This window comes from Salmonella sp. 32100201201700099SM, from assembly GCF_017572645.1.
Classification (GTDB): domain Bacteria; phylum Pseudomonadota; class Gammaproteobacteria; order Enterobacterales; family Enterobacteriaceae; genus Salmonella; species Salmonella enterica.
Genome location: NZ_JAGERQ010000008.1, coordinates 1 through 229,844 on the forward strand (window position 1 = coordinate 1; position 229,844 = coordinate 229,844).

General features: G+C 52.2%; 206 protein-coding genes, 1 tRNA gene, 1 other RNA gene, 12 pseudogenes and 1 other annotated feature. Of the genes and pseudogenes, 90 read left to right on the forward strand and 130 right to left on the reverse strand.

From position 1 onward, the window contains the following. The 5 genes and pseudogenes from J4685_RS14000 to J4685_RS14015 all read left to right on the forward strand — a co-directional run. Positions 1–824: glycosyltransferase family 2 protein (locus tag J4685_RS14000; protein ID WP_208202744.1), on the forward strand; the 824-nt coding region annotated here is incomplete at its 5' end. Further along, positions 805–2,457: pseudogene (gene gtrC1 / locus J4685_RS14005) on the forward strand (putative glucosyltransferase GtrC1). The gene J4685_RS14000 and the pseudogene gtrC1, both read left to right, overlap by 20 nt. A gap of 385 nt (positions 2,458–2,842) precedes the next feature. After that, complete coding sequence (locus J4685_RS22565; RefSeq protein ID WP_001728138.1) at positions 2,843–3,061, forward strand: IS3 family transposase; 219 nt, start codon at positions 2,843–2,845, stop codon at positions 3,059–3,061. A 34-nt stretch (positions 3,062–3,095) separates the two neighbouring features. After that, a pseudogene (locus J4685_RS22570) lies at positions 3,096–3,510 on the forward strand (IS3 family transposase); the annotation flags it as partial. Further along, positions 3,482–3,604, forward strand: a pseudogene (locus J4685_RS14015) (integrase); the annotation flags it as partial. The pseudogenes J4685_RS22570 and J4685_RS14015, both read left to right, overlap by 29 nt. A 21-nt stretch (positions 3,605–3,625) precedes the next feature. Here J4685_RS14015 and J4685_RS14020 read toward each other — a convergent pair. Next, a tRNA-Arg gene (locus J4685_RS14020) sits at positions 3,626–3,702 on the reverse strand. Between the two features lie 254 nt (positions 3,703–3,956). Here J4685_RS14020 and fimW point away from each other — a divergent pair. The 4 genes from fimW (at position 3,957) to fimZ (ending at position 7,003) form a co-directional block, all read left to right on the forward strand. Then, entirely contained in the window at positions 3,957–4,553 is a 597-nt protein-coding gene (fimW, locus tag J4685_RS14025) for a fimbria biosynthesis transcriptional regulator FimW (RefSeq protein WP_000948629.1), read from the forward strand. Positions 4,554–4,714: 161 nt separating this feature from the next. Then, complete coding sequence (locus tag J4685_RS14030; RefSeq protein ID WP_000258626.1) at positions 4,715–5,026, forward strand: hypothetical protein; 312 nt, start codon at positions 4,715–4,717, stop codon at positions 5,024–5,026. 18 nt (positions 5,027–5,044) lie between these two features. Then, a complete protein-coding gene (gene fimY, locus J4685_RS14035) occupies positions 5,045–5,767 on the forward strand; it encodes a fimbria biosynthesis regulator FimY (protein ID WP_001258129.1) in 723 nt (240 codons plus the stop codon). A gap of 603 nt (positions 5,768–6,370) precedes the next feature. Next, entirely contained in the window at positions 6,371–7,003 is a 633-nt protein-coding gene (gene fimZ, locus J4685_RS14040; protein WP_000801273.1) for a fimbria biosynthesis transcriptional regulator FimZ, read from the forward strand. Positions 7,004–7,048: 45 nt separating this feature from the next. On the opposite strand, the gene sfmF is transcribed toward fimZ, so the two are convergent. The 6 genes from sfmF to fimA all read right to left on the reverse strand — a co-directional run bounded on the left by sfmF (position 7,049) and on the right by fimA (position 13,143). Beyond that, positions 7,049–7,567, reverse strand: a complete 519-nt coding sequence (gene sfmF, locus J4685_RS14045) for a fimbria assembly protein (RefSeq protein WP_000603410.1) — start codon at positions 7,565–7,567, stop codon at positions 7,049–7,051. Between the two features lie 9 nt (positions 7,568–7,576). Continuing rightward, positions 7,577–8,584: a type 1 fimbria D-mannose specific adhesin FimH gene (fimH, locus tag J4685_RS14050; protein WP_000708651.1), complete on the reverse strand. Its 1,008-nt coding sequence runs from the start codon at positions 8,582–8,584 to the stop codon at positions 7,577–7,579. A gap of 14 nt (positions 8,585–8,598) precedes the next feature. Further along, a complete protein-coding gene (locus tag J4685_RS14055; protein ID WP_000754206.1) occupies positions 8,599–11,211 on the reverse strand; it encodes a fimbrial biogenesis usher protein in 2,613 nt (870 codons plus the stop codon). 30 nt (positions 11,212–11,241) lie between these two features. After that, positions 11,242–11,934, reverse strand: coding sequence for a type 1 fimbria chaperone FimC (gene fimC, locus J4685_RS14060; protein ID WP_011233109.1), 693 nt, complete (start codon positions 11,932–11,934; stop codon positions 11,242–11,244). Between the two features lie 43 nt (positions 11,935–11,977). Then, on the reverse strand, positions 11,978–12,511 hold the full coding sequence (gene fimI, locus J4685_RS14065) for a type 1 fimbrial protein subunit FimI (protein ID WP_000619603.1): 534 nt from the start codon (positions 12,509–12,511) through the stop codon (positions 11,978–11,980). A gap of 74 nt (positions 12,512–12,585) precedes the next feature. After that, positions 12,586–13,143 carry a type 1 fimbrial protein subunit FimA gene (fimA, locus tag J4685_RS14070; RefSeq protein ID WP_000681029.1) on the reverse strand — a complete coding sequence of 186 codons (558 nt, stop codon included), beginning with the start codon at positions 13,141–13,143 and terminating at the stop codon, positions 12,586–12,588. Between the two features lie 534 nt (positions 13,144–13,677). On the opposite strand from fimA, the gene folD reads away from it, so the two are divergent. From folD to J4685_RS14085, 3 genes are all read left to right on the forward strand, one after another. Then, the gene (gene folD / locus J4685_RS14075; protein ID WP_000729165.1) at positions 13,678–14,544 is read left to right on the forward strand and encodes a bifunctional methylenetetrahydrofolate dehydrogenase/methenyltetrahydrofolate cyclohydrolase FolD; all 867 of its coding nucleotides are present in this window, start codon (positions 13,678–13,680) and stop codon (positions 14,542–14,544) included. Between the two features lies 1 nt (position 14,545). Then, on the forward strand, positions 14,546–14,758 hold the full coding sequence (gene ybcJ / locus J4685_RS14080) for a ribosome-associated protein YbcJ (RefSeq protein ID WP_000190278.1): 213 nt from the start codon (positions 14,546–14,548) through the stop codon (positions 14,756–14,758). 127 nt (positions 14,759–14,885) lie between these two features. Further along, entirely contained in the window at positions 14,886–15,434 is a 549-nt protein-coding gene (locus tag J4685_RS14085; RefSeq protein ID WP_001143503.1) for a metal-dependent hydrolase, read from the forward strand. 90 nt (positions 15,435–15,524) lie between these two features. Here the strand turns inward: J4685_RS14085 and cysS are convergent, their stop codons facing one another. Beyond that, on the reverse strand, positions 15,525–16,910 hold the full coding sequence (cysS, locus tag J4685_RS14090; RefSeq protein WP_000912377.1) for a cysteine--tRNA ligase: 1,386 nt from the start codon (positions 16,908–16,910) through the stop codon (positions 15,525–15,527). Between the two features lie 172 nt (positions 16,911–17,082). Here cysS and ppiB point away from each other — a divergent pair, with 172 nt between their 5' ends. From ppiB to purK, 4 genes are all read left to right on the forward strand, one after another. Continuing rightward, positions 17,083–17,577 (forward strand): peptidylprolyl isomerase B, encoded by a 495-nt coding sequence (gene ppiB / locus J4685_RS14095; protein WP_000256012.1) that lies wholly within the window; start codon positions 17,083–17,085, stop codon positions 17,575–17,577. Positions 17,578–17,579: 2 nt separating this feature from the next. Further along, complete coding sequence (lpxH, locus tag J4685_RS14100; protein ID WP_000212289.1) at positions 17,580–18,302, forward strand: UDP-2,3-diacylglucosamine diphosphatase; 723 nt, start codon at positions 17,580–17,582, stop codon at positions 18,300–18,302. 117 nt (positions 18,303–18,419) lie between these two features. Further along, entirely contained in the window at positions 18,420–18,929 is a 510-nt protein-coding gene (purE, locus tag J4685_RS14105; protein ID WP_000098736.1) for a 5-(carboxyamino)imidazole ribonucleotide mutase, read from the forward strand. Then, positions 18,926–19,993: a 5-(carboxyamino)imidazole ribonucleotide synthase gene (purK, locus tag J4685_RS14110; RefSeq protein ID WP_000815509.1), complete on the forward strand. Its 1,068-nt coding sequence runs from the start codon at positions 18,926–18,928 to the stop codon at positions 19,991–19,993. The genes purE and purK overlap by 4 nt, the downstream gene beginning before the upstream one ends. Before the next feature lie 40 nt (positions 19,994–20,033). Here the strand turns inward: purK and J4685_RS14115 are convergent, their stop codons facing one another. The 4 genes and pseudogenes from J4685_RS14115 to J4685_RS14130 form a co-directional block, all read right to left on the reverse strand. Then, positions 20,034–20,927 (reverse strand): carbamate kinase, encoded by an 894-nt coding sequence (locus J4685_RS14115; protein WP_000855342.1) that lies wholly within the window; start codon positions 20,925–20,927, stop codon positions 20,034–20,036. Between the two features lie 3 nt (positions 20,928–20,930). Further along, a complete protein-coding gene (locus J4685_RS14120) occupies positions 20,931–21,740 on the reverse strand; it encodes a DUF2877 domain-containing protein (RefSeq protein WP_000649740.1) in 810 nt (269 codons plus the stop codon). 11 nt (positions 21,741–21,751) lie between these two features. Further along, entirely contained in the window at positions 21,752–23,011 is a 1,260-nt protein-coding gene (locus tag J4685_RS14125; RefSeq protein WP_000495335.1) for a DUF1116 domain-containing protein, read from the reverse strand. Positions 23,012–23,020: 9 nt separating this feature from the next. Next, positions 23,021–24,594: pseudogene (locus J4685_RS14130) on the reverse strand (acyl-CoA synthetase FdrA). A 315-nt stretch (positions 24,595–24,909) separates the two neighbouring features. On the opposite strand from J4685_RS14130, the gene allD reads away from it, so the two are divergent. Genes allD through allE form a run of 3 tightly spaced genes read left to right on the forward strand, consistent with a single transcriptional unit; the run spans position 24,910 to position 28,012 of the window. Next, complete coding sequence (gene allD, locus J4685_RS14135; protein WP_000703936.1) at positions 24,910–25,959, forward strand: ureidoglycolate dehydrogenase AllD; 1,050 nt, start codon at positions 24,910–24,912, stop codon at positions 25,957–25,959. 21 nt (positions 25,960–25,980) lie between these two features. After that, positions 25,981–27,216, forward strand: a complete 1,236-nt coding sequence (gene allC, locus J4685_RS14140; protein ID WP_000589761.1) for an allantoate deiminase — start codon at positions 25,981–25,983, stop codon at positions 27,214–27,216. A 10-nt stretch (positions 27,217–27,226) separates the two neighbouring features. After that, complete coding sequence (allE, locus tag J4685_RS14145; protein WP_000540978.1) at positions 27,227–28,012, forward strand: (S)-ureidoglycine aminohydrolase; 786 nt, start codon at positions 27,227–27,229, stop codon at positions 28,010–28,012. Positions 28,013–28,091: 79 nt separating this feature from the next. Here the strand turns inward: allE and glxK are convergent, their stop codons facing one another. The 10 genes and pseudogenes from glxK to allA all read right to left on the reverse strand — a co-directional run bounded on the left by glxK (position 28,092) and on the right by allA (position 39,935). Further along, positions 28,092–29,240, reverse strand: a complete 1,149-nt coding sequence (gene glxK / locus J4685_RS14150; protein WP_000706324.1) for a glycerate 3-kinase — start codon at positions 29,238–29,240, stop codon at positions 28,092–28,094. Between the two features lie 22 nt (positions 29,241–29,262). Further along, a complete protein-coding gene (locus J4685_RS14155; protein ID WP_000484506.1) occupies positions 29,263–30,561 on the reverse strand; it encodes a uracil/xanthine transporter in 1,299 nt (432 codons plus the stop codon). A gap of 58 nt (positions 30,562–30,619) precedes the next feature. Next, a complete protein-coding gene (gene allB, locus J4685_RS14160) occupies positions 30,620–31,981 on the reverse strand; it encodes an allantoinase AllB (protein ID WP_000006865.1) in 1,362 nt (453 codons plus the stop codon). A 78-nt stretch (positions 31,982–32,059) separates the two neighbouring features. Further along, a pseudogene (locus J4685_RS14165) lies at positions 32,060–33,514 on the reverse strand (allantoin transporter). Positions 33,515–33,609: 95 nt separating this feature from the next. After that, positions 33,610–34,857, reverse strand: coding sequence for an MFS transporter (locus J4685_RS14170; protein ID WP_000005061.1), 1,248 nt, complete (start codon positions 34,855–34,857; stop codon positions 33,610–33,612). 65 nt (positions 34,858–34,922) lie between these two features. Continuing rightward, complete coding sequence (gene glxR, locus J4685_RS14175) at positions 34,923–35,801, reverse strand: 2-hydroxy-3-oxopropionate reductase (RefSeq protein ID WP_000765817.1); 879 nt, start codon at positions 35,799–35,801, stop codon at positions 34,923–34,925. Between the two features lie 99 nt (positions 35,802–35,900). After that, on the reverse strand, positions 35,901–36,677 hold the full coding sequence (gene gip, locus J4685_RS14180; protein WP_000943590.1) for a hydroxypyruvate isomerase Gip: 777 nt from the start codon (positions 36,675–36,677) through the stop codon (positions 35,901–35,903). A gap of 12 nt (positions 36,678–36,689) precedes the next feature. After that, the gene (gene gcl / locus J4685_RS14185) at positions 36,690–38,471 is read right to left on the reverse strand and encodes a glyoxylate carboligase (RefSeq protein ID WP_001096860.1); all 1,782 of its coding nucleotides are present in this window, start codon (positions 38,469–38,471) and stop codon (positions 36,690–36,692) included. Positions 38,472–38,555: 84 nt separating this feature from the next. Next, a complete protein-coding gene (allR, locus tag J4685_RS14190; RefSeq protein ID WP_000141265.1) occupies positions 38,556–39,374 on the reverse strand; it encodes an HTH-type transcriptional repressor AllR in 819 nt (272 codons plus the stop codon). Positions 39,375–39,452: 78 nt separating this feature from the next. Further along, the gene (gene allA, locus J4685_RS14195; protein ID WP_000764659.1) at positions 39,453–39,935 is read right to left on the reverse strand and encodes an ureidoglycolate lyase; all 483 of its coding nucleotides are present in this window, start codon (positions 39,933–39,935) and stop codon (positions 39,453–39,455) included. A 226-nt stretch (positions 39,936–40,161) separates the two neighbouring features. Between allA and allS the strand changes: the two genes are divergently transcribed. Both allS and mnmH read left to right on the forward strand, forming a co-directional pair. Further along, positions 40,162–41,088 carry an HTH-type transcriptional activator AllS gene (allS, locus tag J4685_RS14200; RefSeq protein ID WP_000460164.1) on the forward strand — a complete coding sequence of 309 codons (927 nt, stop codon included), beginning with the start codon at positions 40,162–40,164 and terminating at the stop codon, positions 41,086–41,088. A gap of 69 nt (positions 41,089–41,157) precedes the next feature. Then, positions 41,158–42,252, forward strand: a complete 1,095-nt coding sequence (gene mnmH / locus J4685_RS14205) for a tRNA 2-selenouridine(34) synthase MnmH (RefSeq protein ID WP_001154066.1) — start codon at positions 41,158–41,160, stop codon at positions 42,250–42,252. Positions 42,253–42,290: 38 nt separating this feature from the next. On the opposite strand, the gene J4685_RS14210 is transcribed toward mnmH, so the two are convergent. From J4685_RS14210 to ybbA, 6 genes are all read right to left on the reverse strand, one after another. Beyond that, a complete protein-coding gene (locus J4685_RS14210; protein ID WP_000342247.1) occupies positions 42,291–42,950 on the reverse strand; it encodes a methionine ABC transporter permease in 660 nt (219 codons plus the stop codon). Beyond that, positions 42,943–43,959, reverse strand: a complete 1,017-nt coding sequence (gene sfbB, locus J4685_RS14215; RefSeq protein ID WP_000569665.1) for a virulence-associated ABC transporter ATP-binding protein SfbB — start codon at positions 43,957–43,959, stop codon at positions 42,943–42,945. The genes J4685_RS14210 and sfbB overlap by 8 nt, the downstream gene beginning before the upstream one ends. 36 nt (positions 43,960–43,995) lie before the next feature. Next, the gene (locus J4685_RS14220) at positions 43,996–44,826 is read right to left on the reverse strand and encodes a MetQ/NlpA family ABC transporter substrate-binding protein (RefSeq protein ID WP_000524317.1); all 831 of its coding nucleotides are present in this window, start codon (positions 44,824–44,826) and stop codon (positions 43,996–43,998) included. A gap of 256 nt (positions 44,827–45,082) precedes the next feature. Next, positions 45,083–46,216 (reverse strand): porin, encoded by a 1,134-nt coding sequence (locus J4685_RS14225; RefSeq protein ID WP_000152874.1) that lies wholly within the window; start codon positions 46,214–46,216, stop codon positions 45,083–45,085. 185 nt (positions 46,217–46,401) lie between these two features. Continuing rightward, positions 46,402–48,816: a putative ABC transporter permease subunit YbbP gene (ybbP, locus tag J4685_RS14230; RefSeq protein ID WP_000561761.1), complete on the reverse strand. Its 2,415-nt coding sequence runs from the start codon at positions 48,814–48,816 to the stop codon at positions 46,402–46,404. Continuing rightward, positions 48,813–49,499, reverse strand: a complete 687-nt coding sequence (ybbA, locus tag J4685_RS14235; RefSeq protein ID WP_001110598.1) for a putative ABC transporter ATP-binding protein YbbA — start codon at positions 49,497–49,499, stop codon at positions 48,813–48,815. The genes ybbP and ybbA overlap by 4 nt, the downstream gene beginning before the upstream one ends. Between ybbA and tesA the strand changes: the two genes are divergently transcribed. The 3 genes from tesA (at position 49,470) to cnoX (ending at position 51,923) form a co-directional block, all read left to right on the forward strand. Next, positions 49,470–50,084 carry a multifunctional acyl-CoA thioesterase I/protease I/lysophospholipase L1 gene (tesA, locus tag J4685_RS14240; protein ID WP_001010574.1) on the forward strand — a complete coding sequence of 205 codons (615 nt, stop codon included), beginning with the start codon at positions 49,470–49,472 and terminating at the stop codon, positions 50,082–50,084. The genes ybbA and tesA overlap by 30 nt on opposite strands. Positions 50,085–50,238: 154 nt before the next feature. Beyond that, positions 50,239–51,009, forward strand: a complete 771-nt coding sequence (locus tag J4685_RS14245; protein ID WP_001172799.1) for an SDR family oxidoreductase — start codon at positions 50,239–50,241, stop codon at positions 51,007–51,009. Positions 51,010–51,068: 59 nt separating this feature from the next. Continuing rightward, positions 51,069–51,923: a chaperedoxin gene (cnoX, locus tag J4685_RS14250; protein WP_000116068.1), complete on the forward strand. Its 855-nt coding sequence runs from the start codon at positions 51,069–51,071 to the stop codon at positions 51,921–51,923. An 85-nt stretch (positions 51,924–52,008) separates the two neighbouring features. On the opposite strand, the gene fetB is transcribed toward cnoX, so the two are convergent. Together fetB and fetA are read right to left on the reverse strand one after the other, a co-directional pair. Beyond that, positions 52,009–52,788 (reverse strand): iron efflux ABC transporter permease subunit FetB, encoded by a 780-nt coding sequence (gene fetB / locus J4685_RS14255; RefSeq protein WP_001002125.1) that lies wholly within the window; start codon positions 52,786–52,788, stop codon positions 52,009–52,011. Continuing rightward, positions 52,775–53,452 carry an iron efflux ABC transporter ATP-binding subunit FetA gene (fetA, locus tag J4685_RS14260; protein WP_000140183.1) on the reverse strand — a complete coding sequence of 226 codons (678 nt, stop codon included), beginning with the start codon at positions 53,450–53,452 and terminating at the stop codon, positions 52,775–52,777. The genes fetB and fetA overlap by 14 nt, the downstream gene beginning before the upstream one ends. Positions 53,453–53,568: 116 nt before the next feature. Between fetA and J4685_RS14265 the strand changes: the two are divergent. Together J4685_RS14265 and J4685_RS14270 are read left to right on the forward strand one after the other, a co-directional pair. Next, positions 53,569–54,336 (forward strand): annotated as a pseudogene (locus tag J4685_RS14265) (SPFH domain-containing protein); the annotation flags it as partial. After that, on the forward strand, positions 54,333–54,785 hold the full coding sequence (locus tag J4685_RS14270) for an NfeD family protein (RefSeq protein WP_000561174.1): 453 nt from the start codon (positions 54,333–54,335) through the stop codon (positions 54,783–54,785). The pseudogene J4685_RS14265 and the gene J4685_RS14270, both read left to right, overlap by 4 nt. Here the strand turns inward: J4685_RS14270 and cueR are convergent, their stop codons facing one another. Further along, positions 54,786–55,202 carry a Cu(I)-responsive transcriptional regulator gene (cueR, locus tag J4685_RS14275; RefSeq protein WP_001026758.1) on the reverse strand — a complete coding sequence of 139 codons (417 nt, stop codon included), beginning with the start codon at positions 55,200–55,202 and terminating at the stop codon, positions 54,786–54,788. 109 nt (positions 55,203–55,311) lie between these two features. Here cueR and copA point away from each other — a divergent pair, with 109 nt between their 5' ends. The 4 genes from copA to ybaK all read left to right on the forward strand — a co-directional run bounded on the left by copA (position 55,312) and on the right by ybaK (position 60,355). After that, positions 55,312–57,813, forward strand: a complete 2,502-nt coding sequence (gene copA / locus J4685_RS14280) for a copper-exporting P-type ATPase CopA (RefSeq protein ID WP_000083896.1) — start codon at positions 55,312–55,314, stop codon at positions 57,811–57,813. A gap of 153 nt (positions 57,814–57,966) precedes the next feature. After that, positions 57,967–58,746, forward strand: a complete 780-nt coding sequence (locus tag J4685_RS14285) for a lysozyme inhibitor LprI family protein (protein ID WP_000488554.1) — start codon at positions 57,967–57,969, stop codon at positions 58,744–58,746. 133 nt (positions 58,747–58,879) lie between these two features. After that, positions 58,880–59,674: a TraB/GumN family protein gene (locus J4685_RS14290; protein WP_000421862.1), complete on the forward strand. Its 795-nt coding sequence runs from the start codon at positions 58,880–58,882 to the stop codon at positions 59,672–59,674. 201 nt (positions 59,675–59,875) lie between these two features. Continuing rightward, positions 59,876–60,355: a Cys-tRNA(Pro)/Cys-tRNA(Cys) deacylase YbaK gene (ybaK, locus tag J4685_RS14295; protein ID WP_000186619.1), complete on the forward strand. Its 480-nt coding sequence runs from the start codon at positions 59,876–59,878 to the stop codon at positions 60,353–60,355. 116 nt (positions 60,356–60,471) lie between these two features. On the opposite strand, the gene ushA is transcribed toward ybaK, so the two are convergent. Next, entirely contained in the window at positions 60,472–62,124 is a 1,653-nt protein-coding gene (gene ushA / locus J4685_RS14300; RefSeq protein WP_000670405.1) for a bifunctional UDP-sugar hydrolase/5'-nucleotidase UshA, read from the reverse strand. Between the two features lie 171 nt (positions 62,125–62,295). Here ushA and J4685_RS14305 point away from each other — a divergent pair, with 171 nt between their 5' ends. Both J4685_RS14305 and ybaL read left to right on the forward strand, forming a co-directional pair. Beyond that, positions 62,296–63,516, forward strand: coding sequence for an MFS transporter (locus J4685_RS14305; RefSeq protein ID WP_001251597.1), 1,221 nt, complete (start codon positions 62,296–62,298; stop codon positions 63,514–63,516). A 214-nt stretch (positions 63,517–63,730) separates the two neighbouring features. Beyond that, positions 63,731–65,407, forward strand: coding sequence for a YbaL family putative K(+) efflux transporter (ybaL, locus tag J4685_RS14310; protein WP_000546203.1), 1,677 nt, complete (start codon positions 63,731–63,733; stop codon positions 65,405–65,407). A gap of 48 nt (positions 65,408–65,455) precedes the next feature. Here ybaL and gsk read toward each other — a convergent pair whose 3' ends face one another. Then, on the reverse strand, positions 65,456–66,760 hold the full coding sequence (gsk, locus tag J4685_RS14315; protein WP_000671592.1) for an inosine/guanosine kinase: 1,305 nt from the start codon (positions 66,758–66,760) through the stop codon (positions 65,456–65,458). Positions 66,761–66,912: 152 nt separating this feature from the next. Between gsk and aes the strand changes: the two genes are divergently transcribed. After that, positions 66,913–67,884 carry an acetyl esterase gene (gene aes, locus J4685_RS14320; protein WP_000801791.1) on the forward strand — a complete coding sequence of 324 codons (972 nt, stop codon included), beginning with the start codon at positions 66,913–66,915 and terminating at the stop codon, positions 67,882–67,884. Here the strand turns inward: aes and hemH are convergent. The 8 genes from hemH to J4685_RS14360 all read right to left on the reverse strand — a co-directional run bounded on the left by hemH (position 67,881) and on the right by J4685_RS14360 (position 76,452). Then, positions 67,881–68,843, reverse strand: coding sequence for a ferrochelatase (hemH, locus tag J4685_RS14325; RefSeq protein WP_001250080.1), 963 nt, complete (start codon positions 68,841–68,843; stop codon positions 67,881–67,883). The two genes, aes and hemH, sit on opposite strands and share 4 nt — an antisense overlap. A 229-nt stretch (positions 68,844–69,072) precedes the next feature. Continuing rightward, on the reverse strand, positions 69,073–69,717 hold the full coding sequence (adk, locus tag J4685_RS14330) for an adenylate kinase (protein ID WP_001220237.1): 645 nt from the start codon (positions 69,715–69,717) through the stop codon (positions 69,073–69,075). A gap of 646 nt (positions 69,718–70,363) precedes the next feature. Beyond that, positions 70,364–72,238 (reverse strand): molecular chaperone HtpG, encoded by a 1,875-nt coding sequence (gene htpG / locus J4685_RS14335; RefSeq protein WP_016504873.1) that lies wholly within the window; start codon positions 72,236–72,238, stop codon positions 70,364–70,366. 110 nt (positions 72,239–72,348) lie between these two features. Then, positions 72,349–72,954 carry a recombination mediator RecR gene (recR, locus tag J4685_RS14340; RefSeq protein ID WP_001195023.1) on the reverse strand — a complete coding sequence of 202 codons (606 nt, stop codon included), beginning with the start codon at positions 72,952–72,954 and terminating at the stop codon, positions 72,349–72,351. Then, positions 72,954–73,283, reverse strand: coding sequence for a YbaB/EbfC family nucleoid-associated protein (locus J4685_RS14345; RefSeq protein ID WP_000467100.1), 330 nt, complete (start codon positions 73,281–73,283; stop codon positions 72,954–72,956). Before J4685_RS14345 ends, recR begins: the two co-directional genes overlap by 1 nt. 45 nt (positions 73,284–73,328) lie before the next feature. Beyond that, the gene (dnaX, locus tag J4685_RS14350; protein WP_000121979.1) at positions 73,329–75,257 is read right to left on the reverse strand and encodes a DNA polymerase III subunit gamma/tau; all 1,929 of its coding nucleotides are present in this window, start codon (positions 75,255–75,257) and stop codon (positions 73,329–73,331) included. Then, positions 73,932–73,996, reverse strand: a sequence feature (DnaX frameshifting element). It overlaps the preceding gene by 65 nt. Before the next feature lie 113 nt (positions 75,258–75,370). After that, complete coding sequence (gene apt / locus J4685_RS14355; protein WP_000127350.1) at positions 75,371–75,922, reverse strand: adenine phosphoribosyltransferase; 552 nt, start codon at positions 75,920–75,922, stop codon at positions 75,371–75,373. Positions 75,923–76,074: 152 nt separating this feature from the next. Beyond that, positions 76,075–76,452 (reverse strand): DUF454 family protein, encoded by a 378-nt coding sequence (locus J4685_RS14360; RefSeq protein WP_001189860.1) that lies wholly within the window; start codon positions 76,450–76,452, stop codon positions 76,075–76,077. A 68-nt stretch (positions 76,453–76,520) separates the two neighbouring features. Between J4685_RS14360 and priC the strand changes: the two genes are divergently transcribed. The 3 genes from priC (at position 76,521) to J4685_RS14375 (ending at position 78,222) form a co-directional block, all read left to right on the forward strand. Next, positions 76,521–77,048, forward strand: a complete 528-nt coding sequence (gene priC / locus J4685_RS14365) for a primosomal replication protein N'' (protein WP_011233110.1) — start codon at positions 76,521–76,523, stop codon at positions 77,046–77,048. Positions 77,049–77,061: 13 nt separating this feature from the next. Further along, positions 77,062–77,229 (forward strand): pleiotropic regulatory protein RsmS, encoded by a 168-nt coding sequence (rsmS, locus tag J4685_RS14370; RefSeq protein WP_000051161.1) that lies wholly within the window; start codon positions 77,062–77,064, stop codon positions 77,227–77,229. Positions 77,230–77,298: 69 nt separating this feature from the next. Then, positions 77,299–78,222 carry an Rpn family recombination-promoting nuclease/putative transposase gene (locus J4685_RS14375; protein ID WP_000440524.1) on the forward strand — a complete coding sequence of 308 codons (924 nt, stop codon included), beginning with the start codon at positions 77,299–77,301 and terminating at the stop codon, positions 78,220–78,222. Positions 78,223–78,263: 41 nt separating this feature from the next. Here the strand turns inward: J4685_RS14375 and mscK are convergent, their stop codons facing one another. Both mscK and acrR read right to left on the reverse strand, forming a co-directional pair. After that, positions 78,264–81,626: a mechanosensitive channel MscK gene (gene mscK / locus J4685_RS14380; protein ID WP_000178228.1), complete on the reverse strand. Its 3,363-nt coding sequence runs from the start codon at positions 81,624–81,626 to the stop codon at positions 78,264–78,266. A 118-nt stretch (positions 81,627–81,744) separates the two neighbouring features. Next, positions 81,745–82,398, reverse strand: a complete 654-nt coding sequence (gene acrR, locus J4685_RS14385; RefSeq protein ID WP_000101755.1) for a multidrug efflux transporter transcriptional repressor AcrR — start codon at positions 82,396–82,398, stop codon at positions 81,745–81,747. A gap of 141 nt (positions 82,399–82,539) precedes the next feature. Between acrR and acrA the strand changes: the two genes are divergently transcribed. The 6 genes from acrA to J4685_RS14415 all read left to right on the forward strand — a co-directional run bounded on the left by acrA (position 82,540) and on the right by J4685_RS14415 (position 89,337). Then, positions 82,540–83,733 (forward strand): multidrug efflux RND transporter periplasmic adaptor subunit AcrA, encoded by a 1,194-nt coding sequence (acrA, locus tag J4685_RS14390; RefSeq protein WP_001039203.1) that lies wholly within the window; start codon positions 82,540–82,542, stop codon positions 83,731–83,733. 22 nt (positions 83,734–83,755) lie between these two features. Continuing rightward, positions 83,756–86,905: an efflux RND transporter permease AcrB gene (acrB, locus tag J4685_RS14395; RefSeq protein ID WP_001132448.1), complete on the forward strand. Its 3,150-nt coding sequence runs from the start codon at positions 83,756–83,758 to the stop codon at positions 86,903–86,905. Between the two features lie 495 nt (positions 86,906–87,400). Then, positions 87,401–87,775 (forward strand): Hha toxicity modulator TomB, encoded by a 375-nt coding sequence (gene tomB / locus J4685_RS14400; protein ID WP_000344807.1) that lies wholly within the window; start codon positions 87,401–87,403, stop codon positions 87,773–87,775. Positions 87,776–87,802: 27 nt separating this feature from the next. Further along, positions 87,803–88,021, forward strand: coding sequence for an HHA domain-containing protein (locus J4685_RS14405; RefSeq protein WP_001280991.1), 219 nt, complete (start codon positions 87,803–87,805; stop codon positions 88,019–88,021). Positions 88,022–88,199: 178 nt separating this feature from the next. Further along, positions 88,200–88,751 carry a maltose O-acetyltransferase gene (gene maa / locus J4685_RS14410; RefSeq protein ID WP_001278793.1) on the forward strand — a complete coding sequence of 184 codons (552 nt, stop codon included), beginning with the start codon at positions 88,200–88,202 and terminating at the stop codon, positions 88,749–88,751. A 115-nt stretch (positions 88,752–88,866) separates the two neighbouring features. Further along, positions 88,867–89,337: a YlaC family protein gene (locus J4685_RS14415; protein WP_000136181.1), complete on the forward strand. Its 471-nt coding sequence runs from the start codon at positions 88,867–88,869 to the stop codon at positions 89,335–89,337. 55 nt (positions 89,338–89,392) lie between these two features. On the opposite strand, the gene ykgO is transcribed toward J4685_RS14415, so the two are convergent. Then, positions 89,393–89,533 carry a type B 50S ribosomal protein L36 gene (ykgO, locus tag J4685_RS14420; RefSeq protein ID WP_001197749.1) on the reverse strand — a complete coding sequence of 47 codons (141 nt, stop codon included), beginning with the start codon at positions 89,531–89,533 and terminating at the stop codon, positions 89,393–89,395. A gap of 5 nt (positions 89,534–89,538) precedes the next feature. Beyond that, positions 89,539–89,799, reverse strand: coding sequence for a type B 50S ribosomal protein L31 (locus J4685_RS14425; RefSeq protein WP_000801418.1), 261 nt, complete (start codon positions 89,797–89,799; stop codon positions 89,539–89,541). 224 nt (positions 89,800–90,023) lie between these two features. Between J4685_RS14425 and J4685_RS14430 the strand changes: the two genes are divergently transcribed. Then, complete coding sequence (locus J4685_RS14430) at positions 90,024–91,574, forward strand: EAL domain-containing protein (protein ID WP_000213147.1); 1,551 nt, start codon at positions 90,024–90,026, stop codon at positions 91,572–91,574. A 49-nt stretch (positions 91,575–91,623) separates the two neighbouring features. On the opposite strand, the gene ffs is transcribed toward J4685_RS14430, so the two are convergent. Beyond that, an RNA gene (ffs, locus tag J4685_RS14435) (signal recognition particle sRNA small type) lies at positions 91,624–91,720 on the reverse strand. Positions 91,721–91,804: 84 nt separating this feature from the next. Here ffs and J4685_RS14440 point away from each other — a divergent pair. Further along, a complete protein-coding gene (locus J4685_RS14440) occupies positions 91,805–92,194 on the forward strand; it encodes an MGMT family protein (protein WP_000961285.1) in 390 nt (129 codons plus the stop codon). A gap of 32 nt (positions 92,195–92,226) precedes the next feature. On the opposite strand, the gene J4685_RS14445 is transcribed toward J4685_RS14440, so the two are convergent. Beyond that, entirely contained in the window at positions 92,227–92,796 is a 570-nt protein-coding gene (locus tag J4685_RS14445; protein ID WP_000779805.1) for a YbaY family lipoprotein, read from the reverse strand. A 214-nt stretch (positions 92,797–93,010) separates the two neighbouring features. Between J4685_RS14445 and tesB the strand changes: the two genes are divergently transcribed. After that, positions 93,011–93,871, forward strand: a complete 861-nt coding sequence (tesB, locus tag J4685_RS14450; RefSeq protein ID WP_000084176.1) for an acyl-CoA thioesterase II — start codon at positions 93,011–93,013, stop codon at positions 93,869–93,871. A 99-nt stretch (positions 93,872–93,970) separates the two neighbouring features. Here tesB and amtB read toward each other — a convergent pair whose 3' ends face one another. From amtB to decR, 5 genes are all read right to left on the reverse strand, one after another. Next, the gene (gene amtB, locus J4685_RS14455) at positions 93,971–95,257 is read right to left on the reverse strand and encodes an ammonium transporter AmtB (protein ID WP_000684906.1); all 1,287 of its coding nucleotides are present in this window, start codon (positions 95,255–95,257) and stop codon (positions 93,971–93,973) included. 31 nt (positions 95,258–95,288) lie between these two features. After that, positions 95,289–95,627, reverse strand: a complete 339-nt coding sequence (glnK, locus tag J4685_RS14460; protein ID WP_000780341.1) for a P-II family nitrogen regulator — start codon at positions 95,625–95,627, stop codon at positions 95,289–95,291. A 212-nt stretch (positions 95,628–95,839) separates the two neighbouring features. Next, the gene (locus J4685_RS14465; RefSeq protein WP_001256089.1) at positions 95,840–97,621 is read right to left on the reverse strand and encodes a SmdB family multidrug efflux ABC transporter permease/ATP-binding protein; all 1,782 of its coding nucleotides are present in this window, start codon (positions 97,619–97,621) and stop codon (positions 95,840–95,842) included. Then, entirely contained in the window at positions 97,614–99,386 is a 1,773-nt protein-coding gene (locus J4685_RS14470; RefSeq protein WP_001235575.1) for a SmdA family multidrug ABC transporter permease/ATP-binding protein, read from the reverse strand. The genes J4685_RS14465 and J4685_RS14470 overlap by 8 nt, the downstream gene beginning before the upstream one ends. Before the next feature lie 40 nt (positions 99,387–99,426). Next, positions 99,427–99,885, reverse strand: coding sequence for a DNA-binding transcriptional regulator DecR (decR, locus tag J4685_RS14475; protein WP_000884593.1), 459 nt, complete (start codon positions 99,883–99,885; stop codon positions 99,427–99,429). A 112-nt stretch (positions 99,886–99,997) separates the two neighbouring features. Between decR and cdsH the strand changes: the two genes are divergently transcribed. Then, positions 99,998–101,053, forward strand: coding sequence for a cysteine desulfhydrase (cdsH, locus tag J4685_RS14480; protein ID WP_000987852.1), 1,056 nt, complete (start codon positions 99,998–100,000; stop codon positions 101,051–101,053). A gap of 49 nt (positions 101,054–101,102) precedes the next feature. On the opposite strand, the gene cof is transcribed toward cdsH, so the two are convergent. Next, a complete protein-coding gene (gene cof, locus J4685_RS14485) occupies positions 101,103–101,921 on the reverse strand; it encodes an HMP-PP phosphatase (RefSeq protein WP_000113030.1) in 819 nt (272 codons plus the stop codon). A 100-nt stretch (positions 101,922–102,021) separates the two neighbouring features. Between cof and J4685_RS14490 the strand changes: the two genes are divergently transcribed. Together J4685_RS14490 and queC are read left to right on the forward strand one after the other, a co-directional pair. Continuing rightward, on the forward strand, positions 102,022–103,722 hold the full coding sequence (locus J4685_RS14490) for an SgrR family transcriptional regulator (RefSeq protein ID WP_001238162.1): 1,701 nt from the start codon (positions 102,022–102,024) through the stop codon (positions 103,720–103,722). A gap of 64 nt (positions 103,723–103,786) precedes the next feature. Beyond that, positions 103,787–104,482, forward strand: coding sequence for a 7-cyano-7-deazaguanine synthase QueC (gene queC / locus J4685_RS14495; protein WP_000817205.1), 696 nt, complete (start codon positions 103,787–103,789; stop codon positions 104,480–104,482). Between the two features lie 105 nt (positions 104,483–104,587). Here the strand turns inward: queC and fadM are convergent, their stop codons facing one another. From fadM to bolA, 9 genes are all read right to left on the reverse strand, one after another. Next, a complete protein-coding gene (gene fadM, locus J4685_RS14500; RefSeq protein WP_001194543.1) occupies positions 104,588–104,986 on the reverse strand; it encodes a long-chain acyl-CoA thioesterase FadM in 399 nt (132 codons plus the stop codon). A 103-nt stretch (positions 104,987–105,089) separates the two neighbouring features. Then, positions 105,090–105,464: a helix-hairpin-helix domain-containing protein gene (locus J4685_RS14505; protein WP_000680322.1), complete on the reverse strand. Its 375-nt coding sequence runs from the start codon at positions 105,462–105,464 to the stop codon at positions 105,090–105,092. A 149-nt stretch (positions 105,465–105,613) separates the two neighbouring features. Further along, the gene (gene ppiD, locus J4685_RS14510; protein ID WP_000969429.1) at positions 105,614–107,485 is read right to left on the reverse strand and encodes a peptidylprolyl isomerase; all 1,872 of its coding nucleotides are present in this window, start codon (positions 107,483–107,485) and stop codon (positions 105,614–105,616) included. A 290-nt stretch (positions 107,486–107,775) separates the two neighbouring features. Beyond that, entirely contained in the window at positions 107,776–108,066 is a 291-nt protein-coding gene (gene hupB / locus J4685_RS14515) for a nucleoid-associated protein HU-beta (RefSeq protein WP_254888479.1), read from the reverse strand. Positions 108,067–108,256: 190 nt separating this feature from the next. Then, complete coding sequence (lon, locus tag J4685_RS14520; RefSeq protein ID WP_001067728.1) at positions 108,257–110,611, reverse strand: endopeptidase La; 2,355 nt, start codon at positions 110,609–110,611, stop codon at positions 108,257–108,259. A gap of 185 nt (positions 110,612–110,796) precedes the next feature. Next, complete coding sequence (gene clpX / locus J4685_RS14525) at positions 110,797–112,068, reverse strand: ATP-dependent protease ATP-binding subunit ClpX (RefSeq protein WP_000130314.1); 1,272 nt, start codon at positions 112,066–112,068, stop codon at positions 110,797–110,799. A gap of 251 nt (positions 112,069–112,319) precedes the next feature. Next, the gene (clpP, locus tag J4685_RS14530; protein WP_000122256.1) at positions 112,320–112,943 is read right to left on the reverse strand and encodes an ATP-dependent Clp endopeptidase proteolytic subunit ClpP; all 624 of its coding nucleotides are present in this window, start codon (positions 112,941–112,943) and stop codon (positions 112,320–112,322) included. 246 nt (positions 112,944–113,189) lie between these two features. Continuing rightward, positions 113,190–114,488 (reverse strand): trigger factor, encoded by a 1,299-nt coding sequence (tig, locus tag J4685_RS14535; RefSeq protein WP_001198403.1) that lies wholly within the window; start codon positions 114,486–114,488, stop codon positions 113,190–113,192. Positions 114,489–114,834: 346 nt separating this feature from the next. Beyond that, positions 114,835–115,152 (reverse strand): transcriptional regulator BolA, encoded by a 318-nt coding sequence (gene bolA / locus J4685_RS14540; protein ID WP_000973433.1) that lies wholly within the window; start codon positions 115,150–115,152, stop codon positions 114,835–114,837. Positions 115,153–115,455: 303 nt separating this feature from the next. On the opposite strand from bolA, the gene J4685_RS14545 reads away from it, so the two are divergent. From J4685_RS14545 to cyoE, 7 genes are all read left to right on the forward strand, one after another. Next, positions 115,456–116,034, forward strand: a complete 579-nt coding sequence (locus J4685_RS14545) for a lipoprotein (RefSeq protein WP_001537832.1) — start codon at positions 115,456–115,458, stop codon at positions 116,032–116,034. Positions 116,035–116,077: 43 nt separating this feature from the next. Beyond that, positions 116,078–117,553 (forward strand): muropeptide MFS transporter AmpG, encoded by a 1,476-nt coding sequence (ampG, locus tag J4685_RS14550; RefSeq protein ID WP_000098486.1) that lies wholly within the window; start codon positions 116,078–116,080, stop codon positions 117,551–117,553. A gap of 452 nt (positions 117,554–118,005) precedes the next feature. Beyond that, a complete protein-coding gene (gene cyoA, locus J4685_RS14555) occupies positions 118,006–118,962 on the forward strand; it encodes a cytochrome o ubiquinol oxidase subunit II (protein WP_001239448.1) in 957 nt (318 codons plus the stop codon). A 10-nt stretch (positions 118,963–118,972) separates the two neighbouring features. Then, positions 118,973–120,964 (forward strand): cytochrome o ubiquinol oxidase subunit I, encoded by a 1,992-nt coding sequence (cyoB, locus tag J4685_RS14560; RefSeq protein WP_000467164.1) that lies wholly within the window; start codon positions 118,973–118,975, stop codon positions 120,962–120,964. Continuing rightward, positions 120,954–121,568 carry a cytochrome o ubiquinol oxidase subunit III gene (locus tag J4685_RS14565; RefSeq protein WP_000179831.1) on the forward strand — a complete coding sequence of 205 codons (615 nt, stop codon included), beginning with the start codon at positions 120,954–120,956 and terminating at the stop codon, positions 121,566–121,568. The genes cyoB and J4685_RS14565 overlap by 11 nt, the downstream gene beginning before the upstream one ends. Then, the gene (locus J4685_RS14570) at positions 121,568–121,897 is read left to right on the forward strand and encodes a cytochrome o ubiquinol oxidase subunit IV (protein ID WP_000019878.1); all 330 of its coding nucleotides are present in this window, start codon (positions 121,568–121,570) and stop codon (positions 121,895–121,897) included. The genes J4685_RS14565 and J4685_RS14570 overlap by 1 nt, the downstream gene beginning before the upstream one ends. A gap of 11 nt (positions 121,898–121,908) precedes the next feature. After that, a complete protein-coding gene (gene cyoE, locus J4685_RS14575) occupies positions 121,909–122,799 on the forward strand; it encodes a heme o synthase (RefSeq protein WP_000971352.1) in 891 nt (296 codons plus the stop codon). A 47-nt stretch (positions 122,800–122,846) separates the two neighbouring features. On the opposite strand, the gene J4685_RS14580 is transcribed toward cyoE, so the two are convergent. Beyond that, on the reverse strand, positions 122,847–124,316 hold the full coding sequence (locus J4685_RS14580) for a tetratricopeptide repeat protein (RefSeq protein ID WP_000595918.1): 1,470 nt from the start codon (positions 124,314–124,316) through the stop codon (positions 122,847–122,849). Between the two features lie 11 nt (positions 124,317–124,327). Continuing rightward, positions 124,328–125,839, reverse strand: coding sequence for an SEL1-like repeat protein (locus J4685_RS14585; protein ID WP_000404190.1), 1,512 nt, complete (start codon positions 125,837–125,839; stop codon positions 124,328–124,330). Between the two features lie 174 nt (positions 125,840–126,013). Between J4685_RS14585 and J4685_RS22575 the strand changes: the two are divergent. Next, positions 126,014–126,145, forward strand: a pseudogene (locus J4685_RS22575) (IS5/IS1182 family transposase); the annotation flags it as partial. 230 nt (positions 126,146–126,375) lie between these two features. Next, complete coding sequence (locus J4685_RS14590; RefSeq protein ID WP_001000940.1) at positions 126,376–127,740, forward strand: MFS transporter; 1,365 nt, start codon at positions 126,376–126,378, stop codon at positions 127,738–127,740. A gap of 46 nt (positions 127,741–127,786) precedes the next feature. On the opposite strand, the gene J4685_RS14595 is transcribed toward J4685_RS14590, so the two are convergent. Further along, entirely contained in the window at positions 127,787–128,278 is a 492-nt protein-coding gene (locus J4685_RS14595) for a YajQ family cyclic di-GMP-binding protein (RefSeq protein ID WP_001138910.1), read from the reverse strand. Between the two features lie 125 nt (positions 128,279–128,403). Between J4685_RS14595 and panE the strand changes: the two genes are divergently transcribed. Together panE and yajL are read left to right on the forward strand one after the other, a co-directional pair. After that, positions 128,404–129,315 (forward strand): 2-dehydropantoate 2-reductase, encoded by a 912-nt coding sequence (panE, locus tag J4685_RS14600; RefSeq protein WP_000705823.1) that lies wholly within the window; start codon positions 128,404–128,406, stop codon positions 129,313–129,315. After that, a complete protein-coding gene (yajL, locus tag J4685_RS14605; protein WP_001275809.1) occupies positions 129,278–129,868 on the forward strand; it encodes a protein deglycase YajL in 591 nt (196 codons plus the stop codon). Before panE ends, yajL begins: the two co-directional genes overlap by 38 nt. Positions 129,869–129,964: 96 nt before the next feature. Here yajL and phnX read toward each other — a convergent pair whose 3' ends face one another. Together phnX and phnW are read right to left on the reverse strand one after the other, a co-directional pair. Then, entirely contained in the window at positions 129,965–130,774 is an 810-nt protein-coding gene (phnX, locus tag J4685_RS14610) for a phosphonoacetaldehyde hydrolase (RefSeq protein ID WP_011233114.1), read from the reverse strand. A 9-nt stretch (positions 130,775–130,783) separates the two neighbouring features. Then, positions 130,784–131,887: a 2-aminoethylphosphonate--pyruvate transaminase gene (gene phnW, locus J4685_RS14615; RefSeq protein WP_000203964.1), complete on the reverse strand. Its 1,104-nt coding sequence runs from the start codon at positions 131,885–131,887 to the stop codon at positions 130,784–130,786. Positions 131,888–132,026: 139 nt separating this feature from the next. On the opposite strand from phnW, the gene phnR reads away from it, so the two are divergent. The 5 genes from phnR (at position 132,027) to phnV (ending at position 136,735) form a co-directional block, all read left to right on the forward strand. Beyond that, complete coding sequence (phnR, locus tag J4685_RS14620) at positions 132,027–132,746, forward strand: phosphonate utilization transcriptional regulator PhnR (protein ID WP_000836272.1); 720 nt, start codon at positions 132,027–132,029, stop codon at positions 132,744–132,746. A 197-nt stretch (positions 132,747–132,943) separates the two neighbouring features. Then, a complete protein-coding gene (gene phnS, locus J4685_RS14625; protein ID WP_000778008.1) occupies positions 132,944–133,957 on the forward strand; it encodes a 2-aminoethylphosphonate ABC transporter substrate-binding protein in 1,014 nt (337 codons plus the stop codon). A gap of 5 nt (positions 133,958–133,962) precedes the next feature. After that, positions 133,963–135,072 carry a 2-aminoethylphosphonate ABC transport system ATP-binding subunit PhnT gene (gene phnT, locus J4685_RS14630; RefSeq protein ID WP_000928782.1) on the forward strand — a complete coding sequence of 370 codons (1,110 nt, stop codon included), beginning with the start codon at positions 133,963–133,965 and terminating at the stop codon, positions 135,070–135,072. Positions 135,073–135,074: 2 nt separating this feature from the next. Continuing rightward, positions 135,075–135,944 (forward strand): 2-aminoethylphosphonate ABC transporter permease subunit, encoded by an 870-nt coding sequence (phnU, locus tag J4685_RS14635; RefSeq protein WP_000052714.1) that lies wholly within the window; start codon positions 135,075–135,077, stop codon positions 135,942–135,944. Next, entirely contained in the window at positions 135,938–136,735 is a 798-nt protein-coding gene (phnV, locus tag J4685_RS14640) for a 2-aminoethylphosphonate ABC transport system, membrane component PhnV (RefSeq protein ID WP_000909795.1), read from the forward strand. Before phnU ends, phnV begins: the two co-directional genes overlap by 7 nt. A gap of 43 nt (positions 136,736–136,778) precedes the next feature. On the opposite strand, the gene thiI is transcribed toward phnV, so the two are convergent. After that, positions 136,779–138,227 carry a tRNA uracil 4-sulfurtransferase ThiI gene (gene thiI / locus J4685_RS14645; RefSeq protein ID WP_000668648.1) on the reverse strand — a complete coding sequence of 483 codons (1,449 nt, stop codon included), beginning with the start codon at positions 138,225–138,227 and terminating at the stop codon, positions 136,779–136,781. 209 nt (positions 138,228–138,436) lie between these two features. On the opposite strand from thiI, the gene xseB reads away from it, so the two are divergent. From xseB to J4685_RS22770, 5 genes and pseudogenes are all read left to right on the forward strand, one after another. After that, on the forward strand, positions 138,437–138,679 hold the full coding sequence (gene xseB, locus J4685_RS14650; protein WP_001124944.1) for an exodeoxyribonuclease VII small subunit: 243 nt from the start codon (positions 138,437–138,439) through the stop codon (positions 138,677–138,679). Then, positions 138,680–139,579 (forward strand): (2E,6E)-farnesyl diphosphate synthase, encoded by a 900-nt coding sequence (ispA, locus tag J4685_RS14655; RefSeq protein WP_000348074.1) that lies wholly within the window; start codon positions 138,680–138,682, stop codon positions 139,577–139,579. A gap of 23 nt (positions 139,580–139,602) precedes the next feature. Further along, positions 139,603–141,465 (forward strand): 1-deoxy-D-xylulose-5-phosphate synthase, encoded by a 1,863-nt coding sequence (gene dxs / locus J4685_RS14660; RefSeq protein WP_000006771.1) that lies wholly within the window; start codon positions 139,603–139,605, stop codon positions 141,463–141,465. Positions 141,466–141,521: 56 nt separating this feature from the next. Then, positions 141,522–142,496 (forward strand): aldo/keto reductase, encoded by a 975-nt coding sequence (locus tag J4685_RS14665; RefSeq protein ID WP_001199868.1) that lies wholly within the window; start codon positions 141,522–141,524, stop codon positions 142,494–142,496. A gap of 7 nt (positions 142,497–142,503) precedes the next feature. Continuing rightward, positions 142,504–142,592: pseudogene (locus J4685_RS22770) on the forward strand (hypothetical protein); the annotation flags it as partial. Positions 142,593–142,599: 7 nt separating this feature from the next. Here J4685_RS22770 and pgpA read toward each other — a convergent pair. The 6 genes from pgpA to nrdR form a co-directional block, all read right to left on the reverse strand. After that, positions 142,600–143,115: a phosphatidylglycerophosphatase A gene (gene pgpA, locus J4685_RS14670; protein ID WP_000154063.1), complete on the reverse strand. Its 516-nt coding sequence runs from the start codon at positions 143,113–143,115 to the stop codon at positions 142,600–142,602. Continuing rightward, positions 143,093–144,070, reverse strand: a complete 978-nt coding sequence (gene thiL, locus J4685_RS14675; protein ID WP_000752136.1) for a thiamine-phosphate kinase — start codon at positions 144,068–144,070, stop codon at positions 143,093–143,095. Before thiL ends, pgpA begins: the two co-directional genes overlap by 23 nt. A gap of 78 nt (positions 144,071–144,148) precedes the next feature. Further along, positions 144,149–144,568 carry a transcription antitermination factor NusB gene (gene nusB / locus J4685_RS14680; RefSeq protein ID WP_000801129.1) on the reverse strand — a complete coding sequence of 140 codons (420 nt, stop codon included), beginning with the start codon at positions 144,566–144,568 and terminating at the stop codon, positions 144,149–144,151. Between the two features lie 20 nt (positions 144,569–144,588). Further along, on the reverse strand, positions 144,589–145,059 hold the full coding sequence (ribE, locus tag J4685_RS14685; RefSeq protein WP_001021372.1) for a 6,7-dimethyl-8-ribityllumazine synthase: 471 nt from the start codon (positions 145,057–145,059) through the stop codon (positions 144,589–144,591). 88 nt (positions 145,060–145,147) lie between these two features. Beyond that, positions 145,148–146,251, reverse strand: coding sequence for a bifunctional diaminohydroxyphosphoribosylaminopyrimidine deaminase/5-amino-6-(5-phosphoribosylamino)uracil reductase RibD (gene ribD, locus J4685_RS14690; RefSeq protein WP_001150218.1), 1,104 nt, complete (start codon positions 146,249–146,251; stop codon positions 145,148–145,150). Between the two features lie 3 nt (positions 146,252–146,254). Continuing rightward, positions 146,255–146,704, reverse strand: a complete 450-nt coding sequence (gene nrdR, locus J4685_RS14695; protein WP_000543533.1) for a transcriptional regulator NrdR — start codon at positions 146,702–146,704, stop codon at positions 146,255–146,257. Positions 146,705–146,855: 151 nt separating this feature from the next. Between nrdR and J4685_RS14700 the strand changes: the two genes are divergently transcribed. Then, positions 146,856–147,395: a DUF3251 domain-containing protein gene (locus J4685_RS14700; protein WP_000198487.1), complete on the forward strand. Its 540-nt coding sequence runs from the start codon at positions 146,856–146,858 to the stop codon at positions 147,393–147,395. Positions 147,396–147,694: 299 nt separating this feature from the next. Then, positions 147,695–148,558 carry a nucleoside-specific channel-forming protein Tsx gene (locus J4685_RS14705; protein WP_000752019.1) on the forward strand — a complete coding sequence of 288 codons (864 nt, stop codon included), beginning with the start codon at positions 147,695–147,697 and terminating at the stop codon, positions 148,556–148,558. A gap of 83 nt (positions 148,559–148,641) precedes the next feature. Here the strand turns inward: J4685_RS14705 and J4685_RS14710 are convergent, their stop codons facing one another. The 9 genes from J4685_RS14710 to queA all read right to left on the reverse strand — a co-directional run bounded on the left by J4685_RS14710 (position 148,642) and on the right by queA (position 156,532). Further along, positions 148,642–148,749 carry a type I toxin-antitoxin system toxin Ldr family protein gene (locus J4685_RS14710; RefSeq protein ID WP_000176312.1) on the reverse strand — a complete coding sequence of 36 codons (108 nt, stop codon included), beginning with the start codon at positions 148,747–148,749 and terminating at the stop codon, positions 148,642–148,644. 437 nt (positions 148,750–149,186) lie between these two features. After that, a complete protein-coding gene (gene yajD / locus J4685_RS14715) occupies positions 149,187–149,534 on the reverse strand; it encodes an HNH nuclease YajD (protein WP_000974818.1) in 348 nt (115 codons plus the stop codon). A gap of 169 nt (positions 149,535–149,703) precedes the next feature. Next, on the reverse strand, positions 149,704–150,396 hold the full coding sequence (locus J4685_RS14720) for a helix-turn-helix transcriptional regulator (protein WP_000198318.1): 693 nt from the start codon (positions 150,394–150,396) through the stop codon (positions 149,704–149,706). Between the two features lie 25 nt (positions 150,397–150,421). Continuing rightward, positions 150,422–150,787, reverse strand: a complete 366-nt coding sequence (locus tag J4685_RS14725) for a VOC family protein (protein ID WP_000793036.1) — start codon at positions 150,785–150,787, stop codon at positions 150,422–150,424. A 144-nt stretch (positions 150,788–150,931) separates the two neighbouring features. Then, the gene (secF, locus tag J4685_RS14730; RefSeq protein WP_000046629.1) at positions 150,932–151,903 is read right to left on the reverse strand and encodes a protein translocase subunit SecF; all 972 of its coding nucleotides are present in this window, start codon (positions 151,901–151,903) and stop codon (positions 150,932–150,934) included. 10 nt (positions 151,904–151,913) lie between these two features. Continuing rightward, a complete protein-coding gene (gene secD / locus J4685_RS14735) occupies positions 151,914–153,761 on the reverse strand; it encodes a protein translocase subunit SecD (protein ID WP_000934811.1) in 1,848 nt (615 codons plus the stop codon). Between the two features lie 27 nt (positions 153,762–153,788). Then, positions 153,789–154,121 carry a preprotein translocase subunit YajC gene (yajC, locus tag J4685_RS14740; RefSeq protein WP_000007635.1) on the reverse strand — a complete coding sequence of 111 codons (333 nt, stop codon included), beginning with the start codon at positions 154,119–154,121 and terminating at the stop codon, positions 153,789–153,791. A gap of 22 nt (positions 154,122–154,143) precedes the next feature. After that, the gene (tgt, locus tag J4685_RS14745; RefSeq protein ID WP_000667307.1) at positions 154,144–155,271 is read right to left on the reverse strand and encodes a tRNA guanosine(34) transglycosylase Tgt; all 1,128 of its coding nucleotides are present in this window, start codon (positions 155,269–155,271) and stop codon (positions 154,144–154,146) included. Between the two features lie 196 nt (positions 155,272–155,467). After that, positions 155,468–156,532 carry a tRNA preQ1(34) S-adenosylmethionine ribosyltransferase-isomerase QueA gene (queA, locus tag J4685_RS14750; RefSeq protein WP_001266531.1) on the reverse strand — a complete coding sequence of 355 codons (1,065 nt, stop codon included), beginning with the start codon at positions 156,530–156,532 and terminating at the stop codon, positions 155,468–155,470. 93 nt (positions 156,533–156,625) lie between these two features. Between queA and acpH the strand changes: the two genes are divergently transcribed. Together acpH and J4685_RS14760 are read left to right on the forward strand one after the other, a co-directional pair. Further along, positions 156,626–157,207, forward strand: a complete 582-nt coding sequence (gene acpH / locus J4685_RS14755) for an ACP phosphodiesterase (protein ID WP_001009851.1) — start codon at positions 156,626–156,628, stop codon at positions 157,205–157,207. 209 nt (positions 157,208–157,416) lie between these two features. After that, on the forward strand, positions 157,417–158,019 hold the full coding sequence (locus J4685_RS14760; RefSeq protein WP_000244731.1) for a peroxiredoxin: 603 nt from the start codon (positions 157,417–157,419) through the stop codon (positions 158,017–158,019). 71 nt (positions 158,020–158,090) lie between these two features. Here J4685_RS14760 and malZ read toward each other — a convergent pair whose 3' ends face one another. The 5 genes from malZ to phoB form a co-directional block, all read right to left on the reverse strand. Continuing rightward, complete coding sequence (gene malZ / locus J4685_RS14765; protein ID WP_000930701.1) at positions 158,091–159,908, reverse strand: maltodextrin glucosidase; 1,818 nt, start codon at positions 159,906–159,908, stop codon at positions 158,091–158,093. 161 nt (positions 159,909–160,069) lie between these two features. Beyond that, a complete protein-coding gene (gene proY, locus J4685_RS14770; RefSeq protein WP_000445556.1) occupies positions 160,070–161,440 on the reverse strand; it encodes a proline-specific permease ProY in 1,371 nt (456 codons plus the stop codon). A 74-nt stretch (positions 161,441–161,514) separates the two neighbouring features. After that, positions 161,515–162,834: a branched-chain amino acid transporter carrier protein BrnQ gene (gene brnQ, locus J4685_RS14775; RefSeq protein ID WP_000149625.1), complete on the reverse strand. Its 1,320-nt coding sequence runs from the start codon at positions 162,832–162,834 to the stop codon at positions 161,515–161,517. A 408-nt stretch (positions 162,835–163,242) separates the two neighbouring features. After that, positions 163,243–164,538: a phosphate regulon sensor histidine kinase PhoR gene (gene phoR, locus J4685_RS14780; protein ID WP_000893637.1), complete on the reverse strand. Its 1,296-nt coding sequence runs from the start codon at positions 164,536–164,538 to the stop codon at positions 163,243–163,245. A 69-nt stretch (positions 164,539–164,607) separates the two neighbouring features. Next, the gene (phoB, locus tag J4685_RS14785; RefSeq protein WP_000113921.1) at positions 164,608–165,297 is read right to left on the reverse strand and encodes a phosphate response regulator transcription factor PhoB; all 690 of its coding nucleotides are present in this window, start codon (positions 165,295–165,297) and stop codon (positions 164,608–164,610) included. 213 nt (positions 165,298–165,510) lie between these two features. On the opposite strand from phoB, the gene sbcD reads away from it, so the two are divergent. The 3 genes from sbcD to araJ all read left to right on the forward strand — a co-directional run bounded on the left by sbcD (position 165,511) and on the right by araJ (position 171,195). Next, positions 165,511–166,713 (forward strand): exonuclease subunit SbcD, encoded by a 1,203-nt coding sequence (gene sbcD / locus J4685_RS14790; protein WP_001221273.1) that lies wholly within the window; start codon positions 165,511–165,513, stop codon positions 166,711–166,713. Further along, the gene (gene sbcC, locus J4685_RS14795; protein WP_011233116.1) at positions 166,710–169,850 is read left to right on the forward strand and encodes an exonuclease subunit SbcC; all 3,141 of its coding nucleotides are present in this window, start codon (positions 166,710–166,712) and stop codon (positions 169,848–169,850) included. Before sbcD ends, sbcC begins: the two co-directional genes overlap by 4 nt. Before the next feature lie 172 nt (positions 169,851–170,022). Beyond that, positions 170,023–171,195, forward strand: a complete 1,173-nt coding sequence (gene araJ, locus J4685_RS14800) for an MFS transporter AraJ (protein ID WP_000755617.1) — start codon at positions 170,023–170,025, stop codon at positions 171,193–171,195. Between the two features lie 19 nt (positions 171,196–171,214). On the opposite strand, the gene mak is transcribed toward araJ, so the two are convergent. Beyond that, on the reverse strand, positions 171,215–172,123 hold the full coding sequence (gene mak, locus J4685_RS14805; protein ID WP_001219270.1) for a fructokinase: 909 nt from the start codon (positions 172,121–172,123) through the stop codon (positions 171,215–171,217). Between the two features lie 125 nt (positions 172,124–172,248). On the opposite strand from mak, the gene rdgC reads away from it, so the two are divergent. After that, positions 172,249–173,160 carry a recombination-associated protein RdgC gene (rdgC, locus tag J4685_RS14810; RefSeq protein ID WP_000964305.1) on the forward strand — a complete coding sequence of 304 codons (912 nt, stop codon included), beginning with the start codon at positions 172,249–172,251 and terminating at the stop codon, positions 173,158–173,160. 42 nt (positions 173,161–173,202) lie between these two features. Here the strand turns inward: rdgC and ppnP are convergent, their stop codons facing one another. The 5 genes from ppnP to J4685_RS14835 all read right to left on the reverse strand — a co-directional run bounded on the left by ppnP (position 173,203) and on the right by J4685_RS14835 (position 175,889). Then, positions 173,203–173,487, reverse strand: coding sequence for a pyrimidine/purine nucleoside phosphorylase (ppnP, locus tag J4685_RS14815; protein WP_000941953.1), 285 nt, complete (start codon positions 173,485–173,487; stop codon positions 173,203–173,205). 70 nt (positions 173,488–173,557) lie between these two features. Then, complete coding sequence (locus tag J4685_RS14820; RefSeq protein WP_001276437.1) at positions 173,558–174,235, reverse strand: AroM family protein; 678 nt, start codon at positions 174,233–174,235, stop codon at positions 173,558–173,560. Positions 174,236–174,485: 250 nt separating this feature from the next. Next, positions 174,486–174,677 carry a protein YaiA gene (yaiA, locus tag J4685_RS14825; protein WP_001143161.1) on the reverse strand — a complete coding sequence of 64 codons (192 nt, stop codon included), beginning with the start codon at positions 174,675–174,677 and terminating at the stop codon, positions 174,486–174,488. 26 nt (positions 174,678–174,703) lie between these two features. Beyond that, the gene (gene aroL, locus J4685_RS14830) at positions 174,704–175,249 is read right to left on the reverse strand and encodes a shikimate kinase AroL (RefSeq protein WP_000983569.1); all 546 of its coding nucleotides are present in this window, start codon (positions 175,247–175,249) and stop codon (positions 174,704–174,706) included. A gap of 184 nt (positions 175,250–175,433) precedes the next feature. Next, positions 175,434–175,889 carry a YaiI/YqxD family protein gene (locus J4685_RS14835; RefSeq protein WP_000158137.1) on the reverse strand — a complete coding sequence of 152 codons (456 nt, stop codon included), beginning with the start codon at positions 175,887–175,889 and terminating at the stop codon, positions 175,434–175,436. 139 nt (positions 175,890–176,028) lie between these two features. Between J4685_RS14835 and proC the strand changes: the two genes are divergently transcribed. Then, the gene (proC, locus tag J4685_RS14840; RefSeq protein ID WP_000412185.1) at positions 176,029–176,838 is read left to right on the forward strand and encodes a pyrroline-5-carboxylate reductase; all 810 of its coding nucleotides are present in this window, start codon (positions 176,029–176,031) and stop codon (positions 176,836–176,838) included. A gap of 14 nt (positions 176,839–176,852) precedes the next feature. Here the strand turns inward: proC and adrA are convergent, their stop codons facing one another. From adrA to J4685_RS14865, 5 genes are all read right to left on the reverse strand, one after another. Continuing rightward, complete coding sequence (gene adrA / locus J4685_RS14845) at positions 176,853–177,965, reverse strand: diguanylate cyclase AdrA (protein WP_000484093.1); 1,113 nt, start codon at positions 177,963–177,965, stop codon at positions 176,853–176,855. A gap of 91 nt (positions 177,966–178,056) precedes the next feature. Then, entirely contained in the window at positions 178,057–178,377 is a 321-nt protein-coding gene (psiF, locus tag J4685_RS14850) for a phosphate starvation-inducible protein PsiF (protein ID WP_000705162.1), read from the reverse strand. Positions 178,378–178,725: 348 nt separating this feature from the next. Then, the gene (iraP, locus tag J4685_RS14855) at positions 178,726–178,986 is read right to left on the reverse strand and encodes an anti-adapter protein IraP (RefSeq protein WP_001518423.1); all 261 of its coding nucleotides are present in this window, start codon (positions 178,984–178,986) and stop codon (positions 178,726–178,728) included. Positions 178,987–179,282: 296 nt separating this feature from the next. Then, positions 179,283–180,494, reverse strand: a complete 1,212-nt coding sequence (locus J4685_RS14860; protein ID WP_000446762.1) for a multidrug efflux MFS transporter — start codon at positions 180,492–180,494, stop codon at positions 179,283–179,285. A 168-nt stretch (positions 180,495–180,662) separates the two neighbouring features. After that, positions 180,663–181,376, reverse strand: a complete 714-nt coding sequence (locus J4685_RS14865; RefSeq protein WP_000480794.1) for an extensin family protein — start codon at positions 181,374–181,376, stop codon at positions 180,663–180,665. A gap of 77 nt (positions 181,377–181,453) precedes the next feature. Between J4685_RS14865 and ddlA the strand changes: the two are divergent. Further along, positions 181,454–182,542, forward strand: a pseudogene (gene ddlA, locus J4685_RS14870) (D-alanine--D-alanine ligase). 25 nt (positions 182,543–182,567) lie between these two features. Here the strand turns inward: ddlA and J4685_RS14875 are convergent. Next, positions 182,568–182,783, reverse strand: a complete 216-nt coding sequence (locus tag J4685_RS14875; protein WP_001239243.1) for a DUF2754 family protein — start codon at positions 182,781–182,783, stop codon at positions 182,568–182,570. A gap of 267 nt (positions 182,784–183,050) precedes the next feature. Between J4685_RS14875 and J4685_RS14880 the strand changes: the two genes are divergently transcribed. Next, a complete protein-coding gene (locus J4685_RS14880; RefSeq protein WP_000129292.1) occupies positions 183,051–183,359 on the forward strand; it encodes a YaiY family protein in 309 nt (102 codons plus the stop codon). Between the two features lie 37 nt (positions 183,360–183,396). On the opposite strand, the gene yaiW is transcribed toward J4685_RS14880, so the two are convergent. Both yaiW and sbmA read right to left on the reverse strand, forming a co-directional pair. Continuing rightward, a complete protein-coding gene (gene yaiW / locus J4685_RS14885) occupies positions 183,397–184,491 on the reverse strand; it encodes a surface-exposed outer membrane lipoprotein YaiW (RefSeq protein ID WP_001271420.1) in 1,095 nt (364 codons plus the stop codon). 14 nt (positions 184,492–184,505) lie between these two features. Further along, the gene (gene sbmA / locus J4685_RS14890; protein ID WP_000477025.1) at positions 184,506–185,726 is read right to left on the reverse strand and encodes a peptide antibiotic transporter SbmA; all 1,221 of its coding nucleotides are present in this window, start codon (positions 185,724–185,726) and stop codon (positions 184,506–184,508) included. A gap of 346 nt (positions 185,727–186,072) precedes the next feature. Between sbmA and ampH the strand changes: the two genes are divergently transcribed. Then, positions 186,073–187,230, forward strand: a complete 1,158-nt coding sequence (gene ampH, locus J4685_RS14895) for a D-alanyl-D-alanine-carboxypeptidase/endopeptidase AmpH (protein ID WP_000830779.1) — start codon at positions 186,073–186,075, stop codon at positions 187,228–187,230. A 44-nt stretch (positions 187,231–187,274) separates the two neighbouring features. Here ampH and iprA read toward each other — a convergent pair whose 3' ends face one another. Both iprA and J4685_RS14905 read right to left on the reverse strand, forming a co-directional pair. Further along, positions 187,275–187,898, reverse strand: coding sequence for a hydrogen peroxide resistance inhibitor IprA (iprA, locus tag J4685_RS14900; RefSeq protein WP_000950094.1), 624 nt, complete (start codon positions 187,896–187,898; stop codon positions 187,275–187,277). Between the two features lie 85 nt (positions 187,899–187,983). Further along, the gene (locus tag J4685_RS14905) at positions 187,984–190,929 is read right to left on the reverse strand and encodes an autotransporter outer membrane beta-barrel domain-containing protein (protein ID WP_000556538.1); all 2,946 of its coding nucleotides are present in this window, start codon (positions 190,927–190,929) and stop codon (positions 187,984–187,986) included. Between the two features lie 512 nt (positions 190,930–191,441). Here J4685_RS14905 and hemB point away from each other — a divergent pair. Next, the gene (gene hemB / locus J4685_RS14910) at positions 191,442–192,416 is read left to right on the forward strand and encodes a porphobilinogen synthase (protein ID WP_000130724.1); all 975 of its coding nucleotides are present in this window, start codon (positions 191,442–191,444) and stop codon (positions 192,414–192,416) included. Positions 192,417–192,519: 103 nt separating this feature from the next. Here the strand turns inward: hemB and prpE are convergent, their stop codons facing one another. The 4 genes from prpE to prpB form a co-directional block, all read right to left on the reverse strand. Continuing rightward, positions 192,520–194,406: a propionate--CoA ligase gene (prpE, locus tag J4685_RS14915; protein WP_000010213.1), complete on the reverse strand. Its 1,887-nt coding sequence runs from the start codon at positions 194,404–194,406 to the stop codon at positions 192,520–192,522. Between the two features lie 40 nt (positions 194,407–194,446). Next, positions 194,447–195,898 (reverse strand): bifunctional 2-methylcitrate dehydratase/aconitate hydratase, encoded by a 1,452-nt coding sequence (locus J4685_RS14920; protein ID WP_000107069.1) that lies wholly within the window; start codon positions 195,896–195,898, stop codon positions 194,447–194,449. 39 nt (positions 195,899–195,937) lie between these two features. Further along, positions 195,938–197,107, reverse strand: a complete 1,170-nt coding sequence (prpC, locus tag J4685_RS14925; RefSeq protein ID WP_000132753.1) for a 2-methylcitrate synthase — start codon at positions 197,105–197,107, stop codon at positions 195,938–195,940. 122 nt (positions 197,108–197,229) lie between these two features. Further along, a complete protein-coding gene (gene prpB / locus J4685_RS14930; protein WP_000052228.1) occupies positions 197,230–198,117 on the reverse strand; it encodes a methylisocitrate lyase in 888 nt (295 codons plus the stop codon). Positions 198,118–198,382: 265 nt separating this feature from the next. Here prpB and prpR point away from each other — a divergent pair, with 265 nt between their 5' ends. Further along, entirely contained in the window at positions 198,383–200,008 is a 1,626-nt protein-coding gene (gene prpR / locus J4685_RS14935; protein WP_000205271.1) for a propionate catabolism operon regulatory protein PrpR, read from the forward strand. Positions 200,009–200,143: 135 nt separating this feature from the next. Here the strand turns inward: prpR and yahO are convergent, their stop codons facing one another. Further along, positions 200,144–200,419 carry a DUF1471 family periplasmic protein YahO gene (gene yahO, locus J4685_RS14940; RefSeq protein WP_000848026.1) on the reverse strand — a complete coding sequence of 92 codons (276 nt, stop codon included), beginning with the start codon at positions 200,417–200,419 and terminating at the stop codon, positions 200,144–200,146. A 231-nt stretch (positions 200,420–200,650) separates the two neighbouring features. Between yahO and J4685_RS14945 the strand changes: the two genes are divergently transcribed. Continuing rightward, positions 200,651–201,283, forward strand: coding sequence for a LysE family transporter (locus J4685_RS14945; protein ID WP_000433133.1), 633 nt, complete (start codon positions 200,651–200,653; stop codon positions 201,281–201,283). Between the two features lie 40 nt (positions 201,284–201,323). On the opposite strand, the gene foxA is transcribed toward J4685_RS14945, so the two are convergent. The 11 genes and pseudogenes from foxA to golB all read right to left on the reverse strand — a co-directional run bounded on the left by foxA (position 201,324) and on the right by golB (position 214,694). Next, positions 201,324–203,432, reverse strand: a complete 2,109-nt coding sequence (gene foxA, locus J4685_RS14950; RefSeq protein ID WP_162467025.1) for a ferrioxamine B receptor FoxA — start codon at positions 203,430–203,432, stop codon at positions 201,324–201,326. A 145-nt stretch (positions 203,433–203,577) separates the two neighbouring features. Further along, a complete protein-coding gene (foxR, locus tag J4685_RS14955; RefSeq protein ID WP_000074595.1) occupies positions 203,578–204,582 on the reverse strand; it encodes a ferrioxamine uptake transcriptional regulator FoxR in 1,005 nt (334 codons plus the stop codon). 95 nt (positions 204,583–204,677) lie between these two features. Next, positions 204,678–204,871 (reverse strand): annotated as a pseudogene (locus J4685_RS22580) (hypothetical protein). Beyond that, positions 204,790–204,975: a DUF2474 domain-containing protein gene (locus J4685_RS22775; RefSeq protein ID WP_305954967.1), complete on the reverse strand. Its 186-nt coding sequence runs from the start codon at positions 204,973–204,975 to the stop codon at positions 204,790–204,792. Before J4685_RS22775 ends, J4685_RS22580 begins: the two are co-directional and overlap by 82 nt. Next, complete coding sequence (gene cydB / locus J4685_RS14965) at positions 204,921–205,931, reverse strand: cytochrome d ubiquinol oxidase subunit II (protein WP_000151047.1); 1,011 nt, start codon at positions 205,929–205,931, stop codon at positions 204,921–204,923. The genes J4685_RS22775 and cydB overlap by 55 nt, the downstream gene beginning before the upstream one ends. Further along, positions 205,928–207,331 (reverse strand): cytochrome ubiquinol oxidase subunit I, encoded by a 1,404-nt coding sequence (locus J4685_RS14970; protein ID WP_000393713.1) that lies wholly within the window; start codon positions 207,329–207,331, stop codon positions 205,928–205,930. Before J4685_RS14970 ends, cydB begins: the two co-directional genes overlap by 4 nt. Positions 207,332–207,447: 116 nt before the next feature. Beyond that, the gene (gene ssaA, locus J4685_RS14975) at positions 207,448–207,549 is read right to left on the reverse strand and encodes a small effector SsaA (protein WP_000934834.1); all 102 of its coding nucleotides are present in this window, start codon (positions 207,547–207,549) and stop codon (positions 207,448–207,450) included. A 276-nt stretch (positions 207,550–207,825) separates the two neighbouring features. After that, positions 207,826–210,798 (reverse strand): type III restriction-modification system endonuclease, encoded by a 2,973-nt coding sequence (locus tag J4685_RS14980; protein WP_077905011.1) that lies wholly within the window; start codon positions 210,796–210,798, stop codon positions 207,826–207,828. A gap of 9 nt (positions 210,799–210,807) precedes the next feature. Continuing rightward, positions 210,808–212,766 (reverse strand): site-specific DNA-methyltransferase, encoded by a 1,959-nt coding sequence (locus J4685_RS14985; RefSeq protein ID WP_000910351.1) that lies wholly within the window; start codon positions 212,764–212,766, stop codon positions 210,808–210,810. Positions 212,767–212,954: 188 nt separating this feature from the next. Then, positions 212,955–214,208, reverse strand: coding sequence for an MFS transporter (locus tag J4685_RS14990; protein ID WP_000288506.1), 1,254 nt, complete (start codon positions 214,206–214,208; stop codon positions 212,955–212,957). Positions 214,209–214,499: 291 nt separating this feature from the next. Further along, positions 214,500–214,694 (reverse strand): gold resistance metallochaperone GolB, encoded by a 195-nt coding sequence (gene golB / locus J4685_RS14995; RefSeq protein WP_001159470.1) that lies wholly within the window; start codon positions 214,692–214,694, stop codon positions 214,500–214,502. A gap of 129 nt (positions 214,695–214,823) precedes the next feature. On the opposite strand from golB, the pseudogene mdsC reads away from it, so the two are divergent. Next, positions 214,824–215,381: pseudogene (gene mdsC / locus J4685_RS15005) on the forward strand (multidrug efflux transporter outer membrane subunit MdsC); the annotation flags it as partial. A 69-nt stretch (positions 215,382–215,450) separates the two neighbouring features. Here mdsC and J4685_RS15010 read toward each other — a convergent pair. The 9 genes and pseudogenes from J4685_RS15010 to J4685_RS15050 all read right to left on the reverse strand — a co-directional run bounded on the left by J4685_RS15010 (position 215,451) and on the right by J4685_RS15050 (position 222,200). Then, positions 215,451–215,810: a DUF4156 domain-containing protein gene (locus J4685_RS15010; RefSeq protein WP_000722978.1), complete on the reverse strand. Its 360-nt coding sequence runs from the start codon at positions 215,808–215,810 to the stop codon at positions 215,451–215,453. Positions 215,811–215,867: 57 nt separating this feature from the next. Next, positions 215,868–216,092, reverse strand: coding sequence for a membrane protein (locus J4685_RS15015; RefSeq protein WP_000737127.1), 225 nt, complete (start codon positions 216,090–216,092; stop codon positions 215,868–215,870). 10 nt (positions 216,093–216,102) lie between these two features. After that, positions 216,103–216,744 (reverse strand): helix-turn-helix transcriptional regulator, encoded by a 642-nt coding sequence (locus tag J4685_RS15020; protein WP_000610819.1) that lies wholly within the window; start codon positions 216,742–216,744, stop codon positions 216,103–216,105. Between the two features lie 143 nt (positions 216,745–216,887). Next, positions 216,888–217,412, reverse strand: a complete 525-nt coding sequence (locus J4685_RS15025; RefSeq protein WP_000830237.1) for an Ail/Lom family outer membrane beta-barrel protein — start codon at positions 217,410–217,412, stop codon at positions 216,888–216,890. Between the two features lie 400 nt (positions 217,413–217,812). After that, complete coding sequence (locus tag J4685_RS15030; protein ID WP_000545418.1) at positions 217,813–218,301, reverse strand: hypothetical protein; 489 nt, start codon at positions 218,299–218,301, stop codon at positions 217,813–217,815. Between the two features lie 32 nt (positions 218,302–218,333). Then, positions 218,334–219,017 carry a transcriptional regulator gene (locus J4685_RS15035; RefSeq protein ID WP_000081374.1) on the reverse strand — a complete coding sequence of 228 codons (684 nt, stop codon included), beginning with the start codon at positions 219,015–219,017 and terminating at the stop codon, positions 218,334–218,336. Between the two features lie 99 nt (positions 219,018–219,116). Further along, positions 219,117–220,691, reverse strand: coding sequence for an EAL domain-containing protein (locus tag J4685_RS15040; RefSeq protein WP_000868292.1), 1,575 nt, complete (start codon positions 220,689–220,691; stop codon positions 219,117–219,119). 501 nt (positions 220,692–221,192) lie between these two features. After that, positions 221,193–221,493: pseudogene (locus J4685_RS15045) on the reverse strand (hypothetical protein). Next, entirely contained in the window at positions 221,466–222,200 is a 735-nt protein-coding gene (locus J4685_RS15050) for a transcriptional regulator (protein ID WP_001005866.1), read from the reverse strand. The pseudogene J4685_RS15045 and the gene J4685_RS15050 overlap by 28 nt, the downstream one beginning before the upstream one ends. Positions 222,201–222,863: 663 nt before the next feature. Here J4685_RS15050 and J4685_RS15055 point away from each other — a divergent pair. The 5 genes from J4685_RS15055 (at position 222,864) to stbE (ending at position 228,822) form a co-directional block, all read left to right on the forward strand. Then, positions 222,864–223,400, forward strand: a complete 537-nt coding sequence (locus J4685_RS15055) for a fimbrial protein (protein ID WP_000062036.1) — start codon at positions 222,864–222,866, stop codon at positions 223,398–223,400. Positions 223,401–223,461: 61 nt separating this feature from the next. Next, the gene (gene stbB, locus J4685_RS15060; protein ID WP_000781485.1) at positions 223,462–224,223 is read left to right on the forward strand and encodes a fimbrial biogenesis chaperone StbB; all 762 of its coding nucleotides are present in this window, start codon (positions 223,462–223,464) and stop codon (positions 224,221–224,223) included. Beyond that, a complete protein-coding gene (locus J4685_RS15065) occupies positions 224,207–226,768 on the forward strand; it encodes a fimbrial outer membrane usher protein (protein ID WP_000075325.1) in 2,562 nt (853 codons plus the stop codon). The genes stbB and J4685_RS15065 overlap by 17 nt, the downstream gene beginning before the upstream one ends. 4 nt (positions 226,769–226,772) lie before the next feature. Then, the gene (stbD, locus tag J4685_RS15070) at positions 226,773–228,098 is read left to right on the forward strand and encodes a fimbrial usher protein StbD (RefSeq protein ID WP_000899087.1); all 1,326 of its coding nucleotides are present in this window, start codon (positions 226,773–226,775) and stop codon (positions 228,096–228,098) included. Continuing rightward, positions 228,064–228,822: a fimbrial biogenesis chaperone StbE gene (gene stbE, locus J4685_RS15075; RefSeq protein WP_001247030.1), complete on the forward strand. Its 759-nt coding sequence runs from the start codon at positions 228,064–228,066 to the stop codon at positions 228,820–228,822. Before stbD ends, stbE begins: the two co-directional genes overlap by 35 nt. A gap of 46 nt (positions 228,823–228,868) precedes the next feature. Here the strand turns inward: stbE and J4685_RS15080 are convergent, their stop codons facing one another. Continuing rightward, complete coding sequence (locus J4685_RS15080) at positions 228,869–229,267, reverse strand: hypothetical protein (RefSeq protein WP_000766834.1); 399 nt, start codon at positions 229,265–229,267, stop codon at positions 228,869–228,871. Between the last annotated feature and the right edge of the window lie 577 nt (positions 229,268–229,844).

The window sequence follows — 229,844 nt, forward strand, 5'->3', positions numbered from 1 at the left end:
AGATTGTTTTCATCAACGACGGAAGCAAAGATGCGACTGAATCAATAATTAACAAAATAGCTGCATCTGATCCGCTCGTTATTCCGCTTTCGTTTACGCGAAACTTCGGTAAAGAACCTGCTCTTTTCGCGGGTCTCGACCATGCAACCGGGGATGCGGTCATTCCTATTGATGTCGATTTACAGGATCCGATAGAAGTTATCCCCCATCTCATTGAGAAGTGGCAGGCTGGCGCGGATATGGTGCTGGCTAAGCGCTCAGACCGCTCAACTGACGGGCGCATGAAGCGTAAGACAGCTGAATGGTTTTATAAGCTGCATAATAAAATCAGCAATCCAAAAATTGAAGAGAACGTCGGTGATTTCCGGTTAATGAGCCGTGATGTTGTCGAAAATATTAAACAGATGCCAGAACGTAATCTATTTATGAAAGGCGTTCTGTCATGGGTGGGCGGCAAGACTGATGTAGTTGGATACGCCCGCGCTGAGCGTGTTGCCGGCGATTCAAAATTCAATGGCTGGAAATTATGGAATCTGGCGCTGGAAGGAATAACTTCTTTCTCAACATTTCCGCTCCGCATATGGACGTACATTGGATTGTTTATTGCAGGTATGTCGTTCCTTTACGGTACATGGATGATTATAGATAAATTAATATTTGGAAATAATGTTCCTGGCTACCCGTCTCTTCTTGTTTCTGTACTTTTCCTGGGTGGCGTTCAATTGATAGGAATAGGTATTCTTGGGGAATATATTGGCAGGATTTACATAGAAACTAAAAAAAGGCCTAAATACATAATTAAGAATGGGAAGAAAAATGGTTAACAATAGATTAAAAATGGTAATTGCTATCCTTATAGTTTTCTCGTTGGTGTATTCAATAGGATTTATTACACCAATGAACTCTGATGACTATACTTATGCCCTAAGAGAGCTTTCGCTTTCTAGCATAAAAATGCACTATTTGGGATGGAGCGGAAGGGTTGTGTCAGATACGCTCAGCACATCTCTATTAAAGTTTTTCTCCCCGCATATTTACAATGCAATAAACTCAGCAGCGCTAACATTAATGGTGTTGTGCTGGACAATGATCCCAGCGACATTAACAAAGTCGTCACCGTCCCCATATGTGATGATTTTCTTATTTTTCTTATAGTTCATTGCAAATCCAGCTCTCGGTCAAACTAACTTCTGGCTTGTTGGGTCAGCAAATTACTTATGGACCAACATGTTCATTGCCATTTATATACTAATTTCTATATATTTAAGCAATGCCAAAAAATCCAATTTAATACTCTTTGTATATGCCATATCATCGATATTTGCAGGTTGCTCAAATGAAAATACATCTCTTGTAGTTGTATTAATTTCTGTAGCATATTTTTTTATAATGAATAGAAATAAATATCTACTGATTGGCGTATTCGGATCTGCAATAGGCGCAGGGGTTCTCCTGCTGGCTCCGGGAAACCTATCCCGTGCGTCTACAATACAAGACTGGTACAACCAACCACTTGCATGGAGGGTTCTTGAGCACTTTTCAGAAAGGCTGCCATCAGCAATGGGGGCATATTGGCAGGTCTATATTGCATTTATAATACTACTAATCTCTGTAGTGTTATCAAGGAATAGTAGCAGCAAACTTATGTTTGGAAGCTTTTTATTCATACTGGGTGCAATTGCTGCAAATGTTGCGTTCCTTGCATCTCCTGCAATGCCCAGCAGGGCTCTCAATGGAGCACTCTGCTTTATGATTCTTTCGATTTCCTTTGTTGCTCATTCTGCATTTACGAAATTTAACAAAGCTTCCATTTATTTATCTATTACTACATATGCAATGGCTTTTTTATATTTCATTCCATCATACATTCTCTATTACTCATCAATTAAATCAATAAGCAAACAAACGGAGATTAGGGAAGAAATAATAGACAGGGCGAAAGATAACAAACAAGATCAAGCGATAATTCCTGATTATTACTTTCCACCGGTACTGCATGCAGGCCCAAGTCTTGATACGTTTAACAGTGAAGCAATGTCTAGATACTACGGGATTGATGTAAAAATAACTGCTCCAGGATTTTTCGACTATTCGCGAGCCTTTAATCTCAAACCTCTTAATATTAACGCAAAAATATGTAACAACGTTTATATAAAATCATTATGGATATATAAACAGCAAATGGGCATTAAAACCTTTGTAATATTTGAGTTTAATAAGAATCCTGCTGATTCTCTTGATGAGAATACAGCGATGTTCATTAGCTTAAAAACAAAGGATGGAAAAGTTATAAATGCAGATGTCGACAAGAAGACATTTCAAATAGACGGAAGATGGCTTTCAGGACGGGCGATTAACGGCATAGATTCAAATGAATTAGAATCAATTACATCTGGGACATGGGACGTTAGAACAGGGGCGAGGACAAATGAGAATATTACGGAAATAATTAAATAACATTCATGTATAATTAATGTTCCCCGCCACCAATGGGTAACGGGCGGCGGGGATTCCTACATATCGTATGTCACAAATGCCCCATCAGGTTTCTTAGCAAGAAGTCGCAATGCGCCATCAGTCCCAAAAAAGAACCCAACGGAGCCATAGTGCATTAATCCAGACTCCGGCAACTGACCAATACACGCAGGATACGCATGTGCCCAAAGCCCATCCGGTTCAACTCCACCACAGATGCAGGAACACCGTCTTTTAGTGCGGATAAACTGACCCCTACTGGTTTCACTACCGGGTAAAGGAATCTGATAATCTGCGGTCAATGTGAATCACCACAGGTTTAACAGACACCTCAGATCCATTTAAGATGACTTAAAGAGAGGTGCCTATGAGCGGTAAACGTTATCCCGAAGAGTTTAAAATTGAAGCGGTAAGACAGGTTGTTGAGCGCGGCCATTCTGTTTCCAGCGTCGCAACACATCTCGATATTACTACCCACAGTCTTTACGCCAGGATAAAGAAGTACGGGTCGAACTCCTCCACCAATAAAGAAATAAAGAGCAGTCAGATGATCAGACCGGAATCCGCCGACTCCCGAAAGAGTTGAAGCGGGTTACTGACGAACGGGACATATTAAAAAAAGCCGCAGTAGACTCAATTGGTCACTGCAACCATGAATGACAAAAGATGGAGTCCTGAATGCGCTCCTGATGGCCGTGTGGCGACATAATCACCCGCTATGAATGGCAGTCGATCCTGAAATCGCACGGACTGGAGGGCAGTATGAGCCGTCGTGGCAACTGTCATGAAAATGCGGTTGCAGAAAGCTTTTTCCAGCTACTGAAGCGTGAACGGATAAAGAAAAAGATCTACGGAACGAGAGACGAAGCCAGAAGCGATATTTTTAATTACATAGAAATGTTTTATAACAGTAGACGTCGGCATGGTTCGAGCGAGCAGATGCCACCGGCTGAATATGAAAACCTATATCATCAACGACTCAGAAGTGTCCAGGTTATCCGTGGCGATTCACAGATATGCTCACCTTGCGCCTAATCATTTAACGGAACACGCGAGGAAAATAGACGACATTTTTGGTGATGATGTCCCAAATATGTCCCATATGGAAAATAAGGAGGAAATAAAGAAGCGTAACGCGTTGATTTATAAGTGGCGCGCCCTGCAGGATTCGAACCTGCGACCCACGGCTTAGAAGGCCGTTGCTCTATCCAACTGAGCTAAGGGCGCCTTGTGAAGTGAAGACTTCGTGTAGACGAAACGCGAGAATTATACGGTCAGGCACTCCTGAGTCAATGGCTTTTGTTCTGGTTGCTGACTAAGTGTACGAATATCGTCTTTTCTGGCGCAATGCCAGGTTCCAAGAAATCGCCTGGACACATCTCAGCACGCATAAAGTGGGAATTAAGGCCGCCAGTATTTAGATAATCAATCAGTTTCTTTAATATTTCACCATGATTCACCTGCCGTGTAGGATATTTTTTATGCTGAGTATCGCTATTAAGGAACAAAACAGTCACTTTGAGCATGGGTTGAAAATCATCATGACGCGTCTGGCGAATCAATGGCAGCAGAAAATTGACTTTCTGCCGCCAGAAGAGATAGATAATGCCGATATCGCTTTCCTGGCCCTGGATGATGATTGGTTCAGCGCAGGCTGTTACCAGATACCTATGCATACCCAACATCAGCTACGGGTGATTATTTGTAATAAATGCGATAAAGAAAAGCTCATGTTCAGACCATGTCTGTATATGCTGCCGCATATTTATCGGGAAGATGATGTTGAAGAAATTACCCGGAAAATGATATTGATCTTACATAAACGAGCGCTTCGACATAGTGTCCCTTCTGGCATTTGCCACTACTGCACGACTCGTCATTTTTCAGTAACAGAACGTCACCTGTTAAAACTGATCGCCAGCGGTTATCATTTAAGCGAAACGGCCGCTTTACTTTCACTTTCTGAAGAACAGACAAAGTCACTCCGCCGGAGCATTATGCGAAAATTACATGTTAAAACGGAGCAGCAGTTTTTAAAGTATATTAGAGTTAACCTTCATTTCTTACTCAGTAAGTAAACTCACTTAACTTTTTACAAGGCTTACGAAATATCTCACCAATAATTAAGTAACGATACCTACAGGCATTTTTTTAACGCTGCCACAATGATGCCCATAATATCCTGATAGATTCAGGGGTCAAAAATATATGGCTGCATCATAAATGCCTGGAGGAGTGTTTGGTGACACAGGGCACTTTATTAAAGGAAAGGATAAATCCCCCACACCTGGCGTCTTCGCCAACACGCCATTCATATCTCAACAGCGGATTGTTAAAATCTGAGCCAATCGTTCATCTCTCAACTGCGCAATTAATCGGCTATGAGGTCCTGACGCAACTTCCGTCAAAACATGATAGCGAAGTTTTTTTTCAGCAGTTAATGCTGATGGAAGGCATTGAAACATCAGAGCAACGAAGCATTGCTTTTTACGCTGGTGCAACGATGGGACAAGGTTATTTATGGCCAGCCATATTACCAGATATATATTAGAGCAATGGAAAAAGCAGGATGCGCAGCGTACCACGCAGGGAAAGAAACCGCCGTTTAAGAAATGCCAAAGACTGCGCCTGCCGTTATCACTCTCCAACGCCGCAGATATTTGATCGCCTTGAGTTACTGAACCAACAGCTCAATTATGCCTTGCCGGTTGGTATAATTTCTCAGGCAATAATTACAACTGACAACTACCTCGGCTATTCGCTGAGTCACTACTTATTTTCCGGAAAACGTACCGCTGCATTCCGCTCATTAGATGACATTTCTTTGTGGATTGAAAAGGGGTCGCTCAGACAACTGATTGTAGATATGGAGACGCTACCTGTCTCCTGTATTGAGGCGCTTAACCAGCTACGCGCGCTCAGTTGGCAACAAAGCGATATCCAGATTTACCTGCTGGTATCAGATAAAACCCCCGCTATAGCTCAGTTTATCCGTATGGCCGGGCATTTTTTTGTCCTGTCGCGACGACAAAATCTGGCCTCAGTACGCGAAGCCTTGTTATCAGCCGCCAAACCTCGCTTATCGGAAAGCTTTAGCCGTACTGACTGGTTGATGATTGAAACTTTAGCGCAAGGCGCCTCTTTAAAAGAAATAGCACGTCAGCAAAGCGTACCTTATCATCGTGTAGTTTACCGGCTTAAACAACTTATCACCCTCCTTAACCTTCCCCACAGGCAAAGCTTTCTTCGGCTGATCCAGCAGTTAAACGTTACTTTCAACGACATTTTTTAACGAACTAACGTTTTGGTGAATAAGATTTTTTAAGAAATTACTTATTTTCACTTCCATTAAATGTAAATATTTCACATAAAATTAATATTTACAACTCGTCCTGGTAAGCGATAAAAATTTTTTTCTTACATCGTCCCCTGTCCCTCCTCGTTTTTTGAGGTCTCCAGCGTCAACATCTTTCTGTTATTACATAACAAATACTAAACAATTAGTCTTTCATATTATTTTTATACTTAAAAACAACAGTTTAAACTACTCAATGTCAACTCTAAAGAAAATAGCTCCACCACGAACAAATTTTCTATAACGCCACAGAACATCCTACCCGCTATCCATAATTCGCATTTCGCAAGACTTTTCCGAGAAATCAGACCAGGTATAATCCATATTGTTTTTACTTAATCAGAAATTTCTTTTTTGTTGGTGCGAAATGGATATTCCACATATTTATTACTCTTACGCAAAATAGCCAGTCAACAGGGAGGTCTCATTCTTTATTATTGCTCCACCGTGTGGTGTGTAGATCTGGCTATTTCACAATCTTTAAGGTGTCTGACGCTTATTCTAAAACGAAGGACGCATAACAGTCTGAGGTATACAACAATGAAACCTGCATCTGTTATCATTATGGACGAACACCCTATTGTAAGAATGTCGATCGAAGTTTTACTCGGTAAAAATAGCAATATTCAGGTTGTCCTGAAAACGGATGATAGCCGAACAGCGATAGAGTATCTGCGCACTTATCCTGTTGATCTTGTCATTCTGGATATTGAATTACCGGGCACCGACGGCTTTACCTTACTTAAACGAATCAAATCTATCCAGGAACATACCCGGATACTTTTTTTATCGTCAAAATCAGAGGCTTTTTATGCCGGAAGAGCAATAAGAGCGGGCGCAAACGGATTTGTAAGTAAACGCAAAGACCTCAATGATATTTATAATGCGGTAAAAATGATTTTATCCGGCTATTCTTTTTTCCCATCTGAGACGCTTAATTTCATCAGTAATACCCGTACCCCCAAAGGCGGGCACCATGATATGCCACTATCTAACCGCGAAGTTACCGTGCTGCGCTATCTGGCCAATGGAATGTCTAACAAAGAAATTGCCGAGCAACTTTTATTGAGTAACAAGACTATCAGCGCGCATAAGGCCAATATATTTTCTAAACTTGGCCTTCACTCTATCGTTGAGCTTATAGATTACGCCAAATCACACGAATTATTGTAAAGGTACTCCCGACGAATTATCGTTCGGGAGCCACAATAACGGACACTAATTGTAATTGATCAGGAAGGTCGCATCCGCGTTAGCAAGTCCGGGCTGCACGCCATCGGCTAAGGCGATATAGTTCGCATAGAATTTCAGGGTAGCATTGCCGTTGTTGTCAATATCGACGGCCTTGCTGGCCTGTTCAAGCGGCAATCGACGTTGATCGCCATCGCGAATTTCAATCGCCAGTTTTTGCGCCATTGCCGTATCAGCAAGCGCCAGTAATGCCGTGCCGGGCGCTGGCGTCCCGGAAAACGTTATAGACGCCGACCCCGGCGGGCAGCCTTCAAGTTTTAGGCTAAAGGCTACCGGTTGCGTGGCGTCACCGGCGGCGTGAAGCTGTTTTGTCGGCCAGGTGCCGAGGTTAACCGATTTGTTACTGTCGCCCGCCACCACGGCGCAGGTAAAATCCACCACGTTACCGCGCAGTTCAATATTCACTTCGCCCAGAGATGAGTTGGCCTGACTCAGCGGGCTGAACAAAACACAACCAATAGTGATGAAAACGCGCCGAAGGATCATTATACCTCCTTAATCATAATCGACTCGTAGATAGCCGCGCGCAGTAAACGGCCCTTCCGCCGGTTTATTCCCCGTCACGCTGATCGGCCAGGCGCGAATACCTACGCGAGCGGCGGCGTTATCATCAAGATGAAACGGAATTTTACTCGACAAATTATTGGGTGTGAGCGGCGTACCGTTGCTATTAGCAACCACAAAGCCTAAATCCGGATTATCGGACACCATCGCCTGCCCTGAGGCCTTTTCGGCTTCAAGCCGCATCGATAAATAGGCCTGCGCCGCGACGTTGGTACATTTGATAGCGATAGTTTTTGCTTGCGGCGTGACGCCTTGCGGACGATTACCCGCTCCCGCCTGACTAAATAACGACGCGCCGATATCGCCGAAATCAAACTCCACGACCTGTCCAGCATTCACTTCACAGTTTTGCGGTACTTCCACTTTGCCGCTGTAGCTAATGGTATACACCGGCGTGCTCAACGCGTCGCCGGTAGAGGTCGTCACATAGACGGTAAACATTGTCTGGCGGGGGATCGTCACCATATTAATAAAAGGCCGTATCACTTTTAATTTAAAAACCAGCTTTGAGTCCTGCACGCCAAACGGCTTTTGCTGCGACACGTTATAGTCGACGCCCATGAGAATATAGTTACGGGGCGGATAAAATACGCCAGCGACACTATCGGTGATGCTCATCGCGCCCAGAAGGTAGTCATTCAGCTTGAGGTATTTAAAATTTCCTTCGGTGCTTTGTACCGGTAATTCTGATACATAGCTTCGGTAGGTATAATTCACCGTTGTCCCCGCCGGGCACGTCGCGTTTACGCCGACCCAACCTGATTTTTCCGGCAGCGTCACCACCTGTCCCGGCTGATTATTGCCGCTGGTGAAAACATCTGACAGGTCGTAAAAGATATCGGTCGCCGTCCCGTTTGAATTGCGGCAAACCGTCGCCAGCGCGGGATGGGTGAAAAAGAGTGCGGTCCCCGCCAGCAATAGCGCTGAGTATATTTTCATCTCTATTTTTCCTTTTATGACGCCGGACGGATACAGGTTGCGCTGACTATCGTAATCGCCTGCTTCAGGCTATTCTCCGCCAGGGCGTAAGGGGCGATACAACGCGCGTTTTTCCCCTCTCCCCACTGGATGAACAGTTCACCTTTTAGCGGCAAGCCGCTCAGATAAATTTGCCCGTCATCGCCGACCATACTGGTAATACCGCTGGCGGTTTCTCGTACTATCGCGCCAAACGGTAACGGACGTCCGCCAAGCCTCGCGGTAATGATTGCCCTTACGCCTATCCGCGTATCAAAAGCGGCCCGCACCAGCGCGCCCTCTGTCGGCACTACGCTGCTGACGTTATTTTCGACATCGGTATGGTTGTCCATCGTGTTGGTATCTAACGCGACGCGGTTATAGCGATATACCGTGGCGTAGGGCATTACCGCATAACCCCGCCAGTCCGTTTTCACGCCGGTCTGGTTTTCGATGCGCACGCCTTTCGCTCCCGGCGCTTTAATCAAGACATTGGTATCGCCCAACGGTTGGCTAAACGTAATACCATCCGCATGACCGACCACGCCGCCGGAAAGTTGCCAGTTATAGTCATGCTGATCGCGATCGTAGTTATATCCCACGCCCAGCGTGCCATACGTCGCCTGCCAGCTAGCGCTGGCGCTGCCGCTATAACCATTGGTACTGCTACGCCCTTGCGTCACGCTGTAGCTCAGATTACGTCCTTCCAGAAGCGTGCCGCCCACGCCGCTCTGCCAGCTATTGTCGCCGTCGCGGTTGCGGTTGGCGTTAAACGTGGCATAAGTACGATCAAGAATAGTGTCGCGCGCATAGCGCCGTCCGGTCAGAACGCTAAACGGAGCGGACATATTGAATGCCAGAATGCGATCGGCGCCTGAGATCCCCACCGACTCGTTCCACGACCATGACAGCGAATAACTTATGTCTTGCCATCCACTGGCGTATCCCAGTTGATACCAGGTATTGGTATCCGCCGTATTCCAGTAATTTTGTTGACTGCCGGAAAGATACAGTGACCCGTAATCCCCCAGGTTTTGCGAAATATTGACCTGAAAGCGGCCTTTTTTGCTGTAACGGAGATTGTGGTAGCTCTGCGCCACCGGCACTTTATGGCGGCGTCCGTCGCTATCGTATTCGTAGTCGTACCCTTCCATGCTACGGTATGCCACATCATCCAGGGTGTAAAATCCGCGTGTGGAATAGCGGTAACCCAGCAATTGAAAATTAGTCCCGTAATTATTCAGCGATTTGGCGTACAGAAAACGCAACGATTGCCCCTGATGGGTGCTGTCATCTGCCAGTTGGCTACGCGCATGTGTGACATCGACCGACACGGCCCCCCAGTCACCCAAATTTTGCCCCGCCCCGACCACCACAGCACGGTAACGATCGGCAAGTTGCGTACCGCCGTAAGCCGTCAGCCCCGCAGGCAGGCCGGCAATCACCGTTCCCTGGAAAAAGAATGGCGAAGACTGCTGACTATTGCCGCTGCGAAAATCCCCGGCCACCAGGTCATACTTCACCCTGCCCTCACGCTGCAATAGCGGAACGGTAGAGTAAGGCACCGTGTAACGTTGTTGGCTACCGTCTTTTTCATCTACCGTCACCTCAAGGTCGCCGCTGGAAGAGGTAGGATTAAGATCGGTAATCGCAAACGCGCCCGGCGACACATAGTTTTGGTAGATAACATACCCGTTCTGTCGTATCGTCAGCTTTGCCGCCGTCCGGGCGATCCCTCTGACCGTGGGGGCGTAGCCCTGCAGGCTATCGGGATACATATTGTCAGAAGAGTACAGCCGCGCTCCGCGAAAGCCGACGCTGTCGAAAACATCGTTCCCGGTATTGCTGTCCCCCATGACCAGTTCGCTTTTTAGCGGAATGATGGCGCGCTGTACCCAGGTGCCAATGTTGTTCCAGCGTTGCGAATGATAGCCGTCCCCTTTCGAATAGTTCCAGGCTCCGTTATTACGCAGCCGCCAGGGGCCATAGTTCAAACCGCTCAGCAGACTCAAAAAATAGCTATCGCTGTCTGTTCCGCGGCTACCGGTAAAACTGTAATTAATGAGTGCGGCGGGTATCCCTTCATCCCACTCTTCCGGCGGAATATAGCCACGCGCGCTGTTGAGCAATGACGCCTGCGGCAAGCTAATGTTTAAGCGCATCGACGCGAAATCGAACGCGACCTCCGCGCCCGGGATTTTCTCAGGAAGGTGAATACACGAGGTATCGACGCCTTTATCTGAGACAGGGAACACCGCAGTATTCACGCCCAGCCGTTTAATCCACTCCGGTGTAAAACAAGGCATCAGGCCGCCGGATTTATCGCCGGCACCCACGGCGCCCGCCTCAAAACGAATATCCTGCGTCGCTACGAATTCGTCGTTACGCCAGATATCCACCCGGTAAATACCGGGAGGCTGATGATAACCTTTTTCAAAGCGAGATAAATCCGCCACGGACGCGGTATCCGCCGACAAAAACGCAGGGTTGAAATAACTTTCGCCGCGGCTCGTCAACGGACACAGAGCTGCCAGCACCGACAGCGCCACGCCGTTTAACGGTGATACATAGCCGGGAAATCGCCCTGCAAACCAGGTTGTCTTCTTCATCGTGTTCTCGTGTGGCTTCACGCTCTCTGCTTAACCGAGACTGGCCGTTGTCGACGACGTCAATGCGCCGTAATCATTGACGGTCTGAAATGTCACGCTGCCCTGCGCGCCAGTCGGTAAGGGAATTTGCATGTCGCTTTTTGGCGCGATCATCACGTTATCAATCTTTTTCGCGCCCACGCTGATATTGACCAGCGTGAGGTAATAAGCAGATGGGTTGGTTATCTTGAGATGGTTGCCGACACGGGAAAATTTCAGCAAGGTCGGCGCGTCTTCCGGCGTCTGCGGCAAATTCGCCGGACGCACGAACAGTTTGATGCGCGACAGAATCGCCAGTTGCAGAACGTTTTTTCCTTCAATATGACTTTTATCGACCGACGGGATGGCTTTCACGTTCATCCAGAATAACGACTCCCGATCCGCGGGTAGCGGTTGCCCGGCGTAGATAATACGCAGCGTGTTTTCGCTTTTGGGTTCGCTGACGAATAAAGGCGGCGTAACAATAAACGTTTTTTCTTTCTGCCCGGCGCTATTTTCGATCCATGAATTGACGAGGTAACGTTCTTGAGTATCGCTATTACTGATTGCCAGAGAAGTCTGCTTCGCCGCCGAGGGATAAATAACTCGCGTGGCGCCTAATGCAATCCCCCCCGCCGCCTGTACGTTCAGCGAAGTAAATAACGTGAGAAGAACAATAAAGCCTACTTTTATACTATTCAGCATGGTAAAAAATACCTTTTGCATTGAGTCACGTCGGCAAGAAAATTCATGGGTAAACCAGCGTAAACCACACTTCTGAATGAATTCGTCCCGGCGTCATATTTTCTGAAATTGCCCGATAGCGGGCGGTAAAATGCAAAGTCATTTCTGACGTTAAAATGGGCGCGTAATGAAGCGGTAATGTGTTGGGTATGATTTGCCGCTGCTGGTCATCAAATAACGCCAGGCCGATTCCGGCATTACCGATACCTTCGCCGCTGGCCAGAAAAACATGGGGATCTTCCGCAGGCGTAACGCCAGCAAACGCAATGCCGACATGACGCCAGACCTCCGCGCTACAGGAGATTAACCGTAACGAAAATGGAACGCTGACGGGAGCGAAGCTGCCAGGACCGGTAAACGCATTCGTGCGGTACTGTCCCATCAGTACGCGCAAATCCTGGCTTTCTGTGGCGACAGCGCAGCCGCCATTGACCAGTTGTCCGCGCAGGTGAACACGCCCGCTCTCCACCATTACCGGCTGCGCAATGACGGGCGACATCAAAACAAGCCCCGCTAGCGCCGCGCCTTTCCTTATCATCTGCTATGTTCTCTTTTATCCCCGATAGCCTCTTCCGTTGAGGCGCCTCCCTTCCCTGGCGTTCCCAGACGGGATTATTCGTATTTCATGATAAAGGTGGCGTCGGCATTAGCCTGGCCTGGCGTCGTGGCGGCGGCGGTTGCCTTATAGCGTGCGGTAAAACGCAGCGTATTGGTGCCTTCAACCAGCGCCTGCTTCGCCGAGAAGGTCGCACCGTCCGGCTTCAACGGTGAGGAGGTGTTATCAAGAATCTCAATCCCGACGCCGGTTGCGGTAGTGCTATTGTCCGCAGAGGAGACCGCCAGCAAATTAGTGTTGGTGTTATCTGCCTGACCAGAGAAAGCCACGGCAGCGGTGGCTGCCACTTTCGGATCGCAGTCATTCAGGACGATGGAGAAAGGCACCTGCGCGGTCGTATCACCAATCGCCGTAAAGCTGGCGGTACGGTATTGACCCAGCGTCACCGTTTGATCGGCGGATTTAGTGCTAACGGCACAGGCTGCATTAACTAGTTTACCTTCGAAATGAATAGTACCGCCACTCACGCTCACCGGAGTAGGATCAGCCGCAACCGCTGCGCCAGCGACAAACATCAGACTCGCAATAGTAGAGGTCATTAATTTATGTTTCATGGATTTCCCTTGAATTACACACACCCGGTTTCGGCATCCTGTCGGCTCCGTTTGAATTATTATCGACATAGCATGTCAGAAAAGTTATCTCTGCATCCTGTAAAGATAGATATCGCAGATTAATTAGTTTTCTGTTTCTCCCCTGAGTATCAGACGCAGTAATTAATCTTTGCGAATATGACATTTCGTCACGGTAATAAATTAAACATTTCGTAGCCGCAAACTCTTTTAATGACCTAAGCTAATTCTTATTTGGATATAAGAAGGGTCTAATCTTATTTTGTATAAAATGTCGCATTATGCCGCCCGACGCTATTAACGACGAGGGATTACGGTAACCATAGCCAGGGTGATGAATTGTTTCTTTTTGGTTAATCATGGCGCGCTTACGGGTCACGTCTCAGTATCGGCAACGGACGGGGGAGACGTCGCGTTTGCATCGGAAACACAAACGTTAACTGACAGCGAGGCCCGCTTCTGACAAAATAGCGCTATCCCCTTTGACTTGAAGTAACAGATGGAATCTTCTCTCTGATGGCAGCAAAGATTATTGACGGTAAAACGATTGCGCAGCAGGTGCGATCTGAGGTTGCTCAAAAAGTTCAGGCACGCGTCGCAGCAGGTCTTCGCGCTCCCGGCCTGGCTGTGGTGCTAGTCGGCAGCAATCCGGCCTCACAGATTTATGTCGCAAGCAAACGTAAAGCGTGCGACGAAGTGGGATTCGTCTCCCGCTCCTATGACCTGCCAGAAACCACCAGCGAAGCCGAACTGCTGGCGCTTATCGATACTCTGAATGCAGATAACACGATCGACGGTATTCTGGTGCAGTTGCCTTTACCGGCAGGCATCGACAACGTTAAAGTGCTGGAGCGTATCGCGCCAGATAAAGACGTAGACGGTTTTCATCCTTATAATGTCGGTCGTCTGTGCCAGCGTGCGCCGCGCCTGCGTCCCTGTACGCCCCGCGGTATAGTGACCCTGCTTGAGCGTTACAATATTGATACCTACGGCCTGAATGCGGTGGTCATTGGCGCGTCCAATATCGTTGGACGCCCAATGAGCATGGAGCTGCTGCTGGCTGGCTGTACGACTACCGTTACGCACCGCTTTACCAAAGATCTGCGTCACCATGTCGAGCATGCTGATTTGCTCATTGTCGCCGTAGGTAAACCGGGCTTTATTCCCGGCGAATGGATTAAAGAAGGCGCAATTGTGATTGATGTCGGTATTAACCGTCTGGAAAATGGCAAGGTCGTTGGCGACGTCGTGTTTGACGAAGCCGCGGCGCGCGCGTCATACATCACGCCAGTACCGGGCGGCGTCGGCCCGATGACGGTCGCCACGCTTATCGAAAACACGCTGCAGGCGTGCATTGAATATCACGATCCACAAGGAAAATAACATGGCGACATTCTCTTTAGGCAAGCACCCGCACGTCGAGCTGTGCGATCTGCTCAAGCTGGAAGGCTGGAGCGAAAGCGGCGCGCAGGCGAAAATCGCCATTGCCGACGGGTTGGTGAAGGTTGATGGCGCGGTTGAAACGCGTAAACGCTGCAAAATTGTCGCCGGGCAAACCGTTAGCTTCGAAGGCCAAAGTGTGAACGTCGTGGCCTGATACAGAGTGCCGGATAGCGACGCAAAGCGTCTTATCCGGCCTGATTACGCTGTCTTTTCAGATAATCATCCACTTAATCCTCTGCGTTCCAACTGCTAGCATGGCTATTTCCCTGTGAACCATCGCTATGCCTACCGTTATCACCCACGCCGCCGTTCCCCTGTGTTTTGGCGCAGGCTTAGGCCTGAAAGTTATCCCTCCTCGCCTGCTGTTTGCCGGTGTTGTGCTGGCGATGCTCCCCGATGCCGACGTGCTGGCCTTTAAATTTGGCATCGCCTACGGCAACGTATTTGGACATCGCGGATTTACCCACTCTTTACTTTTCGCATTCCTCCTCCCCCTGTTGTGCGTACTCGCGGGACGACGATGGTTTCGAGCTGGGCAGGTGCGCTGCTGGCTATTTTTAACCGTTTCATTGTTGTCGCACAGCCTGCTGGATTCGATAACCACGGGTGGGAAAGGCGTCGGCTGGCTGTGGCCGTGGTCAGATGAACGTTTCTTTGCCCCATGGCAGGTGATTAAAGTCGCGCCGTTTGCGCTTTCAAGCTACATCACGCCGTATGGGCATCAGGTGATTATTTCGGAGCTGCTATGGGTGTGGCTACCGGGAGGCGTGTTAATGGGGATATTGGGCTGGCACAGATGGCGTATAGGGGACGAAAAGCGGGCTCGCTAATGTCGAACGGCGCTACGCTTACCCGACCTGTAGATTTCATCTCAGGTAGGCCGGATAAGACGCCCTGCGTCTTATCCGGCAATACGGCAATTACTTACGTCGCCAGGTGGTGCCCTGCGGGCCATCTTCCAGAATAATACCCATTTCTGTGAGACGATCGCGCGCCGCGTCCGCCGCCGCCCAGTCTTTCGCTTTACGGGCATCCAGACGCTGTTGAATCAAGGCTTCAATTTCCGCAACTTCACCATCATCCGCCTGCGCGCCGCTTTGCAGGAAAACATCCGGCTCCTGCTCCAGCAGTCCCAGCACGCCGGAAATCTTCCGCAGATGAGACGCCATCGCATTCGCGGCGGTCATATCTTCGCCCTTCAGACGGTTGACTTCACGCGCCATATCAAACAGGACGGAGTAGGCTTCCGGCGTGTTGAAATCGTCATTCATCGCCTCCACGAAACGCGCTTCAAACGCTTCGCCGCCCGCCGGGGCCGCTGATTTATCCGTTCCACGCAATGCAGTGTATAACCGCTCCAGCGAGGCGCGCGCCTGCTTGAGGTTCTCTTCGCTGTAGTTCAGTTGGCTACGGTAATGCCCGGACATCAGGAAGTAGCGCACGGTTTCCGCATCGTAGTATTTCAGCACGTCGCGCACGGTAAAGAAGTTGCCCAGCGATTTGGACATCTTCTCGCGATCCACCATCACCATACCGGAGTGCATCCAGTAGTTGACGTATTCGCCGTCATGCGCGCAGGTAGACTGGGCAATCTCGTTTTCATGGTGCGGGAACATCAGATCGGAACCGCCGCCGTGAATATCAAAATGGTTGCCCAACTGCTTGCAGTTCATCGCCGAACATTCAATGTGCCAGCCCGGACGCCCTTCGCCCCACGGCGACGGCCAGCTCGGCTCGCCCTCTTTCGACATTTTCCACAGCACGAAGTCCATCGGGTTACGCTTCACGTCAACGACATCCACGCGCGCGCCCGCCTGAAGCTGCTCAAGATCCTGACGGGAAAGCTGCCCATAAGTCGGATCGGTCGGTACATCAAACATCACATCGCCGTTATCCGCCACATAGGCGTGCCCTTTCTCGATTAAGGTGCGGGTGAGCTCGATAATTTCCTGAATATGGTGCGTCGCACGCGGCTCGCTGTCCGGACGCAGAATATTCAGCGCGTCGAAGTCCTGATGCATTTCCGCAATCATTCTGTCGACCAGCGCGACAAAACTTTCGCCATTTTCATTGGCGCGTTTAATAATTTTATCGTCGATATCGGTAATGTTACGCACATACTTCAGCTTATAACCGAGAAAACGCAAATAGCGCGCGACAACGTCAAAAGCGACAAACGTGCGTCCGTGGCCAATGTGGCAGAGATCGTAAACGGTGATGCCACACACGTACATGCCGACTTCCCCGGCATGAATGGGTTTGAATTCCTCTTTTTGGCGCGTCAGTGTATTAAAAATTTTTAACATCGAAGATTCCGTATAGACGTGTGTGGGTAATAATCTCCGTATGATACATATTATTCGTAATCGAAGCAGCACACTTTGCAAGGTGATCGCAGCTTACGGTTATGCTATAATAAGCCCCTATATGTGCCCCATTGCGGGCTAAAGCACCACTCTCTTGGAACAGGATGCAAAAATGGTTACTTTCCACACTAATCACGGCAATATCGTAATCAAAACCTTTGATGATAAAGCGCCTGAAACAGTTAAAAACTTCCTGGACTACTGCCGCGAAGGTTTTTACAACAACACCATTTTCCACCGTGTGATTAACGGTTTTATGATTCAGGGCGGCGGCTTTGAGCCGGGCATGAAACAGAAAGCCACCAAAGAGGCGATCAAAAACGAAGCCAACAATGGTCTGAAAAATACCCGTGGTACGCTGGCGATGGCGCGTACTCAGGCGCCACACTCGGCTACCGCGCAATTCTTCATCAACGTGGCAGACAACGACTTCCTGAACTTCTCCGGCGAAAGTCTGCAGGGCTGGGGCTACTGCGTCTTTGCGGAAGTCGTAGAAGGTATGGACGTGGTAGATAAAATCAAAGGCGTCGCCACTGGCCGTAGCGGTATGCACCAGGACGTACCAAAAGAAGACGTCATCATTGAAAACGTGACCGTCAGCGAGTAATCGTGGCGACACTGTTTATTGCAGACTTGCATCTGCAAACGGAAGAACCGGCGATCGTCGCCGGTTTTCTGCGTTTTTTAGCCGTAGAAGCCCGCCAGGCCGACGCGCTGTATATTCTTGGCGATCTCTTCGAGGCCTGGATTGGCGACGACGACCCCAACCCGCTACATCGTGAAATGGCCGTTGCCATTAAATCGCTGGTTGATTCCGGCGTCCCTTGCTTCTTTATTCATGGTAATCGCGACTTCCTGATTGGCAAACGCTTTGCCCGCGAAAGCGGCATGACGCTACTACCGCAGGAAAAAGTGCTCGACCTGTATGGCCGCAATGTGTTGATTATGCACGGCGATACGCTCTGTACCGATGATGCCGGATATCAGGCGTTTCGCGCCAAAGTCCATAATCCGTGGGTTCAACGGCTGTTCCTTACCCTGCCGCTGTTTATCCGCCGCCGTATCGCCGCCAGAATGCGCGCCGGCAGTAAAGCCGCCAACAGCAGCAAATCGCTGGATATTATGGACGTCAATGCGCAGACCGTCGTCGCCGAAATGGAAAAACACCGCGTACAGTGGCTGATTCACGGTCACACCCACCGCCCGGCGGTGCATGAACTTTCCGCCAACGACCAGCCCGCGTTCCGCGTGGTGTTAGGCGCATGGCATCATGAAGGTTCAATGGTAAAAGTCACGCCGGATAACGTGGAGTTAATCGCCTTCCCCCTGTAAATGTTCGTCGAATCGTCCGTTACGGCGCACACGCAACCGTTTTCCTTGCCTGATTATCATGCTATTCTCTGACACCTCAAAAGCAGCGTGTCCCGCACCACAGGAGTTTTAAGACGCATGTCTTCCCGCAATAATCCGGCGCGTGTCGCCATCGTGATGGGGTCCAAAAGCGACTGGGCTACCATGCAATTCGCCGCCGAAATTTTTGAAATTCTGGATGTCCCGCACCATGTAGAAGTGGTTTCCGCCCATCGCACCCCCGATAAGCTGTTCAGCTTCGCCGAAACGGCGGAAGAGAACGGATATCAAGTGATTATTGCCGGCGCGGGCGGCGCGGCGCACCTGCCGGGAATGATTGCGGCAAAAACGCTGGTCCCGGTACTCGGCGTGCCGGTACAAAGCGCTGCGCTAAGCGGCGTGGATAGCCTCTACTCCATCGTGCAGATGCCGCGCGGCATTCCGGTGGGTACGCTGGCGATCGGTAAAGCCGGTGCCGCTAACGCCGCCCTGCTCGCCGCGCAGATTCTGGCGCAACACGACGCGGAACTGCATCAGCGCATCGCTGACTGGCGCAAAGCGCAAACCGATGAAGTTCTGGAAAATCCCGATCCGCGGGGGACGCTATGAAGCAAGTTTGCGTTCTCGGCAACGGGCAACTGGGCCGAATGCTGCGCCAGGCGGGCGAACCGCTGGGTATCGCCGTCTGGCCGGTTGGTCTGGATGCAGCGCCTACCGCCGTGCCGGTACAGCAGAGCGTCATTACCGCAGAGATTGAGCGCTGGCCGGAAACCGCGCTTACCCGCGAGCTGGCGCGCCACCCGGCATTCGTCAATCGCGATGTATTTCCGATCATCGCCGACCGTCTGACACAAAAACAGCTTTTCGATAAACTGGGACTCGCGACCGCGCCGTGGCAGCTGCTGACCAGCGCCGACGAGTGGTCCGGCATCTTTGACCGTCTGGGTGAACTGGCGATTATTAAGCGTCGCGTTGGCGGCTACGACGGTCGCGGGCAGTGGCGTCTACGCGCGGACGAAACCGGGCAACTGCCGGATGACTGCTATGGCGAATGTATTGTTGAGCGCGGTATCCATTTTTCCGGCGAAGTGTCGTTAGTCGGCGCGCGCGCTCATGACGGCAGTACCGTGTTTTACCCGCTAACGCACAATTTGCATCAGGACGGCATCTTGCGGACCAGCGTCGCGTTCCCACAGGCGAACGCCGAACAGCAGGAGCAGGCGGAATCGATGCTGTCAGCAATTATGCAGGCGTTGAACTACGTCGGCGTAATGGCGATGGAATGTTTTATCACGCCGGAAGGCCTGTTAATCAATGAACTGGCGCCGCGCGTGCATAACAGCGGACACTGGACACAAAATGGCGCCAGCATCAGTCAGTTTGAATTGCATTTGCGCGCGATTACCGGCCTGCCGTTGCCCGCGCCGGTGATTAACACCCCGTCGGTGATGATCAATCTGATCGGCAGCGAGCTGAATTACGACTGGCTGAAGCTGCCGCTGGTACATCTGCACTGGTATGATAAAGCGGTACGTCCGGGGCGAAAAGTCGGCCATCTGAATCTGACCGACAGCGATACGTCACGTCTTAGCGCCACCCTGGAAGCGCTCTCTCCGCTCCTGCCGGGCGAATACGCCAGCGGCATTATCTGGGCGCAAAGTAAGCTTAAATAAACAGCGTGGGCGGCGCATTCTCTGTCGCCGCCCGTCGCGATCACAGACAGATGCAGGTTCCCGCCCTGCCCGCCAGGGTATCGTCAATACGCGATAATGCGCCAATCCATGCCGGCTTTCCGCACCGCTTCACATACCCGCTTACCGCGGTCACCTTCGGCCCCATCGCGCCATCGGCTTTGGCAAACGGTGCCAGCTCATCGGGTGAAGCCTGACGAATAGCGCGCTGCTGCGGCGTCCCCCAATGTTCATACACCGCATCCGCATCCGTCAAAATGATCAGACCATCGGCCGCTATCTGCTCCGCCAGCAATGCCGCCGCCAGGTCTTTATCTATCACCGCCTCGACCCCTTCGCCCTCGCCGGCAACAGGTACCCCGCCACCGCCGCTGCAAATCACCACATGGCCCTCTTTTAGCAATAACTCAATAGCGGCGCTTTCGATAATCTGACGCGGCGCCGGGGAAGCAACGACACGGCGCAGATATTTTCCATCACGTTTCATATGCCAGCCATAAGTCGCTTCCAGCGACATTTGCTCTTCTGGCGAATAAACGGGACCGATAAACTTTTCCGGTTCAAGAAAAGCAGGATCGTCCGCCGATACCTTTATCCGCGTTAATACCGCAGTCACCGGCGGCATATCGGGTTCAAGCGCCAGACGCTGCGCCAGCATATAGCCGATCATGCCCTGACTCTCCGCTACCAGCACATCCAGCGGATAAGGCTCAACGGCTTTCCAGGCAAGGTTCTGTAAAGCCAACAGGCCGACCTGGGGGCCGTTGCCATGTACTATCGCCAGCCGATACGAGCGGGCAAGTCGCGCCAGCGCAGGCACCGCGTCGGCAATATTGCGATATTGATTCTCTGCCGTTAGCGCTTCTCCGCGCTGCAATAATGCGTTGCCGCCAAGAGCAACTACCAACGTTTTCATTCCCTATCCTTTTACTATTTGTTGTCCAAGCCAGAACCCCAGCAGCGTATCAGCGCCAGAGGTGTGCCCCAGCGCCAGCAGTCCGTCAATCGCCGTTTCTGTGCGAGCATCTCGTCGCAGCGCATGAATAAAGTGGAGTAAAGGCGACGCGAAATAACCCATAGCCGCATAGCGTAAATAACTGACGCTCACGAGCGTCGTCGCCCGATCAAGGCTGCCGGATTGGGCAAAAAAATTACGCCCGGCGCGTTCATCTATGGCGCCAAAATACCAGGCCGCCAGCAACATTCCCGTCAGCGTGTCGTCATGACTGGGCGTTAAGCCCGGCCCTTTACCCAGCCATAGCCGCCAGTCAGTCGCAGCACCTGCAAGCGCCGACTGAAAGCAGTGACAAAACTGGCGAAGTTCCGGACATAGAGGCTGAGCTGCGGCGACGGTTAACGGCCCAAACAGTCCCGTCTCCTCACTACGCTGCATGTACGTCGCGTTAAGACGCGGCGACGCAAGATAGCGTGGAACCCGCAGCGAACAGCGCCTCTCCGGCTCGCATAAAAGAAACTCGCCAATCTGAATACCGGCAGCGGTTGACTGCGGTTTTTCGCCATCGGTGAGCACATCGCGCAATGCGTCAAAATCGCCGCCGCGCAGTATCCACCCTCCCGGACTGAAGCCGCTCCCCCGACGGTGAAGCGTTAATAACTCACCGCTTTTCGCCACAAAATTAATAGAGCGACGCCATACCCCTGACATCTGCCAGGATTGCCGATAATCCGCCGATTGTCGGCTTGCCATAAGAGGATGGATACATTTCATGAGACGCTCTCTTAACTTACGCCCATGCTTTCCGCCAGCGCTTCCAGCGCCTGCTCGAAACAGGCCAGCGGCGCACGGACGGTTCCCGCGCCAATCTGTCCAATCCCCGCTTCTTTATGCGCGATACCCGTGTTAATCAGCGGCGTAATTCCGGTCTCGACCACGCGGCGGATATCCAGCCCCAGACAGGCCCCCTGAAAATCCCAGCCGGGGATTTGTAGCTGCATGTTGCGTTCGAGATAAATTTCAGCCATCTCTTCAGAAACAGATTTCGCCGCTTCCATTCCCCCGGCACCAACAAAACGCGTTACGCCAGGCGCGGCAATCATCGCAGCGCCGCCAATACCAAACGTTTCAGTAATGGCGCTGTCGCCCATGTCCGGGTTGGCCTGATCCTGCGAAAAACCGGTAAAAAATAGCCCCTGCGGCGTATTAACAGGCGCGGTGAACCAACGGTCGCCCAGACCGCTAACCCGAATGCCAAACATATCGCCATTACGGGTCATCGCCGTCACAATACTGCCGGCGCGAATCTGCGCGCCCGCGTCCATGGCGGCTTTACAGTAGGCCATCGCCAGATTAAGGAAGAATTGATCGGTGACGCTCAGAAAATCCATCACTTCCGCTATCTGCTGCTTATCGTGTTCCAGACGGGCTATATGCGGCGCCAACGTGCGCATCAGCAATGAGGAAGAGGCGATATTGCGCTGGTGGAATTCATCTCCCATCGTAATGCCCTGCGCCATCATCGCGGTCAGGTCGAGCCCCCGCTCCAGGCGTCCCAGCGCCGCGCTTAATACCGGCATCAGCACATCGCGCATCCAGCGCAAACGTTGCTGAACATCCTCGCCATAGGCGCCGAAACGCATCACTTTGCCGATCCCTTCGTTGAGATTGCAGTACGCGCGATTGCCGTCGGTGATATTTTCCACGACCAGCATCGGCATACTGGCTGAGGTAATACCGCCCATCGGCCCCACGGCGTTAACGTGATGGCAGGGAATAAAGTTGACCTTTCCCTGCTCTAACAGCGCGAGCGCGCTCATTTCATCTTTGGCCCATCCTTCAAACAGGCATGCGCCGATACAGGCGCCTTTCATCGGGCCGGTCATCTCTTGCCAGCGCATCGGCGGCCCGGCATGAAGAAGCGTTTTCCCCTGATTGAGCACGCTAATTAATGAAGAAGCTGGCTTCACATCCAGCCAGTGCGGACGTGCGCGACGAATTTGTTCGATGACTGCAGCGTTGGCTTGCGCCACTGATGTAAACATGGGAACCCCTTATTGCAAACGTTCTAACAGACGAGCCAGTTTTTTATTACCGCCAGCGACAGGCGCCCACTGGTAGTGCACCACGGGCATACCGGCAGCCTGTAAATCCAGCGCGAAGCTACGTAACCCGGCATTAATCACCGCTACTGCTTCCAGTAACCGGGGAGCTGATGGATGAGTAGAAGAGAGAGTGGGTCGAATCAGTTCCGCGGCCAACAGAGTGGCTTCGGGAAGAGAATCCACTACCGTGATGCCGGCATCTTCGAGCGCGGCGATTTGTTGCGAGCGGCACTGAGGATCGCGTTCTGTTCCGGTGACGGTTGCGATGGCGAACAGCGGCTGGTCGCTGGCGCGTGCGGCGCATGCCTTCTGCCAGGCCTGAATCAGCGATGCGGCGGGATCGGCGGTCGCGCCAAAACCAATAACGACGTCCACTAATAACACGCGTACCTGCGGTTGTGCGCCAAGCCCGGCGATAAGCTGATTACGTAACGCCGGGTCAATCATCGGATGTGGTCGCCCAACGGTATAAAAGTCATCGCCCAGATCGATAATCTGGTGGCCGTCAGCGTCAAGCATCATGCCATGGTGATGTTCCGTATCCGTCGCGACGCCCAGATAGCCAGCCAGCAGTCCCGCCGCTTCCGCCGCCAGCGTTCCGCCGGTATAGAGACCACGAATCACGCCGCCTGTTGAAACCATTTCTTTACGCTGCGACGTCACGCGAGACAATAAACATGCCAGCCGGGCAGCTTCATCCAGCGTCGAGGCAAACCAGACGTTTTCCTCACGCGCAACGGGAGAGGAAAACCCCAAGAACAGCGCTACAACGGGTTTGCCGGTGGCTTTCATCGCCGCGATAATATGCTGACGAACCGCATCGGCAGGCGGTTTGGAGACAAAGGCCAGCACCTGGCTCTTTTCATCCGCGCTGAGTATCTCCAGTGCCGTTAGCGCGCTGATCCCGCCGACCTCGGCGCTCAAATCGCGTCCGCCAAGCCCGATGGCATGGATAATCCCTTCCCCCGCCAGCACAATCTGTGAACAGAGCTCCTGAATACCGGTGCCGGAAGCGCCAATCACCCCGATGTTGCCCTCTGGCATGACGTTAGCGAAAGCCAGCGGCGTATTGGCGATCATAGCGGTGCCGCAATCCGGCCCCATGACCAGCAGTCCTTTATCACGCGCCCGGCGTTTTAGTCTGATTTCATCGTCCAGCGTGACATTATCGGAGAAGATCATCACGTTCAACGAACGATCCAGCGCCTGACCTGGATTAACGACTGGCTGCCGCTGCTTCCCTGCGCCAACTGCTGCAATGCTTCTTCGAGCTGTTGCACAATCACCTGCGTAATGCCGTCATCTACCGCTTCGGTACGAATCGCCACGCAAATGTCATTAGGCGTAGCGCCATGAAAATCGTCATGCCAGAAACCGGTAGTTTCCAGCAGCGACTTATTCGCAGGCGTTCCCATCATTACCGATACATCATCAACATTTTCGGACTCACTCAGCTTTCGAGAAATAATCATTAAGCTGACAGAGTCCTGAAAACACCCTTTTTTAATAAAGGCGTGGATCATAACAACTCCTTAATAATTGCACCCATTGCAATTGCACGAGCAGTGTTAATGTGCGCTTCACGGTATATATCCGGGAGGGTAAATAGAGTGATTAACGTCACATCAAATTTATTAACAAAAGAATTCAAACAACGGCTAAAGGATTAGTTATGATTTTCTAAAAAAGCTTTTTATTTAAGCAAAAAGATAAAACCCGCCTGATTATCAAATAAATTCTAATTATATTTTTTTGCCTGTCTGGATCACATAATCATTTTATTTTCCCGGTATGTTAATCGCAGTCATGCTTCACACCGTCGTTAAAAAGGAAGACAGATGAAAATCAGTCGGGAAACACTCCATCAGCTTATCGAAAATAAGCTTTATAAAGCCGGACTAAAACGTGAGCACGCCGCCATCGTCGCCGACGTACTGGTTTATGCAGATGCCAGAGGTATTCACTCACATGGCGCCGTACGCGTTGAATATTATGCCGAACGAATTTCAAAAGGCGGCACCAACCGGGAGCCGACGTTCCGCATTGAGAATACCGGTCCCTGTACGGCGATACTGCATGCCGATAATGCTGCCGGACAGGTCGCAGCCAAAATGGGAATGGAGCATGCTATTGAAATAGCCAAAAAAAATGGCGTCGCGGTTGTCGGCATTAGCAGAATGGGCCATAGCGGCGCCATCTCTTATTTCGTCCGCCAGGCTGCTCGCGAAGGCCTGATTGGTCTGTCTATCTGTCAGTCCGATCCTATGGTCGTGCCGTTTGGCGGGGCGGATATTTACTATGGCACTAATCCGCTGGCCTTTGCCGCGCCGGGCGAAGGCGATGACATCATTACCTTCGATATGGCCACCACCGTGCAGGCCTGGGGAAAAGTCCTCGATGCACGGTCTCGCAATGAGTCCATTCCGGAGAGTTGGGCCGTCGATAAAAACGGCGCGCCGACACATGATCCTTTTGCCGTCAATGCGTTATTACCCGCCGCAGGCCCGAAAGGTTACGGCCTGATGATGATGATCGATATTCTGTCCGGTATTCTGCTGGGGCTGCCGTTTGGCCGCCAGGTCAGTTCGATGTATGAAGATTTACACGCCGGACGCAATTTAGGACAACTTCATCTGGTCATTAATCCGGCGTTCTTTTCTTCCTGTGAATTATTCCGCAAACATATTAGTCAGACTATGCAGGAACTCAATTCCGTGAAGCCCGCTCCCGGTTTTAAACAGGTTTATTATCCTGGACAGGATCAGGATATTAAACAGAAAAATGCCGATATGAATGGTATCGATATTGTTGATGATATTTATCAATATCTGATTTCCGATGCCCTCTATCTCAAGTCATACGAAACAAAAAATCCCTTTGCCCAATAATTATTGAAACAGGAATTTTCTATGATAAAGCATTTTCGCCACGCGATAGAAGAAACATTGCCCTGGCTCTCTTCCATTGGAGCCGATCCTACGGGCGGAATGACGCGTTTACTTTATTCGCCTGAGTGGCTGGAAACACAGCAGCAATTTAAAAAGCGAATGGCAGAAAGCGGTCTGGAAACACGCTTTGATGACGTCGGAAATTTATATGGCCGCCTTTGCGGCACACAATTTCCGGAGCAGGTGATTTTAAGCGGTTCGCATATTGATACGGTCGTCAACGGCGGCAATCTGGACGGGCAATTCGGCGCGCTTGCCGCCTGGCTGGCGATCGACTGGCTAAAAGCGACCTACGGCGCGCCGCTGCGCACCGTCGAGGTAGTATCAATGGCTGAGGAAGAAGGCAGCCGTTTCCCTTACGTTTTTTGGGGCAGCAAGAACATTTTTGGCCTGGCGAATCCTGAAGAGGTACGCCATATCCAGGACGCCAAAGGCACAGGCTTTGTCGACGCTATGCAGGCGTGCGGATTTACCCTTCCCGCCGCGCCGCTCGCTGCGCGAACCGATATCCGCGCCTTTGTTGAATTGCATATTGAGCAAGGCTGCGTTCTGGAGAGCAACGGACAGTCGATTGGCGTCGTCAACGCCATCGTCGGGCAACGTCGCTACACGGTGACGCTCAACGGCGAGTCCAACCATGCAGGCACAACGCCAATGGGCTATCGTCGCGATACGGTGCATGCCTTCAGTCGTATTTGCAGTCAGTCCATTGAAAAAGCCAAACAGCATGGCGATCCCCTGGTATTAACGTTCGGCAAAGTTGAGCCGCAGCCGAATACGGTCAATGTTGTCCCTGGAAAAACCACATTTACAATCGGTTGCCGGCATACGGACGCCGCGGTACTTCGCGAATTTACCGAACAGTTGGAAAACGATATGTGCGCCATCTGCGATGAAATGGATATCAGCATCGATATCGATTTGTGGATGGACGAAGCGCCGGTGCCGATGAACGCCGAACTGGTCGCGGCCCTCACCAGGCTGTGTGAAACCGAACAACTGAACTATCGCATAATGCATAGCGGCGCAGGTCATGACGCGCAAATTTTCGCGCCGCGCGTCCCTACCTGTATGATTTTCGTCCCCAGCATTAATGGTATCAGCCATAACCCGGCGGAACGTACCAACATTAATGACCTTGCTGAAGGGGTCAAAACTCTGGCATTAATGCTGCATCAACTTGCCTGGCAAAAATAAGGAGCCATCAATGGGATATCTGAATAACGTCACGGGTTACCGCGATGATTTACTGGCGAACCGCGCCATTGTGAAACACGGTAACTATGCGCTCTTAACGCCGGACGGTCTGGTGAAAAATATTATTCCCGGCTTTGAAAACTGTGACGTCACCATCCTTTCGACGCCGAAGCTGGGTGCTTCTTTCGTCGATTATCTGGTCACCTTACATCAGAATGGCGGCAACCAGCAGGGCTTTGGCGGCGAGGGGATTGAAACTTTTCTCTATGTCATTGCGGGAAATATTGAAGCTAAAGCAGAAGGAAAAACATTCTCTTTAACCCAGGGCGGATACCTCTATTGTCCACCGGGCGAGATGATGGCCTTTAGCAACGCTCAAACGGAAGACAGCCAGCTATTTTTATATAAACGCCGCTATACTCCTGTCGAGGGGCATGCCCCGTGGTTGGTTTCCGGCAATGCCAGCCAGCTGGAGCGTATTCATTATGAAGGCATGGAAGATGTTATTCTGCTGGATTTCCTGCCTAAAGAGCTGGGCTTCGATATGAATATGCATATTCTGTCGTTCGAACCGGGCGCCAGCCACGGCTATATTGAAACCCACGTCCAGGAACATGGCGCTTATATCCTTTCCGGCCAGGGAGTTTATAACCTCGACAACAACTGGGTGCCGGTGAAAAAAGGCGACTACATCTTCATGGGTGCTTATTCCCTGCAGGCCGGATACGGTGTAGGTCGTGGCGAAGCATTCAGCTACATCTACTCCAAAGACTGTAACCGCGACGTTATGATTTAACGGCGGGCAGCCCTCCTGATTATTTTTTATTTAGCTATGTTGGATTTTGCCACGGTGAGAACCGTGGCTTTTTTTATACTTAACGAGTCCCGATGTCCTGGCCAAGTTTGATGACGCGGGCAATATTACAGGCGCTGTGGTAGAGATTTTGTTCACCGTTCGCCAGAACTTCCGGCAAAGGCGCCAGCCGCGGCAAAATACTGAATACCGCATCAATACCGTGGCGATGGACCACTTCCACGCCATCGCCCAGTACGCCAGCAATGCCGATAACCGGGACATGATGCCGTTTCGCCACTGACGCGACGCCTATCGGCGCTTTTCCTCCCGCCGTTTGCGAGTCGATTCGCCCTTCTCCGGTAATCACCAGCGAGGCCTCTTTTACCGCCTCCTCCAGCTTCACCGCCTGCATAACAATCTCAATACCGGGCTTCATTTCCGCTTCCAGGAAGACGATAGCGGCAATCCCCATTCCTCCGGCCGCTCCACCGCCCGGTATTTGAGACATGTCGCGTCCGGTCAGGGCATGTAAGACACGGGCATAATTACGCAATCCATTTTCCAGCGTCTCGACCATTTCAGGCGTCGCCCCTTTCTGCGGACCGAATACCGCCGCCGCGCCGCGTGGCCCCACCAACGGGTTATCAACATCACAGGCGACCTCAATACGACACTCTGAAATTCGCGGATCGCGCCCCTGCAGGTCAATGCTCGCCAGGCGCGATAAATTGCCCCCTCCGGCGCCAAGCGGCGTTCCCTGCGCGTCCAGAAAACGCACACCGAGCGCCTGCGCTACTCCCATTCCGCCATCCACCGTGGCGCTGCCGCCGATACCCAGAATAATATGGCGAATCCCCGCGTCCAGGGCGTGACGAATCAATTCGCCGGTGCCGAAACTGGATGCCAGCAGCGGATTACGCGCCTCGGGCGCCACCAGCATCAATCCGCTCGCCGCCGCCATTTCAATAATCGCCGTTTTGCCGTCGCCGGTCAGGCCATAAAATCCGTTTACTTTTTCCCCCATCGGCCCGCTAACGTCCACAGAAACCCGTTTCTCGCCGGTCGCTGCCACCATCGCGTCCACGGTTCCTTCTCCACCATCGGCGATCGGTAAACAAACATAGCGCGCATCAGGAAATACGGTTGAAAATCCCGCTTTAATAGCCTGACAGCATTTATCAGCGCTTAAGCTCTCTTTAAATGAATCTGGCGCAATTACAATCTTCATTATGTCTCCTTGTTTTCTCACGTTATTTAATGCGTTCCCACGGAATAAGATTTTCCATAAGCACTGCCAGTAGGATTCCCACCAGTAATCCGTTACTAAGCAGAGGACGAATCATCAGTGGAAGATCCTGTAAATAGACCGGAGGAAGCCCCATCAAAAAAATGCCGACAAAAAGCGGTAACGCCAGGCGATAAATATTCCGCGCAGTAAACGTAATTTGCTGGCTAAAAACCAAACCGGAATAAAGTAAAGGTAAATAAGAGACCAGCATAACGGCGCTGCTGATCGCCAGTGGAATAGCGCAAAATAAGCGGGTTAACGGCGTTATAATGGCAACCAGCAGACACAGCGCGCTACCGCAGATAAAGGATTTGCGAGAACTGTCGCCGGTTTGCGTTAATAAACCAATGGAAGACACAAAAGGCGAAAAAGGCACGACCGCGAAAGGCACCGTCACTAACGTCATCAGTCCGGAAATCATAAAGCTTCGGCGATAACGAGAACTGCCCGACCCTTGATGCGGATAAAAGATATCGGTACCGCGGATGGCGCCGTAAGTGTTGCTGATGTTGACTAACCCCGTCATCACCGCCGTCACAATAATACCCGGCATCAGCGTGCCGTGGCTGCCCAGCGGAAACCATCGCCAGCTTAATTCACCCGGCGGTAAGTGTGATGAAGGAAAGCATAACCGCCATAGCCCCCACCCGACCACGGTCCCTACCAGTAACGCGTAACGGGAGATACGCTGTTGTAGGAAAATAATCATCGCGAGGATAAAACACATCACCGCGACCGCCAACCCAAAGGGGGCCAATTTGATTCTGGCGCTGGTATCGGCAATGCCAAAAGGCAGCCCCAGCATACCTTTAAAAAATATTGAGGTCAGCTGCGCGCCCAAAAGCAGCATGAAAAAAACCATCACCGCCGGCGTAAACAGGCGAGCCAGACGGTGTCCTAAGCCGCTAATGCCGATAAATATCGTCACCATCGCGGAGATCGCGATCCCGACCGACAGGCTGGAGGCGATATCGTTCAGCGGCGTGCCGCGAGACGCCTCGCCAAGCGTAATCGTAAGAATAGCGCCCCACCACAGCCCTGTCGGCCCTTCCATAATGGCGCGGCGATGGCCGCAAAATGCCTGAACCAGGCAGGCCAACGCGGTGGTCAAAAAAGCGTATTGTGTGAGCATTAACAAGTTATCAGCGGGAAGATGAAAAGCGGACAGCAAGGTAGGGGGAACCACAACCGTGTTACAGAAAATAAAGAAAAACCACTGAAAGCCGGACAACACACTTTCGCGGTTAATAACAGGGAACATATCCACACCTTAAAATAGAGAATGCCCGTCGTGACGACGGGCATTAAATCACACCGGATTACTGCTGATGTTTAAGGATAAACTGACCTTTTGGCGGCACAGGGAAGCCATGCTCGATGTCATAAATAACATCGCCGCGCAAAATCGTTTTGGTAATACGCGCGCCAATAGTACGGCCAACATACGGACTGACTTTATGGCGATATTCCAGATCTTCATTTTTCAGAACATAGCTGCTGTCAGGCTGAATAAAGACCAGGTCAGCATCTTTGCCGGGGGCAATACGTCCTTTATGTTTCAGACCAAAAATATCGGCGGCGTTGGTCGCCATTAATTTGCCAAACATCGGCAACGACATACCGCGTTTTTGCACCGCTTCATCAAACATGACGTCCATGCAGTTTTGCAGTCCGGCAATTCCACCCCATGCTTGCATGATATTGCCTGCTTTCATTTCCGGAGGGCATGGAGAGTGGTCGGATACCAGGCAGTCGATTTCGCCGTTAAACAGTTTTTCCCACATCCCTTTCTGGTTTTCCTGGTCGCGAATTGGCGGAGAACATTTTGCCAGGGTGCCAATCTCTTCGAACTGATCGGTATCGAGGACAAAATAGTGCGGGCACGATTCACAGGTGACATCCTGGCCTTCCTGACGCGCGCGCGTTACTTCCTCTACCCCCTCCGGGCTGCTGATATGACAAACGTGCAGACGGCAACCTGCCGCTTTCGCCAGATACAGCACGCGACGAATGGCTTCCACTTCAGTAAATACCGGACGTGAGGCGACATAATCATGCGCCGTTACGCGACCTTCGCGTTTAGCTTCTTCGCCCAGCTCATCGCAAATCAGAGCATTTTCGCAATGTACCAGTACCGTCTGGTCCATCTCCCCCAGTTTCTGCGCGCCTTTGTAAAACTGCCAGTCATTAACGTCGCGAAAATCATTATCGATGCCACGATCGCCGCAGGTGGCGACAAAGCACTTGAAGCCGACAACGCCCACTTCGTCCAGCTCATGCAGCCGATCCAGGTTATAAGAAACCAAACCGCCCAACTGCGCGGCGTCGATAGTCAATTTACCTTTTGCCGCGTCAAACTTGAGTTCAATCGTCTCACGATCTACCGTCGCCGGCAGCTGATTGAGCGGCATCTCAATCATCGTGGTAATACCGCCTTTCGCCGCCGCGCGGGTACCGGTTTCATAGCCTTCCCAGTGGGTACGGCCCGGTTCAGAAATGTGGGTATGCGCGTCAACCATGCCCGGCGAAACGATCAATCCCGTCGCATCCAGCACATTTTTCGCTTCCCCCAGGTTTTCGCCAATCGCGGCGATTTTTCCGCCCTGGACGGCGATATCGATAACTCTCGCTTCGTTTTCTAAGATGACAGTACCGTTCTTAATAATTAAATCAAAAGACATAACAAACTCCTTGTATGGATACAGATAGTTTTTAAATAGCGCACACTTCATTAAATACGCTTAATGCTTTTTCAATATTTAACCGGCGAGTTTTTTCTCTCCTGTATTTTCAAAACCCGTGCGTTTCTTCAATAGCGCATAAGCAACGAACGCAACTATTACGCCTACAAACCAGGACACGCGGGATAAAGGCTCCATAAATGGTATAAACTTGCCGCCTAATGACAGAATGACTGCGACCAGGGTGACTGAAAATGCAGTCAGGTTAAATCCATTATCATAATATTTGTAATCACCGCTGGCGGTGTACAGCTCATCAAGATTAATTTTTCCACGCATTACCACAAAATAATGAGCTAACATTACGCCGATTACCGGGCCAAGCATACCGCCGATAATATCGAGGAACAGATAAATACTGTCCTGATTCTCCATTAATTTCCATGGACAAATCAGTAGACTGATAATACTGGCAATCATTACGCCATTTTTATAGTTAAGCTTTGTCGGGGCAAGCGCCGCAATTTGATACCCCGCAGGTATAATATTACCGGTGGCGTTGGTTGAAATTGTCGTCATCAGAATCACCAGCACCGCAAAGAATGAAGCAAACAGGCTGTCCCAGCGCTGCACAATATCCAGCACGTTCCAGGTATCCATACCATAATGAATACTGGCTCCGGCAATAATGCACACGCTGGCTACGGCGAATAATATATACGCTACGATAAGCCCCAATGTTTGTCCCAATGCCTGAGCGCGAAATGAATGCGCGTTTTGCGTGAAATCGGACGCGCTTACCGCTGGCGCAGCCCAGACGGCGACTACGGCGTTAATCACCACCAGGAACAGAAAGCCGCTGTGCTCTGCTTTTTGCACGCCTGAAGGCAGATAGTCCAGAATCGGGCCAATGCCGACCAGCGATATTGCCCAAATAGCCATGCCGCCAAAGACAATGTAAATACATGGATTGAGGATAGCGGTAAATTTATTTAATACTTTACCACCGCCAAAACCGATGCCAACGTTAATAATCCAAAAAATTAGAAAAGTAATTAGTCCTGGCAGTGAAAGACCCAGCAGCTTGAAATCTCCGCCTAATGTCAGAAATCCTGGCCAGATCTTCCCAATCAAAATAAGAAATGCCAGCGATCCCGCGTAACACTGTAAGCCGAATCACATAATTGCCGCGATTCCCCCTCGCAATAATCCAGGGAATAGCGCGCCGCGGACGCCGTAAGAACCTCGCAATATCATAGCAAAAGGAACGCCATATTTGCTGCCTGCCGCGCCATTCATTACCATCGCCGCCGCAATAAATAATGCGCTGATAATAATGGCCAACATGATATTAAATGTTGATAGCCCCAGTATAAAAAAACCGCCGACCATAACGTAATTTGGCACGTTATGTACAGATCCCATCCATAAGGTGAAATAGTTAAATGCCTTCCAGTTTCGTTGGGTTTCTGTTTTAGGTAATAAGTCTTCGCTATAACCGCGCTGCTGGTATAGCTCTCTTTGATGTTCCATAAATCCCTCTTTTCACGCATCGGATAACGTTGTTATGGGTTTAGCTATGAGGAACAAATAAATATAAAATAAAGAAACAGTAGATATAATTATTTTTAAGCTGAAGCAATACGTTGCGTTGCTTTCTTTTTATATAAAGTGACGACAGCAAAGATCAGCGTTCCGGTGACCACTAAACATGCTGAAATCACAAAACTGATCTCCTTCGACCCCGTTACATCCGAAATAAATCCGGTCAACGTTGGGGCGACAACCGCCGAGCTCATGCCAAAGAAATTAAAAAGGCTGAAAGCTCTTCCCAGACTTTTTGCCGAAGCCTGTTCAGATACAAAGGAGATCAGGATCGGGTCTACCGCCATTTTCCCCAGCAAGCCGTATAGCGTCAGACTGACCATCAGCATCGTGGTATTCGGGGACAAAACCGTAAACGCCAACATTGCCGCCGCCACAATTTCCAGACCGAGAATAACCTTAACTTTACTGTTACGAAATTTATCTGACAGATGGCTAAAAAATAACGCCCCCGGTACGCCAACTACCGCCACCAGCGCTGATGCCAGTCCGATAGCTCCGCCATCAAATCCTCTTTCAGTCTGTAGATAAGGGGGCAGCCAGGTCACTATCAAATAATAACCGTAGCAGGTACAGAAATAGAGGAAGTAAACGCTACACAATAAGCCAGAGAATAAAGGCGCGCGTTTTTCATCTTCCGTAACGGTTTGGGTTTGCTTTTCCGCTTGCGCAGAGTCGCTTTTGGCTTTACCACGAATGACCAGCGTAAAAACGCACAGCATGATTACTAATATCGCGGCCACGATATACAGTACATTCTGCCAGGCCATGCTCATGTTTTTTACTAATACGCTGGAACCGATTAAGCCAATCCCCATCCCTATAGCCGACCCGCTGTTGATAATCGCATTGGCTAATGCCCGACGGGCCTGCGGCACGTTTGCCGAAGAGAGTGAATAAGCCGAGCTAAAGAAAGAAGCGCATCCTCCGCCTGCCATTAGCGACCCTGTATAGATCATGGCCAGGCCATTGGCTTTCGCGATACAGAGTGTACCAATAATAAAAAGCGTAAATCCGGCCATCAGCATGATTTTTTGACCGAATTTATCGACCAATATTCCGCAAGGGATCTGCATACTGCAGTAAGCAAAAAAGTAAAAACTTGCAATGGCGCCTATTTCTGCATTACTTACATTGTCTAAAGATGCCTGAATTTCTGGATAAATTGGCGTAAGCACGGTGCGATAGATCCAAATCGCTACCCAGCCCAGACTCATTACGACAACAATTTGTTTCCAGTAATCAATCCCGGATTTTTTAGTTTCACTCATGTTCTTCACCTTTACAGAGTGTTCCTTGTGAACAGGTATCGCTGCAGCCGCAGCGATACACATAATTAGGACAATTTATGATTGGCCATTAATTCCAGCGCCTGTACCATTGCCGAATGATCAAGCTGGCTCCCGCCATTTGCCGCACAGGTATTGAATAATTCCTGGCAGGTCGCCGTATTCGGTAAATTCAGCGCCAGCGCTTTTGCGCTTTGCAATGCAAGATTAAGGTCTTTCTGATGAAGCGCGATTTTGAAACCAGGCTCGAACGTCCGGTTGATCATCCGCTCGCCGTGAACTTCCAGAATGCGTGAAGAGGCGAACCCGCCCATTAACGCCTGGCGCACGCGTACCGGATCGGAGCCTGCTTTTGAAGCAAACACTAAGGCTTCAGAAACCGCTTCAATATTCAGCGCAACAATAATTTGGTTAGCCACCTTACAGGTTTGCCCATCCCCATTGCCGCCCACCAGGGTGATATTTTTTCCCAGGATGTCAAAGAGCGGTTTAACGCGGTCAAAGACTTTCTGCTCGCCGCCGACCATAATCGACAGAGTGCCTTCACGCGCCCCGATTTCTCCCCCGGAAACCGGGGCATCCAGGTAATCAGCGCCCATTTCATTAACGCGCTGGGCAAAACGTTTGGTTTCGATAGGAGAAATAGAACTCATATCGACGATGGTTTTTCCCTGAAGCGATGTTTTGGCGCAACCGTGTTCGCCAAATAACACCTCTTCAACCTGCGGCGTATCCGGCACCATTATGAAGATGATGTCTGCAAATTCAGTTACCTGACGTGCAGTCTCAACATTTACCGCCCCCAGCGAGAGCAGTTCGTCCGCGACCGGACCAATAGTCGTAACGTGTAATTGATGACCGGCGCGTGCCAAATTGATAGCCATTGGCGAGCCCATAATTCCCAGGCCAATAAATCCCAGTTTCATATACAACCTCTTTTATTGCTTTCGGTGTTTCCAGATTCAGGCAACACAATCCCCTTCCAACACAGTGGAAAAAAAGCGCTGCCCGAATTATTCTGCGTTTTAACGGTACTGATTAATCCACGATAATCCCGCTTCCGTGGTAGTCAGTGGTTTATATTCACAGCCAACCCAGCCATCATAATCAGACTGTTTAATGACATTAAAAATAAAGTCATAATTGATTTCCCCGGTCCCCGGCTCGCCGCGACGCGGGTTATCAGCAATCTGTAAATGACCTATTTTATCGGCCCATGCCGTCATGGTTTGCGTTAATTCCCCTTCCATGCGTTGCATGTGATAAATATCATACTGAATTTTGATATTATCGCTGCCGATATCCTTAATTAATGCTAACGCCTGTTGAGTGCCGGTGAGATGGAATCCCGGCATATCAAAGTGATTAATAGGTTCGATAAGTAATAAAATGTCTTCTTTCGCCAGCATATTTGCCGCATAGCGCAGGTTTTCGACCAACGTGTCGTGGATCTCCGTTGCGGAGAATCCTGACGGCGTTTTACCCACCAGACAATTTATTTTCTTATTGCCTAACGCACGTGCATAACGGATTGCGGCCGCTACGCCATCGCGAAATTCTTCTTCGCGCCCAGGAATACAGGCAATTCCACGTTCGCCAGCCGCCCAGTCGCCAGCCGGTAAATTATGTAACGTATGTTCCAGATTATTATCCCTGAGCTTACGTTTTAACACTTCGATGTCGTTATCGTAGGGAAACATGAATTCCACGCCGCGAAATCCCGACAACGCCGCTTTATCAAAGCGTTCCAGGAAATCATATTCCGTAAACAGCATAGAAAGATTGGCAGAGAAACGTAACATCGATTACCTCCCTTACTCATATTTCATAAAACAGGTTTCTGTTGGCGCATCTTTCGCACTATCCGCAACCTCTTCAAACTCGGTTACGTTATCCAGTTCGCTGCCCATGGAAATATTGGTTACGCGTTCCAGAATGACTTCCACCACCACCGGAACGCGATATTGCGCCATCAGCGCTTTAGCTTGTTCAAATGCAGGCGCAATATCTTCCGGTTTAAAGACACGAATTGCTTTACAGCCTAATCCTTCCGCCACTTTTACATGGTCAACGCCATAGCCATTCACTTCGCTGGAGTTGATATTTTCAAAGGCGAGCTGCACGCAGTAGTCCATGTCAAATGCGCGTTGCGACTGGCGAATCAGACCAAGATAAGCGTTGTTAACCAGCACATGGATATACGGAATGTTAAACTGTGCGCCGACGGCTAACTCTTCAATCAGGAACTGGAAGTCGAAATCGCCGGAAATCGCCACCACATTGCGTTGTGGATCGGCAGCACAAACCCCTAATGCCGCCGGGATTGTCCAGCCAAGAGGCCCCGCCTGGCCGCAGTTGATCCAGTGTCTGTCTTTAAACACATGCAGCATCTGCGCTGCCGCGATTTGCGACAATCCAATGGTGGTGACATAGCACACATCGCGACCAAAGGCTTTGTTCATCTCTTCATAGACGCGCTGCGGCTTCACTGGCACGTTGTCAAAGTGGGTTTTACGCAGCAAAGTCCGTTTACGCTGCTGGCATTCGTCCACCCAAGTCTTCCGGCATGGCAAACGCCCCGCCTTTTGCATCTCCTGCGCGACATCGATCAGCAACGTTAGAGCCGCTTTGGCGTCCGAAACGATGCCCAGATCCGGACACAACACGCGGCCAATTTGCGTCGGTTCAATATCGATATGGATGATTTTTCGCCCCTGAGTATATTTCTCAACGGACCCCGTATGACGGTTAGCAAAACGGTTACCGATGCCAAAAACCATATCGGATGCCAGCAGAGTGGCGTTGCCGTAGCGATGCGCCGTTTGCAGGCCGACCATCCCCGCCATTAAGGGGTGATCGTCCGGGATACAGCCCCAGCCCATCAGGGTAGGGATCACCGGTACGTTGATCAGTTCGGCAAACTGCTGCAGCAGTGGCGCGGCGTCGGCGTTAATAACCCCGCCGCCCGCGACAATTACCGGACGCTCGGACTGAATCAGCATCTCCAGCGCCTTTTCAATCTGTACGCGGCTGGCGGCTGGCTTATATACCGGCAGCGGCTCATACATATCCGGATCGAATTCGATTTCCGCAACCTGGACATCAAACGGTAAATCAACCAGCACAGGACCTGGGCGGCCTGAGCGCATCAGATGAAAAGCCTGCTGTAATACGCGCGGCACCAGCGCCGCCTCACGAACCGTCACTGCCATCTTGCTGACTGGTTTTGCAATCGCTTCAATATCGACTGCCTGGAAATCTTCCTTGTGCAGACGCGCTCGTGGCGCCTGGCCGGTAATGCATAAAATCGGGATAGAGTCGGCAGAAGCGGAATAGAGCGCGGTGATCATGTCGGTTCCCGCCGGGCCGGAAGTGCCCAGGCAGACCCCAATATTACCTGCCGCCGCACGTGTGTAGTCCTCAGCCATATGCGAAGCGCCTTCCACATGACGCGCCAGTATATGGCGAATGCCTCCATGCTTACGCATTGCAGAATAGAAGGGGTTGATTGCAGCCCCAGGAACGCCGAATGCTGTGGTGATACCTTCTTTTTCCAGCACATACATTGCCGCATCCACGGCTCTCATTTTTGCCATTTTATTGCTACCTCTTTTTATTGGAAAAAGTTTCCAACTTTTAAAAATTTTAAAAAAGTCCCGCTCCAGCGAGCGGGATGCGGCTCAGGCTACAGGGGGTTTTAGCCCAAGCGCCGTACTGATGTCTTTCGCGGTATCCCGTACCAGTTCCCCCTGGCTGATAAAGCGATCTTCCGTCAGCCGGGAAGCCGGTCCCGATATCGAGATAGCGGCGACCACGCTGCCCGCATCGTCATAGATAGCGGAGGCGATACAATTCAGCCCGACAACATGTTCTTCCTGGTCGACGGTGTAGCCCTGTTCACGCGCCTGCTCCAGATTTTTAAGCAGGATAGGTAAATCCACCAGAGTGGTCGGCGTAAACCGCCGCAAACCGGTATTGACGACGATCCCCACCAGCTCTTCTTCGGTGAGCGGGTAAAGCAGCGCTTTTCCGGCGCCGGAAGCATGTAACGGCAGACGACTCCCTAAGGGCGCGCACATTCTGACCATCGATTTGCACTCCTTTTGACCGATTAACACCGCTTCATTACCGTTGCGAATCGCTACGTTGACCGTCTCGCCAGAAAGCAGCATAAGTCGGTGCATAAAGGGCCCGGCCACCGAGAGAACATCGCGATTATGAATATACGCAGAGCCCACATTAAATACGCCTAAACCAATATGCCACCAGCCAAGCTGGCTATCCTGGTACACAAAATCAGCCGCTTGCAGTACCTTTAACAGGCGAAACGTCGTAGAAAGCGGTAAATCCAGGCTGCCGGAAATATCGCTAACTGATGAACTGCCGCCGCTTCTTTCGAGATATTGCAATATCGCTATGCCCCTCTCCAGCGCCTGAGCGCCTTTCTGCGCAGTCGGCTCTGCCTGTCCTGGCCTGCCGCGTCGTCTTACTTCCGTCATATTTACGTTAACTCCGGCCCAAAATATGAGCATAAACAATGAACAATATGTTCATCTTATGCAAGAAGGCCAATAGCGTCACGCAAAACAGAGTTCATGTGTCGGGATACTTTCAACATCACAGTTATCGCTGCCACCGCGATCCACCGTCAGAAAATCGGTAACCGTCTGCCATGCAAACAGCGGGTGATGCCATACATTACGGTGATAATTGACGCCCTGCCGTCCATTGCTAATAAACGCCCGCAGCGTGGAGAGATCGGGTTTATCATCGCCGAGCGCGACAATAACGACAAAAGCCTCGCCGTTCATCGGCACAAACGCCTGCGTACCTAAAGGATGACGTTCCAGTTCATGTACCACAATAGGCATCGCGGCCGGTTGCGCCCTGTTAATACTGATCAGCGTGCGATCCTGCTCCAGAACTTCAACCTTCGCCAGGTCGTGATATCGCTCAACTAACCCGTTGTTTATATGAAAAAAGTCACGTTCCTGCGTCTCAATAACATCGCCATAGGCGCTGAACGTCTTCTGATCTAACGGTAATACCTCAAGTTTCATTCTTTTTCCCTTGTAGCTCGATTCCGTTTAACCGCGGTGTGGACTCTGTCCGGTTTCAATACCATGCAATCTAAAACCTTCGGGATTTAACATCAACATAAAAGTTGGAATATTTTTCCAAAAGTAGATTTAGACCACAAATCAAACATGGCTATTATGTAAAACTACTTAAAAATCATAGGAAAACAATTCTGGTTTTATCAGGATCGTAAGGAGGCGTCTGACGATGTTTGACCCGGAAACACTGCGTACCTTTATCAGCGTTGCCGAAACGGGGAGTTTCTCCAAAGCGGCGGAGCGCCTGTGTAAAACCACGGCAACCATTAGCTACCGCATCAAACTGCTGGAGGAAAATACCGGCGTAGGGCTGTTCTTTCGTACAACGCGAAGCGTCTCGTTGACGGCGGCGGGCTCTCACCTTCTCTCTCAGGCAAAAGACTGGCTTGCGTGGCTGGACAGCATGCCTGACGAGCTACGCCAGGTTAACGACGGCGTAGAGCGTCAGGTCAATATTGTGGTGAATAACCTGCTTTATAGCCCGCAAGCGGTCGCCAGTCTCTTATCGTGGCTTAATGCGCGTTACCCTTTCACTCAGTTTCACTTTTCCCAGCAAATTTATATGGGCGTCTGGGATTCGCTCCTGTATGAAGGTTTTTCGCTGGCGATTGGCGTAACTGGCACCGAGCCGTTGGCTAATACCTTTATGCTCGACCCTTTAGGTTCCGTACAATGGCGTTTTGTAATGTCCGCGGATCATCCTTTAGCTCACGTCAGCGGGCCTCTAACAGAAGCGCAGTTGCGCCGTTTCCCGGCAATTAATATCGAAGACAGCGCGCGTACGCTGACCAAGCGGGTAGCCTGGCGCCTTCCGGGGCAGAAGGAAATTATCGTGCCTGATATGGAAACCAAAATCGCCGCTCATCTGGCAGGCGTCGGTATCGGTTTTGTCCCGCAGCCGCTCTGTCAAACGCTGATCGACAAAAACGAACTGGTAAGCTGTACCATCCCGACGATGCGTCCGCCCTCACCGTTAAGCCTCGCCTGGCATAAATTTGGCGGAGGCAAAGCGGTAGAAGACATTGTGAAATTATTTACCCAACGACAACCCGAAATAGCCGGTTTTTTATCCATTTTCAACACGGTACGCTGTTAAAAATCAAGCCACTTTGCGAATTGGCGCGTAAAATAACGCAAGGGATGATTTGAGGTTACGTTTTACGTTATGCAAGACAGACAAAAAGCACAGGACTATCGCGCGCTCCTCCTTGCCGATACGCCTTTAATTGATGTACGCGCGCCGATTGAGTTTGAACAGGGCGCCATGCCGGGCGCTATCAACCTGCCATTGATGATGGATGACGAGCGAGCCGCCGTCGGCACCTGCTACAAACGTCAGGGCGCGGATGCGGCGTTAGCGCTGGGGCATCGGCTGGTTTGCGGCGACATTCGCCAGCAGCGGCTTGAGGCCTGGAAAGCCGCGTATCAACGTTTCCCCAACGGGTATCTGTGCTGCGCGCGCGGCGGTCAGCGGTCACATATCGTACAACGTTGGCTGAAAGAAACAGGGATTGACTGCCCGCTTATTGAAGGCGGCTATAAAGCGCTGCGCCAGACAGCAATTCAGGCGACCTGGCAACTGGCGCAAAAACCGATACTTTTAATTGGCGGCTGTACGGGCAGCGGCAAAACGCAACTGGTGCGACAACAGCCCAACGGCGTGGATCTGGAAGGTCTCGCGCGTCATCGCGGCTCCTCTTTTGGCCGCACGCTGAACCCCCAGCTCAGCCAGGCCAGTTTTGAAAACAAACTTGCCGTTGAATTGCTGAAAATTAACGCGCATCAGACGCTAAAAAGGTGGGTACTGGAAGATGAAGGGCGAACGATCGGCGCCAACCATCTGCCTGAGTGTTTACGCGAAAGAATGGCGCAGGCCCCCATTGCAGTAGTGGAAGATCCGTTTGCGCTTCGTCTGGAACGACTGCGTGAAGAGTATTTCATCCGTATGCATCACGACTTCACCCACGCCTACGGCGATGAAGCCGGTTGGCAGGCGTATAGTGAATATCTTCATCATGGACTGTTCGCTATTCGCCGCCGTCTGGGGTTGCAACGCTTTGCCGAACTGACGGACACGCTGGATAGGGCGCTGGCAGAGCAATTATCCAGCGGCAGCACCGACGGCCATATGGCATGGCTGGTTCCGCTACTTAACGAATATTACGACCCAATGTATCGCTATCAACTGGAGAAAAAAGCCGCGAATATCGTTTTTCGCGGCACATGGCAAGACGTTGCCAACTGGCTAAAAGAGCAATAGCTTATTTTTATTGCCGGCTGACGCTACATTGAGCCGGCTTAGTGTCTGTCGCGCTTGTCGGCACGTTTTGCCAGCCAGTCGCCCAGCATCTGAACGACCTGAACCAGCACAATCAGCGCCACTACGGTAACAACCATCACTTCGGTTTCGTAACGGTAGTAGCCATAGCGAATCGCCAGGTCGCCTACCCCGCCGCCGCCGACAATCCCGGCCATCGCCGAGTAGCCGATTAAGCTTACCAGCGTAATCGTCAGGCCGCGCAGCAGCCCTGCGCTGGCTTCCGGCAACAGTACGGTACAGATAATACGCATCGGACTAGCGCCGAATGCCAGCGCCGCCTCAATAATCCCTTTATCGACTTCACGGAGCGCGCTATCTACCAGGCGTGCATAAAACGCGATTGCGGCCACCGACAGCGGGACGGAGGCCGCAATCGGGCCTATCGTATTGCCCAGCAAAAGCTGCGTTAGCGGCAGTAACAGCACCAGTAAAATAACAAATGGCACCGAGCGGATAATATTCACCAGAACCGAAGCGACGAGATAAATAAAACGGTTCTGCCAGAACAGATGACGATCGGTGACAAAAATCAGAAAACCGAGCGGTAGACCGCCAAGAATCGCCAGCACCGTTGAAATACTCAACATCTGGAAAGTTTCATTGAACGCCAGCGTTAAATCCGGCAATAAATCATCCACGGATCACCTCCACCTGTGCAGTACGTTGACGGATATGCTCCACGGCGGCGGCCACCGCCGTTGGATTATGCGGCGCGGTTAATTGCACCACCAGAATGCCCAACGCGCGTTCGCCGATATACTCAATCTTGCCATGCAGGATATTGACCGCGACGCCAAACTTGATCGCCACCTCCGACAGTACCGGCTGCTCCGCCGAATCGCCGATAAACAAAATTTTCAGCAACTGCCCGGGCAGGTGTTCCCGTAAGCGTTCCGGCAGGGTCAAATTAAGGGTATGAGACACCAGTTGCTGTGTGAAAGCGTGTTGCGGGTGGGCAAACACATCAAACACCTCGCCCGATTCCACAACCTTACCGCCCGACATCACCGCCACGCGATCGCAAATAGATTTGATCACGTTCATTTCATGGGTGATCAGCACAATAGTAATCCCGAGCTGTGCGTTGATCTGTCTGAGCAGGGCCAGAATCGTGGCGGAAGTTTCCAGATCCAGAGCGGAAGTCGGTTCGTCACACAGCAACACATCCGGATGGTTAGCGATGGCGCGGGCTATCCCCACCCGCTGTTTTTGCCCGCCGCTGAGCTGTACCGGAAAACGGTTCGCTTTATCGGCAAGGCCCACCAGCGTTAAAATTTCCGCCACCCGTGGCGCGATTTTGCTGCGTTCCCAGCCAGCCGCTTTCAGGCTAAACGCCACGTTTTGCGCCACTGTCCGGGTATGCATTAAGTTAAAATGCTGGAAAATCATACCAATACGCTGCCGCGCCTGGCGTAACGCTTTTCCGTCCAGCGCAGAAATTTCCACGCCGTTGACGTTGACGCGCCCCTGACTGGGACGCGTTAAGGCGTTCAGGGTACGCAGCAGAGTGCTTTTTCCTGCGCCGCTGGTACCGACAATGCCAAAAATCTCGCCCGCGGCGATATGCAGACTCACATTATCCACCGCGCGCGTGGGGGTACCGCGACCGGCGGTAAAATCGACGCAGACTTTTTCTATTTCAATCATATTCACCTCAGAAATTGGGGATGGCCACCGCTGCGATCAGGGTGTCGCGGTCATCCATTCCGGTTTCTGGAAGGCGCTATAAATATTCTTTGGATCGTCGATGACTGCGCGATAAGCCGGCGATTTCACCGCCTCGACAATATCTTTGGCAAACGGCTTATCGGCATCTTCACTGCGTACCGCAATGATATTTTTCAGGTTCTCATCCAGGTGTTCCTGCTTAATCGCGCTGGAGAGATCGAGTCCTGCCGCCACCGCAAAGTTCCCGTTAACCAGCGCGCCGGTCACGCCATCCAGCGTGCGCGGTAGCTGTGCGGCTTCCAGCGGTTTGAAAACCAGTCCTTTTGGATTGCTGGCGATATCTCGTTCAGAGGCTTTGGTCGGATCGATATTGTCCTTAATCGTGATAAGCCCCAACGATTGCAGGAAGCGAAGGCCGCGCGCCAGGTTGGTCGGATCGTTGGAGAGGGTAATAATGTCCCCTTTTTTAAGCGCATCCAGACTGTTGATTTTACGTGAATAGAAGCCCATCCCGGCGGTCGGTACCACAATAAGTTTGCTGAGCTTCAGCCCTTTGTCAGCGGTGAATTTGTCAAAATAGAGGGTATGTTGAAAGAGGTTGGCGTCAATGCTGCCGTTAGCTAACGCCATATTGGGCTGGACATAGTCGCTAAACTCGCGCACCACGACCTTATACCCTTTTTCTTTTAATGTCGGCGCAATCGCCTGCTTCACCATGTCGCCATACGGCCCTGGCGCGACGCCAAATACGATCGTTTGCGGGGAACTATCGGCATGGGCAAACTGTAATCCGCAGGCCAGTAATAGCGTGCTGGCCGCAATGCGTAAACTCTGACGCAATCCCATAATTTCTCCATTTTAAATAGTGTGATGCTGTGCCGGATGCCGTTCATGCGGCATCGTCTGTTTTGGCCCAAACGAAAGGCTATTTCTTAACATGACACAGATCACAGCCTGCTGTCCTTGAAATTATTTCATGATGTTTCCTGGTGTGTCGTTAAATGTACGAGGCAGGCGCTCAGGCGTGTGTCAGGCGGGAATGGCGTAAAGGGAAATGCCGGATAAGAGGTCTTAACGCCAACATCCGGCACAGGAAAACGCTTTAGAAATCGTAACGCAGACGCACCAGGTTCATATCGCCCAGATTGTCAGTGCTGGAGGTGAAAACATGTTCATAATCAACGCGGAAACCATAATCCAGTTGGAAGGTGATCCCCACGCCGTTATCGGTACGCAGATAGTCGCGGCCATTCACATATTCAATGCGGTCGCCCATAAAGTACGGTTGAATAGCTTTCACGGCATACTGACCAATCGGGAAAGCGTAACCGACAAAATATTCCAGACCCCACGCATCGCCGGCAAAGTAATCATTCACAGATACTTTTTTGGTCGTCATAAAGTTCTGATACCAACCGCCGCCTGCGGCAATAGTCCAGTTTTCCGGCGTCCAGCTTAACGCGGTACCGACAATATTTTGATCGTAAGTTTTATTGCCGTTGCCGCGCATCTCCGCACGGGTATAGTTCCATGCCGTCCCCCAGGTCAGATCGTCGGTGAGATGGTAATCCGCGCCTAAAGAACCGCCGCCTTTACGTTTGTAATTCAGGCCGTTATTGGCATTATAATCGTCGCTGAACAGATAAGACGCGTAGAGATCGACATTGCCAATGCTTTTCTTATACTTCAATGACTTACGCGTGCGATAAGAACCATCGTAGTCGCCGTTAATCCCGTTGCCCGGCGCCTGACCTATCATGTCGTAATCCCAGATATCGGTTTTTACGCCCACCACATCGTAATAAATGCTGTTCTGTTGACCGAAGGTCAGCGTTCCCCACGTCGCGCTCTTGAAGCCGGTATACAGCATACGGCGAGTGGTATCAGTCGCGCCCTTCGCATAATGGTTATCCCAGTCAAATACCGCAGGGATATTGACGCCCAGCTCGTAATAGCTAATCCAACTGACATCATCAAACAGATAATAATCCGCGGCGAAGCGGAAACGCGTCCCGCCATCAAAACCATTACGTTTATAACCGTTCGCGCCGTCATTACCGGTCATATTCTGGAACTGCGGACGAATACTCCCGCCAACGGTGAAATTGAGTCGGCTGAGTGGATTACCCGCCTGGGGATCTTGTTTTAAAACGGTGATTTCCGCCTGAGTGGCGAAAGGCATGAAAGCCACTGCCGCGCCGATCGATGCCGCCAACGCTGTTATTTTAATTGTCATTATATTTTCCTTGATAGATAGCCAATCCAAATCATTTAGCAGGCAAATAATAACTGTTATAAAACCTTACGTGTTGTGTATTTTTTAATGATTTGTGCTACTAAAAATCAAGGAGTTATCAATTTGTGCGACTAAAAAAGTACGCGCCGTTTTAAAAACCGGCGCGAAATTATTCACATAATGAATCATCCGCTAAACTGGCGGAATAGCGCTTTGCCTTTAAGCAAACGAACGCCAAGCCAGCCGCCGCATACGGAAAGCAGCAGCGCGCCGCAAAACGGCAGTGCGACCCATAAACGCCAGTCCGGCTCCCAGGGGAAATCAAAAACGTTGATTTGTAAGATCGTCAGCGCCGTCTCCGCGCCAATCGCGGCGACCAGCCCGGCAACTAACCCCAGCATGGCGAATTCACACCAGAGTGTGGTACGCAACAGTTTTTTGCCGGCTCCTAACGTGCGCCACACCACCAGCTCCTGATGGCGCTGACGCATCCCGACCTGTACCTGGGCCAGTAATAGCAACATGCCGCAGAGGGTGACTAGCACAACCATCACCTCCAGCGCCCGGCTGACCTGCTCCAGCACCTGCCCCACCTGTTTCAGGATCGCCCCGATATCCAACAGGCTGACGGTAGGAAACTCGCGGTTAAGCTGCGTTAACATGCCGTTGCCATTCTCCCAGCGAAAACTGGTCAACCAGCTTTGTGGTTGCCCGTCCAGCGCCCCGGAAGGAAAAATGAAGAAAAAGTTGGGCCGCAGGCTTTCCCAGTCCACTTGACGCAGGCTGGTAACTTTAGCGCTAAACGCCTGGGTATCGCCCATAAAGGTTACGCTATCGCCGAGTTTGACGTTCAGCCGCTTCGCCAGCCCCTCTTCCATGGAGACTTCGCCCGGTTTTGGCGGCCAGTGACCGGCGACCAGCGGGTTATGCGCCGGGCGCGTATCCTGCCAGGTCAAATTCAGTTCACGGTTGAGCGACTCATCCTGCTGACCTTCCGTCGGATTACCGTTTATCTTCGTTAACCGCGCCCGCACAATCGGATAAAACGTCTGCGGGATCACCTGATGTTCCGCCAAAAAGGCTTTCAGCGGCGCGACCTGCTCTGAAGCAATATTGATAAGGAAATAGTTCGGACTTTCCGGCGGGAGCTGCTGTTGCCAGCGATCGAGGAGATCGCCGCGCAGCACCAGCAAGAGCGCCAGCAGCATAAACGAAAGCGAAAACGCCGAAAGCTGACTCAACGTTGACCACGGCTGACGCAGAAGCCGGCTGACGGCCAGACGCAGCGGTAGCGACGTCAACGTCATGCCGCGCAGCACGTTAAGCAGCATCCACCCCACCAGACCGCACAGCAGCGCCAGTATCACGGCGCCCGCCAGAACCGCCCACAACAGCATGCTTCCGCCCATCAATCCGGCGAGCAGCGCCACCACGACGGCGCAGGCGACAGGCAAATAAATTTTTAACGGCCAGACGCGAGCGACAACGTCGCGGCGCAGCACCCGTAGCGGCTGGGTCGCCAGCAACAATCGATAAGGCCGTAAACCGACCAGCAGAGAGATGACCGTCATCGCGCCCAGCGCCCACAGCCAGGGCCACAGGCTGGCGGGCGGCAAATCGGCGGGCAGTACCGGTTTTAGCAGCATCAGCAATATGTTTTCAAACAGTAACCCAATCGCGCCTCCCGTGACGGCGGAAAGCCCCAGCACCATCAACCACTGTCCGATGATAAGTTTACGTAACTGGGCCCGGCCCGCGCCCAACGTTTTTAAAATCGCCACCAGATCGTAGCGGCTACGGCAGTAATGGCTCATCGCCACCGCGACGGCAGCTACCGCCAGCAGTAGCGTTAATAACGCCGAAAGCAGCAAAAACTGCTGCGAACGTTCGAGCGATTTCCCCAATGCCCCGTCATCCTGCTCCAGTCCGTACCAGCGATGTTCCGGTTTAAGCTGCGGTAACAGCCAGCTTTCATAGCCAGCAAGCTGTTGCGGCGTTCCGCCGAATTTATACCGCCACATCACGCGGCTCCCCGGCTGTATCGCACCGGTTTTTGCCACATCGGCCATATTCATCATCAGGCGCGGCGCCATCTGAAAAGGGTTAAATCCGGAATCCGGCTCCTGCACCACTTCACCGGCAATACGCAAGGTCACGTCGCCGACATCAATGGTATCGCCCGTTTTCAAATTAAGCAGCGCCATCAGACGCGGCGCCAGCAGTACGCTACCCGGCTGCGGTTTCACTCCGTCAGGACGGGTTTGCAATTCGCCGTACATCGGATAAACGCTATCTACCGCCTTCACGCTGGCTAGTTGCGGCGTATCGCCGGCAAACGTCATGGTCGCAAAGGTTAACTGCTCGCCCACGTTAAGGCCGCGTTTACGCGCCTCTTCAAGCCAGGCTTTCGGTACCTCCCGCGAACTTTGCAGCGTCCGATCGCCTGCCATAAACTCGCGGCTTTGCTGACTTAACCCTTTTTCCATCCGGTCGCTGATACTGCCGAGCGCCAGTACGCAGGCCACCGCCAGACTCAACGCCAGCCAGACAATAATCAGCGACGGCGAGCGCCATTCGCGCCAGAACCAGCGGGCTATCATGCCTCCTCCTGTAACTGACCGTTGACCAACCGCAGCCGCCGGTCGCAGCGCGCCGCCAGCGCCGGGTCGTGCGTCACCAGAATCAGCGTGGTGCCGTGCTCGCGGTTAAGCGAAAATAGCAGGTCGGCGATTTTATCTCCGGTCTGACGGTCAAGGTTGCCCGTCGGCTCATCGGCAAACAGCACATCAGGACGCCCGTTAAACGCGCGCGCCAGCGCTACGCGCTGCTGTTCGCCGCCGGAAAGCTGTGCCGGAAGGTGGTCAAGCCGTTTTCCCAGTCCCAGTTGTTCGAGCAGCGCTTTCGCCCCCGCCTTACTCTGACCGCTGTTTTCACCGCGTAGCAGGGCCGGTAGCTCAACGTTTTCCAGCGCGTTAAGCGTAGGAATAAGCATGAAGGATTGAAAAACAAAACCGACATGCTGAGCGCGAAGCTGCGCCCGCGCCTCTTCGTCCATCTGGTGAAGCGGTTTCCCGACCAGACTGACCTCTCCGCTACTGCCGTCATCCAGTCCGGCGAGAATCGCCAGCAGCGTAGATTTTCCCGATCCTGATTCGCCAATCAGCGCAATGGTTTCACCGCGTTTGACAACCAGTTCAACTCCGGTAAGGATGGAAAGCTCATGCTCACCCTGACCGACGGACTTCCTGAGACGATGAACTTCAACACTGTTTTCCGCTGGCATTTGCCCTTCCTGTTTTTGATCCTGTTAACTTTCCGTGCCGCCGCCGCAGACACCTTATTAATTCTGGGCGATAGCCTCAGCGCCGGTTACCGTATGGCCGCCAGCGCGGCATGGCCGTCGCTCCTTAATGATAAATGGCAAAACAAAACGTCGGTCGTTAATGCCAGTATAAGCGGTGATACCTCGCAGCAGGGACTGGCGCGTTTGCCGGCGCTGTTGCAACAGCATCACCCGCGCTGGGTAGTGGTGGAACTTGGCGGCAACGATGGCCTACGCGGTTTTGCGCCTGCGCAAACCGAACAGACGCTACGTAAAATCATTCAGACGGTGAAAGCCGCCGATGCCCAACCGTTACTGATGCAAATTCATCTGCCCGCTAACTACGGTCGCCGTTATAATGAATCCTTTAGCGCCATTTATCCTAAGCTCGCCAAAGAGTTCGATATTCCTCTGTTACCGTTTTTTATGGAAGAGGTATATCTGAAACCACAGTGGATGCAGGATGACGGTATTCATCCCAACCGCGACGCCCAGCCGTTTATTGCCGACTGGATGGCGAAGCAGTTGACCCCTTTTCTCTCCTGAATCATTCGAGTTGCATGAAGGCGGCACGTAAGAGAATTTCCAGGAGCACAGATACCTATGTGACTGGAGTAAACGAACGCACAGGCAACTTGAAGTATGACGGATATAGTTAACCACGACTCTTAAATCAACGGAGATCCTGACAGGTAAAGTTATGCAAAAATCGGTCTTAATAACAGGATGTTCCAGCGGAATCGGTCTGGACAGCGCGCTTGAACTTAAACGCCAGGGCTTTCAAATCCTGGCGGGCTGCCGCAAACCTGATGATGTCGCCCGGATGAACAGTATGGGATTTACCGGCGTGTTGATCGATCTCGACTCCCCTGAAAGCGTGGATCGTGCCGCCGATGAAATGATCGCCCTGACCGATAATCGTCTGTATGGGATCTTTAACAATGCCGGCTACGGCGTGTATGGCCCCCTTTCCACCATCAGCCGTGAGCAGATGGAGCAACAGTTTTCCAGTAATTTTTTCGGCGCGCATCAGCTTACCATGCGCTTACTTCCCGCCATGTTGCCGCATGGCGAAGGGCGCATTGTGATGACCTCATCGGTGATGGGGCTGATTTCCACCCCAGGGCGCGGCGCTTACGCCGCCAGCAAATATGCGCTCGAAGCCTGGTCTGACGCGCTACGTATGGAGCTACGGCATACAGGCATTAAAGTGAGCCTGATAGAACCGGGGCCGATTCGTACCCGTTTTACCGATAACGTTAACCAGACGCAGCGTGATAAACCGGTAGAAAATCCCGGCATCGCCGCACGTTTCACCCGCGATCCTGACGCGGTAGTAGCGAAAGTTCGTCATGCTTTTGCAAGCGATAAACCCAGGCTGCGCTATCCCGTTACGCTAGTCACCTGGGCAGTGATGGCGCTGAAACGCCTATTGCCGGGCCGGATGCTGGATAAAATTTTACAAAGCTGAGTTGAAGCGCGCCCGTCAGCCCCCATGTAAACGTGACACAGACAAAAGAGAGCGACGCCATGTCCGTACAGAACATTGTCAATATTAATGAATCCAACCTGCAGCAGACCTTAGAGCAGTCCATGACCACGCCGGTACTGTTCTATTTCTGGTCTGAACGCAGCCAACACTGTCTGCAATTAACGCCAGTGCTGGAAAGTCTGGCTGCCCAGTACCACGGTCAGTTTATTCTGGCAAAGCTGGACTGCGACGCCGAACAGATGAGCGCCGCTCAGTTTGGTCTGCGCGCCATCCCGACAGTCTATCTGTTCCAGAATGGCCAACCGGTCGATGGTTTCCAGGGGCCGCAGCCGGAAGAGGCGATCCGCGCTCTGCTGGATAAAGTACTGCCGCGTGAAGAAGAGCTAAAAGCGCAACAAGCGATGCAGTTAATGCAGGAGGGCAACTACATTGACGCGCTGCCGTTGCTCAAAGACGCCTGGCAGCTCTCTTCGCAGAACAGTGAGATTGGCCTGTTACTGGCGGAAGCGCAAATTGCGCTGAACCGCTCTGAAGAGGCCGAAGCGGTGTTAAAAACTATACCGCTACAGGATCAGGATACCCGTTATCAGGGGCTGGTCGCGCAGATCGAACTGCTTAAACAGGCGGCGGATACGCCGGAAATTCAGCAACTTCAGCAGCAAGTCGCGGAGAATCCGCAGGATGCGGCTTTGGCAACGCAACTGGCGTTGCAGTTGCACCATGTCGGACGTAATGAAGAAGCGCTGGAATTGCTGTTCAGCCATCTGAGAAAAGATCTTGCCGCCGCCGAGGGACAGACGCGCAAAACCTTCCAGGAGATCCTTGCCGCGCTCGGCACCGGCGACGCGCTGGCGTCGAAATACCGCCGCCAGTTGTACGCGCTACTGTATTAATCCTCTCTTGCCTGATGGCGCGCTTATCTGGCCTACCTGTCGTCCTCAGGCCGGATAAGGCGCTTGCGCCATCATCCGGCAACTATCATGATTTCTTGAGCGGCATCACTACCAACTGATGACGCGAATTATAGAACTTCCGGTAGGTTAAATAGCAGGCAATGATGGTAGACAGGCTGGCTGTCGATAACAGCATAAACGTTACCATAATTTGATATTTAATCGCTTTTACCGGATCGATCCTGGCAAAAATCAGCCCAGACATCATCCCCGGCAGGCTCACCAGCCCAACGGTCTTTGCCGAGTCGATCGTCGGGATAAGCGATGCGCGGATGCTATCGCGGATAAGCCCGGCGGAGGCCATTTTCGGCGTTGCGCCCAAACTTAGTTTTTCCTGGATTTGCTGCTGCTCGCTATGAAAACGCAGCCCCAGTTGGTTGTAGCACAGCTCTACCGCCACCATCGCATTGCCGGCGACCATGCCAGCGATGGGAATCACCTGCATCGGCGCAAATTCAATCGAACCGGTAAGCACCAGTACCGTCAGCGTTAGCCCGGCGCCGACGGTGATGGCGATAAACGAGGAGAGAAATGCCTTATCGATATATTTACTGCGCTTTTGCGCGTTCCAGGCGGCGTTAAAACAGATGAACAGCACCATCAGCAGCGTCAGGGCGGCATGATTAACGCCAAAGATGTATTTCAGTACATAGCCGACAATAATGAGCTGTATCACCGCCCGGCATACGCTCCACAGAATATCTTTTTCCAGCGCCAGCTTTTCCTTGTGACTGATGAGCATCGCGACCACCACCAGCAGCATCGATAACGCCAGCGAGGTATTGGTAATATTATGCTCGTTCATAACGCGCCTCCTGCATCTCTCCGGCAGATGGCGTTAACGTTATCACCTTATCCGCGTGTTGAATTTCATCTTTATCATGCGTTACCCACAAGACAGCGACCTGCTTATCGCAAACATAGCGATGAATAATATCATTCACATTCCGCTTGTTATGTTCATCCAGCGCGCTGGTTATTTCGTCGAGTAACAGTATTTTCGGCAGAAACTGTAGATTACGAATTAGAGCAATACGCTGTTTTTCCCCGCCGGAAAGTGCGGCAATCGGTTTTTGCAGAATCGTCTCCGGCAGTTCAAAACGCGCCAGATCGTCTGCGAAGGCTGTCGGCTGCGGGCGCTGATGGCGAATTTGCCAGGGAAAAATCAGGTTATCGTAAACTGTATCACCAAATAGCGCTGGCGTCTGAGCGCAATAAGAAACCTGCTGGCGATAGGCTTCCGGACTCAGAGTAGTAATATCCTGCCCCTCAAAAAGAATCACGCCGATATCAGAGCTTATTAACGAGGCCACCATTTTCAACAACGTACTTTTTCCGCAGCCAGAAGGACCGGTAATTAACTTAAATTCGCCGCGTTGCAGCGTAAAACTGATGTTATTCACTATTTTTGTCGTCGCAGTCCGGTAACCGACCTGCTTTAACTCAAGCAATATGCTACGTTCTGTCATTTATTGCGCATCCGTTGTTCATATTTTTATAGCGATAGTGTATCCCTGTAATTAATAAGGGGGGAACATGCTTTACTGAATCAGGTATAATTCGCTTAATTCGTCAGCAAAATCGGTTTATGGACAGAATTGGCCGCAAGATCAATATGATGGAGCAAGTGCTGGATATTCCGTCGCAGGAGGTGATCTCAAAAGATAACGCCAACGTCACTATCGATGCGGTCTGTTTTATTCAGGTTATCGATGCGCCGCGCGCCGCTTATGAAGTCAGTAACCTGGAACTGGCGATCATTAACCTGACCATGACCAATATCCGTACGGTGCTCGGTTCGATGGAGCTGGATGAAATGCTCTCCCAGCGCGACAGCATCAACACGCGGCTGCTGCATATTGTCGATGAAGCCACCAATCCGTGGGGAATTAAAGTTACCCGTATCGAAATTCGCGATGTCCGCCCGCCCGCGGAATTGATCTCCTCTATGAACGCCCAGATGAAAGCGGAACGTACCAAACGCGCCTATATCCTTGAGGCCGAAGGGGTACGTCAGGCGGAAATCCTGAAAGCCGAGGGGGAAAAACAGTCGCAGATTCTGAAAGCAGAAGGCGAACGTCAGTCCGCTTTCCTGCAGGCGGAAGCGCGCGAACGTTCCGCCGAAGCGGAAGCCCGCGCTACGCAGATGGTATCTGAAGCCATCGCCGCCGGGGATATTCAGGCGATAAACTACTTCGTGGCGCAGAAATACACCGAAGCGTTACAGCAAATCGGCTCGGCGAATAACAGCAAAGTGGTCATGATGCCGCTGGATGCCAGCAGTCTGATGGGCGCTATCGCCGGGATCAGCGAGCTGGTTAAGGACAGCGCCAGTGAACGGAAAAAAGCATGATAGCGATGATTCTGGTACATCCGCATATCTTCTGGCTTAGCCTCGGCGGCCTGTTGTTGGCTGCGGAAATGCTCGGCGGTAACGGCTATTTGCTGTGGAGCGGCGTGGCGGCAGTGATTACCGGCTTAACCGTCTGGCTCTTACCGCTCGGCTGGGAATGGCAGGGCGTGCTGTTTGCGGCCTTAACGTTACTGGCGGCCTGGCTTTGGTGGCGCTGGCTGGCGCGTCGCGTGCGGGAACAAAAGCCGACCGACAGCCGCCTTAACCAACGCGGACAACAACTGATAGGCCGCCGGTTTATGCTTGATGCCGCGTTAGTGAACGGACGGGGTCATATGCGTGTCGGCGACAGCTCGTGGCCGGTATGCGCTGACGAAGACCTGCGCGCAGGTACGCATGTCGAAGTGATCGCCGTGGAAGGCATCACCTTACGCATTCGTGCCGTTTAATCAACGTGGCTTTTGCGCCTTGTGATGACAGCAGCCGGAAAGATTATCAATAATCGGGCAGTCGGCGCTGTCATCGCCGGGACAACTATCCGCCAGCGCCAGCAGTTGATCGCGCATTGATTGCAGCTCGCTGATATGGCGCTCGATCTCCGCGACCTTTTCCAGCGTCCGCTTTTTCACATCTGCGCTATGGCGTCGCGGATCGTTAAACAGATTGACCAGTTCGCCACACTCTTCCAGATTAAACCCCACCTGCCTCGCCTGTCGCAGCAACGTCAGCTCGTTTAAATGCTTCTGCGTGTAGGTGCGATAACCATTTTCGCTACGTAATGGCGGCGTCACCAGCCCTTTCTCTTCATAAAACCGAATGGCTTTGCTGGTTAAACCGGTTTTTTTCGCCACATCGCTAATATTCATATTTCCCCCTTGACCTTAACCTTGCTGGAAGGTTTAACCTTTATCACAGTGAGTCACTACGATTACTAAGGTCAATGAATTGATGACCAATCATAAAGGAGTTTTTACTATGTCTCAAACTATCGACCTGACCCTGGACGGTTTGTCCTGCGGTCATTGCGTTAAACGCGTGAAAGAAAGCCTTGAACAACGTCCGGATGTTGAGCTGGCGGACGTTACCGTAACCGAAGCGCACGTTACCGGTACCGCCAGTGCGGACGCGTTAATTGAAACCATCAAACAAGCCGAGTATGGCGCGACATTAAGCCACCCAAAGGCTAAACCGCTGACGGAGTCATCAATCCCGTCGGAAGCACTGGCAGCGGTTCCTCATGAGCTTCCGGTAGCGACGGCCGATGAAGAAAGCCAACAGTTGCTGTTAAGCGGCATGAGCTGCGCCAGTTGTGTCACCCGCGTACAACATGCGCTACAAAGCGTACCGGGCGTCACGCAGGCACGGGTAAACCTGGCGGAACGCACTGCGCTGGTGATGGGCAGCGCGTCCGCCGCTGATTTAGTGCAGGCGGTGGAAAAAGCCGGCTACGGCGCAGAAGCGATTGAAGATGACATCAAACGCCGCGAGCGCCAGCAGGAAACCGCCATCGCCACCATGAAACGTTTTCGCTGGCAGGCAATCGTCGCCCTGGCGGTCGGTATACCGGTCATGGTCTGGGGGATGATCGGCGATAACATGATGGTGACCGGCGACAACCGCAGCCTGTGGCTGGCTATTGGCCTGATCACGCTTGCGGTGATGGTCTTTGCGGGCGGTCACTTTTACCGTAACGCGTGGAAAAGCCTGCTGAACGGCACGGCGACGATGGATACGCTGGTGGCGCTCGGCACCGGGGTCGCCTGGCTCTACTCCATGAGCGTCAACCTGTGGCCGCAGTGGTTCCCGATGGAAGCGCGGCACCTCTATTACGAAGCCAGCGCGATGATTATCGGTCTGATTAATCTCGGACACATGCTAGAAGCGCGCGCCCGTCAGCGTTCCTCAAAAGCGCTGGAAAAATTACTCGATCTCACCCCGCCCACCGCACGCGTCGTGACAGAAGACGGCGAAAAAAGCGTCCCGCTGGCGGACGTTCAGCCGGGGATGCTGCTGCGGCTCACTACCGGCGATCGCGTGCCGGTGGATGGCCAAATTACCCAAGGCGAAGCGTGGCTTGATGAAGCCATGCTGACCGGCGAACCCATTCCGCAGCAAAAAGGCGAAGGCGACAGCGTTCATGCCGGCACCGTCGTCCAGGACGGCAGCGTCCTGTTCCGCGCCAGCGCGGTGGGCAGTCATACCACGCTGTCACGCATTATTCGCATGGTACGCCAGGCGCAAAGCAGTAAACCGGAAATTGGCCAACTGGCCGATAAAATCTCCGCGGTATTCGTTCCCGTCGTCGTGGCCATTGCGCTGTTCAGCGCCGCTATCTGGTATTTCTTCGGACCGGCGCCGCAAATTGTTTATACGCTGGTCATCGCCACCACCGTACTGATTATCGCCTGCCCTTGCGCATTAGGCCTGGCGACGCCAATGTCGATTATTTCCGGTGTAGGCCGCGCTGCCGAATTCGGCGTGCTGGTACGCGACGCCGATGCCCTGCAACGCGCCAGTACGTTGGATACCCTCGTTTTTGATAAAACCGGGACGCTGACGGAAGGCAAGCCGCAAGTGGTGGCGGTAAAAACCTTTAACGGCGTTGATGAAGCTCAGGCATTACGTCTGGCAGCCGCGCTCGAACAAGGCTCCAGCCACCCGCTGGCCCATGCGATTCTGGAAAAAGCCGGCGACGATAAACTGCCGCAGGTGAACGGTTTCAGAACTCTGCGCGGACTGGGCGTCAGCGGTGAAGCGGAAGGCCATCAACTGCTTCTGGGGAACCAGGCGTTGCTGAACGAACAGCACGTCGCCACGGATGATATGACGGCGGAAATCACCGCGCAGGCCTCGCAAGGCTCGACTCCGGTCCTGCTGGCGATTGACGGTAAAGCGGCGGCGTTACTGGCGGTACGCGATCCATTGCGCAGCGATAGTATTGCCGCGCTTGAACGCCTGCACAACGCCGGATACCGTCTGGTAATGCTCACCGGGGATAACCCAACGACGGCTAACGCGATTGCCAAAGAAGCGGGTATTGACGAAGTCATTGCGGGCGTTCTGCCGGATGGCAAAGCCGATGCGATTAAACGTCTGCAAAGCCAGGGTCGTCAGGTTGCGATGGTCGGCGATGGTATCAACGATGCGCCCGCGCTGGCGCAGGCGGACGTCGGTATCGCGATGGGCGGCGGCAGCGATGTGGCGATTGAAACCGCGGCGATTACGCTGATGCGCCATAGTCTGATGGGCGTGGCGGATGCGCTGGCCATTTCGCGCGCGATGTTGCGCAATATGAAGCAAAACCTGCTTGGCGCATTTATCTACAACAGCATTGGTATCCCGGTGGCCGCCGGTATTCTGTGGCCATTTACCGGTACCTTGTTAAACCCGGTAGTAGCGGGCGCGGCAATGGCGCTGTCTTCCATTACCGTCGTGAGCAATGCCAACCGGCTATTGCGCTTTAAACCGAAAGCGTAAAAACGCTATATCAGGCAGCATCAGCTGCCTGATATATTATTAAGCCATCAGTAATTTACCGTATCAATATATAAAAATTTAACCGCACATCCTGTAGAAAAATAAAAAACAACATTTTATAATGTTTTTTTGAATCATAAGGATGTGTTATTTATGTTTAGAAAAGCAGTTACGCTTCTTTTCCTGCTTTCTCCCGCCGTCAGTTATGCAGGGTTATTTGATTCCACTCCAGAGTTAAAATGTGGCAACGATAATGCAGTCACGGCGGCAAAAGAATGGATTTACAATGAAGCATTAGGTCGTTTACAGCAAGACTATATTAAAGAGCCCTCCACGCTTTTCTTCGATATCCCCCAAACTCAATACGAGCAACAACTCCGGGCTATTCCTGTTCAATTCAGTGATGTAATCACGCAGAACCCTCAACCAGAAAATGCCAACTTACGAACTTGCTCGGCTACCGTCGCCATGGGTATTCCTCAGCCATTATTTAAATTAATGAAAGACTTACCAAACACTCTATTCTATATTTCACAAGGGGATGGACAGGTAATAAACAATACGGTGACCTGGAAACAGGTTAACTACAATATTCAGCTAGCAGACAACAACAAAGATATTGTTGTCACCCCTGTGCAAAAAACCGATAAATTGGCGCGGTCTATTTATGTAATGGCAAGAATGACGGTATCTGGTGATAGCATTATAAAGAAAAAAAATAACTCACTGATTGAAATCGCAGCAAAGAAATTTGAGAGTAGAGATCGCGAGCTTAATCAGGTCTGGAAATCGCTACCCGCTTCTGCCCGAACGGCATTAAAACAAGAGCAGCGAGTCTGGGTGACAAAAAAAGAGCAGCAGTGCGGCAAACTTAGCGATGCCAAATCCGAGGCCATACCCGCTGAAAAGCGCATCAGTATTTATAAATGCTAGCTTGAAATGACCATCGCCAGAACGGCCTATCTCGACGGCAGCGAATAACCCGACCGATCGTTGACGTCCCGTCAGGGCGCATTGCGCCCTTTTCTCCAACGCGCTAGCATGAGCTTTTTCAAAGGGAGCGCGTATGGAGTTATTAAATCAACTTAAACGTTTATGGCGCGCGCTGCGTGGTACCCCAAATAGTTGGCCTGCTATCGATCTCTCCCTGCCCGGCGGTCGTCATCTGCATCTGGTTGGCAGTATTCATATGGGGACACGCGATATGGCTCCTCTTCCAGCAAAGCTGGTGAAAAAACTACGCCAGGCCGACGCGCTGGTCGTTGAAGCGGATATTTCTGGTAACGAAACGCCATTCAGCAATCTCCCCAAATGCCCGCCGTTGGTCGAACGTCTCAGCGCCGGGCAGCTAAGCGCACTGGAAAAACGGGTCAGCGAGTTGGGTATGCCGCTGATCCATTTTGATAATCAACCTTTATGGCAGATAGCTATGGTGCTACAGGCCACGCAGGCGCAACGGCTGGGATTGCGCCCGGACTATGGCATTGATTATCAGCTATTACAGGCTGCCCGCGAAATGTCGCTGCCGGTGCAAGAGCTGGAAGGGGCGAAACACCAGCTCGAACTACTCTGCGATCTGCCCGATGGCGGGATGGCGCTGCTCGACGACACGCTGACGCACTGGCACACCAACGCACGGCTTTTGCAGGTGATGATCGGCTGGTGGCTTGAGCAGCCGCCGACCAGCGTCGGCGCTTCGCTTCCCAGAACGTTTAGCCAGCCGCTGTATGATGTACTGATGGTAAAACGCAATGAAGCCTGGCGCGACGCGCTGCTGGCACTGTCGCCGGGACGCTACGTGGTAGCCGTAGGGGCGCTACATCTGTACGGCGAAGGCAACCTACCGCAAATATTGAAATAAAAAAATGGCCAATATCGCTATTGGCCCGTCAAAGAGGAATTTCATCGTTATTATTATCCCGACGCTTTCGCTTCGGATCTTCAGATTGTCGCTCAAAGTTGCCGCAACTGCCAAGACCTAATGCACAAGATTATACTATTTTTTAGTCCGCTTTCGGGCGTATGCTGATGGCAAATCACGTCTGTAGTAAGAAGGAACGTTATGACACCCGCAGTTAAGTTACTCGAAAAAAACAAGATTCCGTTTAACATTCACACCTACGATCACGATCCGAATGAAACTAACTTTGGCGATGAAGTGGTGCGTAAGCTCGGGCTAAACGCCGATCAGGTGTATAAAACGCTTTTGGTTGCCGTGAATGGCGATATGAAGCAACTGGCCGTCGCCGTGACGCCTGTAGCCGGACAGCTGGATTTGAAAAAAGTCGCCAAAGCTCTGGGCGCGAAAAAGGTCGATATGGCCGACCCGATGGTGGCGCAACGCACCACGGGATATCTGGTCGGCGGGATCAGTCCGCTGGGACAGAAGAAACGGCTGCCTACGCTGATTGACGCGCCAGCCCGCACGTTTGCCACTATTTATGTTTCCGGTGGTAAACGCGGGCTGGATATTGAACTGGCGGCTGACGATTTGGCCGCCATACTGGGTGCTAAACTCGCTGATATCGCGCGTCGGGATTAAGCCTGCGTAAAATACATTGCCGGATAGCGGCGCAAACGCCTTATCCGGCCTACAGCAGACATAATCCGTAGGCCTTAAGGCTGCGCGCCATCAGGCAGTGATGGCTATCCGTACCGCTACAGCCAGCTCACCTCGCCTTTTGGCGTAAACGCCGCCGCATCCAGCGGTGAATTTTGCTGAATAAACTCTTTCAGCACTTCCGCGTCAATAAACCCGGTATTCACGTATCCCGGTTTGTTATCGATGCGCGGATAACCATCGCCGCCCGTGGCGTTGAAACTCAGCGTCGCCATGCGATAGGTTTTAGCCGGATCAACAGGCTCGCCTTTGATTTTCAGATCGGTGAGCTTGCCCTCTTTGGCGACAAAGCTCACATTGGCGAACTGTGGATAGGCGCCGGAGTCCGGTTTCATCTGTGCTACGGCGGTGAGATAATCAACCACCTCTTTGCCGCTCATATCGGCATACACCACAATGTTGCCGAACGGCTGTACCTTGAGCACGCTTTTATAGGTAATATCTCCCGCCTCAATCGAGTCGCGAATACCGCCGCCGCTCATCACGCCAAAATCGGCGCCGGTGCGCGCGATCTGCGCAGCCAGAATCACCCGTCCCATATTGGTCTGGACAAATCTGACCTTACTGCGATCGCCTTCAAGAAGGCCATTCACGCTACCAATTTTCACCTCCAGTTGCGCTTTACTTTTATTCTGGAACGGCGTTAATAACGAGAGCATTTGCGGATTTTCTGCGATTTCCGGCGTGTAAAGTACACGCTCGCTTTTCCCGTTATCCCAGGTCACTTTTTTCTTTAGATTTACCGGAATAAGCTGGTAGTTAACCATTTTCATCTCGCCGTTACGGAATTCGAAATCCGCGCGGCCCACATATTTACCCCACTCATGCGCCTGCACGATCCAGATGCCATTTTGCTTATCCGGCGCGCAGGGCGTTCCCGGTACGTAATTCACCTGTTTTTTATTTTCCGACGCCATGCATACCGGGTCTTGTGAGTGACCGCCCACAATCATCGCCAGCGAACCGGCAGGCAGGCTACGCGCCATCTCAACGTCGCCCGGCGCGTTCGAACCGTGATCGCCGTTGTCATAATGTCCCATATGCGTGGTCGCGATAATCACGTCCGGTTTTTCATTCATATTAAGTTCCTGAATCACCACCTTTGCTTCTTCAGCAGGTTTACGAAACTCAATATCGGTGAAATATTCCGGGTTGCCTATTTTCGTCGTGTCATCGGTGGTTAAGCCGATTACCGCGATTTTTATATCCTGGCGTGTAAAAATAGCCCACGGCTTAAACAGACGCTCGCCGGTACTTTTTTGATAAATATTGGCGGAAAGAAAGGGAAACTTCGCCCACTTTTCCTGCTGGCGCAATACGGTGAGCGGATTATCAAATTCATGATTACCGACGGCCATAGCGTCGTAGCCAATCAGATTCATCCCGCGGAAATCGGGCTCCGCATCCTGGAGATCGGATTCCGGCACCCCGGTATTAATGTCGCCGCCGGATAACAACAGGACGCTTCCCCCCTCTTGCGCCACCTCTTTACGGATACTGTCCACCAGCGTTTTTTGCGCCGCCAGACCATATTCGCCATATTCGCTGCGCCAGAAGTGACCGTGGTGATCGTTGGTATGCAGGATAGTAATTTTATAGGTTTTATCTTTTTCGTAAGCCTGTGCAGGCTGAGTCGTCAGCGCGAACGCCGCCAGTAACGCCAGCGCCACACCCCGTTTCAAAAATTTCATCTTTCTCTCCCTGACTCAATATCAACCGCAGAAATTACCTTTCCTTGCAATAATAGACAAATATGTTTTCAGAATTGAGACTTCCTTCAAACACATTTCACAGGTATGTTAGGCAAGTAATAATTACACATCCTACTATCTCCAACATCGCATAAAATTAAGTGACTTTCTATGGCCATGAGTGAACCAACCCAGCCGTTAGCCGGCGCGCCCGCAGCGGCCGCTAAAGCACGTACTTCGTTTGGTATTTTGGGCGCGATCAGTCTTTCCCATCTGCTGAACGATATGATCCAGTCGCTAATCTTAGCCATTTATCCCCTGTTGCAGGCAGAGTTTTCGCTGACTTTCGTCCAGATAGGTTTGATCACCCTGACGTTCCAGCTCGCCTCATCGCTGCTGCAACCGGTCGTCGGCTACTGGACGGATAAATATCCCATGCCGTGGTCGCTGCCTGTCGGCATGTGTTTTACCCTGAGCGGGCTGGTACTGCTGGCAATGGCGGGAAGTTTTGGCGGCGTATTGCTCGCTGCGGCGCTGGTGGGTACCGGCTCGTCCGTTTTTCACCCGGAATCGTCCCGCGTGGCGCGCATGGCCTCCGGCGGACGTCATGGTCTGGCGCAGTCTATCTTCCAGGTCGGCGGTAACTTCGGCAGTTCATTGGGCCCGCTGCTGGCCGCCGTGATTATCGCGCCCTATGGCAAAGGGAATGTCGCCTGGTTTGTGCTGGCCGCGCTGCTGGCGATCGTGGTGCTGGCGCAGATCAGCCGCTGGTATGCAGCCCAGCACCGGATAGCGAAAGGCAAGCCAAAAGCGATAATCGCTAACCCGCTGCCGCGCAATAAAGTCGTGCTGGCGGTCAGCGTGTTATTGCTACTCATTTTCTCGAAATATTTTTATATGGCGAGCATCAGTAGCTACTACACCTTTTATCTGATGCAAAAATTCGGATTATCAATACAAAACGCGCAGCTCCATCTGTCTGCCTTCCTGTTTGCGGTGGCTGCCGGGACGGTAATCGGCGGGCCGGTGGGCGATAAAATCGGCAGAAAATATGTGATTTGGGGCTCTATTCTCGGCGTCGCGCCGTTTACCCTTGTTTTACCCTACGCCACGCTGTACTGGACGGGGATTTTAACGGTGATTATCGGCTTTATTCTCGCGTCGGCGTTTTCCGCCATTCTGGTGTATGCCCAGGAGCTGCTGCCAGGACGCATCGGCATGGTTTCCGGCCTGTTTTTCGGGTTTGCCTTCGGGATGGGAGGCCTGGGCGCAGCGGTGCTGGGGCTGATTGCCGACCATACCAGTATCTATTTAGTTTATAAAATCTGTGCTTTCCTGCCGCTTCTGGGGATACTGACCATATTCTTACCTGATAATCGACATAAAGCGTGATTTTATGGCGGTTAAAGGTACGCTTTAACCGCCTGTATATCCCGATGCCATCATGCTTTGCCTATCCCATACTTATCCCTTTTCCGTTCCGTGCTCTTTTTGCCTTTAGATTGTATCTTTTTATAAAATACAACCATTTTTTATAAACATCCTGATTGAAATTGTCATAAACTATTACCCGGAGTTTTGGAGTCCAGCAACCAAAGGAGACGGAATGCATCACGCTACCCCGCTTATCACCACCATTGTCGGCGGCCTTGTGCTCGCTTTTATTCTCGGCATGATTGCCAACAAATTGCGTATTTCTCCACTGGTGGGATATCTGTTAGCGGGCGTTCTGGCGGGACCTTTTACCCCGGGTTTTGTTGCGGATACCAAACTGGCGCCGGAGCTGGCGGAGCTCGGCGTGATTCTATTGATGTTCGGCGTCGGGCTGCATTTTTCGCTGAAGGATTTGATGGCGGTAAAGTCTATCGCCATTCCCGGCGCTGTCGCTCAGATAGCGGTGGCGACGCTGCTGGGTATGGCGCTTTCCGCCGTGCTGGGATGGTCATTAATGACCGGCATCGTTTTTGGGCTCTGTCTGTCTACCGCCAGTACCGTCGTCCTGCTGCGCGCGCTTGAGGAGCGACAACTCCTTGATAGCCAGCGCGGGCAAATCGCCATCGGCTGGCTGATTGTCGAAGATCTGGTGATGGTGCTGACGCTGGTCTTGCTGCCCGCCGTTGCCGGCATGGTGGAAAAAGGCGATGTCGGCATAGCCTCGCTGGCAGTCGATATGGGGATAACCATTGGTAAAGTGGTGGCGTTTATCGCCATCATGATGCTGGTCGGACGCCGCCTGGTGCCGTGGATTATGGCCCGCAGCGCCGCCACCGGCTCACGCGAGTTATTTACCCTTTCCGTACTGGCGCTGGCGTTAGGCATTGCGTTTGGCGCGGTAGAACTGTTTGACGTCTCTTTTGCGCTGGGCGCGTTCTTCGCTGGAATGGTGCTTAATGAGTCGGAACTGAGTCACCGGGCGGCGCACGATACGTTGCCACTGCGCGACGCCTTTGCCGTCCTGTTTTTTGTTTCCGTCGGCATGTTGTTCGATCCGCTAGTCTTGATTCAACAGCCGCTGGCGGTGTTGGCGACGCTTGCCATTATCGTCTTTGGTAAATCGATCGCTGCGTTTTTCCTGGTGCGTATGTTCGGCCACTCGCCGCGAACCGCGCTGACCATTGCCGCCAGCCTGGCGCAAATCGGTGAGTTCGCCTTTATTCTCGCCGGACTCGGTATGGCGCTCAACCTGCTGCCGCAGGCGGGACAGAACCTGGTGCTGGCAAGCGCTATTTTGTCGATTATGCTTAATCCCGTACTGTTTACCCTGCTGGAGAAGTATCTGGCGAAAACCGAAACGCTGGAAGAGCAAACTCTGGAAGAGGCTATCGAAGAAGAGAAGCAAATTCCGGTGGATATCTGTAATCATGCCCTGCTGGTGGGTTTTGGCCGCGTAGGCAGTCTGCTGGGAGAAAAATTACTGGCGGCGGGGATTCCGCTGGTGGTTATCGAAACGTCCCGTACCCGCGTGGATGAACTGCGCGAACGCGGGATTCGCGCCGTACTGGGCAACGCCGCTAACGAAGAAATCATGAATCTGGCGCATCTGGACTGCGCCCGCTGGCTGTTATTGACCATCCCCAACGGTTACGAAGCCGGTGAGATTGTCGCCTCAGCGCGGGAAAAAAGTCCTGATATCGAGATAATCGCCCGCGCGCACTATGATGATGAAGTGAAATATATTACCGAGCGGGGAGCCAATCAGGTAGTGATGGGCGAGCGAGAAATTGCCCGGGCGATGCTGGAACTGCTTGAAACGCCGCCCGCGGGTGAAGTCGTCGCCAGTTAAGGGTTTGCCGGACGGCCCGATGCGCGCAGCGCCATCGGGCAAGCCAGATTAGCGATCCCAGTACGACTCTTCCAGGCTGTCCTCACGTTCCGGCAGCCCGCGTGTCAGACGCGGAGAATGCTGGTTCAGTACCTGATAACTGACACGGTTAGCATATTTACACACCTGCGCCAGCGACGAATAGGTCAGCCAGGTAAATTTGTGCTTACTGGAGTTCGGTACGTTGCTACGATGGTAACTGTTCGCCGTAATATCGTGCAGCAGCGCCGCCAGCGCGCCATCGCCCGCGCCGTTGGTGTTCATGATTTTTTCCGGCCCGCCCATATACGGCGCAATATGCGAATAAACGCGCAGCGGATTAATACAATCTTTATGGCGCATTGCCCGGCTAAATTCATACTGGTTAAATTCAGCAATAGCTCCCGGTAGCAGCGGATGCTGGGTTTTACGTTTTGCTTCCTCTTCGGTGAAGCCTGCCATATATAACCCTATCGGCCCGGCGGTGCATAACACCAGGTCGACCCAGTCCAGCGCCTTATCCGCCGCCAGCAGCGGGTCGTTTTCGCCGGTCAGCGCTTCCGCTTCTTCTTCATTCATTGCCAGAATCGAGACATTCTCTTTGAGAAACGCCTGCCACCACTGCGGATTATCGGCGATCACAAATTTGGTGCCCAGCGTCATGACAACCGGCACGTTATGCTTTTTCGCGTATTCGATCGCTTTCATCGTCGCGTCAGGCATCGGTTCGCCAGGCTTACAGCGCACCAGATATGAAGTCAACACCAGCGCGGAAGCGCCAGCGATCACCGCTTCCGGAATACTTTCCGCCCGTAGCTGATTCATATGGCCGGGGCTGATAGCGAAGGTACGCTCGCCGGATTCGCCAATTAGCGTGAAACAGCGGCCAATCGGGCCATCTACCGCTTGCAGATAATTCAGGTCGGTACGGCTGGAAGTATTACACAGGTAGCGATAAGCGTAGCTGCCAATCTCAATGTTGCTGCACATCACGCCCAGTAACACCGAACGGTCATCCGCCAGTACCGAGTAATTATGCATCGTATTGCCTATGGTGCCGCCAGCAAACTGATGGGTGATCAGATTTTCCCGCGTCAGTTCCTGATACAGCTTCTCCGCCACCTCGTCTTCTATCACCAGAGAATGCCCGGCGCTTAATCCATAGCGTGTAATAAAATCGTCATCCACTTTCGCCTCAATATCCACCAACGTCTGGTCGATACCGACGACCCAGGAGGCGTTGGTTTCCTGTTCTGGCTGAATTTGTTGCAACAACGGGTCACGCGCATTGACGGGAAAATAGTGTTTGGATTTACGTTTACCGGGAAATTTCATGATTGTGCTTACGGATGAATAACGGAGCGCTGCATGGTAGCACATTCCCCCTGCTGCGCGCGACGGACGATGGCGTTTCAATATCGGACGACGAGATCGCAGTTTCTCCAGCCGCGTTTTTTACAATGGTTCACTTTCACAAGGAGCGTTTTATGAAGCCGGAAAATAAAATTCCCGTACTCACCCGACTGTCAGACAAAATGAAAGCCGTTGTAAACTTCCAGCAACCAGGCCTTCCCCCCTGGCCTGCCGATGGCGATATTGAGACCCAGCGTCAGTATTATCTTCTTGAGCGCCGTTTCTGGAATGCCGACGCGCCGTCCATGACCACCCGCACCTGCGCCGTCCCTACGCCTTATGGCGATGTAACAACCCGGCTCTACTCGCCGCAGCCGACCAGCCAGGCCACCTTATACTATCTGCACGGCGGCGGATTTATCCTCGGTAATCTGGATACGCATGACCGGATAATGCGTCTGCTGGCGCGTTATACCGGCTGTACCGTGATCGGTATTGATTATTCGCTGTCGCCGCAAGCGCGTTATCCGCAGGCCATTGAAGAAACCGTCGCGGTATGCAGCTACTTCTCTCAACATGCCGATGAATACTCGCTCAACGTGGAGAAAATCGGTTTCGCCGGGGATTCCGCAGGCGCCATGCTGGCGCTTGCCAGCGCGCTCTGGCTACGTGATAAGCACATTCGCTGCGGTAACGTTATCGCGATTCTGTTGTGGTATGGGCTGTATGGGTTGCAGGATTCGGTAAGCCGCCGTCTGTTCGGCGGCGCGTGGGACGGCCTGACGCGTGAAGATCTGGACATGTACGAAAAGGCCTATCTGCGTAACGATGAAGATCGGGAATCGCCCTGGTATTGTCTGTTTAATAACGATCTCACGCGCGATGTGCCGCCCTGCTTTATTGCCAGCGCGGAGTTTGATCCGCTCATTGATGACAGCCGCTTGCTGCACCAGACATTACAGGCGCACCAGCAGCCCTGCGAATACAAAATGTATCCCGGCACGCTGCACGCCTTTCTACACTATTCGCGAATGATGACAATCGCCGACGATGCCTTGCAGGACGGCGCGCGATTCTTTATGGCGAGGATGAAGACGCCGCGTTAACGGTACGGCGCCGTGAGTTTCAGCATCATATCAATATGTTCCGGCGTCGCGTTCAGCGCCGGAATGTACGCATATTTTTTACCGCCCACTTCAAGGAAAATCTCGCGGTTCTGTTCCGCTATCTCTTCCAGCGTCTCCAGACAATCCGCGGCAAATCCCGGACACATGACCTGAATATGGCCAGTCCCCTTTTCACCCAACATTTTTAGCGTTTCATCGGTGTACGGCGTCAGCCACGGTTCACGGCCAAAGCGCGACTGGAACGTCATCATTACCTTTTCCGGCGGCAGTCCCAATGCGGAAACCAGTTCGCGCGTGGTATCGCGGCAGCGCTGCGGATAGTCATCGCCTTCATCCGCATAACGTTGTGGAATGCCGTGATAGGAGAGCAGAAGCACATCGGGCTCGCCGTGCCTGGCGAACGACTCACGCGCGCTTTTCGCCAGCGCATCGATATAAGCGCCGTCATCCGCGTAATCGCGAATAAATGAGATACCGGGAATACGACGTTTACGCGCCAGTATCCGCCCCAGTTCGTCCCAGACTGCGCCCACCGTTGAGCAAGAGTATTGCGGGTACAACGGCAGCACGACGATATGGTCGACGTCGCTTGCTAACAGTTCATCGACAGCGCTTTCCAGCGAGGGCGAGCCGTAGCTCATCCCCAGCGCGACGGGCGTATCTGGCAACCGCGCGGCCAGCGCCTGTTGCTGTTCGCGGCTATATACCATGAGCGGCGAACCGCCATCCATCCAGATAGATTGATAGAGTTTCGCGACGCGCGGCGAACGCAGCGGTAAAATAACGCCACGCAGCAGCGGCCACCACAGCAGACGAGGAGTATCCACCACGCGTCTGTCGCTTAAAAATTGTTTCAGGTAGCGCTTTACCGCTTCAGGAGTTGGGGCATCTGGCGTGCCAAGGTTAGCCAGCAGGATACCGGTTTTCGTCTGACGCATTGCCGCCTCTTATCTATTCAAATTGTTGATAATTGTAGCGGAAAAGCGATAAAGAAGAACTAATTGCTGCGAGAGGTAAGACGAGAATTTGCCGAATGGCGCTAACGATACCGGTAGGCCGGATAAGGCGTTCAGGCCGCCATTCGGCACCGATTGCCTGATGGCGCTACGCTTATCAGGCCTGCGGGATAATGGCAGGCCTGATAAGCGGTTCACTACGCGAAAAAAATTAACCGAGGATTTTTTCCAGCGCTGCGCGCACGTCGGCAACGGCCTGCGTACCGTCAACTTTAGCGTATTTGGTGTTGCCCGCTTCCGCTTCTTTCTGGTAGTAGCCAATCAGCGGCGCGGTCATCTGATGATATTCCACCAGACGTTTGCGAACGGTCTCTTCCTGATCGTCTTTACGGGTCGTCAGATCTTCGCCGGTGACGTCATCTTTGCCTTCCACTTTCGGCGGATTAAACTTAACGTGGTAAACGCGGCCAGAGGCGGCGTGTACGCGACGACCCACAATACGGTCAACGATCAGTTCGTCCGGTACGTCGAATTCCAGCACGTAATCCACCACAATACCCGCTTCTTTCATTGCGTCAGCCTGCGGGATCGTGCGCGGGAAACCGTCCAGCAGAAAACCGTTACGGCAGTCTTCCTGGGCAATACGCTCTTTAACCAGCGCGATCACCAGCTCATCGGTCACCAGTTTACCGGCGTCCATGATATCTTTCGCCTGTTTGCCCAACTCGGAGCCTGATTTCACTGCGGCGCGCAGCATATCGCCAGTGGAGATTTGCGGAATACCATATTTCTCCATGATGAACTGAGCCTGAGTTCCTTTACCCGCGCCCGGAGCGCCAAGCAGAATAATACGCATTACGAAAATCCCCTCAAAGGTTGTCGATATTTTTTAAAAAGCGCTAAACGATACCACCATCACGCATTTCGCTCAAGGAAGCCGCCTGATGCTGAAACGGTTAACGAAGAGAAATCCAGAAAAGAGAAGGCATTATAAAAAATGCCGGATGGCGCTGGCGCTTATCCGGCCTACAAACAGTACTCGTCCGTAGGCCGGATAAGATGCTTCGCGTCGCCATCCGGCAGTCACAAAACAGTACCCGTCCGTAGGCCGGATAAGACGCTTCGCGTCGCCATCCGGCAGTCACAAAACAGTACCCGCCCGTAGGCCGGATAAGATGCTTCGCGTCGCCATCCGGCAGTCACAAAACAGTACCCGTCCGTAGGCCGGATAAGATGCTTCGCGTCGCTATCCGGCAGTCACAAAACAGTACCCGCCGTAGGCCGGATAAGACGTTTCACGTCGCCATCCGGCAGTCACAAAACAGTACCCGTCCGTAGGCCGGATAAGACGCTTCGCGTCGCCATCCGGCAGTCACAAAACAGTACCCGTCCGTAGGCCGGATAAGACGTTTCACGTCGCCATCCGGCAGTCGCAAAACAGTACCCGCCCGTAGGTCGGATAAGACGCTTCGTGTCGCTATCCGGCAATCAGATGAGCGTTATCAGGACACCAGCAACTGGTTCATACGGCGGATAAACTGGTTCGGATCTTCCAGCGTACCGCGTTCAGCGAACAGCGCCTGATCCAGCAGCAGCTCGACCCACTCTTTAAACTGCGCTTCATCCTCGGTATCGGCAGTGCGTTTGACCAGCACATGATCCGGGTTGAGCTCAAAGATGTATTTCACTTCCGGCACGGACTGACCGGCCGCGGCGAACAGTTTCGCCATCTGGGTGCTCATTTCATCCGCATCGGTGGTGACAATCGCCGGCGTGTCGGTTAAACGGTGCGTCAGACGCACCTCTTTCACGCGATCGCCCAGCAGGGTTTTGACACGCTCCACGAACGGCTCAAGCGCCTTTTCCGCTTCTTTCGCGTTTTCGTCGACTTCATCCGCCAGTTTTTCGATAGACTCATCGGCTTTAGCGACCGACTGGAATGCTTTACCGTCAAACTCGGTCAGGTAGTTCATCATCCACTCGTCGATGCGATCGGAGAGCAGCAGCACTTCGATGCCTTTCTTACGCAGCAGCTCCAGGTGCGGGCTGTTTTTCGCCGCCGCATAGCTGTCTGCGGTGATGTAGTAGATTTTTTCCTGCCCTTCTTTCATCCGGGAGACGTAATCTTCCAGCGACACGGTCTGGGCGGAAGAGTCGGTATGGGTGGAGGCAAAGCGCAACAGTTTAGCGATCGCTTCCTGGTTGGCGTGATCTTCCGCCGGGCCTTCTTTCAACACCAGACCGAACTGTTTCCAGAAGGTTTGGTATTTTTCCGCGTCGTCTTTCGCCAGTTTTTCCAGCATTTGCAGGACGCGTTTGGTCAGAGCGCTACGCAGATTACGCGTTACCGTGCTGTCCTGCAGGATTTCACGGGAGACGTTCAACGGCAGGTCGTTAGAATCAATCAGGCCGCGCACGAAACGCAGATAGTTCGGCATGAACTGCTCGGCATCGTCCATAATGAACACGCGCTGTACGTACAGCTTCAGACCATGTTTGTGATCGCGGTTCCACAGATCCCACGGCGCCTGCGACGGGATATACAGCAGGCTGGTGTACTCCTGCTTACCTTCCACGCGGTTGTGGCTCCAGGTCAGCGGATCGGTGAAATCATGCGCGATGTGCTTGTAAAACTCGTTGTACTCGTCGTCTTTAATTTCCGACTTGTTGCGGGTCCACAACGCCTGAGCCTTGTTGATTTTCTCCCAGGAAATCACGGTTTCGCCGTCTTTTTCTTCCCGTTTTTCAATCTCTACCGGCAATGCGATGTGATCGGAATATTTACTGATAATTGAGCGTACGCGCCAGTCATCGAGGAATTCATCTTCGCCTTCACGCAGGTGTAAGGTGATTTCCGTACCACGGTCATTTTTGGTGATATCGGCAACGGTGTATTCGCCTTCGCCTGCCGATTCCCAGAACACGCCATTTTCCGGCTTGTCGCCTGCCGCACGAGTACGTACGGTCACTTTATCGGCCACAATAAACGCGGAGTAGAAGCCTACGCCAAACTGACCAATGAGCTGGCTATCTTTCGCCTGATCGGACCCCATTGATTCGAGGAAAGATTTGGTGCCGGACTTGGCAATGGTGCCTAAGTGGTCAATCACCTCATCACGATTCATCCCCACGCCGTTATCGGCAATGGTCAACGTACGCTTATCTTTATCGAAAGAGACGCGCACACGCAGCTCGCTATCTCCTTCATACAGGTCCGGGTTTGACAGAGCGCGGAAGCGCAGCTTGTCCGCCGCATCTGAGGCGTTAGAGATGAGTTCACGCAGGAAGATTTCTTTATTGGAATAAAGAGAATGGATCATCAGGTGCAGAAGCTGTTTAACTTCTGACTGAAAACCACGCGTTTCTTGTCCTTTCATGTGGATAGACCTCAACAATGCCATTTTTAATGGTAAAAATACGTTGAGGGTGAGATGGGGACAAGCGGGTGTGATTTCAAGCGGAGGCCGCGAATGCCGCCTCCGTTTGTTCAGAAAATAATCTTATGGCGTCCCGCCAGCGAGTGGGACAGCGTCGTACCGTCGACCATCTCCAGTTCGCCGCCAACCGGCACGCCGTGGGCGATACGACTGGCTTCGACGCCGGCCTCCGCGCACAGCTCGGCAATATAGTTCGCGGTAGCCTCCCCTTCAACCGTCGGGTTGGTCGCGAGGATCAGCTCACTGATTTTTTCTGACGCCAGCCGCTGTTCCAGACGATCGAGACCTATATCATCCGGCCCGATGCCGTCCAGCGGCGACAGGTGGCCCATCAGCACGAAATACCGCCCGGAAAATTGCCCGGTCTGCTCAATGGCGTAGATATCCGCAGGACTCTCCACCACGCAAATCTGGCCGTTTTCCTGACGCCGCGGGTTCGAACAGATATTACAAACATCCTGCTCGGTAAAGGTGCGGCAGTCGGCGCAGTGGCCGATTTCCGACATCGCCCGGGTCAGCGCCTGCGCCAGGCGCATTCCGCCGCTGCGATCGCGCTGCAATAGGGTAAACGCCATCCGCTGCGCCGACTTAGGGCCGACGCCCGGAAGGCAGCGCAACGCTTCCATAAGCTGAGTTAACAGCGGACTGGTTTGCATCAGAATGGCATCTTAAAGCCTGGCGGCAATTGCATACCGGAAGAGACGGAAGCCATCTTCTCTTTTTGCGTCTCTTCAATGCGGCGCGCCGCATCGTTAAAGGCCGCAGCGACCAGATCTTCCAGCATCTCTTTGTCATCTTCCAGCAGGCTTGGGTCAATTTCCACGCGGCGGCAGTTATGCGCGCCGTTGATGGTAACCTTCACCAGACCCGCGCCGGATTCGCCGGTCACTTCCAGCTGCGCAATCTCTTCCTGCATTTTCTGCATTTTTTTCTGCATCTGCTGGGCCTGCTTCATCAGATTGCCCAGACCGCCTTTTCCAAACATAAGCTCTCTCTCTTGATGGTTCACAATCGCAAGCCGGGCTTACGATCAAATGGGGCGGATACTCTCTTCATCCAGCTCGGCGTCAAAGAACCGACGCAGCGTCTGAATGTTATTATCCGCGATAATTGACTCACGCGCTTGCGCGAGTTTCTCTTCATAAATGGCCTGACGCCATTCCAGCGGCGTACGCACCGCGGGATTATCATCTTCAACGATGGTCAGTTCAACCGTCGTTCCCGTCAGATCGCTTAGCGCTTGCGCCAGCTTTTGCTGCGCGCCGCTGGAATTGAGGTGCCGCTGCGTCGAGCGCAGATGCAGACAAACCGCGTTGCCGTTCTGCTCCTTCCAGGCATTAAGCGCCACCTGCTCCACCAGCTTAGGCAAAGAAAGCTGACTTACCTGCGCCGCCCACGGATCGCGCTCAATCGCTTCCGCCGCCAGTTTAGCCGCCAGCTCCGGCGTTTTTTCATGCTCCAGAGCTTTCTTAAGCGCTTTTGGCGTAGCCACCACTTCTTTGGTTTGCACTACCGGCGTGGTGGCCTTCCAGCGATAAGCCTCTTTCTTTACTGGCGCCGTTTCCAGCGCAGACGGCGCCGGGCGCGCCTGTACGCGCTCCGAAACCGAGGCCAGCCGCTCCAGCGCAGAGTTATTCACCGGCCGCGCGCGGGATGCGGCTGCCGGTTCACTCTTTTTTGTTTTGGTTACTCCCTGCGCGCGCTGTAGCTGATTGCGCGCCGCCAGCACCTGACTGGTAGACGCCGGCAGCGGCGCTGGCGATGTCTGCGGCGCGGGCGCCGACGGCTGCTGCACCTGCGGCGGCGTCATTACCGCCGTTGGGGCCACGGGCGCAAAAGACTGCCGCGGCGTTTCAGGCTCCGGCAAGGGCATACGCGGGTGAAACGCCAGCGCACGCAATAACGTCATTTCAACGCCCATCCGCCGGTCCGGCGCCCAGGGCAATTCTTTGCGGCCAATCAACAACGTCTGATAGTAGAGCTGAAGATCGCCGGGAGGCACCGTCCGGGCAAGTTCGCGCATCCGTTGCTCGATAGCCGCCATATCGCTGCCTAACGCGGCAGGCGAAAGTTGCACCATCGCAATACGGTGCAGCAGGCTAAGCATTTCGACCAGCAGCCCTTCCCATTCAATACCGCGCGCCGCCGCCTCGTTGATAAGCGACATGACGCGTTCGCCGTTAGCGTCAACCACCGCCTCGACTAATGACAAAGCCTGGTCGTCGTCCAGCGTACCGAGCATGGCGCTTACCGCCTGCGTCGAAACCTGCCCGTCGCCGCTGGCGATCGCCTGGTCAGTCAGACTTAATGCATCGCGCAGGCTGCCGTCAGCCGCGCGTGATAACAACTGCAACGCGCGGGGTTCGTGAGCGATATGTTCCTCATTGAGAATATGCTCAAGCTGATGGCGAATCTGTTCAACATCCAGCGCTTTGAGATGAAACTGTAGGCAGCGCGACAAAATGGTCACCGGCAGCTTCTGCGGATCGGTGGTCGCCAGTAAAAATTTCACATGCGCTGGCGGTTCTTCAAGCGTTTTAAGTAGCGCATTAAAGCTGTGGCGCGACAGCATGTGGACTTCATCGATCAGATAGACTTTAAAGCGACCGCGCGCAGGCGCGTACTGGACGTTATCCAGCAGGTCGCGGGTGTCTTCGACTTTGGTACGCGATGCGGCGTCAATCTCAATGAGATCGACAAAACGCCCCTGCTCAATTTCCCGACAGTTATCGCAAACGCCGCACGGCGTCGCGGTAATACCGGTTTCGCAGTTCAGCCCCTTCGCCAGCAGTCGGGCGATAGAGGTTTTACCGACGCCGCGCGTGCCGGAAAAAAGATATGCGTGATGAATGCGCCCTAACGACAAGCCGTTCGCCAGTGCGGTCAGCACATGTTCCTGGCCGACGACGTCAGCAAAGGTTTGTGGGCGCCATTTTCTGGCTAAGACCTGATAACTCATTGGCAGGCTCTGAAACGCTGGAAGGTGGATTCATAGAAGGGTAATGCTAACACAACCTCGCCGATACAGCGAGGTTGTCTCTCTGGCTAAAATAGCAGTGCGGATAGCCTGAATCAATGCCCTGGAAACGGCACCAGGCTATAACAGGTAATCCCCTGCTTTTCCAGACGCTGCTCGCCGCCCAGATCGAACAAATTGATGATGAACGCCGCATCGGTGACTTTCCCGCCCAGACGACGGATCAGCTTCACGGTCGCCTCAATGGTGCCGCCAGTCGCCAGCAGATCGTCCACGACCAGCACGTTGTCGCCAGGTTTAATCGCGTCGACATGGATTTCCAGCTGATCGGTGCCGTACTCTAATTCATAGGTCTCGGCAATAGTTTCACGCGGTAATTTGCGCGGTTTACGTACCGGAACAAAACCAACGCCCAGCCCAAGCGCAACCGGCGCGCCAAACAGGAAGCCACGCGCTTCGGTGCCGACCACTTTGGTGATACCCGCATTTTTATAACGCTCAACCAACAGTTCAATACTGAGCGCGTAGGCTTTCGGGTCTTCCAGTAAGCTGGTGACATCACGGAAAAGAATGCCCGGTTTCGGGTAATCCTGAATGCTTTTGATGCTGTTTTTGAGAAACTCAAGCTGCTGTGCAGTCGCGGTCATGGATATATGCCTGCTAAGTACGGTGTTACTCACGGCGCAATACTTTTCAGTCAGGGGTAACGCTCGGTTACTCTTTGACCGCCTGCGCCTGTGCTCGAAAACGGTCGAATTTACTGGCTGTGAACGACAATTGCAACAGCGATTCGTGTGCTTCAGCGCTTTTGTTGCTTTTCATCAATCACCGGTATCCGCCACATAAAAATCAGCAGACAGGCCAAAATAACCAACAGCAGCACCCGCACCCACATCATATTCACCAGCCACAGCGAGATACCAAAGGTCAGCAATATCAATGCGATCGCTCGCGGTTTCGCTCCCGGCGGCATGGCCCGATAGCGCTGCCAGTGGCGCAGATAACCGCCAAACCATGAGCGGTATAACAACCAGGCATGGAAACGCGGCGACGAGCGGGCGAAACACCAGGCCGCCAGTAAAATGAACGGCGTAGTCGGCAACAGGGGCAAAACCACGCCCAATGTCCCTAATACTACCGCCAGCCAGCCAATGATGATTAAAATAGTACGTTGCATAATGCGAATCGTTATCAAACAGAAGGCTACTGTAGCACAGCCTGTCTTATTTTCATCGGGGTGTTGAATTGAAAACCGCTATGCTGTTACAGACGCTGGAAGAGAGGCTGGCGACGCTACGCCAACGCTGCGCGCCGCTGGCGCAACATGCGACGTTAAGCGCGCGCTTTGACCGACATCTTTTCCGTACCCGCAGTACTCTGTTGCAGGGATATCTGGAAGAGGCTGACGCCAATCTCGCCGCGTTGCGTCAGGCGGTAAAACATGAGCAACTGCCGCAAGTCGCCTGGCTGGCGGAACATCTGGCTTCGCAACTGGAGGCGATATCGCGTGAAACCGCCACCTGGTCGCTGCGCCAGTGGGACGCCGCCGCGCCAGGGCTTGGCCGTTGGCAGCGCAGACGAATACAGCATCAGGAGTTTGAACGTCGACTACTGGCGATGACACAGGAGCGCAAAATTCGTCTGGCGCAGGCGACCGGCCTTGTCGAACAACAAACGCTGCAAAAGGAAGTCGAGATCTATGAAGGACGGCTGGCGCGCTGCCGACATGCGCTGGAGAAAATAGAAAACGTACTGGCGCGTTTAACCCGTTAATCCTGGAGAAAGTATGTCGCTTGAAAATGCCCCTGATGAAGTCAAACTGGCCGTGGATTTAATTGTGCTGCTTGAAGAGAATCGCTTACCGGCACGAACGGTGCTACGCGCGCTGGAAATAGTTATGCGAGATTATGAAAACAAGTTAAAAAGTACGGAAGACGACTCGCAAACAGAGTAATTGCCCTCTGGTTTGTCCTCGTTGTCGCTGACAGAGTGGTCGCTACAGTCAGGCAACAAGGGATGGGTCATGGAACGTCTACCCACCACGCCGCACGATGCGGTATTTCGACAAATGCTGATGCAAAAAGAGGTCGCCCGCGACTTTCTGGCTCTCCACATGCCAGAAGACTTTCTTGCAATCTGCGATCTGGATTCACTGAAGCTGGAGTCGGGGAGTTTTGTTGAAGACAATTTACGCAGCCGCTATTCAGATATTCTCTACTCTCTGCATACCCAACACGGCCCCGGGTATGTTTACGCGCTCATTGAACATCAGAGCAAATCAGACCGGCTGATGGCTTTTCGCCTGATGCGTTACGCCATTGCCGCCATGCAGCGTCATCTGGATGCCGGTCATGATACCTTGCCGCTGGTGGTGCCAATCCTTTTTTATCACGGTCCGGAAAGCCCGTGGCCCTATAGCCTTAACTGGCATAATATGTTTGTGAAACCGGATATGGCGAAGGCCTTATACAGTCATGAATTTGCGCTGGTCGACCTGACGAGAATGCCGGATAATCAGCTTTTGCAGCATCGGCGGATAGCGATGTTAGAGCTCCTGCAAAAACATATTCGTCAACGCGATTTAAGCGAACTGCTCGACCCCCTTATCACGCTTTTAACGCAGGATCATTTGACGGACACGCAGCTCAGTGTGCTGATCAACTATATGTTGAAAGCAGGAAACGCCGCAGAACCCGGGGCGCTAATTCGTCAACTGGCGCAGGGCGCGCCGCAGTATAAGGAACAACTGATGACAATAGCGGAATGGCTGGAAGAAAAAGGCCGAACGGAAGGGTTGCAAAAGGGCCTTGAGCAAGGGTTAGCACAAGGCCGTGAGGCCGAAGCGCGCGCTATTGCCCGCAAAATGTTTGCCAACGGGCTGGAACCTGGGCTCATCGCCAGCGTCACCGGCATTACGCCGGAAGAGCTTTCTACGCTTTCGCATTAGCGGCGCCGCGCGCACTCATAAAGCGCGCAGCCCACCGCCTTTTAGCTTGCCGTAGGCGCCAGATCGACGCCGTTGAGATCGCGCTTCACTTCAGTGACTTCGTCGCCCTTCGCGTTATGCAGATGCACCTCAAGCTGGTTAAAGGCGATATTGATATCATTTTCACGGCACAGTCGATCGATCGCGCGGTTCAGTTCATCCACCGTATGGCTACGATCGCGCAATTCACGCACGTACAGACGCAGTTCATGATCCAGAGTGCTGGCGCCAAAGGTGGTGAAGAATACGGCAGGTTCCGGATCGTGCATCACCTTCGGATGCTCCATCGCCGCCTGTAGCAGGACTCTTTTCACTTTCTCCAGATCCGAGCCATAGGCCACGCCAAGCCGGATCACCAGACGTGTCGTGGTATCGGAGAGGGACCAGTTAATCAGCCGCTCCGTCACGAACGCTTTGTTCGGAATGATCACTTCTTTACGATCAAAATCGGTAATAGTGGTGGCGCGAATACGAATCTTACTGACCGTGCCGGAGTAGGTGCCGATCGTTACCGTATCGCCAATGCGTACCGGACGTTCGAAGAGGATGATTAAACCCGAGACAAAGTTACCGAAGATCTCCTGTAGCCCAAAACCGAGACCCACCGACAACGCCGCCGCCAGCCACTGGAGTTTATCCCACGAGACGCCGAGCGATCCGAATACTGTCATCGCGCCAACAGCGATAATGACGTAGTTAAGGATCGTGGTGATCGCATACGAAGCCCCCTGGCGCATATTCAGGCGTGAAAGCACCAGCACTTCCAGCAGGCCGGGTAAGTTGCGGATGAGCGCCCAGGCCACCATCGCGGCAATAATGGCAAATAGCAAGCTGCCCATCGTCACGCTTTTCACCACCGCAGCGCCAGCTTCGGAGCCGTTGTAGTGCCACAGCGTGATGCTATCAAGATAGCTGAATACGGTGATCAAATCGGACCAAATCGCCCAGAACATAACGCCGAACAGGGCAAGCATTAGCAGCATCGTGATACGTAATGTTTGCTGGTTAATCTGCTCCAACGCGATGGTGGGTTCTTCCTGTGGCTCCGCGCCTTCCGCCCCCTCTTTTACCAGGTTCTGACGACGAGCCAGCGCGCGTCGCCAGGCAATCCGGCGCGCCGCTACACTTAACCCGCGCAGCACCGTTTGATAAAGCAGGTTCCAGATAATGACCAGATAGACGGTTTCAATCCAGCGCCCCGCCAGGCGCAGGGTGGTATAGAAATAGCCGGTCGCCGTTAATACCATTAACGCCACCGGAATAATGGAAAGAATCGTCACGGTCACCAGTCGAATGCCGTGAGATTCTTTATCGCGCCAGCTTTCCCGGCACAGTGGCCACACCAGCAATGTTATGACCAGCAGATTGAGGAAAATAACCGCCTGCCCCAGCACGTCATCCATCAGATTCAGCGGCGACAACTCCGCCACCACAGACCAAAAGTGCAGCGGCAGCAATGCGAGGCTAATGCGTACAATCTGGCGACGCCAGTGGCTGGTCAACTGCGCCGGCATACCAAAATGGCGTATCGCCACGCCCTCTTTTTCCAGCACCTTCCAGCACAGCCCAAAGACCAGCCAGAACATCGCGAGCTTTTTACTAAAGGCCCAGAGCAGATCGCTGATATTTAGCTGCATGGTCAGCAAGATCAATCCAATCGCGAGGATAATCAGGCACACCGGCAGCGCGCGGATAAGATCGATCAGAATAGCTTTTGGCGTATTGAGCTGACTATCGTTACGCAGCGATCCCACGGCGGCGGCCAGCTTCTGTTGATACGCTTTTAACCATTTCAGACGCCAGCGGATTAAACCGGCGATGAGCAAGAGCGGCAACCCGGCCAAAAAAGCAATAAATACCGCGGGCCAGGCTTTTTGCCAGTTCACCGTGATTTTCATGGCGCTGAATTGCTCTTTTAACGTTTGGGGGAACGCTTTAAGCCAGTCCCAGTCCATAGGGCGGTTACTGTTCACCCAAAAAATCTGCTGCGTCAGAATGGCTTTCAGATTTTTCGAGACGCTCATCAGCTGCTGCTGGTTAACTTGCAGGTTAATCGCCATCATCAGCTGGTTACCCAACTGTTTATTTAGCTGATCCAATAGCTCACGGCGCATCTCCACCACCTGAAGCAACGCATCATGAACTTCATCATTCACCTCGCTGGTATGCCCCTCCTCCAGCTTGTCGACAAAGGCATCGCTTTGGAATAAGGCATCACGCTGCTGGTTGATTTCAAACTGCTCCAGACGCAAATCCGCAATGCGGTTGGTCATATCTTCGAGTTCGTCGGCGGAGGGCAGGGTTTGCTGCTGTTGATAAAGAATACGCGACAGCAACAGGCTGCCTTTTAAGACGGCAATCTGTTCTTTGATATTTCTTTCCGACTGCAGCGCGCGATCGAGCCAGTTTTTTACTTTAATGTTTTGCTGCATCAACATATTGCCGTTTTCGGTCGCGACAATCAGACGCTGGCTGAGTTGATGGTTAATATCCAGTTCCTGTTTTACCAGCGGGTTTGCCTGGATACGCGCCGTTTCGTCCGGCGAAATGGCCTCCTGGGCCGTTTTTTCCGTTAGCGTAAGTCGTTTACTGTTGACCGCCTCCTGTAAAAGTTGAAGCTGATGTTCAAGGCGATTACTGTTGGCCGTCACGTAATCCCGCTGTTTTTGCAGGGTGTCCTGCAAAACGGTATTCCCTTCAAGACTCTTACGTTGCTGGTCGATCTGCGCATTAAGCAGCGCCTGTTGTGCCTGTAATAACACCTGTTGGCTGGGGCGAAGCGCGGCTTCGCCGACGTTATTGCCGTCCAGACGGTTACGGATTTGCTGTATTTGCTGTGAGGCGGTATACATGGCGTTTTGCACGCGCTCAGGCTGGGTCTGTAGCGAAACAAGCTGGCTGTTATAAGCGGCAAGATCGTTTTGCGAATTTTGCAAATCATCCAGTACCTGTGCCACACGCAGCTCAAGCTGACGTAGCGAAAGCGCACTCAGCGTTTTTCGCATTTCATCATCATTATCGACATCGCTCAGCGCATTCAACGCAGCCGTCGCCTGACGCATTTTTTCAGGCGCCTGCGCCACCTTCTGCCGTAGCTGTACGGTTTCCTCTTTTACCCGCTCGATTTTCTCCAGCGTAGCTAACGTATCAATAAGGTCCTGCTGGACGAGCTTATCCTGGGCGGAGAGATCTTTTTGCTTATTCAGCGTATCCAGCTGGTTTTGCACATCCGCTTTTGACGGCAGGTCGCCATTCGTTTGTCCCCGGGCAAACGCCAGAGACTGACAGGACAGCAGGATAATAAGGAAGCTAATTGTAATAAAAACAAAATGCTGTGAACGTTTATAAAGCTGCAACATAGTCATGAGAATGAAGTGTCTGAACCGGCAAGCAGACCGGAAATAATTGAGTCGCAAGAATATCACGCCTGTAACAAACAGAATAGCGACACAGAAAATGTCCAGGAGTTTTCCTGGAATATTATCAGGGGGAGCCGTTGACCGTCGACGCGCGCAGCGTCGGACACAATTGATACATCTCCAGCAGGATCGTGACGTAGGCGCGAGCTTCTTTTTTTAAATCAAACGATTGCGGAGCAAATAACCAGTTTTCCATGAGCCCTGAAATAAAGCTGCGCATCAGTATCGCCGCACGACGGGTCAGCAGATTTTCAGGCAGCATTTTAGCATTAATACAATGTTTTAACGTTTGTTCAATCCGATCGTAACTTTCCAGACAAAGGCTACGTTGCGCCTGTTGAACCACAACCATTTCTCCGACAAACTCACATTTATGGAATATAATCTCCATCAATAAGCGGCGTCGTTCTTCTGTTACAGTAGCTTCAAGAATATGAACTAAAATTTCTCTTAATACAGATAGTGGATCGTCGGGGAATTTTGCCTGATACTCAATCTCAAGCTCACCAATATTGGATTCTGATAGCTCCCAGATCTCACTGAATAAATCCGACTTATTTTTGAAATGCCAATAGATTGCGCCGCGCGTCACGCCAGCAGCGTTCGCAATCTCCGCCAGCGAGGTTGCTGATACGCCTTGCTGCGAGAACAAACGCAGGGCCACATCCAGGATGTGTTGTCGTGTCTCCAGCGCTTGTTGTTTGGTTTTTCGTGCCATATGTCGGTGAATTTACAGGCGTTAGATTTACATACATTTATGGATGTATGTACCATAGCACGACGATAATATAAACGCAGCAATGGGTTTAAGGACCTTTGACCATTGACCAATTTGAAATCGGACACTCGAGGTTTACATATGAACAAAAACAGAGGGTTAACGCCTCTGGCGGTCGTTCTGATGCTCTCAGGCAGCTTAGCGCTAACAGGATGTGACGACAAACAGGACCAGCAAGGCGGCCAGCAGATGCCAGAAGTTGGAGTTGTCACACTAAAAACGGAACCACTGCAAATCACAACTGAACTTCCGGGTCGTACCGTTGCTTACCGTATCGCCGAAGTTCGCCCGCAGGTAAGCGGCATTATCCTGAAGCGTAATTTCGTTGAGGGAAGTGATATCGAAGCGGGAGTCTCTCTCTATCAGATTGATCCTGCGACCTACCAGGCGACTTACGACAGCGCTAAGGGCGATCTGGCAAAAGCGCAGGCCGCCGCGAATATCGCTGAACTGACGGTGAAGCGTTATCAAAAGCTGCTGGGTACGCAGTACATCAGTAAGCAGGAATACGATCAGGCGCTGGCTGACGCGCAACAAGCGACTGCCGCTGTTGTCGCAGCAAAAGCCGCCGTTGAAACCGCACGTATCAACCTGGCGTATACCAAAGTCACCTCGCCGATTAGCGGTCGTATTGGTAAGTCATCCGTAACGGAAGGCGCGCTGGTACAGAACGGTCAGGCGTCGGCGCTGGCGACAGTGCAGCAGCTGGACCCTATTTATGTCGATGTGACCCAGTCCAGCAATGACTTCCTGCGCCTGAAGCAGGAGCTGGCAAATGGTTCGCTGAAACAGGAAAACGGCAAAGCGAAGGTCGATCTGGTGACCAGCGACGGTATCAAATTCCCGCAGTCCGGTACGCTTGAGTTCTCCGACGTGACCGTTGACCAAACCACCGGGTCTATTACTTTGCGCGCCATCTTCCCTAACCCGGATCACACCTTATTGCCAGGAATGTTCGTTCGCGCACGTCTGCAGGAAGGGACAAAACCGACGGCATTACTGGTTCCACAACAGGGCGTTACCCGTACTCCACGCGGCGATGCCACGGTGCTGGTGGTTGGCGCTGATAACAAAGTGGAAACCCGCCAAATCGTCGCAAGCCAGGCGATCGGCAATAAGTGGCTGGTGACTGACGGGTTGAAAGCGGGCGACCGCGTAGTCGTCAGCGGGCTGCAAAAAGTACGTCCTGGCGCACAGGTTAAAGTGCAGGAAATTACCGCGGATAACAAACAGCAAGCCGCAAGCGGTGATCAACCTGCTCAGCCCAGGTCTTAACTTAAACAGGAGCCGTTAAGACATGCCTAATTTCTTTATCGATCGCCCTATATTTGCGTGGGTGATCGCCATCATCATCATGTTGGCAGGGGGGCTCGCGATCTTCAAATTGCCGGTAGCGCAATATCCGACGATTGCGCCACCAGCAGTGACGATCTCCGCAACCTACCCTGGCGCTGATGCGAAAACGGTACAGGATACCGTCACGCAGGTTATCGAACAGAATATGAACGGTATCGATAACCTGATGTATATGTCCTCCAACAGTGACTCCACGGGGACCGTGCAGATCACGCTGACCTTTGAATCCGGCACCGATGCGGACATCGCGCAGGTTCAGGTTCAGAACAAGTTGCAACTGGCAATGCCGTTACTTCCCCAGGAAGTACAGCAACAGGGCGTGAGCGTTGAGAAGTCCTCAAGTAGCTTCCTGATGGTAGTGGGCGTCATTAACACCGACGGCACCATGACCCAGGAGGATATTTCGGATTACGTTGCCGCCAATATGAAAGATCCGATCAGCCGTACCTCTGGGGTGGGCGACGTCCAGCTGTTTGGTTCGCAGTATGCGATGCGTATCTGGATGAATCCGACAGAGCTGACCAAATACCAACTGACGCCGGTCGACGTGATTAACGCGATCAAAGCGCAGAACGCCCAGGTCGCGGCAGGTCAGCTCGGTGGTACGCCGCCGGTAAAAGGCCAGCAGCTTAACGCATCGATTATTGCCCAAACGCGTCTGACCTCAACGGATGAGTTTGGCAAAATCCTGCTGAAGGTGAATCAGGATGGCTCTCAGGTTCGTCTGCGGGATGTAGCGAAAATTGAGCTTGGCGGCGAGAACTACGACGTCATCGCGAAATTTAACGGTCAGCCAGCGTCAGGTCTTGGCATCAAACTGGCTACCGGCGCCAACGCGCTGGATACCGCTACCGCTATTCGCGCCGAACTGAAAAAAATGGAACCGTTCTTCCCGCCAGGGATGAAAATCGTCTACCCGTATGACACCACGCCGTTCGTGAAGATCTCTATTCATGAAGTGGTAAAAACGCTGGTCGAAGCGATTATCCTCGTGTTCCTGGTGATGTACCTGTTCCTGCAGAACTTCCGCGCGACGTTGATTCCGACTATTGCGGTTCCGGTGGTGTTGTTGGGAACCTTTGCCGTGCTTGCGGCATTCGGTTTCTCGATAAACACGCTGACGATGTTCGGGATGGTGCTCGCCATCGGCTTGCTGGTGGATGACGCCATCGTGGTGGTCGAGAACGTCGAACGTGTTATGACGGAAGAAGGCCTTCCGCCGAAGGAAGCGACGCGCAAATCCATGGGCCAGATTCAGGGCGCATTGGTGGGTATCGCGATGGTACTGTCGGCGGTATTTATTCCGATGGCCTTCTTTGGCGGCTCAACCGGGGCAATTTATCGTCAGTTCTCTATCACCATCGTATCGGCGATGGCGCTGTCGGTGCTGGTAGCGCTGATCCTGACGCCTGCGCTGTGCGCGACGATGCTCAAACCCGTCGCCAAAGGCGATCATGGCGAAGGGAAAAAAGGCTTTTTCGGCTGGTTTAACCGCCTGTTTGATAAGAGCACGCATCACTACACCGATAGCGTAGGCAATATTCTGCGCAGCACCGGGCGTTATCTGCTGCTCTATCTCATTATCGTCGTCGGTATGGCTTATCTGTTCGTTCGTCTGCCAAGCTCTTTCTTGCCGGATGAAGACCAGGGCGTATTCCTGACAATGGTCCAGCTCCCCGCCGGCGCGACGCAAGAGCGCACGCAAAAAGTGCTGGATGAGGTCACGGATTACTATCTGAACAAAGAGAAAGCCAACGTTGAATCGGTATTCGCCGTCAACGGCTTCGGTTTTGCAGGGCGCGGTCAGAATACCGGTATTGCATTCGTGTCGTTGAAAGACTGGGCCGATCGTCCAGGCGAAAAAAACAAGGTTGAAGCGATTACCCAGCGGGCAACCGCAGCGTTTTCACAAATTAAAGATGCGATGGTCTTCGCCTTTAACCTGCCGGCGATTGTTGAACTGGGCACCGCAACCGGGTTTGACTTCGAGTTGATTGACCAGGCGGGACTTGGTCATGAAAAACTCACCCAGGCACGTAATCAGTTGTTCGGCGAAGTGGCGAAATATCCTGATCTGCTGGTCGGCGTTCGACCTAACGGTCTGGAAGATACGCCGCAGTTTAAAATCGATATCGACCAGGAAAAAGCTCAGGCGCTGGGCGTGTCTATTAGCGACATTAATACCACGCTGGGCGCAGCATGGGGCGGCAGCTATGTAAACGACTTTATCGATCGCGGTCGTGTGAAGAAAGTTTACGTGATGTCCGAAGCGAAATACCGCATGTTGCCGGATGATATTAACGACTGGTACGTTCGTGGTAGCGATGGTCAGATGGTGCCGTTCTCCGCATTCTCCTCTTCCCGCTGGGAATATGGTTCGCCACGTCTGGAACGCTATAACGGTCTGCCTTCGATGGAAATTCTGGGTCAGGCGGCGCCAGGCAAGAGTACTGGTGAAGCGATGGCGATGATGGAGGAACTGGCCAGCAAGCTGCCGTCAGGCATTGGGTATGACTGGACCGGGATGTCCTACCAGGAACGGTTGTCCGGCAACCAGGCCCCTGCCCTGTATGCTATCTCGCTGATCGTCGTCTTCCTGTGTCTGGCGGCATTGTATGAGAGCTGGTCTATCCCGTTCTCCGTAATGCTGGTTGTTCCGCTTGGGGTTATCGGCGCGCTGCTGGCTGCGACCTTCCGCGGACTGACTAACGACGTTTACTTCCAGGTGGGCCTGCTCACAACCATTGGGTTGTCGGCGAAGAACGCGATACTTATCGTCGAATTCGCCAAAGACTTAATGGATAAAGAAGGGAAAGGTCTGGTAGAAGCGACGCTGGAGGCCGTCCGGATGCGTTTGCGCCCGATTCTGATGACCTCGTTAGCGTTCATGCTGGGGGTTATGCCGCTGGTTATCAGTTCCGGCGCGGGTTCCGGCGCGCAGAATGCGGTAGGTACTGGCGTACTGGGCGGGATGGTAACGGCAACCGTACTGGCTATTTTCTTCGTACCGGTCTTCTTCGTGGTGGTACGCCGCCGCTTTAGCCGTAAAAGCGAAGATATTGAGCATAGTCATTCGACAGAACATCGCTGATTTGCTCACTGTTGATAAGGCCGCGCAAGCGGCCTTTTTTACACAAAAATCATAAAATACGCTTATTGTTAGGTTGATTATTTTTTGCCATATTAATAAAAGGTATAATCCTTACTGCGTTAAAGGCTTTTCTTAGGAAAGTTGGCCATTTCTTAATTCAGCCATTAATTAAGAAATATTAAGAATATTCCTGGCTATTTTCTCCTGTCAGAGTCTATTGTTTTAGCCTGAAAAGCTAAAAAACGTTAACCCAATGATTATACGAGCAATAAAACTGGTTCCTTTTTAGGCGACCGACGTTCACTGTTAAAATTCGAAAAAGTATGGCGACACACGGCTTTCACGCAATTGTAATTTTTAGTAATATGACGATGAAAAGTTTTTTAGAGTAGATTATAGTTAAATCATAAGGTGACGTGGGAAGTACCAGGTTAGTTAGTTGTATCCATCCCGAAGGTGTTCGGTTAGTTTAAGCCACTAAAAAGGGGATGCATTATGGACGAATACTCACCCAAAAGACATGATATAGCACAGCTTAAATTTCTTTGCGAAACCCTGTATCATGACTGTCTTGCAAACCTTGAAGAAAGCAACCATGGCTGGGTTAATGACCCGACCTCAGCAGTCAACCTGCAGCTCAATGAGCTGATAGAGCATATTGCAACTTTCGCGCTTAATTATAAAATTAAGTACAATGAAGACAATAAATTGATTGCGCAGATAGATGAATACCTGGACGACACCTTTATGTTGTTCAGCAGCTATGGTATTAATACGCAGGATTTGCAAAAATGGCGTAAATCGGGCAACCGCCTGTTCCGTTGTTTCGTCAACGCCACCAGGGCTAATCCTGTTAGTTTGTCTTGTTAAAAATTATTACAATCATAGGTAGAATTTATGTCTGATAAACCATTAACTAAAACTGATTATTTGATGCGTTTACGGCGCTGTCAGACAATTGACACTCTGGAGCGCGTCATTGAGAAAAATAAATATGAATTATCCGACAATGAGCTGGCTGTATTTTACTCAGCTGCGGATCACCGTCTTGCAGAATTGACGATGAACAAACTCTACGACAAGATCCCCTCTTCAGTATGGAAATTCATTCGTTAATCACGCAACATTACTTTTTAGAGAACACACAGGTGTTATCTGCCTCCTCGTTCAGGCTAATAACACAACGGGCTATTATAGAGCAGTGATATAGATCACATACCAATAGCAGGGAACGTTCCCTCTAATACTTTATTATTGCTTCTATTGCGATAATATCCACCAAGGGGAGCGCGCGATGAGTGACGAAAAACAAAAAATGATCGCTGGGGCACTGTATTGCCCGACCGATGAAACTTTATGCCAGGATCGACTGCGGGCGCGTCAACTCATCCATCAATACAATTATACTACGCCTGATGAAATAAATAAGCGTCAGGCGATTTTACGCGACCTGTTGGGTCGATGCGAAGACGCCTATATTGAACCTTCCTTCCGTTGCGACTACGGCTATAATATTTTTCTTGGTCACTCCTTTTACGCTAACTTCGACTGCGTCATGCTTGATGTTTGCCCAATTCATATTGGCGATAATTGTATGCTCGCGCCAGGGGTACATATCTATACCGCCACGCACCCGCTGGACGCCGTCGAACGCAACAGCGGCAGAGAATTAGGTAAACCCGTCACTATCGGAAATAACGTCTGGATAGGCGGACGAGCCGTCGTTAATCCTGGCGTAACCATCGGCGATAACGTCGTCGTCGCTTCAGGCGCTGTGGTGACAAAAAACGTACCGCCAGACGTCGTGGTAGGCGGAAATCCGGCGCGAATCATTAAAAAATTGTAGTCAAAATGATAACTGTTATGCTAATTCGTGGTTAATCTGTTACTTTTTTCACGTTACACCTCCCTTTAAAATGGGCTCTTATTACCCTATGTCGCAGAAATCATGAAGGCAAAAGATGACAGAGATACAGCGCCTGCTTAGCGAAACTATTGATGACTTAAACATCCGTGAAAAACGCGATAACAGGCCGCGTTTTAGTATCAGTTTTATCCGCAAGCATCCTGGGTTATTTATCGCGATGTATGCAGCCTGGTTTGCGACGCTGGCGGTCATGCTGCAATCAGAAACGCTGGTGGGGTCAGTGTGGCTGTTAGTGGTGTTATTTATCGCATTTAATGGCTTCTTCTTTTTCGACATCGCCCCGCGTTATCACTATAACGACATCGATGTGCTGGACCTCCGGGTCTGTTACAACGGCGAATGGTACAACACCCGCTTTGTTCCCCCCACGCTCATTGAGACGATTCTTCAGTCTCCACAGGTGGATAATGAACATAAAGTCCAGCTGCAAAAAATGGTTGCCCGTAAGGGCGAACTTTCCTTCTACGATATTTTTACGCTGGCCCGCGCAGAAGCCAGCCGGTAATAAAAAAGTGCGCACCCTCCCTGGTACGCACTGCTTTCCCTGAACCGTTGGTTTTTTAACGTCTTTTTTTACGCCCCTGAACCGCCTTAAAACGCGGATTTGTTTTACAAATCACGTATAAGCGTCCTTTGCGTTTGACTATCTGGCAATCCGGATGCCGTTGTTTTGCATTGCGAAGTGAGTTTAACACCTGCATTTCATTTACCCCCGTTTAGCGCCGATAAAATGACCAAAACGTTTCTGGAAGCGTGCGGCGCTACTTTCGCTATCAAACGTTTTCTGTCTACCGGTATAAAAAGGATGCGATTTTGATGACACATCAATAGTGACATACGGATATGTCACGCCGCCCAGTTCGATTTCACGTTCAGTTTTGATAGTTGATCCCACTTTCACATATTCATTTGCGCTGGTGTCGTGAAATACGACGGTGCGGTATACAGGATGAATATCAGGTTTCATTGCGCCCTCTCAATTATGTTATAACATAACAACAAAATACGCTATCAACGATCCTTTTTCAACCGGTAAACATTCACGATCTCTTCCTGGCAGCAAAAGCAACGTGGCGTAACGCGTTAGCCTGGCGCCTGAATCTGTAAAATCGATAAAATAGCTTTATCATTCGAGGGCGCGATTTACGATCGGATATACTTTCTCTACGCTGTGTTTATAAGGACATCACTGTGACAACACGACATCTGGTCAGCCTGGTAACGGGAGTGCTTATCCTGTCTGTCCTTTTCCCGATAGGATTGAGTCTGTGGCTGGCGCACCGTCAAGTTGAAAAGAGGTTTAATGAAGAGCTGGATATCTTCTCGTCCCGGGTGGCGCTACGTACAGAAAGGGTCAGTGACCAGGCAAAAGCCGCGTTAACGCATATTGCCTCCTTTAAAGGCGAGCCCTGCAGCAGCGCCCATTTACTCGCCATGCGCCGCGTGTCTTATAGCTTTCGGTATGTCCAGGAAGTTCTGTATCTTAAAAATTCGATTCCCGTTTGCTCTTCGCTTGAAAAAGAGAGCCATATTCCCGCGTTCCCTCCGCCTATGAAAATCACTCGCGACGGTTATCGCGCCTGGTTTACGGCGCAAAACGATCTGGGTATAAAACGCTATATGGCGGCACTCGGGAGCGACAGCTATATCGTGATGATCGACCCGGCGTCCTTTATCGATGTGATTCCGTTTGGCGCATGGCCGATTGACGTCGCTATTATTGGCCGGGAACGCAATACTGTGGTTGCCAGCAGCGGTAACCTTGACTCCGCTATTCTTCCGCTCATTCACCATGAGACGCCCCTGCGGCTGGAAAACCGAGGCATTCAGTATGCTATCCACCCCTTTCCGGAAATGGGCATTACTATCGTAAGCTGGGCACCGACCGCTCCGCTGGAAAGGAGCTGGTATCGACAGGCGTTTATCTGGCTACTGGCGGGCATCGTAACGGGTCTGCTGGCCGCGGCCTTTATTCTGCGTATTTTGCGTCGACTACAGTCGCCCCGCCACCGTCTCCAGGATGCGATAGACAATCGCGAAATTAACGTACACTATCAGCCTATTGTCTCCCTGAGCAGCGGAAAAATTGTCGGTGCCGAAGCCTTAGCTCGCTGGCAACAGGCGGACGGCACCTTCCTTTCGCCGGAAATTTTTATCGCGCTGGCTGAACAAACCGGGCTCACGGAGCCGCTAACCCGGCTAATCATCGAAACCGTTTTTGAAGACATGGGGAGTTGGTTAAAGTCCCATCCCGAACAACATATTTCAATCAATCTTGAGGCATCCGATCTGGCGTCGGAAACGTTGCCGACGCTGTTAAGCACGCTGCTGAACCGTAGCCAAATTTCTCCGTCGCAAATCGCGCTTGAATTAACGGAACGCGAGTTCGCCGATCCGAAAACCAGCGCGCCCATTGTCGCCAGATACCGTAACGCGGGACATGCAATTTATATTGATGACTTTGGCACCGGCTATTCCAGCCTCAGCTACTTACAAAATCTGGATGTGGATGTCCTTAAAATTGATAAATCTTTTGTCGATGCGCTGGAATATAAAAACGTCACGCCGCATATTATTGAAATGGCGAAAACGCTCAAACTTAAGATGGTCGCAGAAGGCATCGAAACGACCAGGCAAGAACAGTGGCTACGCCAGCATGGCGTACATTATGGTCAGGGCTGGTTATACAGTAAGCCCCTACCCGCTACGGCATTTATTCTTTGGGCGGAACAGCGGCTATAACGTCGCACAGCAGAAAAGAACAGTGTGGAAAGGCAGAATTGGGTGGGGGCCCTGCCAGCTACATCCCGGCACACGCGTCATCTGCCTTGGCTGCTTCCTTCCGGACCTGACCTGGTAAACAGAGTAGCGTTGCGGGAGAACCAACAGAGCCCCCATTGAGAGCGTTGTGAACCAACGCGCAGGCGCATTATCACTGCTATATCGTGCAATTGCAACCCATCAGGCATCGGATGCTGGTTTCTTGCGCATCCGGGCTTTCCTCCCCCCTTATTCCAGATTATCCTGAAGCATTAACGCAGGATTCTATTATGGATATTCAGGACACATTTCCTCAACGCGTCTGGCAAATCGTCGCCTCGATCCCGGAAGGATTTGTCACGACCTACGGTGATGTCGCCCGGCTTGCCGGTTCGCCTCGGGCGGCGCGTCAGGTCGGCGGAGTTTTAAAACGTCTGCCGGAAGGCAGCACTTTACCATGGCATCGGGTGGTGAACCGCCACGGCGCAATATCACTTACCGGGCCGGATCTACAGCGGCAACGTCAGGCATTACTGGCGGAAGGCGTAGTGGTGTCGGGAAGCGGACAAATCGATTTACAACGCTATCGCTGGGTGTATTAACCCTCTCCGTAACGGAGAGGGTTGGCGCAGGATTAATACTGGGTAGGCGCAGGAACGGCAGAAGACGGATTGACCTGGGTCGGCGAAGTCGATGGAACCGTCGTCGTCGCACCACCGCCGGCCTGCACAGACACCGCCGTTTGCTGTACCGGTACCAGCGTCAGATCCGCTTTAGTGCCGCCATTATTAATCACCGGTTTCACGCTATCGGTAATAAATACCAGCTTATTATCAACGGTGATGGCCGCGCTCAGGAGAATGCGCGCGTTAGGTTGAATATCTGATGGGTTAAACGGCAACACAAAACTGAAAGGCGCCTGTTTACCTTCGGTACGTACCGCTTTTTGCGACAGCACCTTAGACGGCGCATCAGCCAGCGAAGCATCTGAAAGCGTCACGGTCAGCACCGCATCTGGCGGCAGAGCGACCTTCTGGCGGATCCAGACGGTACCGGAAACATTGGGTTGCTGAATAGTAGACTGGTTAGCTGTAATCGACATGTTAGGGTTTGGCGCAGGCGTCTGGATATCAGCGCTTTTATCAGCGCAGGCCGCCAGAGATATCGCAACCGCTAAACCACTTACGATGTGCACGAGTTTCATTCAATTCTCCTTATCATCAATGCACCAGCAGGCCTTTCCCCCCGCCGGAAGAGTGGTTAACAGAAACATAACGTGATTAAGTGTGGCACATGTCACTCATTTTTGCCTGGAATTGGTCTGTTATTCAGACTTTTGTACCCATCGGACCACTTGCAAAATTGCGTTATACTCTGCCCTACCTCGCTTCGGCATCGTTGTCACCTGGAGAGTATGTATGAGTCAGACACTGAATAATTTGCTGACATTATTGAATCTGGAAAAAATTGAAGAAGGACTCTTTCGGGGCCAAAGTGAAGACTTAGGGCTGCGCCAGGTATTTGGCGGTCAGGTGGTGGGCCAGGCGCTCTATGCCGCCAAAGAAACGGTGCCGGAAGCGCGACTGGTGCATTCATTCCACAGTTATTTTCTGCGGCCGGGCGACAGCCAAAAACCCATTATCTATGACGTAGAAGTGCTGCGCGATGGGAATAGCTTCAGCGCCCGCCGCGTTGCCGCTATTCAGAACGGGAAACCCATCTTTTACATGACCGCCTCATTCCAGGCGCCGGAACCGGGTTTTGAACATCAAAAAACCATGCCGACGGCAGTCGGGCCGGAAGGACTACCGTCAGAAACGGAAATCGCGCAATCGCTGGCGCATTTACTGCCGCCAATTCTGAAAGAAAAGTTTCTCTGCGATCGCCCGCTGGAAATTCGTCCCGTCGAATTTCACAATCCGTTGAAAGGTCACGTCGCCGCGCCTGTGCGTCAGGTATGGATTCGCGCCAACGGCACCGTTCCGGATGACATTCGCGTCCATCAATATTTACTGGGATACGCCTCGGATTTGAATTTCCTTCCCGTCGCGCTTCAGCCTCACGGCATCGGTTTTCTGGAAAAGGGCATTCAGATCGCCACTATCGATCACTCTATGTGGTTCCATCGTCCATTCAATTTTAATGAATGGCTACTTTATAGCGTAGAGAGCACTTCCGCCTCCAGCGCCCGGGGCTTTGTTCGCGGCGAGTTTTATACTCAGGATGGCGCGCTGGTCGCTTCAACCGTGCAGGAAGGGGTAATGCGTAATCACAATTAAAAAACATGCCGCTATGCGGCGTTAATGGCCTGATGACGCTGCGCTTATCCGGCCTACGGTAGACTGGGTAAGCGCAGCGCCATCAGGCATGGTGCGCAATCATGCGTTATACGCATTCTCGCCGTGACTGTTCACATCCAGCCCCTCGCGCTCCTGCTCTTCCGGTACACGCAGTCCAACAAGGATATCCGCCAGTTTGTAACCAACAAACGCGACAACGCCGGACCAGACGACCGTAATAGCAATACTTTCCAGCTGTACCATCACCTGATGTCCCATCGTAACGCCGTCGACAAAGCCAACGCCGCCCAGCGAACTGGCGGCAAAAACGCCGGTCAGGATACAGCCGACTATTCCGCAAACACCGTGAACGCCAAATACGTCGCACGGATCATCTACCCGTAACAGACGTTTAAGCATGGTGACTCCCCACAATCCCGCCAGCCCCGCAATAACGCCGATAACCAACGCGCCGCCAACGCCAACATAGCCACAGGCTGGCGTCACGCCGACCAGACCGGCAATCGCGCCGGAACACGCTCCCAGCAGGGAAGGCTTACCGCGTAGCGTCCACTCGCCGATAATCCACCCCAGAATCGCGGCGGCGGTCGCCACCACGGTGTTCACAAAGGCCAGCGCTGCTATCTCGTTTGCGCTACCAGCAGAACCCGCGTTAAATCCAAACCAGCCGATATACAGAATCGCAGTACCGGTAAAGACCATCGGCAGGTTATGGGGTTTAAATGCTTCTTTCCCAAAGCCGACGCGTTTGCCAATTAAATAAGCCCCCACCAACCCGGCGATAGCGGCGTTAATATGCACCACCGTACCACCGGCAAAATCCAGCGCGCCGTGAGCAGCCAGCAGGCCGCCGCCCCACACCATGTGCGCAATCGGAACATAAGAGAGCATGAACCACACCACGACAAAAATCAGTACCGCCGAAAAACGAATACGCTCCGCCAGCGCGCCGACAATCAGCCCGACGGTAATACAGGCGAAAGATCCCTGAAACGCGACATGAATATACTGATAAATCGTCCCCGTTACCGCCGTCAACGCGATATTCTTCAACATCGCCCCATCGGCATTACCGAAGAAATGATTCCCTTCGCCAAAAGCCAGCGAATAGCCGTACACCACCCATAAAATACAGACCAGCGCAAAGGTGACGGTCACTTGCGTTAACATTGACAGCACGTTCTTGGCGCGAATTAATCCGCCGTAAAACAGCGCGATACCCGGTATCGTCATGAACAGCACCAGCGCGGTGCAAATCATCATAAAAGCACTATCCGCTTTATCGGCAACCGCTGGCGCGGCTATCGTTAGCCCAGGCAGCAGCGCCAGTGAAGCCAGTGTGGTTTTTATCATCGCTATCTTCATTTTTTCATTTCCTGTTGCTGTGTGGCGGGTCTTACAGCGCTGCTTCGTCAGCTTCGCCGGTACGAATCCGAATAACGCGCATGAGCTCCGCGACGAAAATTTTGCCGTCGCCAATTTTTCCGGTGTAAGCCGCTTTACTGATGATATCGATCACCTCTTCCAGTTGGTCGTCGGCGATAGCCACATCAATTTTGACCTTCGGCAGGAAATTCACGCTGTACTCCGCGCCGCGATACAGTTCGGCGTGTCCTTTCTGACGGCCAAACCCTTTCACTTCGGTGACGGTCAGTCCCTGAATGCCAATGGAAGAAAGCGCCTCCCGCACGTCCTCCAGCTTGAACGGTTTGATAATCACGGTAACCAGCTTCATAGAACCCTCCAGTCAGAATTAGGTAACGGCTGCCGCCGCGCATGGACTCTTCAGGATGGATATTGCAAAGGATGTGCCAGAAGCTGGCGAGCGAGGAAAAGCGCGGTTAGCGGCGCGTCTTTATATTGACGCGCCCCAAAATCGAAGCAGGGAAAGAAAAACGCACCACGACGGTGCATAATGGGCGAGGTTTTGCCCTGTGGCGCCAAACCTTACGCCGTAGGGCCGGATTCTTCGTGTACGCTGGCGGCTAACTCCTCGCCAACTAACTGTAATTGATACATTTGCCAGTAGCGCCCTTGCGCCGCCAGCAATTGTTGATGCGTCCCGCGCTCCACCGCCTGGCCGCGATGGAGAACCAGAATGGTATCCGCCTCCACGATTGTCGATAGCCGATGGGCAATAACCACCAACGTGGTGCGCTCGCGAATCGCCGCCAGCGCCTGCTGTATCGCCTGCTCAGTGCCGGAATCGATGCTGGCCGTCGCTTCATCAAGAATTAATATTTGCGGGGCGTCAACCAGCACGCGCGCCAGCGCCAATAGCTGTTTTTGCCCGACGGACAGCGTATTTCCCTGCTCGCCGAGATGCGTATGCAGCCCGTCGCTCAGGCCGCGCGCCAGATCTGCCAGTTGTACCGTTTCCAGCGCCTGCCACACCTGCGCCTCGGAGACATCGCGCCCCAGCGTCACATTAGCCAGAAAGGTATCCGCCATCACTACCGGGTCCTGTTGAACCATCGCCACGCCCTGGCGTAAAACGCGATGATTAAGAGAGGAGATCTCTCGCCCATCCAGCCGAATTTCGCCTTGTGTCAGGGGGTAATACCCCATTAATAAGCTGGCGAGCGTGCTCTTCCCGCTGCCGGTGTGCCCCACCAGCGCCACAAAGTTACGGGACGGTACTGAGAGCGTAATGTCCTGTAAAACAAGATTATCGTCGCGGTAAGCAAACGACAGATGATCAATATCAATCGCCCCGCTTTGTAACGGCCTATCGTCGCTGCCATAGCGCTGGCGCGGGCGATCCATCAGTTCAAAAACACGTTCTCCCGCCACAACCGCCTGCTGTAGCATGGATTGCTGGGTGGTCAGTTCAATGAGCGGCTCGTTCAGACGTGACAAATAGCTAATGAACGCATACAGCACTCCGACCTCAATCGTGCCGGCAGACGTAAAGCTGAAAAGCATCAACAGACCGCACAAAATGAGCGCAGAAAAGAGGCTAAGCAGCGGACGCAATAAAAAGCCGTCCAAGCGCAGCGTCTGCATCCGCGCCATGTAGTGCGAGCGGCTGGCCTCGCCCATGCGTTCGCCGAAGCGCGCCTGCTGGCGAAACTGCTGGATTACGCTCATCCCATTGATGATTTCGTTAAAGCCGTCGTTAATATCCGCCAGGTATGCCCGCACGCGGCGTACAATCGGCGTGCTGTAGCGCTGATAAATGATCATCACGGTCAATACCGCCGGAAAAATCAAAATCGCCACCAGCGCCATCCGCCAGTCAAGGCTGAACATAGCGACCAGCATGGCGCCGATCAACGCCGCGCTACGTAATACCGTTGCGACGACCGTGACGTATAGATCGCGGATGACTTCCGTATCGTTGGTCACGCGTGAAATTAATTGTCCGACAGGCTGCGTGTCGAAGGCGCTTAGCGGCTGGCGCAAGGCGGCATCCATGACGTCCGTGCGCAAGGACTGAACCACGCCAACGGCCGCCCGGTTAAATAATAAAGACTGGGCGTAATGCAGACCCGCCGCCAGAAACTGTAGCCCCACATAGGCGGCCGCCAGCCCCACGACCTTGCCCAACGGTAAATGGTGGCGGGCCACCATGTTATCAATGAAATAGCTGATCAGCAGCGGACCGCTAACCTCCGCCGCTGCCGCAATCCACAGCATCATCACCGCGACAGAGAGCGGTTTTCGCCATGGCGAGCCATACGCCAGCAACCGTTTCAGCGTCGGCCATAGCTGTCCAAAACTACGCATTCGCCGCCTCCTCGCCGCGTTCCGGCGCGTCATCCAGAGCGGCCTCCAGTTGCTGATAGCGATACATATCGCGATACCAGCCAATCTGCTGCGCCAGTTGATCGTGATCGCCGCGCTGAACAACGTGACCATGTTGCATAACGATAATTTCATTGGCGTCGGTCAGCGCGGATAAACGATGCGCGCTGATGATGACCGTACGCCCTTCGCCCCACTGGCGCAAATTATGCAAAATCTGATGCTCCGTGCGGCCATCTACTGCAGAAAGCGCATCATCAAGAAGCAGAATTTCCGCATTTAACAGTAGCGCTCTGGCAATCGAGATACGCTGTTTTTGCCCTCCCGATAACATGACGCCACGTTCACCTACCTGCGTGTCGTAGCCCTGAGGCAAGCGGAGAATATCCTCATGTACGCTGGCTAAACGCGCCACCTGTTCAATCTCCTCCTGAGTCGCCTCCGGGCGTCCGAGCGCAATATTATTGGCAATAGAGTCCGAGAACAAAAACGGCGTCTGGCTGACGACCGCCAGTCGGCTACGCCAGCTATCCAGTTGCAGATGCGTCAACGGCATGTCATGGAATCGGATCTCTCCCTGCGTCACATCAAAATGGCGCTGGATAAGCGACAATATTGTGCTTTTCCCCGCGCCGGTCGGACCGCATATCCCCAGCATCTGACCCGGTTTAAGACGAAAGTTCACATTCTCCAGCGCCGGATGCGTCGTTTGCGGATAGCAAAACTCACGAATGGCCGCCGTCAGTTCGCCGCGCCCCGCCGGGACCGGCTCTTCGCCATCCTTAACTACCGGCGCTTCCGCCAGCATGGCGCGGATGCGGCTGTATGCGGCGCTACCCCGCTCCACGATATTAAACATCCAGGCCAGCGCCAGCATCGGCCAAATCATCAACCCCAGATACATCATAAAGCTGGTGAGTTCGCCCAGCGTCAGGCTGCCGTTAACCACCATCCAGCTTCCGCCGCTAATCGCAAGCAGGTTCGCCATGCCAATGGCGATGTAAATGGTTGGATCAAAACGCGCGTCAATACGCGCCACGCGCATATTTTTCTTGCCGGTATCTTCGGCATCCGCCGCAAACAGCGAAGACTGGCGGTCCTCCAGACCAAACGCTTTGATCATACGGATGCTGGTCAGACTCTCCTGCGTGCGGTCGTTCAGGCTGGAGAAGGCGGCCTGCGCCAGTTTGAAATAGTCATGCAGCCGATCGCCGTAACGTTTGATCATCAGCGCCATCACAGGCATCGGCAACAGTGCTAATAGCGTTAGCTGCCAGCTAATTTGCGTCGACATGACAATCAGTACCGCACAGCCCATTACCAGCGAGTCAACCAGCGTCAGAACGCCCTCGCCCGCTGCAAATACGACGCGATCCACATCATTCGTCGCACGCGCGATAAGATCGCCCGTCCGATGGCGCTGATAAAATTCAGGATGCTGACGACTCAGCTGGCGATAATAATCTTCACGCAGTTCGACGGCTAATTGATAAGAAGCGCCAAATAGCAGCACGCGCCAGACATAGCGCAACAAATAGACCACTACGGCGATCAGGGCAATGGTGCCAATCCACATCGCTATTCGGCCTGGAGTAAACTGCTGTGCGGTTACGCCATCCACGACAATCCCCACCACTTTGGGCGGGATCAGCTGAAGCATCGCAATAAGCATAAGCAGAGCCACCGCGCCAAGATAGCGACGCCATTCCCGGCGAAAGTACCAGCTTAATTGAGCAAATAATCGCACGCGTTATTTCCTGATATGATTTCCGGCAATACCGGGAGAATTATTCAATGGGCAGAGAGGTGGTGTACTTAATCTGTTCCATCGCAAAACTGGAGGTGACGTCTGACAGTCCTGGGACGCTATTGACCAGACGTTTATAGAAGTCGTCATACCGCTTCATGTCGGCCACCTGAACTCGCATCAGATAGTCGTATTCCCCCGCCATCCGCCAGAAGCCAAGCACTTCCGGCATCTCAGAGACGACGGTCACGAACCGACAGTACCATTCACTGCTGTGGTGCTGCGTTTTTATCAACACGAAAGCGGTTAATCCCAGCCCCAGTTTTTCCGGGTCCAGCAGCGCGACCCTGCCAAGCAGGATACCGTCATCTTCCAGGCGTTTAAGCCGCTTCCAGCAAGGCGTTGTCGTCAGATTAACGGCATCCGCCAGCGCCTGCAAAGAGAGGGTACAGTCCTGCTGCAATAAGCAAAGCAGTTTACGGTCAATTTTATCTAACATACCCACTCCATAGAGAATATTTTTCTCCTTACATTGTAATTTAAAGGTCAAATAGCAACAATTTTTTCCGTACTTTTCGCTACTCTTGGCACAAAATGATAAATGGATATTAATGATGAGTAGCAATTGGGTTAAAAATGCCATTAATGAAATTAATGCTGACCACCAGCGCTCGGCGGATACGCATCTTATTCGTTTGCCCCTGTCGGCATTTCCAGGTATCCAGCTTTACCTGAAAGACGAAAGCACGCATCCCACCGGTAGCCTCAAGCATCGTCTGGCGCGCTCGCTGTTCCTTTATGGGCTGTGCAATGGCTGGATTAAAGAAGGCACTCCGATTATTGAAGCGTCATCAGGCTCAACGGCGATTTCCGAAGCCTGGTTCGCGCGTTTACTGGGACTGCCGTTCATCGCCGTCATGCCCGCCTGTACCGCAAAACGTAAAATCGAGCAGATTCAATTTTACGGCGGCCACTGTCATTTTGTGGAGAGCGCCTGCGAAATTTATGCCGCCTCCGAGCGGCTGGCGCATGAACTGAACGGTCACTATATGGACCAGTTTACCTACGCAGAACGAGCTACTGACTGGCGGGGCAACAATAATATTGCCGACAGTATTTTCCGCCAGATGCGCAACGAACCCCATCCGGTACCGCGATTTATCGTCATGAGCGCCGGAACGGGCGGAACCTCTGCGACGATTGGGCGCTATATTCGCTGCCAGGGCTATGATACTCAGCTCATGGTGGTGGATCCGGAAAATTCCGTCTTTTTACCTTACTGGCAGGATCGCGACGCTTCATTACGCAGCCCGGTGGGCAGTAAAATTGAAGGAATTGGTCGTCCGCGAGTAGAGCCTTCTTTTATTCCGGATGTCGTGGATGAGATGCTGCGCGTACCGGACGCCGCCAGCGTTGCCACCGCACACTGGCTGGAAACGCAGCTGGGCCGTAAAGTCGGCGCCTCTACCGGCACGAATATGTGGGGAGCGCTGCAGGTTGCGGCCCGGATGCGCGAGGCTGGAGAAACCGGCGCTATCGTGACGTTATTGTGCGATAGCGGCGATCGCTATCTGGATACCTATTACCATCCGTCCTGGGTTAGCGACCATATCGGCGATTTGACGCCGTGGTCAGCGGCCATCGTAAAATTACTTACCGGCGACTAAAAACCAAAAAAAAGCCAGACTGAATGTCTGGCTTGCTGGAAGAGCTCTCTCATTCGGGGGAATAAGGTAGATGCGGATTGTCCAGCCAATGCGTCAAAAAGTGTGATACCGCTTGATTACCACAATGTCCGATAACCGAAAGGTGTGGCAGCGCGGCGATAAGCTGCGGCATGGCATTGCCCATAATGAGCCCCCGCCCGACGCTGCCCAGCATTTCCCGATCGTTCATCGCGTCGCCAAACGCCATGCAATCTGCCAGTGAAAGCCCTAAATGGTTGCTCAATACCGCCAGCGCCGATCCTTTATTGCACCCCAGCGGTAGCACTTCCAGGCAGTCGACGGCAGAGAAACAGAGGTGCGCGCGTTCTTCCAGCGCCTCATTGAGCTGAATGCGCAAACGGATCAGATCGTCATGATCGCCGCAAAAACAGATCTTCGTCACCTGATGGGCCGGAATACTTTTTATATCGATAACCTGATAACGAAAGCCGCTGTAGACGTGCGCCTGGAGTAGCGCGGGGATCTCCTGGCCTGTAAACCAGCCGTTGTCATTAAACACATGCATACTGGCTCGGGTATCCCAGGCATGGTGCATCACCGTATCGGCAACCTGAGGATCGAGATCCTGACGATGCAGCACGTCGCCTTCCAGCGAGTGAATTCGCGTCCCGTTACCGGTAATAAGATAAGCATCCAGTGAAAGCGTCCCCAGAATATGCCGCATCTCCAGCACATGACGACCCGTAGCGAATGTCAGGGTGATATCGCGTTCGCGCAGACGCGCCAGCGTGGCGATCGTTTCTCTACCCAAATGGTGATCGGGCATTAATAACGTGCCATCCATATCAAATGCTGCCAGACGGGCCATCTCTTTCTCCACACTGTGACGCGGTTAACTTGTTGTTCAGTATTACCTGAGATATACGGAAGTAATAGTGAACAGATAAAAGGAAGTGTTCCGGGTTTCTATGAGGCTACTGAATCGGCTTAATCAATATCAACGCCTCTGGCAGCCTTCCGCCGGGGAAACGCAACATGTCACCGTTAGCGAACTGGCCGAACGCTGTTTTTGTAGCGAGCGCCATCTGCGAACGCTGCTGCGTCAGGCCCAGCAGGCGGGTTGGCTAAGATGGGAGGCGCAGTCCGGGCGCGGGAAACGTGGACGGCTCCAGTTTCTGGTCACGCCGGAATCGCTCCGCACCGCCATGATGGAACAGGCGCTGGAAAAAGGGCAGCAGCTCAACGTACTGGAACTGGCGCAGCTGGCGCCGGGTGAGTTACGGGCGATGCTCCAGCCTTTTATGGGCGGCCAGTGGCAAAACGATACGCCGACATTGCGTATTCCCTACTATCGTCCGCTTGATCCGCTGCAGCCGGGTTTTCTGCCAGGACGCGCGGAACAGCATCTCGCAGGGCAAGTTTTTTCCGGGTTAACGCGCTTCGACCGCGACAGTCAATATCCTTGCGGGGATTTGGCGCATCACTGGGAGGTTTCCGCCGACGGTTTACGCTGGGATTTTTATATTCGCTCCACGCTGCACTGGCATAATGGCGATGCGGTGGATACCGCGCAGCTACACGAACGCCTGGAAAGGCTGCTTACCCTACCGGCGCTAAGCAAATTGTTTATTAGCGTCGCACGAATCGAAGTAACGCATCCTCAGTGCCTGACCTTTCTCCTTCACCGACCTGATTACTGGCTGGCGCATCGTCTGGCGAGCTATTGTAGCGGTCTGGCGCATCCTGACCTGCCGCTTATCGGCACCGGTCCTTTTCGCCTGGCGTTGTTCACGCCGGAACTGGTGCGTCTGGAAAGTCATGACCATTATCACCTCAGCCATCCGCTGCTGAAAGCGATTGAATTCTGGATCACCCCGCAACTGTTTGCCCAGGATCTGGGCACCAGTTGCCGCCATCCGGTGCAGATTGCCATCGGCAAACCGGAAGAGCTGGCGACGCTGAGTCAGGTAAGTAGTGGTATCAGTCTTGGCTTTTGTTATTTAACCCTCAAAAAGGGCTCACGGCTCAACGTACAGCAGGCGCGGCGTCTGATACATATTATCCATCATACTTCGCTGCTGAAAACCTTACCGGTAGATGAGAACTTGATTATGCCAAGTCAGGGACTGCTACCCGGCTGGACAATCCCGCAATGGCAGGACGTTGATGAAACGCCATTGCCGAAAAAACTTACCCTGGCGTATCACCTTCCCGTAGAGCTGCATACGATGGCGGAACAGCTTCGACATTACCTGGCGACGCTCGGCTGTGAGTTAACGTTGATTTTTCATAATGCCAAAAACTGGGATAACTGCCCTGCGTTGGCGCAAGCGGATCTGATGATGGGCGACAGGCTGATCGGCGAAGCGCCGGAATATACGCTGGAGCAGTGGCTACGTTGCGATCAGATCTGGCCACATGTCCTTGACGCGCCTGCGTTTTCCCATCTGCAGGCTACGCTTGACGCTCTGCAAATTCAGCCCAATGAAAAAGATCGCCGCGCCGCGCTACAACAAGTTTTTGCCAATCTGATGGATGACGCCACACTTACGCCGCTGTTTAATTATCACTATCGCATCAGCGCCCCACCGGGCGTTAACGGCGTTCGACTCACCCCTCGCGGCTGGTTTGAATTTAGCGAAGCCTGGCTTCCGCCGCCTTCGCCGTGAAGAAGCTGGTCGGGATTATCCGTACGCGTTACCATATTGGTTTTCGTCATTGATCAGGATAACTATGAAACGCGCCGTTGTTGTATTTAGTGGAGGTCAGGACTCCACCACTTGTCTGGCGCAAGCGCGGCATCAGTATGATGAAGTGCATTGTGTCACGTTTGATTATGGTCAGCGCCACCGCGCAGAGATTGATGTCGCGCGGGCGCTGGCGTTAAAACTTGGCGCACGCGCGCATAAAGTGCTGGATGTCACTTTACTGAACGAACTGGCGGTCAGCAGCCTGACGCGGGATAGCATTCCGGTGCCGGACTATGAACCGAACGCGGACGGCATCCCCAATACTTTCGTACCGGGACGTAATATTCTCTTTCTGACGCTGGTGGCGATTTACGCTTATCAGGTCAAAGCCGAGGCGGTGATCACCGGCGTTTGCGAGACCGATTTTTCCGGCTATCCAGACTGTCGCGATGAGTTCGTCAAAGCGCTGAATCACGCGGTGAATCTGGGCATGGCGAAAGATATCCGTTTCGAAACGCCCTTAATGTGGATTGATAAAGCTGAAACCTGGGCGCTGGCCGATTATTGGGGCCAACTGGATTTGGTTCGCGAAGAGACGCTGACCTGCTATAACGGCATTAAAGGCGATGGCTGTGGTCATTGCGCAGCCTGTAATCTGCGCGCTAACGGCCTGAATCATTACCTGTCGAATAAATCGGCGGTGATGGCGGCAATGAAGCAAAAAACCGGGTTAAGGTGATTGTTTTGCCGGATGGCGGCGCACGCGCCTTGTCCGGCCTGGCGATATTCACTATGGTCAATATCGCCAGGCCGGATCAGTTCAACGCCATCAGACAGCGAGGCGTTATTGCACCATCTGTTCCAGCTTTTCACGCAATTCGCCTTCCAGCGGCAGCGCTTTTTGCGTTTTTAAATCAATACAAACAAACGTGATGAGCGCATCGGCCACCACCTGCCCTTCTGGCTCCAGCGTAATCGTCTGGCTTAATACGCCGCTTTTACCGTTAAGCTGTTGTACCTGGCTGGTCACGGTCAGTAGATCGCTCAATACCGCCGGGCGACGGTAATTTATATTGATGTTTACCACCACAAAGGCAATATTGCGGGCCGTCATCCACTGAAAGCTGTCGCTGTTTTCCAGCCCATCCCAACGGGCCTCTTCCAGAAACTCCAGATAGCGGGCATTATTAACATGTTGATAAACATCAAGATGATATCCACGAACTTTGATTTGTGTTTGCATAGCGCAATAACCTTACGTTGTTGTTATAAGTAAACGACAAGTACAGAGGCCATAACTGGTATGACCTCTACAGTCTGGCAAATTTTTGCTACTGTGCAAGTGATTACAATGTTAAAACTGCCAGATTACGCTCCACCAGCGCGCTTCCCATTCCCGGCACCTGCTTTAAATCATCCACCGTTTTAAAAGGACCATACTCCTCCCGATAGCTCACAATAGCCTGCGCTTTTTTCAGCCCAACGCCGTTCATCACCCGCGCCAGATCCTCCGCAGACGCGGTATTAATGCTCACCCTGGTACCTTCATCATCGCTGGCTTTAGCAGGTAATGCCGCTTTGGCGGAGGATGAAGAAGGCGTATCCGCTTTTGTTTCCACCGCTGCATTTTTTGCGACAGGCGTCGCCGCCAGCGCGCTATGGGCCATGCCCGCGCAGGTTAAAGAAAGCGTAATAAGCAGTGCTTTAATTCCGTGTTTCATACTGTTTTCTCCTTGTTTGTTAACAGTGCAGCCACGATAGCGGGACGGAGAAAAACGAACAAACGGCAATTCTCAGAAATGGAAAAGGCCGCGAAAGCGGCCTTTGTGGGATACAACATTTTGCAATTTTTTGCGAAGCGCCTCGACGATTACTGCTGTTCCAGAGCGTCGCCGATTTTGATTTTCGCCTCTTTACGCAGATTGCTCATCAGCGCCTCAAAGACAATTTGCGCATTGTTCTGCGTGATGCCCTGCACCATCGCTTTTTTCTGCGCTTCCGGCATGGCGCCCGCTTTCACCTCGTCAAACGCCAGCAGAACGACGTTACCCTGCATATCGTTCGCCACGCCATAAACTGGCTTATCTTTCGTCGGAAGGCTTAACGCAAAGGCCGCCTGACTCACCGGATCCTGACTGGTACGACTTAACGTTTTAGGCTCGCCAAAACTCAGACCCGCCGCTTTCATCGCTTCCGCGCCTTTGCCCGCTTTCAGCTCGACCAGCAGTTTTTCTGCATCCAGCTTCGCCTGTTGTTCCGCTTTATTATGCTTCACCAGGGCAGTGACCTGTTCTTTCACTTCTGCCAACGGCTTCGCGGCTTCAGGTTTATGTTCGCTCACGCGCACGACAAAAGCCCGGTCGCCATCCACGGTGATAATGTCTGAATTCGGCCCCGGCGTACCGTTTTCACCCACCAGACCGCCATTAAAGATAGCATCGGCTACCGGTTTGAAGTTCAGCTCTTCCGGTAAGGTGTCACGGCTAAACCAGCCGGTTTCAACCGCTTTTACGCCAGCGACCTGTTCAGCGCCTGCTAACGACTCATTGTCGTTGCTTGCCGCATCGCTCACCTTCTGCTGCAACGCATAGTAAGCATCCAGCGCTTTTTCTTGTTTCACTTTCGCGGCAATGTCGTCGCGAACCTCGCTTAACGGTTTCACTTTGGCAGGCTGAATATCATCCAGACGCGCCACCAGAAAACCGACAGACGACTTAATCACGCCAGATATCTGACCTTTTTCTTTTAATCCGGCGTTTTTCAGTTCCGGCACCGTGGCAGACTCTTCCAGCCAGCCCATATCGCCGCCATTACGCGCAGAGATGATGTCGGTAGATTTCTCTTTCGCCAGCGTGGCGAAATCTTCGCCCTTGTTCAGCGCATCCAGTACCGCTTTCGCATCATCTTCCGTTTTGGTCTGAATAATGCTGTAACGAGTACGCTCCGGCTGGGTAAACTGATCCAAATGCTGGTCATAATAGGCCTGAATATCCGCATCGCTGACCAGTGCCTGCATCGTCGCGGCATCCAGCTTGATATAGCTTACGCGGAACTGTTCCGGCGTCATAAAGCGGGATTTATTCTGATCGTAGTAGCTGGACACTTCCTGATCGGTCACCTGCTGCTTCGCCGCCAGCGCGTTGACATCAATAACGGCTTCACGCACCACGCGCTGTTGAGAGACTAATGCCGCCAGTTCGTCGGTTTCTCCTTTCAGCATAAAATCAGTACCAGCCACGCCGTTGATCAGTTGCTGAGTGGTAAGCTGGTTACGCAGCGCCTGAGCGTACTGATCGGCGGTCATTCCCATCTGATTCACAATCGCGTTATAGCGGTTGTTGTCAAACTTACCGTCCACCTGAAAAGCGGGAGTGGCGAAAATCGCCTGCTTTACCTGCTCATCGCTGATGCCCAGTTTCAGTTCGCGGGAATATTGATCCAACAGCGCTTCATCTATCAGACGATTCAGCACCTGCTGGCGCAGGCTTTTCATATAACCTTCGTTGGCCGCCAGTTCAGAATACCTGTCGCCCAACTGCTGCTGCATACGGTTACGTTCGTTATTAAACGCATTCTCAAACTGTGCCCGGCTGATTTCCTGGCCATTCACTTTTGCGGCGTAGTTATTGCTTCCGCCAATCAGGTAACCACTAACGCCGGTCAAAATGAACGACACGATAATGATAACGAAAATAATCTTGAGCACGAGACTGTTTGCAGCCGTGCGTAAGCTGTCCATCATGGTGTAACCACACTCCGCTGTAGGTGACTTTACACTTTATCTTTCAGGCGGCTTCTCCGCTGGCTACCGAGTGATTCGCTCAGTAGCCGCGTCGACGCAACCTGAATGATTTGCGTATAGAGACTTCACGCGCATCGCATTTTCTGAACGCGGCGCACAAAAGCCTATTGTGACAAGAAACGAGGGCAATTGTCAGCCCGCAACGCACAGAAAGTCCCGAATCGCCAATAAAAAAGGCACATCAGTTGATGCGCCCTTGTACTTTGTCACATCCCCCGAGGGGATCACGCTTAGTTTACCGCGTCTTTCAGCGCTTTACCTGCACGGAAACTCGGCACTTTGGCAGCGGCGATGGTGATCTCTTTACCTGTTTGCGGGTTGCGACCAGTACGGGCAGCACGCTCTTTAACAGCAAAAGTACCAAAGCCTACCAGTGCAACGTCATCCCCTTCTTTCAGAGATTCGGTAACAGAAGCAATAATCGCATCTAACGCACGTCCAGCCGCAGCCTTAGAGATATCAGCCCCTGCAGCAATTTTTTCGATCAGTTGAGATTTATTCACTCTTCTCTTCCTCTTTATAATTTATATCGCACCTGAATCCTTCGAAGTACGACCGCGCAGCAGTTATATCAGGCCTGCCACGCCCTTACAACACCCGTTAATGGTGGCAGACCCAATCAACCATCTAAATTAGCTATACAAAAAAAGGCTGGCAAGTCCGAAATAGCCTGCCAGCCCTGTTTTTATTAGCGCTATTTGCGCGAGGTCACTATTTTGCGGTTACAACCTGCATTCCAGACGGTTCGTTTTGCAGAGCAAGCGTCAGAACTTCCTCAATGCGCTTCACAGGATGAATATCCAGATCGGCAATCACGTTGTCCGGAATTTCCTCCAGGTCACGTTTATTTTCGAACGGAATTAAGACCGTTTTAATCCCGCCGCGATGCGCCGCCAACAGCTTTTCTTTCAGGCCGCCGATCGGCAACACCTGACCACGCAGGGTGATCTCACCGGTCATTGCCACATCTGCGCGCACCGGATTACCGGTCAGGCAGGAAACCAGCGCGGTACACATCGCGATACCGGCGCTTGGACCGTCTTTCGGCGTTGCGCCTTCCGGCACGTGAACGTGGATATCGCGTTTTTCGTAAAAGTCCGGATTAATACCCAGTTTTTCCGCGCGCGCGCGCACCACGGTCAGCGCCGCCTGAATAGATTCCTGCATCACTTCACCGAGCGAGCCGGTGTAGGTCAGCTTGCCTTTGCCCGGTACGCAGGCGGTTTCGATGGTCAACAGATCGCCGCCCACTTCCGTCCACGCCAGGCCCGTCACCTGACCTACGCGGTTTTCGCTATCCGCGCGGCCATAATCAAAGCGCTGCACACCGAGGTAGTCGTGCAGATTATCGCCGTTAATTTCAATATGTTTTAACGACTTATCGAGCAACAGTTGTTTAACCGCTTTACGGCACAGTTTGGAGATTTCACGCTCCAGACTACGAACGCCCGCTTCACGCGTGTAATAGCGGATAATACCGATAATCGCGCTATCGTCGACCGTCAGTTCGCCTTTCTTCAGCGCGTTACGCTCGATCTGCTTCGGCAGCAGGTGACGTTTAGCAATATTCAGCTTCTCGTCTTCGGTATAACCGGACAGACGGATCACTTCCATACGATCCAGCAGCGGCGCCGGAATGTTCATGGAGTTGGAGGTGGCGACGAACATCACATCGCTGAGATCGTAATCCACTTCCAGGTAATGATCGCTGAACGCCACGTTCTGCTCCGGGTCCAGCACCTCAAGCAGTGCGGAAGCCGGATCGCCGCGCATGTCCGAGGACATTTTGTCGATCTCATCGAGCAGGAATAGTGGGTTTTTAACCCCCACTTTGGCCATTTTTTGGATCAGTTTACCCGGCATAGAGCCAATGTAAGTCCGGCGATGACCGCGGATTTCCGCTTCATCACGCACGCCGCCCAGCGCCATACGGACGTATTTACGCCCTGTGGCTTTAGCGATGGACTGGCCCAACGAGGTTTTACCTACCCCCGGCGGCCCCACCAGACACAGGATCGGCCCCTTGATTTTATTTACACGGCTTTGTACCGCGAGATACTCAAGGATGCGGTCTTTCACACGCTCCAGACCATAATGGTCAGTATCGAGGATTTCCTGTGCCTGACGCAGGTCTTTTTTGACCTTGCTACGCGCATTCCACGGCACCTGCACCATCCAGTCGATGTAGCCGCGCACCACGGTCGCTTCCGCCGACATCGGAGACATCATTTTCAGCTTCTGCAGTTCCGCTTCCGCTTTCTCTTTCGCCTCTTTCGGCATTTTCGCCGCGTCGATCTTACGCTTCAGCGCTTCGTTTTCGTCCGGCGCGTCGTCCATCTCGCCAAGTTCTTTCTGAATCGCTTTCATTTGCTCGTTCAGATAGTACTCGCGCTGGGATTTCTCCATCTGCTTTTTCACGCGGTTGCGAATGCGTTTCTCAACCTGCAGCAGATCGATTTCAGATTCCATCATCGCCATCAGATATTCCAGACGTTCGTTAACGTCGGACATCTCCAGTACGGACTGTTTATCCGCCAGTTTCAGCGGCATATGCGCGGCGATGGTGTCAGCCAGACGTGCAGGGTCGTCAATGCTATTGAGTGACGTCAGCACTTCCGGCGGAATTTTTTTGTTCAGCTTGATGTAGCCTTCGAACTGGCTGATAGCGGTACGCACCAGCACTTCTTGTTCACGCTCATCAATGGCTGGCGAATCAAGGTACTCCGCCTTCGCGGAGAAATGTTCGCCGTTGTCAGACAGCGCGGAAATACGCGCGCGCTGTAACCCCTCGACCAGCACTTTTACGGTGCCGTCAGGCAGTTTCAGCATCTGCAAAATAGAGGCCACGGTCCCGACGGTGAAAAGATCGTTTACACCCGGCTCATCCGTTGATGCTTCCTTCTGGGCGACCAGCATGATTTTTTTATCATGGTCCATAGCCGCTTCCAGACAACGGATAGATTTTTCCCGCCCTACAAATAAGGGTATGACCATGTGCGGATAAACCACCACATCGCGCAACGGCAATACGGGGATTTCAATGCGTTCAGAACGCTCAGGATTCATAGAGCTCTCTCTTAGTTTAGTGTCCGCCAGGTAATCAGATAGTATAGCTGTGCTCCATACCACCTATAACATGTACGTCAGTATATGGGGATGTTTCCCACACATTCAACGGCGTGTTTACAGGAAAAACGAAAGGGGAGATAAAATCCCCCCTTTTTTGGCTAACTGATTGTATGAATGTTTAATTATTCGCCAGAAGCCTGCGCTTCCGGTTTGCCGTAAATCAGCAACGGCTTACTCTGACCGGCAATAACGGACTCGTCGATCACCACTTTTTCGACGTCTTCCATAGATGGCAAATCGTACATGGTATCCAGCAGCGCCGCTTCGACGATAGAACGCAGACCACGGGCACCGGTTTTACGCGCCATTGCTTTCCTGGCGATAGCGTCCAGCGCTTCGTCACGGAATTCCAGATCGACGCCTTCCAGGTTAAACAGCGCCTGATACTGCTTGGTCAGCGCATTTTTCGGCTCTTTCAGGATTTGAATCAGCGCTTCTTCGCTGAGTTCGTTCAGCGTCGCCACCACTGGCAGACGACCGATAAACTCAGGAATCAGACCAAATTTGATCAAATCTTCCGGTTCAACCTGCGACAACAGCTCGCCTTCGCTGGCTTTGTCGGACTTCGCTTTCACCGTCGCGCCAAAACCAATGCCGGAGCCGGTTTCAACACGGTTAGCGATCACTTTATCCAGACCAGCAAACGCGCCGCCGCAGATAAACAGAATCTTAGAGGTATCTACCTGTAAGAACTCCTGCTGCGGATGTTTGCGACCGCCCTGCGGTGGAACCGCGGCGACGGTGCCTTCGATCAGTTTCAGCAACGCCTGCTGTACGCCTTCGCCGGAAACATCGCGGGTAATGGACGGATTGTCTGATTTACGCGAAATCTTATCGATTTCATCAATGTAGACAATCCCACGCTGCGCTTTTTGCACGTCGTAGTCGCATTTCTGCAACAGTTTCTGAATGATATTCTCGACGTCTTCACCCACGTAACCCGCTTCGGTCAGCGTGGTCGCATCCGCCATAGTGAACGGCACATCCAGCAAGCGCGCCAGCGTTTCCGCCAGCAGCGTTTTACCGGAACCGGTCGGTCCAATCAGCAGAATGTTGCTTTTGCCTAACTCGACGCCATTGCTGGTATCACCGTTACGCAGACGCTTGTAGTGGTTATAGACCGCCACCGCCAGCACTTTTTTCGCCTGCTCCTGGCCGATAACGTAATCGTCCAGGTGGGTACGAATTTCATGCGGCGTCGGCAGCGCACTACGTTCACGGTGCGGAGCAACTTCTTTAATTTCTTCGCGAATAATGTCGTTACATAAATCGACGCATTCGTCGCAGATATACACGGATGGACCGGCAATCAGCTTGCGCACTTCATGCTGGCTTTTGCCGCAAAAAGAGCAGTACAACAATTTGCCCGAGCCATCTTTGCGTTTATCTGTCATGAGTCAAAACCTCTTCTTTGTTCTTTGTGCCGCACACGACGACGCAAATGCCATTCTCAGGCGCAAGCCGCTAATCAGCGTTGTGCCGCCCTTCATTAGTATATACACAAAATCATTCGAGCTACATCAAGGCGGCAACTCGGCGACTCCGCAGGCGCTTACATAAGTAAGTCACCGGGAGGCGCGCTGGCAACCAACACCGAGGTAGCGTGAAGGATGAAGTGTATAGCGGCACACTTGCGTCCAGGGCATCAATTACGATGGGTCAAAATTGAGTCAACCAAACCGTACTCTACCGCTTCAGGCGCGGAGAGGAAGCGATCGCGCTCAGTATCACGTTCAATCTGCTCAAGAGATTGACCCGTATGATGCGCCATAAGTTCATTCATGCGCCCTTTTACTTTCAAAATTTCGCGGGCGTGAATTTCAATATCCGTCGCCTGGCCCTGGTAGCCGCCCAGCGGCTGGTGGATCATGACGCGAGAGTTCGGCAAGCAGAAACGTTTGCCTTTCGCCCCGGCAGTCAGCAGAAACGCCCCCATAGAGGCCGCCTGTCCCATACAAATGGTGCTGACGTCTGGCTTAATAAACTGCATGGTGTCATAGATGGAGATCCCCGCAGTAATTACGCCGCCAGGAGAATTAATGTACAGATAGATATCTTTTTCCGGGTTTTCCGCTTCCAGGAACAGCATCTGCGCCACGATCAGGTTAGCCATATGGTCTTCGACCTGGCCGGTCAGAAATATGACGCGTTCCTTAAGTAGACGAGAATAGATATCAAAAGAGCGCTCACCGCGTGAGGTCTGTTCAATGACCATCGGCACCAGCGCCATATGAGGGGCCAAATTATCTCGTTCTCCGCTGTATGACATTTCCGTCTCCTGGATAAAAATTGAAAAAACCTGCTGTACTGATTGTAACCTGATGGACGGATTATCAGCCAGTCCCTCTGTAATGGGTACGGCATCGCCATAATTCAAGCATAACAATCTTTTGCTCTAACGCTAACACTGAAACGCGGTTTTCGCACCCTTACCATGCAAAATGCGTGACAAAAAAAACCCGTCACTGAAAGGTGACGGGTTTTTGTGCAAATTTCGTGCTTTTAACGCGACAAATTACGCCTGCTGGTTCATCAGCTCATTGAAGGAAGTGGCTTTTTCAGACACTTTCGCTTTTGCCAGAACCGCTTCAACAGCCTGTTCTTCCAGAGCGACGTTACGCATATTGTCCATCAGCTCTTTATTTTTGCTGTAGAACTCAATTACTTCTTTCGGATCTTCGTAAGCAGACGCCATCTCTTCGATCAAGCCTTTAACGCGTTCTTCGTCCGCTTTCAGCTCGTTGGTGCGGATTACTTCGCCGAGCAGCAGACCGACAACTACACGACGCTTAGCCTGTTCTTCGAACAGTTCGCGCGGCAGCTCCAGAGCCTGTTTCTCGTTACCACCAAAACGCTGCGCAGCCTGACGGCGCAGAACGTCGATTTCGCTGTCGATCAGCGCAGCCGGTACGTCGATGTCGTTAGCTTTTACCAGGCCTTCGATCGCCTGAGACTTAACGCGGTTACGCACCGCGCCTTTCAGCTCGCGTTCCATGTTTTTACGTACTTCAGCGCGCAGACCGGCTACGGAACCATCTTCAACGCCGAAACGTTTGATGAATTCTTCGGTCAGTTCCGGCAGTTCGCGCTCTTCAACTTTCTTCAGGTTGATAACGAACTTAGCCGCTTTACCTTTCAGGTTTTCAGCGTGGTACTCTTCCGGGAAGGTCACATCGATAGTGAACTCTTCGCCAGCTTTGTGGCCTTTAACGCCGTCTTCAAAGCCCGGAATCATACGACCCTGGCCCATCGCCAGAACGAAATCGGTCGCTTTGCCGCCTTCGAACTCTTCGCCGTCTACAGAGCCGGTGAAGTCGATGGTCACACGGTCTTCCGCATCAGCAGCGCCGTCTTTTTCTTTCCAGGTCGCCTGCTGCTTACGCAGGGTGTCCAGCATCACATCAACGTCAGCGTCGGTGACTTCAACAACCGGCTTTTCAACTTCGATGGACTCGAGGCCGGTCAGCTCAACTTCCGGATAGACTTCAAACTCGACGGAGTAAGTGAAGTCTTCACCCACTTTGTATTCGCCCGGAACATAGTTCGGCGCGCCTGCCGGGTTAATTTTTTCTTTGATGATCGCGTCAACGAAGTTGCGGCTCATCAGATCGCCCAGCACGTCCTGGCGAACAGAAGCGCCATAACGCTGAGCGACGATATTCATCGGTACTTTGCCTTTACGGAAGCCGTCAATACGTACTTTTTTCGCTACGTTGACCAGCTCGCTTTTTACAGCGGTCTCGATGCTGTCAGCAGCGATTGTAATCGTTACACGGCGGCCAAGGCCCTGAGTGGTTTCAACTGAAACTTGCATCTTGTTACCTCAAAAAATCACAGTGCTCGGTCAACTCTACTCCGCAAGCACGTGCTATTTGCTTCGCGGAACCGGGATGTTCTCATAATCAATCACATTCCCTGTCGTCAGAATCATCCCGAAGACGTTCATATATAAGACGGCGCATTATAGCGGCATCACTTTTGTGAGTCGAGAACGGTGATTGTGCGATGCTGCGGCGGTTTTCACAATTCTCGGCTAATTTTTGTCTGAATACTGTACGACACGCTCAAAATTCAGACAAAACAAAACGGCCCGTAGGCCGTTTTCACATAATTCTGTAGCAACATACTGGAAAAGCGGAGGTAGTTGCAAATCCGTTTTGCTACGCGATGCTTCCCGCGCCGCGACAAGGAGGCGACGCGAAGATAGTATCCTGCAATCCTTCCCACTCTTTGAGGGTATAAGTATGCAGTGCCAGCGCATGTACGGTTGTGGAGAGTTCCGCCGTTAACGTACCGTAAATCATCCGATGACGATTAAGAAAACGTTCGCCTGTAAAGCGATCGCTCACCAGCACGACCTTAAAATGGCTTTCCGATCCTGCTGGAACATTGTGACGATAGCTTTCATCCACAACTTCGAGAAACACGGGGTCGAACGCTGTCCTTAATTTTTCTTCTATTTGCTCACGTATCATCATGAAAATCTCCTCCGACAACGCTGTGATGTCACCCATCCCTTTAAATACTAGCCGCTTTTACCGTTTCCATTACAGCATGACAACAAAAATTTAGCTTTCGTCTGATTATTTCAGCCAAACGTATGAAGTTTACTGCCTTAATCATTCTTTTAGCGCTCAAAATCCCCGCTCGCGCCGTTATCAATACCAAATCGGACATTACGACGAATTTACCTGCGTTGACCACTTCCCCTCGCCGTTAGCGGTGTTATGATGGCGGGAATTTTTACCTATCACGTTTTAAGCGTCATTGAGAGCCTGAATATGTTAAAAAAACTTCTCTTTCCGTTAGTCGCTCTGTTTATGCTGGCAGGATGCGCCACACCGCCGACGACCATTGACGTCGCGCCGAAGATCACCTTGCCACAGCAGGACCCGAGCCTGATGGGCGTCACCGTTAGCATTACCGGCGCGGACCAACGCCAGGATCAAGCGTTAGCGAAAGTCACGCGTAACAACCAGCTGGTAACGTTAACCGCCTCCCGCGATTTACGCTTCCTGTTACAAGAAGTCCTGGAAAAACAGATGACGGCACGGGGCTATATGATCGGGCCTAACGGCGCGGTTAATCTGCAGATTATTGTTAACCAACTGTATGCTGATGTTTCCCAGGGCAGCGTGCGCTACAACATCGCGACCAAAGCGGATATCGCGATTATTGCGACCGCGGCAAATGGCAGCAAGATGACCAAAAACTATCGCGCCAACTACTCTATTGAAGGGGCGTTCCAGGCCTCTAACCAGAATATTGCCGACGCGGTGAACAGCGTTCTGACCGATACCATCGCTGATATGTCTCAGGACACCAGCATTCACGATTTTATCAAGCAAAACGCCCGTTAATAGCAACAACAAGACCCGGCAGAAGCCGGGTCTGTAGATGCCTATGTCAAGTCAATATTTACGTATTTTCCAGCAACCGCGTTCAGCCATTCTGCTGATATTGGGTTTTGCCTCCGGTCTCCCGCTGGCGCTCACCTCCGGTACGCTACAGGCGTGGATGACCGTCGAGAATATCGATCTTAAAACGATTGGCTTCTTCTCGCTGGTTGGTCAGGCCTATGTGTTTAAGTTTCTCTGGTCCCCGCTAATGGACCGCTACACGCCGCCTTTTTTAGGTCGTCGTCGCGGTTGGTTACTCGCCACCCAACTGTTGTTACTGGCGGCGATTGCGGCGATGGGCTTTCTTGAACCCGGCACGCAGCTACGCTGGATGGCGGCGCTGGCGGTGGTGATTGCTTTTTGCTCCGCCTCGCAGGATATCGTGTTCGACGCCTGGAAAACCGATGTTTTACCCGCAGAAGAACGCGGCGCTGGCGCGGCAATCAGCGTGCTTGGCTACCGGTTGGGGATGCTGGTTTCCGGCGGACTGGCGCTATGGCTGGCCGATCGCTGGCTCGGCTGGCAGGGCATGTACTGGCTGATGGCGGCATTGCTGATCCCCTGCATTATCGCCACCTTACTGGCGCCGGAACCGACCGATACTATCCCGTCCCCGAAATCGCTGGAACAAGCCGTCGTCGCGCCGCTACGCGATTTCTTTGGCCGTAATAACGCCTGGCTGATTTTACTGCTCATTGTGCTTTATAAACTGGGTGACGCCTTCGCTATGAGCCTGACCACCACCTTTTTGATTCGCGGCGTCGGCTTTGACGCCGGTGAAGTTGGCGTGGTCAATAAAACGCTGAGCCTGTTGGCAACGATCGTCGGCGCGTTATACGGCGGCATATTAATGCAGCGTCTTTCGCTGTTTCGCGCGCTGCTGATTTTCGGCATTTTGCAAGGCGCGTCCAACGCCGGTTACTGGTTGCTCTCCATTACCGATAAAAACATGTTCAGCATGGGCGCGGCGGTCTTTTTCGAAAATCTGTGCGGCGGAATGGGTACTGCCGCCTTTGTCGCGTTATTAATGACGCTATGTAATAAGTCGTTTTCCGCAACACAGTTTGCCCTACTGTCGGCCCTCTCCGCAGTAGGCCGCGTTTATGTTGGTCCCGTAGCGGGCTGGTTCGTTGAAGCGCACGGCTGGCCGACATTCTACCTCTTCTCAGTTGTCGCCGCCGTTCCCGGGCTGTTACTGTTGCTGGTCTGTCGGCAAACGCTGGAATATAGCTGGCAGAACGAGCGTTTCATTCCCCGCACGCAATACCGTGGCGCCTATAATTTCGCGCTTTCAATCCTGCTCGCGGGAGTGGCTTTACTGGCGGTCTGGGTACTCCTGCTGACCATGAACGCGGTGGATTACACTAACTTCTCATTCCTACCCGGATTGCTTGAGACTGCGGTAGCGGTTGCCGTGTGCGGCATTGTCTTTGGCGGGTTGCTGGACTACCTGGCGCTACGAAAAACACGCCTGCTCTAAAACATTATTTGCCGTTGTAATAACGACCCGGAATTATAACGGCTAAATAACCATCAATTGATAAAAAATATATTTGTCTTTTTGTGCGCAACAGAATTTTGGAAATTATTGGTAATTTCTACGCTACCTATTTTCTTTACACGATTCAGCCGATTAAATTTAAATTTCTGCCGTTGATTGTCCTTTTATTGATAATTAATTGTTAAGCAATTGTTTTATTTTTACATTGGTTATACCAATTATCCCTCAACATCCCACTTATAGACCTCATCCGTTATAACGCAAAGTTTCAACAGTGTCTTAAAGTTATTTCGACATACTTGGCAACATATGTGACACGCGCGGCAGAACTTGGTAACACAGAACCAATCATGTTTACAGTAATGTAACCTTACCGTAAAATGCCCCTACACTTTAAACGCCACCAGGTCCCGTGGAATTGAGGTCGTTAAATGAGACTCAGGAAATACAATAAAAGTTTGGGATGGTTGTCATTAATTGCAGGCACTGCATTACTCAGTGGCTGTAATTCTGCGCTGCTGGATCCCAAAGGACAGATTGGACTGGAGCAACGTTCGCTGATACTGACGGCATTTGGCCTGATGTTGATCGTCGTTATTCCCGCCATCTTGATGGCTGTTGGTTTCGCCTGGAAGTATCGTGCGAGTAATAAGGATGCGAAGTATAGCCCGAACTGGTCACACTCCAATAAAGTGGAAGCCGTGGTCTGGACGGTGCCTATCTTGATCATCATTTTCCTTGCCGTACTGACCTGGAAAACCACGCACGCGCTTGAACCAAGCAAGCCGCTGGCGCATGACGAAAAACCGATCACCATCGAAGTGGTTTCCATGGACTGGAAATGGTTCTTCATCTATCCGGAGCAGGGTATCGCCACCGTCAACGAGATCGCCTTCCCGGCGAACACGCCGGTTTATTTCAAAGTGACCTCCAACTCCGTGATGAACTCCTTCTTTATCCCGCGTCTGGGTAGCCAGATTTATGCCATGGCCGGTATGCAAACACGTTTGCATCTGATCGCCAACGAACCCGGAACCTACGATGGCATCTCCGCCAGCTATAGCGGCCCGGGCTTCTCTGGTATGAAGTTTAAAGCTATCGCCACCAAAGACCGCGCAGAATTCGACCAATGGGTCGCAAAAGCGAAGCAGTCTCCGAACACCATGAATGATATGGCGGCGTTCGAGAAAGTGGCTATGCCAAGCGAGTACAACAAGGTGGAATATTTCTCCAGCGTGAAACCAGATTTGTTCAAGGACGTTATTAACAAATTCATGGACCACGGTAAGAGCATGGACATGACCCAACCTGAAGGTGAGCACAGCTCGCATGAAGGAATGGAAGGTATGGACATGAGCCACGCGGAATCCGCCAACTCCAAGGGTTGAGGAAGATAAAATGTTCGGAAAATTATCACTGGATGCAGTACCGTTCCATGAACCTATCGTCATGGTAACGATCGCTGCAATTATCGTCGGGGGACTGGCGATACTGGCAGCGATTACTTACTTCGGTAAGTGGACCTACCTATGGAAAGAGTGGTTAACGTCGGTTGACCATAAACGCCTCGGCATCATGTATATCATCGTCGCGATTGTGATGCTGTTACGTGGTTTCGCCGATGCCATCATGATGCGTAGCCAGCAGGCGCTTGCCTCCGCAGGCGAAGCGGGTTTTCTACCGCCGCACCACTACGATCAGATCTTTACCGCTCACGGCGTAATCATGATCTTCTTCGTGGCGATGCCCTTCGTTATCGGTCTGATGAACCTGGTGGTTCCGCTGCAGATCGGCGCGCGCGACGTTGCTTTCCCTTTCCTGAACAACCTGAGCTTCTGGTTCACCGTTGTCGGCGTTATTCTGGTTAACCTCTCGCTGGGCGTGGGTGAATTCGCGCAGACAGGGTGGCTGGCTTATCCGCCGCTATCGGGAATAGAGTACAGTCCCAGCGTCGGGGTCGATTACTGGATATGGGCGTTGCAACTCTCGGGTATTGGTACGACGTTAACCGGTATCAACTTCTTCGTGACGATCCTGAAGATGCGTGCGCCGGGTATGACAATGTTCAAGATGCCGGTCTTTACCTGGGCCTCTTTGTGCGCCAACGTACTGATCATCGCCTCTTTCCCGATTCTGACGGTTACCGTCGCGTTGCTGACCCTGGATCGCTATCTGGGCACCCATTTCTTTACCAACGATATGGGCGGCAACATGATGATGTACATCAACCTGATTTGGGCCTGGGGCCATCCGGAAGTGTACATTCTGATTCTGCCGGTCTTCGGGGTATTCTCCGAAATCGCAGCGACCTTCTCGCGTAAACGTCTGTTCGGCTATACCTCGCTGGTTTGGGCGACCGTCTGTATTACCGTACTGTCGTTTATCGTTTGGCTGCACCACTTCTTCACGATGGGCGCGGGCGCGAACGTTAACGCCTTCTTCGGTATCACCACCATGATTATCGCCATCCCGACCGGGGTGAAGATCTTCAACTGGTTGTTCACCATGTATCAGGGCCGTATCGTCTTCCATTCCGCAATGATGTGGACCATCGGCTTTATCGTGACCTTCTCGGTCGGCGGTATGACCGGCGTGCTGCTGGCGGTACCGGGCGCGGACTTCGTCCTGCACAACAGCCTGTTCCTGATTGCGCACTTCCATAACGTGATCATCGGCGGCGTGGTGTTTGGCTGCTTCGCAGGTATGACTTACTGGTGGCCGAAGGCGCTTGGCTTCAAGCTGAACGAAACCTGGGGTAAACGCGCCTTCTGGTTCTGGATTATCGGTTTCTTTGTAGCCTTTATGCCGCTGTACGTACTGGGCTTCATGGGCATGACCCGTCGCCTCAGCCAGCAAATTGATCCGCAGTTCCATACGATGCTGATGGTTGCCGCCGCCGGCGCCGCGCTGATTGCGCTGGGTATCCTGTGCCAACTGATTCAGATCTTCGTTTCTATTCGCGACCGCGATCAGAACCGCGATCTGACCGGCGACCCATGGGGTGGCCGTACGCTGGAGTGGTCAACCTCTTCTCCGCCGCCGTTCTATAACTTTGCCGTTGTGCCGCACGTTCACGAACGTGACGCCTTCTGGGAAATGAAAGAAAAAGGCGAAGCGTACCAACAGCCTGGACAGTATGGAGAGATTCATATGCCGAAAAATAGCGGTGCCGGTATTGTTATCGCCGCCTTCGCGACGGTATTTGGCTTCGCCATGATCTGGCATATCTGGTGGCTGGCGATAGTGGGTTTCGCAGGCATGATCATCAGCTGGATTGTAAAAAGCTTTGATGAAGATGTGGATTACTACGTGCCGGTCCCGGAAGTCGAAAAACTGGAAAGCCAGCATTTCGATGAGATTACTAAGGCAGGGCTGAAAAATGGCAACTGATACTTTAACGCACGCGACTGCCCACGCGCACGAACACGGGCACCATGACGCAGGCCAGAACAAAATCTTCGGATTTTGGGTCTACCTGATGAGCGACTGCATTCTGTTCTCTATTCTGTTTGCTACCTATGCCGTTCTGGTAAACGGCACCGCTGGCGGCCCGACAGGTAAGGACATTTTCGAACTGCCGTTCGTTCTGGTTGAAACCTTCCTGCTGTTATTTAGCTCCATTACCTACGGCATGGCGGCGATCGCCATGCACAAGAACAACAAGAGCCAGGTTATCTCCTGGCTGGCGTTGACCTTCTTGTTCGGTGCCGGATTTATCGGGATGGAAATCTATGAATTCCATCACCTGATTGTTAACGGTATGGGCCCGGATCGCAGCGGCTTCCTGTCTGCGTTCTTCGCGCTGGTCGGCACGCACGGTCTGCACGTCACTTCCGGTTTGATTTGGATGGCGGTGCTGATGGTGCAAGTCGCCCGTCGCGGTCTGACCAGCACTAACCGTACCCGCATCATGTGCCTGAGCCTGTTCTGGCACTTCCTGGATGTGATTTGGATTTGCGTATTCACTGTTGTTTATCTGATGGGGGCGATGTAATGAGTCATTCTACCGAGAGCGGCGGCGCATCCCACGGCAGCGTAAAAACGTACATGACCGGCTTTATCCTGTCGGTCATCCTGACGGTTATTCCATTCTGGATGGTGATGACCGGCGCTGCCTCTCCGGCCGTTATTCTGGGATCTATCCTGGCAATGGCAGTGGTGCAGATTTTGGTGCATCTGGTGTGTTTCCTGCACATGAACACCAAATCTGATGAAGGCTGGAACATGACGGCCTTCATCTTTACCGTGCTGATCATCGCCATCCTGGTTGTGGGCTCCATCTGGATTATGTGGAACCTCAACTACAACATGATGATGCACTAAGAGCGGCGAGTATGATGTTTAAGCAATACCTGCAAGTAACGAAACCAGGCATCATCTTTGGCAACCTGATCTCGGTGATCGGGGGATTTCTGCTGGCCTCAAAGGGCAGCATTGACTATCCCCTGTTCATTTATACGCTGGTCGGGGTGTCACTGGTTGTGGCGTCGGGTTGTGTATTTAACAACTACATCGACAGGGATATCGACAGGAAGATGGAAAGAACCAAGAATCGGGTGCTGGTCAAAGGCCTGATTTCTCCTGGCGTCTCGCTGGTATACGCCACCCTGCTGGGTATTGCTGGCTTTATGCTGCTGTGGTTTGGCGCTAATCCTTTGGCCTGCTGGCTGGGGGTGATGGGCTTCGTGGTCTACGTTGGCGTGTACAGCTTGTACATGAAGCGTCACTCCGTCTACGGAACGCTGATTGGTTCTCTCTCCGGCGCAGCGCCGCCGGTGATTGGTTACTGCGCCGTAACGGGCGACTTTGACAGCGGCGCGGCGATTCTGTTGGCTATTTTCAGCCTCTGGCAGATGCCGCACTCTTACGCCATCGCCATTTTCCGCTTTAAGGACTATCAGGCGGCCAATATCCCGGTTCTGCCGGTGGTAAAAGGAATCTCAGTCGCTAAAAACCACATTACGCTGTATATCATTGCGTTTGCCGTTGCAACGCTAATGCTAACGTTGGGCGGTTATGCCGGTTACAAATACCTGGTGGTCGCCGCGGCGGTCAGCGTTTGGTGGCTCGGCATGGCGCTACGCGGTTACAAAGTGGAAGATGATAAGGTCTGGGCGCGCAAGCTGTTCGGCTTCTCTATCATTGCGATTACCGCGCTGAGTATCATGATGTCCGTTGATTTTATGGTGCCGAATTCGCAGAATCTGCTGACTTACGTCTGGTAAAGACTTTAGATGGCGTATCGCTTGATACGCCATCTTTCTTTTCGCGTTTAAAGAAAAATTCCCGCCTTAAGAATGTCCATCTCTTTACCGTTAACAATCCCCGTCACAGCGGTTACGCTATAGCTATCAACATCGCAAAATTCCGGCTGATAGATAGGTTGTAATGTCGATTCACGTAGCGTATCAGACTTATACCCTTGTAAATTGCGGTTCTGCGTATTTAGCCCAAAAGGCTCAAATGCGATAACCTGCTGTGACATCGCCCCGGCCTTATTTTTCAGCGCCAGTGAGACGCGTAAATTCTCTATACTGCTGACTCTATCCGTTTTGACGACAAACTCCAGCTCGCATGCATAGCCGCTGCCCTGACTCGCACCGAAAACACGATCACGATTGAAGGTTAACTTCGGCAAATTCTTTTCACGCATTGCCACAGCCTCAGCACGGGCCTGTCGGTCTTTTTCGCAGGTCACCTGAAAATGGGGATCGTCTGCAAAACTTGTTCGCCCCTGAGCAAACAACTCCGCTGCCTTCCGGCAATCCGTGTCGACAAACTGACCGTTGGTATACATCCAGGCAAGATAGTTTAAAGCGCGAGACTTGCCCATCTTCGCCGCCCGTTCAAAGAATTCAAACGCCCGAGCGTAATCAAGCGGAACCTGCGTCCCGGAGTAATAGATCTCACCAAGATTTATGAGCGCATCGACATTACCCTGCGCAGCCGCCAACTCGTACCACTGCCCCCCCTTCTGCAGATCGCGCTTAATCCCTCGTTTTCCATTCAAGTAGAAGTAACCGAGTATATTCTGCGCATCAGCCTGGCCCAATTCAGCAGCCTTGCGGAACCATTGCAACGAACGCGCCTCTTTATCGTCGACCTCAACAAAACCAGAGTCATAGAGACTACCAACGATAAAGTTAAGTTCAGGGTCTCTCTCCTGCGCCCACAGCTCCGCAAGGTGCAGGATATCCGCCTTTGAATAACCCAGGCGCGTGATGAGCGCGGCCATCGCGCTCCCGCCGCCGGCATACTGGCGTAATGTTTCAATAAACCGGGAACGCTGAGTAATATCGCTTTCCGCGGCTTGCTTTGCCGTATCTATTTCGTCGGCTATCAGGCGCGTCACCGTCTGCGCATCAGTATCGATATCTGCTTTACTGGTTTTATCCGCAAGCTCTTTTGCCAAAACGTCATCCTGCATCACCCCCAAGCCATGCAGATAAAAATAACGAGCGTTGTAGCAGCCATAGGGTTCTTCAACATGACAAGCCTGCTCATAATACTTGATAACCTGTATCGTATCTTTCGGTACGGCAACGCCGTACTCATAAATAAACCCCAACTCCGCCAGCGCTTGAGCATTATTATCTTTGGCTAACGCTTTTAGCTCATTTAGCGCCTGAACATCTTTCTGCGCAATACGGCTATATAACGCGTCAATATCATCACCTGCCTGGCATACCGATGCGAAAGAAAACCCAAGCAGAAGCAAAAGATTCCATTTCCGTTTTATCATTTTTCATTCCCTTATTCTTTATCTAAAAAGCGCACACTGTCAGCTTTCAGTAAATCGACATTCTTACCGTTAATCGTTGCCGTAGCGGATTTCAGCGTAAAATGGATATCGCCGATCCCGTGACAAAAATCTTGCGTATACAGCGGGAGATCGTATGGGGTAACGAGAGGATCAACATCATGATTTTGCATATCTATCCCCAGAGTATTCAAACCGAATGGCGGAATCATCAACGTTTCCTCAGTTGCCATTCCATCAGCATTCTTCAGTTCAAGCGTAATATGCAAATTCGCCATGTTACGGATTTTATCTGTGCCAATCTGAAAAATTAGTGCGCATTCTTTCGGCTTAGCCGTTATCCCGCGAGAGAAAATACTCGCTTTTTTTAGGGTTACTCTGGGTAAAGCATCCGCGTTGTTTTTTCGACTCTGAATATCCGCTGCGCATTTACTCAAAAATATTTTTTCCTCAACTTTCTTACCTACATATCGAGATGCTTTCTTGTAATACGACCAGGCTTTATCACAATCAGGTGCAGTACCTAAACCGTTATAATACATCCAACTCAACGGCATCGTTGAGCGCGAATTAGTACCATCATTTTCAACCTGCGTAAATAATGCCAGCGCTTTAGCGTAATCAGTGCGCCCTGTTGCGCCAGAATAATAGATTTTACCTAACGCAATCTGTGCATCGCTGTCACCCTGCTCAGCCGCCTGCCCATACCATTTTTGTGCTTCCTGAATGTCTGGCTTAATCCCCCACTCATCGCCCTCTCCCCCCGAATAAATACCCCCCAAGAGAGATTGGGCCTCAACGACGCCTTTTTCCGTGGCGGCGCGAAACCATTTCAACGAGGCTGGCCTGGCCTTATAAGGCTCATCCACATAATGACCAGAGAAATCATTAAGGGTGAGTAACCCCAGTTGATAATCCATTTGTGGATCGCCGTCCTGTACCCATAGCGTAGCAAGGCGGAACGTTTTTTCCTGATTAAATCCGATACGACTAAAAAAAAGCGCATCGCTCTCTGGCCTATTATTTAGAAGATTAAATAGTGCATTAATAAATTCTGGTCGCTGCGATTTATCCGTATCGGCCAATACTTTTGCCGCGTAAATTCCTTGCGAAAACTTATCGATATACTCTTGCTCAATCAATAAATTATCCAGATTCATTTTTTTAGCATACTTATTGGCCTGAGCACTATCTTTCGCCACTCCGTCGCCATACTGATAAGCATACTTCACATTATAGCAACCATAGTTACCGCCAAGTTCACAGGCCTGCTTGTAATACTGCAACGCCCGTTCGCGATTCATCGGTACACCAATACCGTATTCATGGATAAACCCCAGTTCATCCAGAACCGAAGCTCTTTTTTCCACAGGCAAAGCATCAAGATCCTTCTGGGTAAGCGCAGCATATTTTACATCATCTTTACCGTTGTTCTCTGAAGCATTCACCTGGCTAACAAATAAAATACCCGCTAAAATACATAATGATAAATATTTAATTTCCATAACGAATTCACTCCTTGAATAATATAATAAATGCGACTGCTGACGAATCTTCTGCCTGATAAACGCGCGCCATCACGCAGAAAGTTTGCTATCAGTCTCGGCGTTGTTGAATAAATCAAATTTTCAGAAGATGGGCGGATCTGATCATCGCAGTCGTTTCAGAATCGGGTTCCTATGGCAAAGCAAAAGTTTAAAATCACCCACCGGCCAGCCACACTCAGGCAGCGCGGTTCGCTGACAGTCTGGCTTGACGAGTTCTGCTATTGCGATATGGAGCAACAGCGCACACCGCCTGAAGGCCGTGGCTAACCGCTACACTATACTGATATGGCTCAGATAGCCACTACAGCTCAAGGAGATCGGAATATGAATGAGCACAAGGCTATGCTGACTCTCCCGATCGTCCCTATCGTGTTAACAATTTATCTCTTTTTTAGCTCAACTGTTTCAAAAACATAATATTTGCTAATTAACCCTCTATTTACCCGACACACTCCCCGCACTACACTACTCCCAGCTTTTATACAGAGGTGGCAATGAACGATTATAAAATGACGCCAGGGGAGCTGCGCGCCACATGGAGTTTAGGGACCGTCTTTTCGTTGCGTATGCTGGGTATGTTTATGGTTCTACCAGTACTGACCACATACGGTATGGCGCTACAGAGCGCCAGCGAAGCATTAATCGGCATTGCGATCGGCATTTACGGGCTGGCGCAGGCTATCTTTCAAATTCCCTTTGGGCTGCTGTCCGACCGCATTGGCCGTAAGCCGCTGATTGTCGGCGGACTGGCGGTATTTGTCGCGGGTAGCATCATTGCCGCGCTCTCTCACTCAATCTGGGGCATTATTCTGGGGCGAGCGCTACAGGGGTCCGGCGCTATTGCCGCCGCCGTCATGGCGCTCCTGTCTGATCTCACCCGAGAACAAAACCGCACCAAAGCGATGGCGTTTATCGGCGTCAGCTTTGGTATCACTTTCGCGATTGCGATGGTATTAGGGCCGATTGTTACCCATAGTCTGGGATTAAACGCGTTGTTCTGGATGATCGCCGCCCTCGCCACTCTGGGCATTCTTCTGACAATCTGGGTGGTTCCCAACAGTACCAACCATGTGCTGAATCGCGAATCCGGGATGGTCAAAGGCAGCTTCAGTAAAGTGCTGGCGGAGCCGAGGCTGCTCAAGCTCAATTTCGGCATTATGTGTCTGCATATTTTATTGATGTCCACCTTTGTCGCCCTGCCCGGCCAGCTTGCCGATGCCGGTTTCCCTGCCGCCGAACACTGGAAGGTGTATCTGGCAACCATGGTGATCGCCTTTGCCGCCGTCGTGCCTTTTATTATCTATGCTGAAGTCAAACGGCGGATGAAGCAGGTATTCCTGTTCTGCGTGGGGCTCATTGTCGTCGCAGAAATCGTGTTGTGGGGAGCGGGCCAGCATTTCTGGGAGCTGGTGATTGGCGTACAACTCTTTTTCCTCGCCTTTAATCTGATGGAGGCGCTGCTGCCTTCACTTATTAGCAAAGAGTCGCCCGCGGGGTATAAAGGAACGGCGATGGGCGTCTATTCTACCAGTCAGTTTCTTGGCGTGGCGCTTGGCGGCTCGCTGGGCGGCTGGATAGACGGCACGTTTGATGGGCAAACCGTTTTCCTTGCCGGGGCCGTACTGGCGATGGTATGGCTGGCAGTGGCAAGTACCATGAAAGAGCCGCCCTATGTCAGCAGCCTGCGTGTGGAAATTCCAGCGGATATCGTTGCTGACGACAGGCTAAAACAGCGACTGTTGGCAATGAAAGGCGTAAGTGAAGCGCTGATCGTGGCGGAAGAGCATTCCGCTTACGTCAAAATCGACAGCAAAGTGACCAATCGCTTTGAAGTTGAACAGCTTATCAGCAAAGGATGAATACTGCATTGCCGGATGGCGGCGAGGCTCTATCCGGCATAACAACTTAATCGCGGAAGTTTTTGAACTGGAACGGCTGGCCCAAATCGCCGCCGCGAACCAGCGCCATTACCGATTGCAGATCGTCACGTGATTTGCCCGTCACGCGAATCTCTTCCCCCTGAATTTGCGCCTGCACCTTCAGTTTGCTGTCTTTAATCAGCTTGACGATTTTCTTCTGCACGGCGCTTTCAATGCCCTGCTTCAGCTTCGCTTCCACATACCAGGTTTTACTGCTATGCACGAACTCGTCCGGTACATCCAGCGAAGCGCCTTCAATACCGCGTTTAAGCAGCTTGGCGCGCAGAATATCGAGCAACTGATTGACCTGGAAATCGGACTCGCTCAGCACCTTGATGGTTTTATTGGCATCGTTCAGTGCAATAGTCGCCTCTACGCCACGAAAGTCAAAACGAGACTCAACCTCGCGAACCGCGTTATCCACGCCGTTACGCGCTTCCTGCAGATCAACTTCAGAAACAATATCGAAAGATGGCATCTTTTCTTCTCCCTTCATTTTCGTTGCGTTGCATAATACCTGCAACGAGGCTTAACGAGAAGCTTAGCTGATGACGCTATAATTAGCGCCATAACACCTGGCGCTGTTGCAGGTGAGGAGGAACAATGAAAATTACTGTACTGGGATGCGGAGCCTTAGGACAACTTTGGCTTTCGGCACTGTGCAAACACGGACATGACGTACAGGGCTGGCTACGGGTGCCACAACCTTATTGCAGCGTAAATCTGACCGATACCGATGGTTCCTTTTTCAACGAATCACTGACGGCAAACGATCCGGATTTTTTGGCGAAGAGCGAACTGTTGTTAGTCACGCTGAAAGCGTGGCAGGTTTCCGACGCAGTACGAACCCTGGCGTCAACCCTACCGGTGACGTCGCCTATTCTGCTCATTCATAATGGAATGGGAACCATAGAAGAACTGCAAAATATCCAACAGCCGATGTTGATGGGGACTATCACCCATGCTGCGCGCCGCGACGGTAATATCATTATTCATGTCGCTAACGGCACTACGCATATTGGCCCGGCACGCGAGCAAGACGGCGATTACAGTTATCTCGCCGATATCCTGCAGGGGGTACTGCCCGATGTCGCCTGGCATAACAATATCCGCGCAGAGATGTGGCGCAAACTGGCGGTCAACTGTGTTATCAACCCGCTCACCGCGCTTTGGAACTGCCCGAACGGCGAGCTGCGCCATCATACTGATGAAATCAACGCGATTTGCGAAGAGGTCGCCGCTGTGATTGAACGTGAAGGCTACCACACATCGGCAGACGATTTACGCTATTATGTTGAGCAAGTGATTGACAGTACGGCAGAAAACATCTCATCCATGTTGCAGGACGTGCGCGCCATGCGCCATACCGAAATTGACTACATCACCGGTTATTTACTCAAGCGCGCCCGCGTGCACGGTCTCGCCGTTCCGGAAAATAGCCGCCTGTTTGAAATGGTAAAGCGAAAGGAGAGTGAGTATGAGCGCTCAGGCACTGGTATGCCTCGCCCCTGGTAGTGAAGAGACCGAAGCGGTCACCACTATCGATCTGCTGGTTCGCGGCGGAATCCACGTCACTACCGCCAGCGTCGCCAGCGATGGCAACCTGACGATTGTCTGCTCGCGCGGTGTAAAGCTACTGGCGGATGCGCCGCTGGTTGAAGTTGCCGACGGCGATTATGACATCATCGTGTTGCCCGGCGGAATTAAAGGCGCCGAGTGCTTTCGCGACAGCCCGCTGCTGGTCGAAACCGTAAAACAGTTTCACCGCTCCGGGCGCATTGTCGCAGCCATTTGCGCCGCAGCCGCCACAGTGCTCGTGCCGCACGATATCTTCCCTATCGGCAATATGACCGGTTTTCCGGCGCTGAAAGATAAGATCCCCGCCGAACAGTGGCAGGATAAGCGTGTGGTGTGGGATGCGCGGGTAAAATTATTAACCAGCCAGGGACCAGGTACCGCTATCGATTTTGGTTTGAAAATCATCGACCTGTTGGTTGGTCGTGAAAAAGCGCATGAAGTGGCTTCGCAACTGGTGATGGCGGCGGGGATTTATAACTACTACGAATAAGAATGATTACCGGATGGCGGCGTAAACACCTTATCCGGCCTACAAAACGGTACAGTCTGTAGGCCGGATAAGCGACAGCGCCATCCGGCAGTTATTTTACGGGCGTTCGCCCTGCGCCAGACGCGCATTAATATGCGCAATCACCCCAGGTAAATCCGCCAGTGAATCCACCACGTAATGCGCCCCGGCGGCGTACAGCTTGCTGGCCGCGTGCTCGCGGCGGACCGCAACGTCCTCTTTCGACATTGTCTGATAGGCGTCCCATGTTGCGCCGAATTCGTTACCCGATACCGCCAGCCCCACCGTCCACATCCCCGCGTTAAGCCCCTCGCTAATGCCCGGCGCGGCATCATCTACCTTCACACAGTGCGCGACCGCATCAATGCCCAGCGCAATCACGTTTTGCAGCGCCATCCACGGCCCCGGACGACCACCCGCGGCCAGGTCGTCCGTTGCCACCCAATGATCCGGACAATAACCATGCCCGGCGGCGGCGGGAACCAGGCGCTCCATCACCGCTCGTGGGTAACCGGAGCAGGAGCCTATCTTGATACCCTCGGCTCGTAGCGTCGCGATCGTGTCGATAACTCCGGCAATAGGAGAAGAAAAATCGACAACTTTAGCAATCTGTAACGGCATGAAAGCGGCGTAGATGGCATCAATATCTGCTGCGCTCATGGCGCGGCCAAACTTTGCCTGCCAGCGCGCGTCAACAGCAGGTAATTTTCCCAGCGCTTCAATGTGTTGCCATTTACCCAGCCCCATTGGCACGCGTGCTTCGGCGAGGGTGATCTCCACATCAAATGCCTGACGGAACGCCTCGACGAAAATTTGCGTCGGCGCGAAGGAGCCAAAATCGACGGTGGTGCCCGCCCAGTCGAGAATAACAGCGTGAATACGGTTCATCATGGTTCCTTATTTCGTCCAGTACATGGCGGTACGAATGGCGGTCAGCAGGGCAGTGATATCGGCGGCATATACTTCGCCAATGTTGCCGATGCGGAAGCAGTCACTTTGCGACACTTTGCCTGGATAGATAACAAAGCCCTGCTCTTTGAGGCGGCGATAAAATTCGCTAAAGCGATACTGCGGGTCTTCCGGTGAATAAAAGGCGGTGATAATGGGCGAATGAAGTTCGTCATCCAGCAGCGTGTTAAAGCCCAGCGCCCGCATTCCGGCCACCAGGCTGCGCTGATTTTGCTGATAGCGTTGATGACGTGCCGCCACGCCACCTTCTTTCGCCAGCTCTTTCAGCGCCTGTGCAAACGCCAGGACGGTATGTGTGGGCGAAGTAAAACGCCATTTGCCGTGGTTATCCTCCATGCAGCGCCACTGGGCGTAGAGATCTAACGACAGCGAGCGGGAACGCCCTTTGCACGCGGCCAGTTTTTGCTCGCGGGCAATCACAAAGGCAAAACCCGGCACGCCCTGAATGCATTTATTGGCGGAGCTGATCAGATAGTCGATATGTAATGCTGCAATATCCATGGGGATGCCGCCGAAGCTGCTCATGGCGTCAACGATGTAGGTTTTGCCATAGCGATGCGCCAGAGCGCCCACCTCATCAATGGGGTTGAGCATCCCGGTGGTTGTTTCGCTATGCACCATGGCGATATGGCTGATCGTCGGGTCGACGTTGAGGATCGCGTCGATCGCCTGCACATCCGGGCGCGCAACTTCGCCGCAGTCGTAAGCGTGATGGGCGATACCCATAAGGCCGGCCATCTCGACCATTCGTGCGCCGTATGCACCGTTGCTGACGATCAGCACCTTATCCTGCGGCCCCAATGCGCTGCCCAGTACGGCTTCCACAGCATAGCTGCCGCTGCCTTGCAGCAGTACGGAGGTGTAGCCTTCGGAGGCCGTTGCCAGTGCGGTTAGCTGCTGGCGGATCTGTTCCACCACGCCGATATTGTAATCATCATCCCAGGTACAGCTATCGAACAACATCGCTTCTTTCACGGTACGAGAGGTGGTGAGCGGGCCAGGAGTCAGCAACAGATAGTTACGCGAAGTCATGTTATTTACCTTTGGTCTATACCAGATTGCATTTATCATGACGATCTTTGCCGCGATGGGTCAAAGAGAAAATCGCGCTGCAACAAAAAATTCATCTCTGCTTGTATAATGGCGGCAGGTAAAACGGAAGCGAGTAAGCATGAAATCTATCCCGGGCGATATCCCGCAGTACCTGTTGATCAAGGCGCAGCTTCAGGCGCGTATTCAGAGCGGTGCGTTGAAAAGCGGTGATAAACTGCCGTCTGAACGCGAACTGTGCGCGATCTTCAACACCACGCGCATTACTATTCGCGAAAGCCTGGCGCAGCTGGAGTCCAGTGGGCTTATCTGGCGCGCCGATCGTCGCGGTTGGTTCGTTACGCCGGAACGCCTGTGGCTGGATCCGACCCAGAACACCAACTTCCATAAGCTTTGCCGCGAGCAGGGGCGGGAGCCAAAAACCGCGCTACTGAGCGGCGTGTTAACCACCGTGCCTGTCGAGGTCATGGAGCCCCTCCAGCTCCAGCCGTTTGATCAAATCTATCTGCTGACCCGTCTGCGTTACGCCGATGGCCGCGCCGTGTGCTACTGCGAAAACCATTGTTTGCCCGCCCGCGTGCCTGAGCTGCTGCAGTACGATCTCAACGGCAGCCTGACCGAGGTATACGAGTCGTACTACAACCTCGTCTATACCAGCATGCATCTGTCGTTCTACCCCACCGCCATGCCTGCGCAGGCCGCACAGGCGCTGGGAGTTATGGAAGGACGCCCGGCGCTGTTGCTGCGCCGTCTGAACTACGATCAACACGGGCGAGTGCTGGATCTGGATATCGAATACTGGCGTCACGACAGCCTGCGCATTGAGGTAGATACCCACTAGCGGGTGCGCCGGATGTTGGCTGCGAGCCTTATCCGGCCTGTCAATCGTATCGTCTCACGGCTATCCGGATAAGCGCAGCATCCTCCGGCGTGGACTGATTTATTTCTCTTTCATCGTTTTGTCATATAAGCCGTTTAGCGTAAAAAGCAAACTTGGTATAGGCCAGAAAATGCAACGTACGCTATGAGGCTATTACGATGAAACTTTCCCGACTTGCTCTGCTGTCTGTCTTCGCTCTCGCCAGCGCCCCGTCATGGGCGGAATCAGTGGTCACGGTGTACTCCATCGACGGGCTGCACGATGGCGATAACAGCTGGTACCAGGTGCAGTTTGACGCGTTCACCAAAGCGACCGGCATTACCGTACGCTATGTTGAAGGCGGTGGTGGCGTGGTAGTGGAACGTCTGGCAAAAGAGCGTACGAATCCACAGGCCGACGTGCTGGTAACCGCGCCGCCATTCATTCAGCGCGCCGCCGCCGAAAAGCTGCTGGCGAACTTTAACACCGACGCCGCCTCGGCTATCCCCGATGCCAACAACCTTTATTCGCCGCTGGTAAAGAATTATCTGAGCTTTATCTACAACAGCAAGCTGCTGAAAACTGCCCCGGCGAGCTGGCAGGATCTGCTTGACGGTAAATTCAAAAATAAACTCCAGTATTCCACGCCAGGTCAGGCCGCTGACGGCACGGCGGTAATGCTGCAGGCTTTCCACAGCTTCGGCAGTAAAGATGCCGGTTTTGCGTATCTCGGCAAGCTGCAGGCCAATAACGTCGGGCCATCTGCCTCTACCGGCAAGCTAACCGCGCTGGTTAATAAAGGTGAAATCTACGTCGCTAACGGCGACCTGCAAATGAACCTCGCGCAGATGGAACGTAACCCGAACGTGAAAATCTTCTGGCCGGCCAACGACAAAGGCGAGCGCAGCGCGCTGGCCATCCCTTATGTCATTGGCCTGGTCCAGGGGGCGCCGCAGAGTGAAAATGGTAAAAAGCTGATTAACTTCCTGCTGAGTAAAGAAGCGCAGACTCGCGTCAGCGAACTCTCCTGGGGAATGCCGGTACGCAGCGACGTGACGCCGAGCGACGAACATTACAAGGCCGCCACTGCCGCGTTAGAAGGCGTGCAGAGCTGGCAGCCAAATTGGGATGACGTAGCCGTTTCGCTGTCGGCAGATATTAGCCGTTGGCACAAAGTGACCGAAAGCGAGTAAGCCTGATGCTGATGAAAACGACTGCCGCTCACGCCCCTGCATCGCAGGGGACATCGGGGATAGTCCTCGACTCGCTGCGCGTTGCGTATCACGGCAACGTGGTGCTTAAACCGCTCTCTTTGACGATTGAACCTGGCGAAGTGCTGGCGCTGATTGGCCCATCAGGATCTGGAAAAACGACGGTGCTGCGTGCGGTGGCGGGCTTTGTGCAGCCTGCAGGCGGTCGTATCCTGATTGGCGATACGGACGTCACCCATCTGCCACCCTATAAACGCGGGTTGGCGATGGTGGTGCAGAACTACGCCTTGTTCCCGCATCTGAAAGTGGAAGACAACGTCGCTTTTGGTCTGCGTGCGCAGAAGCAGCCAAAGGCGCTAATTAATGAGCGTGTCACGCAGGCGCTGAAGACAGTTGGCATGAGTGATTACGCCACCCGTTATCCGCATCAACTTTCCGGCGGCCAGCAGCAACGCGTGGCCATCGCCCGCGCGATTGCCGTGCGCCCGCGCGTGCTGTTGCTGGATGAACCACTGTCAGCGCTGGACGCACAGATTCGTCATAATATGGTGGAAGAAATCGCCCGTCTTCACCGTGAGCTGCCGGAACTCACTATTCTCTACGTCACCCACGATCAAACGGAAGCGCTCACCCTGGCCGATAAAATCGGCATTATGAAGGATGGCTCGCTGATTGCTCACGGCGAAACCCGCGCGTTATATCACCATCCGCCCAATCGTTTTGCCGCCGAATTCTTAGGTCGCGCCAATATTCTCTCCGCCATCGCGCTGGGGATAACGGAGGTTCCGGGGCTGGTGGACGTCAGTTGCGGCGGTGCGGTGATTCGCGCGTTCAGCCAGGGCAGCCACCACGGTTACAACAAACTGCTGTGCATTCGTCCTCAGCACCTCAGCCTGACGCCGCGTTCGGCCTACAGCAACCGCTTCAACGCCACACTGCAATCGGTGCACTGGCAAGGCGATTTAACCCATCTGTTGTGTGACGTTGCTGGCGAAACGGTGCGGATGGTGTTGACACATGTCAATCCGCTGCCGCGCGTGGGCGACAAGCTGGCGCTGTGGTTCGAACCGGATGATGCGGTCCTGATTGAGGTATAACCATGTCACTCATTTTACCTCTGGAAAAACCGGCGCTTAACCTACGCCCGCTGCTGTGGCTGTTGCTCCCGTTGCTGGTGCTGGCGACGCTGTTTTTCTGGCCTCTGTCGCTCATCGTTGAACAGGCGCTACGCGGTGCCAATGGCGAGATCGGGCTCGAGACCTTCCGCCAGGTGGTCGACTCGAAACGCTTTGTCGGCGCGTTGCTGAACACGTTGCAAATCGCCTTTTTCGCCACCGCCGGTTGCCTGCTGCTGGGCAGCGTGATGTCGCTGATTCTGGTGTTTATTCCTTTCCCCGGCAGCGAGTTGATTGGTCGGGTCGTCGATACTTTTATTGCGCTGCCGACCTTCCTGATTACGCTGGCGTTCACCTTTATTTATGGGTCAGCGGGTCTGCTCAACGGTGCGCTGATGAGCCTGTTTGCCTTTGAGCTACCGCCGGTGGATTTTCTCTACTCGATGCAGGGTGTCATTCTGGCGGAGATCACGGTGTTCACTCCGCTGGTGATGCGGCCACTGATGGCCGCGCTGCGGCAAATTGATAAAAGCCAGCTAGAGGCAGCCAGCATTCTGGGGGCACACCCGTTACGGGTGATTGGGCAGGTGATTTTCCCGGCGGCGCTACCGGCGCTGATGGCTGGTGGCAGCCTGTGCCTGCTGTTGACCACTAACGAGTTCGGCATCGTACTGTTTATTGGCGCGAAAGGGGTTAACACCCTGCCGATGATGGTTTACAGCAAAGCGATTCTGGAGTCCGACTATACGGTCGCCTGCATGATTGCGTTGATTAACATTGTCTTGTCGCTGGGGCTGTTCTCCCTCTATCGCCTGGCGGCATCGCGTACCGGCGTAAGGAGCCAGCCATGCTAATTTGGTCACCTAAAGGACGCGCAGCGGCGGGCGTTGTGGCTAGCGTACTGTTTATCGTGTTCTTTTTCCTGCCGCTGGCGGTGATTCTGATGTCCAGCCTTAGCCAGCAGTGGAACGGTATTCTGCCGAGTGGCTTCACGCTGAACCACTTTGTTAACGCTCTGCACGGTGCGGCATGGGATGCCCTACTTGCCAGCCTCACGATTGGCTTTTGCGCCAGCCTGTTTGCGCTGCTTTGCGGCGTTTGGGCGGCGCTGGCGTTGCGTCAATATGGGGTGAAAACGCAGAAATGGTTAAGTATGGTGTTCTATCTGCCGAGTGCGATTCCGTCAGTGTCCGTGGGCCTGGGCATTCTGGTTGCTTTCAGCCAGGGGCCATTGCAAATGAACGGCACCCTATGGATTGTGCTGACAGCGCACTTTGTGCTGATTTCCGCCTTTACCTTCAGTAACGTGTCGACCGGACTGGCGCGCATTTCCGCCGATATTGAAAACGTCGCGTCGAGTCTGGGGGCATCGCCCTGGTATCGTCTGCGTCACGTGACGTTGCCGTTATTGATGCCGTGGATGGTGTCAGCGCTGGCGCTGAGTTTATCGCTCTCCATGGGGGAGTTGGGCGCGACGGTGATGATTTATCCACCGGGCTGGACGACGCTGCCGGTAGCTATCTTTAGCCTGACCGACCGTGGAAATATCGCCGACGGCGCGGCGCTGACCATTGTGCTGGTGGCCATTACGCTGCTGCTGATGATGAAGCTGGAGCGCATTGCAAAACGGTTGGGGCAGAAATAAAACGGTAGGCCGGGTAGGACATAGCCGCCACCCGGCAAAGGAATTACGGGCGATACACCTTCACATTGGCAAACCCCTGCTCGCGCAGATAGAGCGCCTGCAGGCGACTCATTACGCCGCGTTCGCACCATAGCAGCCAGGTTTTGCTCTGATCGAGGTCGCCAAATTTAGTGCTCAGCTTGTAGAAAGGCAGCGAAACGACGTCGACGCCTTCCACTTTCAGCGGCTTGTCATCCTGCTCATCGACAGAACGGATATCCAGAATCACATCGTTGGCGCCAAAACCGCTCACGGTTTCAACTTCCACCACCTCCTGCTGGGTCTGCTGGGCGATTTCACGAATATCGACGTTGTTCGCTTCTTCTACCACCTTATCGAGAATACTGAAGTCGAAATTTTCTTCTTCGGCTTCAATTTTCGCTTTAATGGCTTTCACCGTCGGACTTTTTGAAATCACGCCACAGTATTCCGGCATCGTACGGGCAAAATCTTCCGTACCAATCTGGCGCGCCAGGTTGATAATGTGCTCTTTATCGTAAGAGATCAGCGGGCGCAGGATCAGCGTGTCAGACACGTTATCGATCAAGCGCAAGTTGGTTAGCGTCTGGCTGGACACCTGGCCCAGCGCTTCGCCGGTCACCAGCGCCTGTACGCCGTAACGTTCCGCCACTTTCGACGCCGCGCGTACCATCATACGTTTGAGCACCACGCCCATCTGGCCGTCGTCGACTTTCTCCAGAATCTCGCCGACCACTGGTTCAAAGTTAATCGCCACAAAACGCACGCGATGGGAGCTGCCAAAGCGGTTCCACAGGTAATGCGCCACCTGGCGAACGCCGATTTCATGCGCCGCGCCGCCGAGGTTAAAGAAGCAGTAGTGTACGCGACAGCCGCGACGCATCAGCATATAGCTGGAGACGCCGGAGTCAAAACCGCCGGAGATCAGCGACAGCACGTCTTCCTGGGTGCCAATCGGGAAACCGCCAATACCTTCATAACGCCCTTTGATCAGCAGCAGGCGATCATCTTCCACTTCCAGATGCACCGTCACATCCGGGTTAGTGAGCTTCACGCGCGCCGATTCAATATGCTGATTTAATCCGCCGCCAACATAGCGCTCCACTTCAATGGAGCTAAACTCATGCTTACCGCGACGTTTTACCCGCACGCAGAAGGTTTTGCCTTCAAGCTGTTCGCGATACTGCGCCAACGCTTTCTCGAAAATGTCGTGCATATCGGTGAACGGCACATCTTCGACTTCAAGAATATGGTGAATCCCCGGGATGCGGGTCAGCGCGTCGCGAATCGCCAGACGCTGGTTTTCATCTTTGGCGCGAACTTCAATGTTATCCCAGTGACGGACAACCGCGAGGGTCTCATCGTAGTGCTTTAAAACGTTACGGATGTTCCCGGTTAAAATTTTTATAAAGCGCAAACGCACAGATTGGCTTTTGATAGTGATTTCCGGGAACAATTTAATGATAAACTTCATGGCGGCAATGGTTCTTTAGCAAGCTATCTAAGGCTTGTCGTGGAGAAATAGTACAGCAGCCCATACCTACGGCTGCATCCAGGCGCGGAAGTATATCACCATCACGGACATCTTGCGCATTTCCCCTTACCATTGCGCGTTATTTGCTTATCAGTGCGAGTCCGTTACCATAGACTTGTGCTGCCATTACAGAGAGTCAAACAGTCATCATGCCGAAGAAAAATGAGGCGCCCGCCAGCTTTGAAACTGCGCTGAGCGAGCTGGAACATATTGTTACCCGCCTGGAAAGCGGCGATTTGCCGCTGGAAGACGCGCTGAATGAATTCGAGCGCGGCGTACAACTGGCGCGTCAGGGGCAGGCAAAACTGCAGCAGGCGGAACAGCGCGTGCAAATTTTGCTGTCTGATAATGAAGAGGCTTCACCTGAGCCTTTTATCGCGGATAATGAGTAAATGGACTTTACGCAGCAGCTACAGGCTTGCGTAACGCAAGCGAATCAGGCGCTGAGCCGTTTTATCGCGCCACTGCCCTTTCAGAACACTCCCGTGGTCGAAGCCATGCAGTATGGCGCATTATTAGGCGGTAAACGCCTGCGGCCATTTCTGGTTTACGCCACCGGTCAAATGTTTGGCGTCAGTACGGCAACGCTGGATGCGCCAGCTGCGGCGGTCGAATGCATTCATGCCTATTCGCTGATCCATGACGACCTGCCAGCAATGGACGATGACGATTTGCGTCGCGGCCTGCCGACTTGCCATATTAAATTTGGCGAAGCCAACGCAATCCTGGCGGGAGACGCGTTGCAAACGCTGGCGTTTGCCATTATCAGCGACGCGCCGATGCCGGAAGTCGCCGATCGCGATCGTATCGCGATGATCGCCGAACTGGCAAACGCCAGCGGTATCGCCGGTATGTGCGGCGGTCAGGCATTGGATCTGGCGGCAGAAGGCCAGCGGATCACTCTGGACGCGCTGGAACGCATTCATCGCCATAAGACCGGCGCGCTCATTCGCGCCGCCGTTAGACTTGGCGCGTTGAGCGCGGGCGATAAAGGACGGAATACTCTGCCGATACTTGACCGCTATGCAGAGAGTATCGGCCTTGCCTTCCAGGTTCAGGATGACATTCTGGATGTGGTGGGCGATACTGCAACGTTAGGTAAACGTCAGGGCGCAGACCAGCAGCTTGGCAAAAGTACCTACCCTGCACTTCTGGGTCTTGAGCAAGCCCGGAATAAAGCCCGGGACCTGATAGAGGACGCCCGTCAGTCGTTACATCAGCTGGCCGCGCAATCACTGGACACCTCGGCACTGGAAGCGCTAGCGAACTACATAATCCAGCGTGATAAATAAACCCCATATCCAATGAGCTTGCGATGAGTTTTGATATAGCCAAATACCCTACCCTGGCATTGGTCGACTCCACCCAGGAGTTACGACTGTTACCGAAAGAGAGTCTGCCGAAACTCTGCGACGAGCTACGCCGCTACTTACTCGACAGCGTAAGCCGTTCCAGCGGGCATTTCGCTTCCGGGCTGGGCACGGTAGAACTTACCGTGGCGCTGCATTATGTCTACAACACCCCGTTTGACCAGCTAATCTGGGATGTTGGACACCAGGCTTATCCACATAAAATCCTTACCGGTCGTCGCGACAAAATCGGCACCATTCGCCAGAAAGGCGGTCTGCATCCGTTCCCGTGGCGCGGGGAAAGTGAATACGATGTGCTGAGCGTTGGGCATTCCTCCACCTCCATCAGCGCCGGTATCGGTATTGCCGTGGCGGCGGAGAAAGAAGGCAAAGATCGCCACACCGTCTGTGTGATTGGCGACGGCGCCATCACCGCCGGTATGGCGTTTGAAGCAATGAATCACGCAGGCGATATCCGGCCCGACATGCTGGTCATTCTGAACGACAATGAAATGTCGATTTCGGAAAACGTCGGCGCGCTCAACAACCATCTGGCGCAGCTACTTTCCGGTAAGCTTTACTCTTCTCTGCGCGAAGGCGGAAAAAAGGTCTTCTCCGGCGTACCGCCAATTAAAGAACTGCTCAAGCGTACCGAAGAACATATTAAAGGCATGGTTGTGCCGGGAACCCTGTTCGAAGAGCTGGGCTTTAACTACATCGGGCCGGTCGATGGTCACGATGTCATGGGGCTTATCAGCACATTGAAGAACATGCGCGACCTGAAAGGCCCGCAGTTCCTGCATATCATGACCAAGAAAGGCCGCGGCTATGAGCCCGCGGAAAAAGATCCGATCACTTTCCATGCGGTGCCTAAATTTGATCCTTCCAGCGGATGTTTGCCGAAAAGCAGCGGCGGTCTGCCAGGTTATTCAAAAATCTTCGGTGACTGGCTGTGTGAAACCGCCGCCAAAGACAGCAAGCTGATGGCGATCACCCCGGCAATGCGCGAAGGTTCCGGCATGGTGGAATTTTCACGTAAATTCCCGGATCGCTATTTTGACGTCGCCATCGCCGAGCAGCATGCCGTCACCTTCGCCGCAGGCCTGGCGATTGGCGGCTATAAGCCCGTCGTGGCGATCTACTCTACTTTCCTGCAACGCGCCTACGATCAGGTTATCCATGACGTCGCTATCCAGAAACTGCCGGTCATGTTCGCCATCGATCGCGCCGGTATCGTTGGCGCGGATGGACAAACGCACCAGGGCGCGTTCGATCTCTCCTATCTGCGCTGCATCCCGGATATGGTGATCATGACGCCAAGCGACGAAAACGAATGTCGCCAGATGTTATTTACCGGGTATCACTATAACGACGGCCCGACGGCAGTACGTTATCCACGCGGTAATGCGCAGGGCGTGGCGCTAACCCCGCTGGAAAAACTGCCTATTGGTAAAGGCCTTGTGAAGCGTCATGGCGAAAAACTGGCGATTCTGAACTTTGGCACCTTAATGCCTGAGGCGGCGAAAGTCGCCGAAGCGCTGAACGCCACGCTGGTCGACATGCGCTTTGTTAAGCCGCTGGACGACACGTTAATTCTGGAGATGGCCGCGCAGCATGACGCGCTGGTGACGCTGGAAGAAAACGCCATTATGGGCGGCGCTGGCAGCGGCGTAAACGAAGTGCTAATGGCCCATCGTAAACCTGTACCTGTGCTGAATATCGGTCTTCCGGATTTATTTATCCCGCAAGGAACGCAGGAAGAAGCCCGCGCGGAACTGGGGCTCGACGCCGCAGGCATTGAAGCCAAAATCAAGGCCTGGCAGGCATAATCCCCTCTTTGCTCCTGCTATGCTTGAAGAGTGACGGGTATAACAGGAGCGGAGTCATGCAATACAACACGTTAGGAAATACAGATCTTCGGGTGTCCCGCCTTTGTCTGGGCTGTATGACATTCGGCGAGCCGAGTCGCGGCAATCACGCCTGGACGCTTCCCGAAGAGAGCAGCCGTCCCATCATCAAGCGCGCCCTTGAGGGCGGCATTAACTTTTTTGATACCGCCAACAGCTATTCCGACGGCAGCAGCGAAGAGATTGTCGGCCGCGCGCTGCGTGATTTCGCCCGGCGCGACGAGGTGGTGGTAGCGACGAAAGTCTTCCATCGCGTCGGCGATCTGCCGGAAGGATTGTCCCGCGCGCAAATCCTGCGCTCTATTGACGATAGCCTCACCCGTCTGGGAATGGAGTATGTCGATATCCTGCAAATCCACCGCTGGGATTACACCACGCCGATAGAAGAAACTCTGGAAGCGCTAAACGACGTGGTGAAGGCGGGTAAAGCCCGCTATATCGGCGCTTCCTCAATGCACGCCTCACAATTTGCCCAGGCGCTGGCGCTACAAAAACAACACGGCTGGGCGCCGTTTGTCACCATGCAGGATCACTATAACCTGATCTACCGCGAGGAAGAGCGTGAGATGCTACCGCTGTGCTGGCAGGAAGGCGTCGCCGTGATTCCGTGGAGCCCGCTGGCGCGCGGGCGCTTAACTCGCCCCTGGGGAGAAACCACGGCCCGGCTGGTCTCGGATGACGTGGGCAAAAATTTATACGCTGAAAGCGATAAAAATGATGCGCAAATAGCGGAACGGCTGGCTGGCGTCAGCGAGGCGCTTGGCGCAACGCGAGCGCAGGTCGCGCTAGCCTGGCTGCTCAGTAAACGAGGCGTCGCCGCGCCGATTATCGGCGCTTCGCGTGAAGAGCAGTTAGATGAGTTGCTGAATGCCGTTGATTTAACGCTCAAACCGGAGCAGATTGCTGAACTCGAAATGCCGTACAAACAGCATCCGGTGGTGGGATTTAAATAATCTGCCATTGCCCGATGGCGCGGCGCTTATCGGGCCTGCGAAATCGACATATTGTTCGGGGATAGGCCGGATAAGGCGTTTACGCCGCCATCCGGCAACCCCTTTAAATAATACCGAGCGGCCAGTGATGACCGATAAAATACAGTATGCCGGCGGATATCACCCCGGCGACGATATCATCGATCATAATCCCCATGCCGCCGTGCACGTTGCGATCAAACCAACGGATCGGCCAGGGTTTCCACATATCCAGAATGCGGAAAATAACGAACCCGGCAGCCACCCACTGCCAGTCCGTCGTCGGCAACGCCATTAGCGTTATCCACATACCGATAAATTCATCCCAGACAATACTGCCGTGGTCGTGTACGCCCATATCTTTCGCCGTCTGATGGCAAAGATAAACGCCAATGCAGATCCCAAACATCACGACCAGCGAATAAAGCTGCCACGGCAGAAACGTCATCAGATACCAGAAGGGGATCGCCGCCAGCGAGCCCATCGTGCCCGGCACCACGGGGCTCAGCCCGCTGCCAAAGCCGGTAGCGAGCAGATGCCACGGATTGCGCAAATTCAGGCGGCTTTTCGCAACATCTTTATGGCGTGGCAAAATGGTCATATCCTTTCCAGTCGAAGGTGACAGGCATTCCGTCACGTACAAAATTCAGCCCTTCAATATCTGCGCTCATTTGGCCTATGCAGGTAAAGGGAACACCCAGTTGACCAATGGCGACATCCAGCGCGCCACGGTTCAGTTCCGGCACCGTAAAGCACAGCTCATAGTCTTCGCCGCCGGAAAGCGCCCAACGCAGCGCCTGCCCGTCATCAACATGGCGCATCATCGCATCGGATTTTGGCAACGCATCAACATCCACTCTTGCCCCACAGCCGCTGGCCTTGACGATATGCCCCAGATCGGAAATCAGACCATCGGAAAGATCGATAGCCGCGCTGGCGATGTCACGCAGCGCCTGGCCGTGTAAAATACGCGGCGTCGGGCGTAAATGCCGTTGAATTAAATAGTGAGCATCGGTCTCCTCCGACACCTGTAGCCGGTTTTGCAAAACCGCCAGCCCGGCAGCGCTGTCGCCCGGCGTACCGGTGACATAAATCCAGTCGCCCGGCTTCGCGCCAGATCGCTTGAGCGCGCGCCCTGCCGGGATATAACCGTGGATTCCCAGCGTCATCGACAGCGGGCCGCGCGTGGTATCGCCGCCAATGAGCTGCATGTCGTAGTAATCCAGTTGTTCAAACAGGCTGTCGCTGAACGCAGCAAGCCACGCCTCATCGACATCAGGAAGCGTGAGCGCCAGCGTTAACCATGCCGGATCGGCGCCCATCGCGGCCAGATCGCTTAAATTCACCGCCAGCGCTTTATACGCCAGATCGGCAGGATCGATATCAGGTAAGAAATGGATGCCCGCCACCAGCGTATCGGTACTGATCGCAAGGGTCTGCTTTTCAGGAATATTCAGGAGCGCGCAATCGTCGCCAATACCGGTTTCAACATCAAGACGAGAGCTTCTTACACGGTCAAAATAACGGGCAATCAGGGAAAACTCGCCACATGCCATACGTTATGCCTCAGCAGAAAAAAAGAAAAGGCCGGAGACGGCGGGTATCGAGCGCCCGCTATCTTTCCGGCCTGTGAATCACTTTTTGTTGGGACGAATCACCGGAGCTGCTTTATCCAGTACGCCGTTGACGAATTTGTGGCTGTCTTCAGCGCCAAAGGTTTTCGCCAGTTCAATCGCTTCGTTGATGGCCACTTTATAAGGCACATCGCTGCGTTTTGACAGCTCAAACAACGCAATACGCAGCACGGCTTTTTCAACCTGTCCCAGCTCTTCAAGCAGGCGGGACAGATACGGTTTCATTAAACCATCCAGGTACGCGCTGTTAGTCGCCACCCCGGATAGCAGTTCACGGAAATAGAGAACGTCGACGTCTTTTACGTCCTGTTCCGCCAGGAACTGGTATTCAACATCAGCGATGTCGTTCTGGGACAACTGCCAGGAGTAAAGCGCCTGGACGGCACACTCACGGGCGCGGCGACGAGCAGCAGGTTTCACGGAATTCCCCTTACAAAAAATCAGGCCTTAATGGCTTTCAATACATTAATCATTTCAAGCGCGGTCAGCGCAGCTTCTGCGCCTTTATTACCGGCTTTTGTACCAGCACGTTCGATGGCTTGTTCAATACTCTCGGTGGTCAGAACACCAAAGGCTACCGGCACGCCGCTGTCCTGGGCAACGCTTGCCAGGCCATTACTGGCGCCGCCTGCCACATATTCAAAGTGCGCAGTCCCCCCGCGAATCACGGTTCCCAGCGCAACCACGGCGTCGTATTTACCGCTTTTCGCCAGCGCTTCGGTCGCCAGCGGCAGTTCATAGGCGCCAGGCACCCACACTACGGTAATATTATCATCTTTTACCTGACCAATACGCGTCAGGGCATCAACCGCGCCATCCAGCAGGCTGTCGTTGATAAACTGATTGAAACGCGCAATAGTGATGGCGACACGAGCGTCAGGGGCTGCAACGTTAGCTTTAATAATGTTCATATTCTCTCTTCCAGGGTTCATTTGGCCCCGCAGGGGGGCGGATTTTATCATAATAATTTGAGCGCTGCTCCCCTTTCGACGGGAGAACTCATGCGCTCACCATATGCAGGCAAACATCCGGGCCGACATGACGTATTTCGCTGAAGGTAAATTGCGGCGCGTCGGCGAGCTTCTCAAGCCCCGGCAATTCGCATAATCCCCGCGCCTGGGTTCCCAACAATTTAGGCGCGACATAGACAATCAGTTCATCCACCAGCCCGGCTTGCAACAACGCGCCTGCCAGTCCCGGTCCGGCTTCAACCCATATGCTATTAATCTGCTGCCTGCCTAACTGCATCATCAGCACAACCAGATCCAAATGTCCGTTGTGCGCCGGCACGCTGATAGTACGAACCGAATCGGGCCACGCGCGGCTATCTTCCTGGGTACGCGCAATCCACGTTTCGCCAGGCTGCTGCACAATACGATGCGCAGGCGTTACCCGGTTTTGGCTGTCGATAACAATTCGCACCGGCTGGCGCAGATTTTCCTGCGGGTAAGACGCCTGCGTAGAGGCGTCTAACTCCGCCCAACGCACCGTCAAGGCCGGATCGTCAGCCAATACCGTCGCGCTACTGGTTAAGATAGCGTGGCTTTGCGCACGCAAGCGCTGAACGTCACGCCGGGCCTGCGGCGAGGTGATCCACTGGCTTTCGCCGCTGGCCATCGCCGTCCGTCCGTCGACGGAGGCGCCCAGTTTAAGCTGAAGATAAGGGAATCCGGTACGCATCCGCTTGAGGAAGCCTTTATTGAGCGCCTCCGCTTCACTCATCATTAACCCGTGGCTGACCGCAATACCCGCCTGTTGCAGGCGATACAGCCCGCGCCCGGCGACCTGTGGGTTCGGGTCCTGCATCGCGGCGACCACGCGCGCGACGCCGGCCGCAATCAGCGCATCACAACATGGCGGCGTTCGCCCATGATGGCTACAGGGTTCAAGCGTGACATAGGCGGTTGCGCCTTTGGCTTTTGCGCCCGCCATCCGCAGCGCATGGACCTCGGCGTGCGGCTCTCCGGCGCGATGGTGATAACCTTCGCCGACGATATCGCCATTGTTAACAATGACACAGCCGACATTAGGGTTCGGGTGAGTGGTGAAACGTCCACGCTGCGCCAGTTTTAGCGCCCGCGCCATGTAAAACTCATCCTGCATGGCTTAGTCCTGTAGGCGAGCGATTTCTTCGCCAAAGTCTTTGATATCTTCGAAACTGCGATAGACGGAGGCAAAGCGAATATACGCGACTTTATCGAGTTTTTTCAGCTGCTCCATGACCAGGTTGCCAATCATCTTGCTGGGAACTTCACGCTCCCCAGTGGCACGTAATTGTGACTTAATATGGTTCAATGCCATTTCAACATCATCTGCGCTGACGGGTCTTTTTTCCAGCGCTCTCAACATGCCGCTACGCAGCTTATCCTCATTAAAGGGTTCGCGCACATCGTTGCTTTTTATCACGCGCGGCATGACCAGTTCAGCCACTTCAAAGGTCGTAAAGCGTTCATTACACACCAGACACTGCCGACGGCGGCGCACGGACGAGCCCTCGCCTACAAGACGAGAGTCAATGACTTTGGTATCTACGGCGAAACAAAATGGGCAATGCATACGGCGTCCTGACCAGATGATTTAGGAAATGTTATTTTACCCTGAACTGGCGCGACAACAAAGGCGGAGCGCTTTTGAGATAAAGGATCGGTGCCTTTGTGCGTATAGCGCACTACCATTACGCTATCGAACCATGAAGGAAATGCTCGACATGACAAGACGTTACCTAAGAATTCTCCTGGTGGGAAGTCTCTTGAGCCTGACCGCCTGCGCGCCGCAGAGCGAAGTTCGCCAGATGCATCAAAGCATTAGCACCCTGAATAAAGAGATGACCCAACTGAATCAGGAAACGGTAAAAATTACCCAACAAAATAAGCTGAATGCGGAGTCAACCCGCGGCGTCTATTTGTTGCCTGGCGCCAATACGCCTGCCCGGCTGGAGAGCCAGATCGGTACGCTACGTATGACGTTGCTGGAGATTACGCCTGTCGCAGACGGCGCTCACGCAACGTTACGCATTCAGGGCGAGTCCCGCGATCCGCTGCCGGCATTCAGCGCTACCGTAGAGTACGGGCAAATTCAGGGCACTACGGAGAACTATCAGGAGGTGAATGCACAGAGCCTTCTGGTAAATGCCCCTACCAGTTTGCTGGCGCCCAGTGATGTCAATATTTCGTTACCGTTGAAGGGGATCACACCGGCGCAGTTAGGCTTCATTCGCATCCATGATATTCAACCTGTTAATCAATAAACGTTCTGGCGGAGCGTTTTGTGCGTTCCGCAACATCCCCCGCGCGACTTTTGTTGCCCTACTGACATTTCCGTCATTTATGACATGGATTGGTAATATTCATGAAAGATAGTACTGTCGCCGCGCCTAAAATGCGCAAACGTGAACGCAATCGATTACGTAAATGATAGATATGTGAAACAAGACATATTTTTGTGAGCAATGATTTTTATAATAGGCTCCGCAGAAACACGAAATATTTAGAAACGCAAATTGCGTTCTTTTCACTCCCGCAAGGGATTTCAAACAGTGGCATACATATGAAAAAAACTTTACTCGCAGTCAGCGCAGCGCTGGCGCTCACCTCATCTTTTACTGCTAACGCAGCAGAAAATGATCAGCCGCAGTATTTGTCCGACTGGTGGCACCAGAGCGTAAACGTGGTAGGCAGCTACCATACCCGTTTCTCGCCAAAATTGAACAACGACGTCTATCTGGAATATGAAGCTTTTGCCAAAAAAGACTGGTTTGATTTCTACGGCTATATCGATATTCCCAAAACCTTTGATTGGGGTAACGGCAACGATAAAGGTATCTGGTCCGACGGTTCTCCGCTGTTCATGGAAATCGAACCGCGTTTCTCGATTGATAAGCTGACCGGCGCAGACCTGAGCTTCGGCCCGTTTAAAGAGTGGTATTTCGCCAACAACTACATCTACGATATGGGCGATAACAAAGCCAGCCGCCAGAGCACGTGGTATATGGGTCTGGGGACCGATATCGACACCGGCCTGCCGATGGGCCTGTCGCTGAACGTGTATGCGAAATATCAGTGGCAAAACTACGGTGCTTCCAATGAAAACGAATGGGACGGCTACCGTTTCAAAGTGAAATACTTCGTCCCCATCACCGATCTGTGGGGCGGTAAACTGAACTATATCGGCTTTACCAACTTTGACTGGGGATCTGATTTAGGCGACGATCCAAACCGTACCAGCAATTCCATCGCTTCCAGCCATATCCTGGCGCTGAACTACGATCACTGGCACTACTCGGTCGTTGCGCGTTACTTCCATAACGGCGGACAGTGGCAGAATGGCGCAAAACTGAACTGGGGCGACGGCGATTTCAGCGCGAAATCTACCGGCTGGGGCGGCTACCTGGTCGTGGGTTACAACTTCTAAACCTGCAAAAAAGGCCAGAGGTCGCCCTCTGGCCCGTTTCGGGCGCATGCTGCCATCCGGCGGCGAGTCGCGCCCACTTCACATTACTTCCGGCGATGCCACCAGCCTAAAAACAGACCTGTCGCAATCCCGACCAGCGTTGGTGCCGCCAGATCGTGCCAGATAGTAATGCTCAACTCTGTGAGCGTCATATTGCCGCCTTTGTTGCAATGGCAACGGTTCGCGGCTATCCTCAACTTGTCTAGGGTCAAGTTAGCCCCCGTAATGTTGCCGGTGAATACCGAGCAATGTGCGGGGGTTTTCTCTTTCCAGCGACAAGGCCACCGGGGATCAAGCCCCCGCAACATTGCGCCTCACCGGGTTGCCCCGGCTTACCGCTGATTCTACTCTGCTCGCCAGTATCGGCAGGACTTAAAAACAAAAAAATCCCAACCTTGCGATCGGGATTCCAGTGACAATGTATGCGTTACAGGACGTTTGGGGCTGGCGACAAACTCCGGGGCTGAAAAAATGTCAGATTGCATCCGACCTACGAAAACCAATAGTTCATTTATATTGCGGATTCCGTTGGGTGGAGCGAAGCGTAACCTAACATTCAACAGCACCAACAACTTTGTCAGCAGCCTGCTTATTTCTTTTTGTTCATCATCGCTTTCAGATCGGCAAACGGGTTATAAGTCGCCTCGCCGACATCTTTTTGCGCATCTTCCCCAGCAATGACCGTCGAACCGTACTGATCGGCTTCGGTATATTTAGAATGCTCGTGATCGTGGCAGTAGAGGCACAATAGCTCCCAGTTGCTGCCGTCTTCCGGGTTATTGGTGTGGTCATGATCGATATGATGCACCGTCAGCTCACGCAGATTTGAATACACAAACTCACGAGAACAACGTCCGCACACCCACGGAAACAGCTTCAGCGCTTTTTCACGATAGCCGCTTTCCAGGCGCGCATAGTTTTTGGGGATGATAGCCATAATCAACAGGTACCTGAATAATACAAAGGGTTATGCGCAGTTTCCCGCGAAGCCGGGCTTTTAGCAATGATTCTGTGCAACTTATATATCCAGGTAAGGAAGGCTATTTCAGGCAAACTGATGACCAATCAACCCGTTTTACAAGCGTTGGAGGTATCGCTATCACATCTTACGGCATTTTTTCGTGCTCGACTTTACGCAAAAAATCACGCAAAGAACGGTCGATTGTTTCACGAAATCGCCGGTTAAGCGGAGTAATTTGTAAACAGCGATCGAGGCGAAAACACCGATAGTCTTCCCGTCTCTCACACCAGGCAACCAGTAGCCAGTGCTCTCCCCAGAAAAACAATCCCAGAGGTTGTATATCCCGCGAAGAGAGATGCCCCGCTTCATCACGATAATGTAGCGCCAACACCTGCTGCGCCGAAACAGCCTGATGGATAAGATCAAACGCGCTGCGCGAATGTGGAGATGTACCCAAATCCGGAGCGTAAATCCGTGTCTGCTCCGCTTTACGACGGCTCTCTTCCGGTAAAATAGCCAACACTTTTTCCTGGGCGGATTCAAGCTCGCGCGATAGCGAATCGCCGCCCCAGGTTTTCAATAACCGTATAGCCACCATCAGTGCTTCCGATTCACGATGGGTAAGCATCAAGGGCGGCAGATCAAAACCCGCCATTAAACGGTATCCGCTCCCCGCTTCACCTTCGACAGGCACACCGGATAACGACAGATCGCGAATATCGCGATAAATCGTCCGTTCAGAAACCGCAAGCCGCTGTGCCAACAGCGCTGCCGTCGTCAGTCGTCTACCCCGCAAAATTTGCACGATCTGAAACAAACGGTCAGCGCGTCTGGTCATATTGACTCTCTACATTTAGCAAATATCACGCAGGTTGATGTAAACCTATTCGGTTACTTTCGCTGTCAATAAACAACGCGATAGTTCCAATGTCATCTCCGGGAACCATGGGTTCCAGAACACACTTGCCACCGGCAAGGACGACACGTTCAATCGAGGCTAACAAATCGGCGGTATGCAGATAAATAACGACTCCCTGCGCAACTGGAGCGACATCATCCTGCTTTATCAGCGCTCCGCCGGGTCCGGGTTCAGCATACGGGAATACGGCCAGGTCCGCCCCATCCATGGTTTCCCGACGTAACGATATCTGCATCACTTGCTCATAAAAGGCGATTGCACGCGCCATATCAGTAACTGGAATTTCAAACCAGTTAATCAAGTTTTTCATACATCCTCCTGCGTGTGTGGGTTAATTCATGAGGAGTGTATGACAGGGCTCCTGACAGCATACCGTCAGTAATGTTTATCGTCATGGTACATAAAAAAAATCCCGATCGCATGACCGGGATTCAGATAACACTTAAATACGCGTTTACGGCAGAATGGACGGCTGATCCGCCCCTTCTTTTTCGACTTTCTGCTGCAGCATATGCTCGCGCTTCATACCGAGTTTCAGCGCCAGCGCCGATGCGACATAGATAGAAGATGCCGTACCAATAGAGACACCGATCAGCATCGTCAGCGAGAAGCCTTCCAGTACCGGACCGCCGAAGAGGTACAGCATCAGAATTACCACTAACGTCGTACCGGAGGTAATCAACGTACGGTGTAGCGTCTGGGTCAGCGACACGTTAAAGATTTCGTAAGGCGTCCCGCGACGGATTTTGCGGAAGTTTTCACGAATACGGTCGGAGACCACGATGCTGTCGTTCAGCGAGTAACCGATCACCGACATCAACGATGCCACAATGGTCAGGTCAATCTCGATATGGAAAAGCGACAGTATCCCCAGCGTAATGATCACGTCGTGCGCCAGAGCGATGACCACCCCTGCCGCCAGTCGCCACTCAAAGCGGAAACCGACATAAACGAGGATAGAGATCAACGCCACCAGCAGCGCCATAGCGCCGGTTTGCGCCAGATCGGCGCCCACGCTTGGCCCCACGAATTCAATACGCTTCACGGCCGCGTTCTGGTTGGTGGCTTCATTAATGATCGTCACCACTTTGCTACCCAGTACCTGACCGCCGGTTTCACCTTCGGTTGGCGGCATACGCACCATAATGTCGTGACTGCTGCCAAAGTTCTGCAACTGCGGCTCTTCATAGCCCGCTTTTTGCAGCGCTTCGCGCATCACGTCCATTTCAGCCGGTTTTTCCAGCGTGATTTCAATTACCGTGCCACCGGTGAAATCCAGCCCCCAGTTAAACCCGCGTACGCCCATAATGACAATGGCCGCGATCAGCAACAGCCCGGAGATGCCGAATGCCCAGAAGTCCCAGCGCATAAAGTCATAGACTTTACGGCCGTGGTTTAGTTGTTCAACAGTGTATTCCTGTGCCACATCGCACTCCTCAGATTGACAGCTTAGTGACGCGCTTGCCGCCATATAGCAGGTTTACGATAGCACGCGTACCGATAATCGCGGTAAACATCGACGTCGCCACACCGATACCGGTCGTAATCGCGAACCCTTTAATTGCCCCGGTACCGACAGCATACAGAATGATGACTTTAATCAGCGTCGTGATGTTCGCATCGAAGATGGAACTGAACGCGCCGGCATAGCCTTCGTTTATCGCCTGCTGTACCGTGCGGCCATTACTCAACTCTTCTTTGATACGTTCGTTAATCAGAACGTTGGCGTCGACCGCCACCGCAAGGGTTAACACGATACCCGCAATCCCCGGCATACTGAGCGTTGCCCCCGGCAACAGCGACATGATACCGACAATCAACACCAGGTTAGCCACTAACGCGCTGGTCGCAATCAGACCAAACTTCTTATAGAAGAAGATCATGAACAGGATGGAGACCACCAGACCGGCCAGACAGGCTTCCAGGCCCTGCTTAATATTTTGCATACCCAAAGTCGGGCCAATGGTGCGCTCTTCAACGATCTGAATCGGCGCAATCAGGGCGCCCGCACGCAGCAGCAACGAGAGCTGACGCGCTTCGTTCGGGTTGCTGATACCGGTAATACGGAAGCTGTTACCCAGCCGGGACTGGATGTTGGCAATGTTAATCACCTCTTCCTGTTTCACCAGTACGGCGCGACCGTTAGCGTCTTTCTTACCGCTGTCTTTATACTCCACAAACAGGGTCGCCATCGGTTTGCCGATATTGTCCTTAGTGAAGTTAGACATGATATTGCCGCCTGCGCTATCCAGCGAGATGTTAACCTGCGGTTGGTTATATTCATCCTGGCTGGACGTCGAGTCGGTGATATGGTCGCCCGTGAGGATCACGCGTTTGTACAATACCACCGGCTGACCTTCGCGGGTCTGTTTCACTTCGGAATCGCCCGGTACGCGCCCGGCAGCAGCGGCGGCCTGGTCAACGTTGGTATTCACCAGACGGAATTCCAGCGTCGCGGTCGCACCGAGAATTTCTTTCGCGCGAGCGGTATCCTGGATACCCGGCAGCTCAACCACAATACGGTCTGCGCCCTGGCGTTGTACGACAGGCTCCGCGACGCCCAGTTGGTTAACACGGTTACGCAGAATATTAATGTTCTGCTGAACGGCGTATTCACGCGCTTCGCTCAGGCGCGCATCGGTCATTACCGCGCGAAGTTGATTACCGCTCTGGCTGGAAATCACCAGGTCACGATGACGCGGCGTCAGATAGGCGATCGCCTCATCACGCGCTTTGCTGTCACGGAACGTGATGCTCAACCCATAATTATTTTCTTTACGAACGGTGGTATAAGGAATGCCTTTTTCACGCAGATCGCTGCGCAGGCTATCGATATTTTGTTCCTGGAGTTTACCTAACGCGGTATCCATATCCACTTCCATCAGGAAGTGAACGCCGCCGCGCAGATCAAGACCGAGCTTCATCGGATCGGCGTGAATAGCCGCCAACCAGCGCGGCGTAGCCGGCGCAAGGTTAAGCGCTACGACATATTTATCCCCCAGCACGCTCATCAGCGCTTCACGGGCGCGTAGCTGGGTATCGGTGGTGTCGAAGCGCGCAAGAATAGCGCCCTCTTCCAGTGCCACAGACTTAGCGGGAATTTTTTCTTCTTGTAACGTTTTCTGGACCTGGATCAGCGTTTGCTCACTGGCGGCGACGCCGCGCACGCCAGTGATTTGAACAGCCGGATCCTCACCATACAGGTTGGGAAGTGCGTAAAGCAGGCCGACGATAATCACGACGACCAGCATGATGTACTTCCACAAAGGATAACGGTTTAACACGGCAGTTCCTTTTGGGAAAACGAAATATTACAGCGCCTTCATGGTGCCTTTCGGCAGAACGGCAGCTACGAAGTCACGTTTGATAACCACTTCCGTGGTGTCATTCAGCGCGATGGCAATGTAGCCGGCTTCCGCTACTTTGGTCACTCGACCGACCAGACCGCCATTCGTCAGAACTTCATCACCTTTCGCAATGGAGTCCATCAGCTTTTTGTGCTCTTTGGTGCGCTTCTGCTGCGGGCGCAGGATCATGAAATAGAAAATCAGACCAAACACCACCAGCATTAAAATCAGAGACATCGGGCTGCCCTGCGCCGGAGTACCTGTTGCCGCTACCGCATCAGAAATAAAAAAGCTCATTCAAATTCCCTCATTATTAAAATTAATCAACGTTCAAAGGTGGAACGGGTCGCCCCTGACGTTGGTAAAACTCGGTTACGAAGCTCTCTAATTTACCCTCTTCAATAGCCTTGCGTAAACCCGCCATCAAACGCTGGTAGTAACGCAAGTTATGAATGGTATTGAGACGCGCACCTAATATTTCGTTGCAACGGTCGAGATGATGCAAGTAAGCGCGTGAATAATTGCGACAGGTGTAGCAATCGCACTCGGCGTCAAGCGGGCTGGTGTCGCTTTTATGCTTTGCATTACGAATCTTCACCACGCCGTCGGTCACAAACAGATGACCATTGCGGGCATTTCGCGTTGGCATGACACAGTCAAACATATCAATACCGCGACGCACCCCTTCCACCAGATCTTCCGGTTTACCCACGCCCATCAGGTAACGCGGTTTGTCAGCCGGGAGCTGCGGGCAAACGTGCTCCAGAATGCGGTGCATATCTGCTTTCGGCTCACCGACAGCCAAACCGCCGACAGCGTAGCCATCAAAGCCAATCTCTACCAGACCTTTCACCGAGATATCGCGTAAATCTTCGTAAACGCTGCCCTGAATGATGCCAAAAAGCGCATTCTTATTGCCAAGGCTATCAAAACGGTCGCGGCTACGCTTCGCCCAACGCAACGACATCTCCATCGAGCGTTTAGCATAGTCCCAGTCTGCCGGATACGGCGTACATTCATCAAAGATCATCACGATATCGGAACCGAGATCGTACTGGATCTCCATCGACTTTTCCGGATCGAGGAAAATCGGATCGCCGTTGATCGGGTTACGGAAGTGCACGCCTTGCTCGGTAATCTTACGAATATCGCCGAGGCTGAAGACCTGGAAGCCGCCGGAATCGGTGAGAATCGGCCCTTTCCACTGCATAAAATCGTGCAGATCGCCATGCAGCTTCATGATTTCCTGACCCGGGCGCAGCCACAGGTGGAAAGTGTTGCCGAGAATAATCTGCGCGCCGGTCGCTTCCACTTCTTCCGGCGTCATGCCTTTCACGGTACCGTAAGTACCCACAGGCATAAAAGCAGGCGTTTCCACTACGCCACGATCAAACACCAGACGACCGCGACGCGCACGACCATCGGTGGTATCTAACTCAAATTTCATTATCACTCCTGCGTCAGAAAAACAGTCCGACGTTTAACGATTCGCTACGGAATGATTCCATAGCTAATAAATTCCCGAAGGCGTCATCGGCGCAGCCAGTTTGGGGTCGACCAGCGCACAACCACCGGAGCGTACACGCAGTACGTGAGGATGGCGAGCACTGCCCGGCGTCAAAATGGCAAGTGAGATAGCCTTCTTACGGACGCTCAGAAATAGCCCGCGGATTGTACGTGATAAACATCGCGTCCCCGTAGCTAAAAAAGCGATATTTTTGTTCTACCGCAGTCTTATAGGCATTCATGGTGTGTTGATAACCGGCAAATGCGGAAACCAGCATAATCAACGTCGATTCCGGCAGATGGAAGTTGGTGATCAGCGCATCAATCACTTTGTATTGATAACCTGGATAAATAAATATTTGCGTATCGCCGAAGAACGGCTCTATCAAATCGCTTTTTGCCGCCTGCGCCGCGCTTTCCAGTGAGCGTACCGAGGTGGTGCCGACCGCAATCACCCGGTTGCCGCGCGCTTTCGCCGCCAGCACCGCGTCGACCACCTCTTGCGGCACCTCAGCATATTCGGAGTGCATGATGTGATCTTCAATGGTATCGACACGCACCGGCTGGAAAGTGCCCGCGCCGACGTGTAGCGTAACAAACGCCATTTCGACACCTTTCTCACGAAGCGCCGCCAGCAGCGGCTCGTCAAAGTGCAGCCCGGCGGTCGGCGCGGCGACGGCGCCCGGTTTTTCACTGTAGACCGTCTGGTACAGTTCGCGGTCGGCGTCCTCGTCCGGACGGTCGATGTACGGCGGCAACGGCATATGGCCGATGGCGTTGAGAATATCCAGCACCGGACGCGGGTCATTAAACTCAACTTCAAACAGAGCGCCGTGACGCGCAGTCATAGTCGCATGAATACTTTCGTCGTCGCCCAGCAGCAGTTCCGTGCCCGGTTTTGGCGCTTTAGAAGCGCGAATATGCGCCAGGATGCGTTTATCATCGAGCATACGTTCGACCAGCACTTCTATCTTGCCGCCGCTGGCTTTACGGCCAAAGAGCCGCGCCGGGATCACGCGGGTATTATTGAAAACCAGCAAATCGCCAGGGTTGAGCTTATCGAGCAGATCGGTGAAAGTACCGTGCGTCAGCGCGCCCGTCGGCCCCTCTAATGACAGCAAACGGCAGCGACTGCGTTCCGGCTGTGGGTAGTGGGCAATCAGGGATTCGGGTAGTTCAAAGGAAAAATCGGTAACGCGCATGACTCTGACTCAGACTAAAATAAGAGGCGGGTAGTCTAGTGCCGGGGCGTTCCCGCTGCAACCGTTACCCGCTTTTTGGACAGAGAATCAATAATGAATTTTCTTGCTCACCTGCATCTGGCGCACCTTGCCGACAACTCGCTTTCCGGTAATCTTCTGGCCGATTTTGTCCGCGGTAACCCGGCAACGCATTATCCTCCTGACGTGGTAGAGGGTATTTATATGCATCGGCGTATTGACGTCATGACCGACAACCTGCCGGAAGCTCGTGAGGCGCGAGAGTGGTTCCGCCATGAAACGCGGCGCGTGGCGCCCATTACGCTGGACGTCATGTGGGATCATTTTTTATCGCGCCACTGGACGCAAATCTCCCCTGATTTTCCACTTCAGGCGTTTGTCGGTTACGCCCATGCGCAGGTCGCGACGATTCTGCCCGACTTCCCGCCGCGCTTTGTCAACCTGAATGATTATCTTTGGTCAGAAAAATGGTTAGAGCGGTATCGCGATATGGATTTCATTCAAAACGTGCTGAATGGCATGGCGAATCGCCGTCCCCGGCTGGATGCCTTGCGTGATTCCTGGTACGATCTGGACGCGCACTACGACGCGTTAGAAGAGCGCTTCTGGCATTTTTATCCGCGTATGATGGCACAGGCCGCCCGCAAAGCGCTGTGACGGCCTGATAGCGAGGGCGTGCGTCAGATCCGCCGTTGGCAGAAAGATCGTTCGCTGTCATAAAAGGGTCATCATTACGATTTATAATGACCCGATCGATAGGCAAAAGCTGTCTCATTGATTGTCAAGACCGCATTGTTTTGTCGCTTCGCCCTCCCTATACTGCCCGCGTTGCGTTCTAAAACCCTTAATATTGCAGGAGAATTATTATGGTACTGGTTACTCGTCAGGCCCCGGATTTCACCGCTGCGGCGGTACTGGGTAGCGGTGAGATTGTTGATAAATTCAACTTCAAACAGCACACCAATGGTAAAACGACCGTTCTGTTCTTCTGGCCGATGGACTTCACTTTTGTTTGCCCGTCTGAGCTGATCGCCTTTGATAAACGTTATGAAGAATTCCAGAAGCGCGGCGTTGAAGTGGTCGGCGTTTCTTTCGACTCTGAGTTCGTCCACAACGCATGGCGTAACACCCCTGTCGATAAAGGCGGTATTGGCCCGGTGAAATACGCAATGGTCGCCGACGTGAAGCGTGAAATTCAGAAAGCTTACGGTATCGAACATCCGGACGAAGGCGTTGCGCTGCGCGGCTCTTTCCTGATTGATGCTAACGGTATTGTTCGCCACCAGGTCGTAAACGATCTGCCGCTGGGTCGTAACATCGACGAAATGCTGCGTATGGTCGACGCGCTGCAGTTCCACGAAGAGCACGGCGATGTCTGCCCGGCGCAGTGGGAAAAAGGCAAAGAAGGCATGAACGCCTCTCCGGACGGCGTGGCTAAATACCTGGCTGAGAACATTTCCAGCCTGTAAGTCAGTGCATTGATAAAAGGCTCGCAATCGCGAGCCTTTTTTATGCGTGAGGTGTTACGAACCACCTCGCCTCAACGATTCATCCATACCGTCGCGGAAATCGCGGGTAAACTAAGTCTTCCCTCACGGATGTCACCGCTTCCCGTTTTACATTGCCATCCGGCCACGTTCAGCAACGGCAACGCTTCCAGCGCCACTTCACAGGCCTCGCCCCGGTTAATAGCCACCAGCGCCCGCTGCTGCTGATAAACTCGCACGAATACCACTACGTCACCTTCGGCATACAGCGCCTGGCATCCGCCACGACGCAGCGCCAGACTGCGCTGACGCAGTTTCGCCATACGCTGGTACAGCGCCAGCAAGTTGCCGTCCTGCTTGCGTTCATCCCACGGGAACGGTTTGCGGCACATGGGGTCATTTGCGCCGTCCACGCCGACTTCATCGCCGTAATAAATACATGGCACGCCGGGCCAGGTAAACAGCCAGACCACCGCCAGCGGCAGGCGCGCCGCGTCTTTACCCAGCAGGGTTTTAAAGCGCGCAGTATCATGGCTGTCGAGTTGATTAAACATGCGCAGTTGTTGCTGATGTGACAGCCCGGCGCGGTAGTTATCCATCCACGCGATACAGGTCCGGGCATCAATATGCTGTGGTTCGTAAGCGATATCAGTATTGGCGAGAAATCCCCATAGCGGGAAGGTGAAGCCGCGATAATTCATGGCGGCATCTTCCGCATCGGCCTGTAGCCACTGCCGCGCATCGCCGAAATGTTCCCCTACAATATAGGCTTCAGGCTGCGCCTCTTTTGCCGCCCGGGTAATGCCGGCGACGTGCTGCAAATTGTGGCGCGCCCCGCCCGCCTCGCCCAGCATATGTACGACATCCAGCCGCCAGCCGTCCATATTCCACGGAGCCTTTAGCCAGTGACGAACGATACTGTCCTCACCGCGATAGATCTCATCCACCAGCGTTTCTGATTGATAATCGAGTTTCGGCAGGCTCGGATAACCCAGCCAGTCCAGCGCCACGCCTTGTGGTGAAAAGGAGTACCAGTCGCGCCACGGCGAGTCTGGGTGATGGCACGCGCCGCCAGTGCTGCGGTTATGCCTGTCAAACCACGCATGCGAGTCGCCGCTATGATTAAACACGCCATCCAGCATCAGCCTCATGCCCTGCGCCTGGGTTTCACGCCGCAGGCGCAGCAGCGCCCGATCGCCGCCAAATTGCGGATCGACATGGCGATAATCTTCCGTGTCGTACTTATGGACGCTCGGCGCGGTAAATACCGGATTCAGATATAGCGCTGTGACGCCCAGTGTTTTCAGATACGGCAGCTTCTCACAAATGCCATTCAGACAGCCGCCGTAAAAGGTGGAACCGCCCGCCTGGGGGGTTAAAGGATCGTCCCAGTCGCGCAGCACAATCTCCTGACCTGCGGCATGATGGTAATACACCCGGTCCTGATCGGCTTCACGCGTCGCGCTGCGGGCAAAACGATCCGGGAAGATCTGATAAAAAATTTGATCGGCGACCCACTGCGGTCCGCTATCCGGCACATCAACGGCAAATTGTTCCAGACGCGCCGGTGGGAAGCGGTTAAATCCCTGCGGCGTAAACCAAAGCTGGCGGTCGTGCCAAAGCAATTTAAAGCTGTAACGGCGACAGGGTTGCCCTAACGCGATATTGAGCGTCGCTCGCCACGCCGTCACGCCCGGCTGCGGCTGGCGGCGCTGTTTGCGCATCGCCAGTGAGATTTCTTCATTATCGAATTCTGAGCGCAACGTCACGCGAGACGGCGGATTTTCTCCGCTCAGCCACAGCGTAATGGTTAATTTATCGTTATGTTGCTTCACAAATGGGGCAACCGGTAAGTGCCAGGCATTCAACATCTCGTATCCCCTCTACTGAAAATGGGGCCACCTTGCCACAGAGATTTAAAGGATAACTCATCATCCAGGGGTTTATTAGGGGAGGAGGCTCCAGGAGGAGAAGCGGCTCCGCTTATCCGGTCTACCGTTGCCTGCAGACCGGATAAGGCAGAGAAAAACGACTACGCCTGCGCCAATTGACGGTCGCGACGGCGTTTAAATATCCAGCCAATCAACAGCAGAACTATCCAGGCGAAGCCCACATACAGTGAGATGCGGGTATCCGGATGGTAGCCGATAAGCGCAATAATGAAGACCAGGAAAATCAGACCCGCTATCGTCGTTACGACACCGCCCGGCACCTTAAATTTCAGCGCTTTTACCTCTTCCGGCGGTAAACGACGGCGGAAGGCGATTTGTGACAGCAGGATCATAATCCATACCCATACCGTCGCAAACGTCGCCAGCGAAGCAATCACCAGGAAGACGTTTTCCGGCATGATGTAGTTCAGGTAAACCGCAAACAGCAGCGCAATCGTCATCACCAGCACAGTGACCCACGGAATACCACGGCGTGACGTTTTGGCAAAGATTTTCGGCGCGCTCCCCTGCTCCGCCATACCATGCAGCATACGGCCTACGCCAAACACATCGGAGTTGATAGCGGAAAGCGAGGCGGTCAATACCACAAAGTTCAGAATGCTGGCGGCAAAGGTAATCCCCATATGCTGGAACGTCAGCACAAATGGGCTGCCGTTTGTGCCGACCTGATTCCACGGATAGATAGACATAATGACGAACAGCGTGCCGACATAAAATACCAGGATACGCATCGGTACTGAGTTAATGGCGCGCGGAATGGATTTCTCCGGGTCTTTCGCTTCCCCGGCGGTGATACCGATAATCTCAATCCCGCCATAAGCGAACATCACCATTTGCAGCGACATGATCATTCCCAGCCAGCCATTGCTGAAGAAGCCGCCGTTGCTCCACAGGTTATGAATGCCGGTCGGCTGCCCGCCGTTGCCAATTCCCCACACAATGATGCCGATACCCGCGACAATCATGATAATAATGGTGGCGACTTTGAAGAAGGAGAACCAAAACTCCAGCTCGCCGAACACCTTGACGCTCATCAGGTTGATGGCGCAAATGATCAGCACCACGCTAAGTACCCAAATCCAGTGCGGCACGGCGGGGAACCAGACCCCCATATAAATGCCGAACGCGGTCACGTCGGCAATGGCGACGATCAGGATCTCAAAACAGTAGGTCCAGCCGGTAATATAGCCCGCAAGCGGGCCGAGGTTTTCCTGCGCATAGCGCGAAAATGAGCTAGCGGCAGGGTTGTGAACGGACATTTCCCCCAATGCGCGCATAATGATATATGCCGCGACCCCGCCAATAATATAGGCCAACAGCACGCTCGGCCCCGCCATTTTGATGGCGTCCGCCGAGCCGTAAAACAGGCCGGTGCCGATTGCCGAACCTAATGCCATAAAGCGAATGTGCCGGGTGCTCAGCCCACGCTTTAGCTTATTATTGCTTTCCATCAATTTCTGACCTATCAACACAATAAAAAACCACGGGGCGTTAAGCCCCGTGGTGTACACATATGTCAGCGATTTTAGTGAGCGCTGGAGGTCACCTGCCGACCCGCCGCGCGATCCCAGATAATCGCCAGGATCACCATCACCACCGTTGGCATCAACCACGCTAGTCCCTGTTCCGCCAGCGGCAAACGCTGACTCCAGGCTGGCAGCATATCGCCAAAGGCAGATGCTTTGATGCCGTCAAGGATACCAAAAAGCAGACTGATAAACATGGCCGGCGCGATGATACGGGTGGAATTATGCCACCATGAGCGGGTAAAACTTAATACAACCAGTGCGATACACGGCGGATAGATAGCCGTCAGCACCGGAATGGAGATTTGAATCAGATGGCTTAGTCCGAGATTTGACACCACCATAGAGAAGCCGCCGAGAATAAAGACCAGCGTGCGGTAAGACAGCGGAATATACTGCGCGAAAAACTCAGCGCAGGCGCAGGTCAGCCCCACCGCCGTCACCAGACACGCGATAAAGATCAGCGCCGCCAGCAGGAAGCTTCCCGCGCCGCCAAAGGTATGCTGAACGTAGGCATGAAGAATCGCCGCGCCGTTCGCTGACTGATCGACCAGCGTCGCGCTGTCAGAACCTAAGCGGAACAAGGCAAGGTAAAGCAGCGTCAGCCCCACGCCCGCCATCAGGCCGGCCCAGACCGTGTAACGCGTCAACAGGCGCGCTTCGGTCACGCCGCGAGAACGCGCCGCGTTCACAATAACGATACCAAACACCATCGCGCCCAGCGTATCCATCGTCAGATAGCCGTTCACAAATCCGTTAGAAAAGGCCGCATTCTGATAAGCGTCCAGGGCGTTGCTGATTGGACCGGCAGGCCAAACGATAGCCGCGACGGACAGGATGACCAGCGCAATAATTTTCAACGGCGCCAGGAAATTCCCTACCGTATCCAGCAGCTTACCCGGATAGAGGGAAACCAGAATAACGATAGCGAAATAGACCACGCTGTAAATCAGCAACGGCATTGCAGAATCGCCGGTCAACGGAGCGATACCGACCTCAAACGACACAGTCGCGGTACGCGGCGTCGCAAATAACGGCCCGACGGCCAGATAGCAAACGGTCGCCAGCAGGAGTCCCGCCACTTTACCAATCGGCGTACTGAGGCTGTCTACGCCGCCGCCGACTTTCGCCAGCGCCACAACAGTAAGAACCGGTAGCCCTACGGCGGTAATCAGAAAGCCAATAGCGGCTGTCCAGACGTGTTCACCCGCCTGCAAACCGACCATAGGAGGAAAGATAATATTGCCTGCGCCAACGAACAGCGCAAATGTCATAAAGCCCAGGGCGATGATATCGCGTGATTTTAACTGATGGGTCATAAAGTCTTACTGCCTGTGGATGGTGATGTTGTAAACATTAAAATTTTTGCCTTTCCCGGAGGATTATAAAGCGGCGCTTTTTATCAATTTCAGCGGGAAAAGCTCCCGGACCGATGCGGCGAAGAATTGTTTTTCGATTTACCGCGCAAATGCAGTCGTAATGACAGCACCTGAAGCGCAATTTAAACGCTTATAACGTTTTAAAGCAAGGTGGGATCTAAAAACCAGATGAATATAGCGATATGAAATTTACAACCAGAATAAAACACCATTCTCATGAAAAAGTTATGGCTAATCATGCGAACAAAAAATCACCAAACGTTGAATGTTTCAACGAGCCCGTCTTAACTGCAAAGAAAATAAGCCAGCATCCGCTGGCTTATGGAAAGTTATACTTACGAAAGGCAATTAATCGCTATTTTTGGCAATTAAACGTTCCGGCAGCACAAAGCTAAATCGCGTTCCTTTGCCAGGCGAACTGTCGATTTCAAGGCGGCTTTCATGGTGATTCAACGCATGTTTCACAATCGCCAATCCCAGGCCGCTGCCGCCCGTTTGCCGCGAACGCGCTTTATCGACGCGGTAGAAGCGTTCGGTCAGACGAGGAATATGCTCGGCAGCAATCCCCGGACCGTTATCTTGAATGCAAAACTCAGCGCCATGCGCGACACGTCGCCAGCTCACCGTAATATGCGTTCCCGCCGGCGTATGGTTTACCGCGTTATACACCAGGTTTGAGATCGCGCTACGTAGCTGCTCTTCATTACCCAGAACGCTAAGACTATCGTCGACCTCAAACGTAAAGGTATGTTTCTGCTGGCTGAGCGTCTGCGCTTCACGCTCCACGACCCGCAGCATCATCGGTACATCCACTTTTTCATTTAATAACAGCGCCGGAGCCGCCTCAATTTTAGACAGCGTAAGCAGTTGTTTTACCAGCCCTTCCATACGATACGTTTGCTCGCGCATCGTATGCAGCGCTTTCTCTCGCATCGCCCCTTCCAGCGCCTGTTCCTGCATCATTTCCAGATAGCCTTGCAATACCGTCAAGGGCGTACGCAACTCATGGCTAACGTTGGCGAAAAAGTTACGTCTGGCGCCTTCAAGCTGATGCATTTGCGTCACATCGCGCGCCACCATCAGGAGTTGTTTATCGGTATAAGGCATGACGCGGATCTCCAGGTGCCGCCCGGTATTGAGCACCAAATGAAGCGGACGGGTGAAATCACGCGTTTTTAAATACTGGGTAAACTCCGGATAACGCAGTAGATTGAGAATATTCTGCCCGTTGTCATCCGGCCAGCGTAGCCCCAGTATCTGTTGCGCCAAACCGTTACACCAAAAAATGCCGCCCTCTTCTGTGGTCAGTACCACGGCATCAGGCAGCGACTCCGCGCCGCTGCGAAAACGTTTAATCAGGTTCCCCAGCTCGCGGCGACGCTTCTTATTTCGCAACTGCATCTGGTGTAAACCGTATAACAGCGGTTCCCAACTTCCCCGCCCCGGCGGCGGCGTCATACTTCTGTCGACCCAAAGCCACCAGGAGAGGCGTAACAAATTCCAGAAATGCCAGACAAGCAGTCCCGTCACCGCCGCCAGTAAAAACCACGGCAGATAACCAAAAAAAGCGCTAAGGATAAGCGCGGGGATGCAACAGAGCACCAGCTCCAGCACCAGCCTTTTCCATGACAGCCGTTCCAGCACGCGTCATACTCCCTCAAGAATGGAAAGCCTTCTCCGCCAGAAACCTGTGATCAACTGGCGGAAAAGGCATTAAAAGCGGGTCGAAAAACGATACCCTGTCCCGCGTACCGTTTGCACCATCCGGTCGTGGCCGCTGTGCTCCAGCGCCTTACGCAAACGGCGAATATGCACGTCGACCGTCCGGTCTTCAACGTACACATTGGTGCCCCAGACATGATTGAGCAGCTGTTCGCGGCTGTAAACCCGTTCCGGGTGCGTCATAAAGAAATGGAGTAATTTAAATTCGGTCGGCCCCATATCCAGCGGGCTGTCGCCGGTCATCACGCGGTGAGAGCCAGGATCAAGGCTCAGTCCCTGCATCTCGATCACCTCTTCGACCGCCATCGGCGAGATACGCCGCATAACGGCTTTAATGCGCGCCACCAACTCCTTGGGGGAAAACGGCTTGGTAATGTAATCGTCAGCGCCGGTTTCCAGCCCGCGCACACGATCTTCTTCCTCACCTCTCGCGGTCAGCATAACCACAGGAATATCCCGGGTCATGGCCTCACGTTTGAGATGTTTAATAAACTGTAACCCTGACCCACCGGGCAACATCCAGTCAAGAAGGATGAGATCCGGCCAGGGTTCATTAAGTTTATTCACCGCACTGTCATAATCTTCGGCTTCTACGGGCTGAAAGCCATTTTGTTCGAGCACGAAGCACACCATTTCACGGATCGGCGCCTCATCTTCTACGACCAGAATACGTCTCGCCATAATTTGCCCTGTTAGTCGTTAGTTATCAATGCCGCGCCATTATGCGTCAGATTTATGACAGATTTATGAAAAAAAAGGCGGCATTGACAGCATGTTGATGATTTATGACACCGGTGAAACCGTGCATTACCGTGTACCGGCGGTAAATTGCACCCAAAAATGGAGGGGATGACGTGTATAATCCCGTTCACGCTTTTTTTGCATGGAACAATTATGCGCATCCTCCACACCTCTGACTGGCATCTGGGACAAAACTTCTACAGTAAAAGCCGCGCCTTGGAGCATCAGGCTTTTCTGGACTGGCTGCTGGAGACCGCGCAGGCCCATCAGGTGGATGCCATTATTGTCGCTGGCGATATTTTTGATACCGGTTCGCCGCCAAGCTATGCCCGAGAACTTTATAACCGTTTCGTCGTTAATTTACAGCAAACGGGCTGTCATCTGGTGGTGCTGGCCGGTAATCATGATTCCGTCGCCACGATAAACGAGTCGCGCGACATTCTGGCGTTTCTCAATACAACCGTGATCGCCAGCGCGGGCTATGCGCCGCGGCTACTTCATCGTCGCGACGGGTCTCCGGGCGCCGTACTGTGCCCCATTCCCTTTTTGCGCCCGCGCGACATTATTACCAGTCAGGCGGGGTTATCCGGCAGCGAGAAACAGCAGCAACTTCTTCATGCAATTGCCGATTATTATCAACAGCAGTATCAGGAAGCATGCCAGCTACGCGGCGAACGAAAGCTGCCGGTTATCGCGACGGGGCATTTAACCACCGTCGGCGCCAGCAAAAGCGATGCGGTTCGCGACATTTATATCGGTACGCTGGATGCCTTTCCGGCGCAGCATTTCCCTCCAGCGGATTATATCGCATTGGGACACATTCACCGCGCGCAATGTGTCGGCGGCACAGAGCATATCCGCTATTGCGGCTCGCCCATCGCCCTCAGCTTTGATGAGTGCGGCAAAAGCAAATGCGTGCATCTGGTGACCTTCGACCAGGGGAAATGGCAAAGCACCGAAAGTCTGGCTGTCCCCGTAACTCAACCGTTGGCGGTTTTAAAAGGCGACCTGGCGTCAATTACCGAACAGCTTGAGCAGTGGCGCGGCGTTGAGCAATCGCCCCCCGTCTGGCTGGATATTGAAATCACCACCGATGATTATCTGCATGATATCCAACGCAGAATACAGACATTAACGGAGTCACTCCCCGTAGAGGTATTACTGGTGCGCCGTAGCCGCGAACAGCGTGAGCGCTCGCTGGCGAACGAGCGGCGGGAAACATTAAGCGAGCTTAGCGTGGAAGAGGTTTTTGCGCGGCGTCTGGCGCTGGAAGCGTTAGATACCCCGCAGCGCGAGCGCCTGAATCAGCTCTTTTCCAGCACGCTCTACGCGTTGAATGAGGAGCATGAGGCATGAAAATTCTCAGTTTGCGTCTGAAAAACCTGAACTCGCTGAAAGGAGAATGGAAGGTCGACTTTACCGCCGAACCGTTTGCCAGTAACGGGTTATTCGCCATTACCGGCCCGACCGGCGCGGGAAAAACCACCTTGCTTGACGCCATCTGCCTGGCGCTGTACCACGAAACGCCGCGCCTGAATACGGTATCGCAATCGCAAAACGATTTGATGACGCGCGATACGGCGGAATGTCTGGCCGAAGTGGAGTTTGAGGTAAAAGGCGAAGCCTGGCGCGCGTTCTGGAGCCAGAACCGAGCCCGAAATCAGCCTGACGGCAATCTCCAGGCCCCACGCGTGGAGCTGGCGCGGTGTTCAGACGGAAAGATCTTTGCCGATAAGGTAAAGGATAAACTGGAGATGATCGCCACGTTGACCGGGCTGGACTACGGGCGCTTCACCCGTTCGATGTTGTTATCACAGGGGCAGTTCGCCGCCTTTCTTAACGCCAAAGCGAAAGAGCGCGCAGAGCTTCTGGAGGAGCTCACCGGCACTGAGATTTACGGGCAGATCTCCGCACAGGTATTTGAAAAACATAAATCAGCCCGTCTCGAACTGGAAAAGTTACAAGCGCAGGCCAGCGGCGTCGCCCTATTGGCGGACGAACAGTTACAGCAACTGGAAGCCAGTTTGCAGGCGCTTACTGACGAAGAGAAACGCCTGCTGGCCGACCAGCAGGGACAGCAGCAGCACCTTCACTGGCTGACCCGAAAAAACGAGCTCCACACTGAATTACACGCCCGGCAGCAGGCGCTGTACGCGGCGCAAGAGGCGCGAGAAAAAGCGCAGCCGCAGCTCGCGGCGTTGACACTGGCGCAACCTGCTCGCCAGTTGCGCCCGCACTGGGAGCGCATTCAGGAACAAACCCGCGCCGTTGAGCGCGTTCGCCAGCACAGTGATGAAGTGAATGCTCGCTTACAAAGCGCGTATCGCCTGCGCCAGCGTATCCGCGCCTGCGCGCATCGACAATTCACACAACTGAACGCCACAGGGCAGCGGTTGAAGACATGGCTGGCGGAACACGACGGCATCCGCGTCTGGCGCAGCGAACTGGCGGGATGGCGAGCATTATTAACACAACAATCCCACGACCGGGCGCAACTGAGCCAATGGCAACAGCAGTTGCTGAGCGATACGCGTCAGCGTGATGCGCTACCGCCGCTCACGCTCGACCTCACGCCACAGGCGCTGGCGGAAGCCAGGGCATTGCATACCCGACAGCGTCCGCTACGCCATCGTCTCGCCGCGCTTCAGGGGCAAATTCTCCCGAAACAAAAGCGTCAGGCGCAGCTACAGGCAGCTATCGCGCGTCATCATCAGGAGCAGACGCAATACACCCAACGTCTGGCGGATAAACGCCTGAGTTATAAGACTAAAGCGCAGGAGCTTGCGGACGTTCGCACTATTTGCGAGCAGGAGGCGCGCATCAAAGATCTGGAAAGCCAGCGGGCGCACTTACAGTCCGGCCAGCCGTGTCCGCTTTGTGGCTCGACGACGCACCCCGCCATCGCCGCCTATCAGGCGCTGGAACTGAGCGCGAATCAAACCCGCCGCGACGCGCTGGAAAAAGAGGTCAAAACGCTGGCGGAAGAAGGCGCGGCGCTGCGAGGACAGTTAGATGCCTTAACGCAACAATTACAGCGGGATGAAAGCGAGGCGCAGTCGTTGTTGCAGGAGGAGCAAGCGCTTACTGAGGAATGGCAAACGCTGTGCGCTACGCTGGGCGTTCAGCTCCAGCCGCAAGAAGACCTCGCGGGCTGGCTGACCGCCGCGGAAGAGCATGAGCAACAGTTGGATCAGCTCAGCCAGCGTCATGCTCTACAAACGCAAATCGCGGCGCATACTGAACAGGTAGCGCGCTTTACCGCGCAGATTGCGCAGCGTCAGGCGTCGCTGACGGCTGATTTGGCGCAGTATACGCTTTCCCTTCCAGCGCCAGAAGACGAGGCTTCGTGGCTGAATGAGCGCGCCGACGAAGCGAAAATATGGCAACAGCGTCAGACCGAGTTCGCGGATTTGCAAACGCAGATCGACAGGCTTGCCCCGTTGCTGGAGACGCTACCGCAAACGGATACCGCGGATTCCGACGACGACGTGCCGCTGGATAACTGGCGGCAGGCGCATGATGAGTGCGTGTCATTACAAAGCCAGTTGCAAACCCTGCAGGAACAAACGACGCAGGAGCAACAGCGCGCCGCCGAGGCGATAGCGCACTTTGATGCGGCGTTAAAAAATAGCCCGTTTGACAGCCAGGCAACGTTCCTGGCGGCGTTGCTGGATGAAGAGACCGTGACCCGTCTGGAAAAACAACAACAAACGCTGGAAAGTCAGCTACAACAAGCGAAGGCGTTAAGCGCGCAGTCCACGCAGGCGCTGGCTGACCATCAGCAACAGCCGCCCGCCGGTCTGGACCCAACGTGTACGGCGGAGCAGCTCGCGCAGCGGCTGGCGCAGTTGGCGCAACAACTGCGTGAAAACACGACACGCCAGGGGGAAATCCGCCAGCAAATTAAACAGGATGCAGATAATCGGCAGCGCCAACGGGCGCTGATGGCGGAAATGAAACACGCCTCTCAGCAAGTGGAAGACTGGGGCTATCTCAATGCGCTGATCGGCTCTAAAGAAGGTGATAAGTTCCGCAAATTCGCCCAGGGACTGACGCTGGATAATCTGGTCTGGCTGGCGAATCATCAGCTCACCCGCCTGCATGGCCGCTATTTATTGCAGCGCAAAGCCAGCGACGCGCTGGAACTGGAGGTTGTCGATACCTGGCAGGCCGACGCCGTGCGCGATACGCGAACGTTATCAGGCGGCGAAAGCTTCCTAGTCAGCCTGGCGCTGGCGCTGGCGTTATCAGATTTGGTCAGCCATAAAACGCGCATTGATTCTTTGTTCCTCGACGAAGGCTTCGGCACGCTTGATAGCGAAACGCTGGACGCCGCGCTGGATGCGCTCGACGCGCTGAATGCCAGCGGGAAGACCATCGGTGTGATTAGCCACGTGGAAGCCATGAAAGAACGTATCCCTGTGCAGATAAAAGTGAAAAAAATCAATGGGCTTGGTTATAGCAAACTGGACAAAGCGTTTGCCGTGGAGTAACGCGAATGTCATCCTGCACACAGCATACCGTCATGACATAGCATAATAATGAATACACAAAGACGAATAAGGAATGGTATTACCTCGCGCTTATCCGCAAGCTATACGTTGATTGGCTGTGACAATTCACAGCCACAGCGCGCAACATGCGCCTTTATTTTCGGCAGGTGGTATGAAAAAAGTTATTTTTTCTTTGGCGCTGGGTACGTTCGGACTGGGGATGGCCGAGTTTGGCATTATGGGCGTGCTGACGGAGCTGGCACGCGATGTCGGGATAACGATTCCCGCCGCCGGGCATATGATCTCGTTTTACGCCTTCGGCGTCGTGCTGGGCGCGCCTGTAATGGCGCTCTTTTCCAGCCGCTTTTCGCTTAAACATATACTGCTGTTTCTGGTCATGCTGTGCGTGATGGGCAATGCCATATTTACCTTTTCCTCGTCATATCTGATGCTCGCCGTCGGCAGACTGGTTTCCGGCTTTCCGCACGGCGCCTTTTTTGGCGTCGGCGCCATTGTCCTGTCAAAGATTATCCGCCCCGGGAAGGTCACCGCCGCCGTCGCGGGTATGGTTTCAGGGATGACGGTGGCGAATCTGGTGGGCATTCCGTTCGGCACTTACCTGAGCCAGGAATTTAGCTGGCGCTACACCTTTTTATTGATCGCGGTTTTCAACATCGCCGTGCTCACCGCGATTTTCTTCTGGGTGCCGGATATTCGCGACAAAGCCCAAGGCAGCCTGCACGAGCAGTTCCACTTCTTGCGTAGCCCCGCGCCGTGGCTCATTTTCGCCGCCACGATGTTCGGCAATGCGGGCGTTTTTGCCTGGTTCAGCTATATCAAGCCATTTATGATGTACATCTCCGGTTTTTCGGAGACGAGCATGACGTTTATTATGATGCTGGTCGGGCTGGGGATGGTGTTAGGCAATCTGTTAAGCGGCAAACTCTCCGGTAGATATACGCCGCTGCGCATCGCGGTAGTGACTGACCTCGTTATCGTGCTCTCTCTCATGGCGCTCTTTTTCTTCAGCGGATACAAAACGGCATCGCTGACTTTCGCGTTTATCTGCTGCGCTGGTCTGTTTGCGCTCTCTGCGCCGCTGCAAATCCTGCTGCTGCAAAACGCCAAAGGCGGCGAACTGCTGGGCGCGGCGGGAGGACAAATCGCGTTTAATCTCGGTAGCGCGATTGGCGCCTGGTGCGGCGGGCTGATGCTGACGCTAGGTTTTGCGTACCACTACGTGGCGCTTCCCGCCGCCCTGCTCTCGTTTTCCGCCATGTCGTCGTTGCTGGTATACGGACGTCTAAAACACAAGCAGCCATCGGTCACGCCGGTTGCCGGATGACGCCATCCGGCTAGAAACGTTACGCCAGCGGCCACAGCCAGGCCGCGCCGCGCACGCCGCTTGAATCGCCATGCCGCGCCTTACGTACCGGCGTCTCGCACTCGCCGCCAAAAACAAACGATTTCATCAGCGACGGAACCGTCTTGTACAGGCGCTCAACATTGCTCATACCGCCGCCCAGCACAATGACATCCGGATCCAGAATATTCACGACATGAGATAATGCTTTCGCCAGCCGCAGCTCATAACGGCTTAACGCCAGTTCCGCCACGGCGTCCTGCGCGTCGACCAGACGAATAATCTCATCGCCTTTTAGCGCTTTACCGCTCAAACGCTGGTAATCCGTGGCAAATCCCGTACCGGAAATAAAGGTTTCGATACAGCCTTGTTTACCGCAATAACAGGGAATTTCTTCGCGGTAACGCAACTCATCGTCATCCATCCACGGCAACGGATTGTGGCCCCATTCGCCTGCCGTACCGTTGCCGCCGATGTGCGCCCGGCCATTTAGCGCTACGCCCGCGCCGCACCCGGTACCGATAATCACCGCAAATACCGTTTGCGCCCCCGCCGCCGCGCCATCTACCGCCTCTGATACCGCCAGGCAATTGGCATCGTTGGCTAACCGCACTTCACGCTTCAGACGACGGCTCACATCGCTATCGAACGGCTGGCCGTTAAGCCACGTAGAGTTAGCGTTTTTTACCACGCCGGTGTAAGGCGAGAGAGAACCGGGAATGCCAATGCCAACGCTACCGGTCTGGCCGGTCGCCTGTTCCGCCATGTCGACCAGCGTAGCGATGGTTTCTATCGTTTGCTGATAATCCTCCCGCGGCGTAGGCAGACGATGGCGAAACCGCTGCTCTCCTGCATCATCAAGCGCAATGACTTCCGTTTTTGTGCCGCCTAAATCGATACCAATACGCACATACCGCTCCTCATTTTTTGGGAATATCAACAGGGTAGAATTCACCGTTCTGATTGGCAATGCAAGCCTGCCGACAATTCGTTACTATACCGCCTGGATTTAACGACAAGGCCGTGGAAATTATCATGCTGTGGTTCAAAAATTTAATGGTTTACCGTCTTAGCCGCGATATCACATTACGCGCCGAAGAGATGGAGAAACAGCTCGCCTCAATGACGTTTACCCCATGCGGTAGCCAGGATATGGCCAAAATGGGCTGGGTTCCGCCGATGGGCTCTCACAGCGATGCGTTAACGCACACCGCCAATGGCCAAATTATTATTTGCGCGCGCAAAGAAGAGAAAATCCTGCCATCGCCAGTGATCAAACAGGCTCTGGAGGCGAAAATCCAGAAACTGGAAGCCGATCAGGGACGCAAGCTGAAGAAGACGGAAAAAGATTCCCTGAAGGATGAAGTGTTGCATTCGTTGCTGCCGCGCGCGTTTAGCCGCTTCAGTCAGACAATGATGTGGATTGATACCGTTAACGGCCTGATTATGGTTGACTGCGCCAGCGCGAAAAAAGCGGAAGATACTTTGGCGCTACTGCGTAAAAGTCTTGGCTCGCTGCCGGTCGTCCCGCTGGCGCTGGAAAATCCGATTGAGCTGACGCTCACCGAGTGGGTGCGCTCCGGTACGGTCGCTCAGGGTTTCCAGTTGCTGGACGAAGCCGAATTGAAAGCGATGCTGGAAGATGGCGGCGTGATCCGCGCGAAAAAGCAGGATCTGGTCAGCGACGAGATCGCCGTTCATATTGAAGCGGGTAAAGTGGTCACGAAGCTGGCGCTCGACTGGCAGCAGCGTATTCAATTCGTCATGTGCGACGACGGCTCCATTAAGCGTCTGAAATTCTGCGATGAGCTGCGCGATCAGAACGAAGATATCGACCGGGAAGATTTTGCCCAACGTTTTGACGCGGACTTTATCCTGATGACCGGCGAGCTGGCGGCGCTGATTCAAAGCCTGGTGGAAGGATTAGGCGGCGAAGCGCAGCGCTAACCAGAGGGTCCCTCTCCGCCGGAGAGGGGACTCACCGTTCCGTTACAAATAGCGGCACAGATACGAGGTGGGCTCAGCAACCTGGAGATGAAACTCGCTGTGGCCAGGCACGTTAAACACCTCACCGGCTGTATACACTTTCCATTCGACAGTTCCCGGCAACAGTACCTTCAACGCGCCGCTCACAACCGTCATCTCTTCGGGTTCGGCGGTGCCAAATGTATACTCCCCTTCCGCCATCACACCAACGCTGGCCCGGCCGGTGCTACTGCTGGTAAATCCAATAGACTTCACTTTCCCGGAAAAGTATTCATTGCTTTGTAGCATAATCAGGCCCCGTCTCATTATTAAATTAACACCCAATATAGAGTCCTGACGTTCGGCCTGTCACGTAAAATTAGACAAGCAGTTCTGAAGCTAACCGCGCAATCAAAACATTAGAGAGTAAAACCGGCACATCCAGCGCCTGCTGTAAAATATCCCGATGACGCTGATGAAAACCCAGACAATCCAGCATAATGACGTCCGCGCCTTGATCCAGTAGCGCCTGCCCGGCATCAATTAACTGTTGCTCAGAACCGTGAACCGGATTCGCCAGCGAATACACCGGCGGCATTTGCAATACCTGCCATTTTTTCTCCTGGGCCGCCAGAAGTTCTGCAACAGGCACAATCACGCCCACCTGATGCCCATCCACAATAGAGGCGACAAGCGGTGGAATAATACGCAGCGGTTCAAGCAAAATAGAATTACGGGCAGCCATACTTTTAATCGCCGCGGTGCTCATCAGTATAATGACATCGTAACCCTGGTTATCCAGCACCTCGACAACGCTCTGTAAATCTCGCTCCACCTTCTGGCGGGAAACATGGGCTATCTGGTTATCATTCAGCAACGTCAAAAGCGGATCATCGCCAGGCTCTACAGCGTAATCCGCCATAACGTCTTCCCGGCTCATTTTTCCCAGCAGGCTATGATGGGTGATGTGTTGTTCGTCGATGTATTCCGTCAGAAGCGGTAACACTTCGCTCATTGGCACAACGCCGATTGTGAGGATTGCCAACGACGCACTCATTTTTATTCCACCTTATTACTTCGTCGTAATTCCCGGGCAAATATTCACACGCTCACCGCGCTACCTGCCCTACAAATCTCAGAAAGCGTAGCAGCAGATGAGCAACGTATTGTGTAAAGATTCCAAATAACTCCAATATTGTATTGTTATCGCTTAATTTACGGTTTTAGTTGCCAGTATAAATGTTTCAAGAATGTGATGGAGATACAATTTAGGGATACCCGGAATCCCTTCCGAGTGGTTCATGCGTCTATGATTTATCCGGATCTTCGTAACGTTTTTTCGCATCCATCGCTTCTTCTGCGGTCGGATGCTCGCTGATGAGCGAATCAGGTTTTGGATGGTCAGCCCGTAGCTGATACCACGTCACCGTCTGGCCCGGCGTGCCTTTTTCAATGGTGACGATATAAGCTTCCCGCGGATAAGGTGGTCTGGTTGGCATAGCGTTTCCTTTATTCTGGGTGAGCGTTAAGTATAGACATCTCCCTGTAACCGTTGCGTCGACGGCGGCAGCGCCGCAATAATTTCAGAAACGACCTGGGCCGGCGCTTTCGTCGCGTCAATAATGTAATGCGCCGTTTCGCGATACAACGCGTCACGCTGCTCAAGCACTTCCCGAACCTCTTCGCTCAACGGCTTGCCGGTGAGGGTCGGGCGCAGATCCGCTTCAGGTTCAGCCTCAAGCCGGTTAACCAGCGTGGATACCGGCGCGCACAGATAAATCACTACGCCAACACGGTGCATATAACGTCGGTTATACTCCGTGAGAATAATACCGCCTCCTGTCGCCACGACAGTCGAAGGCGCGCTTACCGCTTCCAGAGCCGCGGTTTCCCGGGCGCGGAACCCTCCCCAGCCTTCTTTTTCAACGATATCAGCGACGCTCATCTGCACGTGCGATTGCAGCCAGCGGTCGGTATCTGCAAACCGGAAACCGGTTGCCTGCGCCAGCGCCATACCGATGGTGGTTTTCCCACAGCCCCGCGGGCCAACAAGATAAAGAGGTTGCATCATAGCAGGCGTTCCCCCAGGAACTGCGCATACGCAGGATTTGATATCAGCAATATTATAATCATATCATCTAACTAGTACAACGCATAAATGTAAATAATAATTTACACAAAGGTGCTAAAGTCACAATATTAGTACTATAGCAAGAATCAGAAATGAATAAACTGTAAATTTTTCATTACAGGATTTATTTTTTACGCTGGCTTTCCAGCCACCACTTATCCAGCTCGGCGGCAAAATGCTGACGATCGCGCGGCGAGAGAGTGTTTGGTCCTCCCGTTTGTACGCCGCTGGCGCGTAGCGTGTCCATAAAGTCACGCATCGTCAGACGTTCGCGAATCGTGGCGTCGCTATAGCGTTCTCCCCGGGGATTAAGAGCCGCAGCGCCTTTTTCCAGCACTTCAGCCGCCAGCGGAATATCCGCGGTAATCACCAGATCGCCCGCTTCGCATTGACGCACAATTTCATTGTCCGCCACGTCAAACCCGGCGGCCACGCGAAGCGTGCGGATAAAACGCGAAGGCGGCACGCGCAAGGCCTGATTGGCAACCAGAATAAGCGGCAACTGCATCCGCTCGGCGGCGCGGTACAAAATTTCTTTAATGACATTCGGACACGCATCCGCATCCACCCAGATGGTCATAATGTCTCCCGTACGGTATACAATCTTTTATTGTCTCGCGCTTTTGTCTTTCATCAAAGTGCTGTTTCTCCTTCTGCCCGTTTTCAATCCGCGTTAAGCTAACTATTCCCCATAACACACAAACATAGGGAGTGACGAGATGGAGAAGAAAATCGGTTTTATTGGCTGCGGTAATATGGGCAAGGCTATTCTCGGCGGACTGATTGCCAGCGGTCAGGTACTTCCCGGTCAGATCTGGGTCTACACCCCCTCCCCCGATAAAGTTGCCGCCCTGCATGACCAGTACGGCATTAATGCAGCGCAAAGCGCGCAGGAGGTCGCTCAGGTCGCGGATATCGTTTTCGGCGCGGTAAAACCGGGCATTATGGTGAAAGTGCTCAGTGAAATCTCCTCCAGCCTGAACAAAGACTCGCTGGTGGTCTCTATCGCCGCAGGCATAACGCTTGATCAGCTCGCGCGCGCGCTGGGACACGACCGTAAAATCATTCGCGCTATGCCGAATACGCCGTCGCTGGTCAACGCAGGAATGACCTCCGTCACGCCCAACGCGCTGGTCACACCGGAAGATACGGCTGATGTGCTGAATATTTTCCGCTGCTTTGGCGAGGCGGAAGTAATTGCTGAGCCGATGATCCATCCGGTGGTTGGCGTGAGCGGATCTTCGCCGGCCTATGTCTTTATGTTTATCGAGGCGATGGCGGACGCTGCCGTTCTGGGAGGTATGCCTCGCGCTCAGGCTTATAAATTCGCCGCGCAGGCCGTTATGGGATCGGCGAAAATGGTACTCGAAACCGGAAAGCATCCCGGCGAACTGAAAGATATGGTGTGCTCGCCTGGCGGAACGACGATTGAAGCCGTACGCGTTCTGGAAGAACGTGGCTTCCGCGCTGCGGTAATAGAAGCGATGACGAAGTGTATGGAAAAATCAGAGGCGCTCAGTAAATCCTGAAGCCCGGCTGGACGTCATGCCGCCACTTCGGTGCGGTTACGTCCGGCATTCTTTGCTTTATAAAGCGCCATATCCGCAGACTTTAGCCATTCCCGATAATGACCGATTTGTGGCGTTAACGGCGCCACGCCCACGCTGATACGTAACATGACCTGCGGCGCGCCCGGCAAGCGTAAGGTATTTAGCCGTTCATGCACTCGCGACATGGCGGTAATCGCGCTGTCTGCCGGCGTTCCGCACATAATCACCGCAAATTCGTCGCCGCCAAAGCGCCCGATAATATCACTCCCGCGTAGCGTTATCTGTAATTGACGCGTCAGGGCGATAATAGCCTCATCCCCAACATCATGTCCCCAGGTGTCGTTAATGCTCTTAAAATGATCGATGTCGATAATCAACAATGTCGCCTCCCGATGGTGGCGTCGGCTGTGATCGAATTCATTACGTAATAAAATTTCCCAGTGGCGTCGGTTATAGACGCCGGTCATGCCATCCCGCGAGCTCATCGCCTGCAAGCGTCGCTTATGTTCCGCTAATTTAATGGCCGTTTGGTAACTTACCCAGGCGAACAGCAGCGGATACAACATAATGACGGGCAAAGAGAGCGTGACTTCCAGCGACGAGCTTCGCATAGCGACGGGTAGCCCGGTAAGCTGCAACGTCACCAGACATGACGCCAGCAAAAGCCCCATTCCGGCAGTGAATAGCCGCCGCCCGCCAGCCCCCATCAGATTCATGCTCATCATCATAAACAGCGCGGCGGCAGGCAACATATTGACGCCCATCAACGCGATCCACATGCCGGAGAGGATCGCATCCACTTTCAGGTTGTAAATTTCCTGGCGTAGCGGATCAAGGGCTTTCGCCGACCACTGCCACGCCAGATGCGGCCAGACAAAAGACCAGCCGACCAGTAATAACCACCAGCCGCCAAAGACAGGTTGCGTCACTAACACGGCGGCCACCGGTAAAAACATCCCCCCTAACCCCACCGCACGCGGTAGCCTGATGCGCCGGGCGAAGCGCAACCCGGAGCGCTGACGATCATCAGGAGGGTCAGGCGGCGCTACCGCCTGTTCAACCGCTTTTCGGTAAAAATTTTCATCATTCATTATTTTTGGGAACATTTAGAAACAATTTTCCCAAATTATAGAAACAGAGCGCATGGAGGAAGTATGAAATTTCGGGTGAGTGTTTTTCAGGGCTCACCCGATAGCACTACGCCGCTTTTTTCAGGCAGGCGCTCATAAACTTGCTACGGTCATCGCCTTTCAGTGATTGTTCCGTCGCCTGAACATTGCATTCACGCATTTTCTGCTGTTGCGGCGTCAGGCTTTTCTCGCCAGGGGCTGACTTACTGTTTTTCAGACAGTCGCTAAGGTAAGTTTTACGCGCATCGCCTTTCAACGCTTGCGCTGTCGCCTGCTGATTACAGGTCGTCATGCGCTGCTGTTGCGGCGTTAACGGTTTCTCGGTTGCGCCGACGGCGGTTAAAAAGACCAGGCCAAAAAGTAAAGTCACCAGTAATGTTATTTTCATAGCACCATCCTTTTGTCAGTGTACGCATTACACGTTGTCCCTTTGGGAAATATCCCAGGGACTTTATATAAGTCTGGCTGTTACTGGCAAAAATACCACCCGGCAGTAAAAGTATTACTTACCGTTAGCAATATATGTTTTATTGATTGACAAACCGTAGGCTAATGTGCAACTCGATTATCCACAGTCACGCAGGATGCAGAAGAACAACGCATAACGTTACACTGTTATTACCATAGCCGCTTCGTTTTTATTTTCTTCTGGTTAATACAGAGCAAAATAAAAACGAAGCGGCCAGGGCTATTTTATAAAAGTAACGTTATAACAACTGTGTTGTTTTAAATACGATTAGTGCCGGGGGTGTCTCAGCAACTTTTTTACATATTGGCGCAGCAATTCCGTATCGTGATCAGGAACGCTGGCATCCGGCTTTACGCCTTCAAGTGCCCCCTCTACCTGACGTATCAACATCTCCTGCTCGTTTTGCGCCATGTTACGTAACATTGCTGTGACGATAATCTCTAACGCTTCTACCTGAGCAACCAGTTCTTTCGACTCTTCTTCTTTTTGGGCTAGCTTAAGCAACAACTCTGCTATGAGATTTTTCATGACCATATTTCCTTATTAGTTCCAGGGTGACGTTATCACTATGAAGAACCACTGCCTAGAGGCTGAAAGTACTATTTTTATGATACAGGAAGAACTTTACACAAATAATTATCACTGTCGCCGCAGCGAAACGTTTCTCAGGCCGTAAACGAGACGATAATAAACCATCAAAAAACAATAATCACGCTATATCATAATTTAAGGTTATGCCATCTATAGAAAAACTTCACGGATAAAGAATATATCTTTTAATTTAAACCATATCGTAACGGCAGAAGCGCCGTTACGATGCACCGCTATTGGCCTTTCGCTTTTTGCGCGTTACGCCGACGACGTAACGCCAGGGTCAGTTGCCCGATATTGATCAACACGATCGCCGCCGTAGCGATAAAAACCCAGCGGAAACCGGCCATCGCCGATACCGTCGCGCCCATCAACGGCCCAACCACGTTGCCCAGATACATAAATGACTGGTTGTAGCCAAAAATACGTCCGGTAATTTGGTCGCTGGAGTATTTCACCAATAACGTTTGTACGGCGGGTAACATCGCGCCATCGGCAAAGCCCAACAAGAAACGCAACAGCCCCAACTGGAACGGCGTGGTGACCCAGGACATCGCGAAGAAAAGCAGCACTGCGCAGATAAGCGTGGCCATCAGAATTCTTTCCGTGCCGATTCTGTCGCCAAGTTTTCCCAGGCGAGGCGCGGAGATAAGCGCGGAGATACCGGGCACCGAGGCGATTAACCCGCTAAGAAAGGCGATGTTATTACTGTCCGGCATCATTGATTTGATAAACAGCGCCAGGATTGGACTGATGGAACCATTACAGAGTTGAATGACCATCGTGGTAAAAAACAAACTGATCACCAGCGCAGGATAAGGTAACGACGCAAAAACGGCTTTACCGCTCAGGCGTTCGCTTTTCTTGATGACCGGACGCACGCCTTCTTTAATTAAAAATAGCGTGACCAGAAAGCTCACCACCAACAGCATGGCGGTAATCAGAAATACCGCCCGCAGCCCGATATGATCCGCGACAAAGCCGCCCATTAACGGCCCGCCGATAACGCCGCTGATCTGCGCGGTAGAAAGCGTACTGAGCGCCCAGCCGCTACGTTCGCGCGGTACCTGAGAGGCTACCAGCGCCATGGCATTGGGGATATAGCCTGACGTTAACCCCATGATTCCGCGCAGCAGGAAAAGTTGCCAGACATGGGTCGCAAATGCCTGCAGTAGAATAGCTATCGCCATCCCGAGCGACGCGCGCAATAGCATCAGTTTACACCCTTTACGATCGGCAAGACTGCCCCACATCGGCGACACAATGGCGGAAATAAGAAACGTGATGCTAAACGTTAACCCGGACCACATTGATAACGCTTCATGGGAAGAGACGCCAAGCTGGGAAATATAAAGGGGTAAGAATGGCAGGATTTGGCTGATTGCCAGCCCGGTAAAAAAACATCCAAACCAAACGGAAATTAGATTAACTTTCCAGGATTCCATAAGACTCGTAACGGTAAGTAGCTGAAAATACGCGTTAGCTTAGCAAGTTCTCTTTTTCCTGGTGGTTCCAGAGGTGCGATACGTCACACTTTGCTATTTTGTCTCCCCGTTCATCATTTTTGTGAAACATGTCACATTATATAGCCGCGCAAGGCAGACGTTTATGCTTTAACGACACACGCCGTAGCCCCGCATTCCAAGATGAAAATGGTTAGCATGCGCAGCGTTATAGTCAGGCCCGAGCCCATTGCCATAATAATGGCAACTGGCGTTTAACATAGCGCGTAACCAGGGCCCCGTCTCCTGACGCCCCCAGCCGCGCAGAACAGTGATTTTTCGGCCATCCGATAGCTGAAACCCGCTGACATCCAGCGCTTCTGCGCTGGCATGTTCACTGCGACGCGCATCCGGGCGGTGATAAATATTACGGCAGGCATAGCTACCCAGATGTTCGATGCGGGTCAGGCGGCGCTTCATCCACGTTTCTGTTAAAGGTTTTGCCTGCTGTTCGACAAACAGCGCGGAGCGCAGCGCCAACGGGCAGGAGGCTAAAAAACTGCTGCTCAGTTTGACCTGGCCAAAATCTCTGACGCGCACAACATGGGACAAGGGACATTCACCAGCGCTATCCGCAACAGGTTGTGATGAAATTAATCCCTGCTGATTGGCCGCCGTCAACAGCTCCCGGCACTGCGACGGCGTCAGGCGCTGTAGTTTGAAGGTCGTGATCCAGCCTGGCGGATCGGCAAGTTGTAGCGGAGCAAAAGGATTATAATAAGAGGGAAGATAACGATATCCCAGCCCGCCAATACCGCCCAACAGCACAATAATCAGAAAACCCTTACCTCTCACGCGGCCTCCGTTCTCACATCCCATAAACATTATGGCAGAACCCCGCGAAACCCGCGTTTTGTCGTGGTAATGTATACGCTTTGCATTCGATGGAATGGGTTTTTAAGATGGCGAAATTGCGGGTAGGAATAGTATTTGGCGGTAAGTCGGCGGAACATGAAGTGTCTTTGCAATCAGCGAAAAATATCGTTGATGCGATCGATAAAACCCGCTTCGACGTGGTGCTGTTAGGGATAGATAAGGCAGGACAATGGCATGTTAACGATGCGGAAAATTATTTGCAGAATGCAGACGATCCGGCACATATCGCGCTACGTCCTTCGGCAATCAGTCTGGCCCAGGTGCCTGGCAAACATCAACACCAATTGATTAACGCCCAGAACGGGCAGCCGCTACCGACGGTAGATGTTATTTTTCCTATCGTCCACGGTACGCTGGGCGAAGACGGCTCATTGCAGGGGATGCTGCGCGTCGCAAACTTACCGTTTGTCGGTTCAGACGTGCTGAGCTCCGCAGCCTGCATGGATAAAGACGTCGCCAAACGACTGCTACGCGATGCAGGACTGAATATCGCCCCGTTTATTACACTCACCCGAACGAATCGTCACGCGTTTAGTTTTGCCGAGGTTGAATCCCGTCTGGGACTGCCGCTGTTCGTTAAGCCCGCCAATCAGGGCTCTTCGGTCGGCGTCAGTAAAGTCGCTAACGAAGCGCAATATCAGCAGGCGGTCGCGCTGGCTTTCGAATTCGATCATAAAGTGGTGGTGGAGCAAGGGATCAAAGGGCGCGAGATCGAATGCGCTGTATTAGGTAACGATAACCCACAGGCCAGTACCTGCGGCGAAATCGTACTGAATAGCGAATTTTACGCCTACGATACTAAGTATATTGATGATAACGGCGCACAAGTTGTCGTGCCTGCGCAGCTCCCTTCCGGGGTGAATGACAAGATCCGCGCGATCTAGGCTTATCAGACGCTGGGATGCGCGGGTATGGCGCGTGTCGATGTCTTCTTAACGGCAGACAATGAGGCCGTGATTAACGAGATCAATACGCTGCCAGGTTTTACCAATATCAGTATGTATCCAAAACTCTGGCAGGCGAGCGGACTGGGCTATACCGATTTGATCAGCCGCCTGATTGAGCTGGCGCTGGAACGCCATGCGGCGAATAACGCCTTAAAAACCACGATGTAATAGCGCACGCCCGATAGCGCAACGTTTATCGGGCGTCTTTTACCTCATCCTCTTCGCGCCGGCGAATGATGAACCCCGCCAGCCAGAAGCTAATAATCCACGTTACCAGCCCAACGCCATAGGTTTGCCATCCTTTCGCCTCAAAACCCAGCAATCCTACGACACCATTCAAAATAAAGATAAGGCCAATAGAGAAGGCATAGTAGTGCCAGTCACGACGAATTTTTACAGGCAAACGCATAACGACTCCGACGTATTAACAGCAACAAAAACGTATTTTTGCATACTTCTGGCGAGCGAGTCTGTGGGGGATACGGAATTTCTTAAATGTTAATTGATTTTGATAAAAGTGATCGTTTTGTGACAACTAACAAAAATTTACGCGATGGATACATTCCATATGTGAAATTACCATGATTCTGATATTGACAAACACAATGACCTGTCAGACTTCACAGTAAGCCGATGGCATAACGCCAGATCGTAGCCGATCATCCTGGAGGTCTTTATGACTGATTTCACTCTCTCAAAATCGCTGTTCAGCGGGAAGCATCGAGAAACCTCCTCTACGCCCGGAAATATTGCTTACGCCATATTTGTACTGTTTTGCTTCTGGGCCGGAGCACAACTCTTAAACCTGCTGGTTCATGCGCCGGGCATCTATGAGCATCTGATGCAGGTACAGGATACAGGTCGACCGCGGGTAGAGATTGGGCTGGGCGTCGGGACGATTTTTGGCCTGGTGCCCTTCCTCACGGGCTGCCTCATTTTCGCCGTTATCACCGCGTTTTTACGCTGGCGTCACCGTCACCAATAAACCTTAGCGCGCTGGAGAAAATATCCCAGCGCGAAATTTATCGCCCCACACACCGCGCCCGCCGCTCATCAACTCGCTTAGCAAACCAGGCGGTCGTCAGCTTACGTGTGATCTTCGGGCTTTCCAGTTGAATACCGGGCAACATTTCCTGCGCAAGCGTCTTGCCCGTTTTGGCCTCGGCCAGTTTATAGACTTTCTTGTAGAGCGCCGTTTTTTCAAACGCCAGGCTATCGCCTTTCTCCAGTTGGCTGCGAATTTCGCGCTCACTCATTCCCAACTGCCCTGCCAGTTTGCGCACCGCTAACTCTGTTTTGCCCGGTTCCTTGCTGTTATAACGAATCAGATCATCATCCAGCGCCAGTTTTATCCCACTGGCTTTACTGACGGCATTCTGGAACGCAGCGTTACGGCTGGCGTACCATCCCGCGTTGAAGTCGGCGAAGCGGAAAACAGGCGCGCTGTAGTTCGCCGGATAATTCAGCAAATGGTAGGTTCCAAACCACAACCCGCCACGGCGCGTAAAGACCTCCTGACGTACCGTACCCGTCATCTTCCACGGATAGCCTTTCGCGTGCTGTTCGGCAAAGGCAATGCTGACCTGCATCGGGCCGCCCGTATGCACCGGGTTATATGAGCCAAATAGCGTCTGCCCCATAGGAACCATATTGATAAAATCGTCAAAAATAGCGCTAAGCTGTTTTTCGGTTTTTACCGTGTCCAGGCGTTCGCTATAGCTCTTGCCGTTGGGGGAGTTAATTTTCAGCGCGGTGTGCACCAGAAACAGCGGAATGTGTAGTCGTTCAGCGCGGCGATCAATCTCCTGCCAGGCGATTTTACTTAGCCCCGGCACGACAGGATCCGCCTGATAACCGGACTCCTGCTGGGCGACAGCCAGCACCGAACAGATATTTTCTACCGTCGGCGCCAGCCCCTGGCTCTTAAACGTTGTCGCGATATCTTTCGCCCAGGCCTCTCTGTCTTTGACACTGGCCGGCATTTTCTGACGTACTACGCTTGCCACGTCGACAGGCTTCTCGCCCTTGCTCACCGGCTGCCCGGATTGACTACTACAGCCAGCCAATATGGCGACCGCCAGAAAAGGCAGAGGATAAAGACGGGACGCCGCCGACATAACGTTTCCTTCTGTTAGCTAAAAGAGTGGGTCACTTCCTGAACTGGCTGACCATCCAACTGGCGTTCAAAGCTACGTAAACGTTTATAAATAGACATCAGCTCCACCAGAGTCGTCCAGGAGTTAATCAAATACTGGAACGAACCGCGCACCTGACCAAACACGTTGGTGATTTGCGTCATCAGCCCCAGCGTAATCGTACCGGCAACAATGGAAGGAAACAGTAGGAACAAACCGAAAACGTTATCGACCTGCAAATAGAGAATGCGCGCGATGTTGAAATACATATAGTGAAAGTAGAGACGGAAGTAGTTATGGCGCACCGCGCTAAACAGTTCACGGACGGTGGGCGGCGTGGCGCGGCTGGCGTCATCTTCACCGTAGACCAGCTCTTTACGATAAGCTGCTTCCACTCGCTGATTTTTAAATTCCAGCCCCGGCAATTTGATCCCGACGACCGCCAGCAGGCCCGTCCCCATTAATGACCAGACTATGGCGGCAATGACCAGGCCGTAAGGGATATGTCCTACGATGGGTAAATTCGGCACATGCGCTGACAGGGTGACTAACACCGGCAGAAAGGCGATCAGCGTCATGATGGCATTGATAAAACTCACGCCCATGTTCTCCAGTGTAGAGGCAAAACGCATGGTGTCTTCCTGCACACGCTGGGCGGCCCCTTCGATATGGCGCAGGTACTGCCAGTGCGCCATATAGTGCTCATTCATTGCGGTACGCCAGCGAAATACATAGTGGCTGGCAAAGAAGTTGTTCAGCACGCCGATCACCACGGCGATAAGCGCAATACCGAGAAACACCCCCACTTCATGATAAAATTGACCAAGAGTGACCTTGTGCGGCGAGCTGAGCGCCGTTTGAATCAAATCATAGAATGGCGCGTACCAGGCGTTAACCGCGACGCCAACCTCCACCAAAAACCAGGTGACAAAAATAATGAGCGAGGTGCCAACTATCGACCAGTACTGCCAGCGGTGCGGGCTATAGATGAACCAGAACGTTGCAAATAATCCCACGCAAATCAGGTAATAAGCATAAAAAATCAGATAGTCCAGCGACCAGAAGCGCGCTGCGCTGATAGGCACTTCATCGGATGCCCCCACCAGTCGCGCCACCCAATCTCCTCCTCCCGCCTGCCAGAAAATGACGGCGATCAGCGCCCAAACAAACGCCGACATGAAAAACGGCCCTGGCTTTGGGAAAAAAGATTTAAACATCATGCTCTCCTGCTAACTTCTTCTCTTTATTACGGCTGCTGTGACGGCGGCAATAGCACGCCATGCCCACGCAAATGAAAGGGCTAAACCAGGCATTGTGACCTACGTTGTGACGCTTAGTTCGCATTTCTGCTCAACAGAATTGTTTCGACGAGTTTCATCCTCAGCAGGCACGCTGACGCTATCAGGTTATCACAAGCGCTCTATCACAAAAGTAAACATTCTCCATCACGAAACCCCGCCGTTACGTTTTTTCACCCACTTTTTTCTCTTTAACGTTTTGCAATGTGCCGCCGGGTAGTATAAATACGCATAACCACCGTTATTTCACTTATGGACATCACCGTTGAAACGTAGTCTGCTTTTTACTGCCATGCTGTTTGCGGCATCACTTACTTCTGTCCAGGCGGCTCAGCCGATTGCCGATCCGGTTTTTGCCTCTGATATCGTTGATCGTTATGCCGAGCATATCTTTTATGGTAGCGGCGCCACGGGCATGGCGCTGGTGGTGATCGACGGCAATCAACGCGTATTTCGTAGTTTCGGTGACACCAGACCGGGCAATAATGTTCGTCCACAGCTTGATTCGGTCATTCGTATCGCTTCGCTCACCAAGCTAATGACCAGTGAAATGTTGGTAAAATTGCTCGATCAGGGAACGGTAAAATTAAACGATCCTCTCAGCAAATATGCGCCTCCCGGCGCGCATGTCCCGACGTATCAAGGCACGCCGATTACGTTGGTCAACTTAGCAACCCATACCAGCGCGCTTCCGCGAGAACAGCCAGGCGGCGCGGCGCATCGTCCGGTATTTGTCTGGCCAACCCGCGAACAACGCTGGAACTGGCTCTCTACCGCAACGTTAAAAGTCGCGCCAGGCTCGCAGTCGGCCTATTCCAATCTGGCGTTCGACCTGTTAGCCGACGCGCTGGCGACCGCCTCCGGCAAACCTTATACGCAACTGTTTGAAGAAAAGATTACCCGCCCGCTGGGAATGAAAGACACCACGTTTACCCCCTCTCCCGATCAGTGTAAACGTCTGATGGTGGCAGAGAAAGGCGCAAGCCCCTGTAATAATACGCTGGCTGCCATTGGCAGCGGCGGGGTCTATTCTACGCCAGGAGATATGATGCGCTGGATGCAACAGTATCTGTCGTCAGATTTCTATCACCGTAGCCAACAGGCCGATCGTATGCAAACGTTGATTTATCAGCGCACACAGTTAAAGAAAATCATCGGGATGGACGTACCGGGTAAAGCCGACGCGCTCGGTCTGGGCTGGGTCTATATGGCGCCAAAAGACGGACGTCCTGGCATTATCCAGAAAACGGGAGGCGGCGGCGGTTTTATTACCTATATGGCGATGATCCCACAATATAATATTGGCGCTTTTGTGGTCGTAACCCGTTCCCCCCTCACGCGTTTTACCAATATGAGCGACGGGATTAACGATTTGGTTACTGAGCTAAGCGGCAATAAACCGATTGCTATTCCTGCATCCTGAGTCGTCGCGCCTCGCGCTATATCAGACGAGGCGCAACCTTTTTGTTAATATTCGGAGGGCAAACGGTTAATACTGATCAGTTTGCCTTTATTCATTTCAATGTAATTACCCTTACGCAGGGCCGCGAGGACTTCCGCCACCACCGATCGCGATACGCGCGTTCGTTGATGGATATAATTCATAACACCAATACGTGAGCGAAGTTCTTCATCCCACTCAATCATTGTCATTAACGTCGCACGAATCTGGTCGTAAGAATTATTACCAATGAGCTGCTTGTCACGAAGCTCCAGTACCTGACTTTTCCATACTATCCAACAGAAGGCTTCACGCCACAGTTGGTTCTGCTCAATGATGGCGAGAGTTTGTGATGATGAGAGGCGATAACCGATGCAACCGCTCTCCGCAATTAATTTATATTGTGCCTCTTTTTTCGCCACACCATCGGCTAAGCCGAAAATAAAGGGGGCCTGCACAATACCAATAAGAACTTTATCACCCCGAACTAACGAAACAACCCCCTCTAAAATAACAAAGGTATGGGTATTACTTTCATCAGGTGAACAGATAATCTCTTTATCGTTAACAAACTCGAAACGCGTACCATGCTTAGAAAGGCATTTATCGAGTCTGTTGAATTCTTGTAGTGGCTTGTTTAAAGATAACATATGCATTCCTTGCAATAATGCCCGTCAAGTCCTTGACGGGCATTTTTCAGTTTAAATTACCTTTATTTCTCCTGAGAGAAAATGATTACCAGGTATATTTAACACCAACGTTTGCAGACCAGTCTTGATCAACATCACCGCCGCCGAGGTAGTTAGCATCGGTGTAGGCGCTGAAGTTCTTCGTGAAGCTGAACTGAGTACCCAGACCAACACGTACCGCAGAACCTTCTACGCCGTTGTCGATAGAGTCGCCGTTTACGTCAGCATCGTTGTTGGAGTCGTCGTAAACGTAAGCCAGTTTGAAGTACGGGGTCAGCGCCTGATCTTCGCTGTAAGTGAAGGTATAACCTGCATCTACACCGAGTTCATAACGCATGCTGTCGTAAGACTGACCGTCAACTTTCATGTCGTTGCTCAGCTGGTAGTCGTCGCCGGACTGGAACAGACCGGATACGCTGCCGTAAGGCGTTACGTAGCCTGCATCACCCAGCTTCAGATCATAACCCAGTTTCAAGCCGAAGCCCCAGGCGTCAGAAGAGGTGTTGCCGTCAACGTAAGTACCGTCGCTCATGTTAGCAGACAAATCGTTGTTGAAGTGAGAGTAGCTTAAGTTACCGTCAACAAAGATGTTGTTTGCGAAACGAGCGGAAGAGTAGATGTAGGCAGACTGGCTGTCCTGATCCACCTGACCGGTACGATCGCTCAGATCGCCTTTCGCGAAGCCTGCTGCCGCACCAACGATCCACTTAGCGTTGTTACCGTCAACTTTGGTATCAACACCGACCATGATGCCATTAACATCCTGATCGTAGTTAATGGTGCCGTTGTCGCCGTTGAAGTTACCGCCGAAGTAGCTTACCCATGCGCCGCCGTTATCCGCCAGGCCATGACGAGCATTGGTCAGACGAGTACCAACGGTGTCTTGTTCCAGGTTCCAGATATTGGTGTTCGCAGAAGGAATACTCAGCGCCATGTTAGCGTAGTCGGTCAGTTCCATCTGTTCCAGCACGACAGTGTTGCCTTCCTGCTTAGCCTGATAGGTGTAAGCACCCAGGTCAGCTTTGTTTGCTGCAGAGAAGGTTGCGTCGGTGTTTACGTCATTGACACGAATCAGCTCGTTGCCTTTGTAATCCGCAACAGAACCCGCACCAGTAGCGTTGTCGATGCGCACTTTATAGTTACCGGTAGCCGCTACAACATTGTCCGTGTAGCTATTATCCGCTTCACCGTTAGCACTGTAAGTAGTATCGGCAGTGTTATCACCGTTGTAATAATCACCATTACCATTCACGGTCAAATGACCGTCAGAAGTCATAGCGATGACACCGTAACCATAGGTAGCATTTGATGTATCGGTTGTGTTGGTGTGGCCGTTAACCAAATCTGCATCCAGCACATAGTCGCTGTTGTTGATGTTAAATACACCAGCGTTGGTCAGTTCCAGAGTATCCGTACCGAAAGAATCGGCATCAAATTCACCAGCACCGATGCTGAATTCACCGCCGTTTGATACGGTAATAGTGTTAGCATACAGATAAGCAGTTTCGTTTGTCAGATCAACTTTACTGTAACTATCAACCGTCAGGTGATCGGTATCAACTTCACCATAGGAACTGAGGTTCATCGTTGAACCATTGGTCAATGTGATGGTGTCTGCGATTAAAGAAGAACTATCAGCTACGTTAACCTGAGAACCATTATTAACAGTTAGGGTATCGACGTTAGAAGCGTTTACCGTATCCCATTCAGAACCGTTATCCAGCGCTACAGTGAAGATACCGCTCTGGAAGGTCTTGTCATCAACAACGTTGCCCCATTTATCCACAGTAGAACTTGGTTCTAAGCTGTTAGTACCATCTTCAAGATCGTACATATCAGCCGGTGCGATATACTCATAGCTAAAGTATGCGTCACCTACCCACTTACTACCGTTATCCAGTTTGAGGTTCAGTTCATCAACGTTATCGTTGTCGTGACTCCAACCGCCATTCGTATCTTCTACGCCATCATTGTTGGTGTCATAACCGATTGGGCTGAAACCATCGCTGGCGCTGATAACACCATCGCCATTGGAATCAGCATTCGCGTCGTCAGCATTGTTGAAGTTACTCGTAAACACAACATCACCCATCAACGTTGAACCGTTGGTGAATGTAACGTTGTTCTTCATCGAATAGTATGAGTCAGGATCATCTGAGAACGATAAAGCAGTGTCATTCGGATTATGGTACCAGGTTCCTGTCGTTGTATCATAAACAGCGTTGCCAGAATAATCGCTTGGCTCTGAAGAGTTACCAAACCAACCGCTACCCTCAAGCGGAGTCACAGCCCCTGATGTAACAGTGGAATTGTCAACGACAATAGTGTTGTCCCAAGTATGAACATAAGCGCTATCACCACCAGTAGCATATGTTGCGTCGTAAGTATCGCCCTGGCTCAGAGTAATACCTGCAACACGAGAGTTATTGGTGATATTAATATTACTTTCGACATCCAACGTTACAGCAGTGCCTAAAGAAGCTAATTCGGAAGTACGCCAATCTTCCGTAGTAACTTTTCCATCAGCATTATTATAATCATCGGTGAAGTAGAAATATTCATAATCATCATCGATAGTGGAGTTAGCGATATTGAGGGTAAATGTATCGCCATCATCCCAGTCATGATCAACATATGCTGTGTCATCCCACATATGTTGGGAAGTAATCATGCCATGGATGGTAGAATTGGTGATATTCAGTGTATTCGTAGAATCTGCGGTGTAGTCATTGTTCAGATAATACGTAGAAATAACACCATTTACAGTATCGTTGTTAAAGGATTGATCGAAATCGGTAGTTGCAGGATTGTAATAAACATAACCACCGTAAGTTACATAATCGGTGTCAGTATTGATCCCAGCGTACTGGGTAGTTGCGTCGTCATGATACCCAAAAGTGTTATAAGTAGTAGCATTCGCCTGAGAAGTGATTGCCAGAGTGCAAGCCAATGCTAATTGTGAGACTACAAGTTTCTTTTTCCAGGAGTGCATTTGTCATCCCTCCTCAGGGACGTAATATAGTTGATCCATCAATTATCAATGCATAAAAACATATAGATGTTTAGCAAGGAGGATTATGCGGCGTCATTGCTAAAAGGTTCAATTATTCTTTATCCTCAGTCCGGATTCGGACATGAATTAAAAAGGCGTAATAAAAGGAAAGTTGATAATTAAAAAGCGTTCTTTTTCATGACCTTGCAAGAAAATAAAAAAACAAAATACATATAAGATAAATATGAATTAAAGAAAAACAAAATAAATATGAATAATGTCAAAATCCACATTTACTTAAATGACAATGAAATAAAACTAAAAACAACGTAAAACTAATTCTTATTTAAAATGATATAGTGCCTGAGGTATTAATCTTCGGTATATAAAAGAAGCGCCATGTTCCGCCGCCGCCGGGGCTGCGCCTGCTACGTTAAGGACCGTTTTCGTAAAACATCTGCCTGCAGATTCAGGTATACTGGGCCTTCGATTCCACAAACATCAGGCAGACCATGACAGACCTTATCCATCGCCCTCGCCGCCTGCGCAAATCCGCTGCGCTGCGCGCTATGTTTGAAGAGACAACACTTAGCCTGAACGACCTGGTGTTGCCGATCTTTGTTGAAGAAGAACTCGACGATTACAAAGCTATTGATGCCATGCCCGGCGTAATGCGTATCCCGGAAAAGCAGCTGGCGCGAGAGATTGAACGTATCGCAAATGCTGGCATTCGTTCCGTTATGACCTTCGGCATTTCTCACCATACTGATGACACCGGCAGCGATACCTGGAAAGAAGACGGCCTGGTGGCAAGAATGTCCCGCATCTGTAAGCAAACCGTGCCGGAGATGATCGTTATGTCCGACACCTGCTTCTGCGAATACACCTCGCACGGCCACTGCGGCGTATTGTGCGAACACGGTGTGGATAACGATGCGACGCTGGCCAACCTCGGCAAGCAGGCCGTTATCGCGGCGGCGGCTGGAGCAGATTTTATTGCGCCCTCCGCGGCCATGGATGGACAAGTCCAGGCTATCCGCCAGGCGCTGGATGCCGCCGGTTTTACCGATACGGCAATAATGTCCTACTCCACCAAGTTCGCCTCTTCTTTCTACGGCCCCTTCCGTGAAGCAGCGGGTACCGCGTTAAAAGGCGACCGCAAGACGTATCAAATGAATCCGATGAACCGCCGTGAAGCGATTCGCGAATCACTGCTCGACGAAGCCCAGGGTGCGGATTGCTTAATGGTGAAACCGGCCGGCGCGTATCTGGACGTGCTGCGTGAAATCCGCGAACGCACAGAGTTGCCGCTTGGCGCTTACCAGGTGAGCGGTGAATACGCCATGATTAAATTTGCTGCTATGGCTGGCGCCATAGATGAAGAAAAGGTCGTGCTGGAAAGTCTGGGCTCGATTAAACGCGCCGGCGCTGATTTGATTTTCAGTTACTTCGCGCTGGATCTGGCTGAGAAAAATATTCTGCGTTAATTCTGTTACAGGGCGGCGCGCTGCCGCCCTTTCCCGACTTTACACCCCACTATTCAGTCGCTGAGCCTGACCCGTTGCCGGACGCGGCTTATCCGGCTTACGGCTATTCCTCGATCGCCTGGCGAATTTGCTGCAACGACGCGGGATCGTCAATGGTTGTCAGATCGCCCGGATCGCGGCCTTCGCAGATCGCCTGGATCGTGCGGCGAAGCATCTTTCCGGAACGCGTTTTGGGGAGCTGCGAAACAAACCAGACATGCGCCGGGCGACCAAAGTGACCAATCTGATTGTCTACCAACGCCATAATCGCTTTTTCCTCGTCGCGCGCCGCCTCGCGATCCGCCAGCGTATCGCTCTGCTTCGGAATGACAAACGCCACCGCCACCTGCCCTTTCAGAGCGTCTTTTATCCCCACTACCGCCACTTCCGCTACGTTCGGGTAGCTGGAGATACTTTCTTCTATTTCTCGCGTTCCCAGCCGATGGCCCGCAATATTAATCACATCATCGGTACGGCCCAGAATAAAGTAATACCCCTCGGCGTCGCGAATTCCCCAGTCGAAGGTGGCATAAACCTGACGGGCAAACAGCGACCAGTAAGTCTTCACAAAACGCGCATCGTCGCCCCAAATAGTCTGAATACAGCCCGGCGGCAGCGGCCCTTCGATCACCAGCATGCCTTTTTCGTTTATGCCGCAGGGTTCGCCGGTGACTTCATTGAGTAGCTGGACGTTATAACCGTACATCGGCACGCCGGGACTTCCCAGACGCGACGGCCTGTCGTCCAGCGCGCGGGCCAGCGCCATGATCGGCCAGCCGGACTCCGTCTGCCAATAATTGTCGATGACCGGTACGCCCAGCGTCTCCGTCACCCAACTGGCCGTCGGCTCGTCCAGCGGCTCACCGGCCAGATAAAGCGCCTCCAGCGAGGAGAGATCGTGATTGCGGATTTGCGCCGTTGGGAATTTTTTCAGCACGCGAATCGCGGTCGGGGCGGAAAACATCCGGTTAACCTGGTATTTCTCGACAATTTTCCACCAGACCCCGCAGTCCGGGTACGTCGGCAGTCCTTCGTAAACAATAGTCGCCATGCCTGCCAGCAGCGGCGCGTAAACGATATAGGAGTGGCCGACGACCCAGCCGATATCCGATGCGCAAAAGAATACGCCGCCCACCTTGCCGCCAAAAATGGTGTCCATCGAGGTTGCCAGCGCCACCGCATAACCGCCGACGTCGCGCTGGACGCCTTTCGGTTTGCCGGTAGTGCCGGAGGTGTAAAGAATGCACGAGGTTTCATTGGATTCCAGCCACGCCACCGGCACGCTCGCGCCGAGATGCTGCTGGCGCAACGTGGCAAAATCCAGATCGCGCCCATCCACCCACGCCATTTTCGCCAGCCCTCTGTCCACCAGCAGAACGTGTTTCGGCTGATGCTGCGCCTGCGCAATAGCGTCATCAAGCAGCTTTTTATACGGCAGGATTTTACCGCCCCGCGCTCCGGCATCCGCCGACACAATCAGCGCCGGTCTGGCATCGTCAATCCGCGCCGCCACGCTGTGCGAGGCAAAACCGCCAAAGACCACCGAATGGATCGCGCCAATGCGCGCGCAGGCCAGCAGGGTTATCTGCGCTTCGGCAATCATCGGCATATAGACCAATACGCGATCGCCACGCTGCACGCCCAGCGACAGCAGCATAGCGGCCACAATGTTGACCTCGTCATGCAACTGGCTGAAGGTAAATGTGCGCTCTTCATCGGTCTCTGATGAGACGGCAATCAGCGCCAGCGCCTCCGGCTGTTTATCCAGCCAGCGGTCGACGGCGTTATGACATAAGTTAGTGGTGCCGCCGCAAAACCAGCGGGCAAACGGTGGACGGCTATGATCCAGCGTCTGCGTAAACGGCTGTCGCCAGTCGATACGCCGGGCCTGCTCGGCCCAGAACGCCTCCGGTTCGTTAATGGAACGCTGATAAAATTCGCTAAAAGACATCACGCTCTCCTGTTGAACTTACGCCTTACTGCTGGCTGGCTCAGATGACATATAAATCGAGGTATTCGTTAACCGGCATCTGCTCCAGGCGGGATCTGTCCAGGGAGACATCCAGAATGCGTTGCTGCTGGCGAGTCGGGAACTGACGCGCCAGGTTAATTTTAAATTTTTCGATAAGCTTCGGAATACCGTCGGCGCGGCGACGCGCATGACCAATCGGATACTCCACGACAACCTCGCCAAAGCGTGAGCCATCAGTAAACTCTACGGAGATCGCATTGCCGATAGCACGTTTTTCCGGGTCGTGATAGTCGGCGGTAAAAGCCGGGTCCTCATAACACACGATCTTCTCGCGCAGGGCGTCAATACGCTTGTCCTGCGCCACCTCGTCTTCATAATCCGCCGCGGTTAACCGTCCGAACAGCAACGGCACGGCGACCATATACTGGATACAGTGATCGCGGTCCGCCGGGTTATTGAGCGGGCCTTTTTTATCGATAATGCGGAGACAGGCTTCGTGGGTGCGGATAGTCACTTTCTCGATATCCGCTGCCGTTTTGCCCGCGGCCTGCATCTGCTCGTACAGCGTCATCGCCGCTTCGACGGCGGTTTGCGAGTGGAATTCTGCCGGGAAAGAAATTTTGAATAGCACGTTTTCCATCACGTAGGAGCCGTAAGGGCGCTGGAAACGGAACGTTTCACCTTTGAATGAAACGTCGTAGAAGCCCCAGGTTTTGGCGGTGAGCGCCGAGGGATAGCCCATCTCGCCGGTTTTCGCCATCAGCGCCAGACGTACCGCGCGTGAGGTAGCGTCGCCCGCCGCCCAGGATTTGCGCGTACCGGTATTCGGCGCATGACGATAAGTGCGCAACGACTGCCCATCCACCCACGCCAACGATACCGCGTTGAGGATCTCATCGCGCGTCAGCCCCAGCATTTCAGCGACCACCGCGGTCGAGGCCACTTTCACCAGCAGCACATGGTCAAGCCCGACACGGTTGAAGGCGTTTTCCAGCGCGATGCAACCCTGAATTTCATGGGCTTTGATCATCCCGCTCAATACCTGTTTCATGGTCAGCGGCGCTTTGCCGGCGGCGACGGCGTTGCGTGACAGCCAATCCGCAATCGCCAGAATACCGCCCAGGTTATCAGAAGGATGGCCCCACTCGGCGGCAAGCCAGGTATCATTAAAATCGAGCCAGCGGATCATCGCGCCAATGTTAAAGGCTGCCTGTACCGGATCGAGCTGGAACTGGGTGCCCGGCACGCGTGCGCCGTTGGGCACCACCGTGCCTGGCACGATCGGCCCAAGCAATTTTTTACAGGCCGGGTATTCCAGCGCTTCCAGACCACAGCCGAGCGTGTCGAGCAGGCAATAATGCGCGGTGTCGTACGCCACCTTTGAGGTGATCTCGTAATTCATCACGTAATCAACGATATCAACGATTTCACGGTCAAAGTCTGGGCGGATGTTCAGTTCTTGGGTAGACATAGGGTACGTTTCCTGCGTTTTATTTTTAATAAGAGTGAGTTAGCAACGATCGTCTATCGAGACAAACGGACGATCTTCCGGCCCGGTATAGTTGGCAGAGGGACGAATAATTTTGTTGTCCTGACGCTGTTCAATAATGTGCGCCGCCCAGCCGGTAACGCGGGCGATGACAAACAGCGGGGTGAACATTTCGGTAGGGACGCCCATCATGTTGTAGGAGACCGCCGAAAACCAGTCGAGATTCGGGAACATCTTTTTGGTCTCCCACATCACCGTTTCCAGACGGTCGGCGATGTGGTACATCTTCAGCGAGCCGCCTTCTTCTGAAAGCTGTTTCGCCACCCGTTTGATCACCTGATGGCGCGGGTCGGCGATGGTGTAAACCGGATGTCCAAAGCCAATCACCACCTCTTTGTTTTCCACGCGTTTACGGATATCCGCCTCTGCCTCGTCCGGCGTTTCATAACGCTGTTGAATTTCCAGCGACACCTCATTCGCCCCGCCGTGTTTCGGGCCGCGCAGCGCGCCAATCGCGCCGATAATCGCGGAGTAGACATCCGAGCCGGTTCCGGCAATCACCCGGCTGGTAAACGTCGAGGCGTTGAACTCATGCTCGGCATACAGCACCAGCGAAATATGCATCGCCTTTTCCCAGCTTTGGGTTGGCTTTTCACCGTGCAGCAGATGCAGGAAATGGCCGCCGATGGAATCATCGTCGGTTTCCGGCTGAATACGTTCGCCGTTGTGGCTGTAGTGATACCAGTAAAGAAGGATAGAGCTGAGCGAGGCCAACAGCTTATCGGTAATATCGCGCGCGCCGGAGACGGTATGTGCCTCTTTTTCCGGCAGGGTGCAGCCCAGCGCGGAAACGCCGGTACGCATCACGTCCATCGGGTGCGAGGCCGCCGGTAACGCTTCCAGAACGGTACGGACATTGGCGGGTAATCCGCGCAGCGCTTTTAATTTGCTTTTATACGCGTTCAGCTCGTCGCGGGTCGGTAATTTTCCGTGGATCAGTAAATGCGCGACTTCTTCAAATTCGCAGTGCTCCGCCAGATCGAGAATGTCGTAACCGCGATAGTGCAGATCGTTACCGCTTTTTCCCACGGTACACAGAGCGGTATTTCCGGCAGGTACGCCGGAAAGCGCGACTGATTTTTTAGACTTAATGACATGCGTGTTGTTTTGCAGGATCGTCGTGTCTGTCATATTGTCCTCGTCATTATTGTAATGTGTAGGGTATTGAGGCGTGTAGGCCGTACTGTAGGCGGGTTAAACGTAGTGCCATCCGGCATTGCCTGATGGCGCCTTCGCCTTATCAGGCCTACAGGCTACGATTTTTTATTCCTGTACAGCGCGTCCAGCTTCTCTTCGAACTGGTAGTAATTGATGCTTTCGTACAGCTCGTTACGGGTCTGCATGATGTCGATCACGTTCTTTTGCGTCCCTTCCTGGCGCAGCACGGTATAGACTTTTTCTGCGGCGCGGTTCATGGCGCGAAACGCCGACAGCGGATAGAGCGCCATCGCCACGTGTGCGCTGCGCAACTCGTCGGTCGTAAACAGCGGCGTCGCGCCAAACTCAGTGATGTTGGCGAGGATCGGCACCTGCGCCACGTCGGCGAACTGGCGGTACATCGACAGTTCGGTGATCGCCTCCGGGAACAGCATGTCAGCCCCCGCATCCACGTAAGCCTGCGCGCGATCGAGAGCCGCCTCCAGCCCTTCCACCGCCAGCGCATCGGTACGCGCCATGATCACAAAGTTCGGATCGGTGCGCGCATCCACTGCCGCCCGAATTCGGTCTACCATCTCCTCTTTCGAGACGATCGCTTTGTTTGGACGGTGTCCACAGCGCTTAGCGCCAACCTGGTCTTCAATATGCAGCACGGCGGCGCCCGCTTTGGCTATGGACTTTACCGTCCGCGCGACATTAAAGGCGGAGGAACCAAAGCCAATATCCGCATCCACCAACAGCGGCAGCGGGCAAACATCCGTGATGCGCCGGATATCGGTTAACACATCATCCAGCGTCGAAATCCCCAGATCCGGCAGTCCGAGCGAGCCCGCCGCTACGCCGCCGCCAGAAAGATAGATAGCCTGATACCCGGCCCGTTGGGCCAACAGAGCATGGTTGGCATTAATAGCGCCGACAATTTGTAATGGATTCTCTTTAGCGAGCGCGGCGCGAAATGCCTGCCCCGGCGAATGTAAAGACATATCTCGTCCTCATGTTAGTAAATTGTTACTCAGAATGTATTCACCAAAGCAAAGGCTATGCCAGGCAAAGAGGCTGCGAGAAAATTAAATACAATGAGATTTAAAAACAGGTAATTACAGTCATTCCCGTTATGAATAAGCGCGATTAAGGGAAAAGAAAAACGTGTCAGCTAACGTTTCATGAAACGAATCGCTCTGTTTCATTGCAACATTTATGAAACACGTTTAAAACAAAAAATCGCCCCTTAAAGATGAACCTACTGCGATGACGACTGCCCACAGCGCTCCGCGCGATAATAGCGATAAACCGGTGATCTGGACGGTCTCCGTAACGCGTCTGTTCGAACTGTTTCGGGATATCAGCCTGGAATTCGATCATCTGGCGACCATCACGCCTATTCAACTCGGCTTTGAAAAGGCGGTGACCTACATTCGCAAAAAACTGGCGACCGAGCGCTGCGACGCGATTATCGCGGCGGGTTCGAATGGGGCCTATTTAAAAAGCCGCCTGTCAATACCGGTGATCCTCATCAAGCCCAGCGGATTCGATGTATTACAGGCGCTGGCGAAAGCGGGAAAGCTCACCTCGTCTATCGGTATCGTGACCTATCAGGAGACCATTCCGGCTTTACTTGCCTTTCAGAAAACGTTTCACCTCTGTCTTGAACAGCGAAGCTATGTCACCGAAGAGGACGCGCGCGGGCAAATTAACGAACTTAAGGCCAACGGTATTGAGGCCGTCGTCGGCGCGGGATTAATTACCGATCTGGCGGAAGAAGCGGGAATGACCGCCATCTTTATTTATTCCGCGGCGACCGTTCGTCAGGCTTTTCATGATGCGCTGGATATGACCCGTCTGACACGGCGCCAGCGCGTGGATTACCCATCCGGCAAGGGATTACAAACCCGGTATGAACTGGGCGATATACGCGGCCAGTCGCCGCAAATGGAGCAGCTCCGCCAGACGATTACGCTCTATGCCCGCTCCCGTGCGGCAGTGCTGATTCAGGGGGAAACAGGGACCGGAAAAGAGCTGGCGGCGCAGGCGATTCACCAGACGTTTTTTCACCGCCAGCCTCACCGTCAGAATAAGCCATCCCCTCCCTTTGTCGCCGTCAATTGCGGCGCGATTACCGAGTCGTTGCTGGAAGCGGAACTGTTTGGTTATGAAGAGGGTGCGTTTACCGGTTCACGACGAGGAGGCCGGGCGGGGCTATTTGAAATCGCACACGGCGGCACGCTGTTTCTGGATGAAATCGGCGAAATGCCCTTGCCGTTACAAACCCGACTCTTGCGCGTACTGGAGGAAAAAGCCGTCACTCGCGTCGGCGGACACCAGCCGATCCCGGTGGAGGTCCGGGTGATCAGCGCTACGCATTGCGATCTGGATCGGGAGATAATGCAAGGACGTTTTCGCCCCGATCTCTTTTATCGCCTGAGTATTCTGCGCCTGACGCTTCCTCCTTTGCGCGAGCGGCAGGCTGATATTTTGCCGCTGGCGGAAAGCTTTTTAAAACAGTCGCTGGCAGCGATGGAAATTCCGTTTACCGAATCGATACGTCATGGATTGACACAGTGTCAGCCGCTTTTGCTGGCCTGGCGCTGGCCCGGTAATATTCGCGAACTGCGTAATATGATGGAGCGCCTGGCGCTTTTTTTAAGCGTCGATCCCGCGCCAACGCTGGACAGGCAATTTATGCGGCAGTTATTACCTGAGCTTATGGTGAACACAGCAGAGCTGACGCCTTCAACCGTGGATGCGCACACGTTACAGGATGTACTGGCGCGCTTTAAGGGCGATAAGAGCGCCGCGGCGCGTTATCTGGGGATTAGCCGCACCACTCTGTGGCGTCGTTTAAAAGCTGGTGCCAAAAACCAGTCGGATAATTAAGACAAATGACAGCGTCCTGAATGCCTGATGGCGCTACGTTTACTGCAGGCCGTCATCCGGCAAAACGGATGACGGTTGCCAGGAATAAATATACCCGCCGGAAACCCAGGCGGGTATTTTTATGATGCAACGCTTTTATTTCTTTTTATAAATATCAGCCGTACCATGAATTTTATTTTCTGTCTGCCCGGACGTCAGCACCACCACATCCGCCCCTTTTTCATCCGCCTTTTTGATTAAATCTTCTCTGGCGTCCAGCGGCGACATTTCCCCGGTGGTGGAAATCGTGCCAATTTTCGTGTATTCGGAGGCGACTTTATCAAAGTCCGTTTTTTTCATGATTTCTGCGGCATAAACGTTTGTCACGACAAACGCTAATGCGCCAAGCATAACCTTGTAGCCAGTTTTCATAGCAAAACCCTCGTTTTATTATTACGCCATCATCGCTTTATCAGAACAAAAAGGCCGTTCGGACTGATTAAATAAGTAGTGTAGATTGCTGGAAAAATCCAGTCAGCCCCCGCTCAGTCGGCGTAACAACGCGGATTAAAACGCCCCTGCTTTGTGATCTCACTCGCAATCATCTGGTTTGACTATTAATAAGATGAACGTTATTTCTTGAGGCTATGGGAAGAGTTGTCTATGGAGCCGTTTCATGCCGTTGTGCTTACCGTCAGTCTGTTTGTGTTAACCTTTTTTAATCCCGGCGCGAATCTGTTTGTGGTGGTGCAAACCAGCCTCGCATCAGGACGCCGGGCGGGGGTCATCACCGGCCTGGGCGTCGCCACGGGAGACGCCTTTTATTCCGGGCTGGGGCTTTTCGGTCTGGCGACGCTCATTACGCAATGCGAAGCGGTATTTTCTCTTATCAAAATTGTCGGCGGCGCCTATTTATTATGGTTCGCCTGGAACAGTATTCGCCACCAGGCGACGCCGCAAATGAGCACGCTCCAGACGCCGATTGCCGCCCCGTGGACGATTTTCTTTCGCCGGGGATTAATGACCGATTTATCCAATCCGCAAACCGTACTGTTTTTTATCAGTATTTTTTCCGTAACGCTTAGCACAGAAACGCCCACATGGGCAAGGTTAATGGCCTGGGCCGGAATTGTGCTGTCATCCGTTATCTGGCGTATTTTTCTCAGCCAGGCCTTTTCGCTCCCCGCAGTCCGCCGCGCTTATGGACGAATACAGCGCATTGCCAGCCGTGTTATCGGCGCCATTATCGGGATGTTTGCGCTCAGACTTCTCTATGAAGGCGTGACGCACCGCTAATGTTTGCCCGGTAGCCTTTGCTACCGGACGATAAGCGTTATCAAAACGCCCATGACACGCTGCCTACAATGCTACGCTCGGCGCCAAAATAACAATAAGAGAGCGAATTACAGGCAGCGACATAGCGTTTGTCCGTCAGGTTATTTACGTTGAGCTGGGCGCTCAAGCCATTTAACCCAATGCTGGATAAATCATACCCTACCACCATATCGACCAATGTATAGGACGGCAACGTGTGGGTATTCAGGCGATCGCTGGTCACGCCGTTGACGTACCGGATGCCGGAGCCCAAAGTCAGCCCCTCTAACAGACCGCTTTTCACATCGTAGCTTAGCCAGGCGCTGGCCTGGTTCCGTGGAGCATAAACCGCGCGCTTACCCTGCTCTTGCGGGCTACTTTTCTTATAACGGATATCAGTATAGGTATACGCCGCCTGCAAACGGACGCTATCCGACAAATGGCTAATGGCCTCCAGTTCCACCCCTTTAGACTCAATTTCACCAATCGAGCGGTACGGATCGGTAGGTTCTTCTTTGGTCGCGATATTGGTCTGGTTAATACGATACACGGCGGCGCTAAACTGGCTATTCCCCCCCAGCGGTTCGTATTTTACCCCCGCCTCCCACTGCTTGCCTTTCATCGGTTCCAGCACATTGCCGTTTTCGTCGGCGAAGCTGGTCGGCGTAAACGCGGTAGAATAACTGAGATAGGGGGCGACGCCATTGTCGAACAGATAAAGCAACGCAGCACGGGTGCTGACGTTGTTTTTATCGAGATCGCTGCGTGAATCATGAAATTTGTCGATGTTAGACACGCTGACCCGATCGTAACGACCGCCCAACGTAAAGCGCCAGCGATCCCATGACATCTGATCCTGTAAATAGTATCCGGTCTGCCGCAGCTTATGTTTTTCACGGCTATACAACGTAATGTAATCCGGCTGAGCGCCATAAACAGGGTTGAAAGCGTCAATCGGCGGAAACGCGCCATAATAGCCAGTAGTATGATTACTGCGATCCTGATAATCGATCCCCACCAGCAGACGATGATTAATCGCCCCGGTATCCACGCTGCCGTCGAGCTGATTATCCAGCGCGATAGCCGACATTTTCTCCCCGGAGCCGGAATAGCCGCGATTCAGCGCCGTTTCATTCAACCAACCTGCGGCATAGACCTGATTCAACGTCACTTTGGTATGCAAATAACGCAATTTTTGCCGTACCGACCAGCCGTTATCGAACAGATGCTCAATGTTATAACCCACCATATTTTCACGGCGATCGTATTTGTCGTAGTCATCTTCACCTTCAAAGAAAGTGTTAGAAATTTTTCCGCCGTTATAAGGTACAACCGTGCCTTGATAAGGCAGTCCGGAGTGGCTACCGCCCTGCGGATCACGGTGCAGATAGGCCATAAGATCAAGACGCGTCCGATCGGTAATTCGCCAGGTCAGGCTCGGCATCAGCGCATAACGTTCCTCTTTCAAGGGGGTAAACTGCGAATCGGCGTAACGTGTCATGCCGCTAAGACGCGCCGCCACACGTTCATTGTCATCCAGTGGGCCGGTCACATCAAAAGCCGCCCCGCGCTGGTTGTTATTGCCGGCAAACAGCTTCACTTCTCCTCCGGCATCAAACGCCGGTTTTCGCGACGTCAACGAGACAATGCCGCCTGGCGATGAACGTCCATACAGAACGGACGCCGGGCCGCGTACCACCTCGATATCTTCCAGAAACCAGGGGTCAACCACCAACGAACTGTGCGAATTGGTGTCGCCCATCATTTTTAACCCGTCGAGATAGACGTTATCCAGACTACCGTCCGAAAAACCACGCAATACGATGTAATCAAAGCGGTTAGAGGCGCCTATCTGATTACTGTATACGCCTGGGGTGTAGCTGACCGCCTGACGCACGCTGGTTGCGCCCTGCTCTTCAAACTGCTGGCGGGTAATAATGGATACCGACTGCGGCGTTTCAATATCTGGCGTCGCCAGCTTGGTCGCGCCACTCTGCACGGGCGAGGTGACAATGACGGTATCATTTTTTGTGATTTCCTGGGCAAAAAGAGGAAAAGTCGCGCCGCCGATAGCTCCGCCTATCAATAGCGCCATACGCGTTGTCGCAAACATGAACATCTCCAAAGGTATCTTTATTGTAAATAAGAATTATTACCTTTTAGAGATGACGGACCACTATGCGTAACGCCAGATTGCCTATGCGCAATGATAAAAAATCACCCAAAGCGGCAGAAAACCGGGTTAGCGGCGAATATTACCGCTCTGGCGGAGCGCGTTACGCACAGTGGCGGGACGCCGTCAGAGACGCGTCACGCAGCTCGCCGGGCGAGCAGCCATAACGCCGACGAAATGCCGTCGCAAAGTTTGTGGCATGTTGATAGCCTGACATCCAGGCGGCCTGCTGCACGCTGTATCCCTCCATCAGATAACGACGCGCGCGCGCCAGGCGGCAATCGCGCAGATAATCAAACACGGTACACCCATAGGCATGGCGAAACTTGCACCGCAGGCTACTTGGACTCATTGCCGCCCGACGCGCCAGTTCGTTCAGCGTGTAGGCTTTTTCCGGCGTCTGCTCCAGTAAACGCCGAATGAGCTCCAGCCGCTGATATTCACCGGTGACGGGAAGTCCACGTTTTTGCGTTGCGGGCTGACATAGATTTAGCGCATAGCCCAGTAATTGCAGCATGATGCCTTCCAGCATTAACTGGCGTGACGCCGCATGATGTCCGGGCTGCTGCGCATAGCGTAGCCCTGAAAGCAGAAACTCCGGCACCTGCCAGACCCTCGCCGAGGCTGCGCTATTTTCCCACTCGTCTGCCAGCGAGCCAGGCAAATGCTCCCGCCATCCGCCGTCCGGGTACATTCCCAGCGACAAGGTGCGCAATTTACTATCTGCGCCGTGATGGGCGCGTATCGTCTGCTGCTCGCTCAGTTGCGAGCAAAACGCCATCCCCGCGCTCAGCAAAAAGGTCTGCTCATTGACAGCCAGCGCGACGTTACCTTCCAGCACCACCAGCATATACAGCGGACTGCTATGGCGAGAGGTGGTTTCATAAGGTTGTAACACGTGAACATCCGAGCGTGTAATGCAAATCCCGCCGGGAAGCGCTATCTCTTCGATATCGCCATGAAGTACGGGACTACTCTGCGTATACTGCGGTAACGCAGGGAAGCGGTAATCAATGCCATAACGCTCGCCAAACGCGATGAAGTCGCTGACGGAAAAGATCTTTTTCATCGCCGGGGCGGCGGAAGAGTGACAGGAGATCGGAGACATTATCAATACCGTTTATCTGCGTTATACCAGAGCGTTAGCCACTGTGTAACCATATCACTGCGGCCCGGGAACGACAATAAAGATGAGAATAATTATCAACCGCTATTGAGGGGAGAGATAAGGCGAACAAAGGTGATCGATAAACGCCGATCTGTCGACAAAAACGCACTTTCGCCAGCGACGAAAGCGCGTCCGGGGGGGTATCAGTCAGGAGCGAAATCCTGCGGAGGTCATGAGCAGTCTGAACAACATTCCGACGCCCGCCAGCAGAAGCACGCTGGCGCACCATATCGCGACCATCCATACGACTCGCCGCGACCATTTTTTCACTTTAACCATCAGTGATATCCCTCTCCATGTCGCACTTTTCCACGGAAGACGTAGTAGCTCCAGAAGGTATAAGCCAGAATAATCGGGATGATTATCAGCGCCCCAACCAGCATAAAGCTTTGACTTTGCGGCGGCGCGGCGGCGGCATACAACGAAATATCCGGTGGAATAATATTCGGCCAAATACTGATGCCTAACCCGCTGAACCCCAGAAAAATCAGCCCTAACGTGAGAATAAATGGACGCGCATGGGATTCTGGTTTTTTCACGCTGCGCCATAGCCAGACGCTAAAAGCCAACACCAGCACAGGCACCGGCAGGAAGTAGTATAAATTGGGCAGCGTGAACCAGCGCTCGGCGATGTCGTCGTGGGTGAGCGGCGTCCACACGCTGACGCCTCCCATCACCAGCAACAAGACGATCAACAACGGGCGCGACAGCGCGCACATCCGGCTATGCAGCGGATCTTCGCTTTTCATAATCAGCCAGGTAGCGCCCAGCAGCGCGTAGGTGACAACCAGACCGACACCGCAGAACAGATTAAACGGCGTCAGCCAGTCAAGCTGCGAACCGCTAAAGGTTCGCCCTTCCACCTGAAAACCGCTCACCACCGCCCCCACCACAACCCCCTGGGCAAAGGTCGCCAGGATTGACCCGACGATAAAGGATTTATCCCAGAACGCGCGATGCGACTCGGTGGCTTTAAAACGGAATTCAAAAGCGACGCCGCGAAAGATAAGACCAAGCAGCATAACCACCAGCGGGATAGTCAGCGCGTCGGTGATGACGGCATAAGCCAACGGGAACGCGCCAAAAAGCCCGGCCCCGCCCAGCACCAGCCAGGTTTCGTTCCCGTCCCATACCGGCGCGACCGAGTTCACCATAACATCGCGATCGTGTTTATCGCGAATAAACGGAAACAGGATACCGACGCCCAGATCGAACCCATCCATTACGATATACATCAGCGTGGCGAACACGATAATAGCAAACCAGATAACCGGAAGATCGATGGTCATTCGCGTTTCTCCTGCTCAAGCGATTCTCCCACGGCAGAGATAGGACGCGCGGGTCTGCCATCGGTTTCAGCGGTCGGTGTCTCCGCCGGCTGCGGCCCTTTCTGGATAAGGCGAATCATATAAATATAGCCAACCCCAAAGACCAGGGAATAGACCACAAAGAAGGCCAGCAAACTGATGCTCATCTGCAAGGTGCTGTGCGCGGAAACCGCATCACGCGTTCGCAGCAGGCCATAGACCACCCACGGCTGACGTCCTACTTCAGTCGTCACCCATCCGGCAAGGATGGCGATAAGCCCGGACGGCCCCATCCACAGCGCAAAGTGCATAAAGGGCCGCGAATGATACAGGCGGCGTCGGTAGCGTAGCCACAGGCTGGCCAGCCCCAGGAAGATCATCAGTACGCCCATGCCCACCATCAGACGGAAAGACCAGAACACCACGGTAGAGTTGGGGCGATCCTCTTTGGGATAATCTTTTAGCGCAGGCACCTGTTTGTCCAGGCTATGCGTCAGGATCAGACTGCCCAACGCCGGGATCTCAAGCGCATAGCGGGTCCGTTCCACCTCCATATCCGGCCAGCCTACCAGCGTAAGCGGCGTTGGCTCGCCGGGCGTATTTTCCCAGTGCCCCTCAATCGCGGCGATTTTGACCGGCTGATGCTTCAGGGTGTTAAGGCCATGCATATCGCCAATCAATGCCTGAACGGGCGCCACCACGACCGCCATCCATAACGCCATCGAGAACATACGGCGGATAGCCGGCGTATCGTTACCTTTCAGTAAATGCCAGGCTGCGGACGCGCCGACAAACATCGCGCTACTTAAAAACGCCGCAACGGACATATGCAACAGGCGATACGGGAACGACGGGTTGAAAATCACCGCGAACCAGTCCACCGGGACCACCTGACCGTTATGAATTTCAAATCCCTGCGGGGTATGCATCCAGCTGTTAGACGCCAGAATCCAGAACGTCGACATTAACGTGCCCAACGCCACCATACAGGTAGACAAGAAATGCAGGCCCGGCCCGACTTTGTTCCAGCCAAAAAGCATCACGCCTAAGAATCCCGCTTCCAGGAAGAATGCGGTGAGCACTTCATAGGTTAATAAAGGCCCGGTGATACTGCCGGCGAACTGGGAGAAACCGCTCCAGTTCGTTCCGAACTGGTAAGCCATGACCAGACCGGAGACCACGCCCATCCCGAAGTTGACGGCAAAAATTTTGAGCCAGAACTGATAGAGCGAGCGCCAGACAGGATTACGCGTTTTTAGCCATAAACCTTCCAGTACCACCAGGTAACTGGCTAAGCCAATCGTAATCGCGGGGAAAATAATATGAAAAGAGACGGTAAAGGCAAACTGGAGTCTCGCTAAAAAGAAGGCATCAAACTCCATGTTCCCTCCCGTTTATATATAGTCACTTCGTGTAAAATATTCACTGTTCGCAACCAGGTTGAAACGAAACGGTTATTTTCCCCAAACGTAAAAACGTCGGGGAATATCCAGATAAATTACGATTTTTTTTGCGGCTGGCTGTCAGGCTTATCGCCCGACTCTGGCGCTTCGGAGGGGTCGTCTTTTTCGACAGCGAAACGGTAGTATCTATTTAGCATAACATGTCTCCCTTAGTTACATTCACTTGGCAATATCTACCTGGCCGTTATAAAAATAACGGCAAAACAAAAAAACAGCATCTTCAAGACTATTTGCAATTTCAGCAAAATACGCTTAGCTGAAAGTTAAGAATAGACGTAAAACGATAACCTTCAAGTCAACGCGGTTTACGGGACGGGGGATTAGCACAGGGATAATGACCGCAACGCTCGCTGCGCGGCGGCCATTTTATATAGTCTATCAAAAAGATAACCGTTAAGGTCTATTCAAACCCGTTAGTTTACTTTCCCCTCAATCAAGCCATTGATGGTAGAAAATACCGCCGGCGCGCTGGTCGCTTCCGCAAACTCGACATTGATATTTTGCCGACGCAGCATATCGAAGAATTTACGTTGCGCATCAAGAATAACCTGATCGCCTACGCGCATATTTTCTGCTTTAGTTTCAACCAGTAAATAAACGCTGTCGGCGTCCTGACGCTCAATACGGTACACAAAATCCGGCGTAGTAGAGCCCCCCGTATATTTGGGGATCTGAATGGCCCGCTTAGGCAGTTTGCCAAACACAGAAACCTGTTGCGGATAATCGTATTTTAATAGCGGCAATTCTGGATCGACGCTGTCATAACGCAACGGCGGTATTTGATAGAGAGAACGAGGATCGTCTATCGCATTCTCATCCACATTTTTCCCCACAATTTCAGCGCTAATCTCCTCTCTGAACTGCCGTGCCGTGGAATCAAATACCGACGTTGAAGCCTGAAAATCGAGAGGCAGATAATCGTGGCGCTGCGCAAAATGCGCATTAATCCGCGTCTGTAATGCGCGGGTCATATTGTCCAACGAGATCTCGCTTAAATAGCGTGAATCTCCGTGCAAAACATCACGCAGCATCGCCATTAACACCGGGTGCAGGACGTTAACCGGCAGACTGGTGCGTAACGCCAGTTGCTTAAGAAAATGGCCATATTTCATGCCCGCCATAAATTCGCTGGCGGCTAATTCGCCTTCCCGCTGCGCCACTTCAAAACGGCCATTATCTTCATTCGATACCAGCCGTTGTTGAACCTGGCTTGGCTTCTGGCGTATATACAGCGCCGGATCGCGCAGCACCTCGGCGGCAATCTGTTCCAGAGACGCGCCGCTACGCTCGAATTGCAGCATATAACGGCGGGAAAACTGCTCCCAGATACTGCTAAGTTGTTCCCAATTCTCTTTGCGTAACCTGACTCGCAGTCGGGAGGCGGGCTTATTGTCACGAATGCGATCCGCTCGCACCCGCGCCTGCGTCAGCTCAGGGTAGAACTTCAGTAGCCACGCAAAACCACTTTTGGTTTCCCCGTTAAGCGTGACGCTGGGTTTAAACTCATTACTCCGGTTGATCAGTTTTTTATCATCCAGATCTTCCAGCAAACGAAGCTCCGTAAACGCAGGATCGACTTTTTGCCGCTCGGTGACGATGAGTGTGATCATCGCCTCATCCAGTTTCTGCTCGTTAAGCTGAACTTTGCTGTCGCGATTAATCTCATCAACCAGCATACTGGCAAACGCTTTTTCATCATAACCAATCAGAAACGACAGTCGGGACGGCCACTCTTCCTGATGAACGCGATGGCCGTTTTCATCTACCGGTAGCCGCAGGCCGCGCCCCACTTCTTGAATTTTGCTCGACTCGCTACCGGAAGAACGTAATTTAGCAATGACAAAAACATTCGGGTTATCCCAGCCTTCGCGAAGCGTCCATTTTGAAAACAGAAAGCGGCGCGTTTCCCAGTTGCCGTGATGGTCTGAAAAACTGAGCAACTTCTCTTTATTTTTCAGAATATCATCTACCTCAGCCTGGATCGCCTCATCGCCGCTTCCGCGGTCTTCGCCAAAGTAACCAGCGTGGACGTTTTGGTTATCCGAGTGCAGGCTGGCGAGCGTGGCCTGCAGAAACGACAGATACTCCACTTCTCGCGGCAGGGTCTTGCGCTGATAATCGTCAATCAGTTGCGTCAGTTTCTTTTTCAGTAAACACTCAAACTTCAGTTTCAACCAACCTTCGTCATCACGATAGCTTTTAATACTGTCAATAAAGAAAAGGCTTAAGGTCTTAATACGCGGGGCATTATTTTCTGGCTCATTGCTGCGTAAGAAATTTGCCTGCTCGGTATCAAAATGCTTATCAATGGCGTCCTGAATAATCAGTTCCTGGTAGCTCGCGCCAAAGGTTCCTGGCACCAGCGCCATCCCTGCCTCCAGCTCCAGATCGTTCGACAACATTTTACTGCCGGCATATTCGATACTGCCTTCAAATCCTGCATCGACATCGGCGAGATTTTCGCCCACGCCAACCTCGGCAATTTTGCTCCCCCGTCGGAGGATTAATTTCTTTGCCGTGACGCTGTCAACGATATAACGATTGTTGGCCTGTTCTTCGGGGAGATTCGGGTAATAAATATCAATACCTTTCACCAAACCATCGTTAAAACTGTCCACCGCGTTGAGATCAAACTGCGGTTGCCGGCGATAGTAATCTTTACGTACACATTTATTTTTACCCTTACCTTCGACAATATCCGGGAAGGTAGCGCCAAAGCGGACGATCATTTGCGGCTGAATGGCCTGAATCGCTCGATAAAATTTGTTATCTCGCGCAAAACGATGCGGTTCATCAATAATGACCACCGGTCGCGTCATTTGCAGCCCTTTAACAGGCGACGTCAGCCCGCCCAGTAGCGTTTGATCGTAATCGTCTCGCGTCATACTGGCGGAATTGAGCATTTGCGCATTGATCAGCAAAACCTGAATCGTATGGCTATCACGACGGCTGGCATCAGTAAAACTTAATAACTGGGCCGGAAAATTTTTACGCCCCGACTTTACTTTAAAATCACCGGCGTTGATGGTGCAAAGTTCCATCCGCGTATTTTCGTAGAACTGTGAAAAATGCTGTCTGGCGTAATCGCTGGTGATAAAGTTCCGCGCGCCTTCTTTAATGGCTGGCGTCGGCACCACCAGCACAAATTTGAAGAGGCCATACTTCTGATGCAGTTCATACATCAACCGGGTATAGACATAGGTTTTGCCCGTCCCGGTCTCCATTTTAACGTCAATATTGGCCTTATCGTCGTAACGTTCCTTAATCAGCGGATTAGCATAGTGATTATGATCGGCCTGCGCGTGATCGATACCGGTGAAACTCGCCAGAATCGCCGCTAACGCCTGTTCCTGATGGGGAAGTTCTTCCAGTAAAATATTCATCATCATCCCCTCTTAATAACGCTTCACCAGGTTCACTTTTTGATCAAGCTGTTTTAAGCCGATTTCCAGTTCACGAATGGATTCAAGGTCGAAAGAGTAGCCGTAAATGACAATGGTCTGAACCGGAAGCTGGTGCGTACCAATGTGGTTGAGAAGATCGCGGGTCTGCTCTGTTCCCCATCGTTCATCAATCAGATACAGGCGCGTATTATCAACATACCTAGCGCAATAGCCGGAAAAATCAATGGCCTGTACGTCAATATCCATTTTATAACCATCGGCGACCAGCCATGTCGTTAATAAGGTCTCTTCGCCGCTTGCGCCGCTCGGCACGCCCAATCCTCTGGCGGAAAAAGGATTGATCATGTCGGTAAATCCTGACTCGGTGAAAGCGGCCAGTTGACCGCTGGTATTGATAAAATGGCCGGTAGCAATATCGAAGCTATCCAGATCGTCCAGCGTCTGCTGTGTCGGAGTGGCAAAACGATAATGTTTAAAACCGAGATCGCTATTGGTCGCGGGATTGTTGGCGCGGATCTTCGCCGCAACGCGTGTAATTCGCTCGCGGCTGATTTCATCAATAGTGTTATAACCTGCTTTTTTCGCGATAGTGTTATTGCTTAATGCCTGATCGATAGTGCACAGAATAAACGTGCGCTGCCCCCCATCTTCTTCATTCAGCGCCATTACCGCATGGGCCGTGGTGCCGGAACCGGCAAAAAAGTCCAGAACGACGCCGTCTTTATCGATAGCGAGCTTGATGATTTTCTTCAATAATGCGGTCGGTTTCGGCGTATCAAAAACGTTGTCGCCGAAGAGATCCAGAATCTCCTTTTTCCCCTCTTTATTCGACGCTACGTTATCCCAGTAATTGGTCGTTGGCTGCCCTTTACTGTGATGCGCGTACATGACTCGCTGGGGAATACCGCCGTTATCTTTGCCAAAATAGACCAGATTATCGGCCACCAGTTTTTGGTAACTGGCTTCAGGATAAGCCCATAGTCTTTCGTGTACCGTACCGTTCGGCGTGGTAATTTTATAGGTATAGCCGCCGCCGCTCAGCCCTTTTGACACCGTTAACGGCACCGGGCGCCATTTCCCTTCAGGAAACTGTTCGGTCGGTTCTTTATAGGATTTCTGAATATACTCTTTAGAAAGCGGTTCTAAACGTAAAGCGCCCTGACCGGTTTTGGCATAAACAAGAATGTATTCCCCCTGGATGGAAACGTTATCAGAGTCGTTAGAAATCTCTTTTTTGCGCTTCCACATCACATTGGTGACAAATCCGCCTTCGCCAAAAATCTCATCCATCATTAATTTAAGATTGGCGTACTCATTATCGTCGATAGAGATAAAAATAAATCCGGTATCTTTCAGGAGCTTCCTGGCCAGGAAAAGACGCGGATACATGAAAGATAACCACGCGGAGTGCGTCGATTTACCCTGAATGGATTTTAAACGTGCTAGTTCAGTATCATTAAGACCAAACATATCCTGCAACGCCCGATCGCTATATTCAAAATGATCGGGATAGACAAACCCGTCCGATCCGGTGTTATAAGGGGGATCGATATAGATCATATCGACGGTATCGGCGTAATTATTTTGCAGATGGCGTAAAACATCCAGATTATCCCCGGTCAGAAAAAGATTATGGCTGTTTTTGTTTTCTGCCAGAGTATTGTGTTCCACGTCAGGAACGATAACGGTAACGGATTTTTCACCCGCCTGTTTTTTTGCGTAATCTTTGCCAATAAAATCAATCTGATAACCGCTAGTCAGCTCATCAATATTACGCGCTTTCAGCGCGCGCTCAAATTTGGCGAGATCAAATCCGCCTTTCGCGATCAGTTCGCCCTGCTCGTTATAGCGATCGGCGATAAAAAATTCCGGTAATGCACGTTGTAACTCAGACAGAAAGGCGCTATTCGGGGCAACAGACTCGTTGTGTTTTTGGTTATCTTTCAACATGATATCTTCGCTCCGTTGACAATTTTAAGGTCCAACAATCAATTTCTTATAAAGAAAAAAGTAAGCGATGATTGTAATGGTCACGAAAGGCAGATGCCATCATTAACCTTTGTTGTTCGTTGAAAGGGCGTAAAAACCACAGGAGGAAGGAGCGCTCCCGGCGACAGTATGCGCCAGGAGCGTAGTGTTTACGTGCGATGACCGATGGCCGACTCCGGGAGGGCGTCGCTATCTGTACCGGAGATGACGACCCCCCGGGTCTCGCGACCAAATGCCACAAATACACAGATTAAAATAGCCACCGCGCCAGCCACGATCGCCATTGCCAACCCGTAATTGCCACCATGCGTTTCCGCGATGCGGGCCTGTAACGTCGCATTAACCGACGCCAGTAAATTACCGAGTTGGTAAACAAACCCTGGCAGCACGGCGCGCGCATTCGCCGGAACCAGCTCGTTTAGCCAGGTCGGCACGACTCCCCAGGCGCCCTGCACCATAAACTGCATCAGGAACGCGCCCAGGCCAATCGTGAATGATCCGCTGGAAAATGCCCATAGCGGGAGTACCGGAAGCGCAAGAAAGGCGGCGATCATGATCGCTTTTTTACGCCCAATACGTTCCGATAGCGTACCGTAGAAAATACCGCCGAGCATGGCGGCAATGTTATAAAAAATTGCAATGATACTGATCAGATGCGGATCAAAACTATGCTGCATCTTCAGGAAGGTAGGATAGAGATCCTGCGTGCCGTGACTGAAAAAGTTAAAGAACGCCATGACCAGCACCAGATACAGACACAACTTCCACTGTTTGCGCAGAACAGGAAGCAGCGCGGTATTCTCTTTACGCGCTCTGGCCGCCAGCCAGACGGGGGATTCCGGCACTTTAAACCAGATATAAGGCAGCAAGACAACAGGCAGGGCGCCAATCAGGAACATGCCGCGCCAGCCTACCATACTGTAGAAGAGGCCAAAAATAACCGAGGCGAACAGATAGCCGCAGGGATAGCCCGCCTGAAAAATGCCCGACATCAGGCCACGCGAACGATCGGGAATGGTTTCCATCGCCAGTGATGACGCGACGCCCCATATCCCGCCCATCGCCACGCCGTACATGACCCTAAAAATCAGAAATGCCATGAAGGTGGGCGACCAGGCGGAAAGCAGTTCAAACACCGTAAAGAACAGAATATTGAGCATCAGTATCGGTCGACGTCCGTACTTTTCCGCCATTCGGCCAAATAGCAGCGCGCCAATGGGACGTACCGCCAGGGTCAGCATAATCGCAATGGAAACGTCCGATACGGAAGCGTGAAACCATTCGGCGAGATCGCTAAGTACAAAGACAAGGATAAAGAAATCAAACGCATCCAGCATCCAACTGGTAAAGCTGGCAAACGCCACATGTCGTTGTGTCGTCGTCCAGTTCAGGGGGGTGTACATAGGTAGTGTCCTGCATCAAAAAATAACATCAAGCTTTGAAGCGGCGAAACGCTGGAGCGCCCCCGTCGTCAAAGCGACGTAACAAGGTAGCGTTGCGCTACTTATTTGTTATCTTTTTGTATATAGCAGGTAAAATGTTAGCAAAAATAGACAAATCATTACATATTATTAACAAAGCTTACTGACACATGATTTGTCACATTTTTTATGGGGATTATCTCACGCAAAGAAAAGCGAAGCATGGCTAGCGTATCGCGACCGGCCTGTCGCCAGACCGATCGCCATTGACGATTACCTTTCGCGCGGCGGGAAACCGGCCTTTTGCAGGGCGGCGGCAATCTGCTCCGCGGATAGCGACGTTTCAACGTCAACCAGACGCGTCGCCGGGTCAGTTCTCACCGTCGCATTAGCATCGAGAGTCAGAATCGTCTTTTTTACCGTACTGGCGCAGCCGCCGCAGGTCATGTCATCAATATGGAACTGCATGGTGAACTCCTTTTGTGTGGTAACTGTTGCCAGTCTGGGCCTTGCCAGTGTTGGAAGGTCAAGCGTAATCTCAGGACTTACAGACGCTTTGTCAGTCCATGACGACGAGGACGGCGCAACACCGCTCCGGTACGCGCCTCCGAGTACAGGCTGCGCGGCGCAAACGCCCGGATAGGCGCAGCGCGCGCCGCCTTCTTCCCGACCATCAGCCTGACAGGCACGGCGGGAACGGCCAGCGCGTCTCTTAGCGGACTCTTTGAACCGGGATCGGGAAGCTGGCGTTTTCTACCGCAAATCACCTTGCCTCTCTTTCACGGCGGCGCATTACGCGCTGACCTGGATAGGGCGCATGTCCAAAAACAGATTGAAATCGCCAGGTATGAAAACGTTATTCAGCAAGCCTTTCGCGACGTGGCGGATGGTCTGGCGGGACAACGTACGCTGAATGACCAGGTGCAATCAGAACAACGCGCGGTTGAAGCCAGCCAAATCGCCTATGAGCTGGCCGGACTCCGTTTTCAGGAAGGCGTCGATGACTACCTTACGCTGCTTGATACCCATCGTATGCTTTATGGCGCGCAGCAGCGTCTGGTGCGCACACGGCTCATGCAACAGCTGAATATCATTAATCTGTATAAAGCATTAGGCGGCGGTTGGCGGGAATACAGCGAGAAAAAGCAAGGTTAGCCCAAATAGCGCGCGCGTCGCCAGTGCGGCGCGCGCGCTAAACAGGCATATATTGCCTGCAAAATAAGGTTAACGAGGGCAACGATAAACGTTCCCGCTTAACGTGACATTCGTTTGTTTGCTTGAGCCAGAACCGTGCCATGAACTTCCTGTCTGGCCTGCACGCTGGGTTAACAGGACTACCGTATTTCCGCCCATTTTATAAGCTTTGTTTTTCAGATCGTTACGGGCACCCGTTTCCAGGTTACTGTTGGAAGTCCAGCCACCGGTAAAGAAATTCCCCTGGCTGCCCGTGATATCCCCTAAGTAGCTGCATTCCTTACCTGGCTCGCTGGTCATCACCCGTACCTGTTCAGCGCCATAATTCAACGAATTAGCGCTACATGCGGTTAAAGCCAAGCCGACGAAACATACTAAGATCTTTTTCATACTAATACCTGGTCTATTAATCATTAAATAATAACGCGTTCTTGCTTCTGAACGCCGTCAAGGAACTATATTTAAGATGTAACGAATGTCTTTCATTTGCTGAAGAAAAGTCTCTGTCATGATGCTATCATGTATGCTTGAGGCTATTTCTTGTTCAGTTTTTTCAATATGCTCTCTGAGTCTTATTTTTGTTTTTTCGTCAAGCGCCGAGATAAGTATCTTAATGGCAAGCAGCATAGTAGGATTGATGCTTTCACACTCTCTCATCGTTAACTTTTTCATCTTGTTTGCTTCAAGCCTGATCGGCGTTTTTGTCTACACGGCAAATTTTAGATGCGAAGATATGGCGACTTCTTTGGTAAATAAATAGCAAATGGAAAAAGCGCTTGAAGCCATATTTACGACAGATACGCAATCTATGAATGTACAAAGTCTTACGACTAATGCCATAGCTACTGGCGATCTGACTCATCGACTTTTTATATAAAAAGTGCCATAACAACTCTTCCTCCTTTTTTGTCAACGGCGCAATTTCACCGACCGCTACATCGTTTGCACAAGCGTATTTAATGAAATGCTCAATAAAAACAGGCTTTGCCAAATCGGGATCGATATCAGGATCTCTATCGCAGCCATGTGGATAAAGTTTTCCAATATCTCTGCGCGTGAGCCAGATTCGACGAGCATGCGGATAATGCTGCATGAGCGCCTTAAAACCTTTCCAGACCCCCTGAATCAAAACTCGTCCATCAATAATAATTATGATATCTTCGCTAGCTGATATCTGACACGAATTATATTCTCCATTGAGTGGGAACATAAAGCACTTCCCATCCTCAAAGAGTGAAGCGATGCCTAAATAAGTATAATAATCATCCGTTAAAACTATACCTATCGTTTTTAACGGAAGTTGTTCCGATAGTGAATTTATCATAATTTCATCAATAGAATAACGCTACGGTGAGTGTTTTATCTTCCTCTTAAGATTACCTGAGCGCTTATAACCATCCCTATTCTGTAGCAGCGCCATATTATTTTTAATTCCTTGCCATAAACGTAACGCTTATAATTTTAATGTCAGAAGCGATAACCTACGCTGACACCAAATGTATTGGTATCCACAGCGAAGAAACGACTGGCTTCCCATGATGCATCGATAGATATACTCTTAACTGGATTAAATATTACGCCAGCGCCGTAGGCAAAGGAGTCTTCTTTTGAGTGTTTATTAAATTTCATCGTCGCTATACCCGCATTGCCGTACAGGCTCACATAGTCATTAAAACGATATGTTGGTCCAAACATCAAAGAACCATAGTCTACAGAATCGGAACCATTTTTATGCAATTTCCCCTCTTTCCAGGTGTAGTTCTCCATTTCATTGCGCGTCGCGGTGAATGATCCTAACATCCCCCAGGTCTCATTGAACTCGTAACGATATTTAAAATTAAAGCCTCGCAGATCTTTGCTATCACTATTTTTCAATGAACTGAGATGAGTTTGTGCATAACCAAACGATACGGTGTGCTGATCGTTAGCCAAAGCTAAAGGTGACGCTAATAATAAACCTAAAAAAACAAGGAACGAAGACCGTCTTTTCATTAAAACCACTCCATTTTTGATATATAATTAAGGCGGTACCGGAACTTATGGCACACAAATAGCATTTAGATTAAGAGCACCTAATGCGCTTATTACCAGTCATGCCAACTGCGGAAGTAATATAACCTGATATATTCGATAATGGATATGAAATCAGTCTTACAGAGTTCTTACTTTTTTATTAATAGCGGATTCATAGTTGCTTCAGACCCGATCCTGGCATCGCATCCGTCAGGCGGACTGCGAGAGGTTATCAGCGAGTATCAGTCACCTCCCTGAAGAGTAAAAATACATAACCCATTGTTTTTAATGTACTTTAACTGGTGATCGAGTTAACCTTTACCCTTGCGGAGGGCAATTTCGCAACTCGCTTTCTGACGCATTCAGACAACATTCAGATCTACTGCGCGGTACAAACGTTATAAAGCTGCCGATTAAGAGAATAGAAAAAGGTTTTCTCACCCACTTTAGATATTCGAATCTCATTAGCCGCTTCCGGATGCAGAACCCGTAAATGTGATAACAGATCGCCAGCCGTATCCGTGGCAAAGACTTTTACCTGGGATACTTCGAACGTATAAACACCAGGCGCTGTTCGATGTAAATTTTTCATATACACGTCCCGGTATAATATTTTTACACCGTTATCTTTTGTTTTTATTTCATATTGAAGCGTAATTCTCTTCATCTTAAAATCAAGAACAAGACTGCCATCGGCATGGATATCTTTAGGTTGTATCGTCGTTACCGTTCTTGTCGTACATAAAAATTCATTAGTATTAATAGAACTATGGTTACTGTTTCGTACCCAAACTACCATCAGTACGACTGAAACAGCCAACATACCAAGCGTCGCCACGCTTAATAACGTTCTTTTATGGAAATGCATTTCGGCTCCGCTATATCAAGTTGGTTAAGACACTAGACAAAAATATTTGTATTAGGAACGCGAATGTAATAAATGATTTTTCCGTTTTGTTTATGTATTTCATTACTCATCTCAGAGTACGCTTCAATGATATCCGCCAGATGGGTTTTATCATGCCCGACACTATAAAAAGTGTATCCATCATACGAACCATTGAGGGTAAAATAATCAATATTTTCACCCTTAACTTTATAAATCATAAAAAACATCAGAAGCGCGGCCAGGCAAAAGTAGAGCCAATCTTTTCTATTCACAGCGCCCGGTATTGGGGGAATAATAGTGTCATCGCGCCGCACTTCAACCGTCGATAATTCTGTTTCAGCAACAGCAGGCAACGGCATATCTTGCGCCTCATCACTCAACGGTTCAATGGAAACTGAGAGTAAAACACCCACGCGAGGGCGAGTCACAACAGACGCCCCCTTAAGACCAATTTTATCAAATGATCCTCGTAGCTGGTTAATCAGTTTATAATAACTGGCATCAGAGACCACGACACCTTTGCGCCCCCAGACATAGTTAATTAAATCATCTTTTTTAAAAAGGCCTTCATAAAAAGCGATAAGCAAACTGCGTTCCGATTCAGATATCGTTATCGACTCTCCGGCGCAGGAAAGCGTCATTCGTTCACAATCAAGAATAACCCTTTTGTCAATCAGATAATTGTTCTGACTCATAAAAATATCCGCCCCAGTGCTATCACGTTTCTTCACGGCATAAACATATTACCAGGATATATCGTGCTATTGAATTTTTTTCCGTAGCGAGTTCCTGCATTATTCAGCCACCAGATCGCTCGCGGATCTGCTTTCCCCCTTGAGCAAACCATTTTGCCGCTGGGCTGACTTGCCAAGCCAACTCATAAAGTCATTAGTCCCCATCGGCCTGGCATAAAGAAATCCCTGAACGAATCCTACCCCGTGGCTTAAGATGTAACGCAATTGGTGCTGGGTACTGACCCCTTCAGCAACCACATTGAGTCCCAGTCGCTGACTCAGCGTAATGATAGTATCCAGGACAGGAACATCATCGCTGCTGGTATCAATGGTATCGATAAACGTTCTGTCTATTTTAAGATAGTCTACAGGTAATTGCTGGAGATAGGAGAGGGAGCAATAGCCGGTCCCAAAATCATCAATCGCTATTAACACGCCTTTTTCACGGAGCGTTGAAAGTTTTTCCGCGACCTGTGAAGGTTCTACAATCAGGCTACGTTCGGTGAGCTCCAACATAAGCGTTATCGTTCCCAAACGAGTCCTGAGCGCCTCTATATCTTGTATAAAACCGTCATCCATAAGATGCGCAGGCGATATATTTACGCTGATATAGAAATCATCCGGTACAGTCCAGTTTATCACGTCATGAGCAATCAGTTCGAACAGATGACGAGAGAGTGGAATAATCATGCCTTCATTTTCTGCGGCGGTAATAAAAATATCGGGAGTTATAAAACGGCCATCCGGTTGCGGCCAGCGCATTAGCGCCTCCACGCCGCCGCAACCACCGTGTTTAACGTTAAAAACAGGTTGATAATGTACCGTAAACTCATTGTGCGTTATTCCCCTGGCAATCTCCCGGGCCAGAGATAAACGTTTTAAATACCAGCGCCTGTAGAACAACATCATCCCTACAGAAAAACACAATGACAGCGGAACAAAAATAAAAAGGTTTTGTAACCAGTATGCCGATAACGTTGAGAAAGGGGTTCGCACCATCAGCTGGATAGTGTGATCGGTTGAGGTGAAGCGCTGCGTTAAAAACGCCTTACCGCGCAACGTCGCAGCGCTGGTAATCGCCTCCCCTGCGCCGAATGTCAGGCTAAAGGCTGATGCTCTCTCTGCTGCCAATATCTCCATGAGCTCCTGGACATACTGCGAATCCACAATGACGAAGGCCGCTTTATTCGCTGCTACTTTTTTCACATAAACCACAACAAGGCGATCGGGTCCTTCGGCCATACTACCGATAGATCGCAACCACCGTTCCGGATAAGAAGCAGGTAAAGAAAGCCCTGCCAGCCGGGAAAAATGATAGCGTTCGGTTCCTGTGACAAAGGAGCAAGTGATATCACCATTTTCCAGAAATCCAATGTCACGGACATAAGGAGTGAAGGCCCGCGTTCTGGACAGTTCTTTCAGCGTGTCAGTGCAGGAACTCTCAGCCAGTCTGGCGGCTTTTCCGGCGACTTGCCAGGAGGCGGCGGATATATCCGCGCTAAACCGCAGCAGCGTATTGGCGCTGACGGCGATATCTCGTTTTAGCTGGAAGATACCCGCGAGTAACCCCACCAATATCATTACGATCAGTGGAACGGCAATAAACAACATCAGAAATAGCTTTCTTACTTTCAAAACATTGCCCTCTTACCGGCCTTCCTTTTGCCACTGTACGCTTTTATAGGATAACTAAAGTAACATTAATAGAGAAAAGCAATATTGAGAGATAGATTATACGTTCTTAATGATAGCAAGATGGCACTCCCTGTGCCGAAAATAGACAAGAAAATATCAATATCCAACAGGTGCAGGATACTATCGTTAAAATAAGCGATAGCAGATATCTAAATTCAATATGTTAGCCAGATGCCAGGTTCGCTGCCTGATGAGGCATAACCATCACGGAACGAATTCCCATCAATACAGGGATTATTAGCTACAACTCAACGTTACTACTGGTGGTACACACATTATACAAATGCCGATTAAGCGAAAACATGTAGGTGTTTTTCCCAATTTTGACCATCTTTAGCTCATTAATCGTACCGGGTTGTAACAACCTCAACCAGGAAAATAAATCGCCAGCAGTATCAGACTCAAAGGTCTTAACTGAATTGACTTTAAAAGTAAATGTTTTCATACCCGTTCTGCGCAGTTTGCTGATGCAGATGTCACGAAAAAAAAGCCGCTTCTCTTTCGTATCGGTAGTAACATCGTAGTGTAGGGTAATCCTGCCGGATTTAAGATCCAGCACAAGTCCACCATCCATGTACAATTTTCGTGGTTCAATATACGCTTCTGATTTTGTCGTGCATATAAGATTATTGGTTCTATAAGAGTCACGATTTACCCACTCAAGCGCTATTACCGATCCGATTGCGACAATGGCGATAAATATTACAAATATAATCAGTAACGTTCTTTTACTGTAATACATTTTGGCACCGCCATTTCAACAGGATTTAAGCATTGCAGAAAAATATTCATATTTGGCTCCCTGATATAATAAAGATGGCGTCCATTTTGCCGGTAAATTTTAATTTTTAGAGAGTTAAAAGCAAAAACTACTTCACTTAATGTGACCTTATCCTCTTTTGTTTTATAGATTGCATAATCGTTATATTCACCAAGATATGTAAAAAAACTATCAGGGCTGTTACGAACAGGCGCTTTATATATAGTAAATACACCATAGAGCAATGCCAGAAGAATGGCTCCTGTTAATACCACAAATACGCTGTGACGTTTAATTTTGTAAAATATGTTCTCCCGAGTCGGGGTGCCTTTAACGTTTTCATCACTCACCTTTAGGGAGGTGATTTTTTTTATAGGTTCAATGGCAACAGACAGCGACACCCCCACCCGAGGACGAGTTACGATGTCAGATGACTGTAGACCGATGCTACTAAAATCATTTCTCATTTGATTAATGAGTTTATAGTAACTTGATTCTGAGACGCAGCCTCCACGATTTTCCCAAACAAAATGAATAATATCTTCTTTTTTGTAAAGACCATGCCAAAAAGCAAGAAGCAGATGGGTCTCAGCTTCTGATATTCTGATTATCTCATTACCATGCGATAAGGTCATCTTCGTACTATCAAATACAACACGCTTATCAAGTAAAAATATGCTTTCATTCATGACAATCCTAAAGGTAACTGCATCCATCATTCAGACGACATATTATCATGCTCAAAAAAGAATTCAGCCCCCTAATTAACCTGAGTTTAACTTATAAGTCTCACTTATAGTAAACAATAATTGACACAAGTATTACCTGCACATTACAAATCAAACAGTTATAGGTAAATCTGAACACTTTTCTTTACCTTAACGCAAACTCAGGAAACTTCTGAAAGGCCAAAAGTAAGAAAAAAGTAAGACTAATTATACTGTTTCAGAAGCACATTTCAGAAAATTTACCTTAATCTCACCATCGTATTATCCATCGGGAGGTTTAACTGATGCGGATTTTACATAGCAAAAATGTGCAGGTTTGTATTGCAACATAGTCTATCTATTCAGACGCGGAGAGAATTGTTATCGGATTACACTCAATCAAATGATAACACTATCAGTTGTACTAATGAGATGTATGGACGAAAGCGCTTATCGCTCTATTTCATGATAAGAGAAATAAGTCTGTTTGTTTTATATCGCATTATCAATAGTCAGGAGGGTATAGCTCACATCCAAAAATAGAGTTAATGATCGTTATTTTTACCACTCCTCCATAAGCACGAAACATTCGGGCGAATTACACTCGTCCTGAAAAAGTAAAGATTAATACAGGAACATTATTATATGTCTATGAAAAAATATTTAGCAATGATCACAGGCTCGCTTCTTGTCTCCAGCAGCGCGATGGCTGTTTCTGATAACACCATCACCTTTCAAGGGGAAGTCTCTGATGAAACGTGCTCTGTCGTGATTAATGGTAATCAGGCTAAACCCGTCGTGTTATTGCCAACAGTAAGTACTAAAGAGTTATCAGAACAAGGGAAAACCGCGGGGCCAATAACGTTTGATATTGGGCTGTCCGGGTGTACCGGCTCTAAGGACAAAACAACAAAAATTTCCACTGTCTTTGTTGGTAATCAGGTCACCAGTAACGGTAACCTGGGTAATACTGGCAGCGCGAAAAATGTTGAAGTCCAATTACTCGACACTTCAGGGGAGCCAATCAATCTGACCGGCGGCTTTACTGGCGACGGCGACCTACAGCTGGAACCAAATGCTTCTGAAGCGAGCGCGACTTATACCGCGCGGTATTACTCTACCGGGAAAGCAGAGGCTGGGACAGTCGCTGCCACCCTTCAATACGCCGTTTCGTATAAATAATTGTCGCTACGGTCTGGCGTTGAAACGCCAGACCATTTTCAATCGCCAGGGAGTTGTTGAGATGAAAATGGATACCCGACATTCCGCATTATATTACTTAATAGTTTTTCTATTCCTGGCCCTACCCGCCACAGCATCGTGGGCGAGCGTTACTATTTTGGGTAGCCGAATAATTTACCCATCAACAGCCTCCTCCGTAGATGTGCAGTTAAAAAATAATGATGCAATACCTTATATCGTACAAACCTGGTTTGATGATGGCGATATGAATACCAGCCCGGAAAATAGCAGCGCGATGCCGTTTATTGCCACGCCGCCAGTATTTCGTATTCAACCCAAAGCAGGCCAGGTGGTACGCGTAATTTATAACAACACAAAAAAATTGCCGCAGGATCGTGAATCAGTATTCTGGTTTAACGTATTACAGGTACCACCAACGAATATTGGCAGCGACAGCGGGCAAAATAAAATGTTGGTGATGCTGCGCTCAAGAATAAAACTTTTCTATCGTCCTGACGGGCTAGGTAAACCTGATAATCTGGCGAAAAAACTACAGATTAAAACGGTAAATAAGGGTTCCGGAAAAAGCGGTATTGTTATTGTTAATCCGCAGCCCTGGTTTGCCTCTTTAAGTAACCTGAATGTAAAAGTGAACGGCGCTTCGTATAACCTGGATGCTGACATGATTGCCCCTTTCTCCAGTCAAACCTGGTGGCTGCCGGGCAAACGGTCACTCAAATCCTTCTCCGGTACAGTCACCGTTACTTTGGTTAACGACCTGGGCGCAAGGATAAGCGAGAGCTACGATGTCCCCCACCATTAATTTGAACCGCAAAAGCCTTGCGCTATTGATCGCCATAGTTTGCTCAGGCTCCGCGCAGGGTGAAGAGTATTATTTTGATCCTGCGCTACTTCAGGGGGCCACTTACGGACAAAATATTGCCCGTTTTAATGAACAGCAAACGCCTTCCGGAGACTATCTTGCCGACGTTTACGTTAATGGCACGCTGGTAACAGCGAGCACTAATATTCGATTTAATGCTGTAAAAGAGGGTCAACAGGCTGAACCCTGCCTGCCCTTATCGGTGATGAAAGCGGCACAAATAAAATCACTCCCCGAGACCGACGCTGCGACCGAGTGTCGCCCGCTCAGGGAGTGGGTACCTCATGCCGGCTGGCAATTTGATAGCGCCACGCTTCGCCTGTTGCTGACGATTCCAATGACCGAACTTACGCACAAACCGCGCGGTTATATCTCCCCTTCAGAGTGGGATAGCGGCGCGCTGGCGCTGTTTTTACGCCATAACACAAACTGGACCCACACCGAAAATACCGACAGCCATTATCGCTACCAATACTTATGGAGCGGTTTAAACATGGGCGTTAACCTCGGACTTTGGCAGGTCCGTCATCAAAGTAATCTGCGCTATGCCAATAGCAACCAGAGCGGAAGCGCCTGGCGCTATAATAGCGTTCGAACCTGGGTGCAAAGACCTGTCGCATCTATTAACAGTATCCTGTCGCTGGGCGATAGCTATACGGACTCCAGCTTATTCGGCAGTCTGTCCTTTAACGGAGTTAAGCTTGTCACCGACGAGCGGATGCGCCCTCAGGGCAAACGCGGTTATGCGCCGGAAGTTCGGGGCGTAGCGGCCAGTAGCGCGCACGTGGTAGTAAAACAACTGGGGAAAGTGATTTATGAAACCAACGTTCCGCCGGGCCCATTTTATATTGACGATCTGTACAACACCCGTTATCAAGGCGATCTGGAGGTAGAGGTTATCGAGGCCAGCGGTAAAACCTCACGTTTCACCGTGCCTTATTCTTCCGTGCCGGATTCGGTACGTCCCGGTAACTGGCACTATTCGCTGGCCTTCGGCAGGGTTCGTCAGTACTACGATATTGAAAATCGTTTCTTTGAGGGAACGTTCCAGCACGGCGTTAATAACACCATTACCCTCAACCTCGGTTCACGAATTGCGCAGCGTTACCAGGCATGGCTGGCGGGCGGCGTCTGGGCCACCGGTATGGGCGCGTTCGGCCTTAACGCCACCTGGTCGAATGCGCGCGCAGAGCATAACGAGCGCCAACAAGGCTGGCGCGCAGAACTCAGTTACAGCAAAACGTTTACCACCGGCACTAACCTGGTACTGGCGGCTTATCGTTATTCAACCAACGGCTTTCGCGATCTTCAGGACGTGCTCGGCGTACGCCGGGAAGCAAAAACGGGGATTGATTACTACTCCGACACGCTGCATCAACGCAATCGCCTGTCCGCGACGGTAAGCCAGCCGTTAGGACGGCTTGGCACGCTTAACCTCAGCGCCAGCACCGCAGACTACTACAATAACCAATCGCGTATAACACAGCTACAAATGGGGTATAGCAACCAGTGGCGGAATATAAGCTACGGGGTGAATATCGCGCGACAGCGCACCACCTGGGATTACGATCGCTTTTATCACGGCGTTAACGAACCACTGGACGTGAGTAGCCGACAAAAATATACCGAAACCACAATGTCGTTTAATGTCTCTATACCGCTGGATTGGGGCGAAAACAGAACGTCTGTCGCTATGAATTATAACCAGTCCAGTCAAAGCCGTTCCTCAACCGTATCCATGACCGGCAGTAGCGGTGAAAACAGCGACCTGTCATGGTCGGTTTATGGCGGCTACGAGCGTTATCGCAATAGTAATAGCGATAGCAGCGCGCCAACGACGTTTGGCGGTAATCTACAACAAAACACCCGGTTTGGCGCACTTCGCGCCAACTATGACCAGGGTGATAACTATCGTCAGGAAGGACTGGGCGCGTCCGGCACCCTGGTACTCCACCCTGGCGGTCTGACGGCTGGCCCCTATACCAGCGATACCTTTGCGCTTATTCATGCCGATGGCGCGCAGGGCGCGATCGTACAAAATGGCCAGGGCGCTGTGGTTGATCGCTTTGGTTACGCCATTCTGCCTTCGTTATCTCCTTACCGCATCAATAACGTTACGCTCGACACCCGTAAGATGCGCAGCGATGCCGAACTGACGGGAGGAAGTCAGCAGATTGTGCCCTATGCCGGCGCCATCGCGCGTGTCAATTTCGCCACTATCAGCGGCAAAGCGGTGCTGATCTCCGTGAAGATGCCGGATGGCGGCATACCGCCAATGGGCGCTGATGTTTTCAACGGTGAAGGCACAAACATCGGCATGGTCGGCCAGAGTGGGCAGATTTATGCCCGTATCGCCCATCCGTCGGGTTCTCTACTGGTGCGCTGGGGAACAGGGGCAAACCAGCGTTGCCGGGTTGCCTACCAACTCGATCTTCACACCAAAGAACCGTTTCTCTATCTGAACAAAATCTGCGAGAAGGAATAGCACAATGCTTTTTAGTTTCCGAACGCTCTTGTTTATCACCAGTCTGTTTGTCAGCGCCGGAACATGGTCGTCATGTATCAAAGTCACCGATAAGAGCGCGCTCTCTGACGCGGCGATAAAAGCGGGCTACACGGCGCAAAACTGGATCGGCGCACTTGACACGAATACGGGTAATATCGGTTTGCCAACGGTGATTAGCGTCAGTAATAGTGAAACATTTCAACCCTCCGGCACACTATTGGCCAGTGGGATCGGTAACTTCCTGACGGCCGCCACCGGAACGCCCTATTCCAGTAAACAGGTACTTTACCGCTGCGATACCGCCGATGCCGGGAAGCTCTATGAGATGTATTCGACAAATGGCGATAGCGCTTTTGCGGGGGCATTTTTTACTCCCGAAGTAGAAGGCGCCTATTATGATGTGGAGCGTAATGTTGCTGTCCGTATGACAAACCTCAGTACCGGCGAATATTACAGCCGTTTCTGGAAAGAACGCCAACTTACCGCAGACAGTTGGTTTCAGGATGACAAATATATTTATATTCCTGCCAGCGCGTTTAGCAACGTGCTATATGAGATGTTTAAAATTGACTCAAGAAAATATTTTGCCTACCAGAATCCAATGGACCGAGATACCTGGACGCAGCCTCGGGGTTATATCGCGTTTAAAGGCCCAGGCTTGATTACCGAGCGGATCAAAGCGGGACTGGATCATGCCAGCGATTATTATGGCTGGCCCAGCTATTGGCCCGGGGCATGGAGTACATATAATAGCGTCACCTATGTTCGCGGCGCGTTATGTAAAATCACAGATTATCCTGCGATCGTGAAAATTCCCCCTGTCGCCGTCGGCATATTAGCCGCCGGAGGCAATAGCCAGGCGCCTTTCCACGTCAGCCTGGAATGTGAGTCCGGTGCCGTGTCCAGTGCCCTCCCGTCCACCAGCGCCGCTAATGTCGCAATGGGGTTTGTCGTTAATCAACCCACCGCCGTGGCGGCGGCGCGTCGCCTGGGGCTAACCACATCCGCAGGCGGTCTGTCGTGGCTACTGGACACCCATTATGGCGAACCTGGCGTAGCCTCCGGAGTGGGTATCCGCATCTATAACGATGCCGGTACGCCAATTAACCTGTTACCCGATCGGATCAAGACAGGCACTGGCAACGCCCGAGGCTGGTATGGCTATAAAGATTTAACCACACGGGTATCATCCGGTTCAGTAGAAACCTACAGCGGTGATTTTACTGCCTCGCTTGAGGCGATCGGCGGACAAACAGTAACGGCAGGAAGCGTGAATGCGCAATTACAGGCAGTGGTTAGTTTTCAGTAAAGTCATATTAACGCTACTCGGGTTGACGGGATGGTATGGCCCGGCACAAGCCGCCGTTAATATTGACAGAACCCGAATTATTTTTGCTTCAGATGATGTCGCTCAATCGTTGACATTATCCAACGATAATACAACGCCGATGCTGTTACAGGTATGGACCGACGCCGGAAACATTGACGCCTCTCCGGATAATAGCAAAACGCCGCTGGTGGCGCTGCCGCCGGTATTTAAAATGCAGCCAGGAGAACTGAGAACGCTTCGCCTGCTCCTGAGTTCCCGCCAGCAGCTGGCAACGGACCGGGAGAGTCTCTTCTGGCTAAACATTTATCAGATACCGCCAGTCACCCAGGACATTAAAAACCACCCGCGAAAACTGGTATTACCGCTTCGTTTGCGGCTAAAAATTTTAATTCGCCCGACCGGATTAAAAGCGCCAACGGAAGCGGAGGAGAAAAAATTACGCTTTATTGCTAAAGAGAATACTATACGGATAGTTAACCCCACCTCGTGGTATATGAGTTTAACACTAACGATGGATGACAAGAAAAGTATCGGCGATATCATGGTTGCGCCGAAAACAGCACTTGATGTGCTGCTAACACGCTCGCCAACGCCGGGGGCATCGATAAATTATGCAGTAATCAATGACTCCGGGAACTGGCGACAATATACCGCCATACTGGAAAAATATATTAGTGAGAGTGATTTTGTTCCTGTGTTTTGATGGGAAATATTCAGGGATACAATCGTATCCCTGAGGCAAGCCAGACTCAGCATGTACCATTGTCAAAAATAGCATTAAGCTGATATTTTACTTTTCGCACGGCATCTTTGTTCTGTTGAGTTCCCTTCTCCTCAACAGACATATCCCATACGTTTTCATTATCTGATTCAATTAATGTGTAGAACGTATTATTATTACGCATCATATAACCGCGAAAATTATTTTCGATGCCCGTTGTCACAGGCTTGGCAGCCCCTGAAATAACAGACTCTATCTCTTTATTGAAAAGCTGATATTGAATATTTGCGCAGTTTAAATCACAGGCAGAACATTTAAGATTTAAAACAAGCAGTATCGTGTTATTTTCAAAAACAAGGGCATAATGATTGCTGGCAGATGAACATAACGGGAATAGCGCGAGAAGGAGAATTATTATCAATTTCATATTATTATATAGACTCCGTCAAAGAAAACTTTCATTTCACTTGTTCTTCTGTTAACTCACCCTTTCATTTCACGCCCCTGAGAATAGCGAAAGGCATACCATGCAGAACGAATGCTTTCCGGACTGACGTCCTCACAGGCATCCATACCATGCCAAACAAGTACGCGAGAAAGAAAATGAGAAGATTGTTATGAAAGGAAAGTTTGTAACCGCTTGATTGAAATGGTGCCGATAATAGGAGTCGAACCTACGACCTTCGCATTACGAATTATAAGAACTACCTTTTAAGTCAACAACATACCGCGTCATACCTGCGCTCACACGTCCCATCTTCGAAAAACATGCAAAGCCTTGCAAGCCGATGCAAAGCTTTGTGTGTCCCGTTTTTGTCCCAAACCACTTAGCAATCAGCAATAAAAATTGATCGGTAACAACGATCAATTAACGCGCAAACAATAACTTTAAACTATCAAAGATTACATTATTGATCGTTTATATCGATCAAGGCAATTTGTAGTGCTACACTCCAGACCTTTCCGAATCCGCTGATTTTCATAATGTTGAAGTTATTCGCTAA

What these genes read in the sequence shown, in the direction of transcription:
- J4685_RS14710 (WP_000176312.1), bottom strand. Translation starts at nt 148,749, where the DNA reads ATGACGCTCACAGAGTTGAGCATTACTATCTGGCACGATCTGGCGGCA.
- J4685_RS14725 (WP_000793036.1), bottom strand. Translation starts at nt 150,787, where the DNA reads ATGAAAAACTTGATTAACTGGTTTGAAATTCCAGTTACTGATATGGCG.
- proY (WP_000445556.1), bottom strand. Translation starts at nt 161,440, where the DNA reads ATGGAAAGCAATAATAAGCTAAAGCGTGGGCTGAGCACCCGGCACATT.
- stbE (WP_001247030.1), top strand. Translation starts at nt 228,064, where the DNA reads ATGCGCAATTACAGGCAGTGGTTAGTTTTCAGTAAAGTCATATTAACG.
- allB (WP_000006865.1), bottom strand. Translation starts at nt 31,981, where the DNA reads ATGTCTTTTGATTTAATTATTAAGAACGGTACTGTCATCTTAGAAAAC.
- J4685_RS14285 (WP_000488554.1), top strand. Translation starts at nt 57,967, where the DNA reads ATGTTTAGAAAAGCAGTTACGCTTCTTTTCCTGCTTTCTCCCGCCGTC.
- gip (WP_000943590.1), bottom strand. Translation starts at nt 36,677, where the DNA reads ATGTTACGTTTCTCTGCCAATCTTTCTATGCTGTTTACGGAATATGAT.
- J4685_RS14760 (WP_000244731.1), top strand. Translation starts at nt 157,417, where the DNA reads ATGGTACTGGTTACTCGTCAGGCCCCGGATTTCACCGCTGCGGCGGTA.
- folD (WP_000729165.1), top strand. Translation starts at nt 13,678, where the DNA reads ATGGCAGCAAAGATTATTGACGGTAAAACGATTGCGCAGCAGGTGCGA.
- J4685_RS14505 (WP_000680322.1), bottom strand. Translation starts at nt 105,464, where the DNA reads ATGAAACACGGAATTAAAGCACTGCTTATTACGCTTTCTTTAACCTGC.
- J4685_RS14705 (WP_000752019.1), top strand. Translation starts at nt 147,695, where the DNA reads ATGAAAAAAACTTTACTCGCAGTCAGCGCAGCGCTGGCGCTCACCTCA.
- apt (WP_000127350.1), bottom strand. Translation starts at nt 75,922, where the DNA reads ATGACCGCGACTGCACAGCAGCTTGAGTTTCTCAAAAACAGCATCAAA.
- fimI (WP_000619603.1), bottom strand. Translation starts at nt 12,511, where the DNA reads ATGATAAGGAAAGGCGCGGCGCTAGCGGGGCTTGTTTTGATGTCGCCC.
- prpR (WP_000205271.1), top strand. Translation starts at nt 198,383, where the DNA reads ATGACGACTGCCCACAGCGCTCCGCGCGATAATAGCGATAAACCGGTG.
- phnU (WP_000052714.1), top strand. Translation starts at nt 135,075, where the DNA reads ATGTCACTCATTTTACCTCTGGAAAAACCGGCGCTTAACCTACGCCCG.
- gsk (WP_000671592.1), bottom strand. Translation starts at nt 66,760, where the DNA reads ATGAAATTTCCCGGTAAACGTAAATCCAAACACTATTTTCCCGTCAAT.
- foxR (WP_000074595.1), bottom strand. Translation starts at nt 204,582, where the DNA reads ATGTCTCCGATCTCCTGTCACTCTTCCGCCGCCCCGGCGATGAAAAAG.
- J4685_RS14720 (WP_000198318.1), bottom strand. Translation starts at nt 150,396, where the DNA reads ATGACCAGACGCGCTGACCGTTTGTTTCAGATCGTGCAAATTTTGCGG.
- yajD (WP_000974818.1), bottom strand. Translation starts at nt 149,534, where the DNA reads ATGGCTATCATCCCCAAAAACTATGCGCGCCTGGAAAGCGGCTATCGT.
- nrdR (WP_000543533.1), bottom strand. Translation starts at nt 146,704, where the DNA reads ATGCATTGCCCATTTTGTTTCGCCGTAGATACCAAAGTCATTGACTCT.
- copA (WP_000083896.1), top strand. Translation starts at nt 55,312, where the DNA reads ATGTCTCAAACTATCGACCTGACCCTGGACGGTTTGTCCTGCGGTCAT.
- J4685_RS14880 (WP_000129292.1), top strand. Translation starts at nt 183,051, where the DNA reads ATGACTGATTTCACTCTCTCAAAATCGCTGTTCAGCGGGAAGCATCGA.
- ppiB (WP_000256012.1), top strand. Translation starts at nt 17,083, where the DNA reads ATGGTTACTTTCCACACTAATCACGGCAATATCGTAATCAAAACCTTT.
- J4685_RS14155 (WP_000484506.1), bottom strand. Translation starts at nt 30,561, where the DNA reads ATGTTCCCTGTTATTAACCGCGAAAGTGTGTTGTCCGGCTTTCAGTGG.
- cdsH (WP_000987852.1), top strand. Translation starts at nt 99,998, where the DNA reads ATGATGAGTAGCAATTGGGTTAAAAATGCCATTAATGAAATTAATGCT.
- J4685_RS14375 (WP_000440524.1), top strand. Translation starts at nt 77,299, where the DNA reads ATGGAACGTCTACCCACCACGCCGCACGATGCGGTATTTCGACAAATG.
- J4685_RS14875 (WP_001239243.1), bottom strand. Translation starts at nt 182,783, where the DNA reads ATGCGTTTGCCTGTAAAAATTCGTCGTGACTGGCACTACTATGCCTTC.
- J4685_RS14920 (WP_000107069.1), bottom strand. Translation starts at nt 195,898, where the DNA reads ATGTCTACCCAAGAACTGAACATCCGCCCAGACTTTGACCGTGAAATC.
- allE (WP_000540978.1), top strand. Translation starts at nt 27,227, where the DNA reads ATGGGATATCTGAATAACGTCACGGGTTACCGCGATGATTTACTGGCG.
- J4685_RS14225 (WP_000152874.1), bottom strand. Translation starts at nt 46,216, where the DNA reads ATGACAATTAAAATAACAGCGTTGGCGGCATCGATCGGCGCGGCAGTG.
- J4685_RS14580 (WP_000595918.1), bottom strand. Translation starts at nt 124,316, where the DNA reads ATGATAAAACGGAAATGGAATCTTTTGCTTCTGCTTGGGTTTTCTTTC.
- stbD (WP_000899087.1), top strand. Translation starts at nt 226,773, where the DNA reads ATGCTTTTTAGTTTCCGAACGCTCTTGTTTATCACCAGTCTGTTTGTC.
- J4685_RS14860 (WP_000446762.1), bottom strand. Translation starts at nt 180,494, where the DNA reads ATGGAATCCTGGAAAGTTAATCTAATTTCCGTTTGGTTTGGATGTTTT.
- J4685_RS14405 (WP_001280991.1), top strand. Translation starts at nt 87,803, where the DNA reads ATGTCTGATAAACCATTAACTAAAACTGATTATTTGATGCGTTTACGG.
- J4685_RS22565 (WP_001728138.1), top strand. Translation starts at nt 2,843, where the DNA reads ATGAGCGGTAAACGTTATCCCGAAGAGTTTAAAATTGAAGCGGTAAGA.
- allS (WP_000460164.1), top strand. Translation starts at nt 40,162, where the DNA reads ATGTTTGACCCGGAAACACTGCGTACCTTTATCAGCGTTGCCGAAACG.
- purK (WP_000815509.1), top strand. Translation starts at nt 18,926, where the DNA reads ATGAAGCAAGTTTGCGTTCTCGGCAACGGGCAACTGGGCCGAATGCTG.
- J4685_RS14445 (WP_000779805.1), bottom strand. Translation starts at nt 92,796, where the DNA reads ATGAAACTCGTGCACATCGTAAGTGGTTTAGCGGTTGCGATATCTCTG.
- allD (WP_000703936.1), top strand. Translation starts at nt 24,910, where the DNA reads ATGAAAATCAGTCGGGAAACACTCCATCAGCTTATCGAAAATAAGCTT.
- J4685_RS14820 (WP_001276437.1), bottom strand. Translation starts at nt 174,235, where the DNA reads ATGAGTGCGTCGTTGGCAATCCTCACAATCGGCGTTGTGCCAATGAGC.
- J4685_RS14345 (WP_000467100.1), bottom strand. Translation starts at nt 73,283, where the DNA reads ATGTTTGGAAAAGGCGGTCTGGGCAATCTGATGAAGCAGGCCCAGCAG.
- J4685_RS15010 (WP_000722978.1), bottom strand. Translation starts at nt 215,810, where the DNA reads ATGAAAAAGATCTTAGTATGTTTCGTCGGCTTGGCTTTAACCGCATGT.
- J4685_RS14290 (WP_000421862.1), top strand. Translation starts at nt 58,880, where the DNA reads ATGGAGTTATTAAATCAACTTAAACGTTTATGGCGCGCGCTGCGTGGT.
- fetA (WP_000140183.1), bottom strand. Translation starts at nt 53,452, where the DNA reads ATGACAGAACGTAGCATATTGCTTGAGTTAAAGCAGGTCGGTTACCGG.
- prpC (WP_000132753.1), bottom strand. Translation starts at nt 197,107, where the DNA reads ATGACAGACACGACGATCCTGCAAAACAACACGCATGTCATTAAGTCT.
- J4685_RS14415 (WP_000136181.1), top strand. Translation starts at nt 88,867, where the DNA reads ATGACAGAGATACAGCGCCTGCTTAGCGAAACTATTGATGACTTAAAC.
- ssaA (WP_000934834.1), bottom strand. Translation starts at nt 207,549, where the DNA reads ATGCTAAATAGATACTACCGTTTCGCTGTCGAAAAAGACGACCCCTCC.
- J4685_RS14120 (WP_000649740.1), bottom strand. Translation starts at nt 21,740, where the DNA reads ATGAAATGTATCCATCCTCTTATGGCAAGCCGACAATCGGCGGATTAT.
- mnmH (WP_001154066.1), top strand. Translation starts at nt 41,158, where the DNA reads ATGCAAGACAGACAAAAAGCACAGGACTATCGCGCGCTCCTCCTTGCC.
- J4685_RS14985 (WP_000910351.1), bottom strand. Translation starts at nt 212,766, where the DNA reads ATGTTGAAAGATAACCAAAAACACAACGAGTCTGTTGCCCCGAATAGC.
- J4685_RS15025 (WP_000830237.1), bottom strand. Translation starts at nt 217,412, where the DNA reads ATGAAAAGACGGTCTTCGTTCCTTGTTTTTTTAGGTTTATTATTAGCG.
- acrA (WP_001039203.1), top strand. Translation starts at nt 82,540, where the DNA reads ATGAACAAAAACAGAGGGTTAACGCCTCTGGCGGTCGTTCTGATGCTC.
- J4685_RS14990 (WP_000288506.1), bottom strand. Translation starts at nt 214,208, where the DNA reads ATGTACACCCCCCTGAACTGGACGACGACACAACGACATGTGGCGTTT.
- fetB (WP_001002125.1), bottom strand. Translation starts at nt 52,788, where the DNA reads ATGAACGAGCATAATATTACCAATACCTCGCTGGCGTTATCGATGCTG.
- ribE (WP_001021372.1), bottom strand. Translation starts at nt 145,059, where the DNA reads ATGAACATTATTAAAGCTAACGTTGCAGCCCCTGACGCTCGTGTCGCC.
- J4685_RS14970 (WP_000393713.1), bottom strand. Translation starts at nt 207,331, where the DNA reads ATGGAGTTTGATGCCTTCTTTTTAGCGAGACTCCAGTTTGCCTTTACC.
- ushA (WP_000670405.1), bottom strand. Translation starts at nt 62,124, where the DNA reads ATGAAATTTTTGAAACGGGGTGTGGCGCTGGCGTTACTGGCGGCGTTC.
- prpE (WP_000010213.1), bottom strand. Translation starts at nt 194,406, where the DNA reads ATGTCTTTTAGCGAATTTTATCAGCGTTCCATTAACGAACCGGAGGCG.
- decR (WP_000884593.1), bottom strand. Translation starts at nt 99,885, where the DNA reads ATGTTAGATAAAATTGACCGTAAACTGCTTTGCTTATTGCAGCAGGAC.
- J4685_RS14865 (WP_000480794.1), bottom strand. Translation starts at nt 181,376, where the DNA reads ATGTTTATGGGATGTGAGAACGGAGGCCGCGTGAGAGGTAAGGGTTTT.
- J4685_RS14585 (WP_000404190.1), bottom strand. Translation starts at nt 125,839, where the DNA reads ATGGAAATTAAATATTTATCATTATGTATTTTAGCGGGTATTTTATTT.
- tgt (WP_000667307.1), bottom strand. Translation starts at nt 155,271, where the DNA reads ATGAAATTTGAGTTAGATACCACCGATGGTCGTGCGCGTCGCGGTCGT.
- ykgO (WP_001197749.1), bottom strand. Translation starts at nt 89,533, where the DNA reads ATGCAGGTGTTAAACTCACTTCGCAATGCAAAACAACGGCATCCGGAT.
- glxR (WP_000765817.1), bottom strand. Translation starts at nt 35,801, where the DNA reads ATGAAACTGGGATTTATTGGCCTGGGAATTATGGGCTCGCCAATGGCT.
- malZ (WP_000930701.1), bottom strand. Translation starts at nt 159,908, where the DNA reads ATGTTGAATGCCTGGCACTTACCGGTTGCCCCATTTGTGAAGCAACAT.
- ppnP (WP_000941953.1), bottom strand. Translation starts at nt 173,487, where the DNA reads ATGCTACAAAGCAATGAATACTTTTCCGGGAAAGTGAAGTCTATTGGA.
- amtB (WP_000684906.1), bottom strand. Translation starts at nt 95,257, where the DNA reads ATGAAGATAGCGATGATAAAAACCACACTGGCTTCACTGGCGCTGCTG.
- J4685_RS14220 (WP_000524317.1), bottom strand. Translation starts at nt 44,826, where the DNA reads ATGGGATTGCGTCAGAGTTTACGCATTGCGGCCAGCACGCTATTACTG.
- yaiA (WP_001143161.1), bottom strand. Translation starts at nt 174,677, where the DNA reads ATGCCAACCAGACCACCTTATCCGCGGGAAGCTTATATCGTCACCATT.
- psiF (WP_000705162.1), bottom strand. Translation starts at nt 178,377, where the DNA reads ATGAAAATAACATTACTGGTGACTTTACTTTTTGGCCTGGTCTTTTTA.
- ybcJ (WP_000190278.1), top strand. Translation starts at nt 14,546, where the DNA reads ATGGCGACATTCTCTTTAGGCAAGCACCCGCACGTCGAGCTGTGCGAT.
- hemH (WP_001250080.1), bottom strand. Translation starts at nt 68,843, where the DNA reads ATGCGTCAGACGAAAACCGGTATCCTGCTGGCTAACCTTGGCACGCCA.
- ybaL (WP_000546203.1), top strand. Translation starts at nt 63,731, where the DNA reads ATGCATCACGCTACCCCGCTTATCACCACCATTGTCGGCGGCCTTGTG.
- tesA (WP_001010574.1), top strand. Translation starts at nt 49,470, where the DNA reads ATGAACTTCAACACTGTTTTCCGCTGGCATTTGCCCTTCCTGTTTTTG.
- adk (WP_001220237.1), bottom strand. Translation starts at nt 69,717, where the DNA reads ATGCGTATTATTCTGCTTGGCGCTCCGGGCGCGGGTAAAGGAACTCAG.
- J4685_RS14055 (WP_000754206.1), bottom strand. Translation starts at nt 11,211, where the DNA reads ATGAAGAAGACAACCTGGTTTGCAGGGCGATTTCCCGGCTATGTATCA.
- gcl (WP_001096860.1), bottom strand. Translation starts at nt 38,471, where the DNA reads ATGGCAAAAATGAGAGCCGTGGATGCGGCAATGTATGTGCTGGAAAAA.
- J4685_RS14440 (WP_000961285.1), top strand. Translation starts at nt 91,805, where the DNA reads ATGCTGGTTTCTTGCGCATCCGGGCTTTCCTCCCCCCTTATTCCAGAT.
- maa (WP_001278793.1), top strand. Translation starts at nt 88,200, where the DNA reads ATGAGTGACGAAAAACAAAAAATGATCGCTGGGGCACTGTATTGCCCG.
- yajL (WP_001275809.1), top strand. Translation starts at nt 129,278, where the DNA reads ATGAGCGCTCAGGCACTGGTATGCCTCGCCCCTGGTAGTGAAGAGACC.
- ispA (WP_000348074.1), top strand. Translation starts at nt 138,680, where the DNA reads ATGGACTTTACGCAGCAGCTACAGGCTTGCGTAACGCAAGCGAATCAG.
- sbcC (WP_011233116.1), top strand. Translation starts at nt 166,710, where the DNA reads ATGAAAATTCTCAGTTTGCGTCTGAAAAACCTGAACTCGCTGAAAGGA.
- allA (WP_000764659.1), bottom strand. Translation starts at nt 39,935, where the DNA reads ATGAAACTTGAGGTATTACCGTTAGATCAGAAGACGTTCAGCGCCTAT.
- iraP (WP_001518423.1), bottom strand. Translation starts at nt 178,986, where the DNA reads ATGAAAAATCTCATAGCAGAGTTGTTGCTTAAGCTAGCCCAAAAAGAA.
- yaiW (WP_001271420.1), bottom strand. Translation starts at nt 184,491, where the DNA reads ATGTCGGCGGCGTCCCGTCTTTATCCTCTGCCTTTTCTGGCGGTCGCC.
- araJ (WP_000755617.1), top strand. Translation starts at nt 170,023, where the DNA reads ATGAAAAAAGTTATTTTTTCTTTGGCGCTGGGTACGTTCGGACTGGGG.
- phnW (WP_000203964.1), bottom strand. Translation starts at nt 131,887, where the DNA reads ATGACTTCGCGTAACTATCTGTTGCTGACTCCTGGCCCGCTCACCACC.
- cnoX (WP_000116068.1), top strand. Translation starts at nt 51,069, where the DNA reads ATGTCCGTACAGAACATTGTCAATATTAATGAATCCAACCTGCAGCAG.
- cyoE (WP_000971352.1), top strand. Translation starts at nt 121,909, where the DNA reads ATGATGTTTAAGCAATACCTGCAAGTAACGAAACCAGGCATCATCTTT.
- J4685_RS14545 (WP_001537832.1), top strand. Translation starts at nt 115,456, where the DNA reads ATGTTAAAAAAACTTCTCTTTCCGTTAGTCGCTCTGTTTATGCTGGCA.
- phnR (WP_000836272.1), top strand. Translation starts at nt 132,027, where the DNA reads ATGAAATCTATCCCGGGCGATATCCCGCAGTACCTGTTGATCAAGGCG.
- mscK (WP_000178228.1), bottom strand. Translation starts at nt 81,626, where the DNA reads ATGACTATGTTGCAGCTTTATAAACGTTCACAGCATTTTGTTTTTATT.
- J4685_RS14465 (WP_001256089.1), bottom strand. Translation starts at nt 97,621, where the DNA reads ATGCGTAGTTTTGGACAGCTATGGCCGACGCTGAAACGGTTGCTGGCG.
- J4685_RS14570 (WP_000019878.1), top strand. Translation starts at nt 121,568, where the DNA reads ATGAGTCATTCTACCGAGAGCGGCGGCGCATCCCACGGCAGCGTAAAA.
- J4685_RS14085 (WP_001143503.1), top strand. Translation starts at nt 14,886, where the DNA reads ATGCCTACCGTTATCACCCACGCCGCCGTTCCCCTGTGTTTTGGCGCA.
- phnS (WP_000778008.1), top strand. Translation starts at nt 132,944, where the DNA reads ATGAAACTTTCCCGACTTGCTCTGCTGTCTGTCTTCGCTCTCGCCAGC.
- fimW (WP_000948629.1), top strand. Translation starts at nt 3,957, where the DNA reads ATGCTGAGTATCGCTATTAAGGAACAAAACAGTCACTTTGAGCATGGG.
- J4685_RS15020 (WP_000610819.1), bottom strand. Translation starts at nt 216,744, where the DNA reads ATGATAAATTCACTATCGGAACAACTTCCGTTAAAAACGATAGGTATA.
- prpB (WP_000052228.1), bottom strand. Translation starts at nt 198,117, where the DNA reads ATGTCTTTACATTCGCCGGGGCAGGCATTTCGCGCCGCGCTCGCTAAA.
- phnT (WP_000928782.1), top strand. Translation starts at nt 133,963, where the DNA reads ATGCTGATGAAAACGACTGCCGCTCACGCCCCTGCATCGCAGGGGACA.
- J4685_RS15065 (WP_000075325.1), top strand. Translation starts at nt 224,207, where the DNA reads ATGTCCCCCACCATTAATTTGAACCGCAAAAGCCTTGCGCTATTGATC.
- J4685_RS15030 (WP_000545418.1), bottom strand. Translation starts at nt 218,301, where the DNA reads ATGCATTTCCATAAAAGAACGTTATTAAGCGTGGCGACGCTTGGTATG.
- J4685_RS14270 (WP_000561174.1), top strand. Translation starts at nt 54,333, where the DNA reads ATGATAGCGATGATTCTGGTACATCCGCATATCTTCTGGCTTAGCCTC.
- ybbA (WP_001110598.1), bottom strand. Translation starts at nt 49,499, where the DNA reads ATGCCAGCGGAAAACAGTGTTGAAGTTCATCGTCTCAGGAAGTCCGTC.
- queC (WP_000817205.1), top strand. Translation starts at nt 103,787, where the DNA reads ATGAAACGCGCCGTTGTTGTATTTAGTGGAGGTCAGGACTCCACCACT.
- cueR (WP_001026758.1), bottom strand. Translation starts at nt 55,202, where the DNA reads ATGAATATTAGCGATGTGGCGAAAAAAACCGGTTTAACCAGCAAAGCC.
- glnK (WP_000780341.1), bottom strand. Translation starts at nt 95,627, where the DNA reads ATGAAGCTGGTTACCGTGATTATCAAACCGTTCAAGCTGGAGGACGTG.
- clpP (WP_000122256.1), bottom strand. Translation starts at nt 112,943, where the DNA reads ATGTCATACAGCGGAGAACGAGATAATTTGGCCCCTCATATGGCGCTG.
- cydB (WP_000151047.1), bottom strand. Translation starts at nt 205,931, where the DNA reads ATGACCATCGATCTTCCGGTTATCTGGTTTGCTATTATCGTGTTCGCC.
- acrR (WP_000101755.1), bottom strand. Translation starts at nt 82,398, where the DNA reads ATGGCACGAAAAACCAAACAACAAGCGCTGGAGACACGACAACACATC.
- cyoA (WP_001239448.1), top strand. Translation starts at nt 118,006, where the DNA reads ATGAGACTCAGGAAATACAATAAAAGTTTGGGATGGTTGTCATTAATT.
- J4685_RS14980 (WP_077905011.1), bottom strand. Translation starts at nt 210,798, where the DNA reads ATGATGAATATTTTACTGGAAGAACTTCCCCATCAGGAACAGGCGTTA.
- htpG (WP_016504873.1), bottom strand. Translation starts at nt 72,238, where the DNA reads ATGAAAGGACAAGAAACGCGTGGTTTTCAGTCAGAAGTTAAACAGCTT.
- dnaX (WP_000121979.1), bottom strand. Translation starts at nt 75,257, where the DNA reads ATGAGTTATCAGGTCTTAGCCAGAAAATGGCGCCCACAAACCTTTGCT.
- J4685_RS15080 (WP_000766834.1), bottom strand. Translation starts at nt 229,267, where the DNA reads ATGAAATTGATAATAATTCTCCTTCTCGCGCTATTCCCGTTATGTTCA.
- cyoB (WP_000467164.1), top strand. Translation starts at nt 118,973, where the DNA reads ATGTTCGGAAAATTATCACTGGATGCAGTACCGTTCCATGAACCTATC.
- J4685_RS14170 (WP_000005061.1), bottom strand. Translation starts at nt 34,857, where the DNA reads ATGAGTGAAACTAAAAAATCCGGGATTGATTACTGGAAACAAATTGTT.
- yahO (WP_000848026.1), bottom strand. Translation starts at nt 200,419, where the DNA reads ATGAAAACTGGCTACAAGGTTATGCTTGGCGCATTAGCGTTTGTCGTG.
- J4685_RS14565 (WP_000179831.1), top strand. Translation starts at nt 120,954, where the DNA reads ATGGCAACTGATACTTTAACGCACGCGACTGCCCACGCGCACGAACAC.
- rdgC (WP_000964305.1), top strand. Translation starts at nt 172,249, where the DNA reads ATGCTGTGGTTCAAAAATTTAATGGTTTACCGTCTTAGCCGCGATATC.
- J4685_RS15055 (WP_000062036.1), top strand. Translation starts at nt 222,864, where the DNA reads ATGTCTATGAAAAAATATTTAGCAATGATCACAGGCTCGCTTCTTGTC.
- J4685_RS15050 (WP_001005866.1), bottom strand. Translation starts at nt 222,200, where the DNA reads ATGAATGAAAGCATATTTTTACTTGATAAGCGTGTTGTATTTGATAGT.
- thiL (WP_000752136.1), bottom strand. Translation starts at nt 144,070, where the DNA reads ATGGCATGTGGCGAGTTTTCCCTGATTGCCCGTTATTTTGACCGTGTA.
- J4685_RS14905 (WP_000556538.1), bottom strand. Translation starts at nt 190,929, where the DNA reads ATGCACTCCTGGAAAAAGAAACTTGTAGTCTCACAATTAGCATTGGCT.
- xseB (WP_001124944.1), top strand. Translation starts at nt 138,437, where the DNA reads ATGCCGAAGAAAAATGAGGCGCCCGCCAGCTTTGAAACTGCGCTGAGC.
- sbmA (WP_000477025.1), bottom strand. Translation starts at nt 185,726, where the DNA reads ATGTTTAAATCTTTTTTCCCAAAGCCAGGGCCGTTTTTCATGTCGGCG.
- allR (WP_000141265.1), bottom strand. Translation starts at nt 39,374, where the DNA reads ATGACGGAAGTAAGACGACGCGGCAGGCCAGGACAGGCAGAGCCGACT.
- tesB (WP_000084176.1), top strand. Translation starts at nt 93,011, where the DNA reads ATGAGTCAGACACTGAATAATTTGCTGACATTATTGAATCTGGAAAAA.
- yajC (WP_000007635.1), bottom strand. Translation starts at nt 154,121, where the DNA reads ATGAGCTTTTTTATTTCTGATGCGGTAGCGGCAACAGGTACTCCGGCG.
- J4685_RS14490 (WP_001238162.1), top strand. Translation starts at nt 102,022, where the DNA reads ATGAGGCTACTGAATCGGCTTAATCAATATCAACGCCTCTGGCAGCCT.
- cysS (WP_000912377.1), bottom strand. Translation starts at nt 16,910, where the DNA reads ATGTTAAAAATTTTTAATACACTGACGCGCCAAAAAGAGGAATTCAAA.
- J4685_RS14700 (WP_000198487.1), top strand. Translation starts at nt 146,856, where the DNA reads ATGACAAGACGTTACCTAAGAATTCTCCTGGTGGGAAGTCTCTTGAGC.
- ybbP (WP_000561761.1), bottom strand. Translation starts at nt 48,816, where the DNA reads ATGATAGCCCGCTGGTTCTGGCGCGAATGGCGCTCGCCGTCGCTGATT.
- panE (WP_000705823.1), top strand. Translation starts at nt 128,404, where the DNA reads ATGAAAATTACTGTACTGGGATGCGGAGCCTTAGGACAACTTTGGCTT.
- bolA (WP_000973433.1), bottom strand. Translation starts at nt 115,152, where the DNA reads ATGATGATACGTGAGCAAATAGAAGAAAAATTAAGGACAGCGTTCGAC.
- acpH (WP_001009851.1), top strand. Translation starts at nt 156,626, where the DNA reads ATGAATTTTCTTGCTCACCTGCATCTGGCGCACCTTGCCGACAACTCG.
- aroL (WP_000983569.1), bottom strand. Translation starts at nt 175,249, where the DNA reads ATGATGCAACCTCTTTATCTTGTTGGCCCGCGGGGCTGTGGGAAAACC.
- glxK (WP_000706324.1), bottom strand. Translation starts at nt 29,240, where the DNA reads ATGAAGATTGTAATTGCGCCAGATTCATTTAAAGAGAGCTTAAGCGCT.
- iprA (WP_000950094.1), bottom strand. Translation starts at nt 187,898, where the DNA reads ATGTTATCTTTAAACAAGCCACTACAAGAATTCAACAGACTCGATAAA.
- J4685_RS14595 (WP_001138910.1), bottom strand. Translation starts at nt 128,278, where the DNA reads ATGCCATCTTTCGATATTGTTTCTGAAGTTGATCTGCAGGAAGCGCGT.
- fimA (WP_000681029.1), bottom strand. Translation starts at nt 13,143, where the DNA reads ATGAAACATAAATTAATGACCTCTACTATTGCGAGTCTGATGTTTGTC.
- J4685_RS14665 (WP_001199868.1), top strand. Translation starts at nt 141,522, where the DNA reads ATGCAATACAACACGTTAGGAAATACAGATCTTCGGGTGTCCCGCCTT.
- cof (WP_000113030.1), bottom strand. Translation starts at nt 101,921, where the DNA reads ATGGCCCGTCTGGCAGCATTTGATATGGATGGCACGTTATTAATGCCC.
- phnV (WP_000909795.1), top strand. Translation starts at nt 135,938, where the DNA reads ATGCTAATTTGGTCACCTAAAGGACGCGCAGCGGCGGGCGTTGTGGCT.
- fadM (WP_001194543.1), bottom strand. Translation starts at nt 104,986, where the DNA reads ATGCAAACACAAATCAAAGTTCGTGGATATCATCTTGATGTTTATCAA.
- adrA (WP_000484093.1), bottom strand. Translation starts at nt 177,965, where the DNA reads ATGTTCCCAAAAATAATGAATGATGAAAATTTTTACCGAAAAGCGGTT.
- clpX (WP_000130314.1), bottom strand. Translation starts at nt 112,068, where the DNA reads ATGACAGATAAACGCAAAGATGGCTCGGGCAAATTGTTGTACTGCTCT.
- pgpA (WP_000154063.1), bottom strand. Translation starts at nt 143,115, where the DNA reads ATGACCATTTTGCCACGCCATAAAGATGTTGCGAAAAGCCGCCTGAAT.
- phoB (WP_000113921.1), bottom strand. Translation starts at nt 165,297, where the DNA reads ATGGCGAGACGTATTCTGGTCGTAGAAGATGAGGCGCCGATCCGTGAA.
- brnQ (WP_000149625.1), bottom strand. Translation starts at nt 162,834, where the DNA reads ATGACCCATCAGTTAAAATCACGCGATATCATCGCCCTGGGCTTTATG.
- sfbB (WP_000569665.1), bottom strand. Translation starts at nt 43,959, where the DNA reads ATGATTGAAATAGAAAAAGTCTGCGTCGATTTTACCGCCGGTCGCGGT.
- ribD (WP_001150218.1), bottom strand. Translation starts at nt 146,251, where the DNA reads ATGCAGGATGAGTTTTACATGGCGCGGGCGCTAAAACTGGCGCAGCGT.
- dxs (WP_000006771.1), top strand. Translation starts at nt 139,603, where the DNA reads ATGAGTTTTGATATAGCCAAATACCCTACCCTGGCATTGGTCGACTCC.
- J4685_RS14835 (WP_000158137.1), bottom strand. Translation starts at nt 175,889, where the DNA reads ATGACCATCTGGGTGGATGCGGATGCGTGTCCGAATGTCATTAAAGAA.
- J4685_RS14305 (WP_001251597.1), top strand. Translation starts at nt 62,296, where the DNA reads ATGGCCATGAGTGAACCAACCCAGCCGTTAGCCGGCGCGCCCGCAGCG.
- lon (WP_001067728.1), bottom strand. Translation starts at nt 110,611, where the DNA reads ATGAATCCTGAGCGTTCTGAACGCATTGAAATCCCCGTATTGCCGTTG.
- J4685_RS14125 (WP_000495335.1), bottom strand. Translation starts at nt 23,011, where the DNA reads ATGTTTACATCAGTGGCGCAAGCCAACGCTGCAGTCATCGAACAAATT.
- fimC (WP_011233109.1), bottom strand. Translation starts at nt 11,934, where the DNA reads ATGCTGAATAGTATAAAAGTAGGCTTTATTGTTCTTCTCACGTTATTT.
- ppiD (WP_000969429.1), bottom strand. Translation starts at nt 107,485, where the DNA reads ATGATGGACAGCTTACGCACGGCTGCAAACAGTCTCGTGCTCAAGATT.
- J4685_RS14425 (WP_000801418.1), bottom strand. Translation starts at nt 89,799, where the DNA reads ATGAAACCTGATATTCATCCTGTATACCGCACCGTCGTATTTCACGAC.
- J4685_RS14590 (WP_001000940.1), top strand. Translation starts at nt 126,376, where the DNA reads ATGAACGATTATAAAATGACGCCAGGGGAGCTGCGCGCCACATGGAGT.
- rsmS (WP_000051161.1), top strand. Translation starts at nt 77,062, where the DNA reads ATGTCGCTTGAAAATGCCCCTGATGAAGTCAAACTGGCCGTGGATTTA.
- hemB (WP_000130724.1), top strand. Translation starts at nt 191,442, where the DNA reads ATGACAGACCTTATCCATCGCCCTCGCCGCCTGCGCAAATCCGCTGCG.
- J4685_RS14115 (WP_000855342.1), bottom strand. Translation starts at nt 20,927, where the DNA reads ATGAAAACGTTGGTAGTTGCTCTTGGCGGCAACGCATTATTGCAGCGC.
- fimY (WP_001258129.1), top strand. Translation starts at nt 5,045, where the DNA reads ATGCGCAGCGTACCACGCAGGGAAAGAAACCGCCGTTTAAGAAATGCC.
- allC (WP_000589761.1), top strand. Translation starts at nt 25,981, where the DNA reads ATGATAAAGCATTTTCGCCACGCGATAGAAGAAACATTGCCCTGGCTC.
- sbcD (WP_001221273.1), top strand. Translation starts at nt 165,511, where the DNA reads ATGCGCATCCTCCACACCTCTGACTGGCATCTGGGACAAAACTTCTAC.
- aes (WP_000801791.1), top strand. Translation starts at nt 66,913, where the DNA reads ATGAAGCCGGAAAATAAAATTCCCGTACTCACCCGACTGTCAGACAAA.
- J4685_RS14245 (WP_001172799.1), top strand. Translation starts at nt 50,239, where the DNA reads ATGCAAAAATCGGTCTTAATAACAGGATGTTCCAGCGGAATCGGTCTG.
- queA (WP_001266531.1), bottom strand. Translation starts at nt 156,532, where the DNA reads ATGCGCGTTACCGATTTTTCCTTTGAACTACCCGAATCCCTGATTGCC.
- sfmF (WP_000603410.1), bottom strand. Translation starts at nt 7,567, where the DNA reads ATGATCCTTCGGCGCGTTTTCATCACTATTGGTTGTGTTTTGTTCAGC.
- fimH (WP_000708651.1), bottom strand. Translation starts at nt 8,584, where the DNA reads ATGAAAATATACTCAGCGCTATTGCTGGCGGGGACCGCACTCTTTTTC.
- J4685_RS15035 (WP_000081374.1), bottom strand. Translation starts at nt 219,017, where the DNA reads ATGAGTCAGAACAATTATCTGATTGACAAAAGGGTTATTCTTGATTGT.
- phnX (WP_011233114.1), bottom strand. Translation starts at nt 130,774, where the DNA reads ATGAACCGTATTCACGCTGTTATTCTCGACTGGGCGGGCACCACCGTC.
- recR (WP_001195023.1), bottom strand. Translation starts at nt 72,954, where the DNA reads ATGCAAACCAGTCCGCTGTTAACTCAGCTTATGGAAGCGTTGCGCTGC.
- stbB (WP_000781485.1), top strand. Translation starts at nt 223,462, where the DNA reads ATGAAAATGGATACCCGACATTCCGCATTATATTACTTAATAGTTTTT.
- thiI (WP_000668648.1), bottom strand. Translation starts at nt 138,227, where the DNA reads ATGAAGTTTATCATTAAATTGTTCCCGGAAATCACTATCAAAAGCCAA.
- acrB (WP_001132448.1), top strand. Translation starts at nt 83,756, where the DNA reads ATGCCTAATTTCTTTATCGATCGCCCTATATTTGCGTGGGTGATCGCC.
- ybaK (WP_000186619.1), top strand. Translation starts at nt 59,876, where the DNA reads ATGACACCCGCAGTTAAGTTACTCGAAAAAAACAAGATTCCGTTTAAC.
- tig (WP_001198403.1), bottom strand. Translation starts at nt 114,488, where the DNA reads ATGCAAGTTTCAGTTGAAACCACTCAGGGCCTTGGCCGCCGTGTAACG.
- purE (WP_000098736.1), top strand. Translation starts at nt 18,420, where the DNA reads ATGTCTTCCCGCAATAATCCGGCGCGTGTCGCCATCGTGATGGGGTCC.
- proC (WP_000412185.1), top strand. Translation starts at nt 176,029, where the DNA reads ATGGAGAAGAAAATCGGTTTTATTGGCTGCGGTAATATGGGCAAGGCT.
- J4685_RS14360 (WP_001189860.1), bottom strand. Translation starts at nt 76,452, where the DNA reads ATGCAACGTACTATTTTAATCATCATTGGCTGGCTGGCGGTAGTATTA.
- ampG (WP_000098486.1), top strand. Translation starts at nt 116,078, where the DNA reads ATGTCAAGTCAATATTTACGTATTTTCCAGCAACCGCGTTCAGCCATT.
- tomB (WP_000344807.1), top strand. Translation starts at nt 87,401, where the DNA reads ATGGACGAATACTCACCCAAAAGACATGATATAGCACAGCTTAAATTT.
- J4685_RS15015 (WP_000737127.1), bottom strand. Translation starts at nt 216,092, where the DNA reads ATGAAAAAGTTAACGATGAGAGAGTGTGAAAGCATCAATCCTACTATG.
- golB (WP_001159470.1), bottom strand. Translation starts at nt 214,694, where the DNA reads ATGCAGTTCCATATTGATGACATGACCTGCGGCGGCTGCGCCAGTACG.
- J4685_RS14945 (WP_000433133.1), top strand. Translation starts at nt 200,651, where the DNA reads ATGGAGCCGTTTCATGCCGTTGTGCTTACCGTCAGTCTGTTTGTGTTA.
- fimZ (WP_000801273.1), top strand. Translation starts at nt 6,371, where the DNA reads ATGAAACCTGCATCTGTTATCATTATGGACGAACACCCTATTGTAAGA.